The 230,686-nt window shown below is 49.5% G+C and carries 244 protein-coding genes, 4 tRNA genes, 1 pseudogene, 1 riboswitch and 1 other annotated feature (1 of these 251 cut by a window edge); of the genes and pseudogenes, 18 read left to right on the top strand and 231 right to left on the bottom strand.

Going from position 1 to position 230,686, the window contains the following annotated elements; all coding sequences use genetic code 11:
• From BLU12_RS01245 to BLU12_RS01180, 14 genes are all read right to left on the bottom strand, one after another.
• Window positions 1-2,188: the 5' portion of a DNA polymerase III subunit alpha gene (locus BLU12_RS01245; protein WP_091459973.1), read on the bottom strand. 1,247 nt of this gene lie to the left of the window's left edge; the window shows 2,188 of its 3,435 coding nt (coding positions 1-2,188); it begins with the start codon at window positions 2,186-2,188; the stop codon falls past the left edge of the window.
• Window positions 2,166-3,839, bottom strand: a complete 1,674-nt coding sequence (gene dnaX / locus BLU12_RS01240; protein WP_091459971.1) for a DNA polymerase III subunit gamma/tau — start codon at window positions 3,837-3,839, stop codon at window positions 2,166-2,168. The genes BLU12_RS01245 and dnaX overlap by 23 nt, the downstream gene beginning before the upstream one ends.
• Window positions 3,840-3,903: 64 nt before the next feature.
• The gene (locus BLU12_RS01235) at window positions 3,904-4,950 is read right to left on the bottom strand and encodes a M48 family metalloprotease (RefSeq protein ID WP_091460078.1); all 1,047 of its coding nucleotides are present in this window, start codon (window positions 4,948-4,950) and stop codon (window positions 3,904-3,906) included.
• Between the two features lie 73 nt (window positions 4,951-5,023).
• Window positions 5,024-5,467: a flagellar biosynthesis protein FlgN gene (locus tag BLU12_RS01230; protein WP_091459970.1), complete on the bottom strand. Its 444-nt coding sequence runs from the start codon at window positions 5,465-5,467 to the stop codon at window positions 5,024-5,026.
• Window positions 5,457-5,909, bottom strand: a complete 453-nt coding sequence (gene fliS, locus BLU12_RS01225; RefSeq protein ID WP_057940887.1) for a flagellar export chaperone FliS — start codon at window positions 5,907-5,909, stop codon at window positions 5,457-5,459. Before fliS ends, BLU12_RS01230 begins: the two co-directional genes overlap by 11 nt.
• 61 nt (window positions 5,910-5,970) lie before the next feature.
• Window positions 5,971-6,531 (bottom strand): arsenate reductase/protein-tyrosine-phosphatase family protein, encoded by a 561-nt coding sequence (locus tag BLU12_RS01220; RefSeq protein WP_071804909.1) that lies wholly within the window; start codon window positions 6,529-6,531, stop codon window positions 5,971-5,973.
• Between the two features lie 3 nt (window positions 6,532-6,534).
• Window positions 6,535-6,972 carry a CBS domain-containing protein gene (locus tag BLU12_RS01215; protein WP_009201314.1) on the bottom strand — a complete coding sequence of 146 codons (438 nt, stop codon included), beginning with the start codon at window positions 6,970-6,972 and terminating at the stop codon, window positions 6,535-6,537.
• A 13-nt stretch (window positions 6,973-6,985) separates the two neighbouring features.
• Window positions 6,986-7,936, bottom strand: a complete 951-nt coding sequence (locus tag BLU12_RS01210) for a 1-phosphofructokinase family hexose kinase (protein WP_262349451.1) — start codon at window positions 7,934-7,936, stop codon at window positions 6,986-6,988.
• Window positions 7,937-8,016: 80 nt separating this feature from the next.
• Window positions 8,017-9,192 carry a thioredoxin-disulfide reductase gene (trxB, locus tag BLU12_RS01205; protein WP_091459968.1) on the bottom strand — a complete coding sequence of 392 codons (1,176 nt, stop codon included), beginning with the start codon at window positions 9,190-9,192 and terminating at the stop codon, window positions 8,017-8,019.
• 31 nt (window positions 9,193-9,223) lie between these two features.
• Complete coding sequence (gene prmC, locus BLU12_RS01200; RefSeq protein WP_091459967.1) at window positions 9,224-10,075, bottom strand: peptide chain release factor N(5)-glutamine methyltransferase; 852 nt, start codon at window positions 10,073-10,075, stop codon at window positions 9,224-9,226.
• 6 nt (window positions 10,076-10,081) lie between these two features.
• Window positions 10,082-11,158 carry a peptide chain release factor 1 gene (prfA, locus tag BLU12_RS01195; RefSeq protein WP_057940884.1) on the bottom strand — a complete coding sequence of 359 codons (1,077 nt, stop codon included), beginning with the start codon at window positions 11,156-11,158 and terminating at the stop codon, window positions 10,082-10,084.
• A gap of 37 nt (window positions 11,159-11,195) precedes the next feature.
• The gene (gene thyX / locus BLU12_RS01190) at window positions 11,196-11,897 is read right to left on the bottom strand and encodes an FAD-dependent thymidylate synthase (RefSeq protein ID WP_234945352.1); all 702 of its coding nucleotides are present in this window, start codon (window positions 11,895-11,897) and stop codon (window positions 11,196-11,198) included.
• Window positions 11,887-12,117 carry a 50S ribosomal protein L31 gene (rpmE, locus tag BLU12_RS01185; RefSeq protein WP_091459965.1) on the bottom strand — a complete coding sequence of 77 codons (231 nt, stop codon included), beginning with the start codon at window positions 12,115-12,117 and terminating at the stop codon, window positions 11,887-11,889. Before rpmE ends, thyX begins: the two co-directional genes overlap by 11 nt.
• 88 nt (window positions 12,118-12,205) lie before the next feature.
• A complete protein-coding gene (locus tag BLU12_RS01180) occupies window positions 12,206-12,718 on the bottom strand; it encodes a HutP family protein (protein ID WP_091459963.1) in 513 nt (170 codons plus the stop codon).
• 153 nt (window positions 12,719-12,871) lie between these two features.
• Here BLU12_RS01180 and BLU12_RS01175 point away from each other — a divergent pair, with 153 nt between their 5' ends.
• Window positions 12,872-13,834 carry a TAXI family TRAP transporter solute-binding subunit gene (locus BLU12_RS01175; RefSeq protein WP_091459961.1) on the top strand — a complete coding sequence of 321 codons (963 nt, stop codon included), beginning with the start codon at window positions 12,872-12,874 and terminating at the stop codon, window positions 13,832-13,834.
• Between the two features lie 62 nt (window positions 13,835-13,896).
• On the opposite strand, the gene BLU12_RS01170 is transcribed toward BLU12_RS01175, so the two are convergent.
• From BLU12_RS01170 to prfB, 15 genes are all read right to left on the bottom strand, one after another.
• A complete protein-coding gene (locus tag BLU12_RS01170) occupies window positions 13,897-15,564 on the bottom strand; it encodes a formate--tetrahydrofolate ligase (RefSeq protein WP_091459960.1) in 1,668 nt (555 codons plus the stop codon).
• A gap of 34 nt (window positions 15,565-15,598) precedes the next feature.
• Entirely contained in the window at window positions 15,599-16,606 is a 1,008-nt protein-coding gene (gene glpX / locus BLU12_RS01165) for a class II fructose-bisphosphatase (protein WP_091459958.1), read from the bottom strand.
• 14 nt (window positions 16,607-16,620) lie between these two features.
• Complete coding sequence (purB, locus tag BLU12_RS01160; RefSeq protein ID WP_091459957.1) at window positions 16,621-17,913, bottom strand: adenylosuccinate lyase; 1,293 nt, start codon at window positions 17,911-17,913, stop codon at window positions 16,621-16,623.
• Complete coding sequence (locus BLU12_RS01155) at window positions 17,910-18,428, bottom strand: DUF4416 family protein (RefSeq protein ID WP_091459955.1); 519 nt, start codon at window positions 18,426-18,428, stop codon at window positions 17,910-17,912. The genes purB and BLU12_RS01155 overlap by 4 nt, the downstream gene beginning before the upstream one ends.
• Entirely contained in the window at window positions 18,409-18,762 is a 354-nt protein-coding gene (locus tag BLU12_RS01150; protein ID WP_091459953.1) for a hypothetical protein, read from the bottom strand. Before BLU12_RS01150 ends, BLU12_RS01155 begins: the two co-directional genes overlap by 20 nt.
• A gap of 24 nt (window positions 18,763-18,786) precedes the next feature.
• Window positions 18,787-19,704 carry a signal recognition particle-docking protein FtsY gene (gene ftsY / locus BLU12_RS01145; protein ID WP_091459951.1) on the bottom strand — a complete coding sequence of 306 codons (918 nt, stop codon included), beginning with the start codon at window positions 19,702-19,704 and terminating at the stop codon, window positions 18,787-18,789.
• A 9-nt stretch (window positions 19,705-19,713) separates the two neighbouring features.
• The gene (locus BLU12_RS01140; RefSeq protein WP_091459949.1) at window positions 19,714-20,796 is read right to left on the bottom strand and encodes a PSP1 domain-containing protein; all 1,083 of its coding nucleotides are present in this window, start codon (window positions 20,794-20,796) and stop codon (window positions 19,714-19,716) included.
• Window positions 20,771-21,535, bottom strand: a complete 765-nt coding sequence (locus BLU12_RS01135) for a DNA polymerase III subunit delta' (protein ID WP_091459948.1) — start codon at window positions 21,533-21,535, stop codon at window positions 20,771-20,773. Before BLU12_RS01135 ends, BLU12_RS01140 begins: the two co-directional genes overlap by 26 nt.
• The gene (locus tag BLU12_RS01130; protein ID WP_234945351.1) at window positions 21,511-21,801 is read right to left on the bottom strand and encodes a DUF327 family protein; all 291 of its coding nucleotides are present in this window, start codon (window positions 21,799-21,801) and stop codon (window positions 21,511-21,513) included. The genes BLU12_RS01135 and BLU12_RS01130 overlap by 25 nt, the downstream gene beginning before the upstream one ends.
• A 122-nt stretch (window positions 21,802-21,923) precedes the next feature.
• On the bottom strand, window positions 21,924-22,553 hold the full coding sequence (gene tmk / locus BLU12_RS01125; protein ID WP_091459946.1) for a dTMP kinase: 630 nt from the start codon (window positions 22,551-22,553) through the stop codon (window positions 21,924-21,926).
• A gap of 2 nt (window positions 22,554-22,555) precedes the next feature.
• Window positions 22,556-23,917, bottom strand: a complete 1,362-nt coding sequence (locus BLU12_RS01120) for an MlaD family protein (protein WP_091459945.1) — start codon at window positions 23,915-23,917, stop codon at window positions 22,556-22,558.
• Window positions 23,914-24,681 carry an ABC transporter ATP-binding protein gene (locus BLU12_RS01115; protein WP_091459943.1) on the bottom strand — a complete coding sequence of 256 codons (768 nt, stop codon included), beginning with the start codon at window positions 24,679-24,681 and terminating at the stop codon, window positions 23,914-23,916. Before BLU12_RS01115 ends, BLU12_RS01120 begins: the two co-directional genes overlap by 4 nt.
• Complete coding sequence (locus tag BLU12_RS01110) at window positions 24,681-25,460, bottom strand: MlaE family ABC transporter permease (RefSeq protein ID WP_091459941.1); 780 nt, start codon at window positions 25,458-25,460, stop codon at window positions 24,681-24,683. The genes BLU12_RS01115 and BLU12_RS01110 overlap by 1 nt, the downstream gene beginning before the upstream one ends.
• Before the next feature lie 41 nt (window positions 25,461-25,501).
• The gene (locus BLU12_RS01105) at window positions 25,502-27,253 is read right to left on the bottom strand and encodes a SpoIVB peptidase S55 domain-containing protein (RefSeq protein WP_091459939.1); all 1,752 of its coding nucleotides are present in this window, start codon (window positions 27,251-27,253) and stop codon (window positions 25,502-25,504) included.
• A gap of 5 nt (window positions 27,254-27,258) precedes the next feature.
• Window positions 27,259-28,378, bottom strand: a protein-coding gene (prfB, locus tag BLU12_RS01100; protein WP_143270366.1) for a peptide chain release factor 2 whose coding sequence is annotated in 2 segments (ribosomal slippage) — window positions 27,259-28,305 and window positions 28,307-28,378 — 1,119 coding nt in all. Because the reading frame shifts where the segments join, the coding sequence is not laid out codon by codon here.
• Between the two features lie 99 nt (window positions 28,379-28,477).
• Between prfB and BLU12_RS01095 the strand changes: the two genes are divergently transcribed.
• On the top strand, window positions 28,478-29,251 hold the full coding sequence (locus tag BLU12_RS01095) for a biotin--[acetyl-CoA-carboxylase] ligase (protein WP_091459936.1): 774 nt from the start codon (window positions 28,478-28,480) through the stop codon (window positions 29,249-29,251).
• 4 nt (window positions 29,252-29,255) lie between these two features.
• On the top strand, window positions 29,256-30,293 hold the full coding sequence (selD, locus tag BLU12_RS01090) for a selenide, water dikinase SelD (RefSeq protein WP_091459935.1): 1,038 nt from the start codon (window positions 29,256-29,258) through the stop codon (window positions 30,291-30,293).
• On the opposite strand, the gene BLU12_RS01085 is transcribed toward selD, so the two are convergent.
• The 19 genes from BLU12_RS01085 to BLU12_RS00995 all read right to left on the bottom strand — a co-directional run bounded on the left by BLU12_RS01085 (window position 30,290) and on the right by BLU12_RS00995 (window position 46,284).
• On the bottom strand, window positions 30,290-31,144 hold the full coding sequence (locus BLU12_RS01085) for a hypothetical protein (protein ID WP_091459934.1): 855 nt from the start codon (window positions 31,142-31,144) through the stop codon (window positions 30,290-30,292). The two genes, selD and BLU12_RS01085, sit on opposite strands and share 4 nt — an antisense overlap.
• On the bottom strand, window positions 31,144-31,737 hold the full coding sequence (gene pyrE / locus BLU12_RS01080; RefSeq protein ID WP_091459933.1) for an orotate phosphoribosyltransferase: 594 nt from the start codon (window positions 31,735-31,737) through the stop codon (window positions 31,144-31,146). Before pyrE ends, BLU12_RS01085 begins: the two co-directional genes overlap by 1 nt.
• Window positions 31,734-32,420: an orotidine-5'-phosphate decarboxylase gene (pyrF, locus tag BLU12_RS01075; protein WP_091459932.1), complete on the bottom strand. Its 687-nt coding sequence runs from the start codon at window positions 32,418-32,420 to the stop codon at window positions 31,734-31,736. Before pyrF ends, pyrE begins: the two co-directional genes overlap by 4 nt.
• The gene (locus tag BLU12_RS01070; RefSeq protein WP_091459931.1) at window positions 32,417-33,367 is read right to left on the bottom strand and encodes a dihydroorotate dehydrogenase; all 951 of its coding nucleotides are present in this window, start codon (window positions 33,365-33,367) and stop codon (window positions 32,417-32,419) included. The genes pyrF and BLU12_RS01070 overlap by 4 nt, the downstream gene beginning before the upstream one ends.
• Window positions 33,354-34,133, bottom strand: coding sequence for an iron-sulfur cluster-binding protein (locus BLU12_RS01065; protein WP_091459930.1), 780 nt, complete (start codon window positions 34,131-34,133; stop codon window positions 33,354-33,356). The genes BLU12_RS01070 and BLU12_RS01065 overlap by 14 nt, the downstream gene beginning before the upstream one ends.
• Complete coding sequence (locus BLU12_RS01060; RefSeq protein ID WP_091459929.1) at window positions 34,123-35,436, bottom strand: dihydroorotase; 1,314 nt, start codon at window positions 35,434-35,436, stop codon at window positions 34,123-34,125. The genes BLU12_RS01065 and BLU12_RS01060 overlap by 11 nt, the downstream gene beginning before the upstream one ends.
• Entirely contained in the window at window positions 35,433-36,362 is a 930-nt protein-coding gene (locus tag BLU12_RS01055) for an aspartate carbamoyltransferase catalytic subunit (RefSeq protein ID WP_091459928.1), read from the bottom strand. The genes BLU12_RS01060 and BLU12_RS01055 overlap by 4 nt, the downstream gene beginning before the upstream one ends.
• A gap of 14 nt (window positions 36,363-36,376) precedes the next feature.
• Complete coding sequence (gene pyrR / locus BLU12_RS01050) at window positions 36,377-36,916, bottom strand: bifunctional pyr operon transcriptional regulator/uracil phosphoribosyltransferase PyrR (RefSeq protein ID WP_091459926.1); 540 nt, start codon at window positions 36,914-36,916, stop codon at window positions 36,377-36,379.
• Window positions 36,917-37,219: 303 nt separating this feature from the next.
• Window positions 37,220-38,458 carry a beta-ketoacyl-ACP synthase II gene (gene fabF, locus BLU12_RS01045; RefSeq protein ID WP_091459925.1) on the bottom strand — a complete coding sequence of 413 codons (1,239 nt, stop codon included), beginning with the start codon at window positions 38,456-38,458 and terminating at the stop codon, window positions 37,220-37,222.
• A 66-nt stretch (window positions 38,459-38,524) separates the two neighbouring features.
• Entirely contained in the window at window positions 38,525-38,776 is a 252-nt protein-coding gene (acpP, locus tag BLU12_RS01040; RefSeq protein ID WP_009201349.1) for an acyl carrier protein, read from the bottom strand.
• Between the two features lie 24 nt (window positions 38,777-38,800).
• Window positions 38,801-39,547 (bottom strand): 3-oxoacyl-[acyl-carrier-protein] reductase, encoded by a 747-nt coding sequence (fabG, locus tag BLU12_RS01035; protein WP_091459923.1) that lies wholly within the window; start codon window positions 39,545-39,547, stop codon window positions 38,801-38,803.
• The gene (gene fabD, locus BLU12_RS01030) at window positions 39,544-40,497 is read right to left on the bottom strand and encodes an ACP S-malonyltransferase (protein WP_091459921.1); all 954 of its coding nucleotides are present in this window, start codon (window positions 40,495-40,497) and stop codon (window positions 39,544-39,546) included. The genes fabG and fabD overlap by 4 nt, the downstream gene beginning before the upstream one ends.
• Window positions 40,498-40,520: 23 nt before the next feature.
• Window positions 40,521-41,468: an enoyl-[acyl-carrier-protein] reductase FabK gene (gene fabK, locus BLU12_RS01025; RefSeq protein WP_091460076.1), complete on the bottom strand. Its 948-nt coding sequence runs from the start codon at window positions 41,466-41,468 to the stop codon at window positions 40,521-40,523.
• Window positions 41,469-41,479: 11 nt separating this feature from the next.
• Complete coding sequence (locus BLU12_RS01020; protein WP_091459920.1) at window positions 41,480-42,478, bottom strand: beta-ketoacyl-ACP synthase III; 999 nt, start codon at window positions 42,476-42,478, stop codon at window positions 41,480-41,482.
• 1 nt (window position 42,479) lies between these two features.
• Complete coding sequence (gene plsX / locus BLU12_RS01015) at window positions 42,480-43,481, bottom strand: phosphate acyltransferase PlsX (protein ID WP_091459918.1); 1,002 nt, start codon at window positions 43,479-43,481, stop codon at window positions 42,480-42,482.
• Window positions 43,482-43,537: 56 nt separating this feature from the next.
• Window positions 43,538-44,104: a transcription factor FapR gene (fapR, locus tag BLU12_RS01010; protein ID WP_009201355.1), complete on the bottom strand. Its 567-nt coding sequence runs from the start codon at window positions 44,102-44,104 to the stop codon at window positions 43,538-43,540.
• 147 nt (window positions 44,105-44,251) lie between these two features.
• Window positions 44,252-44,449, bottom strand: a complete 198-nt coding sequence (gene rpmF / locus BLU12_RS01005; RefSeq protein ID WP_040348110.1) for a 50S ribosomal protein L32 — start codon at window positions 44,447-44,449, stop codon at window positions 44,252-44,254.
• The gene (locus BLU12_RS01000; protein WP_091459916.1) at window positions 44,406-45,032 is read right to left on the bottom strand and encodes a YceD family protein; all 627 of its coding nucleotides are present in this window, start codon (window positions 45,030-45,032) and stop codon (window positions 44,406-44,408) included. The genes rpmF and BLU12_RS01000 overlap by 44 nt, the downstream gene beginning before the upstream one ends.
• Before the next feature lie 46 nt (window positions 45,033-45,078).
• Window positions 45,079-46,284, bottom strand: a complete 1,206-nt coding sequence (locus BLU12_RS00995; RefSeq protein WP_091459914.1) for an acetate/propionate family kinase — start codon at window positions 46,282-46,284, stop codon at window positions 45,079-45,081.
• A 49-nt stretch (window positions 46,285-46,333) separates the two neighbouring features.
• Here BLU12_RS00995 and BLU12_RS00990 point away from each other — a divergent pair, with 49 nt between their 5' ends.
• Window positions 46,334-47,542: a tRNA(Met) cytidine acetate ligase gene (locus BLU12_RS00990; protein WP_091459913.1), complete on the top strand. Its 1,209-nt coding sequence runs from the start codon at window positions 46,334-46,336 to the stop codon at window positions 47,540-47,542.
• On the opposite strand, the gene coaD is transcribed toward BLU12_RS00990, so the two are convergent.
• The 12 genes from coaD to BLU12_RS00930 all read right to left on the bottom strand — a co-directional run bounded on the left by coaD (window position 47,535) and on the right by BLU12_RS00930 (window position 55,974).
• Window positions 47,535-48,026 (bottom strand): pantetheine-phosphate adenylyltransferase, encoded by a 492-nt coding sequence (coaD, locus tag BLU12_RS00985; RefSeq protein ID WP_009201359.1) that lies wholly within the window; start codon window positions 48,024-48,026, stop codon window positions 47,535-47,537. The two genes, BLU12_RS00990 and coaD, sit on opposite strands and share 8 nt — an antisense overlap.
• Complete coding sequence (locus tag BLU12_RS00980) at window positions 48,026-48,517, bottom strand: RsmD family RNA methyltransferase (protein ID WP_091459911.1); 492 nt, start codon at window positions 48,515-48,517, stop codon at window positions 48,026-48,028. Before BLU12_RS00980 ends, coaD begins: the two co-directional genes overlap by 1 nt.
• Window positions 48,514-49,452 (bottom strand): tRNA (guanosine(46)-N7)-methyltransferase TrmB, encoded by a 939-nt coding sequence (gene trmB / locus BLU12_RS00975; RefSeq protein ID WP_091459909.1) that lies wholly within the window; start codon window positions 49,450-49,452, stop codon window positions 48,514-48,516. Before trmB ends, BLU12_RS00980 begins: the two co-directional genes overlap by 4 nt.
• Before the next feature lie 13 nt (window positions 49,453-49,465).
• Window positions 49,466-49,903 carry a dUTP diphosphatase gene (dut, locus tag BLU12_RS00970; protein WP_091459907.1) on the bottom strand — a complete coding sequence of 146 codons (438 nt, stop codon included), beginning with the start codon at window positions 49,901-49,903 and terminating at the stop codon, window positions 49,466-49,468.
• A 19-nt stretch (window positions 49,904-49,922) separates the two neighbouring features.
• The gene (locus BLU12_RS00965; protein ID WP_091459905.1) at window positions 49,923-52,148 is read right to left on the bottom strand and encodes a polyribonucleotide nucleotidyltransferase; all 2,226 of its coding nucleotides are present in this window, start codon (window positions 52,146-52,148) and stop codon (window positions 49,923-49,925) included.
• A 90-nt stretch (window positions 52,149-52,238) separates the two neighbouring features.
• Window positions 52,239-52,499 (bottom strand): 30S ribosomal protein S15, encoded by a 261-nt coding sequence (rpsO, locus tag BLU12_RS00960; protein ID WP_009201364.1) that lies wholly within the window; start codon window positions 52,497-52,499, stop codon window positions 52,239-52,241.
• Between the two features lie 128 nt (window positions 52,500-52,627).
• A complete protein-coding gene (jag, locus tag BLU12_RS00955; protein WP_057940854.1) occupies window positions 52,628-53,296 on the bottom strand; it encodes an RNA-binding cell elongation regulator Jag/EloR in 669 nt (222 codons plus the stop codon).
• A 24-nt stretch (window positions 53,297-53,320) separates the two neighbouring features.
• Entirely contained in the window at window positions 53,321-54,124 is an 804-nt protein-coding gene (locus BLU12_RS00950; protein WP_234945350.1) for a YidC/Oxa1 family membrane protein insertase, read from the bottom strand.
• A gap of 11 nt (window positions 54,125-54,135) precedes the next feature.
• On the bottom strand, window positions 54,136-54,399 hold the full coding sequence (yidD, locus tag BLU12_RS00945; protein ID WP_057940852.1) for a membrane protein insertion efficiency factor YidD: 264 nt from the start codon (window positions 54,397-54,399) through the stop codon (window positions 54,136-54,138).
• Complete coding sequence (gene rnpA, locus BLU12_RS00940) at window positions 54,392-54,796, bottom strand: ribonuclease P protein component (protein WP_091459904.1); 405 nt, start codon at window positions 54,794-54,796, stop codon at window positions 54,392-54,394. The genes yidD and rnpA overlap by 8 nt, the downstream gene beginning before the upstream one ends.
• Window positions 54,797-54,798: 2 nt before the next feature.
• Entirely contained in the window at window positions 54,799-54,936 is a 138-nt protein-coding gene (gene rpmH, locus BLU12_RS00935) for a 50S ribosomal protein L34 (RefSeq protein ID WP_040348117.1), read from the bottom strand.
• A gap of 105 nt (window positions 54,937-55,041) precedes the next feature.
• A complete protein-coding gene (locus BLU12_RS00930; protein ID WP_057940851.1) occupies window positions 55,042-55,974 on the bottom strand; it encodes a DUF445 domain-containing protein in 933 nt (310 codons plus the stop codon).
• Between the two features lie 151 nt (window positions 55,975-56,125).
• On the opposite strand from BLU12_RS00930, the gene rpsT reads away from it, so the two are divergent.
• On the top strand, window positions 56,126-56,428 hold the full coding sequence (rpsT, locus tag BLU12_RS00925; RefSeq protein WP_091459902.1) for a 30S ribosomal protein S20: 303 nt from the start codon (window positions 56,126-56,128) through the stop codon (window positions 56,426-56,428).
• Here the strand turns inward: rpsT and holA are convergent.
• From holA to radA, 5 genes are all read right to left on the bottom strand, one after another.
• A complete protein-coding gene (holA, locus tag BLU12_RS00920) occupies window positions 56,425-57,348 on the bottom strand; it encodes a DNA polymerase III subunit delta (protein ID WP_091459900.1) in 924 nt (307 codons plus the stop codon). The genes rpsT and holA overlap by 4 nt on opposite strands.
• Complete coding sequence (gene leuS, locus BLU12_RS00915) at window positions 57,348-59,819, bottom strand: leucine--tRNA ligase (RefSeq protein WP_091459899.1); 2,472 nt, start codon at window positions 59,817-59,819, stop codon at window positions 57,348-57,350. Before leuS ends, holA begins: the two co-directional genes overlap by 1 nt.
• An 84-nt stretch (window positions 59,820-59,903) precedes the next feature.
• Window positions 59,904-60,692, bottom strand: a complete 789-nt coding sequence (locus BLU12_RS00910; RefSeq protein ID WP_091459896.1) for a slipin family protein — start codon at window positions 60,690-60,692, stop codon at window positions 59,904-59,906.
• 1 nt (window position 60,693) lies between these two features.
• Window positions 60,694-61,998: an NfeD family protein gene (locus BLU12_RS00905; protein WP_091459895.1), complete on the bottom strand. Its 1,305-nt coding sequence runs from the start codon at window positions 61,996-61,998 to the stop codon at window positions 60,694-60,696.
• The gene (gene radA, locus BLU12_RS00900) at window positions 61,995-63,329 is read right to left on the bottom strand and encodes a DNA repair protein RadA (protein WP_091459893.1); all 1,335 of its coding nucleotides are present in this window, start codon (window positions 63,327-63,329) and stop codon (window positions 61,995-61,997) included. Before radA ends, BLU12_RS00905 begins: the two co-directional genes overlap by 4 nt.
• Before the next feature lie 185 nt (window positions 63,330-63,514).
• On the opposite strand from radA, the gene BLU12_RS00895 reads away from it, so the two are divergent.
• The 7 genes from BLU12_RS00895 to hisIE are packed head-to-tail and all read left to right on the top strand — an operon-like array spanning window position 63,515 to window position 68,631.
• Complete coding sequence (locus tag BLU12_RS00895) at window positions 63,515-64,723, top strand: ATP phosphoribosyltransferase regulatory subunit (RefSeq protein ID WP_091459891.1); 1,209 nt, start codon at window positions 63,515-63,517, stop codon at window positions 64,721-64,723.
• Complete coding sequence (gene hisG, locus BLU12_RS00890) at window positions 64,716-65,363, top strand: ATP phosphoribosyltransferase (RefSeq protein WP_091459889.1); 648 nt, start codon at window positions 64,716-64,718, stop codon at window positions 65,361-65,363. The genes BLU12_RS00895 and hisG overlap by 8 nt, the downstream gene beginning before the upstream one ends.
• Window positions 65,356-65,922, top strand: coding sequence for an imidazoleglycerol-phosphate dehydratase (locus tag BLU12_RS00885; RefSeq protein WP_091459887.1), 567 nt, complete (start codon window positions 65,356-65,358; stop codon window positions 65,920-65,922). Before hisG ends, BLU12_RS00885 begins: the two co-directional genes overlap by 8 nt.
• Window positions 65,919-66,542 carry an imidazole glycerol phosphate synthase subunit HisH gene (hisH, locus tag BLU12_RS00880; RefSeq protein ID WP_091459886.1) on the top strand — a complete coding sequence of 208 codons (624 nt, stop codon included), beginning with the start codon at window positions 65,919-65,921 and terminating at the stop codon, window positions 66,540-66,542. Before BLU12_RS00885 ends, hisH begins: the two co-directional genes overlap by 4 nt.
• The gene (locus BLU12_RS00875) at window positions 66,539-67,246 is read left to right on the top strand and encodes a 1-(5-phosphoribosyl)-5-[(5-phosphoribosylamino)methylideneamino]imidazole-4-carboxamide isomerase (RefSeq protein WP_091459884.1); all 708 of its coding nucleotides are present in this window, start codon (window positions 66,539-66,541) and stop codon (window positions 67,244-67,246) included. The genes hisH and BLU12_RS00875 overlap by 4 nt, the downstream gene beginning before the upstream one ends.
• Window positions 67,239-68,000 (top strand): imidazole glycerol phosphate synthase subunit HisF, encoded by a 762-nt coding sequence (gene hisF, locus BLU12_RS00870; protein ID WP_091459883.1) that lies wholly within the window; start codon window positions 67,239-67,241, stop codon window positions 67,998-68,000. Before BLU12_RS00875 ends, hisF begins: the two co-directional genes overlap by 8 nt.
• Before the next feature lie 4 nt (window positions 68,001-68,004).
• On the top strand, window positions 68,005-68,631 hold the full coding sequence (hisIE, locus tag BLU12_RS00865; RefSeq protein ID WP_091459881.1) for a bifunctional phosphoribosyl-AMP cyclohydrolase/phosphoribosyl-ATP diphosphatase HisIE: 627 nt from the start codon (window positions 68,005-68,007) through the stop codon (window positions 68,629-68,631).
• Between the two features lie 25 nt (window positions 68,632-68,656).
• Here hisIE and BLU12_RS09920 read toward each other — a convergent pair whose 3' ends face one another.
• From BLU12_RS09920 to BLU12_RS00840, 6 genes are all read right to left on the bottom strand, one after another.
• Window positions 68,657-68,821 carry a hypothetical protein gene (locus BLU12_RS09920; RefSeq protein ID WP_159428493.1) on the bottom strand — a complete coding sequence of 55 codons (165 nt, stop codon included), beginning with the start codon at window positions 68,819-68,821 and terminating at the stop codon, window positions 68,657-68,659.
• Between the two features lie 163 nt (window positions 68,822-68,984).
• Window positions 68,985-69,482 carry an adenosine-specific kinase gene (locus BLU12_RS00860; protein ID WP_057940841.1) on the bottom strand — a complete coding sequence of 166 codons (498 nt, stop codon included), beginning with the start codon at window positions 69,480-69,482 and terminating at the stop codon, window positions 68,985-68,987.
• The gene (locus tag BLU12_RS00855; protein WP_234945349.1) at window positions 69,475-70,350 is read right to left on the bottom strand and encodes an HAD-IIB family hydrolase; all 876 of its coding nucleotides are present in this window, start codon (window positions 70,348-70,350) and stop codon (window positions 69,475-69,477) included. The genes BLU12_RS00860 and BLU12_RS00855 overlap by 8 nt, the downstream gene beginning before the upstream one ends.
• Before the next feature lie 139 nt (window positions 70,351-70,489).
• On the bottom strand, window positions 70,490-71,260 hold the full coding sequence (gene istB, locus BLU12_RS00850) for an IS21-like element helper ATPase IstB (RefSeq protein WP_091459880.1): 771 nt from the start codon (window positions 71,258-71,260) through the stop codon (window positions 70,490-70,492).
• 12 nt (window positions 71,261-71,272) lie between these two features.
• Entirely contained in the window at window positions 71,273-72,487 is a 1,215-nt protein-coding gene (gene istA, locus BLU12_RS00845) for an IS21 family transposase (protein ID WP_091459878.1), read from the bottom strand.
• Window positions 72,488-72,662: 175 nt separating this feature from the next.
• Window positions 72,663-73,121 (bottom strand): OmpH family outer membrane protein, encoded by a 459-nt coding sequence (locus BLU12_RS00840; protein WP_009202520.1) that lies wholly within the window; start codon window positions 73,119-73,121, stop codon window positions 72,663-72,665.
• A gap of 130 nt (window positions 73,122-73,251) precedes the next feature.
• Between BLU12_RS00840 and BLU12_RS00835 the strand changes: the two genes are divergently transcribed.
• Window positions 73,252-73,482, top strand: coding sequence for a DUF3343 domain-containing protein (locus tag BLU12_RS00835; protein WP_327020372.1), 231 nt, complete (start codon window positions 73,252-73,254; stop codon window positions 73,480-73,482).
• A gap of 2 nt (window positions 73,483-73,484) precedes the next feature.
• Window positions 73,485-73,754, top strand: a complete 270-nt coding sequence (locus BLU12_RS00830; protein WP_091459875.1) for a ubiquitin-like small modifier protein 1 — start codon at window positions 73,485-73,487, stop codon at window positions 73,752-73,754.
• Here BLU12_RS00830 and BLU12_RS00825 read toward each other — a convergent pair.
• The 28 genes from BLU12_RS00825 to BLU12_RS00690 form a co-directional block, all read right to left on the bottom strand.
• Entirely contained in the window at window positions 73,751-74,236 is a 486-nt protein-coding gene (locus BLU12_RS00825) for a hypothetical protein (protein ID WP_091459873.1), read from the bottom strand. The two genes, BLU12_RS00830 and BLU12_RS00825, sit on opposite strands and share 4 nt — an antisense overlap.
• A 5-nt stretch (window positions 74,237-74,241) precedes the next feature.
• A complete protein-coding gene (locus BLU12_RS00820) occupies window positions 74,242-75,153 on the bottom strand; it encodes a DUF4392 domain-containing protein (protein WP_234945348.1) in 912 nt (303 codons plus the stop codon).
• A 23-nt stretch (window positions 75,154-75,176) separates the two neighbouring features.
• Window positions 75,177-76,142 carry a 6-phosphofructokinase gene (gene pfkA, locus BLU12_RS00815; RefSeq protein ID WP_091459870.1) on the bottom strand — a complete coding sequence of 322 codons (966 nt, stop codon included), beginning with the start codon at window positions 76,140-76,142 and terminating at the stop codon, window positions 75,177-75,179.
• 5 nt (window positions 76,143-76,147) lie between these two features.
• Window positions 76,148-76,906, bottom strand: a complete 759-nt coding sequence (locus BLU12_RS00810; protein ID WP_091459868.1) for a hypothetical protein — start codon at window positions 76,904-76,906, stop codon at window positions 76,148-76,150.
• Between the two features lie 132 nt (window positions 76,907-77,038).
• Window positions 77,039-78,583, bottom strand: a complete 1,545-nt coding sequence (locus BLU12_RS00805; RefSeq protein ID WP_091459865.1) for an S-layer homology domain-containing protein — start codon at window positions 78,581-78,583, stop codon at window positions 77,039-77,041.
• A gap of 365 nt (window positions 78,584-78,948) precedes the next feature.
• The gene (locus tag BLU12_RS00800) at window positions 78,949-80,004 is read right to left on the bottom strand and encodes a glycosyltransferase (RefSeq protein WP_091459864.1); all 1,056 of its coding nucleotides are present in this window, start codon (window positions 80,002-80,004) and stop codon (window positions 78,949-78,951) included.
• Between the two features lies 1 nt (window position 80,005).
• Window positions 80,006-81,064 carry a glycosyltransferase family 4 protein gene (locus tag BLU12_RS00795; RefSeq protein ID WP_143270365.1) on the bottom strand — a complete coding sequence of 353 codons (1,059 nt, stop codon included), beginning with the start codon at window positions 81,062-81,064 and terminating at the stop codon, window positions 80,006-80,008.
• Entirely contained in the window at window positions 81,061-82,008 is a 948-nt protein-coding gene (locus tag BLU12_RS00790; protein WP_234945347.1) for a glycosyltransferase family 9 protein, read from the bottom strand. Before BLU12_RS00790 ends, BLU12_RS00795 begins: the two co-directional genes overlap by 4 nt.
• Before the next feature lie 48 nt (window positions 82,009-82,056).
• Window positions 82,057-83,058 (bottom strand): glycosyltransferase family 2 protein, encoded by a 1,002-nt coding sequence (locus tag BLU12_RS00785; RefSeq protein WP_091459859.1) that lies wholly within the window; start codon window positions 83,056-83,058, stop codon window positions 82,057-82,059.
• Window positions 83,058-84,278 carry an O-antigen ligase family protein gene (locus tag BLU12_RS00780; protein WP_091459857.1) on the bottom strand — a complete coding sequence of 407 codons (1,221 nt, stop codon included), beginning with the start codon at window positions 84,276-84,278 and terminating at the stop codon, window positions 83,058-83,060. The genes BLU12_RS00785 and BLU12_RS00780 overlap by 1 nt, the downstream gene beginning before the upstream one ends.
• A 23-nt stretch (window positions 84,279-84,301) precedes the next feature.
• Window positions 84,302-85,354 (bottom strand): glycosyltransferase, encoded by a 1,053-nt coding sequence (locus tag BLU12_RS00775; RefSeq protein ID WP_091459855.1) that lies wholly within the window; start codon window positions 85,352-85,354, stop codon window positions 84,302-84,304.
• Window positions 85,351-86,547: a glycosyltransferase family 9 protein gene (locus tag BLU12_RS00770; protein WP_091459854.1), complete on the bottom strand. Its 1,197-nt coding sequence runs from the start codon at window positions 86,545-86,547 to the stop codon at window positions 85,351-85,353. Before BLU12_RS00770 ends, BLU12_RS00775 begins: the two co-directional genes overlap by 4 nt.
• 59 nt (window positions 86,548-86,606) lie before the next feature.
• Window positions 86,607-87,686: a glycosyltransferase family 4 protein gene (locus BLU12_RS00765; RefSeq protein WP_234945346.1), complete on the bottom strand. Its 1,080-nt coding sequence runs from the start codon at window positions 87,684-87,686 to the stop codon at window positions 86,607-86,609.
• Window positions 87,644-88,792: a mitochondrial fission ELM1 family protein gene (locus tag BLU12_RS00760; RefSeq protein ID WP_234945362.1), complete on the bottom strand. Its 1,149-nt coding sequence runs from the start codon at window positions 88,790-88,792 to the stop codon at window positions 87,644-87,646. Before BLU12_RS00760 ends, BLU12_RS00765 begins: the two co-directional genes overlap by 43 nt.
• 45 nt (window positions 88,793-88,837) lie before the next feature.
• Window positions 88,838-90,121, bottom strand: a complete 1,284-nt coding sequence (locus BLU12_RS00755; RefSeq protein WP_091459850.1) for an adenylosuccinate synthase — start codon at window positions 90,119-90,121, stop codon at window positions 88,838-88,840.
• Between the two features lie 44 nt (window positions 90,122-90,165).
• Window positions 90,166-91,113 carry a divergent polysaccharide deacetylase family protein gene (locus tag BLU12_RS00750; RefSeq protein ID WP_091459849.1) on the bottom strand — a complete coding sequence of 316 codons (948 nt, stop codon included), beginning with the start codon at window positions 91,111-91,113 and terminating at the stop codon, window positions 90,166-90,168.
• A gap of 3 nt (window positions 91,114-91,116) precedes the next feature.
• Window positions 91,117-92,337, bottom strand: coding sequence for a S41 family peptidase (locus BLU12_RS00745; RefSeq protein WP_091459848.1), 1,221 nt, complete (start codon window positions 92,335-92,337; stop codon window positions 91,117-91,119).
• Window positions 92,338-92,355: 18 nt separating this feature from the next.
• Window positions 92,356-93,546 carry a murein hydrolase activator EnvC family protein gene (locus tag BLU12_RS00740; RefSeq protein ID WP_234945345.1) on the bottom strand — a complete coding sequence of 397 codons (1,191 nt, stop codon included), beginning with the start codon at window positions 93,544-93,546 and terminating at the stop codon, window positions 92,356-92,358.
• 22 nt (window positions 93,547-93,568) lie between these two features.
• On the bottom strand, window positions 93,569-94,453 hold the full coding sequence (locus BLU12_RS00735) for a cell division protein FtsX (protein ID WP_091459845.1): 885 nt from the start codon (window positions 94,451-94,453) through the stop codon (window positions 93,569-93,571).
• On the bottom strand, window positions 94,440-95,135 hold the full coding sequence (locus tag BLU12_RS00730) for a cell division ATP-binding protein FtsE (RefSeq protein WP_091459844.1): 696 nt from the start codon (window positions 95,133-95,135) through the stop codon (window positions 94,440-94,442). Before BLU12_RS00730 ends, BLU12_RS00735 begins: the two co-directional genes overlap by 14 nt.
• A 4-nt stretch (window positions 95,136-95,139) precedes the next feature.
• Window positions 95,140-96,081, bottom strand: coding sequence for a transketolase family protein (locus BLU12_RS00725; RefSeq protein ID WP_091459842.1), 942 nt, complete (start codon window positions 96,079-96,081; stop codon window positions 95,140-95,142).
• On the bottom strand, window positions 96,081-96,935 hold the full coding sequence (locus tag BLU12_RS00720) for a transketolase (RefSeq protein ID WP_091459841.1): 855 nt from the start codon (window positions 96,933-96,935) through the stop codon (window positions 96,081-96,083). The genes BLU12_RS00725 and BLU12_RS00720 overlap by 1 nt, the downstream gene beginning before the upstream one ends.
• Window positions 96,914-97,960 (bottom strand): polysaccharide pyruvyl transferase CsaB, encoded by a 1,047-nt coding sequence (csaB, locus tag BLU12_RS00715; protein WP_091460068.1) that lies wholly within the window; start codon window positions 97,958-97,960, stop codon window positions 96,914-96,916. The genes BLU12_RS00720 and csaB overlap by 22 nt, the downstream gene beginning before the upstream one ends.
• Entirely contained in the window at window positions 97,944-99,863 is a 1,920-nt protein-coding gene (locus tag BLU12_RS00710) for a DUF5693 family protein (protein ID WP_091459839.1), read from the bottom strand. Before BLU12_RS00710 ends, csaB begins: the two co-directional genes overlap by 17 nt.
• Window positions 99,860-100,462: a Maf family protein gene (locus tag BLU12_RS00705; RefSeq protein WP_091459838.1), complete on the bottom strand. Its 603-nt coding sequence runs from the start codon at window positions 100,460-100,462 to the stop codon at window positions 99,860-99,862. The genes BLU12_RS00710 and BLU12_RS00705 overlap by 4 nt, the downstream gene beginning before the upstream one ends.
• Before the next feature lie 32 nt (window positions 100,463-100,494).
• The gene (locus tag BLU12_RS00700; RefSeq protein WP_091459836.1) at window positions 100,495-101,289 is read right to left on the bottom strand and encodes an undecaprenyl-diphosphate phosphatase; all 795 of its coding nucleotides are present in this window, start codon (window positions 101,287-101,289) and stop codon (window positions 100,495-100,497) included.
• Entirely contained in the window at window positions 101,286-103,094 is a 1,809-nt protein-coding gene (locus BLU12_RS00695) for a ribonuclease J (protein WP_091459834.1), read from the bottom strand. The genes BLU12_RS00700 and BLU12_RS00695 overlap by 4 nt, the downstream gene beginning before the upstream one ends.
• A 35-nt stretch (window positions 103,095-103,129) precedes the next feature.
• On the bottom strand, window positions 103,130-104,401 hold the full coding sequence (locus BLU12_RS00690) for a class II fructose-bisphosphate aldolase (protein ID WP_091459832.1): 1,272 nt from the start codon (window positions 104,399-104,401) through the stop codon (window positions 103,130-103,132).
• A gap of 152 nt (window positions 104,402-104,553) precedes the next feature.
• Between BLU12_RS00690 and BLU12_RS00685 the strand changes: the two genes are divergently transcribed.
• The 3 genes from BLU12_RS00685 (at window position 104,554) to BLU12_RS00675 (ending at window position 104,988) form a co-directional block, all read left to right on the top strand.
• Window positions 104,554-104,628: transfer RNA gene (locus BLU12_RS00685), tRNA-Gln, on the top strand.
• A gap of 10 nt (window positions 104,629-104,638) precedes the next feature.
• A tRNA-Glu gene (locus BLU12_RS00680) sits at window positions 104,639-104,714 on the top strand.
• A gap of 25 nt (window positions 104,715-104,739) precedes the next feature.
• Complete coding sequence (locus BLU12_RS00675; RefSeq protein WP_091459831.1) at window positions 104,740-104,988, top strand: hypothetical protein; 249 nt, start codon at window positions 104,740-104,742, stop codon at window positions 104,986-104,988.
• Here the strand turns inward: BLU12_RS00675 and BLU12_RS00670 are convergent, their stop codons facing one another.
• From BLU12_RS00670 to murJ, 104 genes are all read right to left on the bottom strand, one after another.
• Window positions 104,989-106,317, bottom strand: a complete 1,329-nt coding sequence (locus BLU12_RS00670) for an N-acyl-D-amino-acid deacylase family protein (RefSeq protein ID WP_091459829.1) — start codon at window positions 106,315-106,317, stop codon at window positions 104,989-104,991.
• Window positions 106,318-106,341: 24 nt separating this feature from the next.
• On the bottom strand, window positions 106,342-107,508 hold the full coding sequence (locus tag BLU12_RS00665; protein ID WP_234945343.1) for a MalY/PatB family protein: 1,167 nt from the start codon (window positions 107,506-107,508) through the stop codon (window positions 106,342-106,344).
• A gap of 106 nt (window positions 107,509-107,614) precedes the next feature.
• Entirely contained in the window at window positions 107,615-108,316 is a 702-nt protein-coding gene (locus tag BLU12_RS00660; RefSeq protein ID WP_091459826.1) for a HEPN domain-containing protein, read from the bottom strand.
• A gap of 10 nt (window positions 108,317-108,326) precedes the next feature.
• A complete protein-coding gene (locus BLU12_RS00655; RefSeq protein WP_234945342.1) occupies window positions 108,327-109,418 on the bottom strand; it encodes a mechanosensitive ion channel family protein in 1,092 nt (363 codons plus the stop codon).
• 24 nt (window positions 109,419-109,442) lie between these two features.
• A complete protein-coding gene (gene speD / locus BLU12_RS00650; RefSeq protein ID WP_091459822.1) occupies window positions 109,443-109,898 on the bottom strand; it encodes an adenosylmethionine decarboxylase in 456 nt (151 codons plus the stop codon).
• 137 nt (window positions 109,899-110,035) lie between these two features.
• Window positions 110,036-110,110: transfer RNA gene (locus BLU12_RS00645), tRNA-Ala, on the bottom strand.
• A gap of 360 nt (window positions 110,111-110,470) precedes the next feature.
• On the bottom strand, window positions 110,471-111,133 hold the full coding sequence (locus BLU12_RS00640; protein WP_091459821.1) for a ComF family protein: 663 nt from the start codon (window positions 111,131-111,133) through the stop codon (window positions 110,471-110,473).
• Window positions 111,134-111,146: 13 nt separating this feature from the next.
• Window positions 111,147-112,346: a methionine adenosyltransferase gene (gene metK / locus BLU12_RS00635; protein WP_091459819.1), complete on the bottom strand. Its 1,200-nt coding sequence runs from the start codon at window positions 112,344-112,346 to the stop codon at window positions 111,147-111,149.
• 131 nt (window positions 112,347-112,477) lie between these two features.
• Window positions 112,478-112,900 carry a GNAT family N-acetyltransferase gene (locus BLU12_RS00630; protein ID WP_009201441.1) on the bottom strand — a complete coding sequence of 141 codons (423 nt, stop codon included), beginning with the start codon at window positions 112,898-112,900 and terminating at the stop codon, window positions 112,478-112,480.
• 3 nt (window positions 112,901-112,903) lie between these two features.
• Window positions 112,904-113,134, bottom strand: coding sequence for a hypothetical protein (locus tag BLU12_RS00625; protein WP_040348150.1), 231 nt, complete (start codon window positions 113,132-113,134; stop codon window positions 112,904-112,906).
• A 33-nt stretch (window positions 113,135-113,167) separates the two neighbouring features.
• Window positions 113,168-114,364, bottom strand: a complete 1,197-nt coding sequence (locus BLU12_RS00620; RefSeq protein WP_234945341.1) for a DUF3084 domain-containing protein — start codon at window positions 114,362-114,364, stop codon at window positions 113,168-113,170.
• Between the two features lie 135 nt (window positions 114,365-114,499).
• Entirely contained in the window at window positions 114,500-115,867 is a 1,368-nt protein-coding gene (gene lat, locus BLU12_RS00615; RefSeq protein ID WP_091459816.1) for an L-lysine 6-transaminase, read from the bottom strand.
• Between the two features lie 117 nt (window positions 115,868-115,984).
• Complete coding sequence (locus tag BLU12_RS00610) at window positions 115,985-116,413, bottom strand: YkgJ family cysteine cluster protein (protein ID WP_091459814.1); 429 nt, start codon at window positions 116,411-116,413, stop codon at window positions 115,985-115,987.
• Entirely contained in the window at window positions 116,400-116,723 is a 324-nt protein-coding gene (locus BLU12_RS00605; protein ID WP_234945340.1) for a flagellar basal body P-ring protein FlgI, read from the bottom strand. Before BLU12_RS00605 ends, BLU12_RS00610 begins: the two co-directional genes overlap by 14 nt.
• A gap of 43 nt (window positions 116,724-116,766) precedes the next feature.
• A complete protein-coding gene (gene mreB / locus BLU12_RS00600) occupies window positions 116,767-117,810 on the bottom strand; it encodes a rod shape-determining protein (protein ID WP_091459812.1) in 1,044 nt (347 codons plus the stop codon).
• Window positions 117,811-117,831: 21 nt separating this feature from the next.
• Window positions 117,832-118,638 (bottom strand): tRNA pseudouridine(38-40) synthase TruA, encoded by an 807-nt coding sequence (gene truA / locus BLU12_RS00595; protein ID WP_091459810.1) that lies wholly within the window; start codon window positions 118,636-118,638, stop codon window positions 117,832-117,834.
• Window positions 118,626-119,438, bottom strand: a complete 813-nt coding sequence (locus tag BLU12_RS00590) for an energy-coupling factor transporter transmembrane component T family protein (protein WP_091459808.1) — start codon at window positions 119,436-119,438, stop codon at window positions 118,626-118,628. Before BLU12_RS00590 ends, truA begins: the two co-directional genes overlap by 13 nt.
• On the bottom strand, window positions 119,426-120,277 hold the full coding sequence (locus tag BLU12_RS00585; protein ID WP_009201455.1) for an ATP-binding cassette domain-containing protein: 852 nt from the start codon (window positions 120,275-120,277) through the stop codon (window positions 119,426-119,428). Before BLU12_RS00585 ends, BLU12_RS00590 begins: the two co-directional genes overlap by 13 nt.
• Window positions 120,268-121,104, bottom strand: a complete 837-nt coding sequence (locus BLU12_RS00580) for an ATP-binding cassette domain-containing protein (RefSeq protein ID WP_009201456.1) — start codon at window positions 121,102-121,104, stop codon at window positions 120,268-120,270. The genes BLU12_RS00585 and BLU12_RS00580 overlap by 10 nt, the downstream gene beginning before the upstream one ends.
• Before the next feature lie 6 nt (window positions 121,105-121,110).
• The gene (gene rplQ / locus BLU12_RS00575) at window positions 121,111-121,464 is read right to left on the bottom strand and encodes a 50S ribosomal protein L17 (protein ID WP_040348152.1); all 354 of its coding nucleotides are present in this window, start codon (window positions 121,462-121,464) and stop codon (window positions 121,111-121,113) included.
• 3 nt (window positions 121,465-121,467) lie between these two features.
• Window positions 121,468-122,502 carry a DNA-directed RNA polymerase subunit alpha gene (locus tag BLU12_RS00570; RefSeq protein ID WP_040348155.1) on the bottom strand — a complete coding sequence of 345 codons (1,035 nt, stop codon included), beginning with the start codon at window positions 122,500-122,502 and terminating at the stop codon, window positions 121,468-121,470.
• Window positions 122,503-122,522: 20 nt separating this feature from the next.
• Window positions 122,523-123,149 (bottom strand): 30S ribosomal protein S4, encoded by a 627-nt coding sequence (gene rpsD, locus BLU12_RS00565; protein WP_040348156.1) that lies wholly within the window; start codon window positions 123,147-123,149, stop codon window positions 122,523-122,525.
• 39 nt (window positions 123,150-123,188) lie between these two features.
• The gene (rpsK, locus tag BLU12_RS00560) at window positions 123,189-123,581 is read right to left on the bottom strand and encodes a 30S ribosomal protein S11 (protein WP_009201460.1); all 393 of its coding nucleotides are present in this window, start codon (window positions 123,579-123,581) and stop codon (window positions 123,189-123,191) included.
• A gap of 31 nt (window positions 123,582-123,612) precedes the next feature.
• Window positions 123,613-123,996, bottom strand: a complete 384-nt coding sequence (rpsM, locus tag BLU12_RS00555; RefSeq protein WP_009201461.1) for a 30S ribosomal protein S13 — start codon at window positions 123,994-123,996, stop codon at window positions 123,613-123,615.
• Between the two features lie 6 nt (window positions 123,997-124,002).
• Complete coding sequence (rpmJ, locus tag BLU12_RS00550) at window positions 124,003-124,128, bottom strand: 50S ribosomal protein L36 (RefSeq protein WP_009201462.1); 126 nt, start codon at window positions 124,126-124,128, stop codon at window positions 124,003-124,005.
• Between the two features lie 22 nt (window positions 124,129-124,150).
• Window positions 124,151-124,369, bottom strand: a complete 219-nt coding sequence (gene infA / locus BLU12_RS00545; RefSeq protein WP_009201463.1) for a translation initiation factor IF-1 — start codon at window positions 124,367-124,369, stop codon at window positions 124,151-124,153.
• Between the two features lie 10 nt (window positions 124,370-124,379).
• Entirely contained in the window at window positions 124,380-124,691 is a 312-nt protein-coding gene (locus BLU12_RS00540; RefSeq protein WP_009201464.1) for a KOW domain-containing RNA-binding protein, read from the bottom strand.
• Window positions 124,688-125,461 carry a type I methionyl aminopeptidase gene (map, locus tag BLU12_RS00535; protein WP_009201465.1) on the bottom strand — a complete coding sequence of 258 codons (774 nt, stop codon included), beginning with the start codon at window positions 125,459-125,461 and terminating at the stop codon, window positions 124,688-124,690. Before map ends, BLU12_RS00540 begins: the two co-directional genes overlap by 4 nt.
• Complete coding sequence (locus BLU12_RS00530) at window positions 125,448-126,107, bottom strand: adenylate kinase (protein WP_040348157.1); 660 nt, start codon at window positions 126,105-126,107, stop codon at window positions 125,448-125,450. Before BLU12_RS00530 ends, map begins: the two co-directional genes overlap by 14 nt.
• Before the next feature lie 33 nt (window positions 126,108-126,140).
• On the bottom strand, window positions 126,141-127,433 hold the full coding sequence (gene secY, locus BLU12_RS00525; protein WP_009201467.1) for a preprotein translocase subunit SecY: 1,293 nt from the start codon (window positions 127,431-127,433) through the stop codon (window positions 126,141-126,143).
• Window positions 127,434-127,880: a 50S ribosomal protein L15 gene (gene rplO, locus BLU12_RS00520; RefSeq protein ID WP_040348158.1), complete on the bottom strand. Its 447-nt coding sequence runs from the start codon at window positions 127,878-127,880 to the stop codon at window positions 127,434-127,436.
• 15 nt (window positions 127,881-127,895) lie between these two features.
• Window positions 127,896-128,078 (bottom strand): 50S ribosomal protein L30, encoded by a 183-nt coding sequence (gene rpmD / locus BLU12_RS00515; RefSeq protein WP_009201469.1) that lies wholly within the window; start codon window positions 128,076-128,078, stop codon window positions 127,896-127,898.
• Window positions 128,079-128,095: 17 nt separating this feature from the next.
• On the bottom strand, window positions 128,096-128,596 hold the full coding sequence (rpsE, locus tag BLU12_RS00510) for a 30S ribosomal protein S5 (protein WP_009201470.1): 501 nt from the start codon (window positions 128,594-128,596) through the stop codon (window positions 128,096-128,098).
• A gap of 15 nt (window positions 128,597-128,611) precedes the next feature.
• A complete protein-coding gene (gene rplR, locus BLU12_RS00505; RefSeq protein ID WP_040348159.1) occupies window positions 128,612-128,980 on the bottom strand; it encodes a 50S ribosomal protein L18 in 369 nt (122 codons plus the stop codon).
• A gap of 15 nt (window positions 128,981-128,995) precedes the next feature.
• Entirely contained in the window at window positions 128,996-129,535 is a 540-nt protein-coding gene (gene rplF / locus BLU12_RS00500; RefSeq protein ID WP_040348160.1) for a 50S ribosomal protein L6, read from the bottom strand.
• Window positions 129,536-129,548: 13 nt separating this feature from the next.
• Complete coding sequence (rpsH, locus tag BLU12_RS00495) at window positions 129,549-129,953, bottom strand: 30S ribosomal protein S8 (RefSeq protein WP_009201473.1); 405 nt, start codon at window positions 129,951-129,953, stop codon at window positions 129,549-129,551.
• Window positions 129,954-129,980: 27 nt separating this feature from the next.
• Window positions 129,981-130,166, bottom strand: a complete 186-nt coding sequence (locus BLU12_RS00490; RefSeq protein WP_009201474.1) for a type Z 30S ribosomal protein S14 — start codon at window positions 130,164-130,166, stop codon at window positions 129,981-129,983.
• Window positions 130,167-130,187: 21 nt separating this feature from the next.
• On the bottom strand, window positions 130,188-130,730 hold the full coding sequence (gene rplE, locus BLU12_RS00485; RefSeq protein ID WP_009201475.1) for a 50S ribosomal protein L5: 543 nt from the start codon (window positions 130,728-130,730) through the stop codon (window positions 130,188-130,190).
• Between the two features lie 19 nt (window positions 130,731-130,749).
• Entirely contained in the window at window positions 130,750-131,076 is a 327-nt protein-coding gene (rplX, locus tag BLU12_RS00480; protein WP_040348163.1) for a 50S ribosomal protein L24, read from the bottom strand.
• Between the two features lie 14 nt (window positions 131,077-131,090).
• On the bottom strand, window positions 131,091-131,459 hold the full coding sequence (gene rplN / locus BLU12_RS00475) for a 50S ribosomal protein L14 (protein WP_009201477.1): 369 nt from the start codon (window positions 131,457-131,459) through the stop codon (window positions 131,091-131,093).
• Window positions 131,460-131,464: 5 nt separating this feature from the next.
• Window positions 131,465-131,758, bottom strand: a complete 294-nt coding sequence (gene rpsQ / locus BLU12_RS00470; RefSeq protein ID WP_009201478.1) for a 30S ribosomal protein S17 — start codon at window positions 131,756-131,758, stop codon at window positions 131,465-131,467.
• A gap of 13 nt (window positions 131,759-131,771) precedes the next feature.
• Window positions 131,772-131,987 (bottom strand): 50S ribosomal protein L29, encoded by a 216-nt coding sequence (gene rpmC, locus BLU12_RS00465; protein WP_009201479.1) that lies wholly within the window; start codon window positions 131,985-131,987, stop codon window positions 131,772-131,774.
• Complete coding sequence (gene rplP / locus BLU12_RS00460) at window positions 131,987-132,412, bottom strand: 50S ribosomal protein L16 (RefSeq protein ID WP_009201480.1); 426 nt, start codon at window positions 132,410-132,412, stop codon at window positions 131,987-131,989. The genes rpmC and rplP overlap by 1 nt, the downstream gene beginning before the upstream one ends.
• Window positions 132,413-132,419: 7 nt before the next feature.
• Window positions 132,420-133,094, bottom strand: a complete 675-nt coding sequence (gene rpsC, locus BLU12_RS00455; protein ID WP_009201481.1) for a 30S ribosomal protein S3 — start codon at window positions 133,092-133,094, stop codon at window positions 132,420-132,422.
• A 1-nt stretch (window position 133,095) separates the two neighbouring features.
• On the bottom strand, window positions 133,096-133,443 hold the full coding sequence (gene rplV, locus BLU12_RS00450; protein WP_040348165.1) for a 50S ribosomal protein L22: 348 nt from the start codon (window positions 133,441-133,443) through the stop codon (window positions 133,096-133,098).
• 11 nt (window positions 133,444-133,454) lie between these two features.
• Complete coding sequence (rpsS, locus tag BLU12_RS00445; protein WP_009201483.1) at window positions 133,455-133,736, bottom strand: 30S ribosomal protein S19; 282 nt, start codon at window positions 133,734-133,736, stop codon at window positions 133,455-133,457.
• 16 nt (window positions 133,737-133,752) lie between these two features.
• Window positions 133,753-134,586 carry a 50S ribosomal protein L2 gene (gene rplB, locus BLU12_RS00440; protein WP_091459807.1) on the bottom strand — a complete coding sequence of 278 codons (834 nt, stop codon included), beginning with the start codon at window positions 134,584-134,586 and terminating at the stop codon, window positions 133,753-133,755.
• A 13-nt stretch (window positions 134,587-134,599) separates the two neighbouring features.
• A complete protein-coding gene (gene rplW, locus BLU12_RS00435; RefSeq protein ID WP_091459805.1) occupies window positions 134,600-134,899 on the bottom strand; it encodes a 50S ribosomal protein L23 in 300 nt (99 codons plus the stop codon).
• Window positions 134,896-135,522, bottom strand: a complete 627-nt coding sequence (gene rplD / locus BLU12_RS00430; protein WP_091459804.1) for a 50S ribosomal protein L4 — start codon at window positions 135,520-135,522, stop codon at window positions 134,896-134,898. The genes rplW and rplD overlap by 4 nt, the downstream gene beginning before the upstream one ends.
• Before the next feature lie 3 nt (window positions 135,523-135,525).
• Complete coding sequence (gene rplC / locus BLU12_RS00425) at window positions 135,526-136,155, bottom strand: 50S ribosomal protein L3 (protein WP_091459802.1); 630 nt, start codon at window positions 136,153-136,155, stop codon at window positions 135,526-135,528.
• Between the two features lie 31 nt (window positions 136,156-136,186).
• The gene (rpsJ, locus tag BLU12_RS00420) at window positions 136,187-136,492 is read right to left on the bottom strand and encodes a 30S ribosomal protein S10 (RefSeq protein WP_009201488.1); all 306 of its coding nucleotides are present in this window, start codon (window positions 136,490-136,492) and stop codon (window positions 136,187-136,189) included.
• A gap of 30 nt (window positions 136,493-136,522) precedes the next feature.
• Window positions 136,523-137,728, bottom strand: a complete 1,206-nt coding sequence (gene tuf / locus BLU12_RS00415) for an elongation factor Tu (RefSeq protein ID WP_091459801.1) — start codon at window positions 137,726-137,728, stop codon at window positions 136,523-136,525.
• A gap of 63 nt (window positions 137,729-137,791) precedes the next feature.
• Complete coding sequence (gene fusA / locus BLU12_RS00410; protein ID WP_091459799.1) at window positions 137,792-139,867, bottom strand: elongation factor G; 2,076 nt, start codon at window positions 139,865-139,867, stop codon at window positions 137,792-137,794.
• A 30-nt stretch (window positions 139,868-139,897) separates the two neighbouring features.
• Complete coding sequence (rpsG, locus tag BLU12_RS00405; RefSeq protein ID WP_091459798.1) at window positions 139,898-140,368, bottom strand: 30S ribosomal protein S7; 471 nt, start codon at window positions 140,366-140,368, stop codon at window positions 139,898-139,900.
• Window positions 140,369-140,388: 20 nt separating this feature from the next.
• Window positions 140,389-140,760, bottom strand: a complete 372-nt coding sequence (gene rpsL, locus BLU12_RS00400; protein ID WP_009201492.1) for a 30S ribosomal protein S12 — start codon at window positions 140,758-140,760, stop codon at window positions 140,389-140,391.
• 32 nt (window positions 140,761-140,792) lie between these two features.
• Complete coding sequence (locus tag BLU12_RS00395; RefSeq protein ID WP_091459796.1) at window positions 140,793-141,062, bottom strand: ribosomal L7Ae/L30e/S12e/Gadd45 family protein; 270 nt, start codon at window positions 141,060-141,062, stop codon at window positions 140,793-140,795.
• Window positions 141,063-141,162: 100 nt separating this feature from the next.
• Entirely contained in the window at window positions 141,163-146,121 is a 4,959-nt protein-coding gene (rpoC, locus tag BLU12_RS00390; protein ID WP_091459795.1) for a DNA-directed RNA polymerase subunit beta', read from the bottom strand.
• A complete protein-coding gene (gene rpoB / locus BLU12_RS00385) occupies window positions 146,122-149,673 on the bottom strand; it encodes a DNA-directed RNA polymerase subunit beta (RefSeq protein ID WP_091459793.1) in 3,552 nt (1,183 codons plus the stop codon).
• A gap of 192 nt (window positions 149,674-149,865) precedes the next feature.
• Window positions 149,866-149,952 (bottom strand) — tRNA-Leu (locus BLU12_RS00380).
• Between the two features lie 17 nt (window positions 149,953-149,969).
• Window positions 149,970-150,995, bottom strand: a complete 1,026-nt coding sequence (locus tag BLU12_RS00375; protein WP_091459791.1) for an L-threonylcarbamoyladenylate synthase — start codon at window positions 150,993-150,995, stop codon at window positions 149,970-149,972.
• A complete protein-coding gene (gene tgt, locus BLU12_RS00370) occupies window positions 150,992-152,122 on the bottom strand; it encodes a tRNA guanosine(34) transglycosylase Tgt (RefSeq protein WP_091459790.1) in 1,131 nt (376 codons plus the stop codon). Before tgt ends, BLU12_RS00375 begins: the two co-directional genes overlap by 4 nt.
• A gap of 3 nt (window positions 152,123-152,125) precedes the next feature.
• Complete coding sequence (locus tag BLU12_RS00365) at window positions 152,126-152,899, bottom strand: TatD family hydrolase (RefSeq protein WP_091459788.1); 774 nt, start codon at window positions 152,897-152,899, stop codon at window positions 152,126-152,128.
• A 14-nt stretch (window positions 152,900-152,913) separates the two neighbouring features.
• Window positions 152,914-154,854 carry a methionine--tRNA ligase gene (metG, locus tag BLU12_RS00360; RefSeq protein WP_091459786.1) on the bottom strand — a complete coding sequence of 647 codons (1,941 nt, stop codon included), beginning with the start codon at window positions 154,852-154,854 and terminating at the stop codon, window positions 152,914-152,916.
• Window positions 154,838-155,686, bottom strand: a complete 849-nt coding sequence (rsmI, locus tag BLU12_RS00355) for a 16S rRNA (cytidine(1402)-2'-O)-methyltransferase (RefSeq protein ID WP_091459784.1) — start codon at window positions 155,684-155,686, stop codon at window positions 154,838-154,840. The genes metG and rsmI overlap by 17 nt, the downstream gene beginning before the upstream one ends.
• The gene (locus BLU12_RS00350) at window positions 155,686-156,417 is read right to left on the bottom strand and encodes a tRNA1(Val) (adenine(37)-N6)-methyltransferase (protein ID WP_234945339.1); all 732 of its coding nucleotides are present in this window, start codon (window positions 156,415-156,417) and stop codon (window positions 155,686-155,688) included. The genes rsmI and BLU12_RS00350 overlap by 1 nt, the downstream gene beginning before the upstream one ends.
• An 8-nt stretch (window positions 156,418-156,425) precedes the next feature.
• Complete coding sequence (gene smc / locus BLU12_RS00345) at window positions 156,426-159,848, bottom strand: chromosome segregation protein SMC (protein WP_091459783.1); 3,423 nt, start codon at window positions 159,846-159,848, stop codon at window positions 156,426-156,428.
• Window positions 159,811-161,307, bottom strand: coding sequence for an Rne/Rng family ribonuclease (locus BLU12_RS00340; protein ID WP_091459781.1), 1,497 nt, complete (start codon window positions 161,305-161,307; stop codon window positions 159,811-159,813). Before BLU12_RS00340 ends, smc begins: the two co-directional genes overlap by 38 nt.
• Window positions 161,308-161,334: 27 nt before the next feature.
• Window positions 161,335-161,919 carry a TIGR03936 family radical SAM-associated protein gene (locus tag BLU12_RS00335; protein WP_091459779.1) on the bottom strand — a complete coding sequence of 195 codons (585 nt, stop codon included), beginning with the start codon at window positions 161,917-161,919 and terminating at the stop codon, window positions 161,335-161,337.
• Window positions 161,909-163,708 carry a radical SAM protein gene (locus BLU12_RS00330; protein WP_091459777.1) on the bottom strand — a complete coding sequence of 600 codons (1,800 nt, stop codon included), beginning with the start codon at window positions 163,706-163,708 and terminating at the stop codon, window positions 161,909-161,911. The genes BLU12_RS00335 and BLU12_RS00330 overlap by 11 nt, the downstream gene beginning before the upstream one ends.
• A 24-nt stretch (window positions 163,709-163,732) precedes the next feature.
• The gene (gene rodA, locus BLU12_RS00325) at window positions 163,733-164,830 is read right to left on the bottom strand and encodes a rod shape-determining protein RodA (protein ID WP_091459776.1); all 1,098 of its coding nucleotides are present in this window, start codon (window positions 164,828-164,830) and stop codon (window positions 163,733-163,735) included.
• A 6-nt stretch (window positions 164,831-164,836) separates the two neighbouring features.
• Complete coding sequence (gene minE / locus BLU12_RS00320; protein WP_009201507.1) at window positions 164,837-165,112, bottom strand: cell division topological specificity factor MinE; 276 nt, start codon at window positions 165,110-165,112, stop codon at window positions 164,837-164,839.
• 36 nt (window positions 165,113-165,148) lie between these two features.
• A complete protein-coding gene (gene minD / locus BLU12_RS00315) occupies window positions 165,149-165,949 on the bottom strand; it encodes a septum site-determining protein MinD (protein ID WP_009201508.1) in 801 nt (266 codons plus the stop codon).
• A 20-nt stretch (window positions 165,950-165,969) separates the two neighbouring features.
• Window positions 165,970-166,614, bottom strand: coding sequence for a septum site-determining protein MinC (gene minC, locus BLU12_RS00310; RefSeq protein WP_091459774.1), 645 nt, complete (start codon window positions 166,612-166,614; stop codon window positions 165,970-165,972).
• 3 nt (window positions 166,615-166,617) lie between these two features.
• On the bottom strand, window positions 166,618-168,351 hold the full coding sequence (gene mrdA, locus BLU12_RS00305) for a penicillin-binding protein 2 (RefSeq protein ID WP_091459772.1): 1,734 nt from the start codon (window positions 168,349-168,351) through the stop codon (window positions 166,618-166,620).
• Window positions 168,352-168,819 (bottom strand): hypothetical protein, encoded by a 468-nt coding sequence (locus BLU12_RS00300; protein ID WP_009201511.1) that lies wholly within the window; start codon window positions 168,817-168,819, stop codon window positions 168,352-168,354.
• A 1-nt stretch (window position 168,820) separates the two neighbouring features.
• Window positions 168,821-169,630 (bottom strand): rod shape-determining protein MreC, encoded by an 810-nt coding sequence (mreC, locus tag BLU12_RS00295; RefSeq protein WP_091459771.1) that lies wholly within the window; start codon window positions 169,628-169,630, stop codon window positions 168,821-168,823.
• A gap of 55 nt (window positions 169,631-169,685) precedes the next feature.
• Complete coding sequence (mreB, locus tag BLU12_RS00290) at window positions 169,686-170,723, bottom strand: rod shape-determining protein (protein WP_091459769.1); 1,038 nt, start codon at window positions 170,721-170,723, stop codon at window positions 169,686-169,688.
• Between the two features lie 68 nt (window positions 170,724-170,791).
• Window positions 170,792-171,436, bottom strand: coding sequence for an MBL fold metallo-hydrolase (locus BLU12_RS00285; protein ID WP_091459767.1), 645 nt, complete (start codon window positions 171,434-171,436; stop codon window positions 170,792-170,794).
• Window positions 171,433-171,888 carry a D-aminoacyl-tRNA deacylase gene (gene dtd, locus BLU12_RS00280; protein WP_091459765.1) on the bottom strand — a complete coding sequence of 152 codons (456 nt, stop codon included), beginning with the start codon at window positions 171,886-171,888 and terminating at the stop codon, window positions 171,433-171,435. Before dtd ends, BLU12_RS00285 begins: the two co-directional genes overlap by 4 nt.
• 4 nt (window positions 171,889-171,892) lie before the next feature.
• Window positions 171,893-174,187: a RelA/SpoT family protein gene (locus BLU12_RS00275; protein ID WP_091459763.1), complete on the bottom strand. Its 2,295-nt coding sequence runs from the start codon at window positions 174,185-174,187 to the stop codon at window positions 171,893-171,895.
• 20 nt (window positions 174,188-174,207) lie between these two features.
• Window positions 174,208-175,797: a single-stranded-DNA-specific exonuclease RecJ gene (locus BLU12_RS00270; protein WP_234945338.1), complete on the bottom strand. Its 1,590-nt coding sequence runs from the start codon at window positions 175,795-175,797 to the stop codon at window positions 174,208-174,210.
• Window positions 175,798-175,856: 59 nt separating this feature from the next.
• Window positions 175,857-176,222: a LapA family protein gene (locus BLU12_RS00265; RefSeq protein ID WP_091459760.1), complete on the bottom strand. Its 366-nt coding sequence runs from the start codon at window positions 176,220-176,222 to the stop codon at window positions 175,857-175,859.
• A gap of 27 nt (window positions 176,223-176,249) precedes the next feature.
• Window positions 176,250-177,701 (bottom strand): radical SAM protein, encoded by a 1,452-nt coding sequence (locus tag BLU12_RS00260; protein ID WP_091459758.1) that lies wholly within the window; start codon window positions 177,699-177,701, stop codon window positions 176,250-176,252.
• A gap of 30 nt (window positions 177,702-177,731) precedes the next feature.
• On the bottom strand, window positions 177,732-178,031 hold the full coding sequence (locus BLU12_RS00255) for a hypothetical protein (RefSeq protein ID WP_009201520.1): 300 nt from the start codon (window positions 178,029-178,031) through the stop codon (window positions 177,732-177,734).
• A gap of 144 nt (window positions 178,032-178,175) precedes the next feature.
• Window positions 178,176-179,072, bottom strand: coding sequence for a protein translocase subunit SecF (gene secF, locus BLU12_RS00250; RefSeq protein ID WP_091459756.1), 897 nt, complete (start codon window positions 179,070-179,072; stop codon window positions 178,176-178,178).
• Window positions 179,072-180,475, bottom strand: coding sequence for a protein translocase subunit SecD (gene secD / locus BLU12_RS00245; RefSeq protein ID WP_200778680.1), 1,404 nt, complete (start codon window positions 180,473-180,475; stop codon window positions 179,072-179,074). Before secD ends, secF begins: the two co-directional genes overlap by 1 nt.
• A 96-nt stretch (window positions 180,476-180,571) precedes the next feature.
• Window positions 180,572-180,871 (bottom strand): preprotein translocase subunit YajC, encoded by a 300-nt coding sequence (yajC, locus tag BLU12_RS00240; protein ID WP_327020370.1) that lies wholly within the window; start codon window positions 180,869-180,871, stop codon window positions 180,572-180,574.
• Between the two features lie 83 nt (window positions 180,872-180,954).
• The gene (locus tag BLU12_RS00235; protein WP_091459753.1) at window positions 180,955-181,599 is read right to left on the bottom strand and encodes a redox-sensing transcriptional repressor Rex; all 645 of its coding nucleotides are present in this window, start codon (window positions 181,597-181,599) and stop codon (window positions 180,955-180,957) included.
• Window positions 181,596-182,888 carry a phosphopyruvate hydratase gene (gene eno / locus BLU12_RS00230; protein WP_009201525.1) on the bottom strand — a complete coding sequence of 431 codons (1,293 nt, stop codon included), beginning with the start codon at window positions 182,886-182,888 and terminating at the stop codon, window positions 181,596-181,598. The genes BLU12_RS00235 and eno overlap by 4 nt, the downstream gene beginning before the upstream one ends.
• A 27-nt stretch (window positions 182,889-182,915) precedes the next feature.
• On the bottom strand, window positions 182,916-183,185 hold the full coding sequence (locus tag BLU12_RS00225) for an RNA-binding S4 domain-containing protein (protein WP_009201526.1): 270 nt from the start codon (window positions 183,183-183,185) through the stop codon (window positions 182,916-182,918).
• A 206-nt stretch (window positions 183,186-183,391) separates the two neighbouring features.
• On the bottom strand, window positions 183,392-184,537 hold the full coding sequence (locus BLU12_RS00220; protein WP_091459750.1) for a baeRF10 domain-containing protein: 1,146 nt from the start codon (window positions 184,535-184,537) through the stop codon (window positions 183,392-183,394).
• A gap of 91 nt (window positions 184,538-184,628) precedes the next feature.
• Window positions 184,629-185,873, bottom strand: a complete 1,245-nt coding sequence (gene rpoD / locus BLU12_RS10205; RefSeq protein WP_091459748.1) for an RNA polymerase sigma factor RpoD — start codon at window positions 185,871-185,873, stop codon at window positions 184,629-184,631.
• Window positions 185,870-187,624: a DNA primase gene (gene dnaG / locus BLU12_RS00210; RefSeq protein WP_091459746.1), complete on the bottom strand. Its 1,755-nt coding sequence runs from the start codon at window positions 187,622-187,624 to the stop codon at window positions 185,870-185,872. Before dnaG ends, rpoD begins: the two co-directional genes overlap by 4 nt.
• 100 nt (window positions 187,625-187,724) lie before the next feature.
• Window positions 187,725-189,686 (bottom strand): sodium-translocating pyrophosphatase, encoded by a 1,962-nt coding sequence (locus BLU12_RS00205; RefSeq protein ID WP_091459744.1) that lies wholly within the window; start codon window positions 189,684-189,686, stop codon window positions 187,725-187,727.
• A gap of 232 nt (window positions 189,687-189,918) precedes the next feature.
• The gene (locus BLU12_RS00200; RefSeq protein ID WP_009201531.1) at window positions 189,919-190,554 is read right to left on the bottom strand and encodes a molybdopterin-guanine dinucleotide biosynthesis protein B; all 636 of its coding nucleotides are present in this window, start codon (window positions 190,552-190,554) and stop codon (window positions 189,919-189,921) included.
• A gap of 21 nt (window positions 190,555-190,575) precedes the next feature.
• Window positions 190,576-191,670 (bottom strand): AI-2E family transporter, encoded by a 1,095-nt coding sequence (locus BLU12_RS00195; RefSeq protein WP_091459743.1) that lies wholly within the window; start codon window positions 191,668-191,670, stop codon window positions 190,576-190,578.
• 18 nt (window positions 191,671-191,688) lie between these two features.
• On the bottom strand, window positions 191,689-193,638 hold the full coding sequence (gene rnr / locus BLU12_RS00190; protein WP_091459741.1) for a ribonuclease R: 1,950 nt from the start codon (window positions 193,636-193,638) through the stop codon (window positions 191,689-191,691).
• Entirely contained in the window at window positions 193,625-194,383 is a 759-nt protein-coding gene (gene larB / locus BLU12_RS00185) for a nickel pincer cofactor biosynthesis protein LarB (RefSeq protein ID WP_009201534.1), read from the bottom strand. Before larB ends, rnr begins: the two co-directional genes overlap by 14 nt.
• 127 nt (window positions 194,384-194,510) lie before the next feature.
• Window positions 194,511-196,130: a chaperonin GroEL gene (gene groL / locus BLU12_RS00180; protein ID WP_009201535.1), complete on the bottom strand. Its 1,620-nt coding sequence runs from the start codon at window positions 196,128-196,130 to the stop codon at window positions 194,511-194,513.
• Between the two features lie 49 nt (window positions 196,131-196,179).
• Entirely contained in the window at window positions 196,180-196,470 is a 291-nt protein-coding gene (gene groES, locus BLU12_RS00175; protein ID WP_040348179.1) for a co-chaperone GroES, read from the bottom strand.
• Window positions 196,471-196,664: 194 nt separating this feature from the next.
• Window positions 196,665-197,651 (bottom strand): tRNA (adenosine(37)-N6)-threonylcarbamoyltransferase complex transferase subunit TsaD, encoded by a 987-nt coding sequence (gene tsaD, locus BLU12_RS00170; RefSeq protein WP_009201537.1) that lies wholly within the window; start codon window positions 197,649-197,651, stop codon window positions 196,665-196,667.
• 202 nt (window positions 197,652-197,853) lie between these two features.
• A complete protein-coding gene (locus BLU12_RS00165; protein WP_091459739.1) occupies window positions 197,854-198,411 on the bottom strand; it encodes a hypothetical protein in 558 nt (185 codons plus the stop codon).
• A complete protein-coding gene (hslO, locus tag BLU12_RS00160; RefSeq protein ID WP_091459738.1) occupies window positions 198,408-199,289 on the bottom strand; it encodes an Hsp33 family molecular chaperone HslO in 882 nt (293 codons plus the stop codon). Before hslO ends, BLU12_RS00165 begins: the two co-directional genes overlap by 4 nt.
• Window position 199,290: 1 nt before the next feature.
• Window positions 199,291-200,838, bottom strand: a complete 1,548-nt coding sequence (gene murJ, locus BLU12_RS00155) for a murein biosynthesis integral membrane protein MurJ (RefSeq protein ID WP_040348181.1) — start codon at window positions 200,836-200,838, stop codon at window positions 199,291-199,293.
• Between the two features lie 47 nt (window positions 200,839-200,885).
• Here murJ and BLU12_RS00150 point away from each other — a divergent pair, with 47 nt between their 5' ends.
• Window positions 200,886-201,344 carry a hydrogenase maturation protease gene (locus BLU12_RS00150; RefSeq protein WP_234945337.1) on the top strand — a complete coding sequence of 153 codons (459 nt, stop codon included), beginning with the start codon at window positions 200,886-200,888 and terminating at the stop codon, window positions 201,342-201,344.
• On the opposite strand, the gene lptB is transcribed toward BLU12_RS00150, so the two are convergent.
• The 28 genes and pseudogenes from lptB to BLU12_RS00005 form a co-directional block, all read right to left on the bottom strand.
• Window positions 201,334-202,059, bottom strand: coding sequence for an LPS export ABC transporter ATP-binding protein (lptB, locus tag BLU12_RS00145; protein ID WP_091459737.1), 726 nt, complete (start codon window positions 202,057-202,059; stop codon window positions 201,334-201,336). The genes BLU12_RS00150 and lptB overlap by 11 nt on opposite strands.
• Before the next feature lie 7 nt (window positions 202,060-202,066).
• A complete protein-coding gene (locus BLU12_RS00140) occupies window positions 202,067-202,921 on the bottom strand; it encodes an LptA/OstA family protein (protein WP_091459735.1) in 855 nt (284 codons plus the stop codon).
• 23 nt (window positions 202,922-202,944) lie between these two features.
• A complete protein-coding gene (locus BLU12_RS00135; RefSeq protein WP_091459734.1) occupies window positions 202,945-203,946 on the bottom strand; it encodes an aspartate-semialdehyde dehydrogenase in 1,002 nt (333 codons plus the stop codon).
• A 1-nt stretch (window position 203,947) separates the two neighbouring features.
• Window positions 203,948-205,174, bottom strand: coding sequence for an aspartate kinase (locus BLU12_RS00130; RefSeq protein ID WP_091459732.1), 1,227 nt, complete (start codon window positions 205,172-205,174; stop codon window positions 203,948-203,950).
• Window positions 205,156-206,112, bottom strand: coding sequence for a homoserine kinase (thrB, locus tag BLU12_RS00125; RefSeq protein ID WP_091459731.1), 957 nt, complete (start codon window positions 206,110-206,112; stop codon window positions 205,156-205,158). The genes BLU12_RS00130 and thrB overlap by 19 nt, the downstream gene beginning before the upstream one ends.
• On the bottom strand, window positions 206,106-207,149 hold the full coding sequence (gene thrC, locus BLU12_RS00120) for a threonine synthase (protein WP_091459729.1): 1,044 nt from the start codon (window positions 207,147-207,149) through the stop codon (window positions 206,106-206,108). The genes thrB and thrC overlap by 7 nt, the downstream gene beginning before the upstream one ends.
• Before the next feature lie 50 nt (window positions 207,150-207,199).
• Window positions 207,200-207,428, bottom strand: a binding site (T-box leader).
• 103 nt (window positions 207,429-207,531) lie between these two features.
• Window positions 207,532-207,693, bottom strand: a complete 162-nt coding sequence (rd, locus tag BLU12_RS00110) for a rubredoxin (RefSeq protein WP_091459727.1) — start codon at window positions 207,691-207,693, stop codon at window positions 207,532-207,534.
• Window positions 207,694-207,792: 99 nt separating this feature from the next.
• The gene (locus BLU12_RS00105) at window positions 207,793-208,770 is read right to left on the bottom strand and encodes an AIR synthase-related protein (RefSeq protein ID WP_091459725.1); all 978 of its coding nucleotides are present in this window, start codon (window positions 208,768-208,770) and stop codon (window positions 207,793-207,795) included.
• Window positions 208,767-209,318, bottom strand: coding sequence for an epoxyqueuosine reductase QueH (locus tag BLU12_RS00100; protein ID WP_234945336.1), 552 nt, complete (start codon window positions 209,316-209,318; stop codon window positions 208,767-208,769). Before BLU12_RS00100 ends, BLU12_RS00105 begins: the two co-directional genes overlap by 4 nt.
• Window positions 209,319-209,322: 4 nt before the next feature.
• Window positions 209,323-210,105: a tRNA (adenine-N1)-methyltransferase gene (locus BLU12_RS00095; RefSeq protein WP_091459722.1), complete on the bottom strand. Its 783-nt coding sequence runs from the start codon at window positions 210,103-210,105 to the stop codon at window positions 209,323-209,325.
• Between the two features lie 27 nt (window positions 210,106-210,132).
• Entirely contained in the window at window positions 210,133-212,079 is a 1,947-nt protein-coding gene (locus BLU12_RS00090; protein WP_091459721.1) for a transketolase, read from the bottom strand.
• A 183-nt stretch (window positions 212,080-212,262) separates the two neighbouring features.
• Window positions 212,263-213,381, bottom strand: a complete 1,119-nt coding sequence (ald, locus tag BLU12_RS00085; protein WP_091459720.1) for an alanine dehydrogenase — start codon at window positions 213,379-213,381, stop codon at window positions 212,263-212,265.
• 68 nt (window positions 213,382-213,449) lie between these two features.
• Window positions 213,450-214,565 carry an alanine racemase gene (gene alr, locus BLU12_RS00080; protein WP_200778679.1) on the bottom strand — a complete coding sequence of 372 codons (1,116 nt, stop codon included), beginning with the start codon at window positions 214,563-214,565 and terminating at the stop codon, window positions 213,450-213,452.
• Window positions 214,566-214,627: 62 nt separating this feature from the next.
• Window positions 214,628-216,004, bottom strand: a complete 1,377-nt coding sequence (locus tag BLU12_RS00075; RefSeq protein WP_091459718.1) for an alanine/glycine:cation symporter family protein — start codon at window positions 216,002-216,004, stop codon at window positions 214,628-214,630.
• 347 nt (window positions 216,005-216,351) lie between these two features.
• Window positions 216,352-217,509: a glycine/sarcosine/betaine reductase complex component C subunit alpha gene (gene grdD, locus BLU12_RS00070; RefSeq protein WP_091459716.1), complete on the bottom strand. Its 1,158-nt coding sequence runs from the start codon at window positions 217,507-217,509 to the stop codon at window positions 216,352-216,354.
• Window positions 217,510-217,529: 20 nt separating this feature from the next.
• On the bottom strand, window positions 217,530-219,077 hold the full coding sequence (gene grdC / locus BLU12_RS00065) for a glycine/sarcosine/betaine reductase complex component C subunit beta (protein ID WP_091459715.1): 1,548 nt from the start codon (window positions 219,075-219,077) through the stop codon (window positions 217,530-217,532).
• Between the two features lie 96 nt (window positions 219,078-219,173).
• Entirely contained in the window at window positions 219,174-220,505 is a 1,332-nt protein-coding gene (grdB, locus tag BLU12_RS00060) for a glycine reductase complex selenoprotein B (protein ID WP_268753496.1), read from the bottom strand.
• A 7-nt stretch (window positions 220,506-220,512) separates the two neighbouring features.
• Window positions 220,513-220,995, bottom strand: coding sequence for a glycine/sarcosine/betaine reductase complex selenoprotein A (gene grdA / locus BLU12_RS00055; protein WP_083489964.1), 483 nt, complete (start codon window positions 220,993-220,995; stop codon window positions 220,513-220,515).
• A 26-nt stretch (window positions 220,996-221,021) separates the two neighbouring features.
• On the bottom strand, window positions 221,022-222,311 hold the full coding sequence (locus BLU12_RS00050) for a glycine/sarcosine/betaine reductase component B subunit (RefSeq protein ID WP_091459712.1): 1,290 nt from the start codon (window positions 222,309-222,311) through the stop codon (window positions 221,022-221,024).
• Between the two features lie 39 nt (window positions 222,312-222,350).
• A complete protein-coding gene (locus BLU12_RS00045) occupies window positions 222,351-222,671 on the bottom strand; it encodes a thioredoxin family protein (protein ID WP_091459711.1) in 321 nt (106 codons plus the stop codon).
• A gap of 2 nt (window positions 222,672-222,673) precedes the next feature.
• Window positions 222,674-223,072, bottom strand: coding sequence for a GrdX family protein (locus BLU12_RS00040; protein WP_091459709.1), 399 nt, complete (start codon window positions 223,070-223,072; stop codon window positions 222,674-222,676).
• 119 nt (window positions 223,073-223,191) lie between these two features.
• Window positions 223,192-223,293, bottom strand: a riboswitch (glycine riboswitch).
• Window positions 223,294-223,370: 77 nt separating this feature from the next.
• Complete coding sequence (gene hypE / locus BLU12_RS00035) at window positions 223,371-224,348, bottom strand: hydrogenase expression/formation protein HypE (protein WP_091459708.1); 978 nt, start codon at window positions 224,346-224,348, stop codon at window positions 223,371-223,373.
• 2 nt (window positions 224,349-224,350) lie between these two features.
• A complete protein-coding gene (gene hypD, locus BLU12_RS00030) occupies window positions 224,351-225,418 on the bottom strand; it encodes a hydrogenase formation protein HypD (protein ID WP_091460059.1) in 1,068 nt (355 codons plus the stop codon).
• On the bottom strand, window positions 225,408-225,659 hold the full coding sequence (locus BLU12_RS00025) for a HypC/HybG/HupF family hydrogenase formation chaperone (RefSeq protein WP_091459706.1): 252 nt from the start codon (window positions 225,657-225,659) through the stop codon (window positions 225,408-225,410). The genes hypD and BLU12_RS00025 overlap by 11 nt, the downstream gene beginning before the upstream one ends.
• A 94-nt stretch (window positions 225,660-225,753) precedes the next feature.
• Entirely contained in the window at window positions 225,754-226,545 is a 792-nt protein-coding gene (locus BLU12_RS00020; protein WP_091459704.1) for a TIGR00282 family metallophosphoesterase, read from the bottom strand.
• 8 nt (window positions 226,546-226,553) lie between these two features.
• Window positions 226,554-228,092, bottom strand: a complete 1,539-nt coding sequence (gene rny / locus BLU12_RS00015) for a ribonuclease Y (RefSeq protein WP_091459702.1) — start codon at window positions 228,090-228,092, stop codon at window positions 226,554-226,556.
• A gap of 367 nt (window positions 228,093-228,459) precedes the next feature.
• The gene (locus BLU12_RS00010) at window positions 228,460-229,953 is read right to left on the bottom strand and encodes a sodium-dependent transporter (protein WP_091459701.1); all 1,494 of its coding nucleotides are present in this window, start codon (window positions 229,951-229,953) and stop codon (window positions 228,460-228,462) included.
• 92 nt (window positions 229,954-230,045) lie between these two features.
• Window positions 230,046-230,686, bottom strand: a pseudogene (locus BLU12_RS00005) (sodium-dependent transporter); the annotation flags it as partial.

The raw sequence follows: 230,686 nt of genomic DNA, 5'->3' as shown, positions 1-230,686 counted from the left end.
CACTTACGGCATTTTCAAGGCAGCCTTTGACAAATACCTGTCTTTGTTCTTCCATCTCTTCGACCTTTTTCTTTCCCATTGCCCTACGCAGTATATCGGCTTGCCCCAGGGTATAACCCGCTAATCTAGCGGCAATCTGCATAACCTGCTCCTGATATAAAATAATTCCGTACGTTTCTTTCAGGGCCTCTTCCAACGCAGGATGGGGATAGCTTATGGGGGACCTCCCGTGCTTCCTTTCGATATACTGATCCACCATTCCGCTGCCCAAGGGTCCGGGTCTATAAAGGGCCAGAACTGCGATGATATCCTGGAACGAATCGGGGCAAAGTTTTTTGAGAAGCTGTCTCATCCCGGAAGATTCAAGCTGGAAGACGCCCATGGTATCGCCCCTCTGCAACATCTCGAAGGTTGCTCTGTCGTCCATGGGCAGTTGTGTCAGATCGGGGACCTTTTTGCCGTTTTTCGCTATATTCTTCAAAGTCTCTTCTATCATGGAGAGAGTTCTCAAGCCCAAAAAGTCCATCTTTACCAACCCAAGTTTTTCAAGGGGCTCCATGGGATACTGCGTCACTATTTGGGTACCGTTGATGGCTTTCAAAGGAACGATATTAACCAGAGGTTCGGGCGATATGACCACCCCGGCGGCATGCTGTGAGCAATGGCGGGCGATACCCTCGATGTGACTTGCGTAATCCAACAACTGTTTGACCTCTCTGTTGCCGTCATATAACGCCTTCAATTCGTGGGATAACTCTAACGCTTCCTCTATAGAGGAGACATTGAAGGGTATCAACTTGGCCACTTTGTCCACATCAGGATAGGGCATATCCAAAGCTCTACCTACGTCCCGCACGGCCGCCCTGCTTTTCATCCTATCGAAAGTTATTATCTGGGCTACTTTATCTCTACCGTACTTTTCCACCACGTAATCGATCACTTCATCACGCCGCTTATCGGAAATGTCCGTATCAATATCGGGCATGCTTATCCTTTCGGGATTCAAAAAACGTTCGAAAAGCAGATTGTATGTAATAGGATCGATCTCAGTTATTCTCAAGGCATAGGCCACCAAAGAACCGGCAGCGGACCCTCTGCCCGGCCCCACAGGTATACCCCTTTCTTTGGCTGCATTTATGAAATCCTGGACTATCAGAAAGTATCCGGCAAACCCCATTTGTTTAATAACGCCCAACTCATATTCCATTCGTTTTATGTACTCTTGCGGTATTTCCCTACCGCCGAACCTCCTGGCCAATCCCTCTTGGGCCTTCAGGGCCAAATAGCTTTCCAGCGTCTCGCCTTCGGGAACTTTGTACTCGGGAAGCATGTATTGGCCGAATTCAAGCTTGACATTGCATCTTTCCGATATATCGACAGTGTTATGCAGGGCATCCGACAGCTCATCGCCAAATATCTTCCACATTTCCACGGGTGAACGCAAGTAAAATTCCTTGGATCCGAACTGAAACCTGTTCTTGGAATTGACGGTGGAGTTGGTCTGGACGCAGAGCAATATTTCATGCCAGTCTGCATCGTAGCTTTCCAAATAATGAGCATCATTGGTGGCAAGAAGAGGAATGTTAGCCTTTCTGGCGAGCTCTATTACGTGCTTGTTGGCTACCGCCTGCTCCGACAGACCGTTGGACATAATCTCTAGGTAAAAATTCCCCTCGCCAAATATATCGCGATAAAGCAGGGCTTTTTCCTTCGCCTCGTCGTATCTGCCGCTCAAGATCAAAGAGGGAACCTCTCCGGCAAGACATGCCGAAGATGCGATCAACCCCTTGGAATATTTCGACAGCAAGTCATAATCGACCCGCGGTTTATAGTAAAATCCCTCCACGTTGGCTATGGAAACCAGCTTTACGAGGTTCCTGTAACCTTCTTCGTTTTCTGCCAAGAGCAGGAGATGGTAGTTCCCTCCCTGCCCTTCGCGTCTGGTATGCCCCTTTGGATCTACGTAAACTTCGCACCCCATGATCGGCTTGACACCTTGCTTCATGCACTCGTAATAGAATTCTATGGCGCCAAACATCACACCGTGATCAGTCACCGCCACGGCTCCCATATCCCATTCCTTAGCCCTGGAGACCAGGTCTTTTATTTTTATGGCGCCGTCTAAGAGGCTGTATTCTGTGTGAACATGTAGATGAACGAATTTATTATTCAATATCAACGCCTCCATCTTCGTCTAGATCTTCTTCAATCCTCTTATACATCAACACATCGCCGTTAAGAAACATAGCTATATGTTTAAGAACCGCATCATCTTCTTTAACATTATATGCACGGGCCGAAAGAGGTTCGTCCTTTTTGGCTTCGACTTTTTCCTCGTCTTCTTCGGGTTGAAGAAGTTCTATTTGACCTTTTTCGGCGATATCCTCCGCATCGGGCACCCTTTTGGAGTATCTTATTTCTTCCTTTCCGCTCTTTACGACTATTTCCGAAATTTCGCCCATATGCCTTGATATTAAATCATAAAGATATACTCTATTTCGGTGTAACTTCAGAATATTATAATCGAAGGCTCGCTCCTCTGATACTTCTATAACAACCTCTCCCTCGCCCCGCTCGACCTTGGAAGAAATCAATGCGCAATAAATGGGAAGAGCTTCCTCAATTAATTGATTCATAATTTTTTGCCATTGAACGTTTACTGTTTGAACATCGACCTCATCCCTGCTGCTTTCAGTTGTCGCAATCTCCGGTTCTTTCACATGCTCTTGAACATCGTTGCGAAGGGAAATGACGGCTTGCTCCATTTTTTTAGTTCGCGCAAAGAACATGCTCGCAAGGATGTCATCTTTTACGCCCAACTTTGCCTTTAAGCTTAAATCAGCGCACAACTCCATTGCCGAAAAGAGATTTGAAGTGTCCCAGGAAGAAGTCTCCTCCTCCAAAAACCGCTTTTCCTTTTCGGACAGTTCCAACTCTTCAACGACTTCATCCCCTAAGGCCTTATAGGCCCACATGTCCCTGAAGATAGAGAAGGCTATTTCAAAAAGCCTTTCGGCCGTTAAACCCCTTTTCAAAATCTCCTTCATTTTTGCATATCCTTTTGATGGATCAAGGGTCATCAGCTTTACCATATCCTCCAAAGTGCTTCTGCTGCCCCCAAAAAGTAGAACGACGGAATTTAAAGTCAGGGCTTTTTCTTCCAGCGAGAGTGCCTGTTCAAGCAAAGTCAAAGCATCGCGCAACGACCCGTCGGCCTGTCTTGCCAGCTCCCAGAGGGCCTCTTCCTCGTAATCAAAGCTCTCCTCCTGTGCTACGCGACGCAGTCTGTTTACGATATCGACAGAGGAAAGTCGGTTGAAATAAAAACGAAGACAGCGAGACCTTATGGTAAGCGGGACCTTTTCCGGCGCCGTCGTGGCCAAGATGAAAACCACTCTCTGCGGCGGCTCCTCAAGGGTTTTTAAAAGAGCGTTGAAAGCAGCATCGGTCAACATGTGAACTTCATCTATTATGTATACTTTATAAGACAACGAGAAGGATGCAAGACCTATCTGCGACTTCAGATTTCGTATTTCCTCGATTCCTCTGTTGGAAGCTCCGTCTATTTCTATTACGTCCAGGGATTCTCCCCTTGATATTGTTTTGCAAACCTCGCAACAGTCGCAAGGTTCCCCTTCCCTAGCATCGGGACAATTGAGCGCTTTGGCAACAATCCTGGCCACAGTCGTCTTGCCGCAACCCCTGGGCCCGGAGAACAAAAAGGCATGCCCAATTTTTTTCGACCTTAAGGAGTTCCTCAGGATTTTGACAATACCTTCCTGGCCGACCACATCGCTAAAACGACCGGGCCGATATTTTCTGTAAAGGGAAATGTACATTGAGAGGCCTCCTTGTCATCCTCAAATCTTACTTCATTTTACAACAAAAGGTCGAGGGCGTGTCTCAGCGGACGAAATTGGTAAAGGTATGTTTCTGCCTAGCCCTTTCCAGAGCCACAAGTATGCTGTCCCGCATCTTTTCGAGGGATGGGCCTTTTGCGGGAAGATCCGGCTGGCCTAAAATTTTCTCCGGTCCGACGCAAAGAGACGGAACCCCATCTATATCCACGACTTTGACCTCATAGGGTTCCAGTTCAAGCTTTAATGATCTGTCGAGCCTGTCTTTTATTTCCTCCAGCAGGCTCAATGACTTTGGACTCTTTTCCAACTCCAAAATTTCGACATCGTCTATTCTCAACATATATAACTCCGGGCCTTCTTCTATCATTACGTTCAACAAACCCAAAACTACCTTGCGATTTAGGGTGAATCCCTTTGATTTGATCGCTTGCTTTAAATAGGATATCCTGTCCTTCAGCTTCGGATGGCTCTGATATATTCCGGGGTCGAAATAAGGCCTTTTGAGTTCTTCCTCGGCAAGACGCTCAAGCAATGTGATCATCGCCGACGGGTGATAACCTGCCTTGATCAAAAGCTCTAATCCAAGCATATCGGCCTCTTCCTCCAGATCTCTGCTGTAGGAATTCATTATCGCCACTTGAGCAACGTTAGTCAGCAGAAGTGCTGCTGCCTGCCCTCCTGTAGCAACTATGATCCCGAGGCTCAATAGAGAGAGCTTCTGATTTCTGGCAACTTGAATCATCACATGTCTTTTCTCGGTATGGGCAAGCTCATGGGCCATGACTCCCGCTATTTCGGCATCGCTTTCGGCCAATTCGATCATACCCGTGGTGAAATAAATTATTCCGCCCGGAAGCGAAAAAGCATTGGGAACGTCATCTTTTATCGCCCTGATCTCATAGGGCAAGTCACGTTCTAAATGGGGCTTAAAGTTAGCAAATATCATGTTTAGCCTTGCAGTAATAGAAGGATCGGTTACCCTTTCCCAGTTTTTTTCGACTTCCTCTGCTACTTTACGACCTAAGGAAATTTCTTTGGAGTTATCGTTTGAAGCGCTTTCCTGAGCCCATACATCAGCAGGAACGATCATTACCAATATAAGACATAAAACTGAGATAAGTTTTTTCAGACTCTGATCACTTCCCGACTAAAAACAATTAGGTTTATTTGGTATAAGCCTTAAAGGCTCGCATCCCGTCGTTTAATTTTAACAAATTTGACCTCAATTTCTCCAAATGGGCTTCAAGTTCCTTCTGAACTTCCGTCTCCTTCCGCAATGTCTCGGCAGCTTTTTCCCTGATCTCTATAACGGCTCCTATAACCTCCTGGTAACCTTTTTCGCCCAACTTCGACGACAAGATATCCCAAAACTCTACCGTTTCTCTTGAAGACTTAACGCCCATTGCAGATGCCAGCTCTTCCCACCTCTCCAACAATATCTCCTGGCGGGATATAATTTCTTGTTTTCTTCTCAGGACATCCATAAGGGCTGAGGCGTTTCCTTCGCGAGCGTATTTCATCTCCTCTTCCACCAGGGCCAGCAAATTTTCGTAAAGCCCCTTCTCTTTTTTTGCCAAATTCAGTATATCGTCAACGTTAACCTGCAAAATCAAGACCCCCTTGCGGTCTGACTTCGCCACGACGCGCTTCGCCTTGGGCGAGGCTTTCTACGCGGCTTTTTTCCATAGCCTCCTGCCAAAGGGCACGCAATTCCTCGAGCATAGACCTTACGCTGTCCATGATGTTGGGGTCCTTTTCCACGTTAGCTTTAACCAGTTGTTCATACATAAATTCATAGAGACTCATCAATGCCGTCGCCCATTCTCCCGCACTCACATCGAGTGCGCTCATAAGTTCCCTTATGACCGCCTGTGCCCTCTGCAACTCCCTGTTTGCAACTTCGTTATTTCCATCTCTGAGCGCCTCTTTAGCAACTTTAATCGCACCTATGCCTATATCATAAGTAATTAGAAGCAGTTGTTCTCTGCTGGCAGTTTGAATCTGGTTTACCCTATAAGTTATTTGCGCTTCGTTCCCGCTCGGCAACATTCTCCAGCACCCCCTATAGATTGTAATCGGCCATTTTGCCTATTAAAATTAATACTGCCTTCTAAGGTCTTGGGGGTAAGAGGTGTTTTTCTATGAGATCCGCAATTTTGCAACAATAATCCCACAGCTGCCGAGCAACCCTTTTGTATTCACCTATTTCGCGACCGTAAGGGTCCTCAACTTCATAGGATCTGATTTTGTCCTCGTATAATCTCATGTAATATGTAGAATATGGGTCAGTCGCCGACAGGTATTCTTTTACTGCATTATCGACATCCCTTGAGACAAAAGACCCTATGAAATAAATTTTATTTTTATATTGGCCGTACTTAGACGCAAGCCATTGAAGATGCCTCAAAGTCAAGGCAATTACATAATCATGATCGGCCATGAGGGAAAGGTCTACGGGCTTTGAGCGGTGGCTCCCGATGTCGATACCGAAATCTTCCATAAGAGCTCTCTTTGCGTTCTCGCTCGCAGAATTGCCCGGCATGGCCATAAGGCCTGCCGACGACACCTGCCACCCCTCTATACCTCTCATATCTAAGGCCTTTTTCATCAAGGCCTCCGCCATGGGACTTCTGCAGGTGTTGCCGGAACATACGAATAATATTTTAGGCATGGCTCACTCGCTCATTAAGTGCTCAATAATATCTGCTCTGTTCACGACCCCGACCAAAATGCCTTCTTTAACGACGGGAGCACGTTTTAAGTTTTTCTTTATCATGATCAAGGCTGCATGAAAATCGCTGTCATTCGTACTAAGGCACACGACTTCCTTAGTCATATGCCTTCCAACCGAATCCATGCTGGCTCTTTTCATTCTTACCTTGAATTGTCCCATGTCAGGAACGTAAGAGGGATCTTCCAGCAAGTCGATATAACCTGGCAAAGCAGCCCTAACTATATCCTTTTCGCTTAAAAAACCGACCACGCGTCCCTCGGCATCTACAATAGGAAGTCCTGGAATTCTGTGCCTTGACAAGACCTCTATCGCTTCCATTAATGTAGCGTCCTCTCCAAGCGACGTCAAATCCCTATCCATAAGATCGCCAACCAACATGAGAAACACCTCTTTAATCGAGCTTTTCGACCAATATCTTTGGCATCAGCGACTCCACCATATCTCTGCCTCGAATTCCCTTTTTGACGTGAAGGGTATCCTCTAGACTGCATGCCTGGGCAAAACGAATTGCTTTTTCTACATCCATGTTTTCCAAAAGGGCCACCATTAATCCCGCCATAAGGGCATCGCCTATCGCAAGAAGGGACACCATCTGTTCCTTCTCTTCCCTCTCTATGTCTACCAAATAGATTCCCTCGGGCGTATAAAAAATATTGCCTACGGCTCGATAGGTTGTAACTGACCACTCCACGCCACTGTCGTGTATTTTGGATACCAATTCAAGCACATCGTCAAGGTCGCCCATAGGGTAGCCGAGGGTGGAAAACAAAAATCGGTGATCGAATTTAACGACCCTAGGCACACCCTCTAAAGCAGCAGTCAAGGCCGGACCGAAAGCATCCACAAATACAGGTACCTTCGCTTCCTTGCAACGCAGGATCAGGTCCTTGTAAGCATCCTGAGGAACTCCGGGAGGGAGGGATCCTCCCAAATAAACCAAACGGGCACGACTGAGTATGCGGTCGAAATTTTTCATGAATCTATGCAATGCCTCGTCAGAGATATAAGGTCCTGCCTCTGCCACACCTGTCTCGATATGTCCAACTTCATCGACGATATACACGTCCGTTCTGGATTCGCCTATTACGTTTACGAAGTTTGTGGTCAGTTTCAAGCGCCTCAATGTATCCCTTATATATTCTCCAGAAAAGCCGGCCAGAAACCCCATTGCTGCGCTTTCGTATCCCAACTGCTGCAATATTATTGATACATTTATACCCTTTCCTCCGGCTGACCTGTCCACCTCGGAAGCCCTGAACCATCTTCCGGGTCTGAAATCGGGAACGACGTATTGAATATCTACAGCAGGATTCATGGTAACGGTGACGATTGTTTTGTCCAAAACCTCTCCCCCTTCTTCAATAAAATTAAAAATAAAGGGCCCACCTGCAAAGATAGGCCCGGCACATTAGGGTAGAGAAGCTAAAGCAACCCCTCTATCGCTTGAGCGTCATTTATCGCTTTAGATTTAACCAAAGAGCCCTTGTTTAATACTACGACCTGCGGCAGGTCGACTATGCCAAGTTTTTCGCACATCCTTTTATTTTTATAACCGTCTATGAGCAAAACTTTTTTGGCGTATTTTTTCTCAACTTCATTGGCCAGCTTTATCTGCTCCTGATCTATGCTTGAATAAAACAGAGAGACAACCCTTTCAGGCTCAAACAATACTTTCTGCAGGTGAAGCTGCTCTGAAATGTAGGAATATGCAGCCATTGCTGCTGTGGCCCCGTCACCTGCAGCTGTTACTACCTGCCTGAGGAACTTATCGCGAACGTCGCCGGCGGCAAATATTCCCTCCACGGAGGTCTCCAGCATTTCATTGGTTACGATCCATCCGCCGTCCTTGGTCTCTACCAGGCCTTTCACAAAATCGCTGTTCGGATTCATCCCAACGAAGACGAATATACCGGCAACCGGCAGTTCGCTCGTCTCCCCCGTCTTGACATTTTTCAATACGATGCCCTCGACCATATCCGTTCCCTTTATTTTTTCTACGACCGAGTTCCATACAGGCTCTATTTTCGGGTTGGCCATGGCCTTTTCTACGACGGCTCTATCGGCACGGAAGGAATCACGACGATGTATTATGTACACCTTAGAGGCAAATCGGGTCAGATAGTCTGCCTCTTCTACGGCAGTATTGCCTCCTCCGACCACTGCGATAACCTGATCCTCGAAAAAGGCACCATCGCATACGGCACAGTAGCTGACACCTCTTCCGGTGAATTCCGCCTCGCCGGGACACCCGAGCTTTCTGAAGCTGGCGCCTGTGGCTATTATAACTGCTTCGGCCTCTATATCCCCCTTGTCGGTTGCGACGACTTTTTTGCCGGCCTCTATGGATACTTTCTTGACTTCGGCCTCCCTGAATTCGGGAGAGAATTTCTCCGCATGCTCCCTGAAAGCCCTGGCCAGCTCTTCTCCGCTTATCATGGGTATCCCCGGCCAATTCTCTATCTCGGCAGTAATTGTGATCTGACCTCCTGCCATTCCCTTTTCAAGGACTAACACGTCAAGCCCTGCCCTTCTGCCGTATATGGCAGCAGTAAGTCCGGCGGGCCCCCCGCCAACGATCACCAATTCGCGCTTCTCCACGACAACACCTCCCTAATTTATCCAATCTGCGCTAAAAAGATTTTTTACCGCTAAGCCTCCAGGCTATAACGCAGACCCCTCCGCTTAATTTCTTCATCTCACAGAGGCTAAAGCGGGCCGGCGCCAAAGACAGGATCTCCTTCTCCTTCCAACCGCCGGTTTCTACGATAAGCCAGCCCCCTTCTTTCAACCACAAAGACGCCTTTTCAAAAAGAAAACGGTACCACAACGTCCCGTCATTGCCTCCATCGAGGGCCGAAATCGGCTCGAAACATTTAACTTCAGACATTAAAGTGTCAACGAGATTCGTCGGTATGTAAGGGGGATTGCTCACTACGGCATCGACACCCGATTTTGCGAATTGAGCCGGCAATTTCCCGCTCTCATGCCACAAGATCAATCGGTCGAACAAGTCGTATTTGTCGACGTTTTTCCATGCCCAATACAGTGCCTTTGGGTTTACGTCCAACGCTATCCCTCTAAACTTTGGGTTTTCAAGCAACAGCGAAATCACGATACATCCGCTTCCTGTTCCCCAGTCGACTACAATCCCTTCATCCACCAACGAAAGGACGATCTCGACCAACGATTCCGTTTCTGGCCTGGGCACCAAAACGCCCTCGCCGACATAAAAATTTCTGCCGTAAAATTGAGCTTCGTTAAATATATAAGCCAAAGGCTCCTTATTGCATCTTCTTTCCAAGAGAGCATTTAAATATTGCAATTCGTAGTCGAATATTGGCCGTTCTTTATGGGCTATCAACCACGATCTATCGCAGCCCAACACCTTACATAATAGCAAATCGCTCTCTACCGACGGCCCGGAAATACCCGCTTGTTTTAATCTGTCAATCACATACTCCCTTGCTTGAGAGAGAATCAACAGGTCCTACGCTCCCAAGAGCTTTAATTTTTCCATTTGGTCGGCCGTGGCCAGCGCGTATAACAACTCATCCAAATCGCCATCCAAAATTTCGTCCAGGTTGTAAAGAGTCAAACCAATCCTGTGATCGGTGACGCGATTTTGCGGAAAGTTATAGGTGCGAATCCTTTCGGAACGGTCACCGCTGCCTATTTGACCCCTGCGCTCCGATGCCATTTCCTCCTGCTGTCGGCGAATCTCCACGTCGTATAATTTTGCCCTCAACAGTTGCATCGCCTTGGCCCTGTTCTTAAGCTGCGATCTTTCGTCCTGGCAGGTAACTACGATGCCCGTAGGGATATGGGTTATCCTTACGGCCGAATCGGTCATGTTCACATATTGCCCACCTGCTCCGCTGGCTCTGAAGGTATCTATCTTAAGGTCATCCGGACGAATCTCCACGTCGACCTCATCGGGCTCGGGCAATACAGCAACAGTGGCAGTGGAAGTGTGTATACGCCCACTTGCTTCCGTAACGGGGACGCGTTGGACGCGATGGACTCCGCTTTCATACTTCAATACGCTATACGCACCTTGCCCTTCGACCCTGAAGACAATTTCTTTATAGCCGCCAATGCCAGTCTCGTTGGCCGTCAAAAGTTCTACTTTCCACCCCTTTCGTTCGGCATAACGTACATACATCCTGTAAAGATCGGCTGCAAAAAGGGCTGCCTCCTCGCCTCCGGCACCGGCTCTTATCTCCACAATCACGCTTCTTTCGTCGTTCGGATCCTTGGGCAAGAGAAGAAGGGCCAGCTCCTTTTCGAGCTCTTCTACGGTATCTTTGAGCTGATTTGCCTCTTCTCTGGCGAGCTCTCTCAGGTCTTCGTCATCCTCTTCGGTCAAGGCGAGCGCCTCTTCCAACCTCTTTTGAGCTTGTCTGTACTCCCTGTATTTTTCCACGACCTTTGACATTTCAGAATGTTCCTTCGCCAGGCGCTGTAACATTGCCGGATTGGAGATGACATCGGGATCGCTTAACTTCGTCTCCAGCTCTTGGTATTTCCGTTCCAAATCATCCAATTTTTCGTTCAAATTATCCACCTATATCATCACCTCCCCTTGAAGGGAAGAGCCTCTCTTAATTTAGCAATTCTTCCATACTGCCATATGGTTCTCCGCAGGGATTGACCTCCTCGCACTTGCCCTTTGTAATGCAACTCGGACCGGCGATGTCGAATATCCCCCCTGCGACCCCTCTGACCTCTGTCAACATCAACTTCGCAAGCCTGCGTATCTCCCATTGAGCTCTCTTACACAGCCTGAGACTGAAGAAATGATGCAATTCCCTGGCGTTCATAGTGACAACTATCCTCGTCTCCCAAGCATTGGGCAGGAGATACCGCGCATCCTCCAGAGGAATACCCGACTCTACCAAGGATTTGTAGGCTTCATGGGCATAGCGAATAGCTTCTTTGAAAATCGATAGTGCCCGAGCATCAACTTTCACGGAATCCGGAAGGATATACCTTGCTTCATCCATCGAGACATATCTTTGACTTTGCTGACTGTAACTTGCTATGCGATGACGCACTAGCTGATGCGAGCAAGCCCTGCTGATGCCGTCGACGGCAAAGGTAAAAGAGGCATGTTCAAGCGGTGAAAGATGACCAGAATTTATCAACTTCCTGATAAAAAGACCGCTCTGCCTCTTTCCCTCTCTAAATTCAACCACTAAATCTTCGGCCGTGGACGGACTGTAACAAAGTCTCGCTGCTGCAGCGACAACATCGTCGGGCGTGGGCGTGAAGGTAAGCAGTTTAACCCTTACGCTACTCTCCATCGTTCGACTGTACGTAATCCGTTCCTGCATATTTCTTGCGGAACTTTTCGAGCTGTCCTGCTTCTGTCACCAGAAAGCCCCTCTTTCCGGTGTAAAAGGGGTGACAATTGCTGCAAACCGATACGCGGATTTCCGATTTAGTGGACCTCGTATCAAAGGTATTGCCGCAGGCACAACTTACTTTGCAAACATCGTATTTTGGATGTATATCCTTTTTCATCTAAAATCCCTCCATTTTCTACATTCATAATTATAGAGCAAAGAGCAATTTACCACACTCAACAAGGACCTGCAAGCCTTCTCTTTGTTCAAATGTGCATGACGCCCAAACCGCACCTGTCGTGGTGAGCGGCAGCATGATAGGCACTGTCACCAATTATAGCAACTCCTATCCATTTTTTGCTTCGAACAATGGCCAATTTTGCCCCAACGCTCGCTTCCAACAGGCAAATCGGCAAAAAACTGTTTATTGCTTCCATCGAGGCGTGCATTAGAGCGTGCATTTCGCTACCCGTCTTCTTGACCACATTGCCGTTTAGCGCCGCCCCGACCAGAGAACGCGTCAATTTGCCGGATATGTTACCGACTAAACCTCCTACTTCCGTAGCCACAGCTCTCCAGCCGAGCCTTTTGATCTGCTCCTTGAGATACTCTTCCTCGTTTTTATTAGTCGTGGCAGCTAGCAAAACCGCAACCCTTCCAACCTGGCTCTCCTGACGGATATCGTAGGACACCTCGAGAGTGCCCAGTATTTCTTCGTCCTCTCCCAGCTCTTCGACAGCCTCTCCAAACCTTTCGCTCTCTTCTCTTTTCTCCAACATCGAACCATCGCTCCTTCGCATCACTTTTATCTTGTTAAATCAAGCAAACGAGTCTTGAAATATACCGTCTTATCGTTTATATTTTAAAATAACATAGAGTTTTGTGCATTAGGTGGCAATAAGATCTATCAATAACAATGAGGAGGGGATCAAATGAGAATAAGAAAAGTTTTGTTAATGGCTTTGGTTGTAGGTCTCGTCTTTTCGGTAGGCACGGCTCAGGCCAAGACCTTTGTTTCCATCGCCACGGGCGGCACGGGAGGGACCTATTACCCGATAGGCGGAGGTATTGCCGACGTAGTGAGCCGTTATGCGGAAGACATCCAGGCCACGGCAGAAACCGGAAATGCCGCAGTTGCCAACCTGAACCTGCTTGGAACCCACAGCATCGAGTTTGCCTTCGTACAAAACGATACAGCCTGGTGGGCTGCTAGGGGCGAAATAATGTTTAAAAATGCCTTTCCCAATATCAGGGCAATAGCAACCCTCTATCCGGAAACCAATCACCTGGTTGTGATGAAAAAGGCCAACATAAAAAACATTTACGACCTGAAGGGCAAGAGGGTCTCCGTGGGAGCCCCCGGTTCGGGAACTGAAGCGGACATGCGCTGCCTTCTGGATATCGCAGGAATCAAATACGATGACATGAAAGTGGATTTTCTCGATTTCAACAACACCGTTGACCGCATGAAGGACGGTCAGCTCGATGCCGGATTCGTCGTCGGAGGCTATCCTGTGGCTGCCATAATGGACCTTGCTACCACCCACGATGTCGATCTGGTGAGTTTCGACGATGATTTCTTAGCCAAGCTGCAGGAAAAATATCCGTTCTACATCAAAGACACCATTCCTGCCGGCACCTATAAGGGGATAGATCGCGACGTTCAAACTCCCGCGGTCATGGCCATGCTGGCTGTCGATGCCGACGTTCCCGAAGAAGTTGTGTATCAATTCACCAAAGCGCTTTGGGAGCATATCGATGAGGTACAGCGCGTTCACGCCAAGGCCCAGCTAATAACCCTTGAGACCGCATTCGACGGATTATCGGTTCCTCTTCACGACGGAGCTATTCGCTACTACAAGGAAATTGGACTGGAGATACCTGAGGTGAAATAAGGATACTCAAACCGCCACATGCATAACGGGGAAGCCTCCGCTTCCCCGTTATGCATGTGTACTTAAAACAACCCCGTTATGTTCCCCTCTTCGTCTATGTCTATGAACTCTGCGGCAGGCTTTTTAGGAAGGCCCGGCATGGTCATTATGTTACCGCATATGGCAACGACGAAGCCGGCTCCCGCCGACAGCCTCACTTCCCTTACCGTTAGCTTGTATCCTTTAGGCCTTCCAAGCTTTTGAGGGTCGTCGGATATGGATAGCTGGGTCTTCGCCATGCAGACGGGAAGGCCGCCGAAGCCCTTTTCCTCCAGGTTTTTTATGGTCTTTAGGGCCTGAGAGGAGTATTCCACGTCCTCTGCTCCGTAAACTTTGGTCGCTATGGTCCTTATCTTTTCCGTAAGGGGAAGGTCTAACTCGTAGAGAGGTTTGTAGCTTTTTTCCTCTTTCGTAGCCTCCAAGACCTTTCTTGCCAGATCTATGCCTCCCTCTCCCCCCTTCTCCCATACCTCGGAAAGGGCTATCCTGGCGCCTCTTTCCTCCGTAGCCTTCATGACCATCTCTATCTCCCCATCGGTGTCGGAGTTGAACTTGTTTAATGCCACCACCACGGGAATGCCGAAGTTGGAGAGTATGTCGAGGTGGGCTTTGAGGTTTTCTAAGCCCCGGGATAGCGCCTCAAGGTTTTCCTTGGAGAGGTCTTCCTTTTTCACTCCTCCGTGGTGCTTCAGGGCCCTGACGGTGGTGACCAAGACGACTGCCGAGGGGGAGAGGCCCGCAAACCTGCAGACTATGTCGAAGAACTTCTCCGCTCCCAGGTCGGAGGCAAAGCCCGCTTCGACGACGGCGTAATCCCTTAGCTTTAAGGCCATCTTCGTGGCTATTATGGAGTTCGTGCCGTGTGCTATGTTGGCAAAGGGTCCTCCGTGGACGAAGGCGGGGACGTGTTCTATGGTCTGAACCAGGTTTGGGTTTATGGCTTCCTTAAGGAGGGCTGCCATTGCGCCGTGGGCCTTCAAGTTTCCTGCTGTTATCATGTTTCCGTTTTCGTCGTAGCCTACGACCACCTTGGAGAGGCGCTCCTTTAGGTCGGCTAGGTCGTTTGATAGGCACAATATGGCCATCACCTCGGAGGCCACGGTGATGTCAAATCCCGATTCTCTGGGTACGCCGTTTGCCCTCCCTCCAAGGCCTATGACCACGTTCCTCAAGGCCCTCTCGTTCATGTCCATGGCCCTCCTCCAGGTTATCTCCCTGGGGTCTATCTTAAGGGGATTTCCCTGGTGCAGGTGGTTATCCAACAAGGCTGCAAGCAGGTTGTGGGCCGTCTCTACGGCGTGTATGTCTCCCGTGAAGTGGAGGTTTATCTCCTCCATGGGAAGTACCTGGGAGTAGCCTCCTCCCGCAGCTCCACCCTTAACGCCAAAGCAGGGACCAAGCGAGGGTTCTCTAAGGCATAACATGGCCTTTTTGCCTAGCTTCACCAAAGCTTGAGTAAGACCTACCGTAGTGGTAGTCTTTCCCTCCCCCGCAGGGGTGGGGGTTGTTGCGGTGACAAGTATGAGCTTACCGTCGGGCCTTTCCTTTAAATCCTTCATGTAGTTTACGTCCACCTTGGCCTTGTAGTGGCCGTAGGGGAGTAAATACCTTTCGGGTATTCCTAAGTCTTGTGCTATCTCCCTTATGTGTTTTAGCTTTGATCTTTGGGTTATTTCGATATCGGATAACATGGGATCTCCTCCTGTTCAAGAAATGTTATAAAAATTATAATTGGCCCTTCGACATCCTGGGCAAGTACTCGATATCGCTTATCTCGTACAACTTCTTGCTCCGATGTATTGCCTCCACGTACCTGACGGTGCCGCTTTTCGATCGCATTACAAGGGAGTGGGTCGTTATCGTGGCGCCTCCGTAACGGACTCCCTTCAGAAGCTCACCGTCGGTAACGCCCGTAGCTGCGAAGAAAACGTTATCGCTTTTTACCAGATCATCTATATTTAGCACTCTATCTATATCCATGCCCATTTCAAGGCAACGCTCTCTTTCCTCGCGGTTTCTCGGCCAAAGTTTGCATTGAAAATTACCGCCAATGCATTTAATGGCGCATGCCGATATTACGGCTTCGGGCGAACCCCCAACGCCTAAGAGAAGATCTATGCCGCTATCTTCCTTACATGTCATCAACGCGCCCGCAACGTCTCCGTCGGGTATTAATTTTATCCTGGCACCTAAAGATCTTATCTCCTGAATCAAGCTATCGTGACGAGGCCTGTCAAGCACTACTACCGTGACATCTTCTACGGCCTTGTGTTTCGCCTTCGCTACGCGCCGGATGTTCTCCGATGGAGACAACTCAATATCAATGACTTCTGCCGCCTCAGGACCGGTAGCTATCTTGTTCATGTAAAATATGTGCTTCGGACTGTAGAGGCTTCCGCTTTCAGCTACTGCGACGACACTTACGGCATTTGGCCTTCCCAGCGCCGTAAGGGTAGTACCGTCGACGGGATCTACGGCAATGTCCACCTCCGGTTCGCAACCCAGACCCAACTTTTCGCCGTTAAAAAGCATGGGAGCCCGGTCCTTTTCTCCCTCGCCAATGACCACAACTCCATCCATTGAAACGGTGTTCAACATATACCTCATGGCATTAACGGCCGCATTATCCACGGCGTTTTTGTCGCCACGCCCCATCCAACGCCCTGCAGCCATGGCTGCAGCTTCCGTTGCCCTTACCAACTCTAAAGCCATATTCCTGTCGGGAACGCCCAAGATGCACACCTCCATTATTTGTCGAACCTGTCGAATATATCATCAACATATCGCAAGTAATAGCCAATATCGAAAAGCTCACGCAATTGATCCGCCGAAAGCAAAGAGGATATTGCCGGATCTTGAGACAGCATCACCCTGAAATCGCCCTCTCCGTTCCAACATTTCAGGGCATACCGTTGAACGATCCCATAAGCCTCATCTCTGTTCATGCCCCTTTCGACGAGAGCAAGCAACACCCTCTGACTGAAAATCAGCCCTCTGGTCAGCTCGATGTTCTTGGCCATCCTTTCAGCATCTATTTCCATAAACTCCACAATGCGCTTAAAAGTGCGAATCATGTAGTGGGTGATATGAAAGGCATCGGGCCAGACAACCCTCTCGACCGAGGAATGGCTAATATCCCTCTCGTGCCAAAGCGCCACGTTTTCCATTGCGCTAAGGCTATATCCCCTGAGCAGGCGCGCCATCCCGCATATGCGCTCACATAAAATGGGGTTTCTTTTGTGCGGCATTGCAGAGGAGCCTTTTTGACCCTTTAAAAAGGGTTCCTCTGCCTCCAACACTTCGGTACGCTGTAGATGCCTGATCTCCAGGGCCATATTTTCCAAAGAGGAAGCAAGCAAAGCGAGGGTTTGCAAAAGGAAGGCATGACTGTCTCTCTGAAGGATTTGATTGGATATGGGCGCCGGCTTTAAGCCTAAAAGCAAGCAGGCCCTTTTTTCTATCGACGGCGGACAGTGGGCGTAAGTACCTACCGCTCCCGATATTTTTCCGTAATTTATCTGGTCATGAGCCAAACTCAAGCGCTCCTGCGATCGCTTCAGCTGAGAATGCCAATTTAGGAGTTTAAGGCCGAAACTCATTGGTTCTGCGTGAACTCCATGGGTCCTGCCTATGCAAGGCAAGTATTTGCAGGAAAAGGCTTTGTCCAACACAAGCTTGGACAGCAAGGACAATTCTTCCATGACAACTTCGAGAGATCTTTTTAAAAGTAGGGCCGATGCCGTGTCCAGGACATCGCTGCTTGTGAGGCCCAGGTGGATGAACCTCCCCTCCTCTCCGACGCTTTCGGCAACACAAGAGACAAAGGCTATTACGTCATGATGAACTTTAGATTCTATTTCCTTTATGCGTTCGATATCGAAGGTCGCCCTTTCCTTGATAACCTCGTAAGCTTCTCGGGGTATTACCTCCTCTTCCTTCCATGCGTGACAAACCGCCAATTCCACTTCAAGCCAGGTCCGATATTTATTTTCATCGCTCCATATGTGGCGCATAACTTCGGTTTCGTAACGTTCTATCACTGAAGAGTCCTCCTTTTCCTCATGTCGGAAACCCAATCCCTACGCACTACGTCAAGAAAGTCGTCGTAAAGGCCGCTCTTGAAATCCGGGAAGGTATGATCGTAGGAAACCCACTTGCCGAACATATAACGCAGGGTCACCTCAGCAAATATGCCCTCCGAAATGTAAATCCTATGGGCATGATCCTTCGTTGATGCCAGAACCAACCTTGCTCCGTCGACGTAGCCCGGATCAACGTTTATCTTGCGTTTGTGCCCGCTCTGTTTTTCCAGGACAATTGCCTGCACTTTCCACCTTACAAGCTGATCTGCAGGCCAAAGGCCCTCCATGCTGACGAAAGCCTTATAAAGGACGGGGGATATATCCCTGTAATAATCGGTATGGTCAAAGGGATAAACCGGACTCCTCCTCTCTACGGACCCCCACAGCGAGGATATGCCGTCGATCGTCCACCTATAAAAAGCTTCGTCGGGGAATAAAAAACCCACCAGCAGCTTAACCAGAGGAGGAGCCATTCTTGGGTTCCTTTCCTTTGCTCGGGCTCTTTCTTTTCTTTCGGCAGGTCAAAAAACCGAGGTCTAATCCATTCCATCTCAAGGGAACAGCCCCCTTCTTTTCCCTCTCCTCGACCTTCAAAGCCATATCCTTTGCCTCGAGATAGTTCCAGAGGGCTTTACCTATAGCTGCCCATCGAGCTGTTACCAGCTCGTCCTTAGATATCAAGCAAGTCTTGTCGCCGACGGAAAAACTGGCTGCTTTGAAGGCGGTCCCATAAAGTGCTCTAAGAGAATCTCTAACGGTCGCATCTTCGCTCAAAACGATATGATGATCCAGGCTTTCTTCTCCCAAAGTCAGACCTCCTTTGCCGCTCAATTAAGACAGAAGTGCCTCTACAAAAGATCGTGGCTCAAAGAGCTCAAGGTCTTCGCTACCCTCTCCCAAGCCCACATATCTGATCGGAAGGGACATCCTTTGGGCGACCGCAAGAATTATACCACCTTTCGCAGTGTTATCATATTTAGCCAAGATGACCCCCGTCAAACTCAGTGCTTCGTTGAAAACCTCAGCCTGATAGAAGGCATTTTGCCCCATTACTGCATCCAAAACCAGCAGCGATTCGGAGGGCTCTTCGGGCAATCTCCGCTCCACTACCCTTTTGACCTTTTTCAATTCCTCCATTAAATTGTGCTTTGTGTGGAGCCGACCTGCGGTATCGGAAATCACAAGGTCCGCATCGGATGCAACGGCGCTTTCTATCGCATCGTAAATAACGGCTGCCGGATCTCCTCCGACATCGTGGGCCACGACGCGAACGCCTATCTTTTCACCCCATACCTTTAGCTGGTCGATAGCGGCCGCGCGATACGTATCGGCAGCGGCCAACAGGACCTTTTTGCCCTCACTTGTAAATTTGGATGCCAACTTTGCCGCCGTTGTAGTCTTTCCACTTCCGTTGACGCCTACCAGCAAGACCACTGCAGGTTTGTTTTTTGTCTCGATTGGTTTTCCCATACCGGGAATTTCCTCCAGTTTTCGAACGATAAGATCGACGAATTTCTCCTTTAGAGCCGACGCATCCTTTATATTAGATTTCTTGGCCTCCTGTCTCAATTCGGCAACGAGTTCATCCGTAAGGTCGACCCCCACATCGCCAAGCAAAAGCTGCTCCTCCAGACCATCCCAAAAGGATTCATCGATTTTCTTGCCCGGGGCAAAGAGAGACCCTAAGCCTAACCAGCCCTTTTTCACGTTTTGCAGTTTTTCTTTTAATGCGTCAAAAAAAGCCATCATTTCACCTCATTAAATTTTACTTTTACGCTTTCTGCCTTTTGTTTTTTGCTTTGTTTTGCCTTTACCGTTGCGTGTGTTTTCGTTCTTTTCTTCTCTTCTGTTGTCATTCGACGGTCTCGAAGGAGAAGATTCGACACTTGAAGTACATGTCTTGCTCAATGACTGAGCAACTTCAGCTATATCAATATCATCTGATTTTGGATGCAAACTCCATTTACCTCCATCCTCGACGGTCTTTCGAAAAAGGACAAATTCACCGACAGGCACTAAAAACTCAACTCCTTCGGGGCTTCTGATTCTCACGGAACTGCTCGCCAAATCGACGCCTGATATATGGTAATTTCCGGAGGGCGTCTTTATTTTTGTACCGGGATTCGGCAAATCCTTCCATAGTTGCTTATAGAAGTCATATTCGTAGCTCATGCAGCACATGAGCCTACCGCAGAGGCCCGATATTTTCGATGGATTAAGCGCTAAATTCTGCTCCTTTACCATACGGATGCAAATGGGGAAAAATTCAGACATCCAATAATTACAACAGCAGGGATTTCCGCAGGGCGCCAAACCCCCAAGGATCTTCGCCTCATCCCTTGCCCCTATCTGCCTCAGCTCTATTCGGGTTTTAAACTCCCTGGCGAGATCTTTTACGAAGCATCGAAAATCCACCCTCTGCTCCGAGGTAAAATAAAAATACAACTTTTTTCTGTCTAATACATATTCCACATCCACTATCTTCATCGGAAGATCGTGGTTCTTGAGTATTTTGCGCACTAAGGGGAGGGCCTCTTCCTCTTCCCCTCTCTGCCGTTCTGCTTCGGAAAGATCCTCCTCATCGGCTAACCTCAAAAGGTTAACACACTGCCATAAGGGCTCTGTCGACCTTATATTATCGCCTTCGTCGTACTCCTTAGGAGACTCGAATTTTTCTTTATATTTACGCACCTGTTCTTCGCTCAAAGTCCCCGCGACATATCCTAATTCGAGCCCTCTGGAGCTTTCTACCACGACTTTAACGTTTTTTTCGAGATGTACTTCGCAATCATATATCAACCCCAAAAATCGGGGCTTACCAAAGATTATCAAATAATTCATCGGATAATTCCTCCTCCAAGAAAGCATAAAGGAGATCAAAGGCCATATAGTTAGGGATGTGCCCCTTTTCGGCTATCAACCTGATCTTATCGATCATCGCAGCTCTTTCGATCTCGCCATTTCCGAGGCACCAGTTAATCCACATATTCATCATAACAAGGGCTTCCTGCTGCGTCATCTTTGAGGCTGACGCGATCAATGACAGCCAACCGTCTTTTCCCTCGGGCAACGCCAGCGGACTTACCTCTTCCTTCAGGTCAATGGTCAATTGCCAGGTACGACTTTTAATCGTTTCGGGCAATCCCCCGCCATCGGAAAGTATGAGGAGAGCCCCCCAAGTTGGAGGTTCTTCCAATATTTTGAGCAGACTGTTGGCGGCAGGAAGGGACAATCCGCTTCCCCTAGGTATGGCAAGGAAGCGCCTCGGTGCAACAACAGGAGCTAAATATAATTCAGCGGCCATTTTCCTGCAATCGTCTATCCCGGGCGACTTGCCCCATTCAACGGGCCTTATAAAATCGGGGTGATCCCCTTCGTTCCAGCTCCTGCATGAGGGGCATTCGTCGTCTCCATTTCCGCTTTCGCACAGATAAAGGCGTGCCATCTCCACGGCAATTTTCTCGTGAAATGGATCTGGTGCCTCTATAAAAAGCGCATGGGGTGCTCTGGAAGACATAATTGCCGTGGAAATCGTTTTGAAAGCCTCGCTTTTCCTTATAGCAAAAGCGATATCAGACATCCCTTAATCTCCTCGATTATATTCAGTATGACGATCTTTTCTCTCTCTTTGTCCAATGCATCCTCGAGCATCGACAAAGAGCTCTCTGTCCTTTCCACAATCGTATATATTTTGTTGCTGCGCGAAGAAAATCCGTACTCTCTTTTAACACGCAACTTCTCCAGTATCAAGGCAATGATCTGACGAACGAGCAACCTATATTTATGTATCAGCTCTTTGGAGGGATACCTGGACAAGGCCATCCCCAGGTCGTCCAGCTCTCTCAAAAAAGAATCCACCTCTTCCCTATCGACGTACCCATCGAATGGTTCGCCCTTTTTACGCCTCCACCCTGTGTCCCTTTGTCGAGCTGTCCCAATCTGCAGCCGTTACGCTATGACGCCTTTCTTTATAATTTATCCTTTCCACCTTCATCCATAAAGTCCTCCACTACTCTGGCAATTTCTTCAAAAACTTTTTCTTCTTCGTCCCCGGAAAAGACTCGCCTTATCCTGACAGGGTTTCTTTTGGACAGCTCTTCGTATCCCCTTCGTACCACCGCGAGAAACCTCTCTTCCTCGAGTCTATCTGAGGCACTTCTCGCTTTGATCCTCTTCATCGCCGTATCAACGGAAATATCTAGCCATATAGTAAGATCGGGGAGGGGAAAACCAAGCAGAGAAAAAAGCCTTTCCATCTCTTCCAAGGGCAGTCCCTTGCCCCATCCCTGATAGGCAAGAGTGGAATCGGTGTAACGTTCGCATATCACTATCTGCCCCTTCACCAGGGCAGGTTTTATCTGCTCCTCAACGTGCTCGCACCTGTCTGCCATGAAAAGAAAAAACTCGCTCCAAGGTCTCCAATCGCTGTGTAGCAAGATATCACGAAGCTGCGATCCTCCGCTCCATCCTCCCGGCTCGCGTGTGATCAGCACTCTTTCGTTCCCAAAAATGTTCGACAGATGTTCGTACAATCTTTTGGCGTGAGTCGATTTTCCGGAACCGTCTATGCCTTCAAAAGTAATAAACAACCCGATCACCCTTAAAATTTGTAATAAACGCCTACGGATTCGCGTCTCTCGTCGTCCAATTCGTCATGGCGAAAGAGAAGGCCGTATCGATCGTTGAGGTTGTAACGACCCTCCAACGACCATGCGCCCGATCCATCGTCCCACCATTTTCCGATCAACTGTATTGGAAAAGAGGTCGGATCTCCTAAGCCGAGACCTACTCCCAAATCGTCCCTGACCAGACCGCCCCAGAGGGATATCCATTTCCACCTGTATCCGTAACTTAACGTAAAGTCGCTCCCGTCGCCCAGATCGTCGACGCCAAAGAGCAGAAAATCCTTTCTGTTTTTCATGCCGAGCGCCACGTTGACATCCATGTAGGCATCTTCTCCCCTTCCAAAGGTCTTGCCCCTAAGGGAGACATCTCCTTTTACCTCTATCTCCTGGATGGCCTTTAACGCGCTTTGGGCTGCTTCCTGGGTTTGCCTTACATCCTCGAGCAATTTGGGAAGATTGCCCTTACCGTCGCCATCCCCGCCCTCGCTGAAAAAAGTCTTTTCGAGCTCGACTACGAATCTCTCGAAGGCAAGGGCAGCATCGGAGGCATTTTTTACAAGTTGTTTGACGTCAGCAGCAAAGGGCCCTTCCCGATCCAATTCCTCCGCCATGGCGCTTAATCTGGCGACCAAGTCGCTTGCGTTAGCCATGGTCTCTTTGAATGCCTGTCTGTTTTCGGCCAGGATCTCGTTCATATTTGAAACCATGCCGTTGGCATTATCCAGAAAAGTCCCCAATCTTCCCCTCATGTCACCCAAAAAGACTATGCCCTCGTCGGACAATCCCTTCAAGCTCTCCGAAGCCTCCTCGGCACTTTCAAGAAATGAGGGAATTCTTTTCATGGCCTTTTTTAGGTCTTCTAACTCTTCATCGCCTATGAGACCGCTAAGATTGTCGATGAAAGACCGCAGGGAATTGAGGTTTCTTTCCATCTCCTCAAGAACGCTCCACACATCAGGCGTCGTCGTACCTTTTACTGGACCCGGGGGGACTATAAAGGTATCGCTACTCCCTCTTCTGATCTGAAGGGACGCCTCTCCCAAAAGCCCTCCTCCCTGCACGAAAAATTCGCTGTCCGAGGGTATATTCACACCTTCTTTGATGAAGGCAGAAACGGTTACGCCCCTGTCAGCGAGGAAGACGTCTTCCACATAACCAGTCTCCACACCGGATATATAAACCGGGGCTCCCGGAGGCAACCCCTTTGCCTCTGGCAATTGAACTTCCAAGATATAGCCCCTTTGACGCACTAAACGACCACCCGACACAAATATCAAGCCAGCCAAGAGCGCCAAGCCAAGGAACACAACCAGGCCTATTTTAACCTCCTGCTTCATGGGGCACTCCCCCTATGGCGTATCGATTTGGTTCCGAGAAGAAAAGAGGTCACCTCCGGATCCGAAGAGGCCTCCCACTCCTCAGAGGTTCCCATCCATACGATGTCTCCCTCTTTCATCAAAAAAACCCTATCGGAAATCCCCAGCGCCGACACTACATCGTGCGTAACGGTCATTGCGGAGAGATTGTGTCTTCTGCTCAAATCGGCTACGAGGCGATCGATGTGCCTTGCCGTCTGGGGATCAAGCCCCGTCGTCGGTTCGTCCAACAATAAAAACGACGGTTTATAGACCAAAGCTCGGGCAAGGGCCACACGCTTCCTCATGCCGCCAGAGAGATCGGCCGGCATGAGATCCTCCGTATCCGGGAGTTCAACGGATTCCAACATGGAAGAAACCATTTCCCTCATTAAGCCTTCGTCTTTGATGTCAAGGCAGTATCGGAGAGGAAATGCCACGTTTTCAAAGACCGTCATGGAATCGAATAAAGCTCCGCCTTGAAAGACTATGCCCACCTTCTTCCTGATATCTATCAGTTCTCTTTCCGAAAGATGCGTTATATCCCTGCCGTAAAGATGGATTTCTCCTTCGTCGGCCTCGATAAGCCTCAATATAAGCCTTAGGACCGTCGTTTTACCGCAACCGGAAGGGCCCATGAGGGCGACCACTTCCCCCCTCTTCACGGAAAAGCTTATATTCCTCAAAACTTTCTTATCGCCGAAGGATTTGCTGACCTTCTCGAAACGCAAAATATATTCTTCCACTAAACCCTTCCTCCAAATAAAAGGGTTGACAGCATGTAGTTTAGTATCAAAATTAACATATTGCTCCACACTACCGCTAAAGTGGTAGTCTCGCCAACCCCTTTAGCCCCTCCCTCAGCCCTGAAACCGCAGGCGCAGGCTACTATTGATATTACGAAGCCGTAGACCAGGGATTTCAATAAGCCGCCATTAATGTCATAGACGTCGACCAAAAGTTTTATGGAATCCTTGAATATGAGAGGGTGGATGCCACGAAAGGCGACGTAAAGATAGCCTCCCAAGGTACCTACGGTCATCGAAAATATAGTTAAAATGGGCAGCATAACCAAACTTGCTAAAATCCTCGGCACCCCTACGAAAACGTATTCGTCCAGACCAAAGGCTCTCAGGGCATCGAGCTGTTCCGTCACCCTCATAGTCCCTATCTCGGCCGCCATGGAAGACCCCACTCTGCCGGCAACCACTATGCCCGTTAAGACTGGCGACATTTCCCTTATCATGCTCAAGGCAATGACCCCTCCGATATATCCGGAGGCGCCGAACCTCATAAATTGATCCAAAGTCTGGACAGCCATCACCATGCCTGTAAAGGCACTTATGACGGAGACCATGAAGACCGACTGCACTCCTACCCGCTCCATCTGATCTGTGATGGAACGAAGATCCACACGAGCACGCGGCAAATGAACCAAAACATGAAAAGCCAACGACGCGATCCACCCCAAAAGATCTAGAAAAGATGCAGTCGCCTTGCCCAGGGTCTCCAGCCATTTGACCATGATTTAAAACCTTTACCCTCTCGTCACAATAGTTTTAAGTTTTAATTACCCTCAATATTCTGTATAGTTAATGTGCGCCTCAAGAGCCCCTCCACGTAATAGTTCGTATCGAAGACTTTGAAGGTGCCCTCCTCCATTCTACGTTTTTTCATCTCCGAAACCAATTCGTAATTTTCGTCCAGGGGCATACCCCCTCCCTCTTCGAGAAGAAAGCCGTAAAGTAACTCCACGATCACCTGATTATTGGATTCCTCGGCTTTGATCTCGCTTAAAAGCTCATCGAAGGAAGTTATGGCTCTCCAGCCGGACATCAATGACACCTGTGATGGTTCCGCAATTCCACCGCCTCTGACGACGACCTCGCACAATCCTGCAGCCCTTTCCGGAACCTTTAGTTTCAGCTTCTTCACCTCGGGTTCGCCGCGAAAATTTCTCAAAGTCACGTGAACATCCAAATCTTGGCCTTTCTTGGCCTCATCTTTGTTGGGAATCTCCAACTTTTCAATATATACGATCTCCGGTTTCCTGGTGACCTGAAGTTCAACGTGTATGCCCATTGGCTCTATCTCCTTGAACCTGTTCAGCGAAAGGGAGGAAACTAATCTCATAATTTCCTGGTTTACAATTTGTCCTATTATATCATTATCGGAAAAGTAAACATTTTTTCTCGAGAATCCTTCCGTGAAGCCCTTACCCTCTATTTTCACGGAAATGTAACCCGTTCCCTCGCCTACCCTTCCCCAAAGATCGTCCAGAAGCCCGAGCAAAGCGCCGGGCAGTACCCTGTTCATCAAAAAGGGGTCATTTACTACCTGGAATCGCTTGGAGGTGCTTTTTCCAGATTCATCGGTAAACTTCACCGAGACTTCCACGCCATGGGGAAAACTCCCCACCCTTCCCGCAATAGCCTGTGGTCTGTCCTGGCTCACTACACCAACTATGGAAAGGGGGCTTCCCAGTTTAAAGGGGCTTCTTATGCTGGGAATCACCTCGTGCACCCATGACCGCGTAAGAGGAAAGGAAACATCGCCGCGATTTAAAAAGGGGTGTGCGAAGGCCAAAAAATTACCTTTGTCGTCCAATGCCGTCAGAGTTCCTGTGGCACCAACGGTGACATCGCCCCAGGCCAGCAAAACCCCTACGGAATCACCGGGATTGAGCTTTGCATTGTAATCCACGGAAATTCCTCCCTGCGGCAGATCGAAGGGCAAAACCTCCGCTCTACCCTTTAAATCGTCGGATATCCTCTCTGCCCCCCTTCTGCTTACTCCCGATGCTATCATGGGGGCATTTTTGCCTTCATAAAAACCATGTTTTACCACGCCGTTTGCCCCGGAGGATCTCTCTAAGGCTTTGGTCATCTCTTCGATTGGCGTCACTAAGCCGAGATTGTGATCGCTGAATTCCCATCCGTATCCGATTGCTCCAACGAGCTTTCCCCCTATGAAGAAAGGGCTTCCGCTCATTCCGGCAGCTATTCCGCCGATTTTTTCCACCAAAGGCCCCTTTGCCCTGATTAGGATTAGGCTTTTGGGCTCGCTTTGGCTGGGAATTATGCTCACCACTTCGGCAGGAAAGGAAACCCGCTCCAGACCCTTCACTACCGTTACGACCTCTCCCTGCATTCCCGGTTTAAGCTCGCTCAGAGGAAAGAGGGGAACTTTTGGGACGAAAGTCGCGGCAAAAGCCGAACCGTTAAAAAATGCGTGCCCAAAGACCAGAAGCGACGCCAAAACAAAGGCGAGGTAAAATCTCCTCCTGCCCAAGCTCTTAAACAGCCCATTAAAAGCCATAATTTTTAAGCCCCCTTAGCCTTGATGGTATCTTTGCGCATCCTCAGGTAAGCTATTACAAAATCGTCGATGTCCCCGTCCAGCACAGCATCGACGCTGTAGGACGTATAGCCCGTCCGATGGTCCTTAACCATCGTGTAGGGGTGCAATACATAAGACCTTATTTGACTGCCCCATCCGATTTCCTTCTTCTCTCCGTGGAGATCATCGAGCATTCTCTGCTTTTCCTGTTGACGCCTTTCGTACAGCTTTGCCTTGAGAAGCTGCATCGCAACCTGTCTGTTCATGTGTTGGGATCTTTCGTTCTGACAGGTCACAACTATGCCCGTCGGGATATGTATCAACCTGACAGCCGAATCGGTCATGTTGACGTACTGGCCGCCGGCACCGCTTGCCCTAAAGGTCTCCATTCTTATCTCTTCCGGCCTTATCTCGATATCAGCATCATCAGGCAATTCGGGAATAACCTCGACGGAAGCAAAACTGGTGTGCCTCCGCTTCGACGAATCGAAGGGCGATATTCTGACCAGCCTGTGAATGCCCTTTTCGGCCTTCAGATAGCCATAGGAACAAAAACCCTTAATCAAGATAGTGGCATATTTAATTCCGGACTCCTCGTCGGGGAGTATATCGATTACCTTTGTTTCATAGTTATGCCTTTCGGCCCACCGCAAATACATCCTCAAAAGCATTTCTGCCCAATCCTGGGCGTCCAAACCGCCTGCCCCTGCGTGAACGGTCAAGATAGCGTTCGATTCATCGTACTCCTCGTCCAAAAGAAGCTCCATTTCCATGGAATCTATCTCTTTTCTCAAGCGAGATGCCTTATCGTAAAACTCACCTATCAACTCTTCATCTTCGGTCTCATTAAGCAGTTCGGCCAAAACTTCCAGTTCTTCCCATTCCGCCTTCATCCTTTGCCACTGGCCCAACAAATCTTGAAGGTGGGACAATTTTTGGGTAACTTTCTGAGCATCGGAAAAATTCCAAAAATCAGGAGAGGAAGTTCTGTCGATGAGAGCTTTTATCTCGCTTTCCAGGGTATCGACGTCAAAGACTTTCCCGCAACTCATCCAAAGATGAGCGCAGTTCCTCCAAAACCGTTGAAATCGGCTTTAATTCCATATGCATACCTCCCATTATAGTCTTTTAGTTTTATTTTTCCTCAAGGTAAAATTTATTATATCATTGACGGAGATTTTAATAGCAGGAGAGACATAGCCCATGGAAGAAAGCCGTATTAGCAACGAGACACTCAAACTGCCCATCTTCAAATTCGACGTCCTTCAATCGACTCAAACTAAAGCAAGGGAGCTTTACGATAAAGAAGGGCTAGACCTCTTCGTCGTTTGGGCAGCAGAACAGGCTGCAGGAAGGGGAAGGAGAGAAAGGAGCTGGCACTCTCCGAAGGGAGGTTTGTACTTTTCCCTTTTTTTCAAAAAATTAGGGAACTTGCCCTCTCCCCAACTGATAAGTCTGGCCGCAGGGGTAGCCATAAAAGATGTGATGGAGAAATTATACGACATACCCTGTGAGCTGAAGTGGCCAAACGACATACTATATCAGGAAAAAAAACTATGTGGTATATTAAGCGAGGTCGCAAGCTGCGGCCAAGAAATTGATCACGCCATCGTGGGCATTGGGATAAACGCCAACACAGATCTTTCTGGCTTGCCCGAAGGGATATCGAGGGAAGCAATTGCTGTTAAAAATATACTGAATCGTGAGGTCGATCTTGAAGTCCTTTTAGCCACAGCATGCACCGAAGTCTTGGACCGAATTTCAAGGCTTGCGACACGGGAGGGGCGAAGTAAGACAATAGCCGATTACAAAAGACATTGCCTGACCTTGAACTCTCAAGTGATCGTTTATCTGGACAAGGGAAAGGTGAGCGGACGTGCTTTTGATATTACTGGCGAAGGTGCGCTTTTGGTCGCCACGCCGAAAGAAACCTTAACGCTTACTACAGGCGATGTAATCCATTTAAGAAGAAGGTGATCCGATGCGCTTGACCGAACTGGCAAGGACGAGCGGCTGAGCCGCAAAACTTGGTCCGGCGGACCTGAATAAATTGCTCGATAACTTTACGGTACAAGAACATCCCAGGCTTCTTTCCTCCTGGAAGGGGGGAGAAGATGCTACCCTGTGGATCCTCTCCGACGAAAGGGCTGCCGTGCTGACGGTAGACATAATCACACCCGTCGTTGACGATCCCTATACCTGGGGGCAGATAGCGGCTGCCAACTCGCTAAGCGATGTATTCGCCATGGGAGGAAGACCGCTTCTGGCCTTAAACGTCGTCGGTTTTCCCATAAACTGCCTGCCGCTGGATACCCTTTCCGCCATCCTGGAGGGTGGCATGGAAATGGCGACGAAGGCCGGTGCCATAATGGCCGGAGGACATACCGTTGAGGACGAAGAACCGAAATATGGCCTCGTTGTTTACGGCGAAGTGGCCCTGAACGAAATATGGCGCACTACCGGGGCGAGGCCGAAGGATAAGATCATTCTCACTAAACCGCTGGGAATCGGCGTTTTTTCTACGGCCCTGAAGGCCGATTTGCTCAGCAAAGAAGAGGAAGAAGTCATGATATCTCAAATGGTGAGTTTAAACGATCTGCCTTTGCACCTGCCCCAAGAGGTGCGCCGCAAGGTCCATGCCTGTACCGATGTAACAGGTTTCGGCCTCATCGGTCACCTTTTGAACATGTTAGACGAAAACATTGATATAAGAATTGAAGCCAAAAGGGTTCCCCTTTTGGAAGGGGTGACCGAAAAAATATCGATGGGGCTCGTCCCGGCAGGAGCCTACCGTAATAAAGACTGTTATAAAAGCACGGGCAAGGTTACGGGATTGGAATCTCTTGACGAAAACTTGGAAGATGCGCTGTTCGATCCCCAGACTTCGGGAGGTCTCCTTTTGGCCGTCGACCCCGACGTCGAGGATGTCATACTTGACGTCGCAAGAAAGAAGGGCTTTGTGGGAAGCAACGTAATAGGAGAAGTGTTGGAGGGCAAGGGAAAAGTAAAGATAAATTAACCATAAACCGCTTTAAATCGGTTCCAAAGGGTGAGGTAGATATCGTGCAAATAGGTGGTCCACATCTCATCGACCTTTGGCGTCGGCAATAGGATGGCGCATGATAAATTTGAAAGGGTTTCTCTTATCAAGGGAGGAGACCATACGTCGGCCACGACAAGGCCTCCTCTTGCTTTTGCGTATTCTATATATTTTTCCAGTTCAACGATACCTTCGCCCCTTCTCCAATCATCAAAACAATTTACGGGCGGTCTCAACGTTTCGGCGCCAGAGGCTTTCAGTAAAAACTCCATTCTTCCTGATAAATCGAGGATGAAAAGGCCCTCCATTATTTCCCTCCCCACCCCGATCACGCTGTCCAACCTGCTTTGAAATTCCGCCAAACGTCTTTGAAAGTAGTCGTACATGGACGGCTCTATCTCGGTGAGCAAAACCAATACACGGCTTGCCGTAAAAGAAATGGTGGCCGGGTCGAAGAAATATTTATCGAAGACATATCTATCGTAGGGCAAAAACTCGTATATGTACTTCACCTTTTTTTCGCCCCTCGGTATTCCTCTCTCTCCCGGCGTCAGGGCAATCAGGTAAGCATCTTTCGGCCAACTCCTCAGACGCTTGGTCAGGGAACCGTCTTCGGCCCAGTCGAAAAGCGAGTGCACCTCTACTACCGGACCTCCTACAAATCGGACAAGGACAGCAACTTCGGGAGGTGTTGCCACAACCGTGGCAATCTTACCCTCGACCGCCATGGCCTTCGAGGGTAAGAAAACCAGGGCAAGAAGAAAGAGGGTAAGAAATGTTTTTTTCACAAGTACAGCCATCGCAAAAAGACCGCCATTTTCGTAGCTCATTATTTTATATCCTTTGTTTTTTTGCTGCCTGGTTTCACTAGGGGAAGCCCTTCCTTACAAAGTGGACATTCCTCCGGTTTATAGACGGGAAAGACCTTCTTGGCAAGGCTAAACAGCTCCACTTCAAGACCTGTGTTTTCCGTGCTTCTGTCCACTATACACCCCGAGGCAACCCATTTACCGCCAAGTAACTCTAATGCTTCTCCGACTTCCTTTATCGATCCTCCCGTCGTCACCACATCCTCTATGACGGCAAATCTCATCCCCTCTGGTGCGGGAAACCGACGCAACCTCATCTTGCCCTCTTCTCTTTCGCAGAATATAAAGGGGACGTCTAAAGCCCTGGCCACCTCATGGCCTATTATTATGCCCCCCAGCGCGGGGCTGGCTATGATATCGGGGGCGCTGGGTCTTATTAAGTTCGCCAACCTTTCGCCGACGTAAGCTGCATAGCGCGGAAACCGCAAAAGCAAAGCGCATTGTAAATAGTTACCGCTATGGAGGCCGGAGGACAGAAGGAAATGGCCTTCCAGCAAAGCACCGCTGTCGGCAAGCATCTTTTCCAGGAGATCTCCATCATTTACGCCATTCACGAACACGCCACCTCCCCTTTGATAGCGGTAAGCGCCTCTAGGGGGTCCGAAGCCCGGAGGATTGGCCTGCCTATCACTATAAAGTCGGCTCCCTTCTTCTTGGCTTCACCGGGAGTCATAGTCCTGGCCTGATCGTCGTTCGAAGTACCCTCAGGCCTAACGCCGGGCACTAAAGTAAGAAGCTTGGCTGAAACCCTCTTTATCGATTCTAAATCCCTGGGAGAGCAGACGACACCGTCTATGCCGGCCTCATCGGCCAGTTTGGTCCTCATTTCGATCGCATCTTCGATGCCGCATCCCGGAGAGACGGCTTTCCACTCTTCTTCGTTAATGCTAGTCAGGACTGTAACGCCAAATAATTTCATATCGGGGTTCGCTTCGTTTCGCCCCTTCACCGCCTCGCACAACATCCGCTTTCCTCCGGCAATGTGGAGGGTAAGCCCAAAGATTCCCATTTCGGCTATGGCTGAAACGGCATCCTTGACTGTGTTGGGTATATCGTGCAACTTAATATCCAAAAATACTTTCCAGTTCTTCCCAACAGAAAGTATGAAGTCTCTACCTCCCTGACAGAAAAGCCGCGGCCCTATTTTGACGTATTTCAAATCGGGTCCCAGCATCTCCAGGATTTTTTCTGCGGAAGTCAGGTCCTTTACGTCCAAAGCCAGTACGATTTCGCTCAAAAGCGATCACCTCTTCCCTTTCCTATTATATCCGCCACGGAACCGACGCCCCAAAGGGCCATCCTTTTAGTCAAACTTTCATAGATATCAGATATGCATTTCAGGTCATGCATCAGCATGCTGCCGATCTCTACGGCGGCAGCCCCGGCAAGGAGCATGGCCAATACATCTTCGTCGCTGCAAACGCCTCCACAACCTATTACAGGTATGGAGACCGACCCTGCCACTTCGTAAAGACATCGCAATGCAAGAGGAAATACGGCGGGGCCAGACAGGCCCGCAAATATCCTGTCGAATACGGGCTTTTTGGCTTCCACGTCGATGGCCATTCCAAGCCAAGTATTGGATACCACCAAGGCATCGGCACCGCCATCCTCGGCAGCTCTTCCGACGGAGGGCAAATCGAAGGCCTGAGGCGTGAGCTTAACCCAAAGCTTTCCTTCCCAAGCTTTTCTTGCCGCCAAAAGAACGCTCGAGACACCATCCGCACTCATTCCCCAGGCCATACCGCCGCAATCGACGTTAGGACAGGAAACGTTTAATTCCACGGCCGCTATGTCCTTCTCTGCGGATTTGAGCAAGACCAGGCTCTCTGTCGTCTCTTCAAGGGACTCCACGGCCAGGTTGACGATTACGGGAATCCCGCTTTTGGCAAGATGGGGCAACTCTTCTTTTATAAAGACCTCTACTCCCCTGTTTTGAAGCCCTATACTATTAAGCACTCCAGATGGGGTTTCCCATATCCTGATGCCACTGTTGCCTGCCCTGGGGCGACGAGTCAACCCCTTGCTGCAGATTGCTCCAACGCCTGCACTATAGGGCTCCTGCCAGAAGGAAGCATCGTGAGGCCAAAGGCCCGAAGCTATTATCAAAGGGGAGGGAAGGGTCAATCCGCCTATGGAAACGCTCAAATCGGGTAAGCTTTTCGAGACGTCAGATAAGCTCATCCAAAAATACCTCCGAAAGATCGAAAACAGGGCCGTCATGGCACACTTTAAGCATGCCCCTTTGCGTTTTCACTGTACAGGAATGACATCCCCCGATGCCGCAACCCATCCTTGACTCAAGCGACGCCATGATAAGCGACTTTCCCCCAAATGCCCCGTATACCGCTTTAAGCATGGGAACAGGACCACAGGCCCATATCTCATCGATCAAATCCCCTTCTTTTTTTAAAACGTCCGGGGCAGTTCCCTTGTAACCCAGTGATCCGTCGTCGGAGGCCACGGTCAGACCGGAGACTTTACTGCTTGCCCAATCTGCCACGCCTGCCCAATCCCCGTTTGAAACGCCAAAGACGAAGCTGCTTACAACATCGGAGTGGAATTTCCAGGCGCACAGCAAAGGCGCCACTCCTATCCCTCCTGCGACCAACGCCAAAGACCTTCCCCTTGCGGCAGTAAAGACACCGTTCCCAAGGGGTCCCCGAAGGCGAAAGGGGGTGCCTCTTTCGCAAGAGACGATATCTTTCGTACCTCTGCCCACAACCTTCACCAAAAATTCGACGTCATTTTCCGACCAATCGACCACGGCAAAGGGCCTGAGCAAAAAGGGGTCGCTTTTCCATCGATGAGGTCCTAGCATAAAAAATTGTCCCGGCAAAATTTCGGGAAGAAGTTCTTTCGTCTCAAATCTCAACGAATACACGCCTCCGCCCAAAAAGGCCTTGTCGATCAAAAAACCTTCCCGTTCCAGTCCACGGCTACAATGCATGACATACCTCTTCTTTTAGACGATTATAAACTATTTTACCTTCCAGGATGGTCAATACCGGCCATCCCTTAAAGGTAAAGCCGTCGTATGGCGTTATCCTCGCCTTGCTTTTCCAGTTTGCCACATCGACTTTCCCCTCAAGGTTCAAATCAATTATCGTCAAGTCGGCCTTCGAGCCGAGCTTCAGTTTTCTCTCAAGTCCGATTACCCTTCCCGGTCCCGTCGAAAAAAGCTCGAAGAGCCTTTCCTTTGAAAAGGGCCTGCCCCTTCTATTCCATCTATCGATGACTGCAGCCACGGCGCACTCAAGGGAAGCTATCCCAAAGGGCGCAGCCTCAAAGACAACATCCTTTTCGTCTACGTGATAGGGGGCGTGATCGGTTGCTATGGCATCGATCGTCCCATCCTCCAGGCCACGCCAAAGAGCCTCCACATCCTCTCCGCTCCTCAACGGAGGATTGACCTTAAGGGAAGAGGAAAAGGCAGAATGCAATATCGTCTCTTCGTCAAAGAGAAGGTGGTGAGGTGTCACATCGCACGTAATTGGCAATCCCCGTTCCTTGGCCCGCCTTATGGCCTCCAAAGCCTCTTTGGTGCTTATGTGAGTCAGATGAAGACGACCGGAGGTCTCCTCGCACAACCTTATCGCTCTTTCTGCTCCTATTATCTCGGAGCTTCGCGGTATCCCCTTAAGACCGCAAAGGGCACTCACTCTGCCTTCGTTAATTTGCCCCCCTTCGGAAAGACTTAACTCTTCTGGATGCTCCATGAGGGGCACCCCTACATCCTTGAGGTATAAAAGAGCTATTCGCATGGCCTTAGCCGAAATCACCGGAGAGCCGTCGTCGGTAAAAAGCACCGCCCCTTCTTTTTTCATTGCTAACATCTCGGTAATCCGCCTGCCTTCTCTTTTCACCGTCACGGCACCCGACGGAAGCACCCTTGCTCCCCCGGCAACCCTCCCCTTTTCTGCGACGTAACGGACGATAGAAGGTTCGTCCACTGCCGGAGTGGTGTTAGGCATGGCGACCACATGGGTAAAACCTCCTGCCGCGGCAGCAAGAGAACCGCTATAGATATCCTCTCTCCAAGTCTGGCCCGGATCCCTCAAATGGGCATGGAGATCGACAAACCCTGGACAAGCCATGAAGCCTTCAAGATCGTAAAATACATCCTCTTCTTGCAAGCTGTTGCTTTCTGAAGGAACCAACTTCGTCACACTGCCCTTCTCAAGGAGAAGATCCCATTTGCCCTCTCTCAAACTCCTTCCATCATAGAGGAACACTTTACGCAACCAAATCATCTACCCGCACCTCCGGCTAAATACAGGAAAAGTAAAGCCATCCTGACGGCCACACCGCTTCTCACCTGATCCAACACTAAACTTCTGCTTCCGTCAGCCACAGAACTTTCTATTTCGACACCCCTGTTCATGGGGCCGGGATGCATCACTATTGCATTTCTTTCGGCATTACGCAGAAGTTCTGTCTTCACGCCCCATCGATTGTGATATTCATCGATGCTGGGAAAGAGACCTTCCTCCTGTCTTTCACGCTGAATCCTCAAGGCATATACAATATCGGCGCCTTCTACGGCCTTTTTGGGATCCGGTTCGTATTCGGCGAGATCGAAAACGTGAAGGGGGATCAAGGACCTTGGGCCTGAAACCACCACATGAACTCCCATTTTCGAGAAGGCGTGAATGTCACTCCTTGCTACCCTGCTGTGCAGTATGTCGCCAATTATCGCCATTTTGCGGCCCTTCAAATCTCCAAAATGTCTCCAGGCGGAATAAAGATCGAGCAAAGCCTGAGTGGGGTGAGCCCTCGCTCCGTCACCTGCGTTGATGATGCACGTTCCCGAAAGCTTGTTTATCAGGTATTCCGGCGTCCCGACTTCCCTATTTCTAACGACAACGGCATCCACTCCCATTGCTTTGATCGTCTTGGCAGTATCCTGAAGGCTCTCCCCCTTTGATACGCTTGATCCCGAGGCGGACCAGTTAATCACGTCGGCGCTCAAGAATTTTTCCGCAAGCTCAAAAGACGTCCTGGTTCGCGTGGATGGCTCGAAAAATAAATTGGCAACGACCTTTCCCCTCAAAGCGGGGACCTTTTTTAATGGCCTTTCCATGACCTCTTCCATCTTACAAGCCTCTTCCAAGACGACGTAAAAGTCGTCTTCGCTAAAGACGTCTACGTCTACCAGATGGCTGTGTTTCCAAGGCATAAAACCACACCCCCCTACTCCTTCTCCGCTATGACTATACCGTCCTTGTCGTCGAGCTCCCTGACGTAAACTTCTACGACTTCATCCCTTGAAGTGGGAACAACCCTTCCTACCACATCGGGATGAATGGGAAGCTCTCTATGCCCACGGTCCACTAAAACGGCCAGCAAAACCCTCCTCGGTCTTCCCATATCCATCAAGGCATCAAGGGCAGCTCTCACCGTCCTTCCCGTGAAAAGAACATCGTCAACCAGCACTATATCCTTGCCCGTTATGTCCACGGGCATGGTCGTGCTGTGCACCATCGGATGATCGGCCATTAACGAAAGATCATCCCTGTAAAAGGTTATATCCAGCTCTCCGCAGGGAAGTTCCTTATAACCCGAGGACTTAATGACGTCCCTGATCCTGTGGGAAAGATATACCCCTCTTCTTTGGATCCCCACCAGGACTGCTTCGTCAGTGCCGCCAAGTTTCTCCAAAACTTCATGGGCTATCCTTCTTATCGTAAGATCCATTTCCTTCTCGTCCATCACTACAGCCTTGACTTTCACTCTCGCCACCTCCCTAAAAAAAGAGCTTCCATGAAAAAGACCTCACGGAAGCTCTCGAAACTTTTTAAGACAGCCCCTTCGTTGGGCTCTGTCTTTATTATCAAGTCTTTGTTTCACAATAATTTACCTCCCCGCAAAAGATATCTCCTTTAGAAGAGAGTATATCAGAGGGCAAACTTTTATGCAACCGGTTGCATAAAAGTTACATAAAAATAAAAAGGGAAGACCACATGCTTAACATTCGGCACAAGAGCGGATCTTCCCTTCTTGATCGTCCGACAACTAAAAAGAGAACCTGGCAGTTTAACCTTCATAACGTTGTATTGCCAAAACGGCATTATGCCCCCCGAAGCCGAAATTGTTCGACAAAGCTCGACTGATCTTCTTGTATACTGGAGATTTTCCCACGACATTGATGGGGCATTCTTCGTCAAGTTTTTCAAGGTTGATGGTTGGATGGACGACGCCTTTTTCCAGGGCCATCAGCAGAGCGATTAACTCGAGGACACCTGCCGCACCCAAGCCGTGTCCCACCATTGATTTTGTGGAATGGACCAAAATATCATCTGTGTGCTCCCCGAAAAGGGCTCTGATCGCTTTGGCCTCCATCGTATCGTTTAAAGGCGTGGATGTGCCGTGGGCATTTATAAGCTCAACCTCCGCAGGATCCCAACCCGCCATGGCTATAGCCATCTTCATAGCCCTGACCGCTCCCGCTCCATCGGGATCCGGAGCGGTAATATGATAGGCGTCGGTGGTATTTCCGTAACCTACAAGTTCTCCGTATATCTTGGCGTTCCTCTTTTTTGCGTGTTCAAGCTCCTCCAGGACAAGCACTCCCGCACCTTCGCCCAAAACGAAACCGTCCCGGTCTGCATCGAAGGGACGCGATGCGTGCTCGGGGTCATCGTTCCTGGAAGACAGTGCCTTCATGGCTGCAAAACCAGCCACGCCGACGGGCGTAATGGCAGCTTCCGCACCTCCTGCAAGGATTACGTCGGCTTCTCCCCTCCTAATGGCATATATGGCCTCACCTATAGTATGCGTTGCAGTGGCGCAGGCTGTTACGGCACATAGGCTTGGGCCCTTGGCGTTGCATCTTATTGCCACGTAAGCTGCGGGCATATTGCTTATCATCATGGGAATGAAAAAGGGGCTAATCTTGTTAGGGCCTTTTTCTATCAAGGCCTTGATGTTTTGAAAACTCGTTCCTATACCACCTTCGCCGCTCCCCAAGTAAACCCCAACCCTCGTCGGATCCTCCATGCTCAAATCCAAAGCGCTGTCTTTGATTGCCATATCCGAAGCGGCGACGGCAAAATGTATGACCCTGTCGGTTTTTCTGGCTTCCTTTTTTTCAAGCCACTGTCCCGAATCGAAATCCTTCACTTCGGCAGCTATTCTTACAGGATAATCGGAGGCGTCGAAAAGCGTGATATATCCCACGCCGTTTTTACCCTCCTCAAGGGCCTTCCAGAATTCATCTTTACTGTTTCCGATAGGACTTACGACGCCAACCCCAGTTATCACCACTCTTCTCAAGCTGTTCACTCCTTCGATTAGTGGTGTAGAGGCTCTTGCGGGATGACCTGCAAGAGCCCTATGCCTTTACTCTTCTACACCAAGTTTGGTCTTAATGTACTCCAATGCTCCTCCGACGGTAGTAAGCTTTTCTGCGTCTTCGTCGGGGATCTCGATATCGAACTCCTCTTCGATGCCCATGATGAGTTCAACGATATCGAGCGAATCGGCACCCAAATCCTCCACGAAGGAGGCTTCCATCGTGATCTGATCCTCATCGACATCTAATCTGTCCATTACTATTTGTTTGAGTTTTTCCTGGATTTCTTCCAATCTCATCTTTACTCACCTCCTTCCAAAATACTAATGCATGACCATTCCGCCATCTACAGCTATGACCTGTCCGGTGATGTATTCGGCATCATCGGAGACCAAAAAGGCCACCAAGTTCGCAACATCCTCCGGTCTGCCGGCCCGACCGAGGGGCACACGGCTCAAAAACTGCTCTCTATATTGGTCTCCCAGCTTTTGAGTCATATCCGTCTCTATGAACCCCGGCGCTACCACGTTTGCCGTTACCCCTCTGGGGCCGTACTCCCTGGCAACGCTTTTGGCAAAACCCACCAACCCGGCCTTGGCTGCAGCGTAATTGGACTGACCTGCGTTTCCCATCAGGCCCACTACAGAACTCACGTATACTATCCTTCCCCATCTCGCCTTCGCCATATCCCGCAGAGCTTCCCTCGTACAGTAGAAAGCAGAGGTAAGATCTGCCCTTAACACATCATCCCATTCTTCGTCCTTCATGCGAAGCAAAATGTTGTCCCTTACGACTCCGGCATTGTTGACCAGGATGGAGACAGGTCCCAGATCCCTTTTGATGGCCTCAAACATCCCTTTGACGCTTTTGGCATCCCCTACGTCGGCAAGGAAAACTCTCGCCTCGGAATTCATCTTTCTTATCTCAGATGCTACCTCCTCGGCCTGTTCTGCCGAGGATCTGCAGTTTAATGCAACGGCATAGCCCAGACTTCCCATCTTCAGTGCAATAGCCCTTCCTATGCCCCTGCTGGCACCTGTTATTAAGACCACCTTACAAACCGAAGTCATTCTACTTGAGCACCCCCCAAAAAATCAAGAGCTCCCTTTAATTTTTCCGGGCTATCGAGGGAGTAAACCTTGACGTCTTTAGCGATCTTTTTGATCAAGCCCGTCAACACTCCGCCGGGGCCGACCTCCAGGAAGAAATATGCTCCCGCCCCCCTCATGAACTCCACCGACTGGGTCCATAACACGGGACTGTAGCTTTGAAGGAGCAGGGCCTTCTGTATTTCTTCCACGCTTTCAAGGGGTTTGGCGTTTACGTTTGCCACTACAGGCCACTTGGGCCTTCTCCACTCGCAACTTTTAAAGGCCTCGCTCAACCCCTCAGCAACGGGGCGCATCAATGAGGAGTGGAAAGGGGCACTTACCTTTAACGGAACAGCCCTTTTTGCCTTTCTCTCCTTGGCCAGTACTATAGCGCGATTTACCGCTTCGGTATGTCCGGAGAGGACGATCTGTTGGGGCGAATTGTAATTTGCAGGCTCACAAAAAGATTCGGCCGTCGAGGCTAGGCTACATATTTCTTCGACCGTTTCCTTGTCCAGTCCGATGATGGCAGCCATGGCACCGACGCCAAGAGGAACGGCCTGCTGCATGAGCTTGCCGCGAATATTGACGAGCCTTACTCCATCCTCAAGTTTTAAGGCGCCCGAAGCGACCAGGGCCGTATACTCCCCTAAGCTGTGACCGGCAACGAAGGAGGGATCCAACTCTTTCCGCATGGACTTCAGCGCTTCGAAGGCGGCAATAGAGACGGTCAGGATAGCCGGCTGGGCGAACTCTGTCTTGGTCAATTCCTCTTCGGGGCCCTCAAATATGACCCTGCTAAGAGGAAAGCCAAGGGCTTCGTCGGCTCGCAAGAACATCTCCCTGGAGACGGTAAATTCGTCGTAAAACTCCCTTCCCATGCCCACTTCCTGGACACCCTGGCCCGGAAAAACGAACGCATATGCCAAGGAATTTCACCTCTCTTCCACTTTTACTCTAAACGATTTTCGAGGCCTCGAAGGACCCTTTCGGCGTCGCTAAAAAGTTCTTTGATGATCTCTGCAGCGGGCTGAACCTTTTTGACCAGACCGGCGGATTGGCCGGCCATCACCGACCCCCACTCCACGTCGCCCTCCATCACTGCTGCCCTGAGCTTTCCCGCTCCAAACGCCTCCAGCTCTTCCAGGCTGACTCCTGCTGTTTCCATTTCCTCGAACCTTTTCGTCAATTTGTTCTTAATACACCTCACGGGATGGCCCGTCGTGCGTCCTGTAACGACGGTAGACCTGTCAGTGGCCTCGATGATCATGCGCTTGTAGGCCTCATGGGCAGGGCTTTCGACGGCGCAGACGAAACGCGTCCCTACCTGCACGCCCTCGGCCCCAAGGGCAAAGGCTGCAACGACGCCACGTCCGTCGGCTATGCCGCCTGCGGCAACGACGGGAATGCTAATGGCATCTGCCACCTGAGGGACGAGGACCATTGTCGTTAGCTCGCCTATATGGCCTCCGGCCTCGGTTCCTTCGGCAACCACAGCATCGGCTCCCTGCTTTTCGACCCTCTTCGCATGGGCTACCGATGCTATTACCGGTATTATTATGGTACCCAAGGGTTTCAGCCTTTCTATCACCTTCCCGGGGCTGCCGGCTCCGGTAGTCACCACGGGAACGCGATTTTCGGCGACCACCTCAATTGCGGCTTCTGCCGTGGGGGACATGAGCATTATGTTAACGGCAAAAGGCCTGTCTGTCATGCTTTTTGCCCTCTTTATCTCCCTGTCCAACAATTCAGGAGGCATGTTCCCCGCAGCTATGACGCCGAGCCCTCCTCCATTGCTCACTGCGGCAGCCAGATCGGCATTGGCGACCCAGGCCATACCGCCCTGAAAAATGGGGTACTCCAATCCAAGCAGTTCTTGAATTCTCGTATTTTTAAACATCCTCATACACCTCATACCTCTATCAATGTAGCCCCATAGGTCATCCCCGACCCGAAGCTCACCATGACTACCTTGTCTCCCCTCTTCACCTTTCCCTCTGCCATGGCCTCATGAAAGGCCAGAAAAACGGAGGCTGAGGAGGTGTTTCCGTACTTATCCACGTTCAGTATAGCTTTATCCATGGAAACGCCGAGGCGCCTCAGTACGCTTTCCACGATCCGGTAGTTTGCTTGATGAAATATCCACCAGTCCACATCGTCAAGAGCTAATCCCGATTCATCGCAGAACTCCGACAAAAAGGGCGGCAATTCCTTGTTCACGAACTTGAACACATCGTTGCCCTTCATATGAATCGTATGTAATTTTTTCTCTATCATCTCTACCGAGGCGGGGCATTCCACCAAACCTCCGGGCAAAATGATCAGGTCGCTTTTCGTGCCATCGCTTCTTAGGGAAGCCGATATCACCCTGTTTTTGCCGTCAGGACTAACTCCCAAAACGACAGCTCCGGCGCCATCACCAAATAAAACGCAGGTAGACCTGTCCTCCCAATTAAGCAGCCTCGTCAAAATTTCGGCCCCTATCACCAGTACTCTCTCCCAGAGAAACGAAGCTATGCCTGCAGCTGCATAAGTGAGAGCGTAAACGCTGCTGGTGCAACCGGACTGTATGTCGCTTGCTCCCGCTTTTGTGGCGGCTAACTTCCCCTGAACTTTGGCAGCCACCGAAGGAAATATGGTGTCGGGCGTATTTGTCGCCACGATAACCATATCTAAATCTTCAGGACTAAGGGAACATGACCTCAAGGCCTCGAGGGCCGCCAGGTAAGCTAAATCGCTGGTGACCTGATCGTCGGATGCGACCCTCCGCTCAACGATGCCTGTGCGCGTCCTGATCCATTCGTCGTTAGTATCAACAATTTTCTCGAGGTCTTTATTGGTCAAGACCTTCTCGGGAACGTACATGCCGCTACCCAATAGGGATACCGGCCTTCCGTTAAAAACACCCACACTACATCCCTCCTCGATCCAAGCCGTCTCTAATCAAATCAACGCCACGATGATTTGCAAAATCCCTGGCGACCTTCAATGCGTTGTCAATGGCCCTCGCTTTCGACCGTCCGTGGGCCTTTATGACCACTCCGTTAACGCCGAGCAGAGGGGTCCCGCCATATTTTTCGTAGTCGAAACGCCCCCAAATCTCCTTGAGCATGGGCAATAAAAAAAGAAATCCGACTTTAGGGAGAACCCGTTGTTCCATCTCTTCTTTTAACAACTTATACAACGCTTCGCCCACGCCTTCGATGAACTTCAACAACACGTTTCCCGTAAAGCCGTCGCAAACAACCACATCGGCCACTCCCAAGGGTATGTCCTTGCCTTCCACATATCCCATAAACTCCATGTTGCCTCCGGCCAACATGTTCCTGGCTTCGCAGACGACCTCATCGCCTTTTATCTCCTCTTCGCCATTGGAGAGCAAAGCGACGACGGGGGATTTGACACCCAAGGTATTCTTCATGTAGATATCCCCCATGATGGCGAACTGATAGAGGTTAATGGGCTTACAGCGAACTGTTGCCCCAACATCTATAAGAAGGGTAATCCTGTTGGGCAACGGTATGGGAACTCCTAAGCCGGGCCTGTCTATGCCCTCAATTCTGCCCAAAATTAACACGCCCCCGGCCACGACCGCTCCAGTATTGCCCGCCGATATGCACCCCTGAGCATCACCGCTTTTCACCATATCCATTACCATCCTAATGCTGGCCTTTTTTTTCTTTCTGAAAGCCACTGTTGGGGATTCGCCCATGGTAATGAATTCATCAGTATGAACGATATGAATCCTTTTCGTTACAAAAGGCTCCGCGCCCTGTATCGACATTTCTATTTGGCTGCCGTCTCCCACCAACACCACTTCGAGGTCGGGGTATTTGGAGCAAGCTGCCAACGCCCCCTTACACACTTCACCGGGAGCATGATCTCCTCCCATAGCATCTAATGCCAAGATCAAAACACTCACCCCTATCGGTCGAACTCTCTACACTTGTTTTTATGTTTTACCCTTTTTTAGGGGTAGTTTTCAAGAGCTGCAACGATGAACCTGCCAATGAAAATTTCTTTCCCCTCGACCTTCGTTCTGACGCTTACTATGTATTTATTCTGCTTGTGGGTCCCCACCTTGGCCCTCGCCACCAGCATATCGCCGACACGGGCTGGAACCTTGTATCTTATGTGAGCCGAAGCGGTTATCACGTAATCGGCCTCCACTACCGCGATCGCTAGAGAGGTCGCCTGAGCATAAATGTGGTGATCGGCTACCAGGTCGGTATCGCGAAAGGCCATATCTCCGGTGGTCTGAAGTACCGACAGGGCCAGTTTGTTAGGCTGAAGCTCCACCAATTCCCCCACCACTTCATCGTACCTCAGGGATCTCAACCTGCTTGTCGCCTCTTCGGCCATTTTTCTCATTCTCTCCCTGAACTCCGGGATCCCCAGAAGTGCCCTGTCCAGCCTGACAGTACTCAAAGAAACTCCCAGGGCATTAGCCAAAGCTTCGTCAGTGAGCAGGGGGTTTTCCCTTAAAAGCTTCAAAATCCTCTGGTGCCGACGCTTCCTGTCGCCCGATGTTGACACGAAATCGACCTCCGAAACTTAATATCTGGTCTTAATAACTGGTGGTAAAGGTACTATAAAACAATCTTCTGCGTCGGTCAAGACTGCCCTTTAATAAAAAATAACAGGGGAAAGATTCCTTTCCCCTGTATTTTAGACGATCGATTTCTACTCTTCTTCTTTTTTGGCTAGCTTTCCTACAGAACGCCCCCTATAGTATCCGCATTCAGGACAGGCCCTATAAGTCATCACGACTTCAGAGCAATGGGGACAGATAGTCAGCTCGGGTCCCTTTAGACTCTTAATCCATTGGGCGTATCTTTTAGCCGTCTTTGCGTGAGACACCTTTCTTTTTGGGATGGCCATCTCTTTCTTTCCTCCTTTCGAGACCGCTTAGCGAAATCTTTGCCTTCTTCAACGCTTCCAGGCGAGGATCAACCTCACGGAAAGCACAGTCACAGGAATCGACATTCAGGTCTTTGCCGCAATGAGGACAGAGCCCCCTGCAATCGGGATCGCAAAGGGCGACAGAGGGCAAAGACAGGATAATACTCTCCCATAACTGGGGGCTCAAGTCAAGATGCGTAGGCCAAAATTTAATATGCACCATTGACATTTCTTCCTCGGTCAGTTCGTGGTCGGGTTCAAAGCTTGGTTTTCTCAGGGTGTATATGTATTCATATCCTTCGGAAATATCCAATAATACGGGTTTAAGACATCTGGCGCAGGGAACCTCTACCCTGAAGGTCGTTTCCAGGTCAACCCTCAATTCCTCGTTTGCCCAATGAGCCTTCACATCGAAGGTCAGTGGAAATTTTAAAAGGTATTCCTGCCCCCAGTAACTGATAGTGTTGTCGGCTTCATCGAACGATACCGACGTGCTGAAGATTTCTCCCTTCTTTATGTCCTCGAGATTTAAAAAACAATGCAGATCCAATTTATCCTCCAAAAATATCCTTCCTCCCGGGGATTGGAGATCCCCAAAAGATATTGCTTTACCTGTTGTCGATCAGCTTAAAGGTATCCCTTGCGATGACGAGTTCCTCGTTGGTTGGCACCACGAGGGCCTTCACGGGCGAATCCTTTGTGCTAATATAACCCTCCTTACCTCTGATCAACGCTTCATTTTCGGCCCTGTCGAATTTAAGACCTAGAAAGCTCAGGTATTCGCACACTTTTTCCCTGACGATGGGGCTGTTTTCGCCTATGCCTGCAGTAAAAGCAACGGCATCCAAGCCCTTCATCGCTGCAGCGTAGGCTCCTACGAATTTCGCTATGCCATAAACTAGCATTTCCATTACCAAAGTGGCCCTTTCGTTCCCCTTTTCCATGGCTTCTTCTATATCGCGAAGGTCGCTGCTTATACCGCTCAACCCCCAAAATCCGCTTTCCTTATGAAGGACGTGGCTCATTTCGGACGGGCTCATCCCTTCTTGTTCCATTATATGCAAAAGAAGAGTGGGATCCACATCGCCGCTCCTGGTGCCCATTATGATGCCGGGAACAGTCCCAAAGCCTAAAGAGGTGTCCACGGATACTCCCCCATTCACCGCAGTAATGGAGCTTCCGTTCCCCAGATGGCAGGTGACGATCCTCAATTCTTCAATTGGTTTTCCCATGAGCTCTGCCGTCCTGTGGGCAACGTAGTAATGGCTCGTTCCGTGAAACCCGTACCGGCGACCCTTGTAAGTCGTATAATATCTGTAGGGAAGGCCGTACATGTAGGCCTTTTGGGGCATCGTCTGATGAAAGGCCGTATCGAAAACGGCGACCTGCGGAAGTTCGGGAAGGAGCTCCTTCATCGCCTTTATCCCCGTCAGGTTTGCCGGGTTGTGCAGCGGAGCGAGGGGGACGCATTCGTCTATGGCTTGAATAACATCATCGTCTATGACCACCGAAGAGGCGAACTTTTCTCCCCCGTGGACGACGCGATGTCCTGCAGCGCCAAGCTCGCTTAAGCTTTTCATTACCCCTGCATCGCCATCCAAAAGAAGGTCCACGACATACTTGAGTGCGACTTTGTGATTGGGTATATTTGCATCCTTTACCGTCGTGTTCGAATCCGTCTTGGTGTGTTTTATCCTGGAGCCTTCGATGCCAATCCTTTCGACCAAACCCTTGGCAGCCACCCTCTCCTGAGGCATGTCGAACAACTGATATTTCAAAGAAGAACTACCACAGTTTAGAACCAGAATTTTCAATTTACAGAACCCCCCTCAAATAATTTATAATTTAGAAGAGGTCGATTCGATGAGAGAAAAAGTTTTAGGAATAGTGGCCGAATACAACCCCTTTCACAACGGACACTTATATCACATAGACAAAGCCCTCGAGATCACGGGGGCGAGCGACGTCATTGTGGCCCTTTCTTCCAATTTCGTCCAGAGGGGAGAACCCTCAATGGTCGATAAATGGGTACGCGCAAAAATGGCTCTGTTGCAAGGAGCAAACCTGATATTGGAATTGCCCTCCGCCTTTTCCTGCCACAACGCCGGCGTCTTCTGCTCCGCAGGAGTGGACCTGCTTGCTTCCACTGGTTTGGTCACCCATATATCCTTTGGAATGGAGGAAACGTCTTTCCATTCACTAAAAAGCGTCATCGATATATTAATCGAGGAACCGCCATCTTTCAAGGAAAAATTGAGACAATATCTTAACTGCGGAAATTCCTTCGTCGAGGCCCGCTCCCTCGCGATGGAGGACATTATACCTGGCTCAGGCGAACTTCTGTCCCAATCCAACAACATTCTGGCCATAGGCTACATAATGAGGATCGCGCAAAAAGGCTACGCTCTGACGCCGCTTCCCGTAAAAAGAATCGGAAGAAGATATCTCGACGAGACACTGTCCGACCTCGCAAGCGCTACTGCAATAAGAAAGGCGGTCAAATCGAAGGGCCTAGACGGGATAATCGCCCAGGTCCCGGAAAGCACTTTTTCAATATTAAAAAATGCCTTCGAAAGAGGAAGATGTGCCATAGATGACGATCTTTTATTCAGGATGATAGTATCATCCTGTCTCAGGTCCTCTAAAGATGAAATATTCCATACGGCCGAGATAAGGGAGGGAATCGAAAACAGAATTATCGAAGCCGCGAAAAGATCCTCAAACTTGGAGGAGCTTGTGGAAAAGGTCGCCACAAAAAGATACCCCAAAGCTCGGGTGCAGCGGCATTTAATCCACATCCTACTTTCCTACGACCACTGGACGAATGTGGCGGTCCAAAGACTATCCGTTCCCTATATTCGAGTCCTGGGTTTCGACGACAGAGGAAGACGCCTTTTAAAGAAGATGAAAGACAGGGCAAAACTTCCCGTTATAGACAAACCAAGGCATATACCTTCCGCCTACGGCGAAACGATAATGGACTTCGAGTACAGGGCCACGGAAATTTGGGAAATGCTTTGCAACTTTCCTCAAAGGAGAAGGGAGATCGTCCAAAAGCCCGTTATCATATGAGGTCCTTGGGCGGAAACCTCTCTCGCAGCCTCCTGTAAACGCCGGGCGGAACCATGCCCTGGACAGATCCGCCGAACTGAAAGACCTCCTTCACGGCACTGCTGGAAAGATAGGAATATTGAGCGTCTGTGACGATAAATATGGTCTCGATCTCAGGCGCCAGCTCCCTGTTCATAAGGGCCATCTGGAATTCGTACTCGAAATCAGAGAGCGCTCTCAATCCTCTGATGATCACCCTGCAGCGTTCCTGCCTCATGAAATCCACCAAAAGGCCCTCGAAACTTTTGACCCTCACGTTGGATACGTGGCTTAAAGCCTCACGAGCCATGGTCTTCCTTTCCTCTACCGTGAAGGTGGACTTCTTTTGGGGGTTCACCAATATGGCCAAAACCAATTCGTCAAAAAGGGCTGCAGCCCTTTCCGCCACGTAGAGGTGCCCGTTAGTTATAGGATCGAAAGAGCCGGGATAAACAGCCTTGAGCACTATAAATCCTCCTTTTTCTTCAAAAAGGACAACACGGTATCGCCATAGTTCCTTTCCCTGGACAGCTCCCAACCTTCTAATGGAAAGGGTATCTCCTCCCTCTTCGACCGTTCGATCACGAGCAAAGAGTCGCGCCCCAAGAGGTCGCCATACTTGAGAAAAAGGGAGAGCAACTCCGCTACCCAACCCTGCTCATAAGGAGGATCGGCGAATGCGACGGAAAAGCTGTATTCTTTCTTCTTCAGGTTGGGCAAGGCTCTCCTAACATCGAGGCAAAAAATTTTAAATTCCTCTTTACCCTCCGCAATTGCCCTTAAGGCGCTGCAGAGCCTGCGATCCGCTTCCACAGCTACGACGGGCCTTGCACCCCTCCTCCAAGCCTCATCGGCAACCTGTCCGCTTCCCGAAAAAAGGTCCAAAAAGGCCTTCCCCCGCATATCGCCCAGGGAATTAAAGAGAGCTTGCAAGACCTTTCCGGTGGTCTTTCTCAAAGTTTTCCAATCTCCTCGGCGAGGGCTTTAAAGGCCCCCTTGACGGCAGGCGTCCTGTAAACGGTAGAAGCATCATCGAGCTTTATCAAGACGGAATTTTCGCGGGGTATGACTCTGACGTAAAACTTTTGCTGAAAGCCGTCATCCGCTGTTATAACCTGCAAAAGTCCCGTTCCGTCGTCGCCTAAGAAAGCGTCCTTGAAAGCCCATTTGAATCGATCGTCTCCCCCTGCTTTATTCGTCATGAAACCCAGTTTGCCCATCTGCCACCCCTTGGGCATTTCCTTATTGATGTCCAACGCAACTTCCTCCCAATCGACGATCGAAGTTGTCCTGAAGAAACTTACTTTAGTTGCCCTAAGTCTGTAAATCGATTTGCCTAAGGATATCCACTTTTGTTCGTATTTGGTCCCTATCGGTCCACCTAAGTTACGTTGGATTTCTCCGACTTCCAGGGCTTTATTTTCAAGAAGACAGCCCCTTGCCTCATCCACGAACCACTTTTCGTCGCTTGCCAGCTCAAAGAAACCCCCTATTTTGAGGGCTCCCGCGAGATTATCTGCGAAAAGAGAATTGATCAACCGCCTCTTAGAATGCCTTTTCTTCGGCCAGGGGCAGGGAAAATTTACGAAAACTCCCTCCACCCTTTCGGGCAGGAAGAATTCCCTAAGCAAGAAGCTGCCGTCACCATTGAGCAGTTTGACGTTATCAATTCCTCCTCTAAGCACCTTTCTCGCTGCCTTAAGAAGAGATGTAAGCGAAACCTCTATCCCGACGCAAAGAGCATCCCTCCGGGCTGACGCCAAATTCAGCAAAAAGTCGCCGTTACCAAAACCTATCTCAGCGAAAATGGTCCCCCGTCGCGGAAGCTCTTCTCTACGAAAAAGGCGCGCGGAGTCGGGAGAAAGTATGACCTTGTCCAAAGCCCAAGACATACAAACAGCCCCTTTACTTTAAGCCGGTACTTCCAAAGCCGCCGGCACCCCGCTCCGTGGCGGTCAACCCACCTGCTTCTTCAAATTCCGCCCTTGCCACGAAAGTGATGACGAGCTGTGCAATTCTGTCTCCTACTTTTACCTCGAAGGGATTGTCGCTTAAATTAACTAAAATGACGCCCACTTCACCTCTATAATCGGCATCTATCGTTCCGGGAGCGTTTAAAACGGTCACCCCGTGTTTCAGGGCAAGGCCGCTACGGGGCCTTACCTGCGCCTCATAGCCGACCGGTATCTCAAGGTAAAGTCCCGTGCCCACCAAAGCCCAACGTCCCGGCTCAATCACTTTCTCCTCCGCTGCCCTCAAATCTACGCCCGAAGAGGAAGGCGTCATGTAGTCGGGAAGATCGAACTTAGTGGCATTGCCCTTACGAAGTACTTTGACTTTCAAGGTATCTCTCCTCAATTTTCTATTGCTCCCTTTTATGTCTTGGATGACGCGTCTGCCCCTTGTCGTTTTCCCTCTTCTTGGGCGCCAGCGAGGAATCTCTCTTCCTCTCTTCCTCCAAGAAGGTCTGCATGTCGGGATCGAGGGGGTAATCGTCGGGATTTTCCATTATCCTCTTCCTGCTCAGGTTCACACGTCCAAGCTCATCGATCTCCTTTACGACGACCAAAACGCGGTCTCCGACTTTAAATATGTCCTCTATCTTGGGCACATGGGACGTACTGACTTCGCTTATGTGAAGCAGGCCTTCCTTGCCCGGAAGCAGCTCGATGAAGGCTCCGAAATTCGTCAGCCTCGTCACCTTTCCGATGTACACCTCTCCCGTCTCGACGTCCTTCGTTAAGGACTTTATTATTGACATGGCTTCGTTTGCCGCCGATTCGGAAGAAGCTGCGATATGGACCACGCCGTCGTCCGCTATGTCTATCTTCACACCCGTCTTCTGAACGATACTTCTGATGGTCTTTCCTCCGGGCCCTATGACATCCCTGATCTTGTCAGAATCTATGTTCATGGTGTATATGCGTGGGGCGTATTGAGAAAGCTCGTCTCTCGGGCGATCTATCGCCTTTTCCATTATATCGAGGATTTGAAGCCTTCCTCTTTTAGCCTGATCCAATGCCTGGACCAATATCTCCCTGGTAATGCCGCCCGCCTTGTTGTCCATCTGAAGGGCCGTGACGCCGTCGCGGGTCCCTGCAACTTTGAAGTCCATATCTCCGTAGTGATCCTCAAGTCCCTGGATATCCGTCAGAATGGCGTATTTATCCCCTTCCTTTATGAGGCCCATGGCTATGCCTGCCACGCTTTTCGCTATAGGAACGCCCGCATCCATGAGGGACATGGAAGCGCCACAGACACTGGCCATTGAGCTCGATCCGTTGGACTCGAGTATGTCCGAAACTACCCTAATAATATAGGGAAATTGCGATTCATCAGGAATCAGAGGTTTTACTGCCCTCTCGGCCAAAGCGCCGTGACCTATCTCGCGCCTTCCGGGCCCCCGCATGGGGCGGACCTCTCCAACCGAAAAGGGAGGAAAGTTGTAGTGCAACATAAAGCGCTTAGGAGGCTCATCCAACTTTAGGCCATCCAAAATCTGTTCGTCCTCCCCGAACATTCCAAGAGTTGTAACCACCATAGCCTGGGTTTCGCCCCTGGTAAAGACGGCCGATCCGTGGGCCCTGGGCAACAGTGAAACCTCACAGGAAATGGGGCGGAGCTCGTCCATGGCCCTGCCGTCGGCCCTCAGCCCTTCGTCCAATATCAGAGAGCGCATCGCTTTCTTGACGTATTTGGTAATAACATTGGAGACGTAACTTTCCTGCTCCGGATAGGTATCTTTAAACTTCTCCCAGACCTTTTCCTTTATCGCCTTAATGGCATCGCTTCGCTCTTTTTTGGCGTGTATTTTGACGGCTTCGTATATTTCACCGTAGTGGTCAGTCTTGATGCACTCATCTATCTCGGGTACCTCTTGGGGAGCTGGGATCTCACATTTTGGCTTGCCGACCTCTTCCCTCATCTTGAGCTGAAAATCCACCAGGCGCCTTATTTCCTGCTGAGCCAGCTCCAGTGCGTCGACCAATACCTCTTCTGGAACTTCGCCGGCACCTCCTTCGACCATGGTGATGCCTTCTTTATGCCCCGTCACGACCAGATCGAGAGTGCTGTTTTGCATATCCTCCTCCACCGGGTTGATCACCAAAGAGCCGTCGATGTAACCTACCCGCACGGCACCCACGGGGCCGTCCCAAGGAATATCGGAAATGGCCAAAGCGGCAGACGCAGCGTTTATGGCCAACACATCGGGTGGGTTCGTCTGATCCACCGATAGGATCGTAGCAACGACGTGTACGTCGTTTTTCATGTGTTCTGGAAAGAGCGACCTTATGGATCTGTCGACGAGTCTGGCACTCAAAATCGCTGATTCCGACGGCTTGCCCTCCCTTTTAATGAATCCGCCGGGTATTTTGCCCGCGGCATAAAACCTCTCCTCGTAATCAACTATCAGAGGGAAGAAGTCCACATCCTCGCGGGGCTCGTCTTCCATGCAGGCCGTGACCAATACCGCCGTATCCCCGTAACGGGCATAAACGGCGCCATTAGCCTGTTTCGCAAGGTGCCCCGTCGAAAATACGAGGGTTCTGCCCCCTATCTCTACCTCAAAGCATTTATCTTCATTCATCCTCCCGTTTTCCTCCCATTGTCTCAAACGTTAAGCTCACGAAACGCCCGAGCAATTTAAAGGCGAGGATATCCTCGCCTTTATGCCCCTTTATCGGCGCAACCCCAGCCTTTCTATAAGCCTTTTATACCTGTTAAAATCCTTCTCCTGCAGATACTTAAGGAGCTTCCTCCGCTTTCCGACCATTTTCAGGAGACCTCTTCTGGAGTGAAAATCCTTTTTATGTACCTTCAGGTGCTCCGTAAGGTAACGAATCCTGTAGGTCAATATGGCCACCTGCACCTCGGGCGAACCCGTATCGGCGTCGTGAGTTTTGAACTCCTCGATGATCTTTTGCTTCCACTCTTCCATCGCACTATCACCTCACTGAAAATTCCCCCGACCAAGAAAGACGTCTCCCGTACTTACCTAGTCGAGGGTATTTACATATTATCACTACAATTTGAGGGTCGCAAGCCTTTGGGCCATTCGCTTAGCGGCTAATCGGCCTTGAAATTCCTTCTTGCTCCCTCTTTTTTTCGGGCCGACGTCGGTTTCGGAGATACTATCACCCTACGTCTGGGCTCCTGCCCCACGGAGCGCGTCTCCACCTCGTCCATGGATTGAAGCGCCATATGGACCACCTTACGCTCCCAGCTGGACATTGGTTGCAATCCCACTGGCTTTCTCCTGCTCAAGGCCTTTCTTGCCGCCGACGTCGCTATCCGCTTTATGCTCTCCTCCCGCCTGGTCCTGTATCCGTCGCTGTCAAGCAGCACTTTGAAGTTCGAATCCATATTCCGATTGAGCATGAGGTTGATCAGATGCTCCAGGGCCCTCAAGGTCTCCCCGTACCTGCCGATCACAATTCCTGCGTCGCCGCCGCTTATATTTATCGTATTATCCTCCGTTAGCGAAAGAGAGACATTTAAATCCATCTTCTTCAACAATTCGCCCAGCATCTTTTGCGCCCTGATCAAATCCAGAGGGTAAAGGGGCCTGACCTCGACCTTCAGGCGCTTGCCCAAGATTCCGAATAACTTTTTTTCCTCCTCGACCAGATTAACTACCACATCTCCCGGGCTTATTCCCCACTCCTGCGCAGCAATAACTTTTGCCTCTTCCAGCGAAGAGGCCTCTATGACAATAACACCTTTTTCTTCGCTCAAGGGATAATCGCCCTACCTTTCTCCTTAAAGATCCTTCGGTTTTTCTGCCGAACGGGGCTTTTCCTTATACAACACCGGCTTTTTGGCACCTTCAACCGAGGCCCTGCGCTGCACCCACGCCTGCTGGACAACTCCTATTAGCGAGGAAACACCCCAGTATAGGAGGACGCCTCCAGGAAGGCTCAAACATATAAACATCATAAAGAGGGGCATGAACCAGCCCATGAAGGCCATCTGCTCGCTCGCCGCCGAACTTGTGGTCATCTTCTGTTGAAACCAAGTAACAAAGCCCACTCCCAACCAGAGCAACAAAGTGCCTCCGTATATTCCAAAGTTTAAAAGGCCTGCAGGATTTGAAGCGACTGCTCCCAAGACGGTCGTTATTCCCGCCCTTGCCGTCTCCGAAGCGCCAAGGGCCTGGCTCATTAGGGCTAAAAGCGAATGCTTTAAAGATACGCCGACGAAGAACTCTTCTCCAAAATCATAATTCATTATAACCCTGAAAAGAAGTATGAGGATGGGAAGCTGCACAAGGAGGGGCAAACAGCCCGCCGCCGGATTCACGCCGTATTCCTTATATAGCTTCATCACCTCCTGGTTTAACTTCTGTCTGTCGTCCTTGTACTTCTCCTGCAAGGTCTTCAGACGTGGCTGAATTTGCTGCATCTTCTTCATGCTGACAAGCTGTTTATGGGAGAGCGGGTACAGCAAAATCCTGATCAAGATAGTCAAAAGAATTATGGCTATTCCGTAAGAATTGCTGATCTCGTAAAAGAAGTTGAGAACCCCCAACATTAAATCAGTACCCAATTGCCACAAAGAACCCACTATACGTTCACCTACCCTGTCTTTCGATCTGTCCCGGGAACCGGGTCATATCCTCCCGGATGCCAGGGACCACAGCGACATAATCTCTTAACGGTCAACCAACTTCCCCGAATTGCGCCCCACTGCTCAATAGCCTCAAGAGCATATTGAGAACAGGAGGGATAAAACCGACAATTGCGCCCAAGCAGGGGCGAAAGAAAAATCTGATAAAGCCTTATCGACAGAATGAGCATACGCTTAAAGGGCTTTTCCAGGAGATATCCTGTTTTATTCATTCTCCTCACCCTTCGTCCAAGGGGTAAAATCGGCACCGGGCCAATCTGCCCGCATCAAGCCTTCTCGTCTCCACAAATCGGCCATATCGAAATAGATATCCCGTGCACCCTTTGTCAAACCCGCCGACGAAAGCTGAAGGACAATCCAATAGTCCTCCTTCAACCAAGGCAAGAGGCGTCTTGCAGCTTCCTTGAGCAAGCGCCTCCCCCTATTTCGAACACACGATTTTCCCTGTTTTTTCCCCACTGCAACGCCAATGCGGGTACCAGCGCCTTCCGGAGCTTTTATGTACAACATCCTCACGTATGCTCCGCGGGCTCTCTTGCCCTCTCGAAAGAGGAGGTCAAACTCCTCCCTGCGACGCAACCTAACCGATCTGGGATAGCGGTAGGACATGGCTAAACTGCCAACCTTTGACGTCCTCTACGCCTCCTGTTTCTGAGAATGCGCTGTCCACTGGGCGAGCTGGAACGAGCCAGGAAGCCCATTTTGCGCTTGCGAGGTTTGACGTGCGGCTGAAATGTCCTTTTAGGCACGAATAAGCACCTCCAATCTCGACATTTAAAAAATTATGACGAACCTTAACCAATAAATGAGCCAGGATACTATACCATATGGGGCGATCGGCTAGCAACACTTTATTACAGAACGAACCACATCCCCATAAAAAGACCTATGAAAGCTCCCACAATTCCTCCCCACATCTCTATCCAGAAGAGGTACTTCTGTGCCAGCTTTTCCAGGTAGACCTCCACGTCTCCCTCCTCGACCTCCCCTAGGGATTTTTTGGCCAGCTCTCCCAAGTCTATCTTCATCAACACCTTATGAACTATCCGTTCGAAGGCCTCCTTGAAGATTTTAATCGCCTCTCCCTCATCCCAGGAGGCTTTAGAAAGCATGAGCGCAACCTGCTTTTGGAGTTCCTTCAACCCCTCTTCTCCTTGTAAAAAATATCTCCACCTTTCTTTAACCAGCGAGACTATCCATTTGGTCAGGTTTTCCACTTGAAACAACCCTACCTTAGAAGCAAGAGATAGGGCGAAATGAGATCTCTCAACCTCGATCAGCCTCTCTCTGACCATATGTTCGAAACCGGGGCTGTCGAAAAAATCGGTCAAGGGCTTTTCGAGCACTCCCAACAGGGCCCTCAGGTTGTCCCTCCTCAAGTAAAGCCGCATTATCTCCCGCTGAAGGACCGGACTTACGGATTGAAAAAAGGCCTCGTCCTCCGCCGCCTGCTTCAGGGCGTCGGGGGTAAGGAGCCTGTTTCTCACCTCGTTGGCAAAGGTGTTTAGAATCTTTTCACGATTTTTGGCGATGACGCCGCTTCCCGGGACGGGAACCTTGATTATCGGGATATACATGGGGCGGAAAAGCATCTTCACCGCCAATATGTTCGTAAATATACCCACCCCGCCCGAGACGCCAATTGCTGCAAAAAGCTCTCCGTAGGAATTCCCAGCCGCTGCCAGATAAAACCCGGCGGAAGCAAGAATTACGAAAAAGATAGCTGTCCCGTTCCTGATGAAGTTCAACGCTTTAGCTTCCCTTTCGCTATCGGCGATTTGAGCCATATTTATGCCTCCTTAAGCTGTGAAAACTCCATAGAAAGAACATGCGTGGAAGATGTCTTCCTGTCAAGGGCAAAATGTTGCCTTTAAAGGGCAAAACATGATAGAATGAGCATCGCGCAAATACCAGCGACAGGGAGGTGAATTGCGAAAGATGCCCAGCACGAAATCTGCACTTAGAAGAATGCGAATCGCTGAGAGAAACAGGATCTACAATCGCGCCTGGAAGACTAAAACCAAGACAATGACGAAGAAGGTCATGCAAGCCGTAGAAGAGAATGACTTGAATTCGGCTGTCAGGCTTTTCGATGAGGCACAATCCGTAATAGATAAAGCCGTCGTCAAGGGCGTGATCCACAAAAACACGGCTGCCCGCCGCAAGGCGAGGCTTGCCAAGCTGATCGTCAACCTCAAGAAAACCGCCGAGGCGGAATCCCCCTCTCAAGAGACCGTTTAACAGGATGAAGGAGGTTGGGTCCGGATTAAGTCGCAAAGGACCAGCTCCAGGCCCAACCAACCCTTTCCTCTCCTCATCTTTTCGGCGGCCGAAAGCAATACCAACGAAACGCTTGCATTCCAGATCGCTTCTTTGGGGTATCGGCATGCCGCCTCCTTGGCCATCTTGCTCTGATAATACCTGGCGCCTGCGGCATCCAGCCCTCTGCCTCCAAAGGAAAGGAAAAGCGAAGCCAACCTCAGTCTGTTGTATAAAGAGGTGACAACGACCAAAAACTCCGCCTTTCCCTGCAATTTTTTCAAAGAAGACAGAACCGTCTTTCCGTCCCGCAAACACACACCATCGAGCAGCCGAATGAGAGTCCGCGATCCCTCGTCCTTCGACAACTCTCTGACCATATCGGCAGTCACCGACTTTTGTTCCGCGAGGCAAAACTTTTCGATCTCGCTTTCTATCTCTTCGACGTCCTCAATCCACTCGTCCAAAAGGTAAAGGGCTTCCCCGGTCAAGCTCAGCCCCTTTCTTTGGGCAACCTCCTCCATCCACCGCAAGCGCTCACCTTTGTTCTTCAGCTCTCTTCCTACTGTGACGATTCTGACCTTTTCCTTCAGCGACTTTGGGAAGGCGTTGCATTTGCCGTTGTAAAGCAACACAATAACATTGCTTGCCCCCTCTTTCTCGAGCAAGGCCTCCAGTCTATCGGGAAAGGGACCCAACTTCTCGGCTTCATCGATTATGTAAAGGAGTCTATCCCGGAAAAGCCCCTGCGTTGAAGCTAGGGCAAAAAGCTCGCTCCAGCTTCCAGGCTCCTCGAGTCTCCCGGCCTTCTCGTAACCTTCGGACTCAAATTTCCTTAAAATACCCTCGACCCGATTGCGCCTCTGGGGCGCTGTCAGCTCTATAGCTACCAAATGGGGCACTAACCTTTCACCACCAGGTTTACCAGTTTATCGGGAACGACGATGGTCTTTAAAACCTGCAAACCCTCTATCCTTTTTCGCACCTTGTCGTCTTCAAACACCTTCTTAACGAGATCATCCTCGGATAAACCCGCGGGAAGGGTCATCCTTTCCCTTACCTTCCCGTTAATCTGAACGACAATAGTAACCTCGTCTTCGACCAAAGCGCTTGCATCGACTTCAGGCCAAGGCTGTTTTAAGACCATACTGTCATGCCCCAGCCTCTCCCAAAGCTCTTCGCAGAAGTGAGGAACGAAGGGCGAAAGACATACCACCAAAACCTCGGCGGCCTCACGAAGCAAAGACCAGTCGGCCCCATCTTTGGGTTCGTAGGAATACATCTCGTTGAAAAGCTCCATGAACCTCGCTACAGCCGTATTAAACTGCCTTTCCACTTCTATGTCCCTCGTCACAAGCTCTATAGTCCTGTGTATCCTTCGTTTTAGATTTCTCTTCTTTCCCTCCCGCAAGGATTCCATGGACAAGCGGGCGGGGTCGGCCTTTTTCAGGTCTTCTATGTTGTCTTCCATGTAACGCCAAACTCTGGACAGAAACCTGTATACCCCTTCCACCCCCTGGTCTGACCACTCCAGGTCCTTGTCGGGGGGAGAGGCAAAGAGTATGAAAAGCCTCGCCGTATCCGCTCCGTAACGTTTAATGATGTCGTCGGGGTCCACGACATTGCCCTTGGATTTGGACATCTTGGCGCCGTCTTTTATCACCATACCCTGGGTTAGCAGGTTTACGAAGGGCTCCCTGAAACGGATCATTCCCATATCTGCCAAAACTTTAGTGAAGAAGCGGGAATATATCAGATGGAGACAGGCATGTTCGATGCCCCCTATATACTGGTCCACGGGCATCCAGTAATGCACTTCATCGTCGAAGGGAGCTTTGTCGCACCAGGGAGAGCAAAAACGCAGAAAATACCAGGAGGAACAGAAAAATGTGTCCAGAGTGTCAGTCTCCCTCTTTGCCGGCCCGCCGCACCTCGGACATGTAGTGTTGACCCATTCCTCCAATGCTGGCAGGGGGCTGCTTCCGCCCTTGGGCATCCGAACGTCCGTCGGAAGGATGACGGGAAGGTCTTCTTCGGGAACGGGAACGATGCCACAATGGTCGCAATAGACGATGGGAATGGGCGTGCCCCAGTAACGCTGACGCGACACCAGCCAGTCCCGAAGCCTGTATTGAACCTCCCTCCTCCCGAAGCCCTCCCTTTCGGCCCAGTCGGACATGGCCTTCAGAGCTTCAGACGTGGGCAGGCCATCGAACTGACCGGAATTACAGGCCACTCCGTCTTCTTCAAAGGCACGGACAAGCTCTCCAAGCTCTCCTTTCTCGGGTTTTACGACGGGTATTATGTCTATGTCGTATTTCTTCGCGAATTCAAAGTCCCTTTGATCATGGGCGGGAACGCCCATGACGGCGCCCGTGCCATATTCCATCAGCACGTAATTGGCCAACCATATGGGGACGACCTTTCCGTTGGCGGGATTTACGGCGTAAAAGCCTGTGAAGACTCCTTCCTTTTCCGTATCCTGCATTCGAGATCCGGCATTTGTCGCCGCAAAAGCTTCAACGAAGGACTCGAGTCTCTTTCTGTCGGCACACGAAGAAAGGATCTTGGGTACAAGAGGATGTTCGGGGGAGAGAGCGATATAGGTTACTCCAAAAATCGTATCGATCCTTGTGGTGAAGGTCTCCAAAGTCTCCTCGAGCTCGGGGACATCGAATTTGAGCTTTACGCCTTCGGAGCGTCCTATCCAGTTCCTTTGCATTATCTTGACCTTCTCGGGCCAGCCGGGGAGGTCCTCCAGGCTGTCGAGCAACTCCTGTGCATATTTAGTTATCGAAAGGAACCACTGTTTGAGCTTTCTCTTCGTTACCTCGCTGCCGCACCTCCAGCAATGTCCTCCCTCTATGACCTGTTCGTTGGCCAAGACCGTCTTGCAGCTGGGGCACCAGTTTATGGGCGCTTCCGCCTTGTAGGCCAAACCTTTTTCGTAGAACTTAAGAAAAAACCACTGGTTCCAACGATAATAGTCGGGATGACAGGTGGCTATACGCCTTCTCCAGTCGTAGCTGCACCCCATGCTCTTCAATTGAGCGGTCATCCTCTCTATGTTGTTCCAAGTCCATTCGTAGGGATGAACGCCGTATTTTATGGCAGCATTTTCAGCGGGAAGGCCAAAGGCATCAAATCCCATGGGATGAAGGACGTTTAAGCCCCTCATCGTCAAAAACCTGGCCATGAGATCGCCTATGGAGTAATTTCTCAAATGCCCCATGTGCAAGGCCCCGCTCGGGTAGGGGAACATCTCCAGGCAGTAGAATTTCGGCCGTTTATCATCGGGATTTACGTAAAAAGTTCCTTCTTTTTCCCACCGCTTTTGCCATTTAGCTTCGATGGCAGCAAAATCGTAGGGCATAATCTTCGACCTCCTCTAACGGGAAACTTGAGCCCAATTATACATCAACTTGCAAATTTGAAGGATACCCCGTATCATGCCCTACTACTCTTCGTCCCTCTTCGTGACGGCCATAAAGGCCTTCAATAACTCCACGGGGAAGGGGACTATTATCGTCGCGTTTCTCTCGCTTGACATCTCCTTCAATGTCTGCAGGTAGCGCAATTGCAGAGTAATGGGAGAGACCTCCATCAAACTGGCAGCCTCGGACAACCTCGCCGCCGCCTGGTATTCGCCTTCGGCGTTTATTATCTTGGCTCTCCGTTCCCTTTCCGCCTCCGCTTGCCTTGCCAGTGCGCGCTTCATGTTCTCGGGCAATTCGAGTTCCTTTACCTCGACGGCCGAAATTTTGATGCCCCAGGGATCAGTCCTCTCATCGATGATCTGCTGGAGCTCTACGTTAATCCTCTCCCTCTCGGAAAGTACTTCGTCGAGCTCCGACCTGCCCACGACCGACCTCAAGGTAGTCTGAGACAGAAGACTCGTGGCCATGACGTGGTTTTCTACGGCAACCACGGACCTGATAGGATCGATTACGCGAAAATAAACGACGGCGTTCACCTTAATGGGGACGTTGTCTTTGGTCAATACCTCCTGCACCGGCACATCCAGGGTAAAGACCCGAAGGTCAACCCTCACCATTTTATCGACTATGGGAATTATGACTATGATGCCCGGCCCCTTCGGATCCATTACCCTTCCCAGCCTAAAGACGACGCCTCGCTGATATTCGGGAATTATCTTGATGGCCGAAGCTAAAATTAAGATAACTATGATTATCGCTCCCAAATAAGCTCCCAAGCTGAATACCCCCTCTAACAAAGCATTTAACATACTAATTCCTCCCTGCATCGCTCTTTCTTACTATGAGGACGAAACCGTCCACCGACTCAACCTCCACCCACTCGTCCTTTGCGATAGAACTGCCGTCGAAGCTTTTGGCTTTCCAATATTCCCCGTGGCAAAATATCGTGCCCTCGGGGTTCAAGTCCTGCACCACCTTGCCGGTCATTCCGACCAACTCCTCCCGGCCTGAGACGATTCTTCGCTTCATGGCCCTCATAACTGCCCAGGCAGCTACTGCGAAAAAGGCTGACAACACGACTATGGCACCAGCCAAAAAGGTCATAGAAAACCTCAACAGCTCACCCCCCGGCGCCCTGTATATTATGAGGCTTCCCACGATGAGGGACAAAGCCCCGAAGGCGCTTAAAATTCCTATGCCTCCGACCAAAAGGTCGACTACCATTACCACGATCCCGGCTACGAGCAAGATGATTCCGGCGTAGTTCAGGGGCAACATCCTCAGGCCGTAGGCTCCAAGGAGCACCATTACGGCTCCAGCCGTTCCCATCACGAAACCACCCGGCGACAGGACCTCGAATATGATGGCATAAATCCCCAAGACCAAAAGCAGATAGGCAATGTCGGGTCTTGAGATGAATTCCAGTATTTTCAGACGGGTCGGCATCTCCTCGCGAAGGATCTCGTAGTCCGATAAATCCAGGATCGTTTCCCCGTCGGCAAGCTGCACAGCACGTCCGTCGACGGCCGCCAGAAGACTTTCAACATCGGAGGCGATATAATCAATGACGCCTTCTTCCAGTGCCTCCTCAGCCGTCAAAGAGAGGCTTTCCGTCACCATTCGTTCGGCAACCCGTGTATTTCTTCCCTTCGTACTCGCCAAAGAGCGCATCTGCGCCGCCAGGTCGTTCGTTATCTTTTCTCCCATAGTCTCGTCAACGTCACCGCCGGAGGCGAGCACCGGGTGAGCCGCTCCTATGCGCGTGCCTGGAGCCATCGCCGCGATGTGGGAGGCCATGACCAGAAAAGCCCCCGCCGAGGCGGCCCTGGCGCCGCTAGGATAGACCCACATGACCACGGGAACCCGAGCCTGGGTAATCTGCTTTGTGATCTCCGTCATGGAGGAGACCAGGCCCCCGGGCGTATCCAACTCAAACACCACCATATAGGCCTCTTCCTCGGCCTTTTGGAGCACGTCGATCATGTAGGTCTCCATGACCGTACCCACCGTTCCCTCCAGGGGCACCACCATAACTACGTTGCTTTTTTCCCCTGCCCAACCCGAACCTGCCGTCAAAAGAAGAAGAATCGAAAAAACCCATATCAAGCGCTTCACGGAAACATCATCCTCACCGCCTCTTTCAGGCTCTCAAACTCTATTTGCCTTATCTTACCGCTTCTTTCGCACTTTTCATACCGACTTACAGCGATTTTTTCAAAACCCATTCTTTCCGCTTCCTTGATCCTCAAAGCCGTTCGGGCAACGGGCCTCACCTCCCCAGCCAAACCCACTTCACCGACAAAACAACATTCCTTCGGCAGGGGATGATCCAGCAAAGTCGATGCGATCGACATGCAGATGGCCAAATCTGCTCCCGGATCTTTCGTCGTAAGTCCTCCCACGACATTCACGTAAACGTCGCAGTTTTTCGAAATAAGGCCTGCCCTCTTTTCCAGCACCGCCAGAAGAAGATGCAATTTATTCAAGTCTATTCCCCTGGATGTTCGACGAGGATACATGAAGGGGGTAGAGGAAGTCAGGGCCTGAAATTCGGCGACAAGCGGCCTCGATCCTTCGAGCACCACTCCCATGGCGACGCCCGCCTCCTTAAGGGAAGTTTCGTTCCAAAACATCCTGCCTGGGTCGAAAACTGGAACCAGCCCCCTCTCGGTCATCTCGAATATTCCCACCTCGTCGGCGTTGGCAAATCTGTTCTTTTCCGCCGAAAGCATCCTGTAGCGGGAAGACCTGTCGCCTTCGAAAAACATGACGACGTCAACCATGTGCTCAAGAAGCTTCGGTCCGGCTATCTGGCCGCTTTTGGTTATATGCCCAACCAGGACGCAGGGAATTGCCCTACTTTTGGCAAGCTCTATGCACCTTTGGGCCGTCAGCCTCACCTGCAGGGGGCTGCCGGGCCAGCCGCTTTCGTTCTTATCCCTCATCGTCTGAACGCTGTCGACGAAGAGAAACTCCACGTCTTCCGCAGCGTTCAGGGCCTCGTCGATATCGTCAGTGCAAAGCAGAAACAGCAAGCCGTCTTTAGCTTTCAGCCTCTTGGCCCTCGAGGCAACCTGAGATGCAGATTCCTCCCCCGATACATAGAGAACTTTTTTGCCCTCCTCTGCCATTGCTATAGCGCTTTGAAGAAGCAGGGTCGACTTGCCCACGCCGGGCTCTCCGCTCAAAAGTACCACGGCGCCTTCCACCCATCCTCCACCAAGCACTCTGTCCAGCTCTGTGATCTTTGAAGAAAATCGCCTCACCTCCCCGACCTCGCTCAAGAGAAGCTTTCTTGCCTGCGATTTAGGAGAACCGCTCGCGCTTTCTTTTTCCTCGTAAAGCGTGCCCCAGGCGCCGCAGGTCTGGCATCTTCCGGTCCAGGTAAGGCTTATGGCGCCGCAATCGGCACATCTGTATCTTTTGATCTTGGAGACTTTAGCCATTCCAATCCTCCCGTCCTATTTCCTATCTGCTATTATGTTAAATAATAGCAGATGATCGCAACAAAGTCGATTACATACCCACAGATCCCTCTTTACATATGTCGTAACCCGTGATATCATTGCCGACAGGCAATTCCTCGTATTAATATCATGCTAAAATATTATCTTACAAAGGTGGGGTATCGATGAAATTGACACCGCGGGGTTGCAAAAATATCGGCGGCGACGTAGCGCTGAGCGTTGAAGAGCTGCGAAGGGATTTCATGGAGGCCTTTGTCCCTTACGGCTACCGGCCCTTTTGGCCCTCGGGACTGCAGCTGCTTGAATCCATAACGGACAAGATAAGCCCCAACTTGCACAACCGTTTTTTGGTGACTAACTCCTTCTTCGGAGAACCCTGCGCCGTAAGAACGGACGTGACGTTGGGCGTGGTGGATTACTGCGCTTCCCACTTCGAACCCCACGAACGGCCCCTTAGACTCTGCTACACAGAACGGATATACAGGAGGCCCAAATCTCCTGACAAAAACGTCGAGAAGCTGCAGATGGGTGCCGAGCTCATAGGATGGGAGGGAGAAGGTGCCGACGTGGAGCTCATCTCTCTCCTCCTTTCCTTCTTAAACGGGCTCAACTGCCCCAAGATCGCCCTCACCCTCGGTGACGTTTCCCTTATACAAAGGGCCATTAAGAGCTTGCCATCGCCCCACGGCAAAGTCCTTTTGGACTGCTTGGAAAGGGGAAGTCTCGACGAATACGCGGAGGCGGCAAAAAACCTTCCTCCCTCTCCACTTTCGACCTTTTTTGAGGAGCTTCCCTGGCTCAAGGGCAACGCCGAGGTGCTGTACAGAGCATCGGAGCTTCTCGACGAAATGGAAGAGGCCATAAGGCCCTTAAAGTTAATCTACTCCGAGCTTGCAAAGCTTGGCCACGAAAATTCCATCGTCGTGGACCTCTCTCTCGTAAGGGAACTCGACTATTACAGCGGCCCCATCTTCGACGTTTACTTCGAGGAGACGGGCGTATCCGTGGGAGGAGGGGGGAGGTACGATCGCCTGCTCGAAGCCTGCGGCATGCTAGGACAGGCAGTGGGCTTCGCCCTCGACCTTGAGAGGCTTGCCTTGAGCGTGAACAAAAAGAGAGGCAAAGCTCAGAAGATACTGCTGTGGGCACAGAAAAATGCACCCTCCTACGTCCTCAAGTGCGCCGAAGAGCTCATCTTACTCGGTTACAGCGTCGAAATTCTGTGGCGGGAAAAGGATCCCGATATTAGGGAGCTCGCCAGGATCAAAGGATACGACCTCCTTTTGGACTTAAACAGGGGAAACATTATAGAGCTGTCTTCGGGAGACGAGACATTTTTGGACGATTTTCTGGGAGGGGAAAACGATGATTAAGATTGCCATACCTACTGGCAGGATTCAAAAGGAGGCCATCGAGGTTTTAAAGCGCGCTGAAATACCGACCAAAAACCTCGAAAGCGCCTCGAGGGAGCTCGCCATAGATGAGGAGAACTTCCGCTTCTTCCTGGCTAAGCCAATGGACGTTCCCCTTTACGTTTACTACGGCACCACAGACCTCGCACTGGCGGGAAGCGACGTGCTGATGGAAGTCTCGGCGGACCTCCTCGAGCTCGTCGATACCGGCTTAGGGCGATGCAGGATGGTCGTTGCCGGACCAAGAAGCCTGAAGGCCAGGTTCGACGGAAACGAAAAGGAACTCATGTGGCTTCGCGTGGCCACGAAATATCCCAACATAGCGGAAAGGCACTTCGCCTCCAAGGGGGTTCAGGTCGATATAATAAAACTTCACGGCTCCGTGGAGCTTGCTCCACAGCTTAACATCGCCGACTGCATAGTCGATATAACCCAGACGGGAACCACCCTCGAGGCTAACGATTTGACCATCTTAGAGGAGGTATGCCCCGTTTCCTTGAAGCTCGTAGCAAGAAAACACGGCAGCTCCTCCTACTGGAGGGAGTGCCTGAACATAACGGAAAGCATAAAAAATATTGTCGGGAGGATGAAAGATGTATGAAGCTTTTCGCCAGACCGAGGAAACTACAGTAAGGGTCTCTTTAGCCCTCGAAGGCGAGGGAATCGAAATAGACGTGCCCGTCGGCTTCCTAGGCCATATGCTTGAACTTCTGCTTTTCAACGCAGGTGTGTACGGCAGGATAGAAGCAAGGGGAGACACCCACGTAGACGACCACCACACCGTGGAGGACGTGGCGATTACATTGGGAAGGGCTTTGAAGGAATTGTGGACTTCAAGGCAGATCGAAAGGTACGGCTGGGCAGCCGTCCCCATGGACGAAACGCTAGTTTTGGCGGCAGTCGACGCTAGCGGAAGGGGAAGTCTCTCCTGGAAGGGATGTTTTCCCTCTCCCAAATGCGGCAACTTCGATACGGAACTCATACCGGAGTTCTGGCGTGCCTTCAGCAGAGAGGCTGCCCTTACGCTGCACCTTCAGGCTTTAAGCGTAGACAACTCCCACCATCTTGCCGAGGCGACCTTCAAGGCCGTGGGAAGGGCTTTGAAGCAGGCGCTGAAGTCTTCTGAAAGACCTTCGAGCACTAAGGGGGCGATCATTTGATCGGCGTAATTGATTACGGAGCCGGAAACATAGGAAATGTCATGAGGGCCCTTGCAGCCCTAAAAATGCCGGCAGAGGTCTTGAAGAAACCAAAGGACGAAAGAAAGCCCCTCTCCCTTTTGATCCTTCCCGGCGTCGGATCATTTCCCGCTGCCTACCACCACCTGAAGGAGGCTGGGTGGACGGATTTTTTAAAGGAATATCGCGATGGCGGAGGGGCCATCCTCGGTATTTGCCTTGGCATGCAGATGCTCTGCAAGGGAAGTTTTGAGGAGGGCTACACTCCAGGGCTGGGCTTCATTCCGGGTGAGGTCGTGAGGCTTGAGGCAAAGCCCTGGCCCCATATCGGCTGGAACGAACTTCGCTGGCGCAAAGACAGGGCAGCCGAATTTGACGCCAAGCCCTTCGAGGGCGCCGACGTCTACTTCGTCCACGGCTACTGTCTACTCGAGTCGCAAGCCTGTATCGCCACCACCAAGCTCGGTGAAAAAAGCTTCGTCTCCGCGGTGAAATGGGGCTTGATCATGGGCTTTCAGTTTCATCCCGAAAGAAGCGGCAAACTCGGCCTGGCTCTTTTTAAGTCGGCCATCCTTTCGCTAAGGGGAGGCAAAGGGAAATGAAGATATATCCTGCCATAGACTTATATGAAGGAAAGGTCGTAAGGCTTTATCAGGGCGATTTCGACCGCTCCTGGACCATAAGCGGCGACCCCCTCCAGGTGGCAAGAGTTTTAAAGGAAATGGGGGCAAGGGAAATCCACGTCGTAGACCTCGAAGGAGCAAAGGAGGGAAGCCCAAAAAACATCGGTCTCCTTCCCAAGCTAAAGGAGATCTTCCAAGTCATTCATTTCGGCGGAGGGCTAAGAAGTCCCCAAGAGGTGCAAAAGGCGCTTGAAATGGGCGCCGACAAGGCTATGGTGGGAAGCCTCATATGGACGAAAGACGCGGAAAAGTTATGTAACCTTGCGCCCAGAATAATCCCTGCCCTGGACGTAAAACAGGGAAAGGTCGCCCTGGCGGGTTGGCTTAAGACTGTCCCCTTAAATCCCCTTGAAACCGTAAAGAATTTGAGCGAAATGGGCTTTGAAACCATCTTGGCGACTGCAACGGAAAGAGACGGCACTAAGAGGGGACCCGACTTGGCCCTTTATGATGCTTTGGTCAAAAATTCGGACATGAAGATCATTGCGGCGGGCGGAATAGGCTCCATCGAAGACGTTAAAGCCCTCAAAAAACTAGGCCTTTTTGGAGCCGTCATAGGGAAAGCCCTTTACGACGGCAGCCTTGACCTTAAAAAAGTGCTCGAGGAGGTAGAAGATGCTTAAAAAAAGAGTTATACCCTGCCTTGACGTCAAGGGCGGCTGCGTCGTCAAAGGCGTTCGCTTTCAAAATCTGAGGCAGCTGGACGAACCGGCAAGTTTGGCCGAAAAATACATGGAAGAAGGGGCCGACGAGCTCGTATTTCTCGACATCTCCGCTTCAAGCGAGAGGAGGACCACCCAAATGGAGTGGGTGCGCGCGGTAGCAGACAGGATATTTATCCCCTTCACAGTCGGCGGCGGGATTGATTCCGTCAAAACGGCAAAGGAGATAATATCCCTGGGCGCCGATAAGATATCGCTTAATACCAGAGCCCTTGAAGACCCTAATTTGATAAGGGAATGCGCCCTCCTCCTCGGAAGCCAGGCCGTCGTTTTGGCCGTCGACGCCAAGATGACAGGCGAAGGCAGGTGGGAGGCCTACGCCGGAGGGGGAATCGTACCAACCGGCAGGGACGCAATCGAGTGGATCGAAGAAGGATGCAGCCTGGGGGCGGGAGAGGTGCTGCTTACCTCTATCGACAGGGACGGCACCGACTCAGGTTACGACCTCAAGCTCATAGAGGCTGCAAGAAATGCCGTAAGCGTTCCCATCATCGCCTCAGGAGGCGCCGGAAAGCTGCAACATTTCGTCGAAGCCCTGAAGGCGGGAGCCGATGCGGTGCTGGCGGCATCAGTCTTTCACTTATGTGTCTACAACATCGCAGAGGCAAAAGACGCGCTGGCGGAAGCCGGCTTTCCCGTGAGAAGGACGTGGTAAGACGATGAAGGAAGGGACAACCGTAAATTTCGACGAAAGAGGCCTCATCCCCGTCATAGTGCAGGACAGCACAACAGGAGAAGTCCTTATGCTCGCCTACGCCGATGAAAAAGCTTTGGAGCTTACGCTCAAAAAAAGAGAGCTTTACCTTTTCAGCCGCTCGAGGGGCGAATTGTGGCACAAAGGGGAAAGTAGCGGAAACATAATGAAGGTGCGGGAAGTCAGGCTCGACTGCGACGGAGATGCGCTGCTTGTCATGGTAGATCCTGCCGGCCCTGCCTGCCATACGGGCCAAAGAAGCTGCTTTTTCAACACACTCTTAAAGGGACTGAAAGGAGACGTGACCTTCCCTGGTAGGCTGTGGAGGTACCTTCTCAAGCGAAAGGTCGCCCCTCCCGAGGAAAGCTACACAGCCAGACTGATCGCCCAGGGCCGACCCAGGATAGCTCAAAAGATCGGGGAGGAGGGAGTAGAAGTTGCCATCGCTTTGACGCAAAACGATAGGGAACAAATCATATACGAGGCATCGGACCTCCTCTATCACCTTTTCGTGGGACTGATCTCTTCCGGCGTTTCCCTTGAGGAGATTTGGGAGGAGTTGGAGTCGCGTCACGGGAAAAAGGATATATGACGCTGCATCGTCGCCCGAAAAAGGCCTAAAAGACCGGCTCAAGCTTCAGGCGTGAAGGGATACTAAGCTCCTCGTCCAGGACAAATTTCCCCTCTTGAAGTTTCAGGATGGCCACCTTTCGCTCCCTGGGCCTGTGGGTCGCCGCATCGGAAAGAAATACCTGCGAGCCCAGGGCGAAAGCATAGGGCAACACCTCGCCATCCTTTTAAAGGGCAAGATCTTCGCCGAAGGCCGACAACACAACAGGCCCCGCCCTCCCAAGGGCTTCAACCTACTTCATGCCTTCCAAGAAAACAAAATTGGTACAAAGGGGGAGCTTGCCCCTTTTTGCGCTCCTCCGTCTACATGGGGCATTATCTTTTGTAGCCAATTATATCCCTCAAGAGGGCCTTTCTTTCTGCGATGTGGGATTCCTCTTCCACGCCCTTGGAGGGGTAGCCGTCTACGACGCCCGCCACGCCACGCCCCATGTCGGTCTCAAACACCAACAGTTGAAGAGGGTTTGCCGTCGCTGCGTATATTCGACAGACCTCCTGGACGTCCTTGATCCTGTTTAACACGTTGATGGGATATCCCTTACGAAGGAGTATTACGAAGGTGTGACCCGCCGATATCTTTTGGGCGTTCCTTATCGCAGCATCGGTGAGATCCTTGGCGTTGCCGTCCCACCTGATCAAGCAGGGCCCCGAGGCCTCGCAAAAGGCTATCCCAAACTCAAGAGTCGGTGAAGCCGTCGCCAAAGCCTCGTAAAGGTCTTCGACGGTCTTTATGAAATGACTGTGACCAACTATTATGTTACAATCATCGGGCATTTCCATATCGACTACTTCCCATTTGACCGGTTCAGACATTTGCATTGCACCTCCTGCTTAAATTTTCTTCGAAACCCTCGCTTAAAAGCAGTTCACAGAGCTCGCAAAAGCCGCATTTCGACGAAGGGGGTATTATCACGTCGGCCATCTCGCGAATTTCCGAAAGGGCGTCCGCCGGCGCCGCCCTAAAGTCCGACATCCTAAGCATCTCAAGGTCGTTCATGTGATCTCCCACGCCCACGATGAAAGCGTCTCTTTTGCCCGATATTTCCTTTAAAGCTTCCAGTGCCGCCCCTTTGGAGACCCCTGCGGGAAGGACGTCTAAAAAGTCGTCTCCGGCCAGGGTGAGGTTTGCCGCTTCCTTTAGCCTCTCTTCCAGCAGGGACTTCAGCTTTGAAACCAGAAGGGGCTTGCCGAAAAATATCACCCTGAAGACCTCTTCATCCAGGCGCGAGGAGACGAGAAAGGGCTTCAACTCCACGTCGAGGGATTTGAAATAAGTTATGGTCAAAAGGTCGCTGGGCCGACAAATCACCGACTCGTCGCCGTAGACCTGAATTTCCAAGGGCAAATCAAACCCCAGGCCGATCACCTCTGCGGCGATCTGTCTTGGTATCTTTTTTTCGAAGTAGACTTTCCCCGTCTTTGGGTCCATGACCCGCGCACCGTCGTAAACGATGGCAGGACAGGCCGTCTTCAGGGCCTTTACGTGAGGTAGCGCTCCGGCCAGTATCCTGCCTGTGGCAACGATCAGGCTCCACCCTGCATCCTGAAGAACTTTTGCCGCCCTTGCCACCTTGGTTGGGACTTTATCGTTTCTGATTATCGTGCCGTCGAGATCGACGACCACCCATCTATCCGTCAACAAAAGGTCCTTTTTCATGTCATCATCCTTTTTCGCTCTCATGCCTATTCCTGCCGTCTTATTTTAGACCAGAACCGCGCTTTATAAAACCCTTAAACTACAAAGGGAAAGCGAAATGTCAACGCCGGCTTTAATTTGACCCATCTGTGCCGGTTTAAAAATGACCCACCCCGGCCTTCAACTAAACATTGGCTTGGGGGTTTTTATACAGCCCCGTCTTCGCTCTGTCCTTCAGACGGTAACTGTTTCCCCTGATGTTAATGATATGGGCATGATGTAATAGCCTGTCCAACACTGCTGTCGCTAGTACCGGATCGCCCAGCAGCTCTCCCCATTCACCGAATCCCTTGTTGCTGGTCAGTATTATGCTCCCCCTTTCGTAACGTGCGCTTATAAGCTGGAAAAACAAGCTTGAACCAAGGCTATCCAAAGGCAAGTATCCCACTTCATCTATCACGAGCAGCTTTGGAGATGAATATACCTTCATCCGCCTCATTAAAGATTGATTTTCGTATGCCCTTTTTAGGTCTTCTACCATCCTCATAAGGGTGGTGAAGTACACCGAGATACCACGAGAGAGCGCTTCCATTGAAAGGCCGACAGCGAGGTGCGTTTTGCCTACGCCGGGAGGGCCTAAAAGCACCACGTTTTCAGCTCTGTAGGCGAAGGCCATGGTGGCAAGCTCCTTGACGAGTTTTTCGTCTACACCTGGCTGGAAATTAAAGTCGAATTCCTGCAAGGTCTTCTTATGCGGCAGTCTAGATAACTTAGAGCGCACCTCTATGTTTCTCCTCTGTCGCTCCGCTACCTCCGCCTCGAGCAGCTCATTTAAGAACGATAGATAGGTGTAGTTTTCGCCTTGTGCCCTCTCCAAGAAGGCGTCAAGGTATTTGGCAGCGGCAGTCAATCCTAAGCTTTCCAAGTTAGTTTTTGTCATTTCAAGCTCTATCATTTCGTATTCACCTCAGGATAGGACGTCGTAAACTACAAGCGATCGCCTTTGGACTTCCAAAGACGCAAGCTTCGTCGCCCTAGGTTTGGGATAGAGGCGTCCTTCTGCTTCCTTTATCCCCTGATACTGGCCTTCAAGGTAGCACGTGCTCCTTGAGGTGTAGCGCTTTTGATGTGAAGCTATTACTTTCTCGTCGCAAAGGATCTCTATCGTGCCGCTTAATTCTCTTACCATGACCTCGTGTCCGCTATACTGCCATGGAACGCCATACCTCACTCCGTCGTAACTTACGAGTGCATCTCTTTGGACCTTCCTCACCTCCGTCAAGAACCTGTGGTATTTATTGAAAGTAGGAAGAGGCCTTAGGTTTTCTTCCTTCAACCTGTCGATGGGCCTTTCGCCCAAAGTTCCATGTATTCGTCTGTTTTTTTCATCACACCAGCTTAGAGCCTGCCGGTTCAAGTCGCCGTAGTCCGAAAAGCGCCTACCTGCTAAGAAGTTCCCCTTCACGAACTCGATGCCTCGTTCAACTTTACCCTTTGTCTGGGGACGATAGGGCCTACATACCTTTGGAGTAAACCCTAACGTTGCCGCCAGGTCAGAAAAGTTTGCATTCCATATAGGCTTTCTGTCATCTCCTATGCCTAAGATCACGGTCTTCATCCTGTCTGTAAGCAGTACGTCTGTAACACCGCCGAAGTATTCAAAGGCATGAATAAGACAGCGGTTAAAGGCATTGGCATTGCAGCGGTTGGCAAATTCCGTGTATATGGCCCTCGAGTATCCCAAGACCATCACGAAAAGGTACAGCTTTCTCACCTCGCCGCTTACTTCGTCGATGTACGTATATTCCCCCCAGTCTGCTTGTGCTTGCTCTCCAGGTTTCGTCTCGTATCGGCGCACGGCAGGCGTTTGCCTGGGTGGCCTAAAATCCCTTACGTAATCCCGCAATATCGTGCGTCCGCCGGCATATCCTTCTGCCTTTATCCTTTCGTAGATGACTTCGCAGTTGAATACGCCTTGATCCATTAGCTCTCCTACAGTTTTCTTATATTGGTCGAGCTTAGAACTGCGCCTGCGATGCGGCTTCCTCTCTGGGATCCCACCAGCCTTTAAGTACTTTCTCACAGTATTCCTCGAACGGCCCGTTTCTCGAGCTATCGCTCGAATACCCTTGTCTTTTGCCCTTAACTCATGTAGCATGATTATCGACTCACTCCTTAGCATTTATTTCCCTCCGATCTGAAGCTATCTCAAGAGGGATTATTAGCTAGGGAGTGGGTCATTTTCAACCCGTTGATCCTGGGTCAATTATATGCCGGTGGTGACAGAAAACCCGCAGTGCGTTTTCGCTTTCCCTTTTAGCCTAATTGACCTTGCTTGATTGCATCGATCGAAAAAGCTACTTTTTCTTGTTAAGCTCCAGAATCACGTCGTTGGTGATGTCAACGCCTCCGAAGAAGACCTGGTTTTTATCCAGCACTAATGTAAAGCCCTTCGCCTGGGCCACTACGCGGATGGCCATGTCTATATCCTTGAACAAGCCCTCCATCATCTTCTGTTCCTCGATGGCGGCCTCCTGTCTTTTCTGCATGAAGATCCTTCTCTGCTCTTCCTCGGCCTTGACGGTTTCCATGGCCATCTTCGTCTCCTGCTGTTTCTTGTCCATCATGGCTTGGATCTGCTTTTGCGTATCCTGAAATTTCGGATGATTGAACAGCACCTTCTGGGGATCGATAATGGCGATCTTCTCAGCCGCCACGGCCGCCCCCGTCACTGCGACGACACACACTAATGCCAACATGATCACAGACAAATATTTGCGAACCACTACAAACCACCCTCCTAGATATGAACGCATAAAAATAAGCCCATAACAACAGTCTCGACTTCTCCGTCGATTTTGCAATTTTGCAATAAGGAAATTGTACTTCGACTGCAAAGTTAAGTCCAGGTATAATTACCTATGATAAGACATCTTAAGTCAAGGGGTGGAGACTTTGTCCTGCATAGCTACCTTCTACGTGACCCATATGGCCCTGATGTTCGAAAGGGAGTGTAAAAATGCAGGCTACGACGTGCGAATTGTTCCCGTCCCGAGGAAACTCTCGGCAAGCTGCGGACTTGCCTGCAGATATCCCTGCCGGGCCGAAGATGAAATAAAAAAGCTTTGCCTTTCGAAAGACATCGAAGTCGAAGCCTTTCACCGACTGGAGGATTGAAGATGATAGTCAAATTTTACGCCACCCTTCGTGATGTTACGGGAAGCAGGGAAAAAAAGATCGAAGGATACGAAACCGTGGGCGAACTTCTCAAGGACCTTGCAAAAACCTACGGCAGGGATTTCGAAAGGCTGGTGCTTAAAGGCGACGGTCTCGTGCAGGGAGCGATGGTCCTCGTAAACGGAACCCACATAGCCCACCTGCAGGGCTTCGACACCCCGCTCGGGAAAGACAGCGTCATAGACGTCTTCCCGCCCGTAGCCGGCGGCTAATAACCTTTTAGCCTTTCTTCGTACTTTCTTTTGAGCTCGCGATAGGTATCTTCCGAGATGCGACCGTCGAGCAAAGCCCTTTCCAAAACATCCAAGCGCCTTTCGAGCTCTTCTTTGTCGGCCAAAGGAGCCCTATCGTCGTAGCCAAAGGGCGTTTTTTCGTTTCCTTCGTCTCTTCTTGGCGGGCTTGGGGGACTTTGCGTGGGAAAGTACTTGTTCCAAAAAAGAGACGACATGAGCCACCAAAGCCCCAAACCCACCAACACCAGCACCAAAGCCATCACAATCATACCTGGAAAAAACATAAAAGGCGCCGCCCCCCACATGTGATACATCTCATATTTTCCTCCTAAAACGAACCTGTAAAAGAAAATTGCCCAAAGGACGACAAAAGCTATTGCCAAAAAACCAAGTATTAAGGTGATCCACCTCCCACACCTGGGACCAAAGGGCCAAAGGGGGCCTCCACAAAAAGATCTCACTCCGGTTAGCCTCCTCTTCGACCTTCTGCGATATATCTTTGGATCAACTCCCTGAGACGGGAAACCACCTTCTGGGATAAAGATAAGGGCAGGCCGTCGACGAAGGGGCTTCGTTCAAGGGTCTTTCCGTCTCGAGCTTCTGCGTCTAACATGGCAAGCATCATGTGAAGCTCCTCTCCCTCGTCGTGAAGCAAGTCTTTTTTTAAAAGACAGGAAAGTAAAGCGACCAGCCCGTAACATCCCCAGTTCGAGACGTCGCAGGCTATCGCCCCGTCGCTTTTAACTACGGACAAACACCTGCCAAATTCCGGCGCCGAAAGGGCGAGCTTTTGAAGGAAATTTCCCATTCCCGCCTCGTTTCCCCCATCGCCTATACCTAAAGACCTCACTTTGAGGAAAAAATCCTCCGCCAAGGACAGGGCGTCGTCCAAGGGATCGGTCACGTCGGTTATGTCGATGCCCCTCATATTGTAGTAGCGGCCGTCCCTTGCCCTGCCGGGCCTTTCGATAAAGATCAAAAGGTCGGGGTTAAACTTTAAGATATGCTTTGGTTTTGAAGCGATAAAGACCTTGGGACCTTTCAGGGCAAAAGAGGCAGCCTCCGTCACGCCCCGACAGCGCCAGTCCGTAGCTATCAAGGCCCTCTTTCCCAACGCTTTCAGGGCCCTGCCCAAAACGGCCGCCCCCATAGGACCGTCCGTCTCGGCAGCCCCTGCCTCTGCGACGAAAAAACCCGTGATTATCAAAGGCCTTTCCGAAGAAAGCAACAACTTCAAAGCTTTAAGAAAATCCTCTGTCTTCGAAAAACGGGAAAGCTCCCTTCCCGTAAAGCCCGAAGAAACCAACGACATTACTTCTTTTAGAGTTTCTTCGCCGAGGATCAGGTGTCTTTTTAAATCGAATTTTGAGCCAAACATGTCGAAAACAAGCCTTCTGCCCATCATATCGAAAGCATGTCCATGAGGGAAAGAAGGTCGGCGCTCAAGGGCTTTTTTTCCTCCCAGGCCACCGACAGAGGAGGCGTCGCCATCTCGTCTTTTTGCACAGCCGTCATGACACCGCTTTTGCCTTCCATGAGAGCCTCTACGGCGCAGGCTCCCATGCGCGAGGCCAAAACGGCGTCGAAGGCCGTGGGACTTCCGCCGCGCTGGATGTGACCCAAGACGGTAACGCGCGCTTCGTAGCCTGCCGTATCCTTGAGCCTCAAAGCCAGATCCTGGGCGCTCATGACGCCTTCGGCAACGATGATCAAAGAATGGGTCTTGCCCTGGCGCCTGGCGTTGTAAAGCTTATCGCAAAGCCTTTCAATGTCAGAGGGTATCTCCGGCACGAGGACGTATTCGGCACCCGAGGCGAGAGCCACCATGGAAGCCAGGAACCCGGAATTTCTGCCCATGACCTCAACTATAAAAAGCCTGTCGTGGCTTGAGGCCGTGTCTCTGAGCTTTCTGACGGCGTCTAAAGCGGTGTTTACTGCCGTATCAAAGCCAATTGTCACGTCGGTGCCGGCTACGTCGTTGTCTATGGTCCCGGGAATGCCCACGACGGGAAACCCTTTTTTATAAAGGGCCCAGGCACCCTTAAACGTGCCTTCGCCGCCTATCAGGATAAGCCCGTCAAGGTCCAGCTCCTTTAAGCGGTCTAAGGCCTCCACCTGCCCCTCAGGCTTTTGAAACCGCTCGCTTCGGGCGGTGCGAAGGATGGTGCCTCCCCTGTGAATGATGCCCCCGACGGAGCGGCTAGTAAGGGGAACGACGTCGCCTTCAAGCAAGCCCTCAAAACCTCGCCTGATGCCTATGACCTCAAGTCCCTCGTAAATCGCGCACCTCGTCGCCGCCCTTATGGCGGCGTTCATGCCCGGAGCGTCGCCGCCGCTGGTGAGAATTCCTATGCGTTTAAGCTCCATCCCCTCTACTCCTTTTCAAGCTCTTCGATTCGCTCTTCGACCATATCGATTTCCTTTTCTATGCCCGCTATCTGCTCCTCGAGCTTGCTTTTTTGCTCCTTCAGCTGGTTCAACCGCCTGATCAGCCTCTCGAGCTCCAGGCGCGAAGCAGCGCGGCCCTCGTAGAGCTTTGAAGGATCGTCCTTGGAAACGTCCCAGAAGAAATCTATCTGTTTTCCCATGGTTATGGGACCTATATTTCCGTCTATCGTAAGCCTCAGGGTGGAAACTCCTTCAAGATAGGATTTGCCGCTTTCGTCGTAGCGGGGAAAATATACGAGCCCCTCGCGCTTGCCCGAGAGCTTGAAATTAAATCTCTTGTCGTAGTCGGCAGGAGATAATTTCTGGCCTCCCACCCACAAAATTGCTTTATTATCGAAGGGAGCCATCCTCAAGGGTGCGCCCTTCATGTCGAAGGAAAGCATTATCGGGATGTACTCCTCAAGCTGCAGGGCTTTTAGCAGCTCGTATTTGTAGTTTTCGACCTCGCTTTCGGTCCAGAGGTTTTTATCCGCTTCACGTTGTACCAAGGCTTCGATGTACTCGGCCGAATAGTAGGTAGCGACTATGGTGAGCTCATCTCCCAGCTCCCCGCGAGTCGTATAGGTCCTGCTCCACTTTTGAAGGATTGAGTCGAAATCAGCGGCAAAAGATGCGATCTCACAAAGAAGGAGCACAGAAAATGCCAGCAATATACTTCCAAAAAAACGAATCCTTTTATTCATTCCAATACCTCCGCAAAGCACAAATTTTCTTTAAAAGAATGGACACGTGAAAAATTATAGCTCACGTCGTGAGAAAAAAAAAGACCGGGCAGTTTGCCCGGTCTTTTTTAGGCCTTATTACTGAGTCTGAGCTTAGAAGAATATCTGAGTGCGGAAGCGGATCAAGCTGTCGTCTTTAAGGTCCCCGTCAAGTTCAGTCCATCCTCTGTCGTAATCAACGTCGTCGTAAGCAAGTTCAAACATGACGGTCGGGGTGTACCAGTACTGAACGCCAAAGGTCCAGTTGGTGATATCAAAGCTGCCGGCCAACCCAGCATAGCCTTCAGGATCATGCTCAAACTGACCGTAGCGCTGATACGTTGCCCACTTATCGCTCCACTTCTGCTGCAAATATGCAAAAATTACCTCGGTCTCGAACACGTTATTCACAGGAGACTCCATCAAGGCCGGCGTAACCTCGGCACCGTAAGCGCTCCACGGTTGCAAAGCAGTGTGGAAGTTGGGATCTAGCTTGGCATACTCGAGCCAGAGGCTTGTAAACTTCAAGGTGTCCTGAGACACATCGATGATGGCCTTGTAGGCGTTAGGCGAATCGTCGAATGTGACGCCAGCAATATTGGGCCCATCGTGATCTTGCATGAAGTAAGCGCCCTTGAATTGAAATCCCGGAGTGAAGGTGATGCCGAAATCTGCCCAGTAAACGCCGTAGTCATAATAGGATATATCTGTACCCCAAGTGCCTGTTGCATCGACATCCTGCACAGTACCGTCGTTATCGTAGTCGAAATACAGACCGCTTAAGGCGAAACGGAACTTGTCGTTCACATTGAAGTTGAAGCGCGCGCCGTAGTTATATCTATCTTGGCCTGCAACAAAGGGTTTGCCCTCTAAATCTACACCATCATTTTCATCGTGGGTGGCAAAGAAGGTAATGTCGCCCTTTGCCAGGTTCTTCCTCCAGTAGAAGCCGGTTAACACTTGGTCTGTAAACCACGCATCCTCGTCGATGTACAGGCCTGCTTCGCCTTCCCAGTCGTAGAGCCACTTACCAACCATCAACGAGGAATCCCAGGGCATCTGAATCGTTGCGTAGTAACGATCCCAGTTCACGCCGCTGGATCCGCTGCGGCCAAGACGCGCGGTAAAGGTCGTCTTGTCGTCGATCTGCTTGCTCATCCAGAGACGGAACCTGCTCAGATCGAACTCGGTCTCACCCCTGTGGGTGTAGTATCCCTGGTCGTATGCACCATCGCTTTCATCGGCCCAGCGGGCGTCGAAGCGCAGTTCGCCCCAGAACCTCCATCCTCCGACACCTTCTTCGAGGACAGCTACGCGCTCGTCAAGGGCATCTACCCTTACGCCTAAGGCATCAAGCTCGTCCTTGAACTCTACGACGAGTTTCTTCAACATCTCGACGTCTTCTTTGCTGGCCTTATCCATGTCGATAGTAGCAAGAGCCCTGGCAACGAGCATGGACATCTCATACCTCGTCATGGGCTGGTTGCCCCTGTAGGTGCCATCGGGATAACCCTGAATTATCCCCTTTGCGGCCAGCTGAGATATGGCGTCGTAAGCCCAGTGGTTCATGGGAACGTCGACGAAGGGATTGGCCGCAAATGCTGGAGCCGCAAATGCCACAAGGGCAAATACAGCTACTAAAGCTAATAACTTCTTCATGTTCGTTTAACCCCCTTGGTTAATATATATTTTGCGGATCGGCAAGGACTTTGTGCTTTCGGGGGGTCTTTTAAAGAAGTTTCCTCGTTTCCTTCTCTTTCCCCACGAAAGGTATCTTCCGTCCTGCCCTTTTTCCGCCTTCCTCACCCGCTCTCCCTTTTTGGCCGGGGGTCTTCGCACCTCCTTTCCGTGCCTTCGGGGATCGACGCAGGTGTTAGAAGCAAACCCAAGGTTATGTTGTCAAGGTGCTGCGGGGAACGCGACCAAAAGCAGGCCTTTAGGAAATCCCCATCTTGACTCAGGCTAACCTCTAGCCTTTGCTACGCTATATATGCTAGCTGGTGGCTTGAGATAAAACAATAGGTCTAAAGTCCTAATTTGCGGTACAAAGCCGCATATTGCCCTGCGATTTCACTGACGTCAAATTTTAAAGCTTTTTTGGCAGCCGAAGCTCCCTTTGCCTTTCTCGTTTCTTCAAAGCTCAGGGCCTCCTTTATGGCGGCGGCCAACTCGCTTGGATCGTTTGGCTTGACGAGCCAGCCGCAGGCTTCGTCGGCGAAGTCAAGCACCCCTCCTGCCTTCGTAGCAACAAGGGGCAGGCCGCTGGCCGCAGCCTCCAAGGCCACTATGCCAAAAGGCTCAGGTGTCTTGGAAGGAAGCACGAAAAGGTCGGCTTCCCACATCAAGGGCCTTATGTCTTCAAGAAATCCCCAAAAGGTGGTAATGTCTTTTAGGGCAAGCTTTGAGGCCAGGTTTTGCAGCACTTTACTCTCGGGCCCGTCGCCTGCAAGCCAGAGACGAAAATCGAAAAATTTGGCAAGATCAGCGCAGGCTTTGATCAACACGTCAAAGCCTTTCCAGTCGACGAACCTGCCGGCGGCCAAGATGACGAAAGTTTCTTCAGGAGTGCCTGATTTTTTTCGCATCTTTGGCACGTAACCTTTTGGCCTTTCGTAGCGGGAGACATCTATGGGATTTGAGACCACCGTTACTTTATTTTCGTCAAAGCCCAGGGAGATCATGTGGCCTGCTACATCGCTTGAGCAGGCTGCCAGGTGCGTAGCGTACCTGTAGTACTTGGCCTTGGGATATTTATCTACGGTGCAAAGCACAGGTATGTCAAGTTTTTTTCCCCAATATCCGCCTATCAGGGCAGCCTGGGAGAGGCGCGTGTGGATGACGTCAGGTTTTATCCTTTTAATTGCGTCTTTTACGCTGACACAAAATGAGGGCACCCAGGGTAAGAGGGGCTTGCAGGTATAGGCGGTAAAACCCACCTTTACGAGCATATCCTGCAAGGTGCCTCCGGGGCGGCACAGGACGAAGTTTTCTATATCCCTTTGTCTTAAGGCTTCAAGCAGCTGTATCCAGGCCTGCGCCCAGGATAGCCTGTTTTCGTCGACATAATGAAGCACGCGCATGCTACATTCCTCTCAAAATCTCATTATATATTGATATCACCCGGTCTACCATGACGTCCTTTGAAAATTTCTCTGCCCTTTCATAGGCCAGCTTTCCATATCGCGATCGCAAATCTTTATTGTCCAACAATTTTTTCAAAGAGCAGGACAGCTTCTCGATGTCTCCGATCGGGACAAAAACAGCAGCACCGTCAAAAACTTCCAAATAAACCGGATTGGCATATGCAACTATAGGAAGATGTGAAGCCATTGCCTCGAGCACTGACAAACCAAACCCCTCAGTGTACGAAGGAAAACACGCTATATCCACTGATTTCCAAAAGGAAAATGCCTGTTTCGGGTCCACAAACCCCAAAAATTTTACCTTATCAGCGAGATCCAACTCTTTGGCAAGGTTTTGTAAATATGGCATAAGTTTACCATCCCCGCCGATCAACAATTCAACATTTTCGCTTCTTCCAAGATTTGCGAAGGCTTTTATTAGATCTTCGTGGCCTTTTCCCTCGCTCATGCGTGCCAAATAACCTATTCTGACTTTATTGGAAGAAGGTAAAAGAGGGCAAGAAACAAGAGCTTCTTCCAAGTCAATGCCATTATACACACACCACGTACGCATCCACGGCATCTTTTCTCTAATAAAATTTTCTACGGCATTAGAAACGCAAATACCATGCATGAACTTTTGATAATGTTTAGGGTTTGCTATAAAACCATGGAAATGACATACTACCTTCCGTCTATAATATTTTGACATAAAGAGCAAAGTGACGGCACAAAGGACTGCTGAATGAGATAAGTGAATATGAACAATGTCATACTTTTTTAAAGCACTATAGAAATGTACCATCGATATGATATCGGCATCATTCGAGAGGGGCAATTCTTTCACTTTAACATCGTTTTCCAGTTTTTCTCTAAATATATTTGCACAACCGCCCCTTCTGGATGTCCAAATGCTGACGGAATTTCCTCTTTCGCGAAGACCTGAAGCCAACATCGCAACGACTCTTTCTGCCCCTCCCCAGGCTCGGCCATCGATCGCGTGTAACACCTTGATCACCAAACGCAATCCCCCTTTATTATCTCAAACACCCTTTCAGGCCGTACGCTCGAAAGACATCTCCTATTACAACCCCATTTTTGACAACCCTTCAAAGGACAATCAACAATGAGCTTAAATCTTATATCGCTTAAACCAACCTGTTCTGGCAGTGTTGGACCAAAAAGTCCTATCGCTGGTTTTTGCAGAGCTAAAGCCAAGTGCATTGGCCCCGTATCGCCACCCACGACATAATCACAACCATCTATTAGAGCAGCCATTTCATTAAGCCTTAGTTTACTCACGAGATTTAGGATTTTATGATTGTGTTTTTCTTGCAACGAATCTTCTATTGTTTGCGCTAGAGCTTCTTCATTTCTACCGTGACCTAATAAAATAGCGCTTCCGCCAAATGACGTGATCATAGTTATAAAACCAACCCAATTAGAGACAGGCCACCTTTTGACCTTTTTACTTGCACCTATCACGCAGGCAATACGTGGTCTGTTAAGGTTCTTTAATAAAGCATCAGTCAAACTTTTAAGCTTCTGATTAACTTTATAATATCGGCGATATTTGTCTATCTTTATTGTACGACCTAAAATTTCCTGCAAGTCCTCCCTTGGTAAATTATATACAAACGATGCCCAATCGTGCCTCCCAGCCCTGTTTTCTATGCCCGACAGCAGAGCTATCACGGCAGATCGATCTGTACCCTGAAGTGAAACTAAGTGAGTAAAGCTCGATTTTCTTATTTTTGAAATAATATTTAAAAAACCCTTACAGCCAAGGCCCCTGTACCAAACAATGACATCATCTACGAAGGGCTGACCCTTCATCAAATCTTCGTAGGGATGTGTTAACAGCCAAGTAATGTGTAAAGATGGGAAAGTTTCCTTTATGGTAGCCACATAGGGTATAGCTCTTACAATGTCACCTAAAGCGCTATAACGTATAAAAAGCATCTTTTCTTCCCCTATGCCTTTGGGGGGACGGTAATCAACCAAGATCTATCACCTATATTGTCCTTTATTGAATTTATAACGGTCATAAAATGCTTTTGGATAGCAGAGCAATAAAAAACATTTTAAAGCTAGCCCAGGATTGTATTTGAATGATACCAACCCCCGTTTTAATGTATTTCTTATTTCTTCAATCTTTAGGCTGTCCCAAAAAAGATCTTCAATATCGTAGGTTATATAATTTCTTAATCTCCTAACTGTAAATAGGGGTATAACGTAACCCCTGAGAGTTTGCAGCAAATCCTCGTCTTTTTCCCCCATGGCTTCCAAATAACTTAAAAATTTATGGGGATCGAGCCAACTTGAAGGAGGAAAACGATTTGGGTCCAAAGCGCGTGTAATTGAGGAACTATGTTGGATATAGTGAACCAGTATATCAGGAACAAGGGCTACTTGTCGTGCATGGTAAAAAGCACGCCATCGAAAGTCAATATCCTCTCCCATAATTACGTCTTCGTCAAAAAAGACGTTGAAACGAGTAAGCAAATATCGGCTGTACATTGCGCTCCCTGACCAAACTTCGAGTTCTTCTCTTAAAAGGTGGATTAAAGCTTCTTTACCGCTCAAAACCTTTTTTGCGCTTTTAATAATACGAGGCTTAGATCCGCCATCCTCATATAACAGATCAAACGAACAGCAAGCTATATCAACAATGGACTTACTTTCTATTGCATTCACCAATTTCTTAATGAAATCCTTTTCTACTATATCATCGGCATCCATAAATATGATATATTTGCCTTGAGATAATTCAATTCCCCTGTTTCTGGCATTTGCTCCGCCTCTATTAGGCTGAATATACACATGCAAAGGGATATGAGAGTCTTTTTTTAGTAATTCACAAATTTCATATGTTCTATCAGTAGATCCGTCGTTCACAACGATAATCTCAAAATCCCGAAAACTTTGGGAAAAAAAGCTATTTAATGTCCCCCTGATAGTAACAGCAGCATTATAAGCTGGAATTACCACGCTGACTTTCGGACATTTCATCACTCACGTACCCCTTCTTTAGCCGCTGAGCCAAGAAATAAACCCACAGTTCCCCAGAACAGAGGAATTATTTCCTCGTAGAGAGGGGCATTGTCTACTGAGCCATAAATCACATATATTGCCCACAATGCAAGTGTCGCCAATCTAAATGTCGCGTTTGTTGTATTAGCAGGGGAATTAAATATTGACCTAAATATAGCCAGGAGAAAAACGACGAAAGTTGTTCCAGCGATTACTCCATGAACAGCAAAATTTTGAAGAAATAAATTGTGAGCATGCGCAAATGTCGTATAGGGAGTTGTATTATTCATCTCCTCCAAAATTGCCCCACATACAGTTCTGAAGTTTCCTGACCCTACACCCCAAATAGGATGTTGGCCTATCATTCTTATAGCTGCACTCCATACATATTCCCGTTCATTAAGGATTTCCATCCACCAATTCGGATGAGTTACATCAACAGATTTAAATTGCGCGAAAACATCAGGGTTGAATGCAAAAAATATTATTAAAGCAAATACTAGAAAGCTAACTAAATACATCGCTATTTTTTTTGTAGATAATATCAACATAATAAATGCACATGTTAGATATAAATAAGCCAAAACGTCTGAAGTAGAATATCTATAGGATAAAATAAAAGATAATAAAACTAAAATACATGAAAATAAATATATATTATTTTTGATGTTAATATTTTCAATTATATGAGCCATATTTATTAAACTTATCATTATTAAACCACTGAATAGAATATGTGGAGAAGCAAATATTCCATGGTGGTATCTGTATATTCCATTATAATAGATTTTTATAAAAACGAGTAATACTAATAACCAAAATACAACCCAATAATGAGCCGTGCTCTGAATTTCTTCCGAAGAGAAAGATCTGGCTATTAAATATCCGAGCAGCATATATATCCCAAAGGCCATTTTATACAAAGGACCATCAAGATCAGTAAAATTACCGTTCATCACAATATCAGAAACAATAACTGCTACTACAAACAGCAAATAATAAAAAACAATCCATTGAATCGTATTGTTCTTTGTCAAATCCCTTGTAATAATATTCTTGCTTTTCCTGACACTATAAATAAGCCAAAAGAGTAAAATCAACAACGGTAAAGTCGCATAACCCACTCCGAACAAAGAAATACCTTGGCTTATAAAAAAAACGTGCATAGGCCATTTGTTTTTTATGTTGTTCATATTCATTGAAAATCCTCCAATACTACATACTACACCTTATTATTTAGAGCATCTTCGTAGACTTTAATTATCTGTTTAATCATGTTTTCTTTTGTAAATTGTTTACTTCGCTTTAAACTCATATCGCTCAATTTAACCCTCAACATTTCATCTTCAATGACTTTCTTAAGAGTCTTAGATAATCCGTCAATGTCTCCCACGGGAAGCAATATACCCATATCGCCTATAGCTTCTTTAATACCAGGTTCTTCGTACCCAACAATTGGCAATCCACAGGCCATTGCTTCAAGCAAAGATAAAGGAAATCCTTCAACATTTGAGGGAACACATGCTACATCCAAAGACCTCCAAAAGTTGAATACTTCATCAGGAGGGATATGGCCTATAAATTTAACTTTTTCCGATATACCAAGACTACCCGCAAGGTTTTTCATTTCCTGCAACAATGGACCGTCACCGCCAAGCATCAGTTCAACTGAGAAACAATCACAAATTTTTGCAAAGGCCTTTAACAAGTCAGAATGTCCTTTTTGAGCCTTAAAAGTAGCCAAAAGTCCTATTCGTAATACAAGATCATCCTTTGAAAACAAAGGGGTTACATTTTTTGCGTCTTTTATGTCAATCCCGTTATAAACTACCCAGGTCCGCTCTACCCAGGGCATAGTCTTTTTGACATAATCTTCTACTGCTTTAGACACGCATATAATCTGCTTATGTCCCTTGTAGTGCTTCGGTTTGTGATACGAATGCATATGACAAAATAATCTCTTTTTGAATTCCGCAGAAAGAAAAGGCATAATATATCCGCTCAACTTAGCCGCACGTCCTAAATGCACATTAACTATATCATGCGTTTTAAGCGCTCTGGCGAAGAGCCATGGTGTGATTGGCTCGTAATCATTAAAAAACGGCACAACCCTGACTTTGACCTCGGAAGACAAATGCTCTACCAAGAGGGAGCCCTTTCTGACCCAGACTTCCACGTCATAGCCCATACCTGCGAGCCCGTTTGATATCATAACAACTACCTTTTCGGCGCCACCCCAGCCTCCCGCATCAATGGCTTGAAGGATCTTTTTCATTGCTCCACCTCCTCGCCTGCAAGCAACATTGCTACAGCCTCGTATAAAATCTGCGGCGTAATCCCTTTTGCACACCACCGCTTTCCTCCGCAGGCCTTCATGTTTCTGTCGGGACAGGGCGAACACTCGATCCCGGGATAAATGCTCCAAACCTGCCTCCCTACAGGCATAAACTTATTAACGCGCGATAGCAAGCTGATCACCAATGTCTTCGTGCCCAAGGCGGCGGACAAATGGGCCCCGCCCGAATCCACCGATAGGGTTAAAGCTGCCCTTTTAAGCAAAGCCATGGAAAGATACATTTCCTGGTCTATCGAAAGATCCGTTAGAAGGTAAGGTACATAAGCTCCTTCGCCCATAAGATCGGCCAGGTTCCTCAAGTTTTCAAAATCCCGGGGACCGCCGAACAAAAGCACCCTGAAGCCCTCTTTAAGCAGCATGCGGCCCAGGGAAAGGAAATATTCGCCGTCCCAATCCTTTACGGGCCTGGCGCTGTAGGGAAACATGGCAATGGCCTCGCCAAAGCCGTACTTTTCCCACAGATCACCGGCAATCTGCTCGAAGTTTTCGGGTATGACAATGCGGTGCAGCGGATCGGGAGGTGTGATGCCAAGCCTTCTTGCCATGATCAAAGTTTGAAAGGTGTCGTGCACCTTGTGTCTGTCTGGTTCCTCGAACTTCCAGTCGCTGAAGAAACATTTGCTAGAGTAGCCTATGCGGTGTTTATATTTAAAGCACAAAGAAAAAAGCAAAGACGGTACGAACTGACGTTGGGTGTCTATGAATAAATCCACCTCGCCCATTCGCCTTCCCTCGCGCCACCACTTGGCGTACTCGGGAAAGGCAGAAGGTCTGTGTTTTCTTACCACAGTATAAAGCACGTCGTCTATAAGTCCGTTATCCTTCAACAAACACTTAACGGAGTTGGTAAAGCCTCCTATCCAGGTGATATGGCTTTCGGGCCATGCCTGCCTTAAAGTGTTGAAGAAGGGGTTTATCATCACTATGTCGCCAATTCCACCACCTCCCACGTATACTAATATCCTCTTTACATCCAAAGTCTTGTATAGGGGGTCCTCATACCATGGACTATAAAGCTCTTCAGGATAATCGTTCGGTTCAATCTTAAATAAACGTATCGTAAAATCATGTCCAGATACTGACGTAGGCCATTCTTTTACTGTCATCAACATGTGCGCACATAACTCCCCTAAGCTTTGTATTTAAGTCTTTCATTCTAAATTAAAAGAAATTAAATTACAGAACTTTTAAATGTACATTTTCGATATACTTCAAAGACAAGCTCGGCCATCTCTGCAACTGAGCGTATTTTATTCCGGTCGAAATCATGAACAGATTTCCTTTCTGATAATAAAAGCTTAAGTGCTTCTCTCCAAGCTTGTTCGTCTCCAGGCTTTAATAAAGTATCAGGATTAAGGCATAACTCCCTCACTGGAGGAAGATCTGACGCCAAAACGGGAACGCCCATCTGGATGGCACGCATTAAGGTCATGCCCATTCCCTCTTCAAGAGAGGGGAATAAGAAGCAGGAACATCTGGCATGCCATTCATCAGTATCTTCTCGAAAGCCCCAAAAGCGGACTTTATCCTCAATCCCCAGATCAACGCTTAGTCTTTCAAGTTCCTCCCGTTTAGGTCCATCGCCCACAACATCTAAAACCCACTTCTCCTCTACACCTGCCAAAGCCTTTAAAGCAACTTGCAAACCCTTTCTGGACGTAAGACGACCAATAAAGAGAAACTTAAATGGATCGTCTTTCAAACTTCCCTGCCAACTTTTCTCCGTAGGCAGCAGTCCATTGTATATCACATAAGTCCTTTCGGGAAGGTATGAACTCAAATGCTCTTTAACCGAATGGCTCACACTTATAGCAGCACAGGCTTTTTTTAAAGGATGCAAAACAAAGGAATGTTTAAAGGTGTCGTGAGTGGTCGCGACCCAGGGAACGCCGCTAAAAGAGCTTGCCCACCAGGCGATCCAAAAGGGAACGCGCGAGTGGGCGTGAATTATCTGCCAGCCTTCCTTTCTTGCCCTTCGGGCAACAAGTAAAGCACACCAAAGGGCGGTAAAGGGGTTTTTGGCGTGAAGGGGAAGGTGCCATACCTTTACCGCTTCGTCGAGGAACTTTTCGAGCTTTCCCCCCTTGCTTACGACCATGACCTCATGACCCTGCTTTGCCAGCGCACCGGAAAGCCACAACACGTGGCGTTCCACGCCGCCTTCGTGAAATTCCGGAAGCATCTGAATTACCTTAAGCGACTCCCTTTTCACCTTGCCGACTCCCCTTTTTCCCAAGATGAGGCAATCCATTCTGCCGCCCTTTTAGCCTCGCAAAACTGCACGCCGTGTTTGCCCGAAAAACTTCCTTCGACGAAACTTTCGAAGTCGGCGAAGTCTTTTATAAAGCAGGCGAGATCTCGCTCGCAAAACCTCTCTATGGTCAGGACGAATTTCGGCACGCCGAAGAGGCACCCGGCCGACAGAATTTTCCAGTCGACAAGATGTTTGCAAAGGCCTTCGGCAAGTCTTTTTACGCTTTTTTTGCGTTCCGCCAAAAGGACGCCCACCCGAAAGCCAGCAGTCGCTGCCTCGGATACCATGGATACGGAGTCCTCGGTGGCCAAAAGGTGGGTGGCAAGGCCGAAGATGCCGTAAAGAGGGTTGTAGGGATCGCGGGAGGCCAGACAGAGATACCTGACGCAGGGGTGTTTTTGCGCCAGGCCTTCCAGGGCCTTTTCGCTTTCTTCGGAGGTGCGCCTGGAGGTCGTAACGTAAAGGTCGGCTCCGTTTTTATCGGCATGCTCGAATACAGGCTTTACGACTCCTTCGATCCAGCGGGGCGTGATGCGGTAGTTTCCGTCGTCTCCCCCCAAAAGAAGCCCTATCCTTTTTTCAAAACGGGGAGGAAAAAGCTCTTTTAGCCTTTCGGCTTCCTGTCTTATCTTTTCTTCGGTGACGAAGTTTGGGGCTCCCAGGGTGACCAGGACGTTTTTAGAAGACTTCGGGAAGTCGTGATCCGGGACGACAGCAAAATCAAAGGGCCTCGTCCCCAGCACGGCGGGAGTCATTATAGTAGCGCACCCGCCCTTGAAAAGCCGTCCCAAAGAGAGACAAAGGGGCGCAACTCCGCTTCCTGCGGAAAGAAAAAGCACCTCTTCGCCCGCCGCGTTGAGGGAGAGTAAGGTTTCTTTTACGGCTTCCGGGAAAGACAGCCCTCCTGTCCGCTTAAGCCAACGCACAAGCGCTTTTCCGTTACCATCTTTATCGATTGCCCTTTTGGCCTTAATTTTTGCAAGAAATCCCGCAGGTCTTGCCTCCAGTTCCCGCACCTCGCACCCGGTAATAAGGGACAGAAAATGAGCGACGCCGCGGCTTTGGTTAACGTGCCCGCGAATGCCGTCGCTTATTACGAACACCGCTTTCAATCTTTTGCCTCGGGACATGTCTACATGACCTTCATTCTACTCGTTGTATATGGTTTCCCTTCTGTCAGGACCGACGCCGAGGATTATGACGGGAAGGCCCGTCTCCTCTTCTATAAATTTAACGTAGTCTCGTGCTGCCAATGGAAGGTCTTCCATGGTTTTAGCCTTGCTAGTGTCTTCGCTGAAGCCCTTGAAGGCCTTATAAACAGGCTTTACTGAATTTAAAATCTCCGTATCGGCGGGATATTCCTCGAACCGTCTGCCCTCCTGTTCGTAGGCGACGCAAACCTTTATCTCCTCGAGGCCTGACAGAACGTCAAGCTTAGTTAATGCCAAATGGGTAGCGCCGTTGACCCTGATGGCGTACTTCAAGGCCACCATGTCGAGCCAGCCGCACCTCCTGGGCCGTCCCGTCGTGGCGCCGAACTCTTTGCCCTTTTCTCTAAGGAAGTTGCCCTTATCTTCAAAATCCTCCGACGGGAAGGGCCCCTCGCCGACCCTGGTGCAATAGGCTTTGGCCACTCCTATAATTCTGTCCACGCCTTTCGGCCCCACACCCGTACCCGTAAAAACCCCTCCACAGCTGGGATTGGAGCTCGTCACGTAGGGGTAGGTTCCGTGATCTATGTCCAGCATGGTGCCCTGGGCGCCCTCGAAAAGCACCCTTTTTCCTTCCTCCAGGGCATTGGCCACGACCAGCGAGCTGTCTCCGACGTAAAGGGAGAGGCGCTCCTTCCACTCCATGGCCCTTTCGAAAACGGAATCGAAGGATATGGGCTTTTCATCGTATATCCTTGTGATTATCTGGTTTTTCAAGCCGAGGATGTAATCCAGCTTTTCACGAAGTGTCTCGGGATGCATCAGGTCGTAAACCCTGATGCCCGTCCTGTTGAACTTGTCCACGTAGCAGGGGCCTATGCCCTGCCCCGTCGTTCCAATGCGTTTTTCGTCCCTTCGGCTCTTCTCTTCCAGCTGATCTAATATTTTGTGATAGGGCATCACGACGTGAGCGGAACCGCTGACGATCAGCCTTGCCCTGTCCATGCCTTGAGAGGAAAGCTCGTCAAGCTCCTCAAAAAGCCTGTCGGGGTCTATAACCACGCCGTTTCCCACAACACAGGTCTTTCCGGAATAGAGCATCCCCGAAGGGAGGATGTGAAAGACGTATTTCTTGCCCTCTACTATGACGGTATGCCCTGCGTTAGCTCCTCCCTGATAACGAACCACCACATCGCATTTAGACATTATGGCGTCGACGACCCTGCCCTTTCCTTCGTCGCCCCATTGCATTCCTAGGATTACTTCTGCCTTGCCCTTCATTTTTACACATCCCTTCCTTGAATTTGGTGGGATTAAAAACGCGATTAATTGCCGTGAGATTTGGATAAAATACGAACGAGTTCGTCGACGGTCACTAATTTTACACCTATGTCGGGATTCGAGTCCAGTTGATTTAAAAAAGTCAATGTGACGGGGCGGGCGTGGCATATGGCGACGGCGTAACCCCGCCTCTGCGCCTGACCCGCCGCACGCTCAAGCTGGGACCACATGAACTTAATGTCCTCCAAGTGGTCGATGAAGGCTCCGTTTTCCAAGGCAAAAATGCCCGCCTTTCTCGCCTCGATAGCTGCTACGGAGGAGGCAGCCGTCCTGCTGTCCAAAAATATCATGTTATCCTGTCTCAGCTCTTCCATGAGAGCTCTCATCGCCCTCATGTCGGAAGTCGCCGCAGAGCCCCTGTGGTTGTTCACGCCGATGGCGCCCGGGAGGGACTTTAAGGCCTCCCTTACGTTTCTTCTTATCGTTTCGTCATCCATGGAAAGTGCTACAAGATGCTTTTGGCTTTCCATGTCCCCGAAAGCCTGCATAGGGACGTGTACGAGAAAGGGGATGCCCTTGTTTCTCGCCAACTCTGCCGTAGCTTTGCTGCTCCTCTGGAAGGGTATTATTGCCCAAGTCAGGGGAATCTTCAGTCCGGCAAGCTCCTCAGCCCTGGCATAGGAAAAACCTAAATCATCGACGACTATAGCAAGATAGGCACCCTTCAAAGATTTCGCCTTTGGGAATTCCTCAGTCAAGGCCTGTTTTTCCTCTCCCCTTTCTGGGAGATGTCCATCCTCTGCTGTATTTGGATCTATGGTTACTTTTTCACCGCTAGCAGAAGATAAGTTGTCACTTACCTCTGCCCTGACGATTGCTGCCCGGAGGTCTTTCGATGGCACATCTTTTCTGGTGGCCGCAAAGATCAATCCCAGCCCGATCGCCATGACGAAAAGCATTATCGTCCAAAGGTGTTTTTTTGAAAAGTTCATCTCCTACCGTTTGGCCTCTCTGGCTTTAACTAAAAAAGCTTCGACTTCTTTCAGCGCTTCCTTGAGCTGTTCGTCGTCTTCGAGCTTTCCCGTATACTTTCCTTCTACCTTAACGTGGGGCTCGATGCCCACCCCGTCGATCACGACGCCCGAAGGCGTGTAGTACCTGGCAATTGTGACGAAAAGGCCCGAACCCTCGGGAAGTTTGAAAAGGGTCTGAACTGACCCCTTGCCGAAGCTCTTTTCGCCGACGAGGACAGCTCTGTCCCTGTCTTTAAATGCCCCTGCAACTATCTCTGAGGCACTGGCGCTTCCTTCGTTTATCAAGACAGCAACGGGACCTTTAAAGAGCGCACCGGGGTTGGCATTAAAGACCTCGTTGGCCCTATCGACCCTCCCTCGTATGCTCACCACTTCGCCGCCGTCGAGGAAATAATCCGCCACGGCCACACAGGCGTCGAGCAAGCCGCCGGGATTGTTTCTCAAATCCAAAACAAGCCCCTTTGCCTGGGTATCCAGGGCTACCTTTAAAGCGCTTTTCATCTCTTCAGGTGTCTTTTGCGTGAAATGGGAAATCCTGATATAGGCAACGTCGCCCGTCAACCTTTTCTGGCTCACGGAATCTATCTTTATAAGCTCCCTGGTCATCTCAAATTTTAAAAGCTCGTCGTGCCCTTCGCGCCTGACCCAAATGGTGACTTTACTGCCCGGCTCTCCGCGCAACATCTTGACCACATCGTTTATGTTCCAGCCCAATACGATATCGTCATCGACCTTGACTATCTCGTCCATGGGCTCTAAGCCGACCTTGTGGGCAGGGGTGCCCTCTATAGGGCTTATGACGAGGATTTTGCCGTCCTTGCTTCCTATGTATATGCCCAGGCCGCCGTATTCTCCCTCGATATCAATCTCTTCCTGTTTTAACTCGTCGGGATCGACAAATCTGCTGTAGGGATCTCCCCAGGCTGCCACCATACCTTTCATGGCGCCGTAGAAAAGCTCTTCGTCGCTTTTTTTATTCTGGTCGTTCACATGATAGGTCTCAAGGATCGACCTGGCCTGCTTCATCATCCATACGTATTGGGCCTCGAAGGGAAGTATGTCCTTGAACTGAAACTCACCCCTAGCCCCAGTGACGAGAAGGCCTAAGCTGCCGAAAAGAATCAGGAGCAGCAGCCCTAATAGGAATCCCTTTTTCTTGCTAATGAACTTTTTCACTCCCATCCCTCGCCTTCATTTGCATCATGGCAAATATCTAAGAGGATCAACTGCATTGGCGTTTATGCGAACCTCGAAGTGAAGATGCGGGCCGGTGGCTACGCCGGTATTTCCCACCCTTCCTATTATGGCGCCCTGGTTTACGACCTGCCCTTCCCTCACATTTATGGCGGAAAGATGGGCGTAAACAGTAGTCATATCGCCGCCGTGATCAAGTATTATAACCTGTCCGTAACCTTTAAGCCAACCCGTAAAGAGGACTTCTCCCCTAGCCGCGGCCTTCACGGGCGTGCCGTGAGCAGCGCCGATGTCAATCCCCGTATGCACCGTCTTCGTCTTGAAAACAGGATGGACCCGAGTCCCGTATCTGTCGTTTATGCTCCCCCCTACCGGCCAGAGCAGTTTGCCCTTCGGCGCGACTAGTATAGTTCGGCCGCTCGAAGCTGCTGCCCTTCGCCTTTTTTCAGCGATGAGGGATTTTATCTTTTCCTGAAGCTCCCTTTGGGAAGCTGCAAGCTCGGCAGTGGCCTTCTCGTGAAGGCTCTTTTGCTGCCTTATGTCCGAAATAAGTTTTTTCTGTTGGCTTTGCGCCTGAAGCAGTTTTTTTCTCTCCGACTCAAGGTCCTTCTTGTTGGCCAAAAGGTCCTGTTTTTGCCTTTGAAGCTCAGCCTTGGATTCCTCGAGGGAACGTTTCCTTTCCCTGACTTCGCCTATAAGTTCGCTGTCGGCCTTTGCGACTCTTCCAAGAAGATAGCTCATGCTCATGGCTTCCTGCACGTTTCTTGCCGAGAAAAGCAGCTTATACTGGCTCACCGAACCGAACTTATAAAGGCTAACCACGCGACTGCTCAAAGCCTTTTTCGCCCTGGCCAGAAGCGCCTCTTCTTCCTCGATCTTTTTGCTTAATTCCTTTATTCTTTCGTTGAGCTTTCTTTCCTTCAGCTCCAAGACCTTTATCTTCTGCCTGGCCACCTCCTCCTTTTGATTTATCTCCTCAAGCTCCGCGAGGAGGCTTTTTTCCTTTTTCGCGTAGGAAGCTGCTTCCTTTTTGTGTTGTTCGATCTTTTTCTGTATGTATTCGAGCTTTTGCTGTTCCTGATTTATTCGGGCATCGAGATCATCGGCGAAAGAGGGACCGGTCAAAGCCAGGGTGCCCAAAAAAAGGGCGAAAATAAAGACGAACCAAACAGGGAGTTTCTTTCTCCCAAAATTCACCGCCCTCACCTCCTAATTTTCCTCATCTCGGTTTTAAAGCCCTGCGGACATATTTATACACAGCCGTCCAGCTGCACAGCCACCCAAGCGCCACCCCACCGCCTACAAGGAGACAAAAAAGCCAAAGAGATATCTCGGGCGAATCGAGCATGGTAAAAAAGGGCAATACCTTTGACAAAACATCTACTAGCCATCTGTAGGCCCTGAGCAGTAAAAAAAGGGCTATCAACGCTCCAACTCCCCCCAATATGACGCCCTGCAGGAGAAAGGGAAGTGATACGTAGCTTGGAGTGGCACCCACCAAAAGCATGACGCCTATCTCCTCTCGCCTGGAGTAGAGGGCAATCCTGATGGTGTTCATCATGATAACGAGGCTCGTAAGCAGCGCCACGAAGAACACGGCCATGGCGAACCTGTTTAAAAAATAAGCCAGTGAAGCCAGCCGCTCCGCTACCTCTCCTGCGTATATTACGTCTTCCACCTCGGGGAAGGCCTCTATCTCTCGCGCAACGGTGGACAGGTTCTCTGCCCTGTCCACCGTTGCGATGACGCTCGGTGGAAGGGGGTTGTCGCCTAAAAGAGATATTATCTGTTCTCCCTGGCCAATCTTGGCGTCCAGGCGCTTCAAGGCCTCTTCGGGAGATATGTAGCGCACCTCTTTGATTTCGGGCATGTTTTTCAATTTTTCAAGGACCGCCGACCTCGCTTCCTGATCCTTGAGATAGGCCTCTACGGTGAGGTCGCTTTCGATCTGAGAGGCGAGGGACGCCACATTTACGGAAAGCAGGATGCTCATCCCCACGGCTAAAAAGACCGCCACCACCGTAACGAGCGTCAGTAGAACGACGCCAAAATGGCGCGTCAGCAACCTCATCGTGTCTCTTATTATATACTTAAAGGTCGCCATAGAGCTCCACCTCTCCTCTCGGCTCGTCGCTTACGATTCGCCCCCCGCTCAACCGGATCACCCTCGCCCTGAAGGCGTCGACAACATATTGATTGTGGGTTGCCATCAGCACGGTCGTCCCCGAGGCATTTATCGAAAAAAGGATGTCCATTATCGACTCGGCCGTCTCCATATCGAGATTTCCCGTGGGCTCGTCGGCTATCAAAAGCGAGGGCATGTTCACCACAGCTCTGGCTATTGCCAACCTCTGCTGTTCTCCTCCCGACATCTGCTCGGGATACAAAAAACGCCTCTTCCAAAGATCCAGCCTGGTCAATATGGCCTTGACCCTCTCTGCGACCTGCCTTCCGGGCATGCCTATGGCCTCCAAGACAAAGGCCACGTTTTCAGCTGCATTGAGATGGGGCAAAAGCTTGAAATCCTGAAAGACCACACCGACCTGTCTCCTGTAAAAGGGAAGCTGTCCCAATCTCATCTTCCTCAAGTTGTACTTTCCGACAATGATTTGCCCCGACGAAGGAGAAAGCTCCCTGTTTAACATACGCAGAAGCGTGGTCTTTCCCGAACCGGTGTGCCCGACGAAATAGACGAATTCGCCCCTTTTTACGTTGAGATACACGTCCTCCAAAGCTACTATGTCGGGGTGAAAGATCTTCGTCACACCGGCCATCCTTATGTCCATTCTATCACCGCCTTCTGGTTGCCCAGACTTGAGCGACAGCCCCAACTATCTCCCTATGGGTTAGGGAATAGTACTCCTGAAGTTCCGCAGGCGCCCCGCTTTCTCCAAAGCGATCCCTTATGGCGACGAACCTCAGGGGAACAGGATAATTTATTCCGAGGCTTTCCGCTACAGCGCCGTAAAGGCCTCCTACCTGATTATGCTCCTCGGCAACGACACAACACCCCGTCCTTCTTACCGAGGACTGAATGAGGTCTTCCGGCAAAGGTTTAACGCTATAGCAATCTATCACCTCGGCCTCTATGCCCTGACGGGCAAGTATCTCGGCTGCCTTCAAGGCCTCAAACAACATAATACCACAGGCGATGACGGTGACGTCCCTGCCTTCCCTGACGATCTTTCCCCCGCCCGGCTTAAATTCCTCCTTGGGCGAATAAAAAATAGGAACGTCCATGCGCCCCAGCCTGATGTAGAGAGGTTTATCGTATTTGAAGGAAGAGACTATCAAATCGCGAGCCGACCAGTAATCGGCCGGTACCATTACCGTCATGTTGGGAAGGGCTCTCATCAAAGCCAAATCCTCGAGCATCTGATGGGTCCCGCCGTCCTCCCCCACGGTGATGCCAGCATGGGTGGCTATGAGTTTTACGTTCAAATCGGGCATGGCGACGCAGCACCTTATCTGATCATAGGCCCTCCCGGCCAAAAAAGAAGAGAAGGCGACGGCGTAGGGCTTCATTCCCGCCAGAGCCATGCCGCTTGCGACTTCCACCATGTTTTGTTCCGCTATGCCCACGCTGTAATATCGGTCGGGAAATTCCTCCGCAAAGGTCTTGGTGTAAGTGGAGGAAGCGACATCGGCATCAATCACCACAACGCCTTCGTCGAGCCCGGCAAGCTCAGGCAAGGCATCTTTAAGCGCTTCGCGTGTGCTTCTTCTCTCCATTATGATCGCTCCTCCCCGTCCAAAGAGACCGACTCCTTGTTGAGCTCGTCGAGCAACAAGGTTACGTCGTTTCTGGTGAGGCTGGCCTTTACGGGAATATCCCCTCTTTCTGCCAAAGTAACGCCCCTTCCCCACTTGGTGCGGGCGATTATGGCTTTAGGCATTCCCCTGCTGTCCGATGCCTCGGCGAAGGCCCTATCGATGGAAGGATAATCATGGCCGCAGGTCTCGCTGCAGAAAAATCCGAAGGCCTGGAACTTCTCTATAAGAGGTTCCAGGGCCTTTATCTCTTCCGTCCTTCCTTCCATTTGAAGGCCGTTTCGATCAACGATCACATAAAGGTTATCAAGCTTCCAGTGGGAAGCCGTCATCAAAGCCTCCCAACAGGAGCCCTCCTGAAGCTCGCCGTCTCCTACCAGGCAGTAAATCCTGCTCTGGGGCGAAGTTTTTCTCAAAGCAAGGGCCATTCCGCAGGATATCCCGATCCCCATGCCCAAAGATCCCGACGGCGCGTCAATTCCAAGGGCAGTCATGTACGCGGGGTGGCCCTGCAGCAACGATCCCAATCTCCTGTAGTTCCAAAGCTCCTGTCTCTCGAAATACCCCCTTCTGGCCAATACGGCATAAAGGCTGGGACAGGCCTGCCCCTTGCTCAAGACGAACCTGTCCCTCTCCCGCCATCCGGGCTCATCAGGGTTTATATTCATAAGATAAAAATACAGATAAACCAAAATGTCCACGCAGGAAAAGGCCGATCCCAAATGGCCCGAGTCGGCCATGGATATCATGCGCAATACGTCCTTTCTTATATCCAGGGCTATACGGCGCAGCTTCAGCTGTTGTTCACGTTCCAATGCTCCTCATCTCCCAACGCAATCTTTAAAGCCGAATTGAAACTTTTCCGCAACACTTCTCTCGCCTCGGCAACCCTTTGCCCTTCGGCCGGCCGTGCCTCCAAAAATAGGGAGTCAAATCTTTCGCCTCTCTCCCAAAGGGGGATATTCCAGGTAAGGGCGAAGGACCTTACCTTCGGATCGTAGGGAAAAGCGACCAGGGGAATGCCTTTCAGCAGGGCAAGAAGGCAAAAATGCAACCTCATCCCTACTGCCTTTGCCGCTCCCTCAAAGGCAGGCTCTACGTCGCCGGCCTTTTTGAGCAAAAAAACCTCGCAATCGGGGCTAACGCCTGAAGCCTTCAACTCCTCCAGATCTTCCTCGGCCATGCACACCACCCTAAGCTTATATCCTTGCATTTTAGCAAATCGCTCCGCTTCCCGCACCAGCAATTTTACCCCTCCCTCTCTCTGAGGCAAGGGCCTCACGTTGAAAACTAAAACGTCCCTGGCCGAGGTTTTTACGGCTTCTTTAAAAGAAAGTGCGAACACGGCATCGGGCGCCAAAAAAAATTCAAGTCCCCAGGATGAAAGGAGCGCTGCCGAATTATCGTCCCTGACGTACCTGGGGCTACAATGTTTTAAGGCGTTTCTTGCGAGTTTTGCCGCCAATTTAGAACGGAAGGGCCCTACGGACTGTCCGAAAGCCCAGGGACGAGCTCCGGCCATTCGGGCAAGAAAGACCACACCCCAGTAGTAAAAAGAGGACCTAAGGCTCGTAGAATCCTGAAAGAGCCCGCCTCCACCGAGAAGCAGGCTCCTGCTCTGCCTTAAGGCACGAAACACCTCAAAGAGGTTCCACCTATTAACGGCGGCAACATCAAATTTCTCGGACGTCTCCTTAGGATTTGCGGAGAGCACACAGAGGCGGGACTTGTCAATTCCCGCCTTGAGGGCCATTTCTATCAATGCTCGGCAAATGAGTTCATCGCCCATATTACCGAAACCGTAGTATCCGCTAAGCACTACGTCATATACCTTCGCCACCAAAAAATAACCTCCTGATGGCCTTGATCCTTAGGGCCAAAAGAAAGACTCCTATGACAACAAGCCCAAAAAGGGACCCCACCCAAAGGCCGTTGAACACCCTCCAACAGATGAAATATATCCTCGTGTGAAAATGGCAAAAGCTGTTTACGGCCGAGGCGAAAGCAAGGGAAGAAGCCATCCTAAGCAAGAGGTGAATCTGATGTCCAAACCTCGTAAGGGAATACTTCGACTTCATGACACCAATAAGCAGGGCCAGCCAAAGGGCCGGATAGCCGACGAATATCTCCTTGTTTCTCGGCCGAGCCACCAGGTAACGTTCGAAGGCATCCCTCAAAGCCACCTCCCACTTTGGCACGAAGGAGACGTTTCCGCTTCTTATTAATAACACAGCAGCTGCGGCAATAAGAAAAAGAAGCAGCAAAAGCTCCCCCCATAGGGGCGGCCGTTTCAATACATTTATCGGGCTTTCCGGATAGCGCCGCTTGGTCATATCGTAAAGCAAAACAAAAATCGGCGGAAGGGCAAGCGTCGCCTTGACCCCCGAAAAGGTCAGCAGGCGAAGCATATAATGAGGTGTCCCGAAAAATGACGAAAGGGCAAGGCCTACGGCAAGGACAAGCGCCATACCCTTAAGCAACCCGTAAAAGGGCTTTTTGTCCTCGAGAGCCGCTACGGTTGCGACGGAAGCGCCAAAGGCAGCGAGCATGGCGCCCATTATCCTGGCAAGAAAGCTCGCGTAATTTGCTCCAAGGGCAAGCACTGCTATGATGGCGGCTGCTTTCAAAAAAAATCCTTTTGATTTAAAGTGCTCTTCGGCCATAGACGTCAAAAGGGCGAAGACGAGCAGATTGGCAGCCAAAAAAGCGATCACAGACCACATGTTTCGCTGCCAGCTGCCGTAAGGTTCCCCAAGTTTTATCTCAAAGCCGTCCCTTTGGAGTAAACCTTTCAGAGAGAGCAAATCTTCCTCGAAACTGTCAATCCAGGGGGCGGAGGCGATATCGTAGGGCCTGAGCAACAAAACCCTCACGGAACGCTCCCTTGCGGCCCTGGCAAAGCGCTCCACCAGGACGGGACGGGAGAGGTTTCTTGTTATTACCTCCTGCGTAGTTACGCTGTGAAGGGGAAGTATGTTGGGAAAGGATTGCCAACTTAAGGTGTTGCCCCCAATTTGACGGACGAACTCCGGCTGCAACAATAGGGCATCGTATCGTCTCATTACTTCTACGACGGCAGTCGTATCGGGATATCCGAAGACCACCGTTCCCTGGGGCAAGACACCCCTTAGCCTCCAAAGGGAGGCAAAGAGCAGGTCAAGGGACGAGGCCACATTTTCCGAAGCTATGCCGAAGGTGGGAGAGGGCCTGTAAACCAGGGGGACATCCAGTCGGGCAAGACGCTTCATTGCCTCCGGGTCCGGCACTACGCCCACTTCCAAAAACTCCTTTGGCTCCCCCTGGAGGACATAAACTCTCCCCCCCGGTGCATCATAAACTTTGCAGCCGGGAAAGCGAGCGTGCAAATACTTTCTGAAAAACCAATCGTCGTATTCCAGAGGGACGAAAAGGGCCGCCTTTCCCGACAGGCCGTTGAACCTCTTTTGAGGCAAGATATCCCTTAACGTGCCCCACAAAAAGGGGGAATCGCCGTCCCGCAGGTCCGCTCCCGTCAAATCTTTAAAGGATATGGCCGAAATCCCCCTTTCGAGCAGTCGATCCAGCATATCCTCAAAGTCAAGTCCCGTCTGCCGGGCCATAATCTCCACATCGGAGTATTCCATGAGCAGGGCGACGTCCTTTTTTGCCATTTCTTCCCTGAACCTGTATTGCAAGCCCAATATTCCCGCGACAACAGCGCACAAAAGCAGGATGAAAGAAAGCTTCCTTAAAAAAGAACTCACTTGACACACCTCCACTGGGCCTCGAGGGGCCAACCCATGCGCTCCAAAACCTTAGATAAAGTAGCGAGCGGCAGGCCTACCACGTTAAAATAACATCCTTCGATCCTTTCCACCAGTAATGCACCCTTGCCCTGAATTCCGTAAGCGCCAGCTTTATCCATGCCTTCCTCGGTGTCGAGATAGGCCAAAAGGGCTTTTATGTCCATCCTTCTGAAGGTAACCTTTGTGACCTCATGATCGAAAATTATCCTGTCGGCTTTTGCTACGGCCACTCCAGTATAGACCTCATGCGTAGAGCCGTTGAGGAGGGAAAGCATGTCCAGGGCCTCTTTTTTGGAGGTGGGTTTACCCAGGATACGTCCCTCCATATAGACCAGGGTATCGGCACCTATGACGTAACGCTCTGGATAAAGATTTGCTCCAAAGAGGGCCTTCTTTTCGGCCAAAAGCTCTACGGCCTGAGAGGGAGAATTAAAATCACCGACATTCTCCTCCACGTCTGGAGATATGAACAAAACATTCCAGCCCAAAAGATCGCTCAGCAAGCTCCTTCTTCTTGGGCTGTTCGAAGACAACACTATCGGCACCGATCGATCCATGGTTTCTCTCCTTCCGACAACGAGGGATAAGGCTAAATAATGCCGATCACAAACCCTAAAGCCGCAACGAAAAGACAGTAGAGAGCAAAATATTTCCACCTTCCGAATATCACGACTTTTTTCATTAAATGAAGCGACAAAAGTCCGCAAAAAAAGGCCACAGTACAGGCTAAAAGCCAACCGTCGGGAAGAGAGGTTCCCATTTTAGACGCCTTCATTCCTTCAAGGAAAGTAGCTCCCATTATGGCGGGAAGAGACAGCAAAAAGGAAAACCTGAAAGCTTCCTCTCTTTTCGCGCCCGTCATTAAAGAAGCTGCTATGGTGCTTCCCGACCGCGAAATCCCGGGCATTACGGCCAGCCCCTGGGCAAGCCCCGCCGCAAGCCCCGTCCATAGGCTTACCTCTCTGTTTCCCGCCGGAATGCGGCCGGCCCACCTCAAAAGAGAGGCCGTCACAACCAACCCGCAGGATACCGCCAGGGGAAGACCAAAGGCCTTCGTGGCCACATCTTCCAGGGAGAAAGCAACGACGGCCGTAAGGAAACTTCCCAGTATTACTGCCCAACCGTATATCCAGCCCGCGCTTTTTCTTCGTTCCCTGAAAAACAAGCCCAGGATCCATTCTTTCAAAAGCCCGACAATGTCAAAAAAGAAATAGACAATCGTTGCCATCATAGTAGCAAAATGAAGATAGACATCAAAGACGATAGGTAGTTCCTCAAGGCCGAACAGGTACTGCGCCAGGGCCAGATGTCCCGAGCTGCTGACGGGCAAAAACTCCGTGACGCCCTGAAGCACAGCGAGGACTAATGAATGAAGGGCGCTCATTTAGCATACTCCCTTCCGGCAAGCCCCGACAAAATTGCATTTTCCTTCACTTCGTTGATCAAGACTAATATCACGGGAGAAGAAAGGGAATATCTTCTCAACACGCCCTTTATCGCACTTCTGATGCGAGAGGCCAGGTCCTCATCCTTTCTTTCGCGTTTTTCGCGGGCGAAAGCTTTCACGGCCTTTTCCACGGCATCTTCTATCTGGCGGTAAAGTTCATCAGCATCGACGCGATGCAGAAAACCCCTGCTTTCAATTGAAAGTGGAGCGATTACGTTGCCCGACGAATCCAGCACCACCGATATGCAAAATACTCCCTCTTCGGCCAAGCCCTTTCTCTCGCCAAGGAGCCCCCCCTTCATATCTCCGTAGGTGCGACCGTCCACAATGTAGGCCCCGGCCGGGACTTTGCCCGAGATTCTGGCCTGCCTTTTTGTGATGCTTAATACATCTCCTTCCTCCATGACGAAGGCATTTTTGGCGGGCACCCCCATCTCCTCGGCAAGCTGCTTGTGCTTCACGAGATGCCTGTATTCGCCGTGAAGGGGAACGAAATAGGAGGGCTTTATAAGGCTCAGCATCATCTTAAGCTCTTCACGAGAGGCATGCCCCGAGACGTGTATATTCTGTTCCGCCTCGTATATAACCTCGCATCCTTGTTTGAAGAGATCGTTTATCGTTCGGTGGACGAGCCTCTCGTTTCCCGGAATGGGGAGAGCGCTTATGACCACCAGGTCCTTAGGTCCTAGCTTGATGAACCTGTGGTCTCCGCGGCTCATGAGCACCAGCCCCGAAAAGGGCTCTCCCTGGCTTCCCGTCGTTATGACCACTAACCTGTTGTTGGGAAAGCCTTCGATCTCCGAGGGCTGGATGAACACGTCATCGTCGACGCCCATATATCCCAATTCCCTCGCCCTGGCGACGTTCGCTATCATGCTCCTTCCTATTAGGGCCACCTTTCGGTTAAACCTGACCGCAGTCTCTATGACCTGCTGAACCCTGTGGAGATTGCTGGCAAAGGAAGAGATGATGATTCGCTTGTTCTTGTAAAGCCTGAAAGTCTGCTCCATCGTTTTTCCCACCATTCGCTCCGAAGGGGTGAAGCCGTCGCGCTCCACGTTTGTAGAATCCGACAGCATTAAAAGCACGCCCTTCGTACCTAGGGATGCAAGCAGGGCATAATCCGTCGCCCTTCCGTCTATTGGGGTTGGGTCGAGCTTGAAATCCCCTGTATGAAGCACAACACCCAAGGGAGTGTGTATAGCGTAGCCTACGCCGTCAGGAATGGAATGGCATACGCTGAAGGGCTGAACCTTGAAACAGCCTAGATCGATCACGTCTCCCGCCTGGATTTCCTTAGCCTTAAGCTCGTATTTTGGAGCCCTCTCTTCCATCCTGCTTCTTATAAGCCCCAGAGTGAGCCTGGTAGCGTAAATAGGGCAGTCCAGCTCCGGGAGGATGTAGGGTAAAGCCCCTATGTGGTCATCATGTCCGTGGGTGATTACCATCCCCCTTATCCTTTCCTTGTTGGCCAAAAGGTAGGCCGGGTCGGGTATCACGAAATCGACACCCAACATCTCCTCGTCTGGAAACATAAGCCCGCAATCGATTACCAGGATATCGTCGCCATATTCCAGGACACTAATATTCTTTCCTATTCCCCCGACACCTCCCAGGGGAATAAACTTCAAAGAAGCGCCTTTGCGCTCGTCCGGCGAACGCCTTCTGCGCTTTGTTACGTTTTTTTGCACCAAATATTTCACCTCCACGTCAAAATGGAGGGCGACAAAGTCTCCCTCCATAGCCTACGCAGTCCGTAAGCTCTTTCTTGTCGTTTTTAATCTGAATAATCTTTATCGTCTTTCTTCTTCTCCCTATTTGCATCGGGAGCCTTCTCGGGAGTAAATTCGCTCCTCGAATGGTAGATCTTTCGCTCAGGCGTGGAATTGTAATCCCCCCTGGAAGACGCTACCTCCAAGACCAACTCCGCCGTGCCTTCACTTCCAAAGGCCTTTATAAACTTGGTCGCCCACTCCTCTGTCTCGGCCACAATCCGCTCCTGTATCTCTTCCGACAGGGTCATTATTTGGTCGTGGAAGGGCTTATTCGCCTTCTTGTAGTCTCCGGATTTCCTGTTGAAGCCCTGTTCGTCGGCCCAGGCAACTATTTTATTCCAGAGCTCCACTGGAATGCCCCTGTTGGGATCTTTGACGTAGGAGCCGTCTTTTATGACGGCGTTGCCCGTCTCGGGCTCCATCTCCAGCCCGAAAACGATATTTTGCCACAGTGTCGCTACATTTCCCTTGTTTATGCCGTATTTCGAGAACATCGAAGCCTTGTCGAAAGGCGTTCCCGATATGCCATGCTGGGCTATTGAAACGCCGTAGCGAGCGACGGCATCGGCTATCTCCTTCGTGCGATTTAAATCTATCCCCTCTATCTGTCCGGCAGTCTTGTCGTATGTGCCATGCATGCTTCCATTTGAAATGGCAAGCAGGTCGGGGAATATACACCATGAGTTGAGACCGCCCACGAAAAACAGGGCCTCTTCCACGGTCGTCAGTTCTCCGGCTCCTTTTATCTCTCCTACCTCGACTTCCAACCCGAGGTAGGCCGGTATATGCTGAGCCACGTCACGGGTGAAAGTCAGGTTTTCCCAGTCGGGATTGTGAGAGGCGTCAACGGCGACGGATGTCCAGCCTCGCTCTACGATCTGCCTCAAATGGGCTATGGCCTTATATACGTCGGAAATGGATTTAATGGCGTAATGATCCACATGGAGACCGAATACCACGCCGTGCCCCAACTCCTTCGAATACTTTACCGCGTAATCGGGCACGTTGTCATAAGTGCACCCGCAATAGGTGGATTCCGACTTGGCAAGCTCGATCAAAACGGCAGAATTAAGTTTCTTAGCAGCTTGCAATACTCCTTTTACTGTCAGGGGGTTTCTCGCGTTGGCAGCCAATATAACGGCTCCTTTTTTTCTCGCCGCCTCGATGATATCCCTTCCACTTACCAGCGCTACCGGTTCGTCTCCATATATGGCTTGCACATTTAACGGTCTTTTCTTGAGCAATTCTTTGTAAGACAGGCTTTCCGTCTTCAATTGATACACCTCCTGCTTTACTTTTCGCCCTCTCTGAAATTAGGAGCGAATAAATTGTAACACGCAAAACAAAATCCGTCCTTAATGATTTTCAACAAGCCCCTTGCACTGCAGCTGAAGTCATGATAACATAGCTTTCGCCAAAGAGGAGTTGGGGGATCGTCTAATTGGCAGGACGCATGACTCTGGATCATGTAGTGGTGGTTCGAGTCCACCTCCCCCAGCCAAATTCAAAGTGGCCCCATCGTCTAGAGGTCTAGGACTCCGGGTTCTCAGTCCGGCAACAGGGGTTCGAATCCCCTTGGGGCTACCATTTTTTATTTAGGGGCATTTCAAAGATGGCCAAAAACTACCTCTCTATAGGTATTATAACAATAATCATCATAATAAGTTTCACGATAGGTATCGTCGTGGGATTCTCCGTAAACTTGGGAAACGCTTTATTTGCCCACCCCGATAGGTATAAACTAATCATAAACGACGACGGAATGATGAAGTTCGACTCTTCTTCCGGTAAGCTCTGGATATACGACCCCTCCCGAGAGAAGGACGAAGAGGGGCCCTGGATTCTGATGAACGGAGATTGATCACCTCCGCAACATCACTTCTCCCTCGGGTTCAAAAAGCGTCTCCTTTTGTACCGCAATTTTACCGCCTAAGACCACGTATTCTATCCCCTTTGGCGGAAGGTTAGGCTCTTTGAAGGTGGCACAATCCTCTATCTTTTTCGGATGAAAAACGACTAGATCGGCCTTGCAGCCTTGCTTGATTACCCCTCTGTCCTCAAACCAAGACGCCTTGGCGGGAAGATAGGTCGCCTTGCGCACGATCTCGGGCCAGGAAAGCCCTTCCTTTAAAAGAATCCTGAAGGCCCTGGGGAAGGTGCCGCAGACGCGGGGATGACCCTGGCCATTTTCCATGAGTGCGTCGGAGGCTATCATACAATCGGGGTGCTTCAAAGCGACCTTTACTTCCTCCTCGTTCATGACGTGGGCTATGATCAGGGTGTCGGGTTCTTCTTTTCTAAGCTTGACGTAAAGTTCCTGCGTCAGTCTTTTGCCCCTGTTTTTCCCCGAGGCAACCTGGAGCGAGGAAAAACCCTTTTTCCACCGCTTCTCAAATCCAGGATCGAAGACGGCAGATCCAATGCGAGTGCAAAATGCCCTGTAGGGATAGGAATCGAAGGTAACGTCGGCGTGAGGCTTAGCCTCCTCTATCATCTCAAGGGCCTTTTCGAGACATCCAAAAGAAGCCATGCTAGCCAAATGGGATATCTGCACCCTGACGCCGCACTCGCTTGCGAGGGATATTGCTTCCTTAACGCCTTCAAGCGATCTTTCGCCGTCGTATCTTATATGTATCGAGACCCACTTCTTGTCGTATTGCGCCACCACCTTGGCAAGCTCGCTTATCTCACTGTAACTTGCCCCGGGAACGTATTCAAGTCCGAGAGAAAGGCCAAAGCTGCCCTTGGACAACTCCTGCTTTAGGATCTCGACCATCTCTTTTATGGCCTTGGAATCGGCAGGCATGTATACGTCGTTGAGCCCCACTTCTTGCCTCAAGGTCTGATGGCCCGTAAAAAAACCGATTCTCAAATAGCGAGGTTTCGACAAAAGCTCATCGCTTAAAATGGGCCCCAATCCGCAGTTTCCTGCCACAGCTGTAGTAACGCCCTGAAGAAGCAGAGCCCTTTCGACGTCGTCTTCATCGAGCTTTTCGTCGTGAACGTGAGTATCTATAAAACCCGGCGAGACGTAAAGCCCCTTCGCGTCGATCGTAACCTTGACATCCGTGGGAGCATCGCTTCCGACGTAAACTATGCTGTCGCCTTCAACGCCTATATTTGCCTTGTATGTCTCGAGCTTTTCCGGATCTACGACAGATCCATCGAGTATCAAAAGATCCAACTTCATCCTTCCTCCTCACCCCAATGGGATTCAACGTATTTCGGACAAAGCTTCCGTCAGCCTTTTTAGGCCTTCCGAAAGCGTCTTTCTCGGACAGCCTATGTTCATCCTGGCAAAACCGACGCCGTTTGACCCGAAAGCGGAGCCGTCGTTTAAGGCCAACTTCGCCTTCCTGGCGAGAAAGTCCATTAACTCCTCCTGCTTTAAGCCAAATTTTCTGAAATCAAGCCAAAGCAGGTACGTTCCCTCGGGCTTTACGACATCTATGCCCGCCTTTCGCAGGATCGGGAGGGCAAAATCGCGATTTTTCTCCAGATAAAGTATCAGCTCATCGAGCCAATCCCTCCCGTATTTGTAAGCCGTCTCAAGACCCAGTATACCAAAAAGGTCTCCCGAACCGAAATGAAGGCCTCTTAGCACCTTGGTAAGCTTTTCTCTCATATCGGGATTTGGAACTATGGCGTAGGCGTTTTTAAATCCCGCAATATTGAAGGTCTTGCTGGCCGACATAAATGTGACGCTGTTCATCATCGCCTCGTGGTTCAGCGAGGCCAAGGGTATGTACTTCCTTCCGGAGTAAACGAAATCGCAATGTATGTCGTCGGAAATGATCGGAATTCCGGCCTTTGTGCAAAGATGCGAAAGGGCAGAAAGCTCATCCTCAGCCCAAACTCTGCCCACCGGGTTGTGGGGGTTGCAAAGGAGCAGCGCTTCGGCCGAAGGAAGAATTTTCTCGAGGTTTTTCAGGTTCATATGCCAACCTTCGTCCTCAACCAGGAAATTGGGCAAGACCTTCCTGTCAAGGGATTCCGTCACCTCAAAGAAGGGAGGATATACGGGAGGTTGCACGACGACTCCGTCACCTTTGGAGGTAAGGGCAAGCAGGCTTGCGGCGATGCCGGGCATGACACTGGGAACGTCAACTATCCACTCCCTTTTTATTTCCCAACCGTGGCGCTTTAAAACCCAATCGACTATCACGTCATGGTAAGACTTGCCCTTGGCAGGATAGCCGAACACGCCATGCTTCGATCTCTCGATAAAAAACTCCACTACTTTAGGAGGAGACTTGAAGTCCATGTCAGCCACCCACATGGGAAGCAGATCTTCTGCCCCAAAGTTATCGAGCAACCCGTCCCACTTTTCGCTACAGGTTCCCCTGCGGTCCAAGACCTCGTCAAAATCGTATTTGGACATTTCCATCCCCTTCTTCTTTGGACTAACGATCCTTCAACCCTTATCGCACTAATGCCGCCCCATAGCTTAACATAATTACGATTATTTTAAAATGCATTTAAAAATTCTAAAACTTTCCGAAGGCCTTGGTAATGGCTTCGACAATCCTCTCGGCGGAGGCAACGTCATTTTCGGCTTCCCGAGGAGTAATGGCCGGCCAGTCTCCGGGGTGCCCAGCCTCGACGGCCCATTCTGAAAACTTCGCAAGCTCTAGGGAATCAAGCTTCAGGCTTTCGTCAGATATGTGTTTGGAAATAAGCCTGTAAAGGGCGTTTAAGTCATGGCTTCGCGGAAAGGGGATGCCATTGGAAATTAAAAGGGCTTTTAACGCCCTCTCGGCACCCATGGCGGACAGCCAGCAGGCGTGGCGATAAAAGCCCAAGTCCAGCAATTTTTTAGCAGCACTTAAGTCATCGGAGGCACATTTCAGCCAGATGCTGGCCTCTTCGATATAAGGAGTCATATCTTCATACAGGACCTTACCCTCCTTTAACATAGAATAAAGCAGGGTTCCGGGAATACTGCCTTTAACGGCCAGCTCTTCAGGTGTGGCGATTACTATATCTTTCCCGCAGGGAAAATCGCTCAAGGCAGCGCGCATAGCCACCGCTACATCCCGCTTGTTCACTTCCTTTTCGACTACGACGAGAAAATCGACGTCACTGTCCCATGTTTGGCTGCCCCTAGCGTAGGAGCCGTAAAGAATGATTTTAAGAGGATTGAACTTACGTCTTATCAATTCTGCGATGGAGCGAATTACTTCCTCCATGTCGCTCCTCCTATTCCGATCCTTCTGAAGCAGGTTGACCTTTCAGGGATACGCTTATCGGCTCGGCTCCTGAGACGTAGATCGTCTGAGTCGGGTAGGCAAAGACTATATCCCTCTTTTTAAACTCCTCGAAAAGGGCAAGGTTTATCCTCTGCTGGATGTCCATGTAGACAGTGTAATCGGAAGAGAGAACGTAGTAAACCACCTCGAAGTTCAGCGAAAAGTTGCCGTAGCTTGCAAAGTGCGCCCTGTCAAAGCGGGCGTTTTCTATTGAAGTGACTATATTTTTGACTATGTCGGGGATTTCTTTAAGCTTTTCGAGAGGTGTTTCGTAGAGCACTCCAAAGGAAAAGACGACGCGCCTCTCTTGCATGCGCTTGTAGTTTCGTATCCTGCACTTCAACAAGTCGGAGTTGGAAAATATGAGCTGTTCCCCGGTCAGGCTGCGCAATCTCGTCGTTTTAAGGCCTATGTGCTCCACCGTTCCCGAATAGCCGTCTATGACTATGAAGTCACCCACCAGAAAGGGTTTGTCCAACACTATCGACCAGGAAGCGAAAAGGTCGCCCAATATGTTCTGGGCCGCCAAAGCTACGGCGATACCGCCTATCCCTAAGCCTGCAACTAGAGCCGATACTTCTATACCCATATTCTGCAGAGCGATTAAAATTATTATCCCCCAAAAAAGGAGCCTTCCCATGAAGCCAAGGGCCGAAAGCATGGTTGCCCCCGAAGGGTCCTTTTCGACCTTTCTTTTTATATTCGACGTCAGCCAAAAGTTGATCGCCTTATTACCCCAGAGCCCAACCTGTAAGAGCAAAAAAAGAACCACCAACATGGAAATGGCCCTGGATAGCCTCAGCGGCAGGGAAAGAAAGGAAGAACCCGCGAGTATGGCAAGGAGGATCAAAAAGTATACATTTATCTGTCTTACAAGGTCCAAAACCAGGCTAATGGCCGTACTTGGCCGTCGAGAAAACAGAAAAGAGATATATTTATCGGCTATCTTTTTCAAGTAGTAAAATATGAAAAAAGAAACAACACCAACAGCAAGGGCAACTATCCATGCCCCCACGCTGTTGCCCCAAATCATAGTATCCATCGACATGACCTCCTTTGGTAAAGGCTAAAGAATTTCCTGATCCTTGGACTTGGGCTTCTTGTCTCTCTGTCCATCGTCGTTTTGACGAAGTTGTTCCTCCCAGGTTATGAGAGAGTGATAAAATTCCCGATCTCCGTCATCAAGACCTCGGGTTATTTCCGTAACGTGGGTGTGTTTTGCCTTCACTTTCTCCAATACATAGTCCACTGCCACGTCGGGTCGGGTATCGCTTCCGCAGGTGTATATGTCCAAGGCCATGTATTCAAGTTCAGGCCATGTGTGTATGGACAGATGGGACTCGCTTATAACCACTACGCCACTTACCCCGTTCGGTGGAAAGCGGTGAAAGGAAACGGCCCATACCTGAGCGTTCGCACGGCGCGCCGCTTCGACGAGGATTTCCTGCATCTTGTCGACTTCCCCAATAACTTCCGCACAGCCGGAGGCTTCAACGATATAGTGATGTCCCCTCGGATTCATGCAAAACACCCCCCTTTGTTTATTGTTCACGAATCGGTTTTAAGTTTAATACAAAGGAGCGGATATAAAAAGACTTTTCGCATGAGAATAAACAAAAAACCTCCTTTTGCATATGCAAAAGGAGGTTTTATTTTCACTGGTGGAGCTGAGGGGATTCGAACCCCTGACCTCTTCCATGCCAAGGAAGCGCGCTCCCTCTGCGCCACAGCCCCAGGACAGTGCCCATTATAGGGAATGGATCGGGCTTTTGTCAACGGGAATTTTAAAATTTTTTATACTGACTTATTGCATTTGGGTTGAAGAATGATTTTAATACAGCAATCAAGGCATGAAAATACTAAAAGCTGGCATATGGTGCATCATTTGCTGATGATATCGCAAAAAACATCGAAGGTAACTTGATCTTTACTCTAAATTAAGCCTTGGGCATTTACATACAAAAGAGACAATTAAGCGTTTTTGGCAGCATCGTTAAGCTGTTATACTAAAATTCAAGATTAAAGATCCGACCCCGGGGTTTATTTCCTTTCTGTTAATTTTATTGGCACATTTGCGGGAAATCTTGATTCAAATTAATTATATGTTCCTTTTTGTCCAAGGGTAAAACTGAGGGAGGCCACCACTTGTATTCCACCCTCGCGAAGGGCCGACGCCGCTTTTAAGATAGTAGCTCCTGTTGTGCAGACGTCATCGCATAGGATCGCGGTTTTTACGCCACGGGGAAAATATTTCATCTTAAATGCATTTTCGGGGAGAGGATCTCGGTCCTTAGCTGCCTTGGGCGCCCTGGGGGACACCCTGACGTTCCAGGACAGGCAGTCCTGTAGCGGTATTTTAAGTTTACAGGATAACCCCTTAACTATTTTCTTGGATTGATTAAAAAGCCTGGGGCTTCCCATGTGAAGCGGAATGGGAACCAGAGCGTCTGCTCTCGTTTCGGCAAGGAGAAAAGACAGTGCGACCCCCAGGGAAAAGCCTATGGCACCATCGTGGCCATATTTGAGAAGATGCACGAGCTTTCTCGCCTGGCCTTCGTGAGCGGCACCGTAATAGTGGGGAAAGGAGTCGCTGTGTTTATCGCAGGGATAGGGTCCAAAACACTGAATGCATATAGGCAAATTTGGGGACAGCAAACCTTCCGCGCAGTTAACGCAACAGGAAGACGCGATCTTTCCGCAGAGGGGACATGTGGCGGGAAAGATCAAATGCAGGAACAGGTCCGCTATCCCCGACACGACCGTTTCCCGCCTACCGAGCTGCTTTTTTCATCGCTTCCGCCTTGTCCGTCCTCTCCCAGGCGGGAATGGGATTCAAATCGATCCTGCCCATATGGCCGTAGGCAGCAAGGGACATATATTGAGGCTTCCGTAGGTCGAGATCTCTTATCATGGCCGCGGGTCTGAAGTCGAAATACTCTCTCACCAAATCCGTAATCCTTTCGTCGGAAATCACGCCTGTTCCGTATGTCTCTACGGAGATGGAGACAGGTCTTGCAACCCCTATGGCATAAGCAACCTGAATCTGACACTTGCGGGCAAGGCCTGCGGCCACCACGTTTTTGGCGGCGTACCTTGCCATGTAAGCCCCGGAGCGATCGACCTTCGTCGGGTCTTTGCCGGAGAAACAGCCACCGCCGTGGGGCACAACCCCGCCGTAGGTATCGACGATTATCTTTCTGCCCGTTAGCCCCGTATCGGCAAGGGGCCCTCCCAGGACGAACCTTCCAGTGGGATTGACGAGCACTTTAGGGGAATCCTCCATGAGATCGGGAGGCATGATAGGCTCTATGACGTGTTCCACGATATCGGCTTTGATCTGCTCCTGCTCGACCGACGGGTGATGTTGGGCAGAGACTATGACCGTGTCCACTCTTACGGGCCTTCCGTCCTCGTACTCAAGTGTCACCTGGGTCTTGCCGTCGGGACGGAGATAGGGAATTATCTTTTCCTTTCTGACGTAGGCAAGGCGCCTGGCCAATTTATGCGCCAACGCTACGGGCATGGGAAGAAGCTCTTCCGTCTCATCGCAGGCATAGCCTATCATCATGCCCTGATCTCCAGCTCCTATCAAATTTATTTCGTCATCCGTCATATCGGTTTCCCTCACCTCGAGGGCTCTGTTGACTCCCTGGGCTATGTCGGGAGACTGCTCGTCAATGGCCGTTATGACGGCGCAGGTATCTCCGTCGAATCCGTACTTTGCCCGGGTGTAGCCTATATCTTTGACGATGCTTCTTACAAGGCGGGGAATATCGACATAACAGCTGGTAGTTATCTCCCCGGCTACCATGACCAGCCCCGTGGTGACCAAAGTCTCGCAGGCAACTCTTCCCATGGGATCTTGGGCGAGTATGGCATCCAAAATGCCGTCGGATATCTGATCTGCCAATTTGTCGGGATGACCCTCGGTTACGGACTCCGACGTCAGCAACAGCCGCTCTTTAGGCATCAATTCCACCTCCGGTTATCAAAAATAGTGGACCCCGATGCCGACGCAATAGAGCACCAGGGCCCAAACGGGCATTAAAATAAGGGTGCAAGTTCTTATAACCTGCAACGGGCCTTTCTGTCAAGTGCATTTTAAGAATATTCTATAGGGCTTCGAAGCAAAATTACCGCTCCGGGCATCTCCTTGAAGCCCCACTTCTCCAAGAAGGGGTAAAGGTCGCTCGTATAGGTAATTACCAGCGGTATATCCTTTATAGCCGGATGTTCGAGGACGTAATTCATCAGGGCAGTGCCCAATCCCTGTCCCTGATGGTCGGGATGGATGATTATATCCCACAGCGATGCTCTATAGACGAAATCCGTGAGAATACGGCAAAAACCCACCAGTTCACCTCTGTATCGCACGGAAAAACACATACTGCTGCCTTCGAGCATGCGAACTATGCCTTCATCGGTGCGACTTTTTCCCCACCATATGTACCTGTAGAGGGCTTTTATCTCCTGCGGCGAAACGGCGAGTTTGTTATCGTAAAAAGTGTATTCACTAAGATCCATATTTCAGTCGCGGTCGCCCAAAAAGACGTATTCACCTGACGAAGCGTGAAGGGTCATGCCCTTTAAAATTTTTCTCAAATCCACACCTCGGGCATCGCTGCTCACGGGCAACTGCACCAGCTGGCCCGTTCCGCACTTGGCGCATATCCACGACGCCCTGGCCATGCCATCGTAATCGGGGTCACCGGCCAGAACCTTGACCTCCCCGCAAACCTGACATTCCACTATGAGCATGGATCCAGTGCCTCCTCTTTGCATGATTTACATTTAATCAACCTCTATTTTAACGCGAACCGGACCTTCTGTGTAGGTGTCGGCGGCGGCGATAACGTTAACCTTGAAGGGAGGCGTCGTGTTGCTCAACTTCTCCACGGCATCGAAGAACTCAGTGGCCTCAAGGCTGCCCACCGTTCCCGAAATGGGATCGGGAAGTATGCCGTCCCTTTGAGCCTTCAAGTTAACTTGCCTTAGCAGGTTATAAAGCTCGGTCTCGGCCTCTTCTTCGCTCAAGGGCTTCAGAAAAACTTCGCTGACCAGGACCTCTCCCGAGGCGTAAATTTTCACGCTATCGTGAACGCTCACCACGCAATCGATCTTCTCACCCACCACGGCATTAGTGGCAACTTCCAACCTGATGACCTTCCTTCCTTTGCTTTCTCTTATCTGCTTTAAGGCATCCTCAAGCTCGACTTCGTCTATGCGAAGGTCTATGACTTCAGGTCGCAACCCCGTCCGCAGTGATAAGACCAGCCGAGCATTTTCCTTCAATTTGCTTATAGCGTCGCCTATTTCCAAATCCTTCGCCGAAGCGGGATCGATTGGCATCTGTGTCAACAATTCTCCCGCAAGGACCAATATCCTTCCTTCCTTGACCCTTTCCAGGTTCTCTCTGAGCTCCGCAGCTTGGGCCTTAAGTTCGGCTATCTGGCCTTCGAGGTTGTCCCGTTCTTTTTTCATTTCCTCGAGCTCCTCGCTCAGCTTCCTTTTATCGACCTCAAGTTCCCTGGCTTTATCGTTAAGCCTCGCAACCTCTTCTTCCACCTGACGCAATTTATCCAGGTTTTCGGCGAGGTCTTTTTCAACTTTTTGCAACTGCCTTTCCTTCTCGGAAAGTTCCGCCTGGCTTTTGAATAAATCCAACTGAAGGTTTTCGAGCTCGCTTCTGCTTTTGCCCAACTCGGCGGTTAGGTTTGATATCTCCCTTTGGATGTATTTCATGTTAAACAAAGCCACCCTCACCGTATCGGATGCTACGGCCATGACGAAAAGCGTGACAAGGGCAATGGAAACACCCGTCACGACAGTTATAAAACGAGACGTATATTTGGGCCTCATGCCGAAGAGGCTTATCCTCTTTTTGCCAAGCTTCATTCCCAAAATATCGCCGATGTAAGCGACTATCGCGCTAGCAATGACGAGGGAAAAGACCAACTCCCAGTTAAGTTCGCTCAAGCCGTATCGCAATTATCCACCTCCCATTGAAACATACCACGAAGGATAGGAATTTGCCATAAGCGAAATGTGCGAAATAATAAAAAGAGGCGGATGTGCACATCCGCCTCTTTTTATTATTTCAAAAACCTAAGGCCTTTCGAAAGGTTAAACTTCTTTGTTCAGCTCTGCTAGTGCTTCCTTTGCAAGGGAAAGGCCTCTGTCTATCTCCTCAGGCGTTATGTTGAGCGCAGGACGGAACCTCACGGAACGAGTGCCGCAGGGGAGGATGAGGACGTGTTTTTCCTGCATCTTCTTTAAGAACTTCGCCCTTATGTCGGCGCAGGGCAGATCGAAGGCACACATGAGCCCCTTGCCCCTGATATTCGACAGAAGCTTTGGAAATTCCTCGCCCAGCGCTTTCAGACCATTAAACAATTGAGGTCCGGCTATGTTTTCGACGTAGTGCAAGACGTTGTCGTCGCGATAGATCTCCAGGTACCTGGTGGACCTTACCATGTCACAGACATTGCCGCCCCAGGTGGAGTTGATGCGGCTTGAGACGGTAAAACAGTTTTCGGGCACCTCGTCGACCTTAGGACCGACCATGATGCCACAGACCTGGGACTTCTTTCCGAAGGCTACTATATCGGGGGTGATGTCGTGATGCTCGAAGGCCCACATCTTACCCGTTATACCCATGCCACACTGGACTTCGTCCAAAATGAGCATGAGGTCGTATTCATCGCAAATCTTTCGGAGCTTCTTGAAGAATTCGGTCCTGAAGTGGTTGTCCCCCCCCTCGCCCTGGATGGTCTCTATGATTATTGCACAGTAATCGTCGGGGTCATCCCAGAGGTGCTTTAATATCTGGCTTTCCGAGACTTCCTCTTCCCATCTTACGGCATCTATGTGCTCCTCAAGCGGCCAAATTATCTTGGGGTTTAACACCCTGGGCCAATCGTATTTGGCGAAGTACTGATGTTTATTGGGGTCGGCGGTATTGGTCAGGGAAAGGGTGTAGCCGCTTCTTCCATGGAAGGCCTCCCTGAAGTGAATGACCTTCGTTCCCTTTTTGCCGTCCATGGCCGCACCCTTGGTGATCTTGCCCTGAGCAAGGAGCTTTCTTACCTTCCAGTCCATCGCCACTTTCAAGGCGTTTTCTATGGCCAAAGTTCCGTAGTCGATGAAGAAGAGGTGATTAAAACCTTTCGGCAGGGCCACCTCGGAAAAGGTCTTAACGAACTCGGCCATCTCCACGGTGTAGATGTCAGAATTTGCCACCTTGTTTATGGCCGCCCTGAAGATCTTTTCCTTGAATTCGTCGTTGACGAGCTTGGGATGATTCATTCCAAAGGGCGCAGAGGCAAAGAAGGTATAAAAATCAAGCCACTTCTCTCCCGTTCGGGCATCGACTATCCAGCTGCCCTGGGACTTTTCCATATCGATCACTATGTCGAATCCGTCGCGCAACATCCACCTTTCCAATGTCGGAAAGACTTCTTCCGGCGTAACCGACCATTTTACATTTGCCATGCCTAACGCCTCCCGTTTTATAATGATCTTTAACTCACATGTTGCATCAGTTTACATTTTACATTCTAGCTCGGAAGGCAAATATATACAAGTAAATTAGGCACGGTTAACTTATCGTCAAAGTCCCATAGCGGAAATATGGGAAAGAAGACGCTCAATGGTCTCTTGAGGGTAAAAGCTTCCCTGCCCGATGCCAGGGCATCTTTGTCCTTCGAGGCGCCACGAGCGTGGGCTTTGAAGCACCGAAGGCCAAAAGGGATAGGTCCGACACTGAAGCGGCCTCACGGGGTATATCCGACACCTTCCATCGGCCAGGAACACGCAGTCTCCGTTTTCAAGCTCCCTGAGGCTGATACGGCCTGCTACCCTTCGGGCAAAAGAACGAAGGGTATCGGCAACGTCCACTTCGAGGAAGTTGGCGATAGCAAAAATCTCATTTGTATCAAGCCAGACGTAACCCGGCTCTCCCCCGCAACACCGACCGCATCCAAGGCAGGAAAAATATAAACCGTCCTTCCACCACCGTTTATTTTTATACTCCTTCATCGTTCATCCTGCCCTGCTGTTCTTCGATGGCAACTTCCGTCCTGGGGACTACAGCCGTCTGTCCTCCCGCAAAGGATTCGGACTGTACCACCTGGGGTGCCTCGGCCACAGCGACCGTCAGATTTCCGTGAGATACCACGACGGCGCTAATCTTTACGTCTCCACCCATCACGACCGTTCCCGTTCGCTCGTTTACGACAACTCTGGCCACTGAATCTGGCCTGACCTCGAGCTGTTCAAGGGAGGCGACGTCTATGACCTTCTCCTGAATAAGCATTGCCGACGAGGCGCCATAAAGTCCGCGAAACATAGAAATAACCACCTTCTTTAATTGTTAGATGCAATCTGTAAGACTAACGCCCTGAACTTTTCTTTATTGCCGAATACACCGAGCCTGATTCTTTGAGGGCGTTCAGTTCGTCCAAAGCCTTTCCCGTTCCCAGGGCTACGCATTCCAGGGGCGAGTCGGCTACGTAGGTCTTTATGCCCGTCTGGTCGTGTATGAGCTCGGAAAGCCCCTTAAGGAGGGCTCCTCCCCCCGTAAGCACTATTCCCCTGTCAATAATATCGGCAGAAAGTTCCGCCGGCGTTAGCTCCAATACGCGCCTTATGCTCCTGATTATCGACGAAACTATGTCCTCTATTGCCTCCTTCACATCCTTTGTAGTCAACTCTACCTGCCTTGGAAGACCGAGGACTACGTCCCTACCCTTGACCGCCATCGTTTTCTTTTCTTCCTCAGGGATATTGTTGCAACAGTTGCCGATCGATATCTTCAATGCCTCGGCCGTTTGCGACCCTATCTCCAAATTGTATTTCTTTCTGACGTACCTTATTATCGCCTCATCCATGGCATCTCCGCCCATGCGCAGCGACTCGGCCACTACAAGCCCCCCCAGGGATATTACGGCTATATCCGAAGTCCCGCCTCCTACGTCCACCACCATGTTGCCCCGCGGTTCCTCCACTGACAGCCCCGCACCAATAGCTGCAGCCATTGGTTCCTCTATGAGGTAGGCCTCCTTGGCGCCCACTTCGAGGGCAGCCTCCAAAACGGCCCTTCTTTCCACGTCCGTGGCTCCCGAGGGAACGCCTATCATCACGCGATGGCGCAAAAATTTGTTCAATCCCGACATGGTTTTTTTCAGGAAGTGCCTTATCATGGCCTCTGTCATGGTATAGTTGGCTATGACCCCGCTTTGAAGCGGTCGAACGGCTACGACGTTCCCCGGAGTCCTACCGAGCATTCTCTTGGCCTCCGAGCCAACGGCCAAGATCTTGTTGTTGTTCTGATCTATTGCCACCACCGACGGCTCCCTCATAATCACGCCCTTTCCCTTTACATAGATCAATATTGTCGCCGTTCCTAAATCTATACCTATATCTAAACCCAACACTTGAGGTAACCTCCTTTTGCCTTAAAGAATAAAATTGCCTGTTACAGCGTTGTATTCTTCGCAACCGAAGGGCATGGGATCGTAGCGAACTTCCCACAAAAACAAGCCCTCCGCTGGAGCCGTAGGACCCGCTTCACCGCGAGAGCCGCCACTCAAAAGACGAGAGATATCCTCCAGGCTTTTTCTCCCCGTCGCTATCTCATCCATTGTACCAACTATTATCCTTACCATATTCGTCAAGAACGACCTCCCCGTTACGGAAATCTTCAAAAGGGGGCCCTTCTCTTCGATTCCGGCTTCCATTATAGTGCGCCTCGCATCAGAAGGACGATCGGCCTTTCTGCAAAAGGCTCCAAAATCGTGGAAACCCTTTATCATCGTTAAAAACTTCTTCGCCAAATCCATGTCCCAGCCTCTTCGGTTCCACCAGACATATCTGCTTAAATGGGGAAGTCTGCAATCGCCTTTCCAGATAAAATAGGCATACTTTCTCCAAAGGGCGCTCCTTCTGGCGTGGAAAGCAAAGTCCACAGGAACTACTTCATATATGCCTATAGAGGAAGGCAAATTTGCCTCCAGTGCTTTTCTCAAAGCAGCAGGACCGTGGGGCCAAGAGATGTCAAAATGAACTACCTGCCCCAGGGCATGCACTCCCCTGTCGGTTCTTCCGGCTCCCGTCACCTTCACTTTTCTTCCTTTTTTATCAAGCAGGCTTAAAGCTTCTTCCAGAGCCAATTCCACGGTGGGCAGGTCTTTCTGCCTTTGGAAGCCGTGAAAGGCAAAGCCATCATAGGAAAGCAGCACTGCAAAACGACCTATAGTATCCACCTATCCAAAATCACCCCGCTTACTGAGATAAAAAGAATGGCACCCAAATAAAGGCTGTCACAGGCACCCCACACAAGCGGTCTCATCCTGCTTCTACCATAGTCGCCCCTGTAGCATCTAGCCTCCATTGCTACTGCAAGTTCTTCGGCCCTTTGGAATACAATCACAAAAAGAGGCACCAGCACAGGGATCAAAGCCTTAAACCTCTTTATAATTCCGCCGCTGTCCAGATCGGCTCCACGGGCAAGCTGGGCCTTCATTATCCTGTCCGTTTCGTCCAAGAGGGTCGGTATGAACCGCAGGGCTATCGTCATCATCATGGCAAATTCATGGGCTGGAAGCCCGTAACGCTTGAAAGGCGAAAGCAAAGACTCGATGCCGTCGGAAAGCTCTATCGGGCTTGTAGTCATCATCGTTATATTGGCAAACAATACTAGATAAAAAAGCCTTAGGCCCATTTTAATTCCCGTCAAGAGACCTTCCTCGGTAATTGAAATGAAGGCTATCCTGAACAACTCCCTGCCGTCGGCGAAAAACAGGTTTATCGCCAAGGTAAATACGATCAATATTAGCACGGGCCTCGTCGACGTCACGACCGTCTTAAAAGATATATTACTCAAGGCGCTGATAATAACGATCAAGACAAACCATATGACGTAAGGCCACAGAGTAGTGTTCGCCAGAAAAACAGAGGTGATCAAAAACATGACGGCCAGAACTTTGCTCCTTGGGTCCAACGAATGGATGAAAGATTTAGCGGGGACGTACTGTCCCAAGGAAAGATGCTCTAGGAAATGCACGAAGAAACCTCCCTTTCTATGGCTTCAAGCAAGGACTTCTCATCCCACGTAAGAGGCACGTTCAGTCCAGCATTTCTCAGTGAATGGGCAAACTCCAGGACCTCGGGAAGGACAAGCCCCTTTACCGGCTTTTCGGCCAGATCTTCTATCACTTCTGCGGGCCTTCCCCACAACTTTTTTCTCCCATTCTCGAGCACCAACAGCTTGTCGCAGTGACCCAAAACCATCTCGATATCATGTGTTATCTGTACGATCGCGATTCCTTTACTCCTGAAGTCCTCAAGTATTGAAAACAGCGCTTCCCTCCCCTTCCAATCCAACCCTGCCGTCGGTTCGTCCAAAACGAGATAGTCAGGCTCTACCACCATAATCGAAGCAAGAGCGACCTTTCTTCTCTGTCCTCCCGACAGTTCAAAGGGATTTTTTGAAAGCACATTTTCGTCGAGATCGAAAAGCTCGAGAGTCCTTTCGATATTTCTCCTCGCTTCATCTTCGGGGATGTCGAAGTTTTTGGGAGCATACATCATCTCGTCCAATACGGTTTCGGCAAACAGTTGATGCTCAGGGTATTGAAATACGAGACCTACCTTTCGTCTAAGGGACTTTAGATGAGGAGCCTTTGGATAGAGCTTTAATCCGTCGACGACGACTTCTCCCGACGTGGGGAAAAGCAACCCGTTGAGCATTTGGGCCAGAGTGGTCTTTCCACTCCCCGTATGCCCCACAACAGCTATCCATTCTCCAGGATCGACATCGAACGAGACATCCCGAAGCGAAACCGTCTCCAGGGGAGTATCCCTATGATATACATAACTTACGTTGCAAACCCTTATAGACATAGCCTTTCCACCAGCTCTTCGACCATATTCCGAACAGTGGGATAGGTAGATTCTTCGAGCAACCCCCTGGACTTCAAGTTGCGCCACAACTTAAACAAGGGGGGCTCTTTGATACCCAATCGGGCAAAGGTCGTGCTATCCAAAAGGTCTTTCGTCTCTCCGTAGAAGGCCAATTTACCCCGAGAGAGCACGGCCGTGAGATCGGAAAACAGTATCTCCTCCAATCTGTGGGTAATCATGACCACCGTCATCCCTTCGTGGTGCAATCTGGTTAAAACTGCGACCAAATCCTTTCTTCCTTCTGGGTCCAACATGCTGGTCGCCTCATCGAGGACAATACATCTGGGCTTCATGGCAAGCGCTCCTGCAAGAGCAAGCCGCTGCTTTTGCCCGCCGGAAAGGGCATAGGTTGGCCTATGTGCAAACTCAAAAAGGCCTGTAACCTTCAAGGCCCACCTCACTCGCTCCTCAATTTCCACGCTCGTAAGTCCCAAATTTTCGGGTCCGAAGGCGACTTCTTCTTCGACCACAGAGGCGACTATCTGATTTTCTGGGTTTTGAAAGACCATGCTGACGTCTTTTCTGATTTCCCATTGTAGGGATGGGTCTTTGGTGTCCTTGCCCATGACAAAACAAACGCCCCGCGTTGGCACCAGCAGGGCGTTCAATTGCTTTGCCAGGGTAGACTTGCCCGATCCGTTGTCTCCTACGACCGAAACCCACCGACCTTCCTCTACGTCCATCGTTATGCCCGATATGGCGGGTTTGTCCGAGCCGGGATAACAAAAAGTCACATCCCTTAAAGAAAAAATTGTCCTTGCAGTCATATCGGATTACTGAACAAATTCAATTATGGCCGTTGGGGCAGCGTCTCCCTTGCGGTATCCAAGTTTCACTATTCGAGTATAGCCTCCCGGGCGATTGGCATAACGGGGCGCAAGCTCATTGAAGAGCTTTATCGTCGCTTCCTTGTTGCGCAATCTCGATATAACTATCCTTCTGTCGTGCAAAGTCCCGCCCTTGGCGCGAGTAACGAGCTTTTCAACATACCTGCGAAGCTCTTTCGCCCGCGGAACCGTGGTCTCTATGCTCTCGTGAATTATAAGGCTTGCAGCCATGTTTATGAGCATCGCACTTCTGTGTGCTCCATATCGCCCAAGCGTCCTAGAGCGCATTCTATGCCTCATCCTCTATTCCTCCTTGCCTTCGTTTTCATCATCCAAGTTACCTTCGGCGTCATTTTCCTGGGAATCTGTTCCGGCCTTCGAACCTGCTTTGGGAGCGCTCAAAGACAGGCCGAAGATATCCAACTTTTCCTCTATCTCCTTCAGGGAAATCTTTCCAAGATTACGTATCTTCAAAAGATCGTCCCTCGTGTATTGGACCAAATCCCCTATGGTGCGCACTCCTGCGCGAAGCAGGCAGTTTTCGCTTCGTATGGATAGTTCCAGATCCCGAATGGGCCTGGAGAGAATGGGGTCTTCCTCCGCTACAGCCTCAACGACAGCCTCAGGAACCTCCGCCGCTACGGGAGAGACGGGCTCTTTTAGCAACAGGGAAGCTATATGGCCAAAATATTGGTTCAATATCTTGACAGCCTCAAGAAAGGCTTTAGCGGGCTCGACCGTCTCGTTTGTCCACAATTCGATGAGCAGGCTCTCGTAGTCGGTTCGCTGGCCAACCCTTGCAGCCCCGACGTTGTAGTTCACGCGCAAGACGGGAGAAAATACAGCATCGACTAGTAAAACATCTATGGGCAAATAGTTAGGTCTTGGCCTGTCCATTGTCAGATAGCCTACACCCCGCTCGACGTAAAGGTCCATTTCCAATTTATGACCTTCTTCCAAAGTACATATGTAAGCCTCGGGGTTGGAAAACTCCACCTCGCTGTCGGGGATTATATCGGCGACCGTCACGACCTTGGGCCCCTCTGCCTCCAGCCTCAACATGCGAACGTCATCGCTGTGGGACACGACGGCTAGCTTTTTTATGTTCAATATTATTTCCAATACGTCCTCCATTACGCCGGGCACTGTACTGAACTCATGCAATACGCCATCGATCCTGATGGCGGAGACGGCAGCTCCCGGGATGGACGACAGCAGGACTCGCCTAATGGCATTCCCAAGCGTTACGCCGTACCCCCTCTCCAGGGGTTCTATTCTAATCCGTCCATATCCCGAACTGCTTTCTTCTATATGGATATCCGGCACAACACGTTCCAAACTGATCCTCTCCTTAATAATTATCGAGCGTAGTATTCGACGATGAGCTGTTCGTTGACGGGAACGTCGATCTGCTCCCTCGTCGGAAGAGATACTACTCTACCCTCCATCCGCTCGGCATTGAGTTCAAGCCACTCCGGTATGGCCCGGGCCGAAGCGACTTCCAAGTTTTCCCTTATAGTAGGAATGTCCCTGCTGTTGGGAGCAACGGCTATGACATCGCCGACTTTCACCAAAGCGCTTGGTATGTCAAGTTTTTTGCCGTTGACGGTTATGTGACCGTGGGTCACGAGCTGTCTGGCTTGAGCTCTGCTCGAGGCAATGCCCAAGCGATAGACCACGCTGTCAACGCGTCTTTCCAACAACTGCAGAAAATTGTGCCCCTTCTGCCCGGCCATTCTGCTGGCCTTTTCGAAGAACCTCTCAAACTGCCGTTCCGTCATTCCGTAAAACCTTCTGAGCTTCTGCTTCTCGTGCAACCGCAAGCCATATTCGCTGAATTTCGCTCGCCTCTGCGAGTGCTGACCCGGTAAGGAGTTCCTCCTCGCTATGGCACACTTCTCAGAATAGCATCTGTCTCCCTTTAGAAATAACTTTGTTCCTGCCCTGCGACACAGCCTGCAGGAAGGTCCGGTATATCTGCTCATATCGCGATCTTTCCCTCCTTCAATGTTCCCCTGTTGGGCTTATACACGTCGTCTTTTTGGAGGACGACATCCGTTATGAGGAATCGGCGTGGCGTCTTTTATCATGTTGATCTGCAGTCCTGCGGCCTGCAAACTTCTAATGGCCGACTCCCTTCCCGGTCCGGGGCCCTTGACGACTACGTCTATTTCAGTGACGCCGTGATCCTGTGCCTGTTTGGCCACAACCTGTGCTGCCATCTGAGCAGCATAGGGCGTCGATTTACGGGTACCCTTGAAACCTACTGTCCCCCCCGATGCCCAACCGACAACGCCGCCCTGCTTGTCTGTTATGCTTATGATCGTATTATTAAATGTAGAGTGAATGTGGGCAACGGCATAATTTATATTCTTTTTTTCTTTTCTTTTGGTCCGTCTTTTGGTGCTCTTGGCCACTAAATTTCCCTCCTTAATTTATAGGCTTCCGTTACTTTTTCATTGTGGCTTTCTTCTTGCCGGCTATCGTCCTCTTTGGACCCTTGCGCGTCCTTGCGTTGGTGCGCGTCCTCTGTCCCCTTACGGGAAGGCCGAGCCTGTGCCTTAAGCCCCGATAACAGCCTATGTCTATCAGGCGCTTGATGTTCGCGTTGACCTCGCGCCTCAAATCGCCTTCTACCTTATGGTTGTTTTCAATCTCTCTTTGGAGCTTGTTGATCTCGTCTTCGGTGAGGTCCTTAACCCGCGTATCGGGGCTGATCCCCGTAGATGCCAATATCTTCTTCGCCGAAGGAAGACCTATGCCGTAGATATAAGTCAACGCTATCTCGACTCTTTTGTCCCTGGGCAGATCAATACCTGCGATTCGAGCCATGCCCGACTACCTCCTTGCTCCCTGTCTTTGTTTATGTTTAGGATCTCTTTTGCAAATTATCCATACCTTGCCGTGACGCCGAATGACCTGGCAATGTTCGCAAATAGGTTTAACGGAAGGTCTGACTTTCATCTTTTTACTTCCCCCTTTAAAGCTATTTATATCTATATACAATTCGTCCTCTTGTCAAGTCGTAAGGTGAGACTTGAACCAAGACCTTATCCCCGGGCAATATGCGAATGAAATGCATGCGCATCTTGCCCGAGACATGGGCTAACAAAATATGACCGTTTTCAAGCTGCACTTTGAACATCGCGTTGGGCAACGGTTCAAGCACCGTACCCCGTAACTCTATTACATCTTCCCTCGCCATGCGCGCTGGCCTACCCCCTCTTAATTTGAGCCCCTTTGTCTCGAATCAGGTTTAGCAGTTGCTGACGTAGCCACTCATCGTTATTTTTCGAGCTGTCCCTCAAACGTTCCTCCAATCTTGGCAAAGACCAATTTGTCATCTGAAGATGCTTCGGGTTTTTGGGCTTGGGACGAGAGACTGAGTGCCGCCACCCGTCTGCCACGTATACCCTGTTTTTCAACCGATCCATGCCAATCACTGCATAAAAAGTGCCCTTATCCTTTCCCTTGCGGGATATGACGACCCTTCCTGTTTGAAAGTCATCTAAATCCAATATCGTCACTCCCAAGGCGTGAGTATGATTCCTCTCTCGTCGAAAATGAGCACCGTATGTTCAAAGTGAGCTGCATCCGAGTGATCTGCCGTTACAACCGTCCATCCGTTTTCCAATACCGCCACATCTTCGTTTTTACTGGCGATGACCATTGGTTCGATGGCGAGGGTAAACCCCTTTTTAAGGGTTATGCCGTCCCCCCGTCTTCCGAAGTTAGGGACCTGGGGAGCCTCATGGAGGCGCTTCCCTATCCCGTGGCCCGCATAGTCGCGGACCAGACCGTAACCCTGCGAAATGACATACTGTTCCACGGTATGCCCTATATCTCCGACGGTATTGCCGTTTTTAGCCGCATCGACTGCCAAATAGAGGGCCCTTTTCGTAACTTCAAGCAACCTCGATCTGCTATCGCTTATGAGTCCGACGGGAAAGGTGCAAGCAGCATCCCCATAATATCCGTCGATGCAGACTCCCACGTCGATGCTCACAATATCGCCTTCGACCAAAACTCTCTTATTATCGGGAATGCCGTGAACTATCTCATCGTTGACGGAGACGCATATACTACCGGGAAAGGGAAAGGGTGCCCCAGGAAAGGAATACCCCTTGAACGCCGGAATTCCTCCGCTCTTTAATATCATATTTTCGGCCTCTGCATCGAGGCTTTTCGTGTCCACCCCGGGTTTGACCATATCCCTCATAAGTTTTAAGACGTCTGCGACCACAAGTCCCGCCCTTCTCATCTTTTCTATTTCCCAATCTTTCTTAATTCGAATCATCTTTGCCTCCGTACAAACTCACTATGGCGTACAATACGGCGTCGCTTTCGGAAGAGGCATCGACAGATATCAGGCTGCCCTTATTTCTGTAATAATCAAGCAAGGGGGCGGTCTCTTCCTCGTAAACCTTGAGGCGCCGCCTTACCACTTCAGGTCGGTCGTCATCGCGCTGTATAAGTCCATTACCGCACCTTTTACAACGACCATCCTCAGGATAATCGCTGTTATGAACGTTGTAAATCGCATTACAGTTTGGGCAGATGCGCCTTCCTGAGAGGCGTCGCACCAAGGTTTCTTCGTCAACGTCGAATAAAACAACGGCATCGAGGGTAATGTCCTTGGACTTTAGAAGAACTTCCAGAGCTTCCGCCTGATTCACGGTCCTGGGAAATCCGTCCAGTATAAAGCCCCTCTTTGCGTCCTCTTCTTCCAATCTCTCCTTGACCATCTCTATAATCAAATCATCGGGCACCAACCGGCCCGAGTCCATATAGGCCTTCGCCTTCTCGCCAAGATCGGTGCCGTTTTTAACATGATAACGCAACATATCACCGGTAGAGATATGGGCTATTCCATATTTGGATGCCAATTTTACCGCCTGCGTTCCCTTTCCTGCTCCCGGTGGCCCTAGAAATATCATGCGCAACTTCTCTTCCTCCTAACTAGTCCCAAAGCTGTTCTATAGTCTTAGTATTCCGCCAGCTTTGTTCCTTCTTTTCATAATCCCTTCATAATGGCGCATCAACAGCTGGGCTTCAATCTGCTGTACCGTCTCAAGGGCAACGCCGACGACGATCAAAACTGCAGTGCCTCCAAAGTAGAAAGTCGTTATGCCCAGCATTTGCGTCAAAAGCGAGGGAAGCAGAGCTATGCCCGCCAAAAATACCGCCCCTCCCAACGTAACTCGTGACAACACCCTTTCGATGTAGTCTGCCGTAGGACGTCCCGGCCTTATTCCGGGTATAAAGCCCCCGTATTTCTTCAAATTGTTGGCCACATCGACAGGATTAAAGACGACAGCCGTATAAAAGTAGGTGAAAAATATGATCAGCAATACGTAAAGGATCATATATATTGGACTACTCGGCGAAAAGATCCCTGCAATCGTCTGGGCAAATCCAGCCGAAAAAAACCTGGCCACGGTAGTGGGAAAGAGTAATACAGAGGATGCAAAAATTATAGGTATTACCCCTGCGCTGTTAACCCTCAAAGGAATGAAGGTCGACTGTCCTCCGTACACCCTGGTTCCGACAACTCTTTTCGCATACTGAACCGGTAATCGCCTTTGGCCCTCCTGAAGGAGTATACATCCGGCAATTACTACGATCATTATTGCAATGGCAATTATCAGAGTTAAGAAATTCATCTCGCCGGTACGAAGCAATGTAAAGGTTCGCATTATTGCCTCCGGTATACGAGCAACTATTCCGGCGAATATGAGCAGCGATATTCCGTTGCCTATGCCGTGGTCAGATATCATTTCACCCATCCACATAACGGCTATTGATCCAGCAATAAGAGTTACTATGGCCACCACTATAGAGATGCCACCTACATAAATGATGTCCATGCTCCTGAGCCACAAAACCATTCCTACCGCCTGGATGCCTGCGAAAAGGATCGTAGACACCCTCGTGTACTGAACGATCTTGCGCCTTCCCTCTTCGCCCTCTTTTTGCATCTTTTCTATGGCGGGCACGACAACGGCCAGAAGTTGCATGACGATACTGGCATTGATGTAGGGCGTTACGCCAAGAGCAAATATGCTGAATCGCCGCAAAGCACCTCCCGCAAAGAGATCGAAGAGACTCAATACCCCGCCCTGTTCAAAGAGACTTGCCATTGCCTTCGCATCCACTCCGGGAGTTGGGATGTGCGCCCCCAAGCGAAACACCAGCAGGACCCCGAGGACGAACAAGATCCTGCTTTTAAGGTCGGGAAGGCGAAACATGTCACGCAAGGCGCTAAACACTTAAATCACCTCTGCCTTGCCGCCGGCCGATTCGATCTTGCTTTTCGCGTTGGCACTGAATTTGTGCGCCTTTACCGTAAGCGGTTTCGTGATGTCCCCTTTCGCTAATATCTTAACAGGCGTTTGGAGATCTTCTATGATGCCAGCCTCGTACATCTGCTCAGGAGTGACTGTTGCATTTTCTCCGAACTTCTCGTCGAGGGTCACAATATTGACGTACTGATATTTTCTTGCGAATCTCGCATTATTAAACCCTCTCTTCGGAATTCTTCTCACCAGAGGCATCTGCCCGCCTTCGAACCTGGGCGATATATTTCCACCGGCACGGGCTTTTTGCCCCTTATGCCCTCGCGTAGCCGTACCGCCGTGGCCGCTTCCCTTGCCCCGACCAACCCTCTTGGGCTTTTTTCGGGCCCCCATAGGGGCGCGTAAGTCATGAATTCGCATACTATTCCCTCCCAGCTATTCGACGATTTCCCAATCTATGAGATGCTCGACGGCTCTTATCATTCCTCGGATTTGAGGCGTATCGTCATGGGTTACGCTATGGTTCAACTTCTTCAGGCCCAAAGCTCGGATAGATTTTCTCTGTCTTTCCGGGCGTCCTATGGTGCTTTTTTTCCAAGTAACTCTAATTTTGGACATAACCTCATTCCTCCCCGCTAAGCCTGTTGTTGGTCTTTCCCGCGTAATTTCATGATCTCGTCGGGGCTTCTCAGAGCCTTCACGGCCTCAACAGTAGCGTAAGCGACGTTGATAGGATTAGACGTTCTGCCTATGACCTTCGTCAACACGTCCTTTACGCCGCCCAACTCCATAATGGCGCGCACAACTGCCCCCGCAATAACTCCCGTTCCAGGAGCGGCAGGCCTGAGCAGCACCTGGGCCGCACCAAAGTTCGCAACTATCGGGTGGGGAATGGTATTTCCTACTTTCTTTACCTCTACAAGGTTCTTCTTTGCCCTTTCAATGCCCTTACGAACCGCTTCGGGTATCTCCCTCGCCTTACCCATGCCTACTCCTATGTATCGTTCCCCGTCTCCAACTACGACAAGAACGCTGAATTTAAATCTCTTGCCGCCTTTGACGACTTTGCTGACCCTGTTTATGGCGATAACCCTCTCGGTTAGCTCCACGCCTTTTGGTATCGTTATCCTGACCATGCAAAGACTCCCCCTTTATAACTTCAAGCCGGCTTCGCGAGCGGCATCGGCAAGCGCCTTGACCTTCCCGTGATAGGCGTGTCCGCCACGGTCAAAAACGACTTCAGCAATGCCACGCTCCAGCGCTCGTCTCGCCACAAGCTGCCCCACTGCCTTGGCCGCCTCTATGGAGCCGGAGCTTGCCTGAAAAGGCCTAAGTTCCTTGTCTAAGGTGGACGCGGAAACCAGGGTATGCCCACGCTCATCATCAATGACTTGGACATAAATGTGTTTCAGGCTCCTAAAGACGCTCAACCTAGGTTTTTCCTGTGTACCCAATAGCCTTTTCCTGATCCTGCGATGCCGAAGAAGGCGCATATCGTTACGCGATTTACGCTTAATCAAAATGGTCCACCTCCACTATTTCGCACTAGCTTTACCGGTCTTTCGCTTGACAACTTCGCCAACATACCTGATCCCTTTGCCCTTGTAAGGTTCGGGGGCCCTGAAGGATCTTATTATAGCGGCGACTTGACCGACCTCTTGCTTATCTATGCCCGAGATCTTTATCTTGGTCGGGCTATCTGTAGTAATCGTTATCCCTTTAGGCGGAACATATTCAACGGGATTTGAATACCCGAGGTTCAGGACCAGTTTCTGCCCTTGCATCTGAGCTCTGTATCCCACTCCCACTATCTCGAGCTCCTTTTCAAACCCCTGCGTAACGCCCGTGACGATATTGCTCAACATGGCCCTTACAAGGCCGTGAAAGGCCTTCGTTTTTTTGTCTTCCCTATTCCTCATGACCATTATCTGCTCATCGGCCAACTCAACGTTTATGTTGGGCAACAAATCAAAACTCATTTCTCCCTTTGGACCTTTTACCCTAACGGTGCGACCGCTCAACGTCACATTTACCCCTTTAGGGATGGAAATCGGTTTCCGACCAATCCTCGACAACGTCTTTCCCCCCTTACCACACGTAGCAAAGGACTTCGCCGCCAAGGCCCTTTTTTCTGGCCTCCGCGTCAGTCATCAGTCCGCTTGAAGTCGATATTATCGCTACCCCCAAGCCCCCCATGACCTTCGGCAAGTCTCTGCTGTTGACATATATTCGCCTGCCGGGCTTGCTGACCCGACGAAGACCCTGTATGACCCTTTCCTTGTTTGGCCCGTAGTGCAAATATATCCTCAGCATTTGATAGGGCTTGCCGGGGTCGTTTATCACTTTATAGTTTTTTATATAACCTTCGTCCTTCAATACTCGCGCAATACGATGCTTCATGTTGCTCATGGGGATGTCCACTACTTCGTGGTAAGCTATGTTCGCATTGCGGATTCGCGTCAACATATCAGCAATCGGATCTGTAACATACATCGCCGATCCTCCTTTTGTTTCATAGGGCTACCAGCTGGACTTGACGACTCCAGGGATCTTGCCCTGTCGCGCCAAATCTCTGAAGCAGCACCTACACATGTTAAACTTCCTCATAAATGCCCTCGGGCGACCGCAAAGCGGACATCTGTTGTATTTTCTCACCTTATACTTTGGTTCTCTTTGAGCCTTTATCTCAAGAGCTTTCCTAGACATCGGATTTTAACCTCCTCATCGCTACTGCCTAAAGGGCATACCCAGCTCTTTTAGCAGTCCGTAAGCTTCCTCATCGGTTTTCGCCGTAGTCGTAATGCTTACGTTCATACCCCTGATACGCATAATATCGTCGTATTCGATTTCAGGGAATATCAGCTGTTCCCTCAACCCCAAGTTATAGTTTCCGCGCCCGTCGAGGCCTTTTCTCGAAACGCCTTGAAAGTCCTTTATGCGGGGCAAAGCCAGAGAGATTAACCTGTCCAAAAACTCCCACATCTTAGCCCCTCTGAGCGTAACGGTGCATGCCACGGGCATGCCCTTTCTCACCTTGAAGCCTGCAACGGACTTCTTCGCTCTTTTCAAAACTGGCCGTTGCCCTGTGATGAGGGCTAGCTCATTAATAGCAGCGTCCAAATATTTTATATCCTGTTTCGCTTCGCTTACGCCGATATTGACTACGACCTTTTCTATTCGTGGAACCTCCATGACGTTTTTGTAATTAAAGGCCTTCATCATTCGCGGAACTACTTCACTTCTGTATTTTTCAAGTAATCGCGGAACCATTTGCCTGTTCCTCCTCAACCTAAAGCTTATCCACTATTTCGCCGCACTTCTTGCATAGGCGAACCTTGCGTCCGTCCTCCAAAAAGGCGCGAGATACCCTCGTCGCCTCACCACAGGCAGGACAGACCAGCATGACCTTGTCCGCATGGATAGGGGCCTCTTGGCGCAGGATTCCGCCCTGGGGATTTTTCTGAGAGGGACGCGAATGCTTGGTTACGACGTTCACTCCCTCTATCAGCAACATGTTCCTTGTGGGTATGCGCTGGAGGACCTTTCCTTCCTTTCCTTTATCTTTGCCGGAAATAACGCGGACCATATCTCCCTTTTTAATTCGCATCTTGGACATACAAACACGCCTCCTCATACGACCTCAGGAGCAAGCGATACTATGCGCGTATAACCCTTGTCCCTCAATTCCCTGGCTACAGGGCCGAATATGCGTGTACCGCGAGGGTTTCCCTGGTTATCGATTATAACGGCGGCGTTGTCGTCGAAGCGAACGTAGGAACCGTCGCGACGCCTTACCTCTTTGCGAACGCGCACAATTACGGCTTTGACTACATCGCCTTTTTTGATATTGCTGTTCGGTATGGCTTCCTTAACGGAAGCCACTATTACGTCGCCAACCGTCCCATATCGCCTGTAACTACCCCCGGTCACCTGAATGCACCTTATTTTTTTTGCTCCCGAATTATCGGCCACATTAAGCATAGTATGTAACTGTATCATGGCCTTTATTCCTCCTCGACTGGTCCAGTGTATTCAAAGAGAGGAGCACGCTCCAGGATCTTTACGACTTTCCATCTTTTCTTTCGCGAAAGAGGTCGAGTTTCCTCTATTAAAACCTTATCTCCTATGGAGCAAGAATTTTCCTCGTCGTGAGCCATGAATTTCTTGCTCTTGAGAACAGGTTTGTCGTATAACGCGTGCTTCGCCATCCTGTCTACTCTGACCACTACCGTTTTGTCCATTTTATTGCTTACGACAATGCCTCTTCTGACCTTTTTTTGAGCCTTGCGCTCCTCCATAAAACTCCCTCCTTTAATTCAACACCGAGGAGCGATCTCGCCCGGTCTCTTTCTCGCGCATGATAGTAAGAATCCTGGCGATCGTCCTCTTCACTTCCGCTATTCTTGCCGTATTGGAAAGCTGACCAATGGCATGCTGGAAGCGAAGATTGTATAGTTCCTTTTTATATTCCCTGTGTTTTTCCTTCAGTTCTTCGATGGTCAGGTCGCGCAACTCTTTAGGATTCATTATGCTTCACCACCCATTTCTTCCCTTTCGATAACCCGAACCTTGATGGGCAATTTATGTGCGGCAGAGCGAAAAGCCTCTTCTACCACTTCTCTGGAAACGCCGGCCACTTCGAAGATAACCCGGCCACGTTTAACGGGAGCAACCCAATACTCAGGAGCGCCCTTACCTTTGCCCATCCTGGTCTCCAAAGGCTTTTTGGTATATGCGACGTCGGGGAAGACTCTTATCCAAAGTTTTCCGCCCTTTTTCATTTTTCGCGTGATGGCTATACGGGCAGCCTCTATCTGCCTTGCAGTGAGCCACACGTTTTCAAGAGCCTGCAACCCGTAATCTCCGAAGGCTACAGTTGCGCCACCCTTCGTCCTGCCTCGCAAAGGCTTGCGAAAAGGTTTTCTATACTTCACCCTTTTTGGCATCAACATAATCTATTCACCTCCTCTCGCTCGAAACCTCGTCGTGAGGCTGCTCCTTGAGCGAGGGTAATACATCGCCGTTGTATATCCATACCTTTACTCCGATAACGCCGTACATCGTCTTGGCCTCGGCAAAACCGTAATCGATATCTGCCCTTAGCGTGGACAGAGGCAGGCGACCTTCGAGATACCACTCTCTTCTGGCAATTTCGGCGCCGCCCAATCTGCCGGAACACTGCGTCTTGATGCCCAAAGCTCCTGCCTTCATGGCACGGAATATGGCCTGTTTCATCGCTCTTCGGAAGGACACCCTCCGCTCCAGGGCTGATGCTATGCCCTCGGCCACTATTTGGGCGTTTTTGTCGGGATTTTTTATCTCCTGGACATTGATCATTACCTTGGATCCCGTCATCTTCTGCAGCTCATCCCTGACTTCCTGTATTTCGCTGCCGCCTTTTCCTATTACGACACCGGGGCGGGCGGTCCAAATCGTGAACCGGATTACGTTTCCGATCCGCTCTATTTCGACCGTGGAGATGCCAGCATGTCCCCATCTGTCCTTTATCCATTTACGCAGTTTGATGTCTTCATGCAATTGCTTGGCAAAATTTTTCTTGTCGGCATACCATCTCGACTCCCAATCACGGATGACTCCCAGACGATAGCCAACGGGATGTACTTTCTGTCCCATCTTAGTCAATACCTCCTTGCCTTTCGCCAACTACTATAGTGATATGACAGGTACGATGATTGAAAGGATGGGCCCTTCCCATGGATACCGGTTTCCATCTTTTCAAAGTAGGACCTTCATCCGCGATGGCCTTAACTACATAAAGTTCGTCGACGCTCATGCCCAGGTTGTGATCAGCGTTTGCAATGGCGCTGGTCAAAGTCTTCTCAATATATCGCGCGGCCTTTTTGGGGCAATAGCGCAATATTAAAAGAGCTTCCCCGGCTTTCTTGCCTCTGATCAAGGACAACACCTGTCGCACCTTAAAGGGTGAAATCCTTATTTGTTTGGATATAGCTTTTGCTTCCATCATCTCTCACCCTACCTTACCCTGGTGGTGCGTTCCTGCCCGGCATGCCCGCCAAATTTTCTGGTCGGGGCAAACTCTCCGAGCTTATGGCCTACCATATTTTCGCTTATGTAAATAGGTATGTGAGTGCGTCCGTTGTGAACCGCGACAGTATGGCCAATCATGCTTGGCACTATTGTAGATCTCCTTGACCATGTCTTGATCACTCTCTTGTTTCCGGACGCGTTCATTTCCTCTATTCGTTTCAACAATTTTTGATCCACGTAGGGACCTTTTTTTACCGAACGGGGCATAAGTCAGTTCCCTCCCTTACTGAACGTTCCTGCGACGAACGATATATTTGGTCGATGCCTTTTTAGGCTTACGGGTTTTATACCCCTTAGCCGGAACGCCCGTAGCCGAAACGGGGTGCTTGTGCGACTTCGTTTTACCCTCGCCACCACCGAGGGGGTGATCGACGGGGTTCATGGCCATAGGACGCACCCTTGGCTTCCTGCCAAGCCACCTCTTCCTGCCGGCCTTGCCATGCACCTCGTTTTCGTGTTCCACGTTTCCGACCTGGCCAACCGTAGCCATACACTCCTGCAGAACATACCTTATTTCACCGCTCGGCATGCGCAGCAAAACGTATTTTCCTTCCTTTGCCATTATCTGCACCTGTGCGCCGGCAGATCTGGCCATCACGCCGCCTCGCCCCGGCTGCAGCTCGATGTTATGAACGAAGGTGCCGACAGGAATATCCCGTAGCTTTAATGCGTTGCCAGGTTTAATGTCAGCCTTTTCTCCAGACATTACCACATCTCCTACGCTCAAGCCCACAGGGGCCAGGATGTAGCGCTTCTCACCGTCGGCATAATGTACGAGCGCTATCCTTGCCGATCTGTTGGGATCGTACTCTAACGCGGCTATTTTCCCGGGAACGTCGAATTTATCTCTCTTGAAATCTACGATTCTATAGAGTCTCTTGTGCCCCCCGCCTCGATGGTTCGCAGTGACCCTTCCCTTATTGTTCCTTCCGGCCGCCTTCTTTTTTAAGGAAACTACCAGGCTCTTTTCAAATTCATCTCTGGTAATTTCCGAAAAGTCCGATGTGGCCATCTGGCGTCTACCAGGAGTCGCCGGTTTGTATTTTTTAATTCCCATTGGACTTCCTCCTTTAAGTCGTCCGTACGCCTTCAAAGAACTCAATGCGTTCGCCTGGCGCTAATGTTACGATCGCTTTTTTCCACCTTCTCGAGCGTCCTAAAAAACGCCCGAGGCGCTTCGGCTTTGGCTTGACGTTTACCGTATGGACCTTTTCGACCTTCACGTCGAAGATCTCCTCTATTGCCTTTTTAATTTCCACCTTAGTGGCGCTCGGATGCACTTCAAAGGTATACTTATTGTATATCATATGACGGCTGCTTTTCTCGGTTATTACTGGCCGCAAAATTATATCATAGGAAGTCAATTTCACGCTGAGTACACCTCCTCCAGCCTTTGTGCCGCGCCTTTAGTCAATATGAGGTGCTCATGATTTAATATTTCGTATACGTTAATGCTGTCAACATGTAACACCCTCGTTCCAGGTATGTTTCTCGCCGCCATATAAATTGAAGGCAACGATTCGTGTATGACGATCAACGGTTTGGCTTGTGCTTGAGCGTTTGCCAAAAAGGCACACATATCCTTCGTCTTGGGCGACATTGTTTCGATTCCCTCGACCAAAATAAGCTTATTTTCCTTAACCTTAAGGCTCAGAGCGCTCTTAATCGCCAACCGCTTCACCTTTTTATTTACCTTTTGATCGTACGAGCGCGGTCTGGGACCATGGATAACTCCACCCTTTGTCCAAAGAGGAGAGCGTATGCTTCCATGCCTTGCCCTTCCGGTGTGTTTTTGTCTCCAGGGCTTCCTTCCGCCGCCGCGCACCTCTCCTCTGGTCTTCGTCGAATGCGTTCCTTGCCTTTGTGCTGCCAAATAGGCTACGACGACCTGATGCATAGCGGGAACGTGGATTCTCGCCGCAAAAACATCATCGGCAAGGGCAACTTCGCCCACCTTTTGTCCATCGATTCCGATAACATCGACAGTAGGCATAAACTAGCCCTCCTTTTTATGCACCATAACAAGGCCGTTACGGGGCCCTGGGATGGCTCCTTTAATCAATAGCAAATTATTTTCTTTATCGACAGCAACGACTTTGAGGTTTTTCACGGTCACTCGCTCGTTACCCATCCTACCGGGCATCGTCTTGCCCTTAAAGACATGGCTCGGAGAGCTGCTGGCTCCCGACGAACCGGCTCGCCTGTGAAAGAGAGAAGCACCGTGACTTGCAGGGCCGCCTCCAAAGCCGTGTCTTTTCATGACACCGGCAAAACCTTTGCCTTTGCTGGTGCCCGCAACATCGACGACTTCGCCTACTTCAAAGATAGTTACGTCGATGGTCTGTCCAACTTCATAACCCGTAACGTCATCTACGCGGAACTCCCGCAACCATCGTTTAGGTTCGATCCCCGCTTTCTTATATACGCCTAGCATGGGCTTGTTCAATCTATGGGCTTTCACCTTCCCAAAGCCCAAGACTATGGCCGAATACATCTCTACTTCGGGCCTTCTTAAAGCAACTACCTTACAGGGGCCTGCCTCTACGACGGTAACGGGCACAGCCTGACCCTCTTCGTCGAAAATCTGGGTCATTCCAACCTTAACACCTAAAATCCCTAGACTCATCAATTTTCTCTCCTTTCAGCTCAGAGCTCCCCTACAGTTGTATTTGTATATCTACTCCTGAAGGGAGGTTCAGCTGCATCAGCGCTTCCATGGTCTTCTGCGTAGGATCGACTATATCTATAAGCCTCTTATGAGTGCGCACCTCGAACTGCTCTCGTGCATCTTTATCCTTGTGAGGCGACTTTAAAACCGTGTACTTATTGATCGCCGTGGGCAATGGTATGGGGCCTGAAACCTTAGCCCCCGTTCTTTTCGCTGTTTCGGCAATCTGCAGCGCCGATGCATCCAGGACCCTATGATCAAAGGCCTTCAACTTAATCCTGATATTTTGAGCCATTCATATCCCCCCTTTCACTTTTAAGGGGACTTACTTGTCCAGTATGTCCGTTACTACGCCGGCACCTACTGTACGTCCGCCTTCCCTTATGGCAAACCTCAAGCCCTTCTCCAAGGCTACGGGAACTATGAGCTTCACTTCTATGTTGGCGTTGTCTCCGGGCATTACCATCTCTACGCCCTCGGGCAGGGTTATCTCACCGGTGACGTCGGTGGTCCTGAAGTAAAACTGAGGTTTGTAGCCGTTGAAGAAGGGGGTATGTCTTCCGCCTTCTTCCTTCTTCAGGACGTATATCTCGGCTTTGAAGTGTTTGTGGGGTGTTATGGTGCCGGGTTTTGCCACTACCTGGCCCCTTTCCACGTCGTCTTTGCCTATGCCCCGAAGGAGTATTCCTATGTTGTCTCCCGCTATGGCCTCGTCTAAGATCTTTCTGAACATCTCAAGGGAGGTGGCCACGGTCTTTGTCTTGTCCTCCTTCATGCCTACGATCTCCACTTCCTCGCCTGAGTTTATCTTTCCTCTTTCGACCCTGCCGGTGACGACGGTACCGCGTCCCGTTATGGAGAAGACGTCCTCAATGGGCATGAGGAAGGGTTGGTCCACGGGACGCTCTGGAAGGGGTATGTAGCTGTCGCAGGCGTCCATGAGCTCCCATATCCTGCCGCACCACTGACACTCCCTCTTGCCGCAGCCGCACTCCAGGGCCTTCAGGGCGGAGCCTCTTATCACGGGGATTTCGTCTCCCGGGAAGTCGTAGCTTGAAAGGAGGTCTCTCACTTCCATCTCGACAAGGTCGAGGAGTTCCTCGTCGTCTACCATGTCCACCTTGTTCATGAAGACCACTATGGAGGGGACGTTGACCTGCCTTGCCAAAAGGACGTGTTCCCTCGTCTGCGGCATGGGCCCGTCGGCAGCGGATACGACTAATATGGCTCCGTCCATCTGGGCTGCTCCGGTGATCATGTTCTTTATGTAGTCGGCGTGTCCGGGGCAGTCTATGTGGGCGTAGTGTCTGTGTTCGGTCTGGTACTCCACGTGGGATATGCTTATCGTTATTCCGCGTTCCCTCTCCTCAGGGGCCTTGTCTATCTCGTCGAAGGGGGTGAAGTCAGCCAATCCCTGGGTGGAAAGGGTCCTGGTTATAGCGGCGGTCAAGGTTGTCTTGCCGTGGTCGATGTGCCCTATGGTTCCTATGTTTAAATGTGGTTTCATCCTCTCAAACTTTGCCTTTGCCATGCTTGTCAGCCTCCCTTAAAAAATTTATTCCTCAATAATTTTAAACTTATTGTATTAGAGCATCTAAGATGCCGATGCTAACAATTTTTCCGCCACCTCGGAAGGAACTTCTTCGTAGTGGCTGAATTTCATCGTAAACGTAGCCCTTCCCGAGGTTTTATTCCTCAGTGCACTGGCATAACCGAACATCTCGGACAGAGGAACGTACGCCTTGACGACCTTTGCTCCCGATCGAGTGGCCATCCCCTCGATCCGCCCTCTGCGCGATGAGAGGTCTCCCATAACGTCTCCGAGGTATTCCTCAGGCGTTACTACCTCCACCTCCATAATAGGTTCCATCAAAACAGGGTCTGCCTTTTTCATCGCCTCCTTGAAAGCCATAGACGCAGCTATCTTGAAGGCCATCTCGGAGCTGTCGACTTCATGGAAACTCCCGTCCACCAGTGCAACCTTTATGCCTATGACTGGGTATCCCCCAACGACACCGCTGGTTAAGGCTTCTTCTACACCCTTTTGTACGGCAGGTATAAATTCTTTGGGGATCACGCCCCCCACGATCCTGTCTTCAAACTCGTATCCCCTATGTCCCGGGAGGGCTTCTATTTCAAACACCACGTGGCCGTACTGGCCGCGACCGCCGGATTGGCGTATGAACTTGCCCTCTCCTCTGGCGGGTCTTTTTATGGCTTCACGGTAGGCAACTTGAGGCTTGCCGACCCTGACGTCAACTCCAAATTCCCTACGCAGCCTATCTACTATGATCTCCAGGTGAAGCTCGCCCATACCCGATATGATCGTTTGCCCCGTCTCGTGATCTATGGCAACCCTAAATGTCGGGTCTTCTTCTGCAAGGGCAGCCAAGCCCTTGGACAACTTGACCTGGTCGGCCTTGCTTGCCGGTTCGATGGCCAAAGAAATGACCGGTTCGGGTATGTTCATCCCTTCCAATACAACGGGTTCCTTTTCGTCGCAAAGCGTATCTCCCGTCCTCGTGTTCTTAAGGCCGGGAATGGCCACTATCGTGCCGGCCAAGGCCGATTCGATGTCCTCACGTTTATTGGCATGCACCCTCAATATTCTCCCTATACGCTCCTTCTTCCCGGTGTTCGTATTGAGCACCGACATTCCGGTGTGTAGCTTTCCGCTATATATCCTCGTATAGACGACCCGACCGACGTATGGGTCCACCAACACTTTGAAAGCCAGTGCCGTAAAGGGCGCCTCCGCATCGGTATGGCGGACAACTTCCTCTCCCGTGCGCGGATCGACTCCCTTTACAGGGGGAATGTCCAAGGGAGATGGAAGGTAATCGATCACCGCATCCAAAAGCAATTGAATCCCTTTGTTTTTGAGGGCCGATCCGCAAAGCATGGGAACCAGCTTTAGACTTATGGTACCGAAACGCAGAGCCCTTTTTATGCTCTCCTCCGATATTTCCCGCCCTTCGAGATAGGATTCCATGATTTCGTCGTCAACTTCGGCTAAGGCCTCTATCAGGCGCTCACGCCACTTTTTGGCCTCTGCCAGAAAAGCCTGAGGTATCTCTTCCAACTCCAAGCGGGTTCCAAGCTCGTCGGCGTACTCGATTGCCTGCATCGTTATGAGGTCGATGATGCCCTTAAAGGCATCTTCGGCGCCCATTGGCAGCTGTATGGGAACGGGGTTAGCCCCTAACCGTTCCTTAATCTGTTCCATAACGTCGAAGAAATTTGCGCCCACCCTGTCCATCTTGTTCACGAAAGCAATTCTGGGAACCCTGTACTTGTCCAACTGGCGCCAAACCGTTTCTGACTGCGGTTCAACTCCTCCTACAGCGCAAAAGACGGCAACCGCTCCATCCAACACCCTGAGCGATCTTTCCACTTCCATAGTAAAGTCCACGTGCCCGGGCGTATCAATCAAATTGACCATATATTCCTTCCAGTAGCATGTCGTAGCTGCCGAGGATATGGTAATGCCCCTTTCGCGCTCCTGATCCATGAAGTCCATCGTAGCGGCGCCTTCGTGCACCTCGCCTATTCTATGTATTTTTCCCGTATAAAAAAGAATGCGCTCCGATGTCGTCGTTTTGCCTGCATCTATATGCGCTGCTATGCCAATATTGCGTATTTTGCGAATATCTATTCCTGCATCGCTCATGCCTTACAAATCACCACCCTAATTACCATATTACCAGCGATAATGGGCAAAAGCTCGGTTTGCTTCAGCCATTCTGTGGGTATCTTCCCGTTTCTTTACCGCTGATCCTTCTCCCTTGTAAGCATCTACAAATTCCCTGGCAAGGCGCTCGATCATAGGAATGCCTTTACGAGATCTGGCGCTGTTTATTATCCACCTTATCGCCAAGGCCTGAGCTCTGGCGGGATCTACTTCCACTGGAACCTGATAAGTAGCTCCTCCGACCCTCCGCGGCCTGACCTCTATCAGGGGTTTAACGTTCTCCAAAGCTTTATCGAAAACCTCATCGGGAGATACGTTTAACCTCTTTGCGGCCACTTCCAAGGCTCCATATACTATCCGTTCGGCAATGCTTTTCTTACCATCGTACATGACGCAATGAATAAACTTGGCTATTGCTTCGTTCTTATATAAAGGATCGGGGTAAACCTTCCTTTTAGTCACATGCCCCTTTCGCGGCATGACATCGACCTCCTCGTTCTCTATTTAGGTTTTCTTACGCCGTACTTAGACCTTCCTTGACGGCGATTTTCGACTCCGCCGCAATCAAGAGCCCCGCGCACAATGTGATAACGAACGCCGGGAAGGTCCTTGACGCGCCCTCCGCGAACCAATACCACCGAGTGCTCCTGCAAATTATGGCCAATCCCGGGAATATAGGCCGTAACCTCTATGCCGTTCGTCAGCCTCACACGAGCCACTTTCCTCAAGGCGGAGTTTGGCTTCTTTGGTGTAACGGTATAGACCCTCGTGCAAACTCCTCTCTTTTGCGGATTACCCTGCAATGCCGGAGCACCGGATCGCTTCTTCTTCTCCTTACGCCCTTGGCGTATTAGCTGATTGATAGTAGCCACAAATGTCCCCCCTTCGATCTGCTTAAAAATAACTATCTTATATTATTGATTCTTCGATCTATTAATAAGCCGGCTACTGCCGCCGGCCTCTCGATCAAACAGGCCCTTCCTAATATCTTAGAGTCATCCGCCCATTCCACCGGGATGCTCCTCGCTTCCGCCTCTTTGAGCACCGATTCGATGACCTTTTTTTCGGCATCACGTGCGACGAATACTTTTACGATCTCCGACTTGATCAACTTCCTATAGACGCTTCTGGCACCAACTACGCGTTTGCCTGCAGCCAGCTCCTGTAAGGGCACAATAAATCACCTTCTCGTGACATAAGGCACCGAGGAATAATAACAACGCCGAAGCGCAATGTCAAGTGGGCCCCTTTTTGGAACCCACTTGACGAGGCTCCTACCCCGCTCGATCCGCCGAAACGGATTCGAAAGCGGGCTCTCTCTCCACTTCGACTACCTCGAAGTTGCGATTCACGGTAGCGCCTGTTCCGGCAGGTATCAGGTGTCCTATTATGACGTTTTCCTTCAAACCTTTAAGGTAATCGACTTCGCCGCGAACGGCGGCCGATGCCAACGCTTGAGCCGTCTGTTGGAAGGACGCGGCCGAAAGGAAGCTGTCCGTTGCAAGAGCAGCCTTAGTTATGCCCAATAATACCGGCTTCCATATCGGCTCCTGGCGAAGTTTTCTCACGAAGGTCACCTTTTGTATAAGCCTTTCGACTTGAGACAACGCCAGTATCGGCCTAATGACGATCTTCGTCGGCTCCAGCTCGGTTAGGCGTTCTAGAACCTGCTGATTAACTTCTGTCCCTGCAGGCACGACAACGTTACCCAATTTATCCTTAACAGGCTCGAGCAGGACCTTTCCGTAAATTTTTTCGGTAAGGACGCTGTGAAGTATTTTCTGGCGCGAATATATCTCGCCGTCAGCCTCTATAGCTGTTATATCGCCTTCAATTATACCGCGAACAATGCTGCCGTCCACTATAGGCGGGACATCTATGGGTTCGTTTCCGCTGGCATCAATAACCTTGCCAAGCGGCCTGCCCCATATCTTGCTGATCAGGTATTCCTGGATGGCATCGGGCAGATCTATCGTCTCGGGAGCCTTCCATACCTTGATTTCTTTAATGAAGCTCTCCTTTATCTTTAAAGCGGCTTCCCTTGTCAAAAGAGCATCCTTGGCAGCTATAACCCTATCGCCGCTTACAACATCCTCGGCTAAATAGGTAACGTCACAAAGGGAGAATAGCTTGTCCGTATCCAGGATCTGCAAGGGCCTTCGCAGGTCTTTGGTGATAAGGGTAAGCTGTTTCATCGAAAGCGAACTACCGGCATCGATCTTCACGCCATCGACGGATTCGTAATCCTCGACGAGCTCCAACCCTTCAAGCTCGCGTCTGAAAATGGATTCTCCCACTACAACCCTTACTAATTCTCCCTCATCTTCAACTATCAATTCAGTAAGAGCTGTACCTGGCTGCAACAGGATCTTGATGGCCCCTTCGTCGAGAGCCTCTCCTTTGTACTGAGCGGCGTGGTCCAGCGATCCCTTGCCGATAACATCCTTGAGGATTTTACCCTTCAACATGGCAACGGAATTATCTATGCATTGCTGGTTATGCTCTCTGATTTCCTGGACTTCCCTTTCCAGCTCGTCGATCCACACTATTTCACCAACCACGTAGGAGGTATCTCCTTCATCGGCTATCCGAACTTTGTTGACGGGCGCAACCTTGCGCAATATTACCTCTATATGTTTATTGTTTATGGAGACACCTTGAGATTTGTAAACCTCCTGGATGCCATCAACCATGTAGGCGTGCACGGCCTCGATACCATTGACCTCCATCAACTGCTGGGGGTCGATGTAGCCTTCGGTCAGCACTTGGCCCTTCTTCACCTCGTCTCCCTCTTCGACGAGGAGCATTTGAGCCGTGGAGACGTTGAAGCTCATCTTTTCCTCGGGGTTGTCGGCGGATTGTATGACGATCTTTCTTTTGCCCTCCATCTCTCGAATCTCAGTTACGACTCCGTCGACCTCGGATAGTAAGGCCGTCTTCTTTGGCTTTCTCGCTTCAAAGAGCTGTTCCACCCTGGGAAGCCCTTGAGTGATGTCCTCGCCCGTAATCCTCACGCCACCGGTATGGAACGTCCTCATGGTGAGCTGGGTGCCGGGTTCACCGATAGACTGGGCTGCCACGACTCCCACGGCTTCACCTATGGCTACGGGCTTTCTCGTGGCCAAATCAAGGCCGTAACATTTCTGGCATATACCATTGCGCAATGCGCAAGACATAGGACTTCTGACCCAAAGGCCCTTTACTCCTGCAGCCTCTATGGCGTCGGCCTTTTCCTGATCTATGATCTCGCCCGCCCCGACTAAAACAGTCCCATCGACAGGATGGCGCACATCCTCCAGAGCTGTCCTGCCGTAAATCCTTTCGTTCAAAGGGATCACGACCTTGTCGTCTTGAAGCAGGGGAGTGATGTAGACGCCTTGATCTGTGCCGCAATCTTCCTCGAGGACAATGATGTCCTGCGACACATCGACAAGTCGTCTCGTCAGATAACCAGACTTGGCCGTCCTCAATGCCGTGTCGGCCAACCCCTTCCTGGCGCCATGGGTGGAAATGAAGTATTCCAACATGTTCAGCCCTTCCCTAAAGTTGGAAACGATAGGATAGTCGATGACTTTACCGGAGGGATCGGCCATGACTCCCCTTATTCCCGCCATCTGGGAAACCTGGCTCTTGCTACCGCGAGCGCCGGAATCTATCATCATGCGAAGTGGATTTAATTCATCCATATGCTCCAAAATGCAGTCCGCGATTTTGGATGCGGCCTCCGTCCAAAGAAGCTCTGTTTGCCTCAAATATTCGTCCTCGGTGAGGATGCCCATGCCGTACTGGTTGTTGAGTTCGCTCTCCTTTTCCATTACTTCCCTAACAATCTCTTGTTTCTCGATAGGGATGACGATCGAATCTATGTTCAAGGAAACTCCAGATTTGGTAAACCATCGATAGCCAAGAAGTTTAACGTCATCTAACATCTTGACCAGGTCTTCGTGTTCTACTCGGTCGAAGGCCATATCCAGCAGGGCCCCCAGGTCCTTTTTGGCAATCTGTTTATTGATATACCTCAACGACGGGTGAAGCATGCTGTTGAACAAAGCCCTCCCCGGCGAGGTCTCGATCAGCTGCCCATCCCACCACATCTTCACCTTTGCGTGGGGGTGGACCACTCCGTGATCCAGAGCCGTCAATACGTCTTCAATATCCCTGAAAACTATGCCCTCTCCCTTACGCCCCTCGGTCATTGCAGTCAAGTAATATATTCCCAAAACAACATCCTGCGTGGGCGTAACTATAGGTTTACCGTGGGCCGGCGACAACAGATTGTGCCCCGCCAGCATCAATACCCTCGACTCCGCTTGAGCCTCCAAAGAAAGAGGAACGTGAACGGCCATCTGGTCTCCGTCGAAGTCTGCGTTAAAGGCGGTACAGACCAGTGGATGAAGCCTTATAGCCTTGCCTTCCATTAACAGGGGCTCAAAGGCCTGAATCCCCAGACGGTGCAAAGTGGGCGCGCGATTGAGCATAACGGGATGGTCTTTGATTATCTCTTCCAGGGCTTCCCATACCTCATCTCTCCTGCGCTCTATAACGCGCTTTGCGCCCTTTACGTTTGAGGCTATACCCTTCTCAATAAGCTTATGCATTACGAAAGGCCTAAATAGCTCCAGTGCCATTTCTTTTGGTAGACCGCATTGGTAAAGCTTGAGCTCCGGACCAATGACTATTACGGACCTGCCCGAGTAGTCGACGCGCTTACCCAATAAGTTCTGACGGAAGCGTCCCTTCTTCCCCCTTAGCAAATCGGTCAAACTCTTAAGGGGACGGTTGCCTGCGCCCAAAACGGCCTTACCAACCCGTCCATTGTCTATCAGGGCATCCACGGCTTCCTGAAGCATTCTCTTCTCGTTTCTTATGATCATCTCCGGGGCTCGGAGTTCCTGTAACTTTTTCAAACGGTTATTCCTGTTGATGACCCTCCTGTAAAGGTCGTTCAAATCGGAAGTGGCAAATCTGCCGCCGTCGAGCTGCACCATGGGGCGCAAATCCGGAGGAATGACTGGAAGAACGCTCATGATCATCCACTCCGGCTTGCTGTCGCCCTTCCTGAAATCTTCCACAACTTGAAGACGTTTTATCAGTTTGCGCTTCTTTTGGCCCGTCGAATTCGCGATCTCTTCTCTAAGGGATATGGCCAACTCGTCTATATCTATGTTCTTGAGTAACTCTAAAATGCTTTCCGCCCCGATGCCTGCTGCAAAATCCTTGTCGTAAGCCTTGCACAGCCTTTGTTCTCTTTCGACTATGATGTCGCACTGCTCAAAGGGCGAATCGCTTCCGTCTATCACTATATATGAAGGATCCTCGATGGCCACTGTCTCCTGCTGAGAGGTAAATCTGCCCGGATAGTTTTTCATATAAAGCTGTAACTCGGAAGTCGAAACCACATCGTCCTTAGAAAAGGGCAGGCGCACAGCAGCGACGACCATAAAAGCCTCCTGATTTTTGATAGCCGCCCTCTGGAATTCGACCTTGACGCCATGTCTTTGGAGTCGTTCGATGTCGCTCTGGCTTACCACATCGCCAACCCTGAAATTGGCTTCTTCTATCTCGGTAATCGTGTAAGCCGGCTCGACTTTAAAAAGGTCATCGCCATACTCCGTTCGATAGCGAGATACCTGTTGGGCCGAAAGTATATCCCCCTCTTTTAAGGGCAAATCGTCTACTCTAGTGATACGATACGCTTCCTCAGCTTTGAATTTAGGATCGTAGTGCCTGTGGATGCGCTCTTCGCAGGCGGGTATGAGATCGCCTTTTTTGACCAGATCGGGCCTTTTGCCCTCCATTACTACTTTGTAGAGGATTTCCCTTCGCCTTAAAGGGGCGAAATACACCACTCTCTCCAGATCTTTAGACGTCGTTCCTAAAAACAGGCTCAACCTGCTCGGGATGCCGCGCAGATACCAGATGTGAACGACCGGACAGGCGAGCTCTATATGGCCCATCCTCTCCCTTCTCACCTTGCTGTCGGTAACTTCGACTCCACAGCGGTCACACACTATGCCCTTAAATTTAGGGCCGTTTCGCTTGTATTTCCCACAGGCGCATTCGTAACTCTTTACAGGTCCAAAAATGCGCTCGCAAAAGAGACCGTCCTTTTCGGGCCTAAGGGTCCTGTAATTTATCGTCTCAGGGCGTTTTACCTCGCCGCTTGACAGTTCCCTTATCCTTTCGGGACTTGCCAACCTGATTCGAACGCCTACAATTTCGCGATTGTTCATTTACGCATCATCCCCCTCAGGATCCACTTCTGCTTCGTCATCGTCCGGATCGCCGAAGATCCTGGCTTCCAAACCTATCTTTGCCTCTTCCTTTTTTGTCTGAGGTTTTTTCTCCGCCTCTTTCTTCACTTCAACTATATTCTGCTCTTCCTCCTCAACGTAGCCAACACTGTCGTCGTCGTAAAGGACCTGCACATCAAGGCCCAATCCCTGAAGCTCTTTTACGAGTACCCTAAAGCTCTCGGGCACACCGGGGTTTCCTATGTTTTGACCTTTGACTATGCTCTCGAATGTCTTGAGGCGCCCCTGTACATCATCGGATTTGATGGTGAGCATCTCCTGCAATATGTGAGATGCGCCATATCCTTCCAGGGCCCAAACTTCCATTTCTCCGAAGCGTTGTCCGCCAAATTGAGATTTTCCTCCCAGAGGCTGTTGCGTTATCAAGCTATAGGGGCCAACGGATCTGGCATGGATCTTGTCGTCGACAAGATGGATCAGCTTGAGCATGTACATATATCCCACGGTAACTTTATTCTCGAAGGGTTCGCCCGTCCTCCCGTCGTAAAGGACGATGCTTCCGTCCCTGGTGAGATCGGGAAGCTTGCGATCTCGAATCTCCTCCATATACTTGAATATCTCATCTACAGAGACACCTTCGAAGACGGGAGTCGCAACGCTCCATCCGTTGTGATAGGCCACAAACCCTAATATGGTCTCAAGAACTTGGCCCAAGTTCATTCGACTGGGAACGCCAAGCGGGTTCAAGACCACATCTACGGGGGTGCCATCGGGCAAATAAGGCATGTCTTCCACGGGCAAGATTCTGGACACAACCCCTTTGTTGCCGTGGCGTCCTGCCATCTTATCTCCCACGGTAATTTTTCTGATTTGGGCTAAAAATACCTTGACCACTTCGTTGACTCCGGGAGGAAGATCGTCGCCGTATTCATCCCGGGAAAGCCGCTTAACAGCTACGACCTTGCCACCTTCGCCGTGAGGCACCCTCAGAGAAGTATCCCTCACCTCGCGGGCCTTTTCCCCGAAAATAGCCCTGAGCAACTTTTCCTCAGGAGTCTGATCCGTTTCGCCCTTGGGCGAGACCTTGCCTACCAGGATGTCCCCGGCCCTCACCTCAGCTCCTATACGAACAATGCCTTTTTCGTCCAAATTTTTCAGCTGGTCTTCTCCCACGTTGGGGATATCTCTGGTTATCTCCTCGGGACCCAGCTTCGTATCCCTGGCATCTATTTCGTATTCCTCTATATGGATCGACGTATATACGTCCTCTTTTACGAGCCTTTCACTGAGAAGGATGGCGTCTTCAAAGTTATAGCCCTCCCACCCCATGAAGGCAACCAAGACGTTCCTGCCCAACGCCAATTCGCCATGATCCACCGCCTGACCGTCGGCCAGAAAATCGCCCTCATTGACAAAATCTCCCTTTCTGACGATAGGACGCTGGTGTATTACCGTTCCCTGGTTAGACCTTCTGAACTTTATCAAAGTATAGGTATCCACCAAGCCATCCTCGGTAGTGACCTGAATTTTGTTGGCATCGACATAGGTAACCGTCCCGGGCCTTTTGGCCAATATACAGGCTCCCGAGTCCCTTGCGACCTTTTCCTCCATGCCCGTGCCCACAAGGGGAGACTCGCTCTGCATGAGAGGAACAGCTTGTCTTTGCATGTTAGAACCCATCAAAGCCCTATTGGCGTCGTCGTGTTCAAGGAAGGGTATCAGGGCTGCCGAAACGGACACGATCTGTTTTGGCGTTACGTCGACGTAATTTACTTGTTCGGGAGGAACTATGACTATGGATCCGCGATGCCTGACGTGGACCTCTTCTTCGCATATCCTTCCCTCTTCATCCAAGGGTATGTTTGCTCTGGCGACAAAGGCCTCGTCCTCTTCGTCGGCGGGAAGATACACAACTTCGTCGGTGACATACCTGTCCCTGACGACGCGCTTTGGCGACATCAGGAAGCCGTATTCGTTGACCCTGGCGTAATTGGCCAAGGAGGTAACCAAACCTATGTTTGGACCTTCCGGAGTCTCGATAGGGCATATCCTCCCATAGTGAGACGGGTGTACGTCCCTCGCCTCAAACCCCGCTCTTTCTCTGGTCAAACCTCCGGGCCCCATGGCGGACAACCTCCGCCTATGTGTGACGTCGGCCAGAGGGTTAGTCTGATCCATAAATTGAGATAACTGGCTGGAACCGAAAAATTCCCTTATTGCAGCCGAGATGGGGCGAATGTTTATGAGATCGTGAGCTGTTGCGGTAGAAAGATCGGGTATGGTGGTCATCCTGTCCTTTGCGATGCGTTCCATCCTCAGCAGTCCTATACGAATTTGATTCTGAAGGAGCTCCCCTACCGAACGGACACGCCTGTTGGCGAGATGATCTATATCGTCCTCCCGCTCCAATCCGTCTCTCAAGTTGAGTATGCCCTTAACGATGGTCACCAAATCATCTATAGTGAGCAGACGAACCTCCTCGGATATATTGAGACCAAGCCTTCTGTTCAATTTATACCTTCCCACTCGGCCCAAGTTGTATCGTCTGGTATCGAAGAAAAGGGAATAGACGTAATCTTTAGCGTTTTCCACCCTCAGAGGCTCGTTAGGACGCATGCGCCTAAAAATCTCGAGCATCGCCTCCTCGGGCGTATCGGTGCCGTCGCGTTCCAGGGTAGCTGCGAATACAGGGTCCACATTCCACAATCTTACCTTCGTCCTGCCGCTGTTCCATAAAACTTCGACGTGCTCTTTGGTGAGACGATCGTTTTTGGGTATTACCACGTGGCCGGCGCTGTCTATTATGTCTTCGGCGATCAAGCGCCCTCTAATCTCTTCCTCTACGATATCGACCTCTTCCTCGACACCTCCGAATGTCCTTAGCAACTCCGTATTGTCCCTGATGCCAAAGGCCTTTAGAAGCGCTGTTGCGGGAACCTTGCGCCTGTTGTCGATGTTAACGGACAAAACGTCGCCTGGGGTAAGGTCGAACTCGAGCCAGGCGCCTCTGTCGGGTATAATCTTGGCCTTGTAAACCTCCTGACCGGGAGCCCCCGTCTCAATGCTGAAATAAACTCCCGCCGAGCGAGCCAGCTGGTTTACGACAACCCTTTCCGTGCCGTTGATGATAAAGCTTCCTCTGTCTGTCATTACGGGAAAATCTCCGAGGAAAATCTCTTCCTCCTTGATCTCACCGGTGCCGCGATTGATCAGCTGAACTGTAGCACGAAGAGGCATGGACCAGGTCAAATCCTTTTGTCTTGCCTCTTCTTCCGTCAAGGTGGGAGGATCGATGTAATATCGAACAAACTCGATGACAAAGGAACCGTCGTAACTTTCTATCGGAAAGATCTCTTCTAGCAGCTCCTGAAGCCCCTGAGACTTTCTGTAGTCAGGGGCTTCATCTGGTTGTAAAAACCATTTGTAAGATTGGTGTTGCAGCTCGACTAAATAAGGCAGGGCGACTAATTCTTTTGAAGGACCAAAAAACAACCTCTCGCGTTTTCTCCCCATATTCACGAAATTTGACATGGGAGCAACGACCTCCCTATCTATGTTTTTGGTGGGTTAAAATGGGAACCATTGTTTATAATGCGAGCGAACATGATAACAAATGGCGAACGCTCTGTCAATACCATAGGAATATCTCTTTTCCATAACTTGAGGTGATTATGGATACATCTCACTCCTGAAGGGATGAATATAATTGTGTAGTTTTAAGAATGGTGGGCAGGGGGGGATTTGAACCCCCACAGGCGCTAAGCCCACTGGCTCCTGAGGCCAGCGCGTCTACCTTTCCGCCACCTGCCCCTGCTTCGCATGGCGATTTATTTTACTACGTCATGCGGGTTTTCGTCAAATTCAGCCGACGAAGCTCTATAAAGCCGATCTCTGATGGCCAGACCTAACCCCTCTTTGACAGGATAATCGGCCACTATCACCTTTACGCCTTTTTTTTCGAGGTATCGCATAGCCATAAAAAGTCCGCGAGCGTAATGTTCAAGAGAATCGAACAAAATGACCTTCTCCGAAATATCCAGGGGAGGTCTTTTGATACCCATGTAGCCTACAGCTTCATCCCTCTCGAGGGGCCAATCATCGCCTTCTCTCCAAAGCACGACCCTGCACCGGGGAGCATAGTGCCTGTAACGAGTACCCGGGGACTTGCGCTTAACATCCTCTGCCCGGCCTGCTCCCAATTCATCGGGCAACATAACTTCTTCGCCAAACTCCTCTATGGCCTCAACGGGCAGGCCGCCCGGCCTTAAAAGAACGACTTTTTCCTGCGTCACGTCTATGACGGTAGATTCCACGCCCACGTCGGTCGGCCCGGCATCCAAGATCACATCCACGCAGCAACCAAGATCATCATAGACGACCCCTGCATCCGTGGGACTTGGCCTTCCGCTGGTGTTGGCGCTTGGAGCTGCTATGGGAACGCCGGATTTCTCTATCAAGGCCAATGCCACGGGGTGGGCGGGCATCCTCACCGCAACTGTCTCAAGCCCTCCCCTCGTAGCTTTGGGAACAATATCCTTGGCCTTCATGACCAGCGTCAAAGGACCCGGCCAGAAACGCTCCATCAACCTCAAAGCTTTCGGGGTGGTGTGGGCAATTTTTTCTGCCGATTCCACATTTGCTACATGAACTATCAAGGGATTGTCACAGGGTCGTCCCTTGGCAGAGAAGATGCCTCTCACGGCACTTTCGTCCAGGGCATTGGCACCAAGGCCGTAAACGGTTTCCGTGGGAAAGGCAACTAGTTTTCCCTTCACTATCGCTTCCGCGGCAATTTTTATTATTTCACGTTCCGGGTTCCATTTGTCTATTTTATATATTGCAGCTTTTTTCAATCCGCTTCATCTCCGAAAACCTCACGGCAATGCTCCAGCAGGTCGGGAAAGGTGCCATCTATAATGGCCCTTCTCGCCTTGCGCGCAAGATCTAACATAAAATGCAGGTTATGCCAAGTACAAAGCCTTGACGCCAAAATTTCGCCCGCTTTATGGAGATGGCGAATGTAGGCGCGGCTGAAATTTCTGCAAACATAACAACTGCAATTCGGATCCAGGGGAGAAAAATCCTCTTTAAGTTCTTTCCTGCGAACGTTCAACTTTCCCATCGAGGTCAGCACCGAACCGTTTCTCGCGTTTCTCGTCGGCAAGACGCAGTCGAACATATCCACACCCCTTGCTATCCCCTCCACCATATCAAGGGGATGACCTACACCCATAAGATAACGGGGCTTCGTCTTGGGCAAGAACTTGTTCAAGAGCTCTAAAACTTCATGCATGAGCGCCTTCGGCTCCCCAACGGCCAAGCCCCCTATGGCGTAACCGGGGAAATCCATATCCACCAGGGCATGACAACAGTATTCGCGCAAAGATAGAAAGACAGAACCCTGCACAATCCCGAACAGAGCCTGATCCCTTCTCGAATGTGCCTTTTTACAAAGTCCCGCCCATTTTATGGTTCTAAGGGTCGCTTCCTTAGCGCCTTCTTCCGTTATGGGATAGGTGGTACATTCGTCGAAACACATGGCTATGTCACTGCCTATGGCTTCCTCTATGGCCATTACCAGGGCAGGCGTCAGAAAATGTTTGCTGCCGTCCAGATGGGACTGAAATTCCACGCCCTCATCGCTTACCCTTCTCAACGACGCCAGGGAAAACACCTGAAAGCCCCCGCTATCCGTCAAAATTGCCCTGTCCCACCCCATAAAAGCGTGAAGACCTCCCGCCTTTTCTATTACATCGACGCCGGGGCGGAGATAAAGATGATAGGCATTCCCCAAAATAATGCGAGCTCCCAAAGCCTCAAGCTCGAAGGGTGCCATGGCTTTAACGGTGGCCTGGGTCCCCACGGGCATAAAACAGGGCATCTCTATCACTCCATGAGTCGTATAGAACTTGCCTGCTCTGGCTCCGGTATGGGGACATTCGGCAATGATCTCATAGCTGAAAAGCTTATCCCTCCCCATGGCCTACCATCCTAAAAGCCTCGTCGAATTATCGAACACTACTTCGGCCAATTCTTCCACCTCAATACCTCGCAAAGTTGCAATCGTCTCGTAAACGTAACCGACGTTGGCCGGCTCGTTTGGTTTGCCTCGAAGGCCCTCTGGAGAAAGGTACGGAGAATCGGTCTCGCAAAGGATGTTCTCCGGCTGAATGGAGGCGGCAATCCTCCTCAAGTTTTCGTTTTTTCTGTAGGTAATGGTACAGGCAAAGGAAATGTAAAAGCCCATGTCGATAGCTTTTTTTGCATGTTCCATCTCCCCCTGAAAACAGTGCAAAACCCCTCCCACCTCGGAGGCGCCTTCGGCTTTCAAAATTTCTAGGACCTCATCGTAGGCATCCCTCACGTGACATATGAGGGGTTTGCCCACGCACTTGGCCCATTCTATGTGCTTTATAAAAAACTCCCGCTGAACATCCCGGGGCGAGAGGTTGCGATAGTAATCCAATCCGGTCTCCCCTATAGCCAGCACCGATTCGTTCTCTCCCAAGGAAAGGAGCTCCTCGGGAATGCCCTCTTTCAGATCCTTAACGTCATGGGGATGAACGCCAACGGCCGCAAAGGTCTTCACGGCCCTAACCTGCCTAGTCAAAGAAAGGGCCTCGAAGCTCGATGCTTCATCCACTCCGGGAACGAGCAAACGCTTCAAACCCCTGCCTGAGGCCCTCGCCAAGACCTCGTCCAGATGGTCTTCCAAGGGCGACATATAAATATGACAATGGGTATCGGCCAATCTCACAGCATCGCAACTCCCTAATGCACGCGGCTTCCCGGGGGTATTTCGTCGTTATCGACGGTAAGGAGAGCAAGTTTGGAACCGTCATGTGATTCTGCAGCCAAAAGCATGCCGTTGCTCATCACACCTCGCAGTTTTGCCGGCTTCAGGTTGCAGATCACTATGATCTTTTTGCCCTCCAGTTCATCAGGTTTATAGAATTCCTTTATACCCGAAACTATCGTCCTCTGCTCATAACCCAGATCCACCGTCAGCTTGTAGAGCTTATCGGCTCCGGGAATGGGATCTACGGATATAACCTTTGCAACCCTGAGTTCGACCTTTTTAAAGTCGTCAACGGATATCTCCTCTTCATGATCGCCGGGGTCGGGAGCCAACCCTTTTTTAGCGTCCCTTTCAGCCTTCTTGGAAGCCCATTTTCTAATGTCTATCCTCGGAAAAAGGGCGCCTTTCCTCAAGACGGCAGTGCCTGCCGGATAGGGAATCTTTACGGTCTCGAAGCTATCGATTGACAATTTGCCCTTTAGGCCAAGCTGTTCCCATATTTCTAAGGCCTTGGCGGGCATAAAGGGGCGAAGGAAAAGAGCTATGCACTTCAGGGACTCACAAAGGTTATACAGCACGTTGCTGAGACGTTCTCTATCGCCTTCTTCACCAAGTTTCCAGGGCATGGTTAGGTCTATGTATTTATTCGCCAAACCCACATATCCCCATATCTCCTTTAGGGCATCATCGTAGGCAAAGCGCGACATGGACCGGTCAACCCTTTGAAGCAACGCTTCTACGACATTTCCTCCTATTTCTTGGTCCTCTTTCGTCGATTTCGGGAGAGGTTCCGGAACGATACCATCAAAATATTTGACAACCATCTGCAACGTCCTGGACAGGAGGTTACCAAGATCGTTGGCCAGATCGGAATTAATCCTCTGGACCAGGGCCTTTTCAGAGAAGTCGCCATCGAGGCCGAAGGGCACTTCCCTCAACATGAAATAACGGAAAGGATCGGCTCCGTAAAGATCGACGACCTCAAAGGGATCGACGACATTTCCCCTGGACTTGGACATCTTTTCGCCTTCCACAGTCCACCATCCGTGGGCAAAAACCTGTTTCGGGGGATTGACTCCTAGGGCAAGAAGCATGGACGGCCAGACGATGCTGTGGAACCTCAATATGTCCTTGCCAACCAAATGGCGGACCACGGGCCAGTATTTCTTCCATCTTTCTTCGTCTTGGGGATAACCACAGACGGTCAGGTAGTTGATCAGGGCGTCAAACCACACGTATATTACGTGGGCATCATCGCCAGGTACGGGTATGCCCCATTTAAGTGTAGTCCTGGAGACCGACTGATCTTTAAGCCCCATCTTTATGAAGCTTACTATTTCGTTATAGCGGGACTCCGGCATGACAGCCGTGGGGTTTTTTTCGTAGTACTCCAACAATGGTTGGGCATATTTCGACATGCGAAAGAAATAGCTTTCCTCCGTCATCCTTTCAAGAGGACGCCTGCAATCGGGGCAAGTTTTCCCTTCTCCCATCTGGCTTTCCGGGACATAGGTCTCACAGGGGACGCAGTACCACCCCTCATATGTTCCTTTGTATATGTCACCCTGATCCATCAGCTTCTTGAAGATATATTGAACTACCTCGATGTGCCTTTGTTCCGTAGTCCTCACGAAATCGTCGCAGGATACGTTCAATGCCTCCCAAAGCTTCTTGAAATTCAGCACAGTCCTGTCCGCCAGCTCCTGAGGGGTGATCCCCTCTCTTTGAGCGGCCTGCTGAACTTTCTGACCATGTTCGTCAGTTCCAGTAGCGAAAAGGGTATCAATTCCGCACATCCTTTTGTATCTCGCCATTACGTCGGCGGCCACCGTCGTATATGCGTGCCCTATATGAGGGACATCGTTCACGTAATAAATTGGAGTGGTGATATAAAAACTACTCTCGCGATTCATCTCTTCCTTCCTCCATTCTTTCCCGACCTAGTACGAATTTTCTAATCCGGTTTTTCTCTATACCATAGCTTTCGGACAGAATTTTGGCAATATCCTTTATGGCCATGTCCTCTTTTCTCATGTTGACGGCCACCTTCTGCCATGATTCGTCCTCTTCCTCAATCGCTGTGTCTCTAAGGCCATCCACTACAAGGGTTATTTCGCCCCTTACCTCCCTTGAGAAGCCGAGAATATCGGAAAGAAAGCCTCGAAGGCATTCCTGGTGTATTTTCGATATCTCCCTCACCAGCGCTGCTTTCCTGTCGCCCCAAATCTCGATGATGTCTTCCAGGTCTCGCTTTAATTTATGGGGTGCAACGTAAAATAGCGAAGTATGGGGCAAATTTCTCAAGGATATCAAAAATCTCTGCCGCGAGGCCTTTTCTTCGGGAAGAAATCCCAAAAAGGAAAATTGAGACGAAGGAAGTCCCGACATGACGAGGGCAGGAAGTATCGCAGAAGGGCCGGGCAGAGCATCCACTTCATGGCCTGCCTTAATCGCTTCACATATCAGAAGTTGTCCTGGATCGGATATGCAGGGCGTGCCTGCATCGGATATCAAGGCAACCTTTATTCCGCGATCCAGCATGCCCAAAACCTCACAGAGGCGACTTTTCTCGTTATGCTCATGGTATGAAAGCATCTTTACTTTAATATTATAGTGGTTTAGTAGTTTGATCGCCCTTCTCGTGTCCTCGCAGAGTAGAAGGTCCGACGTCTTCAGCACCTCTATAGCCCTGAAAGTAATATCCTTTAAATTTCCGATCGGCGTCGGGACAACAAAAAGAGGCATCAGTTTTCCTCCAATTCATAGGCAGCAAGAAGTTCGGGGGTGTAATCTCCCTTCTCGTCGCATATAAAAAGGGGAGGCTCCAACCTCAGACCTCTTCCTGCATTTCTTCTGGCCTCGATCAAAACGACGGAGGCTTCTGACTTTGGCTTGGGGTAGATTATTTTCAACCTCTTAAGGGGCATTCTGTTTTTTTCAAGAAGGTAGCACAATTCAGAGGTACGTTTTGCCCTCAAGACCATATAAAGCCTCCCCCTGTCCTTCAACAAATAAAATGAGGCCCTTATTACGTCCTCTAAAGTGCAGGCAATTCCCTGTTTTGCGAGGGCAACGCCCTCCTTCGGACTGGTCCTGCTTTTCGAAGCTTCATCGTAGGGAGGATTGACTACAACCACATCGAAGGTCTGGGGGGGACAAATTGCCGATATCTCCCTTACATCACCCCTTTCGAAGGTGACTTTGTCCTCAAGATTGTTGGCTACAGCATTCTCTCTTGCAATTTTGATCAGTTCCTCCTGTATGTCTATGCCCTTTATTGCAGACACCTTCTGCCACCTCTTGGCCAATATCAGGGCAACGGCACCGCTTGCCGTGCCAAGCTCCATCACCCGATCCTTCGACCGCAACCTTACAAACCATGACAACAACACGGTATCAACCGATACCCTGGGACCGTGCAGGGGTTGTTTTAATTTTAGCTTGCCGTAAAGTATATCATCCAAAGTTATCTCCATCGCTCGCCTCATTCCCAATCGGAAAGCTTGATGCTTACGATTTTCGACAGTCCGGGTTCTTCCAGAGTCACGCCGTACATTATATCCGCCCTTTCCATTGTCAGCCTTCTATGGGTAATTGCCACAATTTGGAGGGATTTGGAGTATTGCTCCACCAAATCGGCAAAACGCCTTAAGTTGGCTTCGTCCAGGGAGGCATCGACTTCATCCAAAATGGCCACGGGGACCCTGGCTTCCTCCATGGCGGAAAAAAGGTAGGCGATGGCTGTCAGGGAGCGTTCGCCTCCCGAAAGTTGAGCCAAACTTTGCGGCCTCTTACCCGGCGGTCTAGCAGCTATCTCAACCCCCGAATTCCAGAGATCAAACTCGTCGTTTAAAGCCAAATTGGCTTCTCCGCCCCCGAAGAGCTTGACGAAAATGGCATTAAAGCGATCGTTTATAGCCTTCAAGGCCCCCTTGAACAATAATCCCGCCTGCCTGTCGGTATCCCTTATAATGCCATCGAGCTCTCTTTTGGCTTCCTTAACATCATCATATTGCTCGGAAAGGTAGTCAATGCGGCCGATCAGCGAGGCGTCCTCCGACAAGACACCATAGTCCACATCACAGTAATCCTGAAGCTCTCGCTGCAATGTTCTTGCCCTCTCCTTAAGGCGTTCCAGTTCGACAGGGCTCACGTCGCAAAGAGGACTTTCTTTGCCGTCGAATGCGCTATCCTCAAGTTCTGCTCTCTGGCCATACAGGTTTTTCAGCCTTTCCTTCGCCAAGGCCAACTGAGACTCGCATTTCCTCATTCGTTCCCTTGCTTCTTGAAGCTTCGAAGAGGACTTGCGAAACATATTTTCGATTTTTGCCCTAACTTCCTGCGCTACTTTCATATCCCCGGCAAGGCTCCGACGCCTGAAAAACAGCTCTATGTACTTGCCTTTCAACTCGGATATTTTGAGATCGCTGTCGGCCAATTCCTTTTCGGCTTTAAGGATTTCCTCCCTCTTTTGCTGGATGCGCTCCCTGTGGGCTGATAACTCATCTTCTATCCTATCCAACACATCCTGACGGCCCCTTATCCTCTCCTGCAATAACTCCACCTCTCGATCAAGGGAGGAAAGATCGCTCTGCAATCTATCGTTTAAGTCGATCTCTTCCATGCTGGACAACTCTAATGAGATTTGTTCCAGTTCGGCCTTTCTTTTTTTCATATCCACGATGAGGGATTTTATTTCTTTTTTTAATTTGCCAGCCTCGGCTTCCGCGTCCTTAATCCGACTCTCGCTGTTGGATAAAAGGCTTGAGATCTTTTTCTTCTCTCCCTTCAGCCGATCGACCAAAGCGAGCTGCCTTTGAGTGTCCTCCTTTAACCTTATCTCCCTTTCCTCCGCCTTGGACAAGGTGGAGCTTAATCTTTCTATCTCTTCATCGAGCAATTCAAGAAAAGACGAGCTTTCTCTCAGATAGCCTCTTAGCGCTAAAACGTTTTGTGAAGACTTGTTCGCGCTGCCCCCGGATATGGTACCGCCTGGCAAGAATACCTCTCCGTCAAGGGTCACTACCGGAAAATTCCTGTACATGCCCGATATCCTGACGGCCTCACCGTAATCGCTCGCCAAAAGTAGGTTGCCCAAAAGGTGCATCACGCAATTTTCCCATTTGGGTTCGTAGGAGATGAGATCTATAAACCATCCTATCGTCTTCTTTCCGTCTACGCGGATGGCCTGATTTTTCCGCTGAGGGTTGGCCCTGTTCAAGGGTAAAAAGGTAGCCCTTCCCGCATTGCCCACTTTCAGGTAATCAATACATTCGCCGGCCGCATGCTCGTCGGGCACTAATATCCAAAATTGCCTCCCACCCAAAAAGGACTGCAAGGCTGGGATGTATTCCTTGGGGCAGGATATTGCATCGACGAAGGGGTCGAAATCAACCTTCAGCCTTCCCAATCTTTTGGCGGCCATCAGATATTCAACGGGCCTCGGATAAACTCCGGATGAGAGGACGTCTTTGGTCCTTTCGATCTCCGAATTCAGCTTTGTCCTCTCTTTTCTTTTGGACTGCAACTTGGCGGCTGTCTCCTGAGCTTCGGCAAGAGCCTTCATGTGTTGAGAGGATAATTCCTCAAAGACCCTTTCTTCATTCTGCAACTTTAGAGCTGTCTCTTTCGCAGATTTTTGAAGATCGGATAATTCCTCCTTCGCCTCCAGCATTTGGGAGATCAGGCTGCCGTAACTTTTTCCGGAATAACGAACCTTGCGGTTCAACTCAGTGAGAGATGTTTCGCAAAGGGCCTTCCTTCCGAGCAATTCTTCTTTCTTTCGGGAAAGTTCTTTTATCTTCGAAAAGCTGTCTTTCAATTTGGCCTCGAGATCATCGCGCAGTCGCCTTTTTCCGGCCAATTGTTCCTTCAGTTCTTCTACGGCGAGCCTAAGGCTTTCTTCTTCAGGTCGAAGCTTTTCCATCGACATATATGCCGACTCGAGTTCCTCCTTAGTACGAAAATAGAGGTCCCTTGTTTTGCTGCGCTCCAAAGCCAGGGAGGAGAGCTTCTTTTTTAAGTTGCCGATTTCACTGGAGAGTCGGTCAAAAATCTCTCTATTTCTTTCGTCCCCGGAGGCCAAGGCATCGATTTGGTTTTCAAAAAGGCTCAGAGCCTTCTGCCATAGAGAAACCCAGAGCCGGGCAGCAAAAAGGCTCCCGGAAATTCTCATTTTGGCATCCTCTGCGTCTTTGATCTCCTCGATAACCCTGCAATACTCAAGCCATTTTATCCTTTTCGATAAACTTTTAAGCTCTTCGTCCAATTCGCGTTTTTTTCTGGCACTTATAACTTGGGGGTGAATGTCGCTGCGCCTTCGCTTTAATTCATCGATCAAAGTTTTTAATCTTAGGGCCTCTTCATCAGCCCTGATCAGCTTTAAAAGGGCTTCTTCTCTCTTCCTGCGGTATTGGGATATACCGAAGAGAACTTCCAGGTTCTCCCTCCTTTCGGCGGGCTTTTGCTTAATAGCTTCCAGGACCTCGCCCTGGCCGATGAAGGCAAAATCGATCCCTTCAAGCCCTAACAGGCGCTTTTCTTCCTCCATCTCGTAAAGTTTTACCTTTTTGCCATCCACGAAAAAGGAGGAACCGCTTTCGTCGAGAACGCGCTTAAAGGCTTTCAGTTTTCCCTTATCGTTGATTACGAAAGAAACCCGGGCCTCCCTGGCAGGGGGGCGCGAGGGGCTGCCTTGGAAGAGAAGATCGCTTTGCTTCGATATCCTCAAACGGCTCGGAGACTGCTCCCCCAAAGCCCATCTTATGGCATCTAGAATATTGCTCTTTCCGCTTCCGTTAGGACCTGCGATTACCGTATATTTTTCGGAAAGCTCGATATCGACCTGCTCCCCGAAGCTTTTAAATCCCTTAAGAGCGACCCGCTCTATGTACAACGAGATCTCCATCCTCTTCCAACAATTTGATCTTATAAAGAGCTTGGTCCAGAGGACCTTGGAAGATAAGGCGATACTTATCCCACGCCAGCTCCTTCGACTGAAGGACGAACAGGGCCTTTTCAAATTCCTGAGCCCATTGGGAGAGGAAGTGATTTCCTATGTATTCGGCTATGGCAGAGTGTGCCTCCAATATGAGGGCTTCGACCTTGCTGGACAATATCACCTTCCGCAGGAAACGCTTTATGTCCATGGCGACGGCATCTTCCTTTAACACCCAACCCATATTGGCGCAAAAAGGACAAGGCCTGGTCATATAGGTCTTCAAGTCCGGCCTCGAGCGCTTGCGCGTAATCTCCACGAGGCCGAGCTTGCTCACGCCGTAAACCTTGGATTTATACCTGTCCCCCTTGAACAGCTCTTCCAGATAGTCTAAAAGCTTTTGTTTGTCCTCCTGGTAATCCATATCTATGAAGTCCACTATGATTATTCCGCCGATGGAGCGAAGCCTCAGCTGCCTTGCAATCTCCTTTGCCGCCTCCATATTTGTATCCAATATGGTATGTCTTAAATTATCCGTTCCGACATACTTGCCCGTGTTGACATCTATGACCGTCATCGCCTCCACCTGGTCTATGTATAAAAAACCGCCAGATGAAAGCCAGAGCTTTCTTTCCAGGGCGGCGCTGATATCTTTTTCTATGTCGAAATGTTCAAATATGGGTATGTTCCTGGCGTAAAGTTCCACAACGGGCTGTACCCTGTGGGAATGCCTGGAAATGTAATCAAGTACGAGCTTGTGATCGTAAGGATCATCTATAACCACTTGAGAGACCCTTTCGTCGAGCTCATCGCGCAAAACTTTTCCCAGCAGGCCGGCATCCCGATAAAGAAGGGAGGGGGATGGCATTTTCAGCGCAAGGTCGCTTATATCTTTCCAAAGTTCCAAAAGCTCTCCAATCTCCTCTTTTATGACCTCTTCATCCACTCCCGAAGCCACTGTACGCACGATGACGCCAAAACCATCGGGAACCAATTCTCTTGCGATGCCCTTCAACCGCTCCTTTTCTCCCGATTCGTCGATACGCCTGGAAACGCCGATGTCGCTAGCTCCGGGAAGCAAAACCACATACCTTCCCGGCAAGGAAATGCGAGCCGTTACTCGCGGCCCCTTCCCCTTCCTGGCTACCTTGGTAACCTGAACGATTATCTCTCCGTTTGGCTTTATTTCGGCATTCTTAGCGTCGTCGAGATATAAAAAGGCGTTTCGCCCTTCACCTAAATTTACAAAGGCCGCATTCATCCCTGGAAGTATATTATCTATCCTGGCCTTATATATCTCTCCCGCTCTCTGCCTTTCCCACATCCTTTCGGCAAAAAGCTCTACCAGACGCCCTCCTTCCAAAATGGCAACGCGAGATTCTTCCGGATCGATGACATTTGCTATGATCCATTTATCGTCGTCATTCAAAAGCGTTACCCCCTAAACAGCAATTTATTACAAGAGGGGAAGTATCTTTCCCTCTTCGTTTTTTCCTAGTTTTGTTCTGACTATCCTTATGTCCTCCCAGGAGGAGATCACTCCGCCCTTTGAAAGGGCTTTTACGAAAAGCGTTGGGCTTATTTGATAAGGATTGCCGGTTATGGCTTCTACTTCTTTTCCGCAAAGCGTCAAAATCTCGACCCCGGGGACATGGTTTTGCAAAAGGAAGCAGGCATCGCTCCCTTTTTCTTTGCTTTTAAATTGCAAAAGATATTGGGCTTTATCGCAGGATTTGCTCAAAGACAAGCCCTCTGTCGGGACAGCCTTTTTTGCCATCAAACCCCGGGGCAGTTTTTCATTCAAAGCCTCGAGATCTTCTGCTCTCCAATTTTCTACCCAAATATCAGCCACTTCGCATAGAGAAAAGACCCCCACGGGCAAAGGAGGACCCAAACTTATCTTAGGATGGGGCGACATGCCTTCCGTAAAAATCTGCCTTATTCCTGACCGCCTTAAGGATCTCGACAGAAGGGTGGGCATTTCGACATGGGGGACAAAACATATGGGCCCCATTTTTTCGTAGAGCATTCTAACTCTCATGGCGTACATCACCTGAGAAACAAACATCCCGGAGGCCACATCCGTTGCATCCGCTCCATCTGCAGTCACCCGTTATTTCGCCCTTTAAGGCTTTTCCCCTCTCGGACCACAGAAATTCCTTCGTTACGCCTACATCGACGTGATCCCAGGGGAGCCTTTCTTCGTAGGGAATCTGCCTGGCCGTACTATGGTAGGGATCAACTCCGCAATCCTCGAACGCCTTTAGCCAAAAAGATAAGTCGAAAGTATCGCCCCATCCGTCAAACCGCGCACCGTATTTCCAGGCCCTCTCTATTACGTCGGCCACCTTTTCATCGCCTTTCGCTATAACGGCTTCTATAAAACTTTGTGCAGGCTCGTGAAAACTCACGGAGACGTTTTTCTGACGAAACTGCCTTTTAATCCAAAGCCCCTTATCCATTAACTCTTCCATCCGGTTCTGTGCTTCCCACTGAAAAGGCGTGTGAGCCTTCGGCACAAAACCGGCAATCGAAGCCGATACCGACGTCCTTTTATTGTACGACCTTCCCAGGAAACGGGCCATTCCTATTATATCAACTATGCCCCTGAGGTCTTCCTCTGTTTCGGTTGGCAGGCCCATCATAAAATATAGCTTCACCTTGCTCCATCCCGCTTCGAAGACCGCCTTCAAGGTGTTTTCTATATCCTTTTCGGTCACTCCCTTGTTGATCACATTTCTCAAACGTTGACTCCCTGCCTCGGGGGCAAAGGTAAGACCCCTTCTTTTCATCTCTTCAAGCTTCAAAGCCACGTCAATGGCTTTGGGATCCATCCGCAAGCTGGGAAGGCTTAAAGCAGCCCTGTATTCGGAAAGCAGCGGACCTAATCTATCCATAGTCTCCTCAAGCCAGGGATAATCACAGGTAGAAAGCGATGTCAGGCCCAATTCCTCGTAACCGCTTTGAGATAGGATCTTATTCGCCAGCTCGCAAACCCTTTCCGGATCTCTGTAGCGAACGGGCCTGTATATCATCCCGGCCTGGCAAAATCTGCACCCCCTGGTGCAACCTCTGAAAACCTCTACTGATGCCCGATCATGAACAATTTTATCGGAGGGAACCATGAATCTTTCGGGGGCATAGGCCTCTTTCAAAGATATTATCCTTCTTTTGACTCTGCCAGATCTCCCTACCATGAGCGGAACATGACACCCATCTATCTTGGAAAGCAATTTAAGCTTTTCCTCTCTGGCAAAAGATCGATGCTCATATAGGATAGATAAAAGATCCACCAACAGCTCTTCGCAGTCACCCATGCAAAAGACGTCGATAAAGGGGGTGTAGGGCATTGGCGCAAGGGCTCCGGGTCCCCCTGCTATGACTATGGGGTCTTCATCCCCGCGATCGGCAGATCGAAGGGGAATAGAGGATAAGTTAAGCATGGTGAGGATGTTAGTTGCGTTAAGTTCGTACTGTAATGTAAACCCCAATAGGTCGAAATTCCTCAGGGGTTTTTTCATCTCCAAAGACCTCAATGGCACTCCATCTTTCGCAAGCATTTTCTCCATATCGGGCCAGGGGGCATAAACCCTGTCAACATCGGCAAAATCGAGGGATTTAACCAAAAAATACAAAATTTGATATCCTAGGTAGCTCATCCCTACCTCGTACACATCGGGATAGGCAAGGCAGAGAGAAATGATATTTTCTTCATCATCTTTCGGGGGCAAAAGACCCCACTCTCCTCCAATGTATCGGGAGGGTCTTTTGACCTTGGTAAGATAATCCCAATCTTTATTCCACTCCAAATCCAAAGACAAATTCTCCATCTGATCTCCTCGCAAACTTATCTTTTATTCGTATCTTTTGGGAAAATCCAAGCATGCGCTTAGGAGAAGGCCAAAGCCGCAGCTTAAAGAAATGATCGAGCTTCCTCCATAACTCATGAAGGGCAACGCCAAGCCCGTCACCGGTAATAACCCCATGCTCATGCCCACGCTTTCGAATACATGAAATAATATCCACCCCGTAAATCCGCCGACAAAAATCTTAACCCTCAGATCCTTGCTCTTTAATCCTACAAGAAGAATTCTCCAAATGACGAAGGCATAAAGGCAAAACACCAGAAAAGCGCCGATAAACCCGAATTCCTCGGCGAAAACACCGAATATAAAATCAGTATGAGGTTCGGGAAGAAACTGCAGTTTGCTTTGAGTTCCCTTCAAAAAACCCTTGCCGAAAACACCTCCGGAACCGACAGCAATTCGAGACTGAATCACGTTATACCCCGCTCCCAAGGGATCGATATTGGGGTTTAAAAAGGTCAAAATACGAAGCTTCTGGTAATCCCTCAAAAAAGGCCATCCAATCGGAATACACGCAAGACACGATCCAACGAGGGCAGCGAAATACTTCTTCGGCAAACCCCACACCCAAAGGCAGGATATCGTAATAACGACATATATGATCGAGGAACCGAGATCGGGCTGCAATAGGACAAACAATCCGCTTGCAGCGGAGAGTCCGAGAACCTTTAAAAAATTCGAGAAGGACTTGTCTTTTTTCAATGCCAAAAAACGGGCCAAAGCCAAGCATAATATGAGCTTTCCCATCTCGGAAGGCTGAAAAGCAAATCCTCCAAGATAGATCCACCTGTGGGAACCTCTCGTGGCATCGCCCAAGAACAAAAGAGCGATCAGGGATATTACGAGCAACCCATACAACAGGTAGGACCATTCAAAGAACCGCCTGACACCTATAAAGAAAAAGACAACCATTGCCATCGCAGCCACGATGCCGTTAATCAACTGCCTTTCGACATATCCCAGCCCCTGACCGTAAGTTGCGCTGTATATGGTCATAACCCCTAGACCATATAAAATTGCAATTGCCGCAATAAGGGGCAGATCGAGAGAGGCAAAGACCTGCTTTAATTTGCTGCTTTCCGCCATTTATCCTTACTTGTTCTTTGCGTTAGGAATGTATCTTTTGATGTTTTTGACAGGTATATTAGCCACGAGCGCTACGGTTCGATCTTCCCTTTCGAGCCCGAGTTCAATTTTTTTATCGTCTACTTCCAAGTAATTACATATGACTTTTATGAGCTCGGTTCTGAGCTGCTCGAGAAGTTCCGGGGCCAGATCGGTCCTGTCGTGAATCAAGACAAGCTGCAGGCGTTCCTTTGCCTCATCCTTCGTCTTGTTTCTGCCAAACCATCTATCCAAAAAAGCCATATCTCATGCCTCCAAATCCATGTTAAAAAATTTAAACTACACCCCAAACAACTTTTTGACGCGTCCCAATATGCCCTTGTTGTTCATATGCTCGAGTTCATCGAAGGGAACCTTTTCGCCCAATATGCGTTTCGCCAGATTACTGAATGCCCTGGCAGCAGGACCGACTGCCTGAAATGTCAGAGGCTCTCCCCTGTTGGTGGAAGTTATCACAGCCTCGTCTTCTGGGACGATGCCGATCAGATTGATCGACAGTATCTCCACGACATCCGATATGTCCAACATATCGCCCCTTTTTACCATTTTTGGGGAGAGTCGATTTATCACCAGAGAGATCCCCCTCTTTTCCATGGACTCCAACAGACCTATGATGCGATCGGCGTCCCTAACTGCGGAAACTTCGGGAGTGGTAACGATGAGGGCTTCCTGCGCGGGAGTTGCGGCGTTCCTAAACCCGCTTTCTATGCCGGCGGGACTATCGATGAGTATGAAGTCGAATTCATCGGACAACATCGAGCAAATTTCGCACATTTGTTCTGAAGTTACGGCATCTTTCGTTCTCGTCTGTGCCGCCGGAAGCATATACAAATTTTCGATCCTTTTATCTCGGACAAGGGCTTGATTTAACCTACATGCCCCTTCTATGACATCCACTAGAGTATATACTATTCTATTTTCGAGCCCCATTACCACGTCCAGATTTCTCAAGCCGATATCTCCGTCTATGGCAACGACCTTTTTGCCGATCTTTGCAAGCTCTACGGCCAGATTAGCCGTAGTCGTGGTTTTGCCAACCCCTCCTTTACCAGATGTTATTACTATCGTCCTAGCGACCAACGCCCCCGCCTCCCTGTAAACTATTGAATTTCCTTAAAAATGATCGTATTTTCTTGCACATAAACTAAAACGGGTTTACCCCAATAGGAGCAGTCTTTCTCAATACTGCTATAAAGCTTGCCTATTCTAACCTGATTTGACTCAAAGACCTTGACGAGTACATGGGCATCTTCGTCCCCGTGACAGCCGGCATGAACCAGGCCTTGCAGTTTTCCCCAAACCCAAATGTTGCCGCCTGCCCAGACCTCTGAGCCGTCATTTACGTTGCCCAGTATGAATACATCGCTATCGTGTTCAACCTTCTGCCCCGATCTCAGAGATTTAAATATAAAAAGACCCCTTACGCCGACGCTTCCGTAACTTGGACGATTTTCTATACAAAAACCTGCCGACTTCAAGATCCTTCTTACGTTGGGATTGTAGGACATCCAGACAACTTCCCTTGCACCGGAGGACCACACGAGGTTCTTCAAGATAGCGACAATTTCGCCTTCGTCGCTTTCCCGTCCCTGCAAATCTACGATCAAAGTTCCGTCTCGCAAAATATGGCCGCTCTCTCTTACGACCTCATCGCACATCTGCTCAACGCCAATTATATCTTTATCTTCGGGAAAAATACAGCGTATGCCTTCCCTGGTGCCCTTTAGGAGGATATGCGACCCCATATGTTATTCCCCTCTCTCTTTTAGCAAATAGGCCAATATTTCGCCCGCCAGGGGCGCCACTGCCCTTCCTCCGGATTCTCCCTCTTCTAATAAAACCACAATGACGTACTTCGGAGAATCCGCAGGAGCATAACCCACGAAGAGGGCGTCGTTTTTACCTCGTGAAGTTTGCGCCGTTCCCGTTTTGCCAGCGACTTTGACACCATACGCCCCGGCAGCCCGCCCCGTTCCGGATTTGACCACCTCTTCCAGGCCTTTTCTTATAACGCTTAAAACCTTATCGTCTATCGATATCTCTTCGCCATCTAGGCCTTCTGCTTCGATCAACCTGGGCCTGGGCAAGAACCCTCCATTTGCCACAGCGGCATAGGCCCTTGCAAGCTGAATTGGGGTTACGAGCAAAAAACCCTGTCCTATTACGTAATTGGCAGTATCTCCAAGGTACCAACTTTCGCCGAAAGTGTCCTTTTTCCACTTACGACCCGCCAAATTTCCCGTCGCCTCGCCCGGCAGAGAGATACCCGTCGGCCGGCCGAAGCCCAACCTGTAAGCCCAATCGGATAACACGTCCACACCAAGTTTTAAACCGAGCTGGAAGAAAAAAACATTACAGGAATCCCTCAAGGCGCCAACTATATCTTCCCTGCCATGCGGCCTTACGCAACGAAATTTCCTGTTGCCCACCTCCAAATAGCCGGGGCAATAGAAAGTTGTTTTCGGTGTAATGACGCCTTCTGCCAGCCCGGCAATCGCAGCGACGATTTTAAAAGTCGAGGCGGGCGAATAAAGGCCTCCTATTACCCTATTCATCATGGGGTAAGAGAGATCTTTGGTCAAGGCCCTCCACTCAAAATCCCTTAAGCCCCATGCCAAGGGATTGGGATCATAAGAAGGAGAAGAATAAAGCACCACTACATCGCCACGCTGTACATCCATAACTATGACGCCCCCCTTCTTTCCTTTCATCAATTCAGAGACCTTTTGCTGGGCAATTAAATCCAGCGTAAGAACAACATCCTTACCGGGTTCGGAGGGTTTGAAATCTAACTTACGAACCAGCCTTCCCCTGGCATCCACCTCTATGGCCTCCCCGCCAAAATTACCGCGTAAAAGGTGTTCGAACTTCGCCTCAACCCCAGATTTGCCTATCTCATCGCCGCCCTGATAGCCTCTGCTGCCGTATCTTTTAAGCTCCTCTTTGTTAATGCTGCCCACATAGCCAACGACATGAGCCATGACCTCCCCTGCAGGATATACGCGACGCCACTGAGAGACGGGCACCAGCTCCTGGGGAAATTCAGGGTCCGCCACTATCGTTGCCATTTGCGCCAGGGTAAGGTTATTGACCAATGTCACCGACCTGTAGGGGACCGTATATTGGCTCTTCAATGTTTCTTTGAGATCCTCAGGCCTTTTTACGATCCCGTGCTTTCCAAGGAAGGATGCGATCCGTTGTATGGTTTCCTCGCTCTGCATGGAGAGAGGGTACCCTTGAATGGAAAAAGTGCTGATGCTTACGGCTAGAGGGATTTGGTTAGCATCGAAAATAGTCCCCCTCTGAGGGGAGAGCCTGATCACTCTGAGCCTGTTTTCCGTAGCCAATCTGACATAATCGTCACCATGCATCACCTGAAAGACGAACAGAGCGATCGTCAAAAAAGCCAATATAGCAAATGCAAAATAAATACAGTACAAAAGGCGTTTATCGATCGTCAAAGGAAGATCGAGGCGTTTCAATTAGTCCATCTCCCGATGAAATATATATGCATTCATAAGGATACAAAAAAGAAAAGCGCCAGCTTGCTTTACCACAAAAGCAAGGCCTACATGCAAAATTGGGGCATCGAATATAAATCCTTCCGCTATAGAAATACAAATATGGGAACCAAGAACGAGAAGCGTCGCAGAAAGACGTGTTCTCGCTGTTTGAGAAATCGCCCCCCAGATCAACTTGACTGCCAGTATAGCGGAAACGTAGAAAAGGGAGCTAAAGCCTAGAGGGCTTCCCCACCGCAGATCCCAGAGGAGTCCACCGACAAATGCGGCAACCAAAAGATGAATCTCCTTTCCCTCTCTATTGCTGACAAGAAGCATCCCTAAGGTTAAAACGTAGAAATCCGGAATTCCCGAAAAGGGATTAGCCAGGACTTGAAAAAAATCCTGGACAAGCCAAGTGACAATAGAGGCGAACCAAAGGAAGGACACTTCACCTTACCTCCAAAATCCTGACTCTTCGAAGGCGAGAGAAATCTATATCGGGCTTTACTTTGTATGTAACAAAATCTCCCTCGACAAAATCTTCTTCCGGACCATCTACAGTACCCACCAACAATCCGGGGTAGAAATTGCCCACGGCAAAGGCCGTAGCTATTTTCATGCCCCTTTGCAGAGGAGCTTTCCTGGGCATATAAAATAAGGACATGTTCCCTTTCCCATCTCCCGAAAGGACGCCGATATCCCTCGTGTCTTCTACGATAACGGGGATCCTAAGGTCGGGCGACGTCACCAACTCGACAACAGCCGTCGCATCTTCTACTATGAAAACTCTTCCTACGACGTTTTCGCCACTCAACACCGGCATGCCTCTCTTTAGGCCGTCATCTCGGCCTTTATCGATGGTCAAATATCTCCACCACCATCCGGGGTGTCGGTAAATTACTGTCGCATTCAAGAAATTAACCCCCTCTGCCGCTAAATAGGGGGAGGCTTCATAACCTTCTGATCCATAAAACTCCTTAACCCTGTTTAATTCCATTCGCAGGGCAACATTTTCCTTTTGCAATGAATCTATCTTTTCTAAAAACATCCCCTTATCTCGGCTAAGAACTAACGCCCTATTTATGCCCTCTCGAAGGGCCAGGGCAGGCAATTCAAGGTGCCTCAGACCTTTATAAATGAAGCTTCTCATTCTTACATCAAAACCCGATTGATGACCGACTACTGCCATTAGCACCATGGAAAAAGCGATTAAGGAGATGCCGACTTGCCAAAATTCAACCCTCTTCCGATCTCGCATCGGGAAGCAGCACCTCTTGTTTAAAATAATAAAATATAGCCATCGGAAGCATTAGCTAAACTGATATTAAAATCCGTTTCATCCTCTCCAGTTCTGACAAAACCTTCCCTATGCCTATGGCTACGGCATAAAGAGGTTGATCGGCGCACATGACGGGGATGTTAAGAGACGAAGATAAACGCTTGGGCAATCCCTTTAACATAGCTCCGCCTCCGGTTAAAATTATGCCCCGTTCGACGATATCCCTAACGAGCTCCGGAGATGTTCTTTCAAGCGTCTCCCGAACCGTCTCTTCTATTCTTTTGATCATCGGCTCTAAGGCTACGCGAACGTCGGATGAGGTAATGGTCAGGCTCTTGGGCAATCCGTTGCTCAAATCACGCCCCCTAACCTCGGTCGAAGGCTCCTCATCCAGCGGGCAGGCAGATCCCAAGGCGATCTTTATTTCCTCAGCGGTAGCTTCTCCGATGCACATCTTGAAGCTTTGTCGGAGCAACTCAATAATTGCCTCATCAATATCGTCCCCTGCCACCCTGAGGGAAGAGCTTTCCACAATACCGCCCAAAGAGAGAACAGCTACCTCTGTAGTGCCTCCTCCTATGTTGATCACCATAGACCCCTTCGGTTCATGAATGGGAAGCCCCGCACCCAAAGCAGCCGCTAGGGGCTCTTCTATGATATAAGCTTCTTTTGCTCCCCCACCTAGACAGGCATCTATTACAGCTTTTCTTTCCACCTCGGTAACGCAGGCAGGCACGCTCACCACCACTCTCGGATGGGCAAATAGACGCCTGTCTCCGTTGATCTTTCTTATATAATATTGCAACATCGCTTCAGTAACATCGAAGTTAGCGATAACGCCATGCTTAAGAGGTCTTAAAGTAACAATACTCTGGGGGGTCTTGCCGATCATTTCCTTTGCCCTCTTCCCGATGGCAATTATCTCATCCTTGGAATTCAAAGATTTACGGTAGGCCACAACAGAGGGTTCGTCAACCACTATTCCTTTGCCTTTCTGATAAACTACCACATTGGCCGTTCCCAAATCAATTCCCATATCTCTAGCGAATAATCCCGACAAAAACCTAAACAAGGAATTTAGACCTCCTTCTCGATCTCCAAAAACGCTGAATTATAATGGCAATAGATGTAAAGGCCAATTTAGCGCACATCGCGCTTTCTCGGCCAGAAAGGATTTTCTCGCCTTTCTCTGCCCAGCGTCGTCTCCGGTCCGTGTCCCGGAAGGACCTTCAGATCATCGGGAAGATAATCCAATTTTCTCAACGATGACTCAAGGGCGGCAAAATCCCCTCCGGGCAAATCAGTCCTTCCAACGCTAAGGGCAAAAATGGTATCTCCCGAAAAAAGAACCTCTTCGCCCTCATGGCTTGCTCGATAGCAGACGCTTCCCGGAGTATGGCCAGGGGTATGTATAACCCTTATTAAAATCGAGCCTATATTTATCGACTCCCCGTCGGACAAGGGTTTCACCCTGCCATCCACTTTCACACTTTCACCGGCAAATTGAGAAAGGTTCTTCATTGGATTGGCCAACATGCCGAAGTCGTCTTCATGCACCGCTACTGGACAATCGTAGCGATCCTGCAGAGCCTTGACCCCGGCTATATGATCCACGTGGCCGTGGGTCAAAAGAATAATCTTCAATTCAAGCGAATTGCCCTCGATGACAGCAATGACATCATCGGGGTCTCCGCCGGGATCCACGAAAAAGGCATTGCCGTCTTGATCGTATACTAAATATCCGTTCGCAAACAGAGCTCCTAAGGGAAATCGCATGACCTTCATTTATTCAACACCTCTTTGCTGTCTATTATCAATGTAACCGGGCCGTCGTTGCACAGACTCACCTTCATGTGGGTCTGAAAACGCCCCGTTTGGACATCGATCTCGCTTCTCCTCAATTCATCCAAAAACTCCTCAAAAAGTCGATTGGCCATATCGGGTGGCGCAGCGCCCAAAAAGGAGGGCCTTCTTCCTTTGCTACAATCTCCAAAAAGGGTAAACTGAGAAACGGCCAAAATGGACCCCTTAACATCCATTAAGGAAAGGTTGAGCTTGCCCTCGTCATCAGAAAAAACCCTCAGATTCGGTATTTTATTCGCCATAAACCTCACATCTTCCAAGGTATCCTCTCGAGATACGCCAACCAAAAGGCACAAACCGGGGCCTATTTCCCCCAGCATTTCACCTCCGACCTCGACCTTGGCCCAGAGCACTTTCTGCAAAACGACTCGCATATACTTACCCCCTAACGACCATGAGCACACCTTCGATCGAATTGATGCGCGCCATTATTCGGTAAAGCTGTTCTACGTCTTTGACCAATATCTCCATGTTCATTCTGGCCCTGTTCTTATCGACAACATGGGCGCTTATGGATAGAATGCTTCCCTCGGCTGCGTTTATCGCTTGCGTAACATCGGCAAACAAGCCTGGCCTGTCGACAGCCTCCAGCCTGAGGCGAGTAGAGTAAAAGGCCTTGGTCTTCTGCCCCCAGGAGACCTCAACCCTTCGACCATCCGATGTTCTCAGCAAATTCGGACAATCGGATCTGTGCACTGTTATCCCTCTGGTTGTCGTAACATAACCAACAATTTGATCTCCCGGGACTGGACAACAGCAGTGGGCCAGCGAGACCATCACTCCTCCGGCCCCTTCAACTAGGATCTCCGAGTCCGTCTCCTTCGTTTTTGGTTGTCCCATTGCCTTTGTCGCACCCTTAGACCTTGCAAGTTCCGAGTCGATAAGCTTAGACACCACAGAGGAGGGCGAAATACTCCCCTCTCCTATAGCGACGAAAAGCTCTTCTTTATTTGACAGGCCAAAATCCCTTGCCACTTTATTCAAAGTACTGGAAGAGGACTCCAAATCCAAGCCTTTAAATTCTTCATGCTTTGAAATTTCAGTCAGCAGCAGATCCCGCCCTCTTTCCAGCCTTTCTTTTTTCTCGGTCTGCTCCATTGCCCTGAAATAGGCTCTTATCTTCGATCGGGCCCGCCCTGTGCTTACAATGCTCAACCAGTCTCTGGAAGGGTGTCCCTGCGGAGATGTAAGAATTCTAATTATATCCCCGTTTTTTAACTCGTAGCTCAAGGGAACTATACGGCCATTCACCATGGCGCCTACGCACTTGTTTCCAATCTCGGTGTGAATATTATAGGCGAAGTCCAGAGGAGTTGCGCCCTTGGGCAGAGATATCACATCGCCCTTGGGAGTAAAGACGAAGACCTCTGTCGATAGCACATCTGCCTTCAAGTTTTCCAGGAATTCGGAAGGTTCCGAAGAATCTAGCTGCGTTTCCAGGACTTGTCTTATCCACGTTAACTTGGTATCCAGGTCGTCTGGCTTTATCTGACCTTCCTTGTATCTCCAATGGGCAGCAATGCCGTACTCCGCTATCCAATGCATATCCCAGGTCCTGATTTGTACTTCCAGGGGTTCTCCGCTTGGTCCCACCACTGTGGTATGCAAAGATTGATACATGTTGCTTTTAGGATTTGCAATGTAATCGTCGAACTGGCCGGGAATAGGTTTCCATATGGTATGGACAATGCCCAAAACCTGGTAGCAATCCACGACAGAATTTGTGATAACCCTTAAAGCCAGGAGATCGTACATCTGCTCTATTGTTAGATTCTTACGCTTCATCTTTTCGTAAATGCTGTAAAAGTGCTTTGCCCTCCCTGTAATGAAGGCCCTTATTCCCCCTTCATCCAATTTTTTGGATAAGGTGTCTATAGCTTCTTTTATAATGGCTTCCCTTTCGGGAAGTTTCTTTCTTACCCTCCGCCTAATCTCATAATACATGTCCGGTTCCAAGACTTTAAAGGCCAAATCCTCGAGCTCACGTTTCATATGATAGATGCCGAGCCTATGAGCAAGAGGCGCGTATATTTCAAGGGTTTCCCTGGCAATGCGAAGTTGCTTCTCCCTTCTCAACACCTGTATTGTACGCATGTTATGAAGGCGGTCGGCCAATTTGATTAGCACGACCCGAATGTCTTTGGCCATCACTAAAAACATCTTGCGCAAATTCTCAGCCTGATAGTCCTCTACGGTCTTAAAGTCGATGTTTCCAAGTTTTGTTACCCCATCGACAAGCACTGCAACGTTCGTGCCGAATTTAGCCTTAACTTCCTCGAAAGTAGAATCGGTATCTTCAATGACATCATGCAAGAGCGCGGCTACAAGAGTTTCAACATCTATATTGACATCGGAAAGTATACCGGCCACCGAGAGGGCGTGCACCACGTAAGGTTCCCCCGTAGCCCTTTTTTGGTTCTTATGCTTGTTAGCGGCATACACAAAAGCTTCCCCCAGGAGCTTTAATTCGTTCTTATCCAGGTATTTCGCCGCCTTACTCCAAAGCTCCTGCCAAGCTAAACTTACGGCAGTCGTCCTGCTCTCTTCAGGGATGCGACCCATGAAGCTATCGCGCAAAATCCGTAGGGCCTTATCCATCCCCTGGGATGAGGGACTCTGCATTCCGCTCCACTGGTAGCCGTACATCATGCGACTTTCGCTACCTTCATTCATTTAGCTACTCCCCTGACAATTCATATGACTGCTTTTTCTGCTTTCATGGACAACTTAAGCTTTCCCCCAAAGGCATCGACGAAGGGGCGGTACAGCCACCCTTTGATTCTGCCTTTGTACTTTTCTGCTTCACTAAAATTAAATATCAATACTTCGCCACTTCTTGTCAAAAGACGATAATGACTCCCTCCTCTTAGAGGTTTCATTACATCATCAAATTGATGGCTTATAAAGAAGTAGGGCATCTCGTTGCCCTCGCCGAAGGGGGCAAGCTCCCTAAATCGCTCCCATAGATGCAAATCCCACATCTTAGGCTCAAACGATATTGCGTCCTCGTATTCCGAGACGCTCTCGAGTAAACAGCATTTTGACAGGCTTTCCTCGAGCTTTTTCTTTACCTCATGCCATCCTTTCGCATCGACACTGAAGCCTGCCGCACCCTTATGGCCTCCCCAACTCTTTAAATGGGAGGATATCTTTTCCAATACTTCTATAGCGTTTAAACCCTCCGGCACCCTCAAAGAAGCTCTCACATTTCCGCCGTGCTGCGCAGCCAAAACTATAGGCCTGTTGAACTCATAGCACAATCTGCTCGCCACACTGCTCAAAAGCCCTAAAGGCCAATGAGCTGAATCCACAACGAATTTGAAACGCCCATCACGCAATCCCGTAGTAGCCTGGTTGTACAGCTCGCCGCTCAGCTTTTTGCGCTGATAGTTTAAATTCACAAGTTCCAGGGCAGCCTTGATGCTCTCCCTGGAATGTTCGAGCGCCTTCAGAGCCGTCTCTGCAAGGGAAATCCTTCCTGCCGAATTTAAACATGGATTTAGCTTCATCGCTAACTGATTTTCATCGATAGGATATATTATAGAAAGTTTGTCGAATAGATATCTCAAGCCCGGCCTTTGAGTCGTCTCTAACCGTTTAAGACCTTCCCTCACGAGGGCTCTATTCAGCAGGCCAAGGGGCATTGAATCGCCAACTACTGATAGGGAGACTATATCCAATCTGTCCAACAACCAATCCTGCGACACAAGGCCGCTTTGCCACAGCCAACACCACAAAACTCCTGCGGCAGACAGCTTCCTCGCTTCTTCATCTCCCCCTATGTGAGGATTAATTATACATTCACGATGGCAAATTTTGTCAACAAGATGATGATCGAACACCGCCACTTTCAATCCCATATCGAGGGCAAGAGCGATTTCCTTCTCATTTTTGCTTCCGCAGTCGGTAACGATCAGAAGATCAAAACCCATACGCGCTATTACTTTAACGACATTAGGATTTAAACCATATCCGTCTTTTAGCCTATGGGGGAGATAATATCGAACATGCCATCCCTTTTCACGGGCAAATTCGCTGGCAAGCAATGCAGAGGCCACCCCATCCACATCGTAGTCCCCGTAAAGAGCAACCTTGCTGCCCTTTGGCAGTGCTCTTAAAGTTGGAAAAACTGCCTCCCCTCCCTCACAAAGGAAAAGATTAGCCAATAACGAATTTAGGCTCGGGCGCAACCATGCCCGAGCCTTTGAGATATCCAGGCGGTCACCATATTTAATTCGCAAAGTTAAGGCCGTTAGCTCATGACACTGCAACGAGTCTACCAATTCGCGCGGAGCATCCTCTATCCCCCAAATACGAAGACGCACGTTATCTTGTAAGGGAATCACTTCTCAGCTTCTACCCCTTCATTTGCAGCGTATTCTCCCTGGGGGAAGACCTCTCGCGAACCGGCATTGCCTTCTCGTTGCAGGGCGTTCAAAAGGGACCGCTTTTCGTCTTCCAGTTCTGCAATGCGCCTTTTAAGCTCTTTTGTGTCGCTTTTGTATCTGTTCTTATATTCTAACTGAGCAAATAAAGAAGTTATCCACATCAAAACGGCACCGGCAGCAAAGACCAACACTTCCCATATGCCTTGATGAAGAGACCATTGCCACGTCAGAAATTTTACGATCACGGTTCCGCTATTTTGGACAGCGTAGAAGGCTGCCAACAACATTCCAAGTGCAAGAGCCACAACATAACTTTTCATGAAAGCCCCACCTTCAGTCCATAAAATTTACCTCTCGCCCTTTGTGCCGCAATTAACGCATCTTTTCTCATACCTTCCCTTAATATCGGGGTTATCCTCCTTTTCAAGGTTTTTAAGGTACTTTTGGCGTTCTCTTTCCTCCCAAATCGGATCGTAAATCTCCTTCATCCTTCTGGCATATTCGTCCAATCCAGAAGCAAGCTCATCGAGAAGCTTGTCGGCCCCGGGATGCGTGGGATGTGCTCCGTACTTTATGACCAATTCCCTCAGCACTGCCGGGTGGTCTATGATAAGGCATGGTCTGAGTAAATTATCATCATCGTAAGGTTGCCTCGAACGTATCGCCTCGAAGAAAGGACTAGACAGCACCTCAACGAGGCTTTTCTCCCTTATGTTGTCTACGGCAAAATGACAGAATACGCAGGGCTCGACATCCCCGTTAGATATCACGTGCAGGTAACGAAAACCGGCGGCAATGCAGCCATCGACATAGGGGCCGTCGTTCCAGAAGTCGCCCAAAAATATGGGGTACTTCGATCTCCACTCTTCAACTTTTTTCTTAAGGTGAGCTCGCTGCTCTGGTGTTGCCATATAAGAGAGATCCGGATTGAGACCGGTTGGGATATATTGGAAGAACCAACCAACCTTACAACCCTCTTCGAGCATGCGCTCGATGAACTCGTCGCTGGAAATATAAGAAGCGCTGGAACGTGTACATGTCGCACTGAAGCCGTAAAGTACACCCTTCCTCCTAAGCCTTCTGTAGGTCTCTATGATCTTGCCGTACATTCCCTGACCTCGTCTGTATTCTGTCTCCTCCGGCGTTCCTTCGATGGAGATCATAGGGGCCACATTCCCGAGCTCCACCAATTTATCTGCAACCTCATCCGTAATCAACGTCCCGTTGGTATATACTTGAAAATAGCAGTCATCATGCTTTGCCCATATATCAAAAAGGTCCTTCCTCGTAAAGGGCTCTCCTCCGGATATAGTGAAGAAGTACATTCCCAATTCCTTGGCCTGCGTTATCAGGTCATCAATTTCCCCGGCAGTCAAATCGGTCGACGTGTCATAGGATCCGGCGTAACAACCTTTGCATTTCAGATTACACCTCATAGTCGGGCTGATCACCATAAAATTGGGTATGTGTATATCAAGCTCTCTCATCTTTCTGTCTCTTATGCCGCGAGAGAGGACCATGAAATTAACTATAAGGTTCACGATGAGCTTCTTTCGACAGTTAGGATGAAGCTCCTGGAATACCCTTCTAAATACGCCAACAAAGGGATGGTTTTCTCTGGCCATTTGTGCCATTTCCCTGAAAGTTTCCCGTTGAAATTTTGCCGGTGCCAAACGAGAAATCGTATCGAACAGCGAAGCTAGCTTTTCGTCGTTGCCCTCTTCCACCAACTTGACGACCTGGTTCAAGAGGGCAATCGAAACCATTCCCTTTAGTCGATCCGTTAAACTCATAACCATCGAAAACGCCTCCTTTAAGCTAGCACGACCCTAATTGCAAGTGTTTTCTCTTTCCTCCAAAGCTTTCACCCTTGCCTCTAATGCTTTAAATTGCTCTATTGTAACCAAGGGCAAAAAGGAGAGAAATTTCTCCATCTCGCTTTTAAACCCCTGGATCAACGCCTCACGTCTTCTTGCAAGCTCTTCCTCGAGCTGTCCTATAACCCTATCCATGGCCCACTGTTCCATGGCGCCCTCTTCAACCAGTGTGCTCATATAAGACTTACATAGAGATACAAGGTCGTCGCTAACGCCAAATCCTCCCAAAATCAACTGAATTACCGAATCCATATAGGACGACCCCCTTTTTTATATTGTTAGCATTTATATCAATTTTAATTCTAACCCAAAATATAATTTAAACAACTGTGGTGAAAATTCGTGCCTAACCAACTTTTATGCGACCGATTGCCCGAGAGCCTGAAACTCAAGAACTTAACGCCCCTGCGACAGGACTTTACCGCGCGACCTCATGTTCCACTCGACAACAACCGTTCCTGCTATATATATAGAGCTGTAAGTGCCAACTACAATTCCAACCAATAGCGCCATTGAGAAATCTGATATAGCTTTACCGCCCCACAAAAAAAGAGCCAAGACGGGGAAAAAGGTCGTCAAAGACGTATTGATAGTCCGCGATAAAACCTGATTGATCGAGCTGTTGAAGAGATCGACAAAAGCCATCCCCTTGGGGTTTTTTAAATTCTCCCTAACCCTGTCAAATACGACTATTGTATCGTTGATGGAATAACCTACAAGGGTAAGCATGCCGGCAATAAAGGGCATGGATATCTCCTGAAAGGTCAAGCTGAAAATGCCCAGCGTAATGATCACGTCGTGAACGAGGGCGATGACTGCGCCTACCGCAAACCTCAACCTAAACCTTATTGTGATGTAAGCAAGCATGGCAAGGAGGGCGAAGACGGTCGCAAGTGCTGCGCTCTTGCGCAATTGACTTCCCACGACTGGGCCGACCATTTCTGCCCGCAGCACCCTGAAGTCTTTGCCCGCACTACTCCTCAGAGAGTCCAAAACTTTCTTTTGGTCACCCTCCCTGTCGCTTTTTACGCGGATCAAAACGCCTCTATCGCTATAGGGCTGTATGACAGCCCCACCGAAACCGGCCCTCTCCAAAGAAGTTCTGATCTCCGAAACAGATAGGGGAGAATCGAACTCCAGCTGAAAAAGCATTCCACCGGCAAAGTCTATGCCGAAATTTAAACCCCTTGTCGCCAGTAAAATTAGGCTTGAAATTATCAGGCACAAACTGAGTCCAAGAGCGATTTTTCGGTATTTCATAAAATTAAAGTCCGACTTCAACTTAATGAACATTAGGATCTCTCCTTAAAAGCGGGGAACAATAGTTTTTTCCGCTTAGAGATGAGGATTCGCAGCAAAACCCTGGTTACGAAGACGGCACAAAAAACACTCGCCAGAATACCTATGCTCAAGGTAACAGCAAATCCCCTGATTGGTCCTGTGCCGTAATAGAAAAGGAAGACGGCCGCGAAGAGTGTAGTCAAATTAGCGTCAATTATTGTGATAAAGGCCTTTCTAAAGCCGGCATCGACCGACGCCATGACGGTCTTTCCGCTCCTCAGTTCTTCCTTTATTCGTTCATATATCAATATATTTCCATCTACGGACATACCAATGGTAAGGATTATCCCGGCTATTCCAGGCAAGGTTAGGGTTGCCTTGAAACTGGCCAAACCTGCAAGCAACAACAGTATGGTCATCACCAAAGAGATATCAGCCACTAACCCTATTGCAGAGTAATATATGATTATAAATACGAAGATCAAAGCAGCCCCGATAAGACCTGCCTTTACCCCCGATCTGATGGAATCTGCGCCCAACGTAGGCCCTATTGACCTCGTCTCCAGGATCTCTACCGTTACAGGTAATGCTCCTGCTCGAAGCATTATGGCAAGTCTTTGGGCTTCGTCAGTGGTAAACCTGCCGCTGATCTGCGCCTCTCCAGCACTTATCCTCTCCTGTACCACAGGCGCAGATATGACAGCTCCATCGAGGAGGATGGCTACTTGCTTGCCTATGTTTTCGCTGGAAAGTTCGTCAAAAAGGTTCGTACCCTCCCTGTTAAATTTGAGAGTCACCACAGGTCTTCCCAAATTATCGAAGGCTACTCTGGCATCCGTCAAATGCTTGCCAGTAACCTCGGCAGGACCTAATAAATAGATCCTCCCATCCTCTCCCCTTGCAACCGTAAAAGAAGGATCGCTTTGGCTGCGAGCCCGCAACTCCTCTTCCAGGGAAAGGGATTGATCGCGATACTCCTGCCACCTCTTTAATGCAGATTGATATTCCTCATCAGTGTCGTAGTTTTGCCTTTCGGGCTCTCTCGGTATTGCTGGCGTTACATCCACTACAGGTCTAAACTCAAGCATTGCCGTCTTCCCGATCAGTTCGATGGCGGCTTCGGGGTCATCCAGTCCGGGCAGTTCGACAACTACTCGATCGCCGCCCTCTCGCTGAATGACGGGTTCAGCCACACCATACTGATCGATTCGATTTCTCATCACGGCTATCAGGCGTTCGATGCTATCGCCTGTGATCGGGTTATCCGGCGTTCCCTTGGCCTGTAGCAGTATATGAACCCCGCCCTTGAGATCCAAACCCAGCTTTATTTTTTCGTCCGGAGGATATATAGCTAAAACAGATGCGATCAGAATAACCAGGATCAGTATTATTTTCCAGCGTTCATGTCTGGGCAATTGATTTCTACCTCCTAAATGAAAAAGCAGCAACTAATATAATTTCGCTAGAAAAACATCGCGTCCTATCTATCGAATTGCATATTTTATTATTTTTTATCCTACCGTCGCCTCTCCTGCTTCTCCGCCGCCACGTTTCATTGTTATGGCATTCTTCAACACCCTTATTTTTACTCCGTCGCTGATTTCAATGATGAAGCTATCGTCTTTAACGTCTCGCACCGTACCGAAGATGCCTCCTGCCGTGACGACCTGATCTCCGCGCTTGATGGAATTTAACATATCCTGGTGCTGCTTTTGGCGCTTCTTTTGCGGTCTTATTAGTAAAAAATAAAATATCACAATAAATAGCAACAGCGGCCACATCATACCCAACAATCCAGCTTGTCCGTTCAAGGAAATCCCTCCTATATTAATAAAAAATTAATTAAATTTACATCTAAGTTAATAAATATCTCGCAACAATTGCAAAAGTTCTTTTAACCCCAAATATTTCCTCCCATTTCTTTCAGCTTTATATAAAAAAGCAATTTCTCGAGTTCTACAAATATATCGACATTGTAAAGTATAATATGCTCCGGCACAACCAAAGTGGTCGGCGCAAAGTTGAGTATCCCCTTAATAGGAACGCTTTCGGTCGCCTTATCGACGACATCCTGGGCTGCCGAAGAAGGCGTGGTTATGATTAAAACTTCTACGCCTTCATCGTTTAACACTTGAGGCATATCCACGACGTCATAACAGGGAATGCCGTGTATTTTGCGGCCTATTTTGGCCGGATCTATGTCAAATAGCGCAACAATTCGAAACTTATCGCTCTCGAAGGCTTTATAGCCCAACAAAGCCTCCCCCAGGTTTCCAATGCCTATCATGGCTATTTTCCAGGTCTTCGGTGGGGCGAAAATTGTATTAAGATGGCCATATAACTTCTCTACATTATAGCCTACGCCTCTTTTCCCTATTTCTCCAAAATAGGACAGATCTTTTCGGACTTGGCTTGCCTTGATACCGAGACCGTCGCCGATCTCTTGGGAAGAAATTACCCTTTTCCCAGCTTCTCTACAACGCTCGAGATAACGAATATATTGCACCAATCTCTCAACTGTTGGCTCGGCTATTCTCATCTCTCTGCCTTCCTTCCTCTAAAGGTTTTTAGCCCGGCAAACAACGCAAGATCGCCCAAATCTTCTGCGATCCTTAAAAGCTGATTATATTTAGCCACTCTATCTACACGAGCAGGTGCCCCTGTCTTTATTTGTCCCACGCCAACGGAAACTGACAGATCGCTGATGAAAGGATCGTCCGTCTCGCCAGATCTGTGGGATATTATTGCTGAATAGGAATTCCTGACTGCCATGTCTATTACTTCGAGAGTTTCGGTCAATGTCCCTATTTGATTGAGCTTTACGAGCACTGCATTGGCCATTCCTTCCTCAATACCCACAGCAAGCCTCTTTGGATTGGTAACGAATATATCATCGCCCACCAACTGTATTTCGCCGCCGAGGGCCTGGGTCAACATCTTCCAGCCCTCGAAATCGTCTTCCGCCATGCCATCCTCTATGGACACGACGAAGGGATAATTTCGGCACAATTTCAAGTAATACTCAACTAACTGTTCGGGGTTATAATCCTTTCCCTCCCCCTTAAAGCGATAAAGACCATCGTCGTAAAGCTCGGAGGCAGCCACGTCCAATGCTAAACTAATATCTTCTCCCGGCTTATACCCGCAGCCGGCAATGGCTTCGACCAAAACCTCTAAGGCTTCCTCAGCACCGGCCAAATCGGGCGCAAACCCCCCCTCGTCGCCTACGGATGTATTTTTACCTTTGTTCTTCAGCAGCTTCTTTAAAGAGTGATAAACCTCCGTCCCCATTCTAAGAGCTTCGCCAAAACTTTCCGCACCATGGGGCACTATCATGAATTCCTGTACATCCAGATTGTTATCGGCATGAGCTCCTCCGTTTATAACGTTCATCATCGGAGTGGGCAAAAGGAAGGGGCCCAATCCGCCAATATATCTCCACAGCGGAAGTTCCCTTTCCATAGCTGCCAACCTCGCCACAGCCATGGAAACGGCTAGGATTGCGTTCGCTCCCAGGTTGCTTTTGTTTGGGGTACCATCCAATTCGATCATTATATTATCTATAAGCGCCTGTTCGCCAGGATCGATCCCTATTATTTCGGGAGCTATCTTTTCTTTGACATTGACTACGGCTCTGCGAACGCCCTTACCCCCGTAACGTCCGTCTCCGTCCCTTAACTCGACAGCCTCATGCTTTCCGGTAGAGGCACCGGAGGGGACTGCTGCCCTTGCCATTAATCCGCTATCCAGCCAAACCTCTGCTTCAACAGTAGGATTACCCCTGGAATCAAGAATTTCGCGAGCATTTACGCCAACTATGTGGCCCATCAACTTCACCTCTCTTAAATGATCAGGTTAAGGTATATCCTTGTGCTCTACTACATGCTCCTCTAATACTTCGTAACTGCGATTGCCCTTTTTCAACAATAGCTCATCGTTACATATAACCGAAACCTTCAAAGTCCTCCTTGGGAAGGCAACCTCAACTATGTCGCCCACCTTTACCATAGAAGAAGCTTTGACAGGCCTGCCGTTTAACCTTACCACTCCTGCCGCAATCATTTCTTGCGCCACTGAACGCCTTTTTACAATATGGGATATCTTTAAATACTTGTCGATCCTCATTATCTATGCCCCTCTAGTGACACAAACGCCTTGGGAATGAGTATAAATATAACACAGGCTCCGATCAACACAAAGATTTTAATTTCGTATCAACATCAGGTTCATCTTAACTTATAATCCAAATCTCATAAACCGATGCTATTTATTTTAACAAAAAACAAAGTCGAGCGGGGACATACTCTTTGCCACTCGACTTTGTTTTCACATTATATTGAGAAGCGTAAAGTTGCCCCTACGCCTTCATACTCCCTTAAAGGAGACTCGCCCCCAATCACCCTCACATCGCCATCATCGCACAAAGTCTTGTAAATCAAAAGATCTATTACGTCTTCAATATCTTCCATCCTGCCATGACACAAGGGGCAGAGATCCTCATCCAAGCCCAATGCACCACAAGAAGAACACCTTTTGCCGGCTATCTCCTTATGACTGTCGACAATGAGCTTATGTATGGCATGAAGATTAGAAGCGTGAATTACCCCCCTAAGCCCAGCAACGGCCAAACCACCTTTTTCATGCTCCGTTATGAGGCCTTCGATCAAGTTCGAACTCTCGGCTACAAAGGTCTGAAGGGCATGATTGGCAACAGCATCGACTACCGCCCTGGGCTGATCGGTAATTCCAAGATTTTCCAAGACTTCGACGGGAATTCCGGTAATTATCTCTTTAAGAAGATCGGCGACGACCAAAGCGTAATTAGTGTTGCCTCCCACCAATATAATTGAGTAATTGTCTTCATCGTAGAGGGCTCTCATGGTTGCCCCGACGTTTTTCAAATGTTTTTCCACGTGATCTTCGACATGTCTTTTAATTCTCGTCTCTTCGAGTCCATACCACCCTGCAGATTTAACCTTGGGAGGTACATCCTCTTCCAAGGTCATGAGCTTATCGACGGAACTTGCGTATACCCTGAAAAATGTAGCCCTTCTGGCCTCAACGACCGCAGCGAGGGCGAGTTTGTGAGGGGACAGGGCTTCGACAAGGGGCGCCAAAAAAGGGTGGTCCAGAAATTTTATTTTATTCTCTACCGATATGGGAAGTCCTATAAATCGACGATAATCTCCATGCAGGTCAGCAAAACAGGACACTCCTTTAGCTTCGCTGAAACCGCCGTGAGATAGTTCGTCGCTCAACTCATTAAATATCGAAGCGATGGTTTCGTTATATTGCTTGCAATTAGCATCTCCGTAAAAGTATTTCACCTCCTCAGAGGCCTTTTTTTGAAGATTTTTAAGATCGATCAGTATCTCCTTGGCCGACCTTTGCGCTCTATCGCAATCAACGTACAGCGACATAAGAAAGGGCTTCCCTTCGCATTCCCTCAACAATCCCTTGACTACGTCTTCGAACATCAACCGCACCCCCTCTTTAAAGGTTACATTATTTCATACTTCGCCTTCTTCAATTACAACCCTCATCGATCACATTAAGTAATCCTTTTCTTTATTCTAAATAATCTCGCAACCTTTTGCTCCTGCTGGGGTGGCGCAATTTACGCAAAGCCTTGGCCTCAATTTGTCTTATCCGCTCTCTGGTAACGTTGAAGCGCTTGCCCACTTCTTCCAGAGTATGGGCATGGCCATCCTCCAGGCCAAATCTCAAGCGCAATACCTCTCGCTCTCTCTCGGTCAGCTCGCCAAGCATCTCTTCCAGTTGTTCCCGCAACAATTGACCCGCCGTGGCGTCTTCCGGATTGGGAGATTCCTTATCCTCCAAAAAGTCTCCCAGTTGGCTGTCTTCCTCTTCCCCTATAGGCGTCTCTAGAGAGACGGGCTCTTGGGCAATTCTTTGAATGTCCTCGACTTTCTCCGGCGGCAATCCCAAAGACTGTGCTATTTCCTCTATGGTCGGTTCTCTACCCAGTTGCTGTACCAACTGCCGAGAAACTCGAATGAGCTTATTTATGGTCTCCACCATATGCACGGGAATTCTGATGGTGCGCGCCTGGTCAGCAATTGCCCTCGTAATGGCCTGCCTGATCCACCACGTAGCATAGGTACTGAATTTGAATCCCTTTCTGTAATCGAACTTCTCTACAGCCCGTATCAAACCAAGGTTGCCCTCCTGGATCAAATCCAGAAATGACAAGCCTCTTCCTATATACTTCTTTGCTATACTTACAACGAGACGCAGGTTCGCCTCTATGAGCTTTTTCTTAGCCTCTTCCTCTCCCTCTTCGACCCGTTTCGCCAGCTCCACCTCTTCTTCCGGAGTAAGCAGAGAGATTTTTCCTATTTCTCTCAAATACATCCTCACTGGGTCGGATATGGAAACACTTTCTATGTCCGAAAGTTCTTCCAGACTCACCTGAGGGAGAAGTTCGCCCTGCCTGATCTCTTGAAGTTTATCTTCTTCTTTGACATCTATTCCCAATTCCAAGAGATTGGAGTAAACATTGTCCATTATATCAGCCTCACTTAGGGCCTCCTGGGGCAAATATTTTTCAAGGTCATCATATGTGATAAAGCCCTTTTGTCGCCCCTCCTGCAACAATTCCCGGATATTTTCTATCAATTCTGCCATTTCGTGACTTTCCATGTCTTCTAATTCCTGTGACTCCTGATCCACGATGTTCTCGTTACGCTCCATTTGTCTGTCTTCGCCTTCGAATTTTACCGACTTTTCAATATCTTTATCTTTATCTTTATCTTTATCTTTTTCTTTTTTGCTGTTGTCTTTCCTGTTCATCTGTCCTCCTTTCCTCCCTTCAACAAGGAAGCTATCTTTCGCATTTCCTTTATTTCATCGTAATTGGCTTCCCCTTTGAGCATCTTCGAATAAAGCTCGTCATATCTAAATTTAATCGATCTCAACCTCAGTTCGCCTACAATTACGTCCCAGGGGCTTATTCCTTCCTCGAATTGTTCGCAAAAGGCGTTACCCAGGGCCAAGGTTTGCAAGGGAAAGAGATCCCCTGAATTCAACCATCGTTTCTCCAATTCTTCCGTGGATTCGCCGTTAATTAAGGCTGCAACCAACGTTTTTATCCTTTCGTCTGAAATTAGAGGATATATCTCCTCCTCCCTAAAATGATGCCTTTTTTCCGGATCGTTCCATAGAAGAGCAAAAAGAGCCGCTTCTTTCGCATCGACCGCCAAGCTTTTTTCATCCTGTTTCTTGCTTTCATTTATATATACGCTAGATTTGGCCGATTTCCCTTTTTTTTCATCTTCAGCCCTGGTTTTATTTGCCCCAAAGTTCAACAGCATATTCTCCAAGGCATACCTGGGAACCTCCAAGGCAGAAGCTATTTGGGACATAAAGGGGGCAAGGTCGGGCAATGAAATCCCGGAGAAAGATTCTAGCAATTCCTCTACAGCTTTCTTTCGCAGAGAGAGATCTTTTAATGCTTTCTCTCTTATTTTTAAATGATAAAGAGGAAGATGGAGGCTTTGACTTAAAAGCTCCTTGAAGGCCCTCTCCCCCTCCTTCGATAAAAACTCATCCGGATCGACATCATGGGGCAAGACAACTACTTTAACCTGCAAACCCGAAGCCTGCAACAGATACATCCCCCGTATTGCCGCTTCCTGACCGGCCGTATCGGCATCGTAGCAAACGTAACAAACATCGGCAAATCTGCTTATCAAATTTGCCTGTTCCTCGGTCAATGCCGTCCCCAGAGACGCCACGGATTCGCCAAACCCCGATATGTGCAGTCTGATTGCATCCATGTAGCCTTCGACTAAAATCGCCCGCCCCTTCTCGCGCATGGCATCCTTGGCCACATTAAGCAGATATAGGCATCGTCCTTTATGAAACAGGGGGCTTTCCGGCGTGTTGATATATTTGGCGCCCTCACCCGCTATGGAACGTCCTCCAAAGCCAATTAACCGACCTATTACATCCCTAATGGGAAAGATTATTCTACCTCTGAAACGATCGTACAAACCCCGTTGACCTTCGATAACCAAACCGCATTCGATCGCAGCTTTCGAAGGAATGCCGGCCTTATTGAGCAGGCGCCACAAATAATCCCATGAAGGAGGCGCCCACCCTATCTCGAAGCGGGACCACCACTTCTCCAGTAGCCTCCTCTGAATTAGATACTTTCTGGCAACTTCTCCTCCCGCGCTTTCCAGGCTGTCACGGTATATCTTAAGTGCTTTCTCCATGACTTCGCTTAGGTTCCACTCGTTGCGCCTGGTTTCATTGCTATCGATTTTGATTCCAACCCTGTTGGCAAGCAATTCAATGGCATCGGGAAAGCTCAGCCCCTCGATCTCCATTACAAAAGATATGACATCACCGCCTTTGCCGCAGCCAAAACAATGAAAGAACTGCCTGTCGGGCATAACGTAAAAAGACGGCGTTTTCTCGCTGTGGAATGGACAGAGAGCTCTATACCCTTTTCCTACTTTCTTTAATTGAACATAATCGCCTACAATGTCCAATATGTCGAGCCTTCTTTTTATCTCTTCTATTTGAAATTTATCCAAACCAACCCCTCCAAAGCCAAAAAGGGAGGGAACAACATCTGCCCTCCCTAAAATTTCCGATAAAACTGGGTTTTGTCAACGGCGAATATTTAAGCGGCAGTTACATTAGCAGCGGGGCTATGACGAGAGCGATGATGGACATCAACTTGATCAATATGTTAAGGCTTGGACCGGCCGTATCCTTAAAGGGATCTCCCACAGTATCGCCGACCACGGCTGCTGCATGGGGAGGTGTACCTTTGCCGCCCAGATTGCCCTCTTCGATATACTTCTTAGCGTTATCCCAAGCTCCGCCAGCATTGGCCATGAAAATAGCAAGCATCACTCCCGTTACGATAGAACCGGCAAGCAGTCCGCCCAAAGCAGAAGGGCCCAGAAGCAAACCCACAACCACCGGAGAAAAGACCGCCATCATCCCGGGAACGACCATCTCTTTAAGGGCTGCCTTTGTAGAAATATCGATACACCGTTCGTAATCAGGTTCCTGCGAGCCTTCCATGATGCCCGGAATTTCTTTGAACTGACGCCGCACTTCTTCGATCATGCTCTGTGCAGCTCTTCCAACGGCTTGAATAGCCCTAGAGGAAAACACAAAAGGCAGCATCCCGCCTACAAAAAGCCCGATCAAAACTCGAGCATCCATTAGATCTATATACTTCAAACCGATAGCGCTGGAGTAGGCTGAAAAAAGTGCAATGGCCGTCAAAGCAGCAGAGCCTATCGCAAGACCTTTACCCACCGCTGCAGTGGTATTCCCTACTGCATCCAACCTGTCGGTGATCTTTCTGACATCGGGCGGCAAATGGCTCATCTCCGCTATGCCGCCAGCATTGTCCGCTATGGGGCCATAGGCATCGACGCTCAACGTCATTCCCGTGATGGCAAGCATGCCTACTGCCGCACAGGCGATGCCGTACAAACCTCCCGTCTGAACGGCTATGAAAATAGCCGCACATATCAATAAAACCGGCCACATAGTCGATTTCATTCCCACCGCAATCCCGGTCAGAATGTTGGTCGCATATCCCGACGTCGACGCGTTGGCAATTTCTTTTACGGAAGTGTAAAAAGAAGAAGTGTATATCTCAGTAATATAACCTATGGCGACTCCGCAGATAACTCCGGCCAAAACTGCCCAAAATAGGGACAAATCGCTGAACACGGCCATCGTTAAAAAGAAAGAACCGATTATCATCAAAATGCCCGTAGCAAAAGTGCCCTTTCTAAGGGCGAGCTGAGGATCTCCCTTCTCTTTGATCCGGACGAAAAAGGTACCTATGAGTGCCGATACTATTCCTATCGCTGCAAGCAAGATCGGAAAGGACACACCGGTAATGCCAAATATGCCGGCTCCAATAGCCATGGCAGCTATGATCGAATTAACGTACGATTCGAAAAGGTCCGCACCCATGCCGGCAATATCTCCTACATTATCGCCCACGTTGTCCGCTATGACGGCAGGATTTCGGGGATCGTCCTCGGGAATTCCGGCCTCCACCTTGCCAACCAAGTCGGCCCCGACATCGGCTGCTTTCGTGTAAATGCCACCCCCGACCCTTGCAAAAAGCGCTATAGAGCTTGCTCCAAAACCGAAGGCGGTGATAATGTTCGGATCCCTATATAGCAAAAAGGCAACTATTATTCCTAAGATTCCTACGCCAACCACGGTCATGCCCATGACGGAACCGCCCGAAAAGGCAATCTTTAAGGCCTGATTCATACCAGTAGTGGCAGCAAAGGCCGTCTTCCCGTTGGCCCTAGTAGCCACCCTCATGCCTAAAAAGCCGGAAAAGGCGCTACAGACGGCCCCCAACAGAAAGGAAACCGCCATGGGAAAGCCCAACTTCCAGGCCAAAAGGCAGGCCACTACGATCACGAAGGGAATGAGAGCCCTGTACTCTCTATACAGAAACGCCATGGCACCTCTTTGGATAATGTTCGAGAGGTAATTTATCCGATCATTATCCACCTTAAATCCGTTTATGCGATTAACTACTATAACAGCGTATAACAATGCTGCTATTCCCGCTCCTATCGAAGACCACAACGCAAATCCGTTCATTGCCAGATCCCTCCGTTTACGATAATTTCAAGCCCGCCTTTGTTTAGGCGGGCACATCTGATCATATAAGAAGCGACCCTAATTATATGCAGGTTATCCTAAATTTGCAAGATCGAATCCCATTTCGCATTAGTTAAACATGACAACGCCGCTATATACAGCGACCTTCAGGAAGGAGCGTTCCTTAAAGTTCATGCAGGAATTAATAATGTCCAAATATTTGAAAAAGTTATTATTTTTTCTCCTCCGGAATTACTAATAGCACCTCGCCCTTTTTATCCTCTACACCTTTCAATGAACCTATCATACCCCTAACGGTTCCGACGATGAAATCCATGACGAAATCGTTCAGGCCTATTTTCTGCCCTCCTATATACAGTAAAGCACTTTCCCTCCTGCTTCCCCTTCTTTCGACAATCCACTCCGCCAACTGACGCTCCTGCCCCGACCGAAAATGTGGCAGGGCAGGAAGGACGTCGTCGGTGCAATCGAAGAGGCAAAAAATTCCCTTTACTTCACCTGAGGGAGGCTCTTTGCCTACCCAAATCTTAGGGATGGGCAGTGATTTTCCTCCCTCCAATAAAATCAAATCTCTATCAGGGAAAAACTTCTTCTCGATCTCCTCTAAGGCAATACGGTTGCCCTGGACTTCGACTCTAACCCCGTCTGCACCCCAAAGGGCTACTTCGACACCCAAGCCGGCAATTACCCCGCTGTCGGTGTCTCGACCGGAAATTACCTCATCATGACAGTGCTTTATATAGCCCACTTTCATGGCGAGCTCATCTTTGAATATCTCGATAAGCTTTTTACAAAGCCCGGTCTTTCCGCTATTTTTGTAACCACATAGGGAAATCTTGTAGGCCATCAAATCTCCTCCTCCGAAATTTCACTCATATTCCCTTTTCGTACTCCAAATTCTCCTGTAACAATCAAGAAAGAATATAAACAATGACAAAACAATAGGACCTAAGAAAATCCCAAGGAATCCCCACACGTGAATTCCGCCCACCACTCCCAAAAAGACTAAGAGAAAATGAACCCTGCTTCCCTCCGATATGAAAAGGGGGCGTATCAAGTTATCGATGGTACTAACGACCAAAAGAGCCCAACCCGCCAATATAATGCTTTCTTTTACGTTGCCCATCAGAAAAAGGTAAACGGCGGCCGGAATCAAGACGAAGGGAGTGCCTATAAAGGGTATCATGGCACAGATAAAAAGAAGAACACCGGCCAACAGCGGTGCGGGCAGGCCTAAGAAGAACCAACCAGCCACGCCAAGGCAGGCCTGAATTCCCGCCGTCACCGTAGTCCCAATGACTACCGCTTTCATCATTCGCGTCGCGCTCGTGAAAAGGGATGCCCTCTCCTCCTTTGGCAGGGGCAGGATGTCATCGAGGTATTCTATGACCACGTGGCCATCACGAAGCAGGTAAAAGGTCGAAACCGATATGACGAACAATTGATAGACCATTTTAAAGGCATTGCCCAAGAGGCCTCTGGAAAAATCACCAAGCGACGAAATAACGTAATTTACCGCTCGATGAGTGAGATCGCGCAAAAAGGAAGGATCGCCTTTGATGCCGAAATACTGGATGACGTAATCGGGAAGCCTGTTAACTAACGATGCCCACGCCGCGGCAAATGTCTCCTGTATCGATTCGAGATTGTCGGAAAGGCTGGAGATGAACCTTAAGGCCTCTCTAGCTAAAGAAATACCTATAAAACCCATAGGGACACAGATAAGCAAGACTACACACCCGGCGGTGATCAGTGCGGCCAGGTTTCTGCGCTTACCTCGAAAGACCTTCACATATAAAAGCTTGTTTAAGGGGTGAGAAAAAAAGGACAAAATGACAGACCACATTAGAGGGCGCACTATTGGCTCCGTTATGGAAATCCCCAGGAGGGCCAAGAGGGCAAAGACGATCAAAAAGGGAAGATAGCCTCCCTGAGGTGATCTGTTGGCAAACGATCCGTTCATATTTTCATCACTCTCCGCTTAAATCAATCGAAAACAGATCCTATTGGCGCTTCTGTCGACCTCTACCAATTGCACATCTACCATATCACCTAAACGAAACACCATTCCCTTCGACCCCTTCAGAATAAAATCATCCTCGTCGTAGTAAAAATCGCCCCATGAATCCAGGCTTTCCTTTGACACAAACCCCTCTACTGTGTTATCCAGCTCGACAAAAATACCTCTATGTGTTATCCAGGATATTACACCCTTGAAGCATTCGCCAACTTTATTTTCCATATATTCCACTATCTTCATTTTGACCGAGGTCTTTTCCAATTCATCGGTTTTCTCCTCCATCATGCTGGCATAGGAGGCAATGTCCTTCAGCTCCTCAAAGCTGTAGGGCTCTTCGAGGGATCTTTCTTCTTTGATCAATTCGTGGACGATCCTATGTACAACCAGGTCGGGGTATCTCCGTATAGGCGATGTGAAATGCAGATAATATTTGAGAGCTAGGCCGAAATGACCTAGACAAACCGGGTCGTAACGAGCTCGCGACAAGGATCTCAACACCAAGGTGTGAACCAACCTTTTGAAAGGAAGGCTTTCCACACGCTTCAACAGGCGATTTATGGTCCTGTTAGACCGGTTGATCCTTTTAATCTCAATTCCCACCGACGCAAGGATCCGTCTAAGCTGTTCCAACTTTTCTCTATCGGGCCTCTCGTGAACCCTGTATATTGCCTGAATATCGCTGTTAAATACATATTCGGCTATCACGCTGTTTGCTAGGATCATAAAGTGTTCGACAATCCGATAGGAAAATATCCTCTCTACGACCCTCACGTCTACCGCCCTGCCCTCCTCGTCTAGCACCACCTTCGCTTCCGGAAAGTCAAACTCTACCATACCCTCTTTTTTCCGCCTAGAATAGAGCTTCTTCGCGACTCGGGATAGCCTCTGCAGCACCCTGTCGATCTCTTCCCCAAAGGTGTTCCTGCCATCTAAAACCTCTTGAGCTTCCTCGTAGGTGAGGCGCTTGCGAACTCTTATCACGCTTGGAATGACTTTGTATCTCAAAAGCTCGCCCCGACGATTCAACACCATTTCCACGGTAAGACATAACCTGTCTTTTCCTTCTATCAAACTACAAAGGTCCGACGAAAGTCTGGGTGGCAGCATCGGGATGGCTCTATCGACGAGATAGACGGAAAAGCTCCTTTGCCTTGCTTCAATGTCAATTTGACTTGCCGGCCTGACGTATTCCGACACATCGGCTATATGAACACCTACTAGCCAACCCTCTTCTACCTCCTCTATGGACAAGGCGTCATCAAAATCCTTGGCATCCGACGGATCTATCGTAAGAGCGACCTTTTTTCTTAAATCTTTTCTCTCTCCAGGCGCACAGTAAAATGTAGAAAGTTCGCTCAACCTTTCGGCCTCTTCAACTACTTCCCGCGGGAAATCGGCACTAATTTTATATTCTTCCATTAGGGCCAATATTCCCACCCTTGGATCTCCTTCGGATCCCAAAACTTTTACGACCCTTCCCACGCCGGGATTAGGAAAATAGGGATATCTTTCAATTGCGGCAACCGCTACCTGGTTCTCTTCGAATTCACCTTCGTCATCCAAAAGAAGGGTAAAATTATAGCGTCGATTTAATGGAATTAAGTGAAACTTATTCCCTATGCGCCTAATTAAGCCAACTATTTCGGAAGTGCCCCTTGAAAGGATTTTTCTGATCTTTCCATAGGGCTTTCCTTTACCTCCATACACTACGACCTTTACTCTATCTCCGTGAATCGCGCCGTCCATATCGTCTTCGGCAATGTAAACGTCAGGGATACCCATGGAGCTTACGAAACCAAACCCACGGGGATTGACCTCAAGCACTCCGACGACCAAGCGGCCTCGCGACCGCCTGGGCCTATGTTCGATGTTTTTCTTATTCTTATTTTTATCCTTACTATCGCGCTTCATCTTTTGCCGCCACTAAGGCCGCAGCTATTCCTGCCCCGACGCCGTTATCTATATTTACTACTACCACGCCACCGCTGCACGCATTTAACATAGACAACAGTGCAGCAAGGCCTCCAAAGCTGGCACCGTAACCTACTGAGGTGGGAACTGCTATGACGAGAGTCGAGACCAACCCGGCAACTACACTCGGCAGGGCGCCTTCCATTCCTGCAACAACGACGATAGCACTCGACTTTCTTATCTCGGGAAGATAGGGGAAGAGTCGATGTATGCCTGCTACGCCTACATCGTAGAACCTTTTCACTTTACAACCCGCAAATTCGGCCACCCCCGCAGCTTCTTCGGCCACCGGCCGGTCGGAACTGCCGGCCGCGATAATCGCCACCCCCCCACGCCCTATCGGCGTTTCAAAGCGACAGAGAGCTAACCTCGAATCATCTCTGTATTCCATATTTGGAAGGAAGGATTTCAACATTTCGTATTTATCCTTTGTCATACGACTGAAGATCGCATTAGCCCTATGTTCCGATAGGCTTTTTGCTATCTTAATTAACTGTTCATCAGATTTTCCTGGGGTGTAAATAATTTCGCCTATCCCACGCCTTATAGATCGATGCCAATCTAGCTTCACATCGTCAAGGTCTTCATAGGGGAGAAAAGACAACTTTTCCACAACTTCATCTACATCCAATTCTCCTCGTTTTAAAGAATTCAGTAGCTCTCTCAAGCTGTTTTGCAAATCCATGAATGCTTACGCCTCTCTTTCCTGTACCGTTTTCCCAATTATATTACAAAATCAAAAAGGCTGTGGTTAGTGTACCACAGCCTTTAGGTCAACAAGTTTTGTATTTATCCTTAAAGGATTTATGCCCTTAGTCGTAATCTGGCATATCAGGCATCTTTGGAGTTTCTTTCTTCTCCGGCTTATCAGCCACGAGAACCTCAGTCGTGAGAACCATGGCAGCAATTGAACCAGCGTTCTGCAAGGCGCTTCTCGTAACCTTAAGAGGATCTATGATGCCCTCCTCTATCATATCTACATATTCGCCCGTGGCAGCGTTGAGACCCTGTCCTTTCGGCAAGCTGCGCACCTTCTCCACGATTACGTCACCCTGGTAGCCAGCATTCTCGGCTATTAAGTGTAGAGGTTCCGAGAGGGCACGCAGTACTACTTGTGCGCCGATTTTCTCGTCACCCTCAAGATTTTCGATGAAGGATTCCAACGCCGGGATGCAGTTGATGAGAGCAACGCCGCCTCCGGCAACTATTCCTTCTTCTACGGCAGCCCTCGTCGCGCTTAAGGCATCCTCGATGCGATGTTTCAGTTCTTTCTGCTCTGTCTCGGTAGCAGCGCCAACCTGTATGACAGCCACTCCACCGACCAACTTGGCGAGCCTCTCCTGAAGCTTTTCCTTGTCGTACTCTGAAGTTGCCTCTTCCAGCTCGGCTTTTATCTGTGCAGCGCGTTTCCTTATGGCCTCGCTGTCTCCGGCACCTTCTACTATGGTCGTCTCCTCTTTGGTTACGCGGACTTTCTTAGCGCGACCAAGCATGGAAAGATCTGCGTTTTCAAGCTTGATTCCCAGCTCTTCGCTTATTACCTGCCCGCCGGTAACTATAGCGATGTCCTGCAACATAGCCTTTCTTCTCTCGCCAAAGCCCGGGGCTTTCACAGCACAAACCTGCAAAATACCGCGTAGCTTGTTGACCACGAGCGTAGCCAGAGCTTCGCCTTCTACGTCTTCTGATATGATCAAAAGAGGCTTCCCTGTCTGTACAACCTTTTCCAATACAGGCAGAAGGTCTTTCACATTGCTGATCTTTCCGTCGTTGATCAATATATAGGCATCCTCAAGGGTAGCCTCCATACGCTCGGGATCGGTGATCATGTAGGGGCTAATGTATCCCTTGTCGAACTGGAGACCTTCCACCATTTCCAAGGTGGTTCCGACGGACTGGCTATCCTCTACGGTTATTACGCCATCCTCTCCAACCTTGGACATGGCTTCGGCTATCAATTCGCCAATGCCTCTGTCATTAGCGGAAATAGAAGCCACTTGGGCAATCTTGGCCCTGTCCTTTACGGGGATAGACATCTTCTTAAGCTCGTCTACGATTACATCGACCGCTTTCTCGATGCCCCTTCGCATCAACATGCCATTTGAACCTGCCGCTACATTTTTCATGCCATTGCGTATCATGGTCCTCGCAAGCACCGTAGCAGTGGTGGTTCCGTCGCCAGCCACATCGTTGGTCTTGGAAGCCACTTCCTTGAGAAGCTGTGCTCCCATATTCTCAAAGGGCTCTTCCAGTTCGATCTCCTTAGCTATAGTAACGCCGTCGTTAGTTATCGTGGGCGATCCAAACTTCTTTTCCAAGACCACGTTTCTGCCCTTAGGTCCCAGGGTAATACCTACAGTATCCGCAACTTTATTTATTCCACGCTCCAAAGCTCTGCGTGCTTCTTCATCAAACTTCAATACCTTGGGCATATTAGTTCCCTCCTTTACGACTTTAAGTTAATATTTCACCGTTGGACAACTACTTGTTTACTACAGCCAAAATATCGCGCTCGCTCAATATAAGGTACTCTTCGCCCTCTATTTTGACCTCGGTCCCAGCATACTTGCTGAAGATTACCCTTTCGCCAACCTTCACCTCAAGGGGTAACTTTTGACCGTTTTCAAGCACTCTGCCGCTTCCCACGGCGACTACTTCTCCTTCTTGAGGCTTCTCCTTAGCGGTATCGGGTAACACGATTCCACCTTTGGTCTTTTCTTCCTGACTTAGAACCTTGATTACTACACGATCTCCAAGTGGCTTGAGCTGCATTTTCATCCCTCCCTGCTGATATGAACTGTATCACGGTCCTCCTTGTTAGCACTCAATCATGCTTAGTGCTAACAAGCGATACTAATGTTAAGGTCCTTATGGTAAATAATACAAGTATGAATATTGGCGTTTATTCACTTTTATTGACGGCTATAAACAAATTACTGTTTTATTCTCGTTTTTTTGGGCTTTTTCTAGACCAATGATTTGGAGGGATCCGGCATGAAGGACAAGGATGCTCTCTCACCCCTTTTGTATGCGTTATAACCGGCAGCGGCAATCATAGCCCCATTGTCCGTGCAGAGTTCTATGGGCGGAAAGTAGGTCTTCCAGGGCACGCCTTTCATCTTCCTCCTCAGCTCGAGGTTTGCGGCAACGCCTCCGGATACGGCTACTTTGCGAATGCCCGTCTTCCTCACAGCCAGCTCCACCTTGCACACTAAAGCTTCAGTAGCAGCGTGCTGAAAGGAGGCACAAAGATCCTCCAGTCTTAAATAGGGATTTCTTTTCGACGCCCATATCACTGCGGTCTTCAGGCCACTAAAACTGAACTCTATATCAGGACTATCCGCCATGGGCACCGGAAGGGCCACAGCCGCAGGGTCTCCGCCCCTTGCCGCCTTTTCTATGGCCGGTCCCCCAGGATAGCCAAGGCCCAAGAGGCGAGCGATTTTATCGAAGGCTTCTCCAATTGCATCGTCTCTCGTGGCCCCAAGCAATACATAATCCCCGAAGGACCTCACCAAAATCAACTCGGTATGTCCGCCGGAAACTATGAGCGTTATAAAGGGAGGAAACAAATCGTCATGGGCCAAATAATTTGCGAAAATATGTCCTTCGAGATGGTTAACCGTTATTAAGGGGACCTCCCAGACTTGAGCCAGAGCCTTTGCTGCGGTAGTTCCGATCAGCAAAGATCCCATCAAACCGGGCCCGTCAGTAACCGCTATTAAATGAATCTCCCTCGACGGGTTTTTTATCTCACATTCCGTCAGAAGCCGCGAAAGCAGGGGCAAGAAGTTCTCGAGATGCTTGCGCGATGCGAGTTCGGGGACAACTCCTCCGAAAGCCTCGTGATCTTCGAGCTGGCTTGCCACAAGAAAACGGCGCAAATGCCTTGCGCCCTCCAGAAGTGCTACGGATGTATCATCGCAGCTGGTCTCGATACCTAAAGTCAGCATTATCGATCACCTGCCGCAACCGTTACAGGAAGAACAACTCCCCCCGGAGCAAGCAGCGGATCTTTTTTTTGGCGATTCTCCTTCTAGGTGAATTAACACCTTTCCGCGACAATAGGGACATCTCTGGGCAAAACTGGCGCTTTCAAACTCCTTGTTACAACTGGCACATCGATATTTATGCATTAAAAATCCCCTTCCCTGATTATTTCGTTCTCTTTATCTTTTTGACATCAATCTCTATATGGTCTTCGTCGTAGGATATATTATATAACCCATCGGGTGACCGAGGAACGGTAAAGGCCATACTGTCTACGGTACCTGTAGGCAAAGCCCCTGAGGCAAAACGATTGAACCCAGTCAATATATCTTCTTTCGTCAAACAAACGCCGTTGACTGTTATCTTAAAAGGGTCGAAATCCCAGGGCTTGTAAACCTCGTATCGCAGCACGAACAGTTCTTTGCCTTCGGTCTCGAGACTTCCAAAATGACCGAGATGCCACTTAAGCCAATCGGGGATTTTCCCCGAAGAAATGGAGGCCTTGACGAGCACATCATCAATGTAAAGAAAATCCAACCTCGCCCTTGCTCCCAAAATAAGGTCCCCAAGCATTTCTCCCTCCAGGAATATGGTTCCGGTACGTTCCGCAGACAGAGATTCAAGCTTGTCTTGAGAGCCTTGGGCCACTTCGACAAAGGAGAGAGCTCCGAGGACAAGCAAAAAAAATACAACTAATGGCAGTAGGGTTCTTCTCAATTTCATTCACCGCCTTTTAATTTCTTTATTTCATCCCTAGAAAAGCTATATACTCTATTGCAAAAATGACATCTTACCTCTATAACATCATTCGCCTCTTCTCCCTCCGAGGTGGAGAGCAACAGGGCTTCGGCCAGCTTCCTCGAACATCGACAACCGAATTCGAAGGTCAAGCTATCGAGCCATTTTTTATCGATGCCATCGAAAATAGTTTCCAATATATCCCTTGGAGATTGAGAGCTTTCCGCCAACCTGCTCACAGAGCCATGCTTTTTAAGCAATTCTTCCAACATTTCTGCAAAGGCCTCGTCTGCACCGGGCATCAGCTGGACCATAACGCCACCTGCAGATATAACACCCAAACTAGGCCTTTGCAGAACACCAAGCATTACAGCAGTGGGCATTTGTTCCGATTTTACGTAATAATAGGCAATATCTTCTGCAATTTCGCCCGATATCAAGGGCACTCTTGAAACCACAGGTTCCTTTAGGCCGACATCCTTTATTACAGTTAAATAGCCCTTCTTTCCTACTCCGGCGCTTACATCCCATTTGCCCTCTTCCGAGAGGGGCAGCTCCACCCATGGTTTGCTCACATAACCCCTGACCGATCCAGCCCTTTCCGCATCGGCCACTATTTCACCCAGGGGGCCGTCTCCTTCTATCTTCAGCGTAACTCTGGCCCTTCCACCCTTTTCCTGGGCCGCCATCATCATAGAAGCCATCACCAGCCTGCCTAAGGCGGCCGTCGCCACAAAGGACAGGTTGTGAATCTGACGCAACAGCTCCACCAGTCCCGTTGCCTCTACGACTATCGCACGAGCATCTCCCTTTCCAAGCAAACATTTGTGTAAAACAGCTTTCTTGGCATCACTTTCAGGCATCTTACCTTCTCCTTTTAAATGATCGCTCTATCCACTTCCACTCCTGCAATCCGCACGCTAAGGTCGTAAGGCCATAGACAGACATGCCCGCTATGCCTGCGCCAATTAACCATAAGACCTTAAAAATTGTACCCCACTCCGCCCGATAGGGCACGAGAAATTTATAGGATAAAGTCGTTACAACCAAGATAACGGCCGAAAGACATAATTTTGCCAACCACTTATAGTTAAATATCTTAAGATTCATCTCCGTCGCTTTGGAAAGATAATACATACCTATAAAAGCTCCACTGGTGAAGGCGCAGGCCACCCCCAAGGCAATGCCGCGATAAGATAGCCACTTCATTGTCGAAGCGCTCACCAAAAGATTTATAATTACCGTAGAGGCGGTAACGATTAAAGCCCCCTTGGGCAATCCATAAGCGTACAGGGCACGGAGGGTAACATTAGTCAAAGCCATGCCCAACATTCCCAAGGAATAGATGGCCAGCGATTGGCTTGTAGCTCGCCATGCCCAATCGTCAAAGGCTCCCCTGTAAAAGACGCAGTTGACGGCCTCAGAGGAAAATATCACTGCCAAGACGGATATGGGCAAGATGAGGAAAAAGGAAAATTTAAGGGAGTCGCCAAAGATCTCTGCGAATTCCCCTTTATCGGAAGAAGCCTTTGAAAGGGTGGGCAATACGGCCTGAGATATCGCTATAACGAACAATCCCAGAGGAAGCTGCAAAAGCCTGTCGGCATAATTCAGCACGGATATGGAGCCCGCTTCCAAAAAAGATCCCATCACCCTGCTGATGATGGGATGCAGCTGATTAAAGGAAAGCCCCGCTACGTAAGGAAAAAACAGTCGAGTCATCGTCCTTAGCTCATCGTCACCACGATCGATCTTTACGGGATAAAGGACAAAACCCTTCTTGGTGCTCCAAATCCATTGTACCAAAAACTGAAAAAAGCCGCCGGCCAAAACTGCTACAGGAAGGGCCGAAATGCCATGCTTTCCGTGTAAAATTAGGGTGATGCAGATGAAAACGACGTTGCTGACAGCCGGAGCTATGGCGGGAACAAAAAAAGAACCGAGACTGTTAAGAACACCCATCACTAATGCAGACAGGGATATTATAAGCAGGAAGGGAAAAAGCCTTCTGGTGAAAGATATGGCCAACAGGCTTTCCTGCCCTGAAAAACCGGGCGCTATCAGAAAAACCAAGAAAGGTGCGAGGATCATGCCCAATAAAACTACAAGGCTCCCTGCTATAATCAACAATGTAAGGGCTTGACGCCCTAATTCCTTTGCCCTTTCCTCTCCCTGTCGGTTTAGGACTCTGGAAAAAATGGGTACAAAGGTGGCAGACAATGCCCCCTCCGCCAGAAGCTGCCTCGCCAGGTTGGCTAAAGTATAGGCCACCAGGAAGGCATCCAGTTGTCTTGAGGCGCCAAAAAATGCAGCTATGATGGTTTCCCGAACCAAACCCAATATTCGACTGGCAAAAGTTCCGATGGTCATCATCATAGAATGTCGTATAATTGTATCAATTGCTTTGGCCAACCTTATCCTCCTAACTTTGTCCAAATCTTTTGGTGATGGTGGTATCAGTGAAGACAAAAACTCATGTTTGGGGAATTGGAAACAGCATATTGGGAGATGACGGTGTCGGTATTTATGTTGCCAGGATGCTAAAAAGGCTGTCTCCTCCGGGCTTTGAAATTGTAATATGCGAAAGCGTCCCCGAGAACTTCGCCCCATTGCTGAAAAGAAAAAAACCGAAACATCTAGTCATCGTCGATGCGGCACAGATGAACTTGCCTCCTGGATGCATACGAAGGCTTCCCCTCGATGAGTCGACGGGGCACTCCGAAATGACTCACGGAATATCCATTTTACCTTTGCTAAATTACTATGACTTGAGCTGTTTAGTAACTACGATAGGAATACAACCGAAAACCTTAGACTTTTCCACCGAACTTTCGACTCCGCTACGCAAAGCTGCAAAAAAAGTTGCCAAAATCATCCTCAGGTCCAAGTACGACGAAATACCTTTTCTTACCAGCTAAATCTCTCTCCAAGGTAGTATTTTCTTGCTATGTCGCTCCTTGCCACCATATCAGGAGGGCCTTCTACCAAGATTTGTCCTTCGTGAATCAAACAGGTCCTGTCGGTTATGGCCAGTGTCTCGCGGACATTATGATCCGTGAGGATTATTCCATATCCTCTTCGCCTCAAACCAACGATGAGCTGTTGAATATCGTAAACGGCAATGGGATCGATACCGCTGAAGGGCTCGTCAAGCATCAAAAAATCCGGCTCTATTGCCAACGTGCGGGCAATTTCCACCCTTCTTCTCTCGCCACCGCTTAAAGATTGTCCCCTCACATCTACGATCTTTTCCAGACCAAATTCTTTCGTGAGACGGGATACCCTTTCTTCGACTTCTTCCACCCCTAAATCCTGCTCCTCCAACACCAGGCGGAGGTTTTCTTCAACGGTCAAAGATCTGAAGACCGAGGGTTCCTGGGGCAAATAGCCCAAACCCAACCTGGCACGGTTATGCATGGGAAAAGATGTAATCTCAACATCATCGAGATAAACTTTTCCTCCATCGGGATAAAGCAAGCCGACGATCATGTAAAAGGAAGTAGTCTTGCCAGCTCCGTTCGGCCCCAGGAGGCCGACTATCTCTCCTCTTCTGACCTCAAAGGAAACGCCCGATACTACCTTCCTCTGTTTGAAGGATTTTTCTAATTTAACAACAGAAAGCAAATCGGCCATATCAGGCTTATTCCTCCTTGACTTCCACTGTAACTTTAGGCCTGCCCAAGGCCTCTATGTGCTTGTCGTCCACGTGATAAATTATATTTTCCGCCTCTATAGTCCTTCCCTCCTGAACTGCTCTGGCATCGCCGGTAACTTCTAAAACCCCCTTACTTTTTATATAGCGGGCCCTTTGACCTGTTATGTGAGTCTTTTCTCCCTCTTTGGGCTCATGATCTATCACTACGCTTCCGCTCGCTAGCAGTTCCTCTATCATCTCGTCTTTTATTTTCCCCGTAACCTCGAGGGCACTCACGCGAAGGCCGCGCCCCCTGTCGACAAAGCGGCGGACCTTATCGGCCTTGAAATTCTCCCCTTCTCTTACCACCTTTTCCGCCACTATGGTCATTTGACCGAATTGGGCATCGACATCTCCCGTAGCGCTGTAATAAATCTTCTCACCCTGCAGCCATTCCAGCTCATTTGAGCGTATGTCGTCTTCCTTGCCGCGCACCAGATGGCTGTTGCCGACAGAGCGCAGCAAAGTCCCCCCTTGAGTTTTGCTTATCTGAAGCTCAAGGCAGGTCAATGTCGCCTCTTGGGAAGGCCAAGAGGCGACGACCTGGTCCCAAAACCTAAATTCCTCTGTATTTATAAACCCTTCTGCAAAGGGAGCCTTTACTATCAGGTCTTCTCTGGTAACTTCCACGTTTCCCTTGGCAGTCACCTTGCCCGTGCCGGGATCGTAATAAAGCTCGTCGGAAAGCAATATAATTTCCGTTGTAGCCCTTTTTTCCTCTCCCAAACAAAGATGAGGATCAGAAAAGAGCATTAGGGAAAGAAAAATCGCAAGAAGGCCTAAAGCCTTGTTCGCCCTCATTTTGCTCCTCCTAGGAAATGTCTTTATTTTAAAGCCCCTAAATCGGAGACAAGAAGTTCAGCTATCTGCACCGCGTTTAACGCTGCTCCCTTTCTTAAATTATCGGATACGACCCACATGGACAAGGCCCTGGGCAATCCCATATCATACCTCAAACGACCTACATAGACAAAATCGCTTTCTGCAGCCTGCAAGGGAGTTATGTATTTATTTTCCGACATTACGACAACGCCGGAAGCATCGGAGAGCAAGGCGTATGCCTCCTCGAGCGTCACCTGATCCTCAAATTGTGCCACGATGGCCTCAGAATGTCCACGCCTTACGGGCACCCTCACTGTAGTACAACTAACCTGCAATCTATGGTGGTGCAATATCTTTCTTGACTCGTTCAACATTTTCCACTCTTCTTCGGAAACGCCCGTCTCGTCGATATCCCCAATGTGAGGCAAGACGTTAAATCCTATGGGCAAAGGATAAACATGGGGTTCAAAGGTGTTTCCCTTCAAAATTGAAGAGATGCTATCGTCGAGCTCTGCCAGGGCTTCCTTTCCTGTCCCCGATACCGATTGAAAAGTAACGGCCGAAAAATACTCCAGACGAAACCTCCTATGAAGAGGAGCCAGGGCTACAAGAGCTTGAATGGTGGCACAGTTAGGATTGGCTATTATTCCTCTGTGCTGCCTTATGTCTTGGGGATTTACCTCAGGGACAACGAGAGGAACCTCCGGATCCATTCTCCATGCGGAGCTGTTGTCTATCACAACGGCACCATTAGAAACGGCTATGGGAGCCCACTTTTTAGATGCATCGGCTCCGGCCGAAAAAAGCGCTATTTCCACTCCTTCAAAAACATCCTGTGACACTTCTTTTACCTCAAACTGGCTTCCGCGAAACTCGACGACCCTGCCAGCTGACTTGCTGGAGGCCAGAGGTATGAATTCCGTAACCGGAAAATTTCTGTCCTCCAGAGTCTTTATCATCTCTTGTCCTACCAGACCTGTTGCTCCTAAAATTGCTATCCTCATTTTACTTTTCTCCTTCCAAGAAATGTCTGTGCAAAGCAGATACAGCCCTATCTATCATCGACGAAGAAATTACACAGGTTATCGAGTTGGAAGTGGATGAAATCATATCTATGTTAATGCCCTCCCCGGATAAAACCGAAAACATCTCGGCAGGTATTTCCGGATGAAGGGACAACCCTACCCCGACTATGGACACCCTTCCAACCTCAGCATCGTAGGTAACCCCCTGAGCATCGATCTCGCGGGCATAATCTCCGCATACTTCGATGGCCTCTCCCAAGAGCGTCTCCTTGACCAGAAAAGCGATATCGTTAACGTCTCCCCGCATAACACTTTGTATTATCATCTCCACTCCGACCCCCCTGTCTGCCAGTTTGCTGAACAAACCGGCAGCTATTCCGGGGACATCGGGCACTCCCAGCACAGCTATTTTAGCAATATTTTTATCATGAACAACAGCTTTTATAGCGAGACCTTCCTTAATTGTCTTTTCTTTCACCCACGTTCCCTCCCCTTCCAATATGCTGGAACTCACATAAATGGGCATGTCGTATAAAGACGCGAATTCAACGCTTCTTGCCTGAAGGACCTTCGCGCCGAGGGCAGCCATTTCTATGCACTCCTCGTAGGAAATGTACGTTAATTTCCTCGCAGTCGAAACAATTTTCGGATCCGCTGTGTAAACCCCGTCAACATCTGTGTATATATGGCAAAAGCTGCTCTTCAGGGCAACTGCCAAAGCCACCGCAGACAGATCTGAACCGCCCCTTCCCAAGGTCACGAAATCTCCGGCTTCGTTAATCCCCTGGAAGCCCGTTACAACCGCTACTTCTCCCTCTCCTTCCAGCCAGGAAAGCACCCTCTCAGGGTTTACATCAGCAATCCTGCCTTCCATATGGTAGCCCGTCGCCGAGATACCTGCTTGAGCGCCATTGAAGGACTTTACCCTGAAGCCAAGCTCCTCTATGGCCATCGCCAACAATGCAGCGCTCTGCTGTTCGCCCGTGACGAGAAGCTGATCCAATTCCCTGCCGTTTAAAACATTGGAGGTTCTTTGTGCGAGATCTATTAACCCATCCGTTGTCTTTCCCATGGCCGAAACGACAACTGAGACTTTAAGGCCTCGATCCAAGTAGTCGTTTTTCACTCGAACCGCCACATTACGGATCCTGTCGACGGTAGCCAGGGAACTTCCACCAAATTTCAACACTACGAAAGGGCGGGACATTTATCTGCCTCCATAGAGATGTTCGTTTCCGAGGTTTTGATCCTGGCTCCCTCCTGATCGACATCCAAGACGAAAAAGCGAGATCTCAAGCCCTTCTCTGTGAAGACGGAGCACATCTCCTTCGCCGTTCGCGTAGGATTTCCCCTAACAAAGGCCAGGACACTCGGACCGGAGCCGCTTATGGCGGCCCCAAGGCATCCCGGAGCGGATTTGACGCGTTCCAGTATCTCCTCTCCTCCCGGGAAAAGCTTAGCCCTATAGGGCTGGTGAAGCTTGTCCTCCATAGCCCATGGCAAGTTTTCCAGTTTTCCCGTCATCCATGAAGCTGCAAAGAGGGCAGCCCTGCTCAAGTTGAACACGGCATCCTGAAGGGAGACATCCCGGGGCAACACCTCTCGGGCCTGTTTGGTGTCCACAGTCACATCGGGCACAGCTACGACCACTTTCACCTTCTCCCTGAAGGGCGGTAATTGCACGAATTTCACATCTTTATCATCCCAAGAGCTTATCACGAAACCGCCAATACAGGAGGGAACTACGTTGTCGGGATGCCCCTCCAGCTCAACCATGATGGGAAGGAGTTTCTCTTTCGGCAAATTGATCTTGCCTATTACATTCGCCAACATGACGCCTCCCACCACCGCTGAGGCAGAGCTTCCAAGCCCCCTTGCGAGGGGAATAGCGTTATAAGATCTGAGCTTAAGCCCGACAAGAGGAACATCGAATCTCTTCATGGCCGCTTCGTAAGACCTTATCAGCAGATTGCTCTCGGGCGATGCTAGCCCCTTTCCGCCTTCTCCAACAGTATCAATGTCATATCTTTTCGCCGGCAATAATCCAAGCAAATGATATTTATTATACAAAGACAGGGCAACGCCGAAGGAATCGAAGCCCGACCCTATGTTTGCACTTGACGCCGGCACTATGACGGTCAACACGAAAGGATCGCCTCCTTTAAAACATCATATTTTGCCTCTATCTCTCTGGGCGAGGACGTTACTCGATCCACAATTTGAGGGTCTTTCAAGCCATTGCCCGTCAAAACCATGACAACCCTGATGTTCTTGGGCAATTTCCCCTCTTTTTTCAATTTATAAAGACCGGCCAGCGTGGCACAAGATGCAGGCTCGGCAAAAATACCCTCTTTCCGGGCAAGCTCTTTCTGGGCATTTAAGATCTCCTCGTCTGAAACGGATAAAAACATACCGTTGCTGTTTCTAACGGCAGCTAAAGCTTTTTTTGCATTGACGGGATTGCCGATCCGTATCGCCGTCGCTATTGTCTCAGGTTCGGGAACGGGAAAGCCCTTCACAAGGGGAGCAGCTCCCTGGGCTTGTATGCCCACCATTTTCGGTATCGATCCGATTAAACCTTTTTTCATATACTGAAAGAAACCCGTCCAGTAGGCAGTGATGTTGCCCGCATTGCCGACGGGCAAGACGCACCAGTCGGGAGCACCGATTTCATCGCAAACTTCCCAGGCGCCGCTTCTTTGCCCCCACAATCTGTAGGGATTTACGGAGTTGACTATCTTTAAGCCCAAATTATCGGCAATCTTGCGGACCATCTCGAGGGCTACATCGAAATTTCCCCGCAGGGCCAAAACGTTGGCGTCATATATCAACGCCTGGGCGAGCTTACCTTTTGCCACCTTGCCGGAAGGAAGGATCACGTGGCATTTTATCCCCGCCTTGGCCGCATATGCCGCTGCCGACGCCGAGGTATTGCCTGTCGAAGCACATATGATGCCTGACGAGCCCTCTTCTACCGCCTTAGAAACGGCCAACACCATGCCCCGATCCTTAAAAGAGCCCGTGGGATTTAATCCTTCAAATTTAGCGAAAAGCTCTATTTCTAGTTTAGCTCCCAAATTACAAAGCTCGACCAGGGGCGTATCTCCCTCTCCTATAGATAGAAGGGGCGTATTTGGGGTAAGGGGAAAAAACTCGGCATATCTTTTCAATAAGCAAACCATGTGGACTCTCCATCCTCCCGTAAAATTATTAAACCCCCCTCAAGCCTCCGCTTGGAGGCGAGAGGAGGGCTCTCGCGGTTCCACTCCAATTTCCGAAAGACGCCTTTCGGATCTCTCTCCGCTTTAAGGGGCGGACCCCGCCACCTTATCCGACGAGCATCGGCTTCGATGGCAGCTCGGGGGTGGTCTTCGCCCGCCCACGAACGGAAGTCTTTCACCCTTGAACTTCCTCTCTGGAGTTCGTCGAAACGGACTACTCTTCCCCTTCATCGCAAAGATCTTCGATATTGTTATTGTTGGTCTTTATAATACCTTTTTCCCGATATGTCAAGCGAATATTTTTCAAACTGACAGAATAAACAGCATCTGCATCGTATTTGTTTTATTCCGCCGGTTCGAACATATCCTTTCCTACTCCACAGACGGGACATACCCAATCGTCGGGCAAATCGTCAAAAGCAGTACCAGGAGAAATTCCCGAATCCGGATCGCCCTGAGCTGGATCGTAAACATAACCGCAAACCGTACAAACGTATTTCATGATTTTCCCTCCTTATATAAAAATGAAGCTTGTAAATATTATAAACTAACGGAGACACTAAAGCCATCGGGTAATTATTCCGGCAAATCTTTCTGTGTCTATTCAAAGACTTAACATTCTCCAGAGCTCTTCCTTCGCCATAAAATTCTGGGCACCCAAGCCCTCGCACTCAAAAGATCCCACTACAGAGCAACAAATTCCGGCCTTCCTCAAGCGTTCCTGTGCTATTTCGACTTTATCGGGCGAAAGGACAGCCAAAAGCACCCCCGAGGAAATCAAATAGAAGGGGTCAAAACCCAAGGCAACGGATACCTTTTTTGTTATAGGATGCAACGGGAAGGCATCTGTATTCAACTTTACCTTGAGAGAGGTCAACGAAACTATTTCCGATATTCCGCCCATGACTCCCCCTTCGGTAGGATCGTGCATAAAAGCCGCAAGATCCCTCAACAACCTCGCCTCAGGAAGGACCGACAGCATTGAAGCCCATCCCTTCACTTCTTCAATCTCAGATGGAGAAAGGAAGTCGGCAAGCAAATCCTCCCTGTCGTTTGCAAGGATCGTCATTCCCTCCAAGCCAACGTGTTTTGTTAAGAGCAGGACATCTCCCGGCCTTATCGAGCTTGCTCTCAATACCCTATAACCTATACCAAGCATGGTGCCGACCATAATGGGATGTTCGTAACGATCAGAAAACTCCGTATGTCCGCCTATAACGGCTACTCCAATTTTTTTTGCCTCTTCGTTTACTTCTTTCATAAGAGAAGTTGCATCGTCTAAAGTCATGGTAGCGGGCAAAATTAAGACAACCAACATATAAGCCGGATCACCGCCCTTGGAGGCTATATCGTTGGCATTTACGTTCACCAACAGATTGCCAGCCCCCTTCACGGCACCGACTATTGGATCGGAGGTGGCCATCAAAAAAGCGCCGGCAGGCCACCCTACGACCGCCGCGTCTTCGCCAATTTGAGGTCCTACTAGTACCTCATCTCTATGTAATCCCCGCAAACCTTTCAAAAGGGGTTGCAGTAAATGAGGAGGAACCTTTCCTACCGATATTGAAAAGCCTTTGGTCAACGCACACTCACCTCCCGATGCTGTATGCTATATACGCAACCGCAATAACGTTGTCTGTATAATCCCATTTCTTTACTTTTTGCGACGGATTCGACGAACCCTCCGCCCTTCCTCCAAATGCGATCTATCCATTGAAGGCCCACCCTTAGAGACATGCGCCTCCCAATTGCATTGATCGACTCAGGATCCTTATGGGGGCTTATCGTAAGGGTCGTGGCACAGGCGTCGCACTTCAAGTCTTTAGCCAAAAATACGGCGGCCTCGATCTGTAAACCGTAACACAACAGACACCTTCTGCCGCCTTCGGGTTCTTTCGCCAGACTTCTGGTACTCCACAGCCAACGATCCGGGTCGTAGGGTGGAACTACTAGGGTAACACGAAAAAATTCGGCCAATTGCCTTGCGGCGCAAAGACGTCTTTCGTACTCCTCTCGGGGGTGTATGTTATGCCCGTAAAAGAAACAAATAACCTCATTGCCTTCGCAAAGCAATATGTCCAGAGGTACGGTGCCATCTGGGGCACAGCAAAGTTGCAATAGAATTCTCATTTCATTAGACACCGCCATCGAAATCAATCACAGATGTTGCAAAAATGAGATACCCCGTATGTCCTATCATTCGATCTTCCGGCCTTATCCTGTTTGGATCAGTCTTAAGGTTCCTGTGAAATATCTCGATTACTTCGACATCGATGAAACCCTTTTCTTGCAAAGCCCTCAAAAACCTCTCTATTTGGTTGAAAGTGGGAAGCAAAGCCCCCATCCTGCGACCCAGGGCGAGAGCGTTTCTTGCCTGGTTAAGATAATTCCATGGATCGGGTAAATCTAGGAAAAGGGCATCCACATTGACTTCATCAAAACCTTCCGATATGTTTCTTGTCTTGAATTCTACCCTGTGGTCAACTTTCCATCTCTTACAGTTTCGGCGTGCTAGCTCAACAAATTCACCACGCTCGTCGTAGGAGTAGACTCGACCTTCGTCCCCAACGAAATGTGCGAAGACACTGGTCATCCCTCCCGAACCTGTACCGCACTCCAAGACTCTTGCACCCGGTTTTACATCCAGCTGAAGCAATATATAGCCCGCTTCCTTGGGAAAAACTATCTGGGTCCTGCGCTTTATCCTTCGTAAATACTCCCCCAATGAGGGTTTGGTAATGTAGAAGAGATTTCCGTTGTGCGATCTGACCCTGCCCCCAAAACCGGCTCGCATAACGTCCTCGTGTGAGATAACGCCCAATCGCGTTTCAAGCTTTCCCCCCTCTTCAAGGGAAATCAAAAATGTGTCCTTCTTTTCGGCAGAGGAAAGAAAAACTAGACTTCCGCTATCGATCATCGGCGTCACACCTGCCAAAAAACAGCATTACTTTTCCAACTCTTTGAGGACACATTCGGCCAAGGCTTTCGAGGACAAGCCCATGGCTTCAAAGACTTCGTCAAATGGTCCGGAATCGCCGTATCGCCAAACGCCCAAGGGCTTAACCCTGCAGCGCAGCCCCAAGCTCTGCACCTTAGAGACGATTTCCCGGCCTAATCCTGTCCCTGCGTGATGGTCTTCGAATGTGAATATGGGTCCCAATTCGGCCGCTTCCTCAATAGCCTTTTCGTCTATTGACAACGGGCAGGAAACCCCATAAACCCTCAGGGAAAGACCATGCTTCTCGAGCAATTCTCTGGCCTGAACCGCTCTATATACCATATGCCCCATAGCAAAAACGGATGCGTGACGACCATCCCTTATCAGGTCTATGGCGCCATATCTGAAAACATAGTTCTCTCCATAAAAGGGAGTGTCCTCCCCTTCTCTGGTAAGGATGGGCACTTTGCTCCTGCCCATGGCAACGCATATGTTCCCCGCTTCGGAAAGAGCCCACCTCGTTATCCTGTCGGTCTGATTCGGATCGATGGGAACTGTCAGCTTCCATCCGAAAAGGTTGCGCAACAACCCACAATAATCTATGCATTGATGAGTCATTCCGTCTTCACCAACATCCAAACCCACATGCGTCAAAAAGAGCTTCAAATTAGTTTTATTGATGTCGTTCAAGCGCTGTTGATTATATACTTCGGTAAGACCAAAGACCCCGAAGTCAGCCCAAAGGGCAATGACACCCCCGCAAGAGGCCGCTCCGGAAACCGTTGCAGTGGCATGTTCTTGAATGCCGGTTTCTACGAACCATTCGGGACACTTATTTGCAAATTCGTCCACTTTCACAGATGAGGCCAGGTCGCAGTCAAAGACAAGTATTGGTGTCGAAGAAGAGCCCTCTTTGTAATTAAGTTCACCAATATTCGCCAAAGCCTTTCCAAAGGCGCTCCTGTTATCCGTCTTGGTCTCTCGGGAATAAGTAAAGGGATGTCCTGTTTGTATGGAAGGAGCACTCACAGAAACCCTTCGACCTTCCGGCAAGGGGCCTCTTCGCACCCTTAAGGCCTCTTCCAAAATCGATGGATCCTCCCCCAGCTCTTCCATGGCCCTAAGATATTGTTCTTTGTTAAGTGCTTTGCCATGATAATCTGGAATACCCTCCATAAAGGATACACCCTTGCCCATCACCGTATTACAGAAGACGACGCTTGGCCCATCGTCCTCGTAAGCTTTTCTCAAAGCGCTATAGATATCAGATGGATCGTGCCCATCGCACTCGTAAACCTGCCAACCGTCAATTTCCCAAAGCCTTTTGTATTGAACGGGCATAACATCCTCAACGAAACCGCTAATTTGAATGTGATTGAAATCTACTAGGGCCGTTACGTTGTCTAAGCCCTCCTTTGCCGCTATCCTGCGAGCCTCGGATACCTGCCCCTTCGTCTGCTCGCCATCACCCATCAGTACGAAGACGTGTCCTTCCCCTCTTCTCTTTTTCTGAGCTAAAGCGTAGCCGACTCCTGCCGCAAGGCCCTGGCCTAAATTCCCGCTTCCCCAGTCTATGCCGGGGACAGATCTTTCCACATGACCTTGAAAGGGACTGCCGGTCCTGCGAAAATTGCCCAAAAGTTCCAAAGGATCGAAAAAGCCCAGATAGGCAAGAGCAGAATAGGCTGCCGGTGCCGTATGGCCATGACTGATCACGACGTAATCTCTATCTGTTTCCTCTACCCTTTCTCTTCTGAGGTTAGAAACGGCATAGGTCACCAAATACATCTCCATGCTCGACATGGAGCCGCCCGGGTGACCGCTATTGGCCGCCGTGGTCATCGTCAGGACCCAACCCCGACACTTTTTTGCAGCGATGAGAAAGGCCTCTGTATCGACTTTGTCTAATTTATCTTTAGGAAAATGCGCTAATGCAAGAAGTGTGTCCCTCATTTAGTTACCTCCAGCAAACAAGAAATTATTAAGTTTCACTTAACGCATACCTTATACCAGCTACCCGAAGTTATTGCAACTGCATCGTTGCTTTTGATGAAGATGACTAATTGCGCACAAAAAAATAATGCGGAAGCTAAAAGCTTCCGCATTATTTGTAGATCGGATTTTAAAGAAAATTTTTTAAAGTACTTCTTCGGTAGGTTTGTACAGATCTTCCATCCCAAAGGCCTCTGCCACAGGCTTGTAGGTTATGATGCCCTTATACATGTTCAATCCCTTGAGAAGGGCATTGTTTTCCCTGCAGGCACGCTCAGGTCCTTTGTTTGCAAGCTGTAAACCATATCGTATCGTGCTGTTGTTGAGGGCATATGTCGCGGTTCTGGCATAGGCGCCCGGCATGTTCGCGACACAATAGTGCACGACACCATCGACAACATAAACCGGGTCCGAATGCGTGGTTGGTTTTGACGTTTCGGTGCATCCCCCTTGGTCGATGGCAACATCGACGATCACAGAACCAGGTTTCATGATTTTAAGGTGCTCCCTGCGAACCAGTTTGGGGGCCTTGGCGCCGGGTATCAAAACGGCACCCACGACTATATCCGCCTCTTTTAAGCCGGCTTCCAGGGTGTGGCTGTCGCTGAATACGGGAAAAACATTAGGGGGCATAATCTGCGTCAAATGTTCGAGAACGTTCGGGTTTACGTCAAGTATGGTTACCCTTGCTCCCAGTCCTGCTCCAACTCTGGCTGCATTGCTACCCACGCTGCCACCACCGATCACTAATATGTTTGCCGGAGCAACGCCAGGAACCCCCGTAGGAAGCAGCCCCATGCCCCCGTGAGGCTTGCCAAGATAATATGCGCCCATAAGACAGGCCATGCGACCGGCAATCGTGCTCATTGGCTTCAACAGGGGCAGCGATCCGTCGGCTTCCTGAACCGTTTCATAAGCAACAGCAACTATCTTCTTTTTGAGACAGGCTTTGGTAAGCTCTTCATCAGCTGCAAAATGAAAATATGTATAGATCAACTGATTCTCCTGCATAAGATCGTATTCCTGAGGAAGCGGCTCTTTGACTTTTACGATCATATCAGAGGCAGCCCAAACCTCTTTGGCCGAATCCAGTATCTTGGCTCCTGCAGCTTTGTACTCCTCGTCTGTTATGCTGGATCCAATGCCGGCACCCCTTTCGACTAACACCTCATGTCCGGCATCTACATATGCTTTGACCGCTGCAGGAATGAGCCCTACCCTAAATTCGTTGTCCTTTACCTCTTTTGGGCAACCTATCCTCATCTATACATGCCTCCCTTAAATTGAGATAATTAAAACTAGCACTTTAATATTCATTATACTATATTTTCTCACAAATATACACGTGGTACTCTTGGCGTAAAGAGATTTGGGACCTCATAATTTATCGTGCCAATTATTTTGGCTATCTCTTCGGGCGTTACCTCTTCATCTCCCTGAGCCCCTATAAGAACCACTTCGTCTTTCACCTTAACATCGGGAATATGGGTAACGTTTACCATCATTTGGTCCATGCATATATTTCCTACGATGGGAGCGCGTATTCCCTTGATCAAAACGGATGCCCTCATGGAAAGGACGCGAGGGTAGCCATCATGATACCCTACGGGTAAAACGGCTATCTTTTCTTCGCCTCTGGTCATGTACCGCAGTCCGTAACCGACCCCGCTTCCGAGAGGCAGCGTTCTGAGGACAGCTACTTCTGTCTTTATTTGAAAAACTTTTTTCAGGTCAAAGGGCTTTCTGCAACTATCCGATGGCCACATGCCATAGAGGATCAACCCCGGCCTAACTGCATCAAGGTGATATTCCGGAAGATTTAAGATGCCGGCGCTATTGCATACATGACGTAATCTAACTTTTATACCGAAATCGGCAAGTATATCCAGCGCTTTCATAAATCTCCGGAACTGCCAACGGCTATATTCCAGGTTGGACTCATCGGCAGTGGCAAAGTGGGTAAAAACGCCCTCAATATCAATACAGGACAGCCCCTTTAACTTTGGCAAAATATGGGGCAGCTCTTCAGGCAAAAAACCAATTCTTCCCATGCCAGTGTCTATCTTGACGTGAAGTCGGGCCACTTTACCTTTTTCCTCTGCAACCCGACTTGCAGCACATGCAAAATCCATATCGGTCAGTGCCGCTGCAACATCGTGGTCGACGTAGTAGCCTGCCGCTTCAATGGGCGAAGGTCCTAGCACCAATAGGGGCTCTTTTATTCCGGCTTCTCTTAAAGCCACCGCTTCGTCAGGCGTAGCAACGGCAAATCTCTGACATCCCGCTTCTTCCAGGGCTTTGGCAATAGGGACTATGCCCATTCCGTATCCATTGGCCTTAACTACTGACATTACCTGGACGCGGGGGCCGACAAAACTTTTTATCTTATCGAAGTTATGGCGCAAATTTTCGAGGTACACTTCGTACCTTGTTGGCCTTAAATTCAACGGGAAACACCTCCCATAATCCAAGGAGGAGGGATACACCCCTCCTCCTTTACGCCAAAGACTTACATCAATTCTCCCCTAGCCCTTTTAGCATCAAAATCCTTGACCAGACGGCGAACCTCTCCCGATACCCACCACAGAGCGATGAGGTTGGGTATGGCCATTAAACCATTTAGCGTATCGGCAAAGTCCCATATGTTCCGCAAAAACTCACTTCCACCCCAAGCACCAAGAACGATACAGATGATCCAAAGTGCCTTATAGTAGGGAATCACCTTTATTCCCAGTATATAGGTCGCACCGGTCTCACCGTACCAGTACCATGCAAGCACAGTCGAGTAAGCAAAAAGGGCGAGGGAAATAGACACAAATATTACACCTGTATTGCCCCAAACGGTACTAAAAGCAGTTAAAGTCAATTGAGAGCCCGTAAGTTCCGGTCGACCAGTGAGGGTTCCGGTTGCAATAATGCCTATAACGGTTATTGTGCATATAATTATAGTATCCAAAAATACTTCAAAAATACCCATGGTGCCCTGGCGAACGGGATGATCCGTTATGGCCGTGCAGTGAACCATTGGAGCCGAACCAAGGCCTGCTTCGTTTGAAAAAATGCCTCTAGCGGTACCTTTCACCAGCGCTTGCCTTAGCGACCATCCGGCCACAGCCCCGGGCATTGCCATAGGATCATGAAAGGCGTAATAGAATACTGATCCAAAAGCAGCAGGAAGCTTATCAATGTTCGTTATTAACAACACCAAGCCACCAACAAAATATAGCACGGACATAAAAGGAATTAGAATGGTTGTTGCATTAGCTATGCTTTTTAAGCCACCTATGACAACCAGGGCCGTAAAAAAGGCAAGCGCTATACCAGTATATATATGAGGCACGCCAAAGCCTAACTTTACTGCCTCAGCAGTAGAGTTGGCCTGTGTCATGTTACCAATTCCAAAGGCTGCCAATGCCGCAAAGAGAGCAAATAGCCATGCCAGCCACTTCTGCCCCGTAGCCGCTCTCAAAACGTACATTGTTCCTCCGCGCCAGTTGCCCGCTTCATCCTTTTCCCTAAAGCGAGTTGCTAAAGTAATCTCGACCATTTTAGTTGTCATTCCAAATAATGCGCTTATCCACATCCAAAAAGCTGCACCTGGTCCACCTAAATGGATGGCTGTTGCAGCTCCAGCAATGTTCCCAGATCCAACAGTCCCCGCAAGAGCTGTAGCCAAGGCTGCAAAGGGAGATATAGTACCTTCTGCACCATAGCCTTTGCGTGCGTTCTTTGTAAATACATTCTTAAACGAGAGGGTGAAGTAACGTATCTGTGGTAAACCCAATATAATAGTCAAATAAACACCGGTACCAACCAAGAAAACGCACATCCACGGACCCCATACTATCCCGTTTACCACACCGTTAATTTTCAACAAAAGATCCATGCTCTCACTGTCCCTCCTCAAAAATATGATTAAAAGACAAAAACGAAAGCATACCCATGCCTTTTCCCGATAGACATCACCTCCTATCGAATTAAATAATATTTTACTGCTTTTGCAATATCAACATACCTTTCATCCAACTAATAAAGAAGAGTGTAATTTGTCATACTGTAGGCCTTATATGTTGACGTTGCGATATGGGATATGACGATAAAATATTACGAAATTTTTTGTAATTGCCAATATTATACTACTCCTTTAAGTAAGAGAAAACAAAAAAGCGCTCTTCGGTTTACGAAGAACGCTTTTTGTTTTAGCCTAAAGCGATAACTCTGTTTCTATCGTGATTACAGGTAGCCGCCCTCGGCCAAAACTTCCTTAGCCTTGTCGAGAAAGCGTGAAGGAACTTTTACGACTGGGCCAGTGCATCCCATGGCCGATTCGGCATATATTCCTGACGCCCAAAGAGTTTTTACCGCGTCTTCTATCGTCAAAACATCTATACCATGGATTTCTTCGTCTGTCGGCTCCGGTTTGGGCGGCTCCACCTGCGATTTCCCGCCCTCCCCCTTGCTTTCCAGTTGGGCGAGAATGCTTTCAAGGCCTGCATTTCTGGCCCTCTCAAGTTCGCTCCTCACAAGCGACGGCAGGCCGGCTAAGGACACTTCAGCCGTAAAGTAGATGGCATTTGCGATAACGTGGGCCCCGGAAGCCCTGGAAATGATGGAGACGACATAGCCCCACCCCTCTCCCACGGACGGCCCGTACCCCCAACCTAAAGCTTCGTAATTCCCGCCTGTGTTGTAGGCGCTAAATATCTTGACCACGACATTCCCCGTCAATGTATCGGTAACGCATACATCCACGGAACCGGCTATCAAATCGTTCCCTCTTAAAATAGGGCCTCCGTCACTCCTTACACTGCTTCCAAAGGTAATATCGTAACCGCCCTCCGCCAATTTTCTGAGAGATCTGTAAACCATTTGCGCCCCATCCACGTTTAAAATGCCAACTTCCGGCTTCTTGATTCCCCTGGCTTTGGCAACTGCTATGCCATAAATCGCATTCAACACCATGGCTTCGACTCTATTAGCGGAAGAAGTCCCCGTAGAAGTGGATATTATGAGGGGCTTCCCCTTGGCAGGCGCGTGTATCATTCCAACGGTAGCGACGCCCAAAGGGAAGGGATAATGGAGGGCAACGGCACCTTTTATGCTACCTTCTTTCAAAGCTTTTTCCATTGCATTTTGGATGTCGGCCTCGCAATCGTCGGTCTCAATCCATTCGAGATCGTCGAAACCTTTGACACGAGGGCCTATCATAACCACTTTTATAAAAGGGTATTGTTGCTGGGCAAGCCTACCTCCCAAAGCCATCTCTTCTGAACCAAGCTCGCTTCCGCTGCTCATCAAACCGATAGGCATGAGCTTGCTTCCGCCTTTGGCCGCATCTACAATTTCAATCAACGCTTCGCCGATTAACTTTTTCAAATTGACATCACTCACAACATTTCACCTCTTAAGCCTTACTCTTTGGCAGTACCTTTAAGCGAACCGGCGAGATCGGCAAGCACTTCCAAAATGATTTCCTTTATCGCTTCTTTGCTTACGGTCTTTTCCTCACCGGCAAGAGGCGAAGGCGATTCTATGATAAAGGAAGCTCCATCGGATAGGTTCGTCAAACGTGCCAAAAAGAGGCTTCCCTTTCCTATTATCATCGACCTCTTCATCGTTCCCTTCTTTATCTTCTCGCAGGCATGCCCTATAAACGGCACGCCGGAGGGTACATGTCCTTGCGTTGGTGCGAAGCCGGGCATTCCGCGTTCCTTTATAAAATCAGCCATATCGGCTCTTTCGAGCTCCTTCTTCATTACGGCAAGGGCTGCGATCATCTTGAAGTTGGCCTCGGGGACATTTCCCGCTCCTGCCGGCAGCGTTATCTCGGGGTTTTGCAGCTCTGCCGCATATTTATCCACATCGGCAATGCCAAGCCCGATCCGCTTTAACGGCTCGTAAACAAGAGCCTCGGTTATGGCTTGGGGAGAGGCCCCGGCCCCCACGGAATGTTTTCCGATTGCATCGAGCCTTATTACGGGAGAGACCCCGTCTTCGGGAGTGAGCAATACTGCAAAATTACCCAAGACATCCTCCAGTGCCGGGATATTTTTTTTCACGTGATCCCGTGCGTTCATGTAAAGCTTCGGAACGGCTCCTCCGGCTAACACCACTACGTTTTTCCTGATACCGGATGCCACCTGTCCCGCTGCGTTGATAAGAGCGTAGGCAGGTCCGGCGCAAAAGCCCCTTACGTCACACCCGCTTGCATTTATACAGCCGGCAATTTCACCTACTGATTTGGCGAAATTGCCCCCTCCCCTTTGGTTCATGTCTCCCGCAGCTTCTTCGGAACACTCTATGATGAAATCGACTTCTTCAGGTTTCATGCCCGCACGTTTCAGTAGATGGAGCAAAGCCAATACTCCGCCGGCTTTGCAGGCTATGTTCTCGAGCAGTACATAGGAGGACAGACATTCGTCAAATTCATGGGCTTTTCTACAGCATCCAACTGTTATACCGTCGTAATATAACGGTAACGCCTCATTCTCTCTTATTTCCCTCTCTATTTCATCAATGGGATGACCCTTTTCCAGACGCTGTAAAATGTCGGGGTTTATCAAGGAGTGGCTTTGGAGCTTGTCCTTGACCTTTCCCGAAAAGGTTTCCTCAAGCCAGATGATGTCGAAGACGTCGGAAATATCCATAAGGGCCAAAAATTCATCTTCGGGCATTATCTCTCCAAATTGGCCCCAACGAGAGGCTCCCCTCATCGGATTTTGGTACCACGGAACAGGCTGAGCCTCCAGGTCCTCCGGATCAATCCCTCCGATGAAGGCTTGGTTTGCGGCGTAACTTACTGCCTCTTCAAAGGGACGCATCGATTTTGACAGGGAAAGCAGAAACTCCGATTCTCCTTTGGCCTTCCTTTCCCAAAAGGGGGTATTGCCATAGTGATAGGCAAGTTCGGGGGTGTGGTTCAAGCAATAGGCATATTCTTTTATAGCAACCTTTCGCATGTAATCATGCACGCTCCTTATGTCCGAAATTACCGCCAATTTAATTGATCAAGGGGTCAAAAGAAAGGTCCCTTTGGCCCCTTGATCGGAGAGAAGTTAATCGTCAAAAACGGTCTGTTCCTTGATATCTGCCTGTAAGGCCTTTAATGCTTTGTTTAAAAGGCGGCGTCTTATTGCCCTTTCTTCTTCCGACGACTTTGTCGGATCGCCAAGGGGGTGAGGAATTGCGACGGCCGGAACTATTCTGTTCGCTCCGACGGTCTGTGATATGGGAACTATAGTACATATATGCACGGTGGGTAAACCCGCTCTCTCCAATTCCTTTACCATCGTTGCACCGCAACGAGTACAGGTTCCTCAGGTGGACGTAAGGATGACGCCATCTACATTATCGTTCTTCAACCTCTTGGCAATCTCCTCTCCAAAGCTCTTGGCATAGGCTACGGGAGTTCCGTTGCCCACGGTCGCGTAATATTTATCGTGAAGCGAGCCAAAGGAGCCCTCCCTTTCCAGTTCTCTTGCCACATCCACTGGCAATACCCTATCGGGGTCATCGTTTGCATAGGTAGGATCATAACCTCCGTGAGCCGTCTCGTGCGTTTCCGATGTGAGGTCCTGTAAGCCCGCTAAGCTATATTCCCCGAACTTGGTGGCGCTTGAAGCTTCTATTCTATCGGGGTTGCCCTTGGGAACTATGCCTCCAGAGGTAACAAGGGCAATTTTGGCTTTCTTTATGTCCTTTATAGCAGGAGCGGGTGGCACACGATCGAAGGATGGCATGGGATACTCTGAGACAAACTCCTCGCCGCGAAGCTTTTTCACGAGCATATCGACTGCCCTCTCGGCTCCAATTCGATCTCTGAATACGTTTACTCTGACGCCACGCTCTATGTAGCACTCTTCTTTAGGGCTCCCAATAGTTTCCCCCTTCAATTGTTTCAAAACGAGGCGGGCCATTTTAGGTATGGCATCGCGCATTCCTCTGGCGCTATCCGCCGCTTCGATTATGTAAATGCCCTTTTTGTAAATCTCGACAGCGGGATTTTCCCGATACATGGCAGTAACGACCGGTATGCCCAGCCTTTTAGCGACGGCATCGCATATGGCGCCACAGGCCATGCCGTATCGTCCCGCGTTAAAAGCCGGTCCCGCAACGAGGGCATCGGGTTTGTATTCCTTGAGCATCTCGATAATTTTGTTTATAGCCTCATCCATATGTTCGGCGAAATAGCCGTCACCGCAAATTACCGTCGCCACTATAGTAGCCTCTTTTCCAAAGGCTGCCTGCAGGGCCTGCCCAGGGCCTACCACGCCATCGCGAAGCTCTGGCGGATAATCCGCCCTTTCCTCGCCGCCTATGCCGGCGAAAAATTGATTTATATAGTGCACTACCCTATAAGCCACAAATAATCCCTCCCTATCTCTCATCGCAACCCTAGAGAGTATACTTGCTGCATTGCTCTCGCATTTTAGCTACCGCTTGAGATAGGGCCTCAGGATCCAAAACCATCTCCATCATTCCCATTTGCTCTTCCCAAACAGCGGGATCCACTTCCTCTTTTATCTCCGGTTCAAACATGTGATAAACTGCGAGTCCCAACGGGACTCCTGCCAATGGACCTGCGTAAGTCGGATCTCCGTTTGTAACGGTTTCGGCGTAAATTTCTGCGCCCTCTGCATCGGAGCTGCCCAGTATTACTACGACGTTTTCAGCACCGAATTTCTCGGCTGCGTCCTTGACGCGCTGTTGATTCTGCAGGTCCATGGCTCCCGCGGCCGTTCAGACGAAGCATTCGGTCACGGAAAACACTATATCGGCTCCGCTGTCCTTTAAACAGGCCTCCATTACGGGACCGGGAATTCCATCCCGTTCGCCAAGGAGTATCAGCTTTTTACCGACCAATTTCCCCTTTGCCATGGGTTAACACCTCCTGTTTTTATTATTTATCTGGTTTCGGCAGAAAAACAGGTGAAACCAAGCTCGTTGGTAGCACCCGTTATTGCCTGCAACTCAACTTCGATGGAACCATCTTCCTTTAAGCTTCCAGAAAAACCTCCCGCTATGACATTGGCTGATTCGGAAAAACCTATCAGTTTTTCCATAGGGGGCAATTGGACCGTCGGGTTTGCGTTTCCGGCGCTTACGACGGCGTTCGCTTCAGGGGCCGCATCGGCGAGGGATTGGCTGGCTCCGTCCCTTCCGGCATATTCGTCGGTAATGAGCACCGTCTTTATACCCGCACGCTCCGCCTTTCTGCAGTTCATGATCAAGTCACTATCGGGATTTCCGAAACCTTCTTCCGTAATTATCAACCCGTCAACTCCAAGCATCTTGGCAAGCTTGACCGCATAGGAAGAGCTTCTCTTCTTATCTTCGAGCGTCACGTTCTCGTTGGTAATTATGCAACCTACGAAATCAATGTCTCTGCCATGCCTCTTATAGAGGGCTTCTATTACAGGATTATTTTGATGGACATAGGTGCTATTCTTATCGCAGGCGGATACGCAGTTGCCCGACACGATAGCCCCATCGAAGACCTCATTAGGATGAATTAGCGTTGGAAGTATCCTCTTCGCGTCGACTCCATATACGTAGGTATCGTGAAGAAGACCTTGGGACTGCAACATGTAAAGATATGCTACCTTAGGCAAACTCTCGAGCTCCTTGGGCCTTTTCGTTATCTCCCCTAATTCGTAAAGCGATACTTCGTCGTGAGACGTTCCCTTCGCATTCACCGCCAAAAAGTGCGCGACCTTGAGCCCGGCCACGCGACATGCCGCCTCATAATCGTGCCTTTCAATACCTTCCTTGGGCGTAAAGACCAAGACCACGTTATTGGTCTTGGAGAAGGGCGTGTAATCGGCACCGGGGCCCGACATATCAATAATCCCTTCCTGGAAACCGACTATCTTGCCACAGGTCACAACTGCCGCACCTGACAACACTAATGTCTTGCCCCTCCCTACGCTACCCTCGACATCGCCGATGAAACCCGGAAAAACGTCGCCTTCGCCCTCGATCTTGCACCTGGGCTCTATCACGTCTTTGACCGGGATAATGCGAACCCTTTCTCCGGGACGAGCTAAATCCACCTTTACGGACTCAAAGCGATCATCCTCTAACAGCATATCCGTAATTTCTTCGCGGTTGATGTAAAGGACGTTATTTTCGACCTTGGTAGCATCGCCCCATTGTACATCCTCGATCTTGACTTTATGCAATTCCAACCTCACCAATAGACACCCCCTTCTTTTTGCGCCTAAGACGAAATGCTACTGCAATAACTTTTCCATTCGCTCCTTAATAGCTTCTATAGTGACCTCTTCTCCGCTTATCCTGTCCTTTAACTCTCCTCCTTTATAGAAGAGAAAAGTAGGAACCCCCATGACCTTTAAACTGATCACCAAGCGACGATTCTCAGCTACGTTTAGTTTACAGAACTTTACTTTGCCTTCATATTGAGAGGAAAGCTCCTCTACCTGAGGCATCAGGGCAAGGCAAGGTCCGCATTTGGGTCCCCAAAGATCCACCACGACGGGAAGATCGCTTTGCAAGACTTCGCTTTCAAAATTATCCTTGTTCAATTCGATCAATTTCAGTGCACCTCCCGATTTGATAAGATTCCATATTGATAAAACACCGGCATTATGAGCTGTTCGTCGAGGAACTGCATGTCCTCTATCGAACTTGGATCCAAATCGATATGATTACGATCTGCCCTTTCGTAAATTTCGAGAGCTCTTTCGACTAAATTGAGAGATTCCTGATCGACGAAATCATCGTCAGATGTGGAACTGGCCAGAAGCACAGTTAAATAAAGCCTTCTTCCCGGAGGGATATTTCCCGTCAGAGGATGGGAGATAAGCCTATATCCGTCATGGACCTTATCGCGCAACATCGCCAACACATCTAAAGGACAGCCTTCTAGATATACGCATCCTGCGATGTGCTTCAGTCGAGGATTGTTTGTTACAACTTCATAAAAAAAGGACATGCGCCAAATCCCCCCTCGGTCCATTTGGCCCCTGTCCTCTTCACCCCCAGGGATTCACCATAAGCAATCATATGGCTTGCCCTTTTGGTAGATCTCTAAAGAAATCTTTTCCAGGGTTCCGTCACACCGCAATCCTTTTGCCTGAGAGATTGGGGCATCGCTGCCCTTGCACCTTCGGCTCCTCGCTTTCCTTTAAGCGAGATATCTCTTGCGGCGCTCATCCGGGTATTCTTACATACTTTATTTTATATATATCATTTCACAAAGTCAAGCCGAATATCTCAAACATATTTCCAGCCTAACATATTCTGGGAACCATCTCTCCCAAGGGCATGTCGACGACGCGCATGCCGCCGATGCTGGTCTTAAGTCCGACAATTCCGGGATGTTCATCAGTGACCTTGCCTATAACAGCGCAGAGGGGTGCCTTCTCTTTCAAAGAAGAAAGGACTTCATGCAGGCAGTCGGGATCTACGGCGATGACAGCTGTACCTTCGCAGGCGAGGTGCAACACGTCAAAGCCCAAGACGTCGGCTAGGGAGATTACCTGCCGGGTCAGTGGGATGAGATCTTCATCAATTTCAATGCCCAAGGAGGCACCCTCGGCCCATTCGCACAGGACCGTTCCCAAACCGCCTCGCGTACAATCTCTTGCGCACTTTACGCCCGGTATCTTCGTCAGGGGTTCCATTAAAGGCCATAGAGGCGCGCAGTCGCTTTCCAATTCATCCACATCAAGGCCGTAGCGGAGCGCGGCTATCAGAGCACCGTGTTGTCCAACAGGACCGGTGGCGATGATGACATCTCCCGGCGAAAGCTCATTGACACCCCAGGGACGATCCGTCACGGATTGACCCAGGGCACAGCAGGTTATATAAATGCCGTCAGCCTGTCCTTTGGGCAGCACCTTGGTATCACCGGCGATGAACTTGACATCCAATTCCTTGCTGACACGATAGGCGCTATCGACGGCTCTAAAGAGCTCGTCCTTCGGCAATCCCTCTTCTATTAAGAAACTTACTGCAACATAATTTGGCCTTACCCCTCTGACGGCTAAATCGTTAGTACTTCCGCAGATAGCGAGTTTCCCAATATCTCCTCCCGGGAAAAACCGAGGGCTTACAGTAAAACCGTCAATCGTTACGCCTATGCCGTTTTCAATTAAAGCACAATCTTCCAAATCATTAACGCTTTGATCCCGATATATTTCGAGGATCTCCTTGATAAGCTCTTGGGTGGGCCTGCCACCGCTTCCGTGTTTTATTTCGATGAACATCGCTACATCACCCTATAATCGTACTTATAACATGCTGCGCAGCTTCCCTCGCTCGATACCATACAGGGACCAACAGGGGTATCGGGCCTGCATAGCTTAGAAAAAAGAGGGCATTCTTTTGGAGTTATCTTGCCCATCAATACTTCGCCACACTTGCAACCTTGGGGGAGAGGGACATCCTCGATCTTCAAGTCGAACTTCAAAAGAGCATCAAGCCGGGCAAAATCGCTCTTCAACTTCAATCCCGACCTTTCGATAGCCCCCAAACCACGCCACTTTGAATCGCATTTATCGAATACTTCTTCTATCAACTCTTGAGCTTTTGCGTTCCCTTGGGGCCTAACGGCTCTCGCGTACAAGAGGCTGACCTTGAAGTCACTTTCGCTTACCTGACGGGCCAGCTCAACCAACCCCTCCATTATATCCAAAGGCTCAAAGCCAACTATTGCACAGGCGATATTGAAATCCCTGGATAAAAATTGATAAGGTTCTGCTCCCAGCACAACGCTCACGTGTCCCGGAAGCAAAAAGCCGTCAACTTGCAATTCCTCTGACTCGGCAAGTAGTCGCAAAGCTGGAGGAACCAGTTTATGAAACGAAAGGACGGAAAAATTTTGCACACCCCTATCCATCGCTTCAACGACCACGGCTGCAGTGGAAGGAGCGGTGGTTTCAAAGCCAACTCCCAAAAAAACCACCTCCTTAACGGGGTTTTTAAGGGCTAACGACAAGGCTTCGTCTGCCGACCTCACGACACGAACATCGGCGCCATGTGCCCTCAGGCTCTGCAGCGAACCCTTCGTGCCAGGAACGCGCAGCATATCGCCGTAGGTAGCGAAGATCAAATCCCCTTTGCCGGCAAGTTTTATTGCGGCATCTATCTCTCCCTGATCCGTCACGCAAACGGGACAACCCGGACCGGAGACCAGCGAAATGTCGGGCGGCAATAAAGACCTTATGCCGCTCCTATAAATAGCGACCGTGTGAGTACCGCAAACTTCCATAAAGGTCATTGGACGTTCAGCAAAGAAAGTTAGCGCACGCCGAAGTAATTCAATTTTATCTTTCACCGCGCCCTTGACTAGCAACTTTCAACACTTCTTTCCATAATTCTTCTAATTCCCGACCATCCCTTTCTTCGCACTTTTCAATGACAAAACCAGCGTGCACTAACACAACGTCCCCTACGTTGATCTCATCCACCAGGTCCGTCCTCACTTCCACTCGCAACGACCCAGTGCGGGCGACAGCCCTGCTTGAATCCAAAACCTCCTCTATCCTGTGAGGAATTGCAAGACACATTTTCCTCATGCCTCCCTATATTTTTCATTAAAAAGCGGGACCTTACCAAGGCCCCGCTTTTTCCGTAATTTACGCCACATCGGTATCGCAATAATCGAAGATCCTATTCATTCGGGGTTTCACAGCCTTCTCTCACGCTTATCCTTCGAATGCTCAAGGCTTTCCCACTCGACGCGTCTATATCTACACAAGCACCGTTCAGCCGCAAATCTTCGTTGCATGCCTCAAATCGCGCCGGCATCGCCGTCAAAAACCGACTTATTACCGAATCTTTCTGCATCCCAATGACTCCGGCGTGCCCTCCCGTCATTCCCACGTCGGTTATAAAGGCAGTCCCGCCATCGAGTATCTCTTCGTCAGCCGTGGCAACGTGCGTATGGGTACCCAACAATGCAGATATCCGCCCGTCGAGGTAAAGTGCAAGCGCCCTCTTTTCTGAGGTCGCCTCAGCGTGAAAGTCTACCAACACAGGAGCTGCGACGTCTTGTAGAATTTCGTCGGCCCTCCTAAAGGGACAATCCACGTCGAACATAAAGGTGCGACCTATGAGATTAAGCACAACCAACCTGCCCGCCTCACCATCCAAAGTCATACACCAGCGTCCTGGGCAACCGGGGGGATAATTGGCAGGACGCAACAACCTGGGCTCCATGTCCAAAAGGGAGACGCCTTCTTTCTTATCCCATATATGATTGCCCGAGGTCATGCAATCGATCCCCACTGCCAACAACTCGTCCAAGATCTTTTGAGTGATGCCGAAACCGCCGGCAGCATTTTCAACGTTAGCGATCACAAAATCAAAAGGGCCATACTCTTTTCGGACCTTCGGCAAAAACTTCTGAAGGGCCTTACGCCCGGGCCTGCCCACGATATCTCCCACAAACAAGACTCTCATTAGAATTCCTACTTTGCGAGCTCGATTGCTCGTAATTCCTTAATTACCGTTACCTTGATCTGGCCAGGGTACTTCAACTCTTCCTCTATCCTTCGGGCAATATCGTATGCAATTTTGTATATCGCACCGTTATCGCCGGCTTCGGGCGAGACCATTACGCGTACTTCCCTTCCCGCTTGAATAGCATAAGCTTTTTCAACTCCATCGAAGGAAGAAGCCAACTCTTCCAGCTTCTCCAGCCTCCTTATATAGGCCTCTATGCTCTCCCGCCTTGCTCCCGGCCTTGAGGCGCTTATGGCATCGGCAGCCCACACCAAAACGGCATATACGCTTTTTGGCTCTTCATCTTCGTGATGTGCGGCAATCGCGTTCACTACGACATGCGACTCGCCGTAACGTTTAGCAAGATCAGCTCCTATCAAGGCATGGGAGCCCTCAACCTGGCAATCTATGGCCTTGCCCAGATCATGCAACAATCCGGCCCTTTTCGCAAGCCTCTCATCCAATCCGAGTTCAGATGCCATGACCCCTGCCAAATGTGCCACTTCCAAGCTGTGTGCCAGGGCATTTTGGCCGTAGCTTGATCTATATGCAAGCCTGCCCAAGGTCTTCACTATCTCGGGATGTACCCCCTCTACGTTGACCTCGAGCAACGCGTTTTCGGCTACCTCGAGCATGTGCTCTTCCACTTCCTTGCCCACCTTTTCGACGATTTCCTCTATCCTGGCAGGATGAATCCTACCGTCCAGTATCAACCTCTCCAGAGAAATTCGGGCAATCTCGCGCCTTACCGGATCAAAACAGCTTAGCGTCACCGCCTCCGGCGTGTCGTCCACGATCAGGTCAACGCCCGTCAAGCTCTCGAAGGCTCTAATATTCCTTCCTTCCCTACCTATTATCCTACCCTTCATATCATCGGAGGGCAAATTAACGACGCTTACCGTGACTTCCGATGTATGATCAACGGAACAACGCTGAATCGCCGTAGTTATAATCTCTCGGGCCTTCCTGTCGGCCTCGCGCTTAAATGTCTCTTCCAGTTCTTTTAATTTCAAACCGATAGAACAGGATGCTTCCTCTTCCACCTCTTTGAGGAGAAGCTCTTTGGCCTCTTCTCTGGAAAGTCCCGCTATTTCTTCCAGTTTATGCACCTGTTCATGTAAAAGCATTTCGGCTTCTGCCTTTGCCCTTTCGGCTTCTGCCAGTTTTGCCTTTAATTCCTCTTCCTTCCTGGTCAAAGCCTCGAGCTTTCTGTCGAGAGTTTCCTCTCTTTGCTCGATCCTTCTTTCGGCTCTTTGAAGTTCGCTTCGCCGCTCTCTGATCTCTCTTTCCACCTCATGCCGAATCTTGAGCGCTTCTTCTCTGGCCTCGGCAAGGATCTCTCTCTTCTTCGTATCGGCCTCTCTTTTTGCTTCATCCAAAATTTGGTCAACAATTTTCTTTGTGCTTAAAACCTTTTTCTCATCATGAAATTTTCGAACGTAATAGCCGACGGCAACTCCCGCCGCGCCGACTAATACGATCGATGCGATCACAACAAATCCCATTTAAAGATCACCCCTCATTCAATTGTCAAGGTACGAGACAAATTAGCATCTTCTTCGAGTTAGTTTTACTTAAAGCACAGGAAGTATATCCTGCGCATTATTTTACAGAATGTCTCATAATACCACAAGGGTGATCCCAAAAATCCCCATACAACAAAAAGTCGGGAAAGAAAATTCTTTCCCGACTCCGATGAGATTTATCTTTTTATGACGGATGGAAGAAAGTACGTAAATCTTTTCTTAATCCTCCCACCCTCCTCCTCCCTTGCCCATTCTGCTGGAGCAAAAGATCAATCCACCTATAAGAACAACTGCCATGAACACCGTCGTTCCGATAGCAGCACTCGTCATCTTACTTCCCTCCTCTTCATTCCGTCTTGGATTTCATACTCTGTAATACGAAGCTAGCCACGAGCACTATCACCATGAGGATCCATATGAAGTTAGACCAACTGCCGTATCCGCCGTAAGGTTCCTTGAGGTCCTGCATAAAGCCCCCGTAAACGACCACAAAAAGGAGGCCTGCCGGGACTACTACCTTAATAAGAAAGTCCAGCCAGGGACCAACCTTGATATCAGAGGTAGCGTTTACGTGTTCGCGGAGCTTATCGGCTCCGAATACCCATCCGACGACCAGGGAAGCTATGGCACCACCTATCAACAGCGTGTAGAAAGCCACGGTCCTGTCGACGATGTCAAGCCAATAAAGGCCGCCCTGGGTACAATAAATGAGCCCCACCAAAAATCCAACGAGACAACCCCAAAAGGCTACCTTTTTTCTCTGCCAGCCAAACTTGTCGATCATGGGTACTATATATCCAGCGTAGGCAAGATAGTAGGCCGAACTTAGTCCGATGATCCAGAACATGATAAAGAACAGAACTCCAGTGAGGCGATTCAAAGCAGGCATCAGGGATATGCCTACCGGATAGGTCACAAAGGCAAGCCCTATTCCAGCAATAGTAACATCCTGGAGGGATACGCCAAGCGCTTGCATGATATAGCCAACGGTGCTAAAGACGGCAAAACCTGTCAGAAAGGCAAAGCCGCTGTCGCAAAATGCGGTGATCATTGTATTGTTCGTAATATCTCCCTTCCTTGCGATGAAACGTCCATAGGCGTACATTCCCGCCATACCAACAGAAAGCGAGAAGGCTATTTGGCTAAAAGCAGCAAACCACACATCAGCACCTTTCAATACAGACCAATCGATGTCAAGGTAGTAATTTAGTCCATCAACCGCACCGGGTAGGGTCAAGCTTCTGATCAATATAGCTATGATCAAAACCCAGGCCAGAACCATGACAACTTCCGATACCTTTCCAACGATCTCGGCCCCACGGTATATTACGAAATAAATTATGATCCAGGTGAAGGCCAAAGCTCCGACGATTGGCCACTGCAAGCCGCCCAGCTCTCCCGGGCTCTCGGAAAGGTTGAGCACTGTTTTGAAGAAATAATCCCCAGCTTGATGAGCGCCGGCCTCTCCGGCACCCCAAGCCAATGTCATTGAACTAAACATGTAAATTATGGTCCAAGCCATGATAACACAATAATAAGTATCGATCAAAAAGGCCGATATGCTTGGAAACCAACCCACCCATTCCCATTTTTTACCGATGCTGCGAAACACCCCTGGAGCTCCCTTTTGGAAGTAATGCCCCATCCCAAACTCGGTAAGAAGCCAGGGAATCCCGATGGCAAAAAGACCGATTATGTAAGCTACCAGAAAGGCAGCTCCTCCGTATTCGTAACACATATAGGGGAAACGCCAGACGTTACCCAAACCAACCGCAGATCCTATCGCAGCAAAAATCATATGACGCCGCTTTAAAAACTTTTCTCTGCCGGCTTCAGCCATCTTCCTCTCCTCCTTTTTAATAATAGTAAAATATCCTAAATAACAATCAAAAGCATTTCAGCATCTTTACGCGCCCTCCACCACCCCTCTCGTTAACCGAAGAACTGGATGTAGCCCATAACCAATATAACGGCAATTATAACAGGCAAAACGTAGGTCATGTAGCCCCTTAAACCCTCGGGAAATTTAGGGCCTATTCCGGTGTTGGCTTCCTTTATGAAATTATTCCAACCCCAACCGTATTTGGAAGTGCAAAAGAGCACGAAAATGAGGGAGCCGATGGGAAGGAGGTTGAAACTGACTATAAAGTCCTCCAAATCCAGCACCACGGTTCCCTCGCCGAAGGGCTGGAAACCGCTCCATGGCCCGAAACCCAAAACGCAGGGAAGGGAAGCTATGAACATGACAACTATGCCGATGTAAGAAGCTTTTTTCCGGCTCCACTTCCATTCATCCATAGTAAAGGCGATAAGATGCTCAAAAACGGCTATGACCGTGGTGAGGGAGGCAAAGGAGAGAAAGACAAAGAAAAGCGTCCCCCACAGCCTTCCGCCCATCATGGAGTTAAATACGTTTGGAAGGGTCACGAAGATCAATCCTGGGCCAGCTCCGGCATCCACTCCGAAGGCAAAGCAGGCCGGGAATATGACCAATCCAGCCATCAGGGCTACAAGGGTATCCAGAATCACCACGTAAACCGATTCCCCGGCAAGCGTCCTCTCTCTGCTCAGAT

The organism is Acetomicrobium thermoterrenum DSM 13490 (assembly GCF_900107215.1).
GTDB classification, from domain to species: Bacteria; Synergistota; Synergistia; order Synergistales; family Acetomicrobiaceae; genus Acetomicrobium; species Acetomicrobium thermoterrenum.
Note: the sequence above shows the minus strand (reverse complement) of the source record. Positions and strands in the feature narration are given on the sequence as shown.

What these genes read in the sequence shown, in the direction of transcription:
- dnaX (WP_091459971.1), bottom strand. Translation starts at nt 3,839, where the DNA reads ATGTACATTTCCCTTTACAGAAAATATCGGCCCGGTCGTTTTAGCGAT.
- BLU12_RS01235 (WP_091460078.1), bottom strand. Translation starts at nt 4,950, where the DNA reads ATGATCGTTCCTGCTGATGTATGGGCTCAGGAAAGCGCTTCAAACGAT.
- fliS (WP_057940887.1), bottom strand. Translation starts at nt 5,909, where the DNA reads ATGTTGCCGAGCGGGAACGAAGCGCAAATAACTTATAGGGTAAACCAG.
- BLU12_RS01220 (WP_071804909.1), bottom strand. Translation starts at nt 6,531, where the DNA reads ATGCCTAAAATATTATTCGTATGTTCCGGCAACACCTGCAGAAGTCCC.
- BLU12_RS01215 (WP_009201314.1), bottom strand. Translation starts at nt 6,972, where the DNA reads ATGTTGGTTGGCGATCTTATGGATAGGGATTTGACGTCGCTTGGAGAG.
- thyX (WP_234945352.1), bottom strand. Translation starts at nt 11,897, where the DNA reads ATGGAGAGTAGCGTAAGGGTTAAACTGCTTACCTTCACGCCCACGCCC.
- rpmE (WP_091459965.1), bottom strand. Translation starts at nt 12,117, where the DNA reads ATGAAAAAGGATATACATCCAAAATACGATGTTTGCAAAGTAAGTTGT.
- BLU12_RS01180 (WP_091459963.1), bottom strand. Translation starts at nt 12,718, where the DNA reads ATGTTGGAGAAAAGAGAAGAGAGCGAAAGGTTTGGAGAGGCTGTCGAA.
- BLU12_RS01175 (WP_091459961.1), top strand. Translation starts at nt 12,872, where the DNA reads ATGAGAATAAGAAAAGTTTTGTTAATGGCTTTGGTTGTAGGTCTCGTC.
- BLU12_RS01170 (WP_091459960.1), bottom strand. Translation starts at nt 15,564, where the DNA reads ATGTTATCCGATATCGAAATAACCCAAAGATCAAAGCTAAAACACATA.
- BLU12_RS01155 (WP_091459955.1), bottom strand. Translation starts at nt 18,428, where the DNA reads ATGGCTCCTCCTCTGGTTAAGCTGCTGGTGGGTTTTTTATTCCCCGAC.
- ftsY (WP_091459951.1), bottom strand. Translation starts at nt 19,704, where the DNA reads ATGATGGCTTTTTTTGACGCATTAAAAGAAAAACTGCAAAACGTGAAA.
- BLU12_RS01140 (WP_091459949.1), bottom strand. Translation starts at nt 20,796, where the DNA reads ATGAATTATTTGATAATCTTTGGTAAGCCCCGATTTTTGGGGTTGATA.
- BLU12_RS01135 (WP_091459948.1), bottom strand. Translation starts at nt 21,535, where the DNA reads ATGTCTGATATCGCTTTTGCTATAAGGAAAAGCGAGGCTTTCAAAACG.
- BLU12_RS01120 (WP_091459945.1), bottom strand. Translation starts at nt 23,917, where the DNA reads ATGAAGCAGGAGGTTAAAATAGGCCTGGTTGTGTTCCTTGGCTTGGCG.
- BLU12_RS01110 (WP_091459941.1), bottom strand. Translation starts at nt 25,460, where the DNA reads ATGGTCAAATGGCTGGAGACCCTGGGCAAGGCGACTGCATCTTTTCTA.
- BLU12_RS01105 (WP_091459939.1), bottom strand. Translation starts at nt 27,253, where the DNA reads ATGGCTTTTAATGGGCTGTTTAAGAGCTTGGGCAGGAGGAGATTTTAC.
- BLU12_RS01095 (WP_091459936.1), top strand. Translation starts at nt 28,478, where the DNA reads ATGGAAGAAAGCCGTATTAGCAACGAGACACTCAAACTGCCCATCTTC.
- BLU12_RS01085 (WP_091459934.1), bottom strand. Translation starts at nt 31,144, where the DNA reads ATGAGCTACGAAAATGGCGGTCTTTTTGCGATGGCTGTACTTGTGAAA.
- BLU12_RS01070 (WP_091459931.1), bottom strand. Translation starts at nt 33,367, where the DNA reads ATGAGCTTATCTGACGTCTCGAAAAGCTTACCCGATTTGAGCGTTTCC.
- BLU12_RS01065 (WP_091459930.1), bottom strand. Translation starts at nt 34,133, where the DNA reads ATGCATTGTAGCCGTGGACTGGAACGGGAAGGTTTTTTGATCGACAAG.
- BLU12_RS01060 (WP_091459929.1), bottom strand. Translation starts at nt 35,436, where the DNA reads ATGATTTGGTTGCGTAAAGTGTTCCTCTATGATGGAAGGAGTTTGAGA.
- BLU12_RS01055 (WP_091459928.1), bottom strand. Translation starts at nt 36,362, where the DNA reads ATGCCTTGGAAACACAGCCATCTGGTAGACGTAGACGTCTTTAGCGAA.
- acpP (WP_009201349.1), bottom strand. Translation starts at nt 38,776, where the DNA reads ATGAGATTGGAAGAAATCCAGGAAAAACTCAAACAAATAGTAATGGAC.
- fabG (WP_091459923.1), bottom strand. Translation starts at nt 39,547, where the DNA reads ATGACTTCGGTTTGTAAGGTGGTCTTAATAACAGGTGCCAGCAGGGGC.
- fabK (WP_091460076.1), bottom strand. Translation starts at nt 41,468, where the DNA reads ATGTTTAAAAATACGAGAATTCAAGAACTGCTTGGATTGGAGTACCCC.
- rpmF (WP_040348110.1), bottom strand. Translation starts at nt 44,449, where the DNA reads ATGGCCATCCCAAAAAGAAAGGTGTCTCACGCAAAGACGGCTAAAAGA.
- BLU12_RS00990 (WP_091459913.1), top strand. Translation starts at nt 46,334, where the DNA reads ATGAGAGAAAAAGTTTTAGGAATAGTGGCCGAATACAACCCCTTTCAC.
- trmB (WP_091459909.1), bottom strand. Translation starts at nt 49,452, where the DNA reads ATGTCTTGGGCTTTGGACAAGGTCATACTTTCTCCCGACTCCGCGCGC.
- BLU12_RS00965 (WP_091459905.1), bottom strand. Translation starts at nt 52,148, where the DNA reads ATGAATGAAGATAAATGCTTTGAGGTAGAGATAGGGGGCAGAACCCTC.
- rpsO (WP_009201364.1), bottom strand. Translation starts at nt 52,499, where the DNA reads ATGGAAGAGTGGAAGCAAAAGATCATCGAGGAGTTCAAAACTCACGAC.
- yidD (WP_057940852.1), bottom strand. Translation starts at nt 54,399, where the DNA reads ATGAATAAAACAGGATATCTCCTGGAAAAGCCCTTTAAGCGTATGCTC.
- rnpA (WP_091459904.1), bottom strand. Translation starts at nt 54,796, where the DNA reads ATGTCCTACCGCTATCCCAGATCGGTTAGGTTGCGTCGCAGGGAGGAG.
- BLU12_RS00930 (WP_057940851.1), bottom strand. Translation starts at nt 55,974, where the DNA reads ATGGCTCAAATCGCCGATAGCGAAAGGGAAGCTAAAGCGTTGAACTTC.
- rpsT (WP_091459902.1), top strand. Translation starts at nt 56,126, where the DNA reads ATGCCCAGCACGAAATCTGCACTTAGAAGAATGCGAATCGCTGAGAGA.
- leuS (WP_091459899.1), bottom strand. Translation starts at nt 59,819, where the DNA reads ATGCCCTACGATTTTGCTGCCATCGAAGCTAAATGGCAAAAGCGGTGG.
- BLU12_RS00910 (WP_091459896.1), bottom strand. Translation starts at nt 60,692, where the DNA reads ATGTTAAATGCTTTGTTAGAGGGGGTATTCAGCTTGGGAGCTTATTTG.
- radA (WP_091459893.1), bottom strand. Translation starts at nt 63,329, where the DNA reads ATGGCTAAAGTCTCCAAGATCAAAAGATACAGATGTGCCGATTGCGGC.
- BLU12_RS00895 (WP_091459891.1), top strand. Translation starts at nt 63,515, where the DNA reads ATGAAATTGACACCGCGGGGTTGCAAAAATATCGGCGGCGACGTAGCG.
- hisG (WP_091459889.1), top strand. Translation starts at nt 64,716, where the DNA reads ATGATTAAGATTGCCATACCTACTGGCAGGATTCAAAAGGAGGCCATC.
- BLU12_RS00885 (WP_091459887.1), top strand. Translation starts at nt 65,356, where the DNA reads ATGTATGAAGCTTTTCGCCAGACCGAGGAAACTACAGTAAGGGTCTCT.
- BLU12_RS00875 (WP_091459884.1), top strand. Translation starts at nt 66,539, where the DNA reads ATGAAGATATATCCTGCCATAGACTTATATGAAGGAAAGGTCGTAAGG.
- hisF (WP_091459883.1), top strand. Translation starts at nt 67,239, where the DNA reads ATGCTTAAAAAAAGAGTTATACCCTGCCTTGACGTCAAGGGCGGCTGC.
- hisIE (WP_091459881.1), top strand. Translation starts at nt 68,005, where the DNA reads ATGAAGGAAGGGACAACCGTAAATTTCGACGAAAGAGGCCTCATCCCC.
- BLU12_RS00860 (WP_057940841.1), bottom strand. Translation starts at nt 69,482, where the DNA reads ATGTCTGAACCGGTCAAATGGGAAGTAGTCGATATGGAAATGCCCGAT.
- BLU12_RS00855 (WP_234945349.1), bottom strand. Translation starts at nt 70,350, where the DNA reads ATGAGAGCGAAAAAGGATGATGACATGAAAAAGGACCTTTTGTTGACG.
- istB (WP_091459880.1), bottom strand. Translation starts at nt 71,260, where the DNA reads ATGATAGAGCTTGAAATGACAAAAACTAACTTGGAAAGCTTAGGATTG.
- istA (WP_091459878.1), bottom strand. Translation starts at nt 72,487, where the DNA reads ATGCTAAGGAGTGAGTCGATAATCATGCTACATGAGTTAAGGGCAAAA.
- BLU12_RS00840 (WP_009202520.1), bottom strand. Translation starts at nt 73,121, where the DNA reads ATGCGTTCATATCTAGGAGGGTGGTTTGTAGTGGTTCGCAAATATTTG.
- BLU12_RS00830 (WP_091459875.1), top strand. Translation starts at nt 73,485, where the DNA reads ATGATAGTCAAATTTTACGCCACCCTTCGTGATGTTACGGGAAGCAGG.
- BLU12_RS00820 (WP_234945348.1), bottom strand. Translation starts at nt 75,153, where the DNA reads ATGTTTGGCTCAAAATTCGATTTAAAAAGACACCTGATCCTCGGCGAA.
- pfkA (WP_091459870.1), bottom strand. Translation starts at nt 76,142, where the DNA reads ATGGAGCTTAAACGCATAGGAATTCTCACCAGCGGCGGCGACGCTCCG.
- BLU12_RS00810 (WP_091459868.1), bottom strand. Translation starts at nt 76,906, where the DNA reads ATGAATAAAAGGATTCGTTTTTTTGGAAGTATATTGCTGGCATTTTCT.
- BLU12_RS00805 (WP_091459865.1), bottom strand. Translation starts at nt 78,583, where the DNA reads ATGAAGAAGTTATTAGCTTTAGTAGCTGTATTTGCCCTTGTGGCATTT.
- BLU12_RS00800 (WP_091459864.1), bottom strand. Translation starts at nt 80,004, where the DNA reads ATGCGCGTGCTTCATTATGTCGACGAAAACAGGCTATCCTGGGCGCAG.
- BLU12_RS00790 (WP_234945347.1), bottom strand. Translation starts at nt 82,008, where the DNA reads ATGCTTTTTATACGTTATAGCGCTTTAGGTGACATTGTAAGAGCTATA.
- BLU12_RS00785 (WP_091459859.1), bottom strand. Translation starts at nt 83,058, where the DNA reads ATGAAATGTCCGAAAGTCAGCGTGGTAATTCCAGCTTATAATGCTGCT.
- BLU12_RS00780 (WP_091459857.1), bottom strand. Translation starts at nt 84,278, where the DNA reads ATGAATATGAACAACATAAAAAACAAATGGCCTATGCACGTTTTTTTT.
- BLU12_RS00775 (WP_091459855.1), bottom strand. Translation starts at nt 85,354, where the DNA reads ATGAAAAAGATCCTTCAAGCCATTGATGCGGGAGGCTGGGGTGGCGCC.
- BLU12_RS00770 (WP_091459854.1), bottom strand. Translation starts at nt 86,547, where the DNA reads ATGTTGATGACAGTAAAAGAATGGCCTACGTCAGTATCTGGACATGAT.
- BLU12_RS00765 (WP_234945346.1), bottom strand. Translation starts at nt 87,686, where the DNA reads ATGGATTGCCTCATCTTGGGAAAAAGGGGAGTCGGCAAGGTGAAAAGG.
- BLU12_RS00755 (WP_091459850.1), bottom strand. Translation starts at nt 90,121, where the DNA reads ATGAAGGGCAAGGCAGAAGTAATCCTAGGAATGCAATGGGGCGACGAA.
- BLU12_RS00750 (WP_091459849.1), bottom strand. Translation starts at nt 91,113, where the DNA reads ATGAACTTTTCAAAAAAACACCTTTGGACGATAATGCTTTTCGTCATG.
- BLU12_RS00745 (WP_091459848.1), bottom strand. Translation starts at nt 92,337, where the DNA reads ATGGGAGTGAAAAAGTTCATTAGCAAGAAAAAGGGATTCCTATTAGGG.
- BLU12_RS00735 (WP_091459845.1), bottom strand. Translation starts at nt 94,453, where the DNA reads ATGGCGACCTTTAAGTATATAATAAGAGACACGATGAGGTTGCTGACG.
- BLU12_RS00730 (WP_091459844.1), bottom strand. Translation starts at nt 95,135, where the DNA reads ATGGACATAAGGATGGCCGGTGTGACGAAGATCTTTCACCCCGACATA.
- BLU12_RS00725 (WP_091459842.1), bottom strand. Translation starts at nt 96,081, where the DNA reads ATGGAGAGAAGAAGCACACGCGAAGCGCTTAAAGATGCCTTGCCTGAG.
- BLU12_RS00705 (WP_091459838.1), bottom strand. Translation starts at nt 100,462, where the DNA reads ATGGATCGATCGGTGCCGATAGTGTTGTCTTCGAACAGCCCAAGAAGA.
- BLU12_RS00700 (WP_091459836.1), bottom strand. Translation starts at nt 101,289, where the DNA reads ATGAGCGCCCTTCATTCATTAGTCCTCGCTGTGCTTCAGGGCGTCACG.
- BLU12_RS00695 (WP_091459834.1), bottom strand. Translation starts at nt 103,094, where the DNA reads ATGGAGGGAGACTTTGTCGCCCTCCATTTTGACGTGGAGGTGAAATAT.
- BLU12_RS00675 (WP_091459831.1), top strand. Translation starts at nt 104,740, where the DNA reads ATGGCCAAAAACTACCTCTCTATAGGTATTATAACAATAATCATCATA.
- BLU12_RS00670 (WP_091459829.1), bottom strand. Translation starts at nt 106,317, where the DNA reads ATGAAGTTGGATCTTTTGATACTCGATGGATCTGTCGTAGATCCGGAA.
- BLU12_RS00665 (WP_234945343.1), bottom strand. Translation starts at nt 107,508, where the DNA reads ATGTCCAAATACGATTTTGACGAGGTCTTGGACCGCAGGGGAACCTGT.
- BLU12_RS00660 (WP_091459826.1), bottom strand. Translation starts at nt 108,316, where the DNA reads ATGGAGGAAGTAATTCGCTCCATCGCAGAATTGATAAGACGTAAGTTC.
- BLU12_RS00655 (WP_234945342.1), bottom strand. Translation starts at nt 109,418, where the DNA reads ATGGATACTATGATTTGGGGCAACAGCGTGGGGGCATGGATAGTTGCC.
- speD (WP_091459822.1), bottom strand. Translation starts at nt 109,898, where the DNA reads ATGAATCCGAGGGGACATCACTATATCGTTGAAGCCTCCGGCTGTGCG.
- metK (WP_091459819.1), bottom strand. Translation starts at nt 112,346, where the DNA reads ATGCCTAAAGAGCGGCTGTTGCTGACGTCGGAGTCCGTAACCGAGGGT.
- BLU12_RS00630 (WP_009201441.1), bottom strand. Translation starts at nt 112,900, where the DNA reads ATGGATCTTAGTGAATACACTTTTTACGATAACAAACTCGCCGTTTCG.
- BLU12_RS00625 (WP_040348150.1), bottom strand. Translation starts at nt 113,134, where the DNA reads ATGCTCATAGTGGAATGTCAGGTTTGCGGGGAGGTCAAGGTTCTGGCC.
- lat (WP_091459816.1), bottom strand. Translation starts at nt 115,867, where the DNA reads ATGGCAAATGTAAAATGGTCGGTTACGCCGGAAGAAGTCTTTCCGACA.
- BLU12_RS00610 (WP_091459814.1), bottom strand. Translation starts at nt 116,413, where the DNA reads ATGAAGGAGTATAAAAATAAACGGTGGTGGAAGGACGGTTTATATTTT.
- BLU12_RS00605 (WP_234945340.1), bottom strand. Translation starts at nt 116,723, where the DNA reads ATGTTTCGCGGACTTTATGGCGCCTCGTCGGCAATGCTTATTCAGGAG.
- BLU12_RS00585 (WP_009201455.1), bottom strand. Translation starts at nt 120,277, where the DNA reads ATGTCTATAAGGGTTTGCAACGTAAGTTATGTATATCATAGGGATACT.
- BLU12_RS00580 (WP_009201456.1), bottom strand. Translation starts at nt 121,104, where the DNA reads ATGACTGCAAGGACAATTTTTTCTTTAAGGGATGTGACTTTTTGTTAT.
- rplQ (WP_040348152.1), bottom strand. Translation starts at nt 121,464, where the DNA reads ATGAGGCATAGAATGCGCTCTAGGACGCTTGGGCGATATGGAGCACAC.
- rpsD (WP_040348156.1), bottom strand. Translation starts at nt 123,149, where the DNA reads ATGAGCAGATATACCGGACCTTCCTGCAGGCTGTGTCGCAGGGCAGGA.
- rpsM (WP_009201461.1), bottom strand. Translation starts at nt 123,996, where the DNA reads ATGGCTCGAATCGCAGGTATTGATCTGCCCAGGGACAAAAGAGTCGAG.
- rpmJ (WP_009201462.1), bottom strand. Translation starts at nt 124,128, where the DNA reads ATGAAAGTCAGACCTTCCGTTAAACCTATTTGCGAACATTGCCAGGTC.
- infA (WP_009201463.1), bottom strand. Translation starts at nt 124,369, where the DNA reads ATGGCGAGGGAAGATGTAATAGAGTTACGGGGTACGGTGCTTGAACCG.
- map (WP_009201465.1), bottom strand. Translation starts at nt 125,461, where the DNA reads ATGATTCGAATTAAGAAAGATTGGGAAATAGAAAAGATGAGAAGGGCG.
- rplO (WP_040348158.1), bottom strand. Translation starts at nt 127,880, where the DNA reads ATGCGAATTCATGACTTACGCGCCCCTATGGGGGCCCGAAAAAAGCCC.
- rpmD (WP_009201469.1), bottom strand. Translation starts at nt 128,078, where the DNA reads ATGTCCAAAATTAGAGTTACTTGGAAAAAAAGCACCATAGGACGCCCG.
- rpsE (WP_009201470.1), bottom strand. Translation starts at nt 128,596, where the DNA reads ATGGTCAGGATAACGATACCAAAAGGCGTGGAGCTAACCGAGAGGGTT.
- rpsH (WP_009201473.1), bottom strand. Translation starts at nt 129,953, where the DNA reads ATGTATGTTACAGATCCGATTGCTGATATGTTGACGCGAATCCGCAAT.
- BLU12_RS00490 (WP_009201474.1), bottom strand. Translation starts at nt 130,166, where the DNA reads ATGTCTAGGAAAGCTCTTGAGATAAAGGCTCAAAGAGAACCAAAGTAT.
- rplE (WP_009201475.1), bottom strand. Translation starts at nt 130,730, where the DNA reads ATGGTTCCGCGATTACTTGAAAAATACAGAAGTGAAGTAGTTCCGCGA.
- rplX (WP_040348163.1), bottom strand. Translation starts at nt 131,076, where the DNA reads ATGTCCAAGATGCGAATTAAAAAGGGAGATATGGTCCGCGTTATTTCC.
- rplN (WP_009201477.1), bottom strand. Translation starts at nt 131,459, where the DNA reads ATGATACAGTTACATACTATGCTTAATGTGGCCGATAATTCGGGAGCA.
- rpsQ (WP_009201478.1), bottom strand. Translation starts at nt 131,758, where the DNA reads ATGGAGGAGCGCAAGGCTCAAAAAAAGGTCAGAAGAGGCATTGTCGTA.
- rpmC (WP_009201479.1), bottom strand. Translation starts at nt 131,987, where the DNA reads ATGAATCCTAAAGAGTTGCGCGACCTGACCATCGAAGAACTGAAGGAA.
- rplP (WP_009201480.1), bottom strand. Translation starts at nt 132,412, where the DNA reads ATGTTGATGCCAAAAAGGGTGAAGTATAGAAAACCTTTTCGCAAGCCT.
- rpsC (WP_009201481.1), bottom strand. Translation starts at nt 133,094, where the DNA reads ATGGGACAGAAAGTACATCCCGTTGGCTATCGTCTGGGAGTCATCCGT.
- rplV (WP_040348165.1), bottom strand. Translation starts at nt 133,443, where the DNA reads ATGGAAGCAAAAGCTATATCCAAACAAATAAGGATTTCACCCTTTAAG.
- rpsS (WP_009201483.1), bottom strand. Translation starts at nt 133,736, where the DNA reads ATGCCCCGTTCGGTAAAAAAAGGTCCCTACGTGGATCAAAAATTGTTG.
- rplB (WP_091459807.1), bottom strand. Translation starts at nt 134,586, where the DNA reads ATGGGAATTAAAAAATACAAACCGGCGACTCCTGGTAGACGCCAGATG.
- rplD (WP_091459804.1), bottom strand. Translation starts at nt 135,522, where the DNA reads ATGCCTACTGTCGATGTTATCGGAATCGATGGACAAAAGGTGGGCGAA.
- rplC (WP_091459802.1), bottom strand. Translation starts at nt 136,155, where the DNA reads ATGAGTCTAGGGATTTTAGGTGTTAAGGTTGGAATGACCCAGATTTTC.
- rpsJ (WP_009201488.1), bottom strand. Translation starts at nt 136,492, where the DNA reads ATGGCTCAAAATATCAGGATTAAGTTGAAGGCCTTTGATCATAGGGTC.
- tuf (WP_091459801.1), bottom strand. Translation starts at nt 137,728, where the DNA reads ATGGCAAAGGCAAAGTTTGAGAGGATGAAACCACATTTAAACATAGGA.
- fusA (WP_091459799.1), bottom strand. Translation starts at nt 139,867, where the DNA reads ATGAGCGATGCAGGAATAGATATTCGCAAAATACGCAATATTGGCATA.
- rpsG (WP_091459798.1), bottom strand. Translation starts at nt 140,368, where the DNA reads ATGCCGCGAAAGGGGCATGTGACTAAAAGGAAGGTTTACCCCGATCCT.
- rpoC (WP_091459795.1), bottom strand. Translation starts at nt 146,121, where the DNA reads ATGAACAATCGCGAAATTGTAGGCGTTCGAATCAGGTTGGCAAGTCCC.
- rpoB (WP_091459793.1), bottom strand. Translation starts at nt 149,673, where the DNA reads ATGTCAAATTTCGTGAATATGGGGAGAAAACGCGAGAGGTTGTTTTTT.
- tgt (WP_091459790.1), bottom strand. Translation starts at nt 152,122, where the DNA reads ATGGGGAGGGATAAGCTTTTCAGCTATGAGATCATTGCCGAATGTCCC.
- metG (WP_091459786.1), bottom strand. Translation starts at nt 154,854, where the DNA reads ATGAATCGCGAGAGTAGTTTTTATATCACCACTCCAATTTATTACGTG.
- rsmI (WP_091459784.1), bottom strand. Translation starts at nt 155,686, where the DNA reads ATGCCTCTTTTTGTTGTCCCGACGCCGATCGGAAATTTAAAGGATATT.
- BLU12_RS00350 (WP_234945339.1), bottom strand. Translation starts at nt 156,417, where the DNA reads ATGGAGATAACTTTGGATGATATACTTTACGGCAAGCTAAAATTAAAA.
- smc (WP_091459783.1), bottom strand. Translation starts at nt 159,848, where the DNA reads ATGGAGATCTCGTTGTACATAGAGCGGGTCGCTCTTAAGGGATTTAAA.
- BLU12_RS00335 (WP_091459779.1), bottom strand. Translation starts at nt 161,919, where the DNA reads ATGAGAGTTAGAATGCTCTACGAAAAAATGGGGCCCATATGTTTTGTC.
- BLU12_RS00330 (WP_091459777.1), bottom strand. Translation starts at nt 163,708, where the DNA reads ATGGAGAATTTGTCTTTGGATTTGGAGTGGAATAAAGATTGGGATTAT.
- rodA (WP_091459776.1), bottom strand. Translation starts at nt 164,830, where the DNA reads ATGGCGGAAAGCAGCAAATTAAAGCAGGTCTTTGCCTCTCTCGATCTG.
- minE (WP_009201507.1), bottom strand. Translation starts at nt 165,112, where the DNA reads ATGGCTTTTTTGGATAGATGGTTTGGCAGAAACAAGACGAAGGATGAG.
- minC (WP_091459774.1), bottom strand. Translation starts at nt 166,614, where the DNA reads ATGGGGTCGCATATCCTCCTAAAGGGCACCAGGGAAGGCATACGCTGT.
- mreC (WP_091459771.1), bottom strand. Translation starts at nt 169,630, where the DNA reads ATGCGAGATCGGAAGAGGGTTGAATTTTGGCAAGTCGGCATCTCCTTA.
- BLU12_RS00285 (WP_091459767.1), bottom strand. Translation starts at nt 171,436, where the DNA reads ATGAAGGTCATGCGATTTCCCTTAGGAGCTCTGTTTGCGAACGGATAT.
- dtd (WP_091459765.1), bottom strand. Translation starts at nt 171,888, where the DNA reads ATGCGAGTCGTTTTGCAGAAAGTGCTCTGGGCCAAGGTCGAGGTCGGA.
- BLU12_RS00275 (WP_091459763.1), bottom strand. Translation starts at nt 174,187, where the DNA reads ATGAATGAAGGTAGCGAAAGTCGCATGATGTACGGCTACCAGTGGAGC.
- BLU12_RS00265 (WP_091459760.1), bottom strand. Translation starts at nt 176,222, where the DNA reads ATGAAAAGTTATGTTGTGGCTCTTGCACTTGGAATGTTGTTGGCAGCC.
- BLU12_RS00260 (WP_091459758.1), bottom strand. Translation starts at nt 177,701, where the DNA reads ATGGTTATGAGTTTAACGGATCGACTAAAGGGAATGGTTTCGATTGCC.
- BLU12_RS00255 (WP_009201520.1), bottom strand. Translation starts at nt 178,031, where the DNA reads ATGGATTCGGTAATTCAGTTGATTTTGGGAGGATTTGGCGTTAGCGAC.
- secF (WP_091459756.1), bottom strand. Translation starts at nt 179,072, where the DNA reads ATGTTCATTAAGTTGAAGTCGGACTTTAATTTTATGAAATACCGAAAA.
- BLU12_RS00235 (WP_091459753.1), bottom strand. Translation starts at nt 181,599, where the DNA reads ATGAGAATAGCCGAGCCAACAGTTGAGAGATTGGTGCAATATATTCGT.
- eno (WP_009201525.1), bottom strand. Translation starts at nt 182,888, where the DNA reads ATGGGCCACATAGTTGGCGTAAATGCTCGCGAAATTCTTGATTCCAGG.
- BLU12_RS00225 (WP_009201526.1), bottom strand. Translation starts at nt 183,185, where the DNA reads ATGAGGATCGACAAGTATTTAAAGATATCCCATATTGTAAAAAGGCGT.
- BLU12_RS00220 (WP_091459750.1), bottom strand. Translation starts at nt 184,537, where the DNA reads ATGTTCGAAGACGTAGTCAAGGGATTGTTGAGGGAATGCGAAGGGAAG.
- rpoD (WP_091459748.1), bottom strand. Translation starts at nt 185,873, where the DNA reads ATGAACAGGAAAGACAACAGCAAAAAAGAAAAAGATAAAGATAAAGAT.
- BLU12_RS00205 (WP_091459744.1), bottom strand. Translation starts at nt 189,686, where the DNA reads ATGAACGGATTTGCGTTGTGGTCTTCGATAGGAGCGGGAATAGCAGCA.
- BLU12_RS00200 (WP_009201531.1), bottom strand. Translation starts at nt 190,554, where the DNA reads ATGGCCTACAAGATTTCCCTATGTGGTTACAAAAATAGCGGAAAGACC.
- BLU12_RS00195 (WP_091459743.1), bottom strand. Translation starts at nt 191,670, where the DNA reads ATGAACGGATCGTTTGCCAACAGATCACCTCAGGGAGGCTATCTTCCC.
- rnr (WP_091459741.1), bottom strand. Translation starts at nt 193,638, where the DNA reads ATGAAGCGCGATAGTAAGGATAAAAATAAGAATAAGAAAAACATCGAA.
- larB (WP_009201534.1), bottom strand. Translation starts at nt 194,383, where the DNA reads ATGGATTTGCAAAACAGCTTGAGAGAGCTACTGAATTCTTTAAAACGA.
- groL (WP_009201535.1), bottom strand. Translation starts at nt 196,130, where the DNA reads ATGCCCAAGGTATTGAAGTTTGATGAAGAAGCACGCAGAGCTTTGGAG.
- groES (WP_040348179.1), bottom strand. Translation starts at nt 196,470, where the DNA reads ATGCAGCTCAAGCCACTTGGAGATCGTGTAGTAATCAAGGTTCTAAGT.
- tsaD (WP_009201537.1), bottom strand. Translation starts at nt 197,651, where the DNA reads ATGCTGACTTTAGGTATCGAGACCAGCTGCGATGATACATCCGTAGCA.
- BLU12_RS00165 (WP_091459739.1), bottom strand. Translation starts at nt 198,411, where the DNA reads ATGAAATTGAGAAGAACCCTACTGCCATTAGTTGTATTTTTTTTGCTT.
- hslO (WP_091459738.1), bottom strand. Translation starts at nt 199,289, where the DNA reads ATGCCTGAAAGTGATGCCAAGAAAGCTGTTTTACACAAATGTTTGCTT.
- lptB (WP_091459737.1), bottom strand. Translation starts at nt 202,059, where the DNA reads ATGGCCGATTTGCTTTCTGTTGTTAAATTAGAAAAATCCTTCAAACAG.
- BLU12_RS00140 (WP_091459735.1), bottom strand. Translation starts at nt 202,921, where the DNA reads ATGAGGGCGAACAAGGCTTTAGGCCTTCTTGCGATTTTTCTTTCCCTA.
- BLU12_RS00135 (WP_091459734.1), bottom strand. Translation starts at nt 203,946, where the DNA reads ATGAGGATAGCAATTTTAGGAGCAACAGGTCTGGTAGGACAAGAGATG.
- BLU12_RS00130 (WP_091459732.1), bottom strand. Translation starts at nt 205,174, where the DNA reads ATGTCCCGCCCTTTCGTAGTGTTGAAATTTGGTGGAAGTTCCCTGGCT.
- thrC (WP_091459729.1), bottom strand. Translation starts at nt 207,149, where the DNA reads ATGGTTTGCTTATTGAAAAGATATGCCGAGTTTTTTCCCCTTACCCCA.
- BLU12_RS00100 (WP_234945336.1), bottom strand. Translation starts at nt 209,318, where the DNA reads ATGAGAATTCTATTGCAACTTTGCTGTGCCCCAGATGGCACCGTACCT.
- BLU12_RS00095 (WP_091459722.1), bottom strand. Translation starts at nt 210,105, where the DNA reads ATGATCGATAGCGGAAGTCTAGTTTTTCTTTCCTCTGCCGAAAAGAAG.
- BLU12_RS00090 (WP_091459721.1), bottom strand. Translation starts at nt 212,079, where the DNA reads ATGAGGGACACACTTCTTGCATTAGCGCATTTTCCTAAAGATAAATTA.
- ald (WP_091459720.1), bottom strand. Translation starts at nt 213,381, where the DNA reads ATGAGGATAGGTTGCCCAAAAGAGGTAAAGGACAACGAATTTAGGGTA.
- BLU12_RS00075 (WP_091459718.1), bottom strand. Translation starts at nt 216,004, where the DNA reads ATGGATCTTTTGTTGAAAATTAACGGTGTGGTAAACGGGATAGTATGG.
- grdC (WP_091459715.1), bottom strand. Translation starts at nt 219,077, where the DNA reads ATGCGAAAGGTTGCTATAAAAGAATATGCCTATTGCTTGAACCACACC.
- BLU12_RS00040 (WP_091459709.1), bottom strand. Translation starts at nt 223,072, where the DNA reads ATGTCCTTTTTTTATGAAGTTGTAACAAACAATCCTCGACTGAAGCAC.
- hypE (WP_091459708.1), bottom strand. Translation starts at nt 224,348, where the DNA reads ATGTTCATCGAAATAAAACACGGAAGCGGTGGCAGGCCCACCCAAGAG.
- BLU12_RS00025 (WP_091459706.1), bottom strand. Translation starts at nt 225,659, where the DNA reads ATGAGGAAAATGTGTCTTGCAATTCCTCACAGGATAGAGGAGGTTTTG.
- BLU12_RS00020 (WP_091459704.1), bottom strand. Translation starts at nt 226,545, where the DNA reads ATGAGAGTCTTGTTTGTGGGAGATATCGTGGGCAGGCCCGGGCGTAAG.
- rny (WP_091459702.1), bottom strand. Translation starts at nt 228,092, where the DNA reads ATGGGATTTGTTGTGATCGCATCGATCGTATTAGTCGGCGCGGCGGGA.
- BLU12_RS00010 (WP_091459701.1), bottom strand. Translation starts at nt 229,953, where the DNA reads ATGGCTGAAGCCGGCAGAGAAAAGTTTTTAAAGCGGCGTCATATGATT.